We start from the raw sequence: 162048 nt of genomic DNA on the forward strand, positions 1-162048 counted from the left end.
AGTCATCATCAATCGAGGAACAGCTAAAAGCTGAAGAAATTACTTTTCAAGATTTACCTGAACAAGAATATGAAGAGGCTTTTATTTCTGTTCAGCAACAAATGTTTCGTAAAGATGAATTAAGTAGTTTTAATCGAAGTGAATTTCAAGACACATATATAGCTAATAAGTATTTACTCTTGTCTAAGTTAGACGATCCAATTAAAATTAAAGAAGGCATCAAAATTGACAAGGTTACCGAAATATTTAATAGCATCGTTTATTATCCTGAAGAATATACATTTTGGAACTGGAATAAAGAGCTAAATGTTTTAATATTTTTCCAAAAAAAGATGGATCGTCCCGTTTACTATAATCAAAATGGGCTTGTTCTTTTATTTTTAAATGACGATAATGAGATCACATTTTATATTCAAACAATGCTCGGTGAAACTGAGCCAATTGCGGAAAAGAGTAAATTAATTAAACCTATTCAAGCAATTGAAACTTTATATGGTGCAAGTGAATTAAAATCTGGTGATGATATTACAGATGTTAAGATTGGATTTCATACAAGAGTTCCCTTTGAGACAGGCGTACAAGTTTTTGCCCCAATTTGGAAAGTGAAGGTAAATGAAGAAAAAGATTATTTTGTAAATGCGATTGAAGGGTTTATCTTTTCGACAGAAGAGCAGGAGTTTCTAGAAGAAGTGATACAATCGGCGATTGATAAAATTCAATTATCTTGGGATGACAATACGAACCCGGGGGAAATGAAAGAAGCGTTAAAAGAGCGATTAGAAAGATATCGGGGTGAGTATAAAAAATGACTATGCGCTTTAGTGTACTTGCTTCTGGCAGTACAGGTAATGCGTTTTATTTGGAGTCTTATGAAACAAGACTCCTTGTTGATGTTGGTTTAAGTGGTAAAAAAATGGATCAGTTATTTAAGGAGATTAACGTTGACCCCACTAAATTAAATGGTATTTTAGTGACACATGAGCATAGTGATCACATTAAAGGTTTAGGGATATTAGCTAGGAAGTATAATTTGCCAATTTATGCAAACGAGCTAACATGGAAAGCAATGAAAAAAAGCATAGGAAAAATAAATCCTGATCAATGTTTTCACTTTGAAGCTAATAGTGTGAAAACATTTGGAAATATCGATGTAGAATCGTTTTCTGTTTCACATGACGCAGCTGATCCAATGTTTTTTAACTTTCATTGCGAAGGTAGAAAAGTATCACTTGTAACAGACTTAGGTTATGTTTCTGAGAAAATAAAAAAGACGGTTGAAAATGCAGATGCTTATATTTTTGAAGCAAATCATGATATTAGTATGCTACAAATGGGTCGGTATCCTTGGAATGTGAAGCGAAGAATTTTAGGAGATTCTGGACATGTTTCTAACGAAGACTGTGGTCTTGCACTCAGTGAAGTTATTAAAGATAAAACTAAGAGAGTATATTTAGCTCATTTGAGTAAAGATAATAACATGAAAGAATTAGCGAGAATGTCCGTTGACCAAGTGTTGAAAGAGCGCGATGTAGAAGTTCAATTATTTGATACAGACCCCGAAAATCCAACAGATTTATATGAAGTAGTTTAAATGTAAATAAAATTTCTAAATAAAAAATAGGTTTAAATGATATAATAATGAAAGATATTTTACATATTTTAACTCGGCAGAAGGAGTTGTTATTATGGGTTATTATAATGATAAACCGGCGAATAAAAAATGGGGAGGTTGGTTTCTTCCTATTATTATTGGTCTTGGAGTGGGGATCTTGCTTATGTTAGTCGTTTTTCCAAACTTTACAGGGAAAAACGTAGTATTAGATAATGATGATGAACAAGGGACTGTTACTACTGAAGACGGAATTCGTGAACATATCAATGTAGATGTATCCACACAAATAACAGATATCGTAGAAAATGTATCTCCAGCTGTTGTTGGTGTAACGAATATTCAACAACGTTCAGATTTTTGGCAACAAGGTGAAGCAAGTGAAGCAGGCACCGGTTCGGGTGTCATTTACAAAAAAGAGGACGGTTATGCTTATATTGTGACGAATCATCACGTTGTAGATGGTGCAGATATGCTTGAAATTGTATTAAGTGATGATACAAACTTAGAAGCTGAATTACTTGGTAGTGACTTGTTTACAGACCTTGCTGTTTTACGTGTAAAAGATGATAATATTGATACTACGATAGAAATGGGTTCTTCAGAAAACTTAAAAGTAGGGGAACCAGCAATCGCAATTGGAAATCCATTGGGACATATGTTTGCAGGTTCTGTAACGCAAGGTATTATTAGCGGAAAGCAGCGGGCGATTCCTCAAGATTTTAACCAAGATGGACGACCTGATTGGCAAGCTGAAGTAATTCAAACTGATGCTGCAATCAATCCGGGAAATAGTGGTGGAGCATTAATTAATATAGATGGACAACTCATCGGAATTAACTCCATGAAAATTAGTCAAAACATTGCTCAAGGGATTGGTTTTGCAATTCCAATAGATACAGCACGACCAATTATAGAGGAACTTGAGAAAACGGGAACAGTAACTAGGCCGTACTTAGGAGTGGAAATATACTCATTAGACGAGGTACCTAAAGTAGAGTGGAAAAATACGTTAAAGTTACCAGACTCTGTTGAAGGTGGAGTGTATATTTGGAGCATTGAACCATTATCTCCAGCGGATCAAGCTGGTCTTGATCGACTCGATGTAATTACCGAATTTGCAGGAAAACCAGTTTTAAATATTTTAGATTTACGAAAAACATTGTATCAAGAGTTAAAAATTGATGAAGAAGTAGATATTGTTTATTATCGTGATGGAGAACGATTTGAGACAACTGTTAAGCTAGACGAACAGAAATAATAAGAGAACGCTACTCATATTAGGTTGAGTAGCGTTTTTGTATATAAATCGTGGAATTGATGAGTTAATGCAAACTGTGACATAATGATCTATCACCGTTGGGGAAAAGTGACTCTACCTCCAAGATGTCGAGTCGATCCGCAAGACGTCGAGTCAATTTCCAAGATGTCGAGTCGATCCGTAAGACGTCGAGTCATTCTCCATGATGTTGAGTCGATTCGCAAGACGTCGAGTCAATTTCCAAGATGTCGAGTCGATCCGCAAGACGTCGAGTCAATTTCCAAGATGTCGAGTCGATTCGCAAGACGTCGAGTCATTCTCCAAGATGTCGAGTCGATTCGCAAGACGTCGAGTCATTCTCCAAGATGTTGAGTCGATCCGCAAGACGTCGAGTCATTCTCCAAGATGTCGAGTCGATCCGCAAGACGTCAAGTCATTCTCCAAGATGTCGAGTCGATCCGCAAGACGTCGAGTCATTCTCCAAGATGTCGAGTCGATCCGCAAGATGTCGAGTCATTCTCCAAGATGTCGAGTCGATCCGCAAGACGTCGAGTCATTCTCCAAGATGTCGAGTCGATTAATTAATAAGCAGAGCCTTATGTCACAGTTTATGGATATTGTAGAGAAGGTAAAAGGTCTTTTTTGGTTAAACTGTCAGGAGTCCTAATAGTTTAGCGAAGTATATCAAATTTAAGTTACACACAAATCTCGGTAGTTATACACAATCTGTGGATAAACCTGTGGAACAATTGCTTCTTTGTCGGTATATAGAGAAAAATGTCGAATGAAATCAATATATATGTACTCGACTGTGCATATGTGAATAAACATGTGCATAAGTAGAATTTGGTTTATTAAGAAGTTGTCCACAAATGGGTTTTCAGTTCATTTGTCATGCCAATCTTTGTTTAATAATCCGTAAACTATATGGTCAACATAATGATCATAAAGCCATTCAACTTCCCGGAGACAACCTTCTTTTTTAAAACCTAACCTCTCAGCAATGGCACAGCTTGCCTTATTTTCACTCGCTGCACGTACTTCGATTCGATTCAATGATAATTCATTGAACCCGTAGGAAATTAACGCGGAAACAGACTTAGTCATTAGGCCCTTTCCTTGATATTCTTGCCCTAACCAATAACCGATCGTTCCAATTCTATTTGTGAAATCCAACTTATTAAAACTAACAACACCGACTAATTGATCCTTAACAAAAACACCTGCTGTTATTCCTTGTCGATTATTATATATTTGAAAAGAATTTTTAATAAACGTCATAGTATCAGAATCAGATTGAATTTGATCTAACCATGGTAGCCATTTTTTTAAATGTTCTCTCGAGTCGCAAGTTAGTTTGTATAAGGCTTCCGCATCACGGGCAGATAGCATACGCAATTTAATATGATCATCAACAGTTAATTTAAACAAAAGTACACACCTCAATTATTATTACTTACAAGACTTTTTATTTTTCTTTCATAGATTTTAAAATCCATTTCCGAAAACAAAACAAAGATTACTTTACCAAAATCATTCTTCTCCAAAAATTCTAGAACAGTTTCTAAAGCAATGGATGAAGCCAGCTCAATAGGAAATCTATAAGCACCAGTTGATATCGATGGAAATACTATACTTTTTAACCCATGTTGTGTAGCAAGATCAAGAGCATTACGGTAACAGTTGGTCAATTGTTTTTCCTGTATATCTTTTAGATTTTTATCCCAAATGGGTCCAACAGTGTGGATAACATATTTTGCAGGCAAATTATACCCTTTTGTAATTACTACTTCGCCAGTTTGAAGGTATTCACCATTTAATTCATTTTTACGGATATTTTTGCAAGCTTTAAGAAGTTCAGGTCCTGCAGCCTTATGAATAGCTCCATCTACTCCACTACCGCCTAATAACGATCCGTTTGCGGCATTGACAATTACATCCTTAAATTGCTTTGTAATATCGCCTAAACGAATTTGTATAGTGTTTTTGTTAATTGTATATAGCATTCAATACCTCCTTATTTTATTCATTATACTATATATTGCGAAAGGTTCTCAGATTATTATAAAAACATTAGTTGAAATAATTGTAAGAGTAGTGGAAAAGGCTAAGTTGACAAATAACGGCTTCATATTGTATAGTGAATTCAACAAAGTTGAATAAAAGGAAACTTAGGTTTAATGTTTTTGAATGGTGCTGAAAGCGTTTTTATAAAGGAGAGAATTATATGCGTAGACCAAATAATGTGTTCATCAAAGAAGTAGGGCCAAGAGATGGATTGCAAAATGAAAAAGAATGGGTTTCTACAGATGATAAAGTGGAATGGATTAATATGCTTTCAGAGTCTGGTATAAAAGAAATTGAGTTTTCATCATTTGTTCATCCAAGGTGGGTTCCCGCATTAAAAGATGCTCGTGAAGTTGGTAAAAGGATAACTCGTAATCCTGATGTAACGTACTCTGCGCTTGTTCCAAATGAAAAAGGTCTTGAACACGCTTTAGAAGCTGGCATTGATATGGCATCAGTTTTCATGTCGGCAAGTGAGACGCATAATCGAAAAAACATTAATAAATCCATTGCTGAAACGTATCCTGTTTTAAAAAAGGTAATTGATGGAGCAAAACAGGAGGAAAAACGGGTTACCGGATATATTTCTACTGTTTTTGATTGTCCATTTGAAGGGAAAATAAATACTGATAATGTGCTTCGAGTTTGTGATCGATTATTTGAACTTGGGGTGGATGATCTTTCATTAGGTGATACAATAGGCACAGCAGTCCCTTCGCAAGTCGAGGAATTATTAGAAGCTATATTATATCGTTTTCCAAACAAAGATATTATTATGCATTTTCACGATACAAGAGGGATGGCAATAGCAAATATTGTTACCTCTATGAATTACGGAATTAATCGTTTTGATTCATCTGTCGGTGGGTTAGGTGGTTGTCCATATGCCCCAGGAGCGGCGGGAAATGTTGCAACGAATGATTTGTTGTATTTATTACACGGAGTAGGTATAAATACGGGAATTGATGAAAAGAAATTAGAACAAGCGGCATTTTTTATCCAAGCTAAATTAGAAAAACAACTGCCAAGTAGAGCGCTTTCCTATAGAGACAGCCAAACGAAAAAAAGGAATGAGTTCGTACAAGCGAACGACACGAGAATGATGGAATCTCCACCACGAAAAAGAGAAATAATCTATTTTTTCCTGAAAAACCAATATGATAAGCTTCGGAGTAAAGAGTAAAATATAACAAATCATCATTTTTATCTTTATGATAAGAATGGTGATTTTTTAGTATACTATACATCTCTACATGGAACTTATATTTTATGATAAAATTAGGACAGAGAAGTTTGAAAGGGGAGAATCATCATCAATCTTGATAGTTTAGGGAAAAAAATTAAACAATTACGTTTACGCCAAAAAAAAACTCAACAACAAATAGCGGATGAGTGTAATATCTCTAAAAGCCTCTTGTCTAAAATAGAAAATGGGCAAACTTCTTCTGCGATAGCTACATTATCAAAAATTTCAAAAGTATTAGATGTGCCATTATCTTGGTTATTAGAGGATAATCCGGAACAAGATCTTGTGTTGTTATTTAAGTCTGAAAGGCAATCAAAAGTTGGTGATGAGCATATGGGTTATTCATATGAATTACTAGCTAATCGATCTAGATACACAGGTGTTGAACCGACAATTGTTCATGTTACCCCAAAAAATATTAACTTAAGAGAAGATGCATATACACATACACAAGATGAATTTATTTACATATTAAAAGGGGCGATAGAACTTTTTTATAATGGAACTAAACATTTTATGAAACAAGGAGATACGGCATATTTTAAAGGTACTAAACCCCATTTATTTATTCCAGTTGATAATGAAGGTGCAGAGGTTCTAACTTTATTTATTGAAACGAATGACTAATTCTGAATTTTTTCAAAAAGGAGGAACGTCAAATGTCTATAGATATGATTAAATTTTTTGCTTCGATTATTTTTGCCACGCTTGTCTTAATAAAAATTTTGCCAGGTCGTGGAATTGCGCAAATTACAGTTAATGATTTGCGCGAACAATTAAAAGACGAATCCATTCAATTTATCGATGTCCGTTCACCTGCTAAGTACAATCAATTTCATATATATGGTTTTAAGAACATTCCTCTTAGAGAAATTCGTAAACAAGCCAAAAGGTTATCGAAGGATACGAAAACAGTCGTCATTTGCCAAACAGGAGCAAAAGGGAATGAAGCTTGTAAACGACTTAAAAGAAGAGGATTTACAAATTTGGCAAATGTACGAGGTGGTTTAAGTACATGGGAACCAATTCATATTGATCGATCATAAATAATATGGAAAAAGTGTTTAGTCATAGAGAAACCCGAACTAGATTTTAAAGTTTGTATTAGTTCGGTTTTTTGTTGTTATTTTTGAAAACTTTATGGTTAATTTTGAATACTAATTATCTTACCGCTACGAAAATATATTTAACTGACATTAGGGTTTCTGTTTTAGCCTCCGACACAAGTGTATGTCCTGTGCTGCGGAGGCTGAAGCCATGACAGTTAGAAGATAGTCTATAGGAAAATAACGGTACTGTTACTAGATTAAACATTTTTGTGGTAATGTCTTCCAGCATATAACTATATTTTCAAAATTTCAAATATAGTTTTGAGAAAGGATGTTTTTATGGAGCTTTTAATTGTTTTTTTAATTATTATTTCTGTTTTATCCATATTTACTGTTGTGGTTTTATTTAGACCAAGTAAATCTCATGACATGAATTATAAAGAGGGGTTATTTTATCCCTTTTTCTTTGCTTTAGTTGCTTATGTTACATTGGCTATTGCATTTTTTTTAAATGAAATGTTTTAGTTTTAAAAGTAAAACATTAATTAATTATGGGTGTGATTACTGTATAAAAGATACGAGAAATCTCTCTTGTATCTTTTATCATTATTGAGTGTTTTTATCCGTTATGCTGAAACTGTTTACGTCCACTCTACGTATGAGGGTTGACCGCTATAATAGTAACATTTTAAACTTCCTTTCCTTCCCTTCGTTCTTCTTTGGATTCGTATGCCTATTTTTCATAGATATTTCGTAAATTCTTTTTTAATACCTTCCCACTTGGATTCTTTGGTAGAGCCTCTGTAAAATATACGAATTTCGGAGATTTAAATGTCGATAAGTGTTGTTTACAAAACTGAATGATAGCTTCTTCTGTTAAAGACTTATTTTCTTTTAGGACAATTATAGCGGTAATCGCTTCAATCCAGTAATCATCTTTAACGCCGATTACGGCAACTTCTGCTACTTCTTTCAGCTGATAGATTACTTCTTCTACTTCCCTGCTTGATACACTAATTCCTCCAGTATTAATAATATCTTTTTTTCGATCAACAATTGTAATATACCCTTCTTCATCCATAACGCCAAGATCACCGCTATGAAACCAACCATTTTTAAAAACTTCCAACGTTTTTTCGGGATCATTTAAATATCCGAGCATTGCATGCGGTGTTCGGTGTACAATTTCACCTATTTCCCCTTTAGGTACTTCAAAGTCATTTTCATCGACAATTTTCGTTTCAACATGTAAGGTTGGTTTTCCTGCAGACCCAAGTTTTCGTAATTGATCTTCTGGTTGTAAGGCTGTAGCAAGTGGTGCAACTTCTGTCTGACCGTAAAAATTCCAAAACCGCGAATTCGGCAATCTTCTTGATAATTCTCTTAATATTTCCCGGGGCATAATTGCTGCTCCATAATAACATTTTTCTAAAGTATTTAATTGAACATTGTCGAAATCGGGATGACGGAGTATCGCAATCCATACGGTCGGTGGTGCAAATAATTGTGAAGCTTTATGTTTTTCAATCGTCTCCATAATGATTGCTGGATTCGCTTCTTCAAGGATAATTCCAGTTGCACCAATATAGATGCTTGGCCCTAAAAAGACATGCAGCTGGGCACTGTGGTAAAAAGGAAGTGCATGAACAAGTATGTCACGACTACTCATTTGCCCATCGACTACACTACTTACGTATTCACTAATAATACTTTTATGCGAAAGCATAACTCCTTTTGGTGATGATTCTGTGCCACTTGTATATAAAATATGGGCGAGATCATCATCACTAATATCTACTTCAACGGGTGTAGTTTCTTGGTTATATTGAATTTTAGATAGTGCTATCCATCCCTCTCTAGTAGATTCTGCACTTATTGTTTCTAATAAATATCGCTGTTTTATTGTCGACCCTTTAGCCGATTGGTCAAGCGTTTCCGCATATTCAGTTGTTGCAAATAAACCATCTACTTCTGCATGATTTAAAATATAGCCAATATCTTTTTCCGTTAACATATAATTTATTGGGATTAATACAGCCCCAATTTTAGCTACTGCAAAATTAATAATTACAAAATCTAGGTTGTTTTTGGAAAGTAGTGCTAATTTGTCTCCTTTTTTAATACCCTCTTTCATTAAACCATGGGCGGTTTGGTTGACCAAATGGTATAATTCCAAGTAAGTCACGCTACGATTTTTGTATGTAAAAGCAAGTTTGTCCGGGTATCGTGCGGCCGTTCTTGTCAATAGATCTCCTAGCGTATTTCTCCGTGCACGTTTTATCAAGGTTGCAGATTGATCGTGATGAATGTTCTTCATAGTATCCCTCCATAAAATTTACTTATTATTAGTATATTTCAGAATTTTATTTAAAACAATGATGTTTTCCACATTTAGTTGCGCTTTCACATGAAATTGTTAAAAATACACAAACTATAATTACGTTAAAAAGAAAGAGGTGGAAATAATGGGTAGAGATGAACATAATAAGCCAAAAGGGAGAAATCGTTTTGCGCAAACACCAAAAAATCAAATTACGGAAAATATCGATGTGGAGTTCTCTCATGAAATAGCAGATGAAGATGATGAAGAAGCAATTAGAAGAGCTCGTGCAGCGGATCGACGAGTGAAAGAAGATGAATGATAATGAAGAGCAAAGTTTCTATTTGTATATTTGAAACTGTACGAAATCCTGAGAAGAAGAAAAACCCTTCTACCTAAAATTAGAAGGGTTCCGATTATTTTATGGATAGTAAATTGGTGATCCAGGACCTAAATCGATTCCTAATAAAATCCAAACAATAAGTAAAATTGTCCATGATACGAGGAAAAATAATGAATAAGGAATCATAACAGATATTAATGTTCCTATTCCCATCTTTTTATCGTATTTTTGTGCAAATGCAATGATTAGCGCAAAATAGGTCATTAATGGAGTAATAATATTTGTTGACGAATCAGCAATACGATAAGCCATTTGAGTTACTTCAGGTGAATAACCTAATTGCATCATGATTGGTACAAATATCGGTGCCATCATTGCCCATTTAGCTGACGCACTTCCGATAAATAAATTGATAACAGCTGATACTAAGATAAATACCAATAGAAGCGGTATACCTGTTAAATTAACTTTTTCTAAAAAGTTAGCTCCATAAACACCAACGGCAAGTCCCATATTACTCTCGGAGAAAAAGGCGACGAATTGTCCGGCGGTAAACGCCAAAACAATAAACATTCCCATTGTTCCCATCGTTTTGGCTAACTGGTCAGCCACATCTTTATCATTTCTAATCTCTTTTGTAACCTTTCCATATACAAGACCGGGTACAAAGAATAATAAAGCAATAATTGGTACTAAAGAATCCATGAATGGAGATTGAATAATCGCACCATTTTCACCTCGAAGTGGTGCATTCGGCGGTAAGACGAACAAGGAGATAATGATTAATGTTAGTACAACAGAAATGATCGACCAATTTAGACCTTTCTTTTCAATTGCTTTTAATCCTTCCAATTTCTCACGATAAATACCATTATACTCGCCGAGTCTCGGTTCTACTATTCGATCTGTTACCCATGCACCTACGATCGTTAATAAAAAGACAGATACAATGATAAAATAATAGTTCATTGCAACGTTCATCGTTTCTGCATAGGCAGGATCAATAATTTTTGCTGCATCGATTGTCATACCAGCTAATAATGGGTCTAAAGAAGTGATGATTAAGTTTGCACTAAAACCCCCTGAAACCCCAGCAAATGCAGCGGCTAGTCCCGCTAGCGGATGCCTACCTAACCCGGCAAAAATTACTGCTCCAAGTGGTGGTAAAACAACATATCCTGCGTCTGATGCAACACTTGACATAATACCAGCAAAAACAAGTCCAGCTGTAATGAGTCGCTTTGGAATAAATAAAACAAATCCACGTAATAGTGCACTAATTAGACCTGTACTTTCGGCAATACCTATTCCAAGCATTGTCACTAGTACAATTCCAAGTGGTGCAAATCCGATAAAGTTATCAGTAATTGATGTAAATATATATTGGATTCCTTCTGTGCTTAATAAGTTTTTAACTTCTACAAACTCCCCTTTATTTCCGGGGTGTTCGACACTTATACCAAATGAAGAAACGATTGCTGATAAAATCACTACTAACAACGCTAATATTGCAAATAATGTGACAGGATGTGGCAATTTATTACCAACTGTTTCTATCCCATCTAAAGAACGTTGCAGCATGCCCTTTCTCTTCACCTTGTTTTGTCCCTCCTAAGATACTTTTCTAACGTGTAAAAAAATAATAAAATAACTAACTTCCCTATTATAGGAGAAATTAAACTAAATTTAAATAGTTTGAACAAAAGTAGTAATTATCTTTCTTTTCTAAAAAATATGTTTACTATAAGTGCGTGTTTAAAAAGGAGAATAAAAAGGACCAAGAAGTTCGAGGCGGCGCAGTTTCGAGCAACGGAATGTATGCATTTAGATACATGAGTAGCGGAGAAACAAGCCAACGAAGACATTCGCAGTGTCATTTTTACCGGACTTTTTGAACATCCTCTATAAAAATAACCTCTATTATTAATAAATAGAGGTAAACAAATGATTTTAATATTTAATCTACTTTTTCAATTTTTAATAGTTTGTTCATATCATCTATATCTAAAGCATTTACTATTTTCTCCAAGTGTTCAAATTGAATCCGTTGTCTCTTCCCATTTGCTAATTCACTTAGTGTTGCACGCCTTATACCTGTTTTAATATGTAATTGAGTAACGGATAAGTCGTACTGATACATAAGTTCGTTTAATTGTAATTTAACTTTTCTCAACTATATCCTCTCCAAGCTATTGACTGTACTTATAAGGGTACAGTATAATACAATTAATATTGTACTCTTATAGGTACAAAATATTAGGGAGGTTCGTCCAATGGATATGAATTATATTATGGGAAAAGTAAATCAGAAACTTACTGTATTGGAAATAGAACAGAAAATTATTCATATAGCCATGGGTTTAATGGATGAGGAAGTTTACTCTAGAAACGATGCAGTTATGGATCTAATTGACGTTATTGAATCGTTGAATTTTGAAAATGATGGTCTGTTAAATGAAATAAGGAAAGCGAGGAAGGAGATTACTAGTTACAATCAAAAATTCGACATTTGACAACATGAGAACATACGTTTATAATACCCATTAACAAGTTAAAAAAATACCTACATTTTTTAAGGGGTTATTCAATATGTATATGATTAGTAAAGAGAAAGTAAGAGAATACATGGTTAAAAAGGGCATAAAAACACAAAAAGAACTTGCTAATCAATTAGAGATAAGTGAAAGTCAACTATCTATGTTACTTTCGGAAAATTATAATCCAATAAAAGCCAATGCTATGAAGTTGTGTGAAACATTGGATGTCAAAATTGATCACATAACAGAGCAACTAGAATTTGATTTTGATATCGAAAGAAAGGATTCCGCACATGAATCTCTGCTTAGAAAGTCAAATAACAATACGGAATTTGTTGAAGTTAGAGATATTGAACCAAAATCTACATATACAGTTTTAGAATTGTTTGCGGGAGCTGGTGGATTGGGACTAGGACTTGAACAAGCAGGCTTTGAAACGGTTGGATTGGTAGAAGTTGATAAGTATGCTTGCGATACGTTAAGAAAGAATCGACCTAATTGGCATGTTATTGAAGAAGATATTGTAAAATTAACCGAAGATGGAATAGACCAATATCTTGAAGAACCAAAGATCGGTGAATTAGATCTTTTATCGGGAGGTTACCCTTGCCAAGCATTTAGCTATGCAGGAAAAAAGGGTGGATTAAATGATGTTCGTGGAACGTTATTCTATAATTATGCAAAACTTTTAAATGATCTTCAACCAAAAATGTTTTTAGCGGAAAATGTTAGAGGATTAGTTAATCATGACGGAGGTAAAACTCTAAAAGTTATGTTAGATGTATTTTCTGAAGCGGGTTATAATGTTAAATGGAAAATACTTAAAGCTCTTGATTATGATGTAGCCCAGAAAAGAGAACGAATTGTTATTGTCGGGATAAGAAAAGATTTATATAGAGAAAATAATGATTTAGATTACTTGTTTCCCAAACCTTATGGTTATCATTTAACTTTAAAAGATATTTTAAAAGATGTTCCACAATCGGATGGTGCAAAATATCCTGAAACAAAAAGAAAAGTGCTTGAACTCATCCCTCCTGGTGGGTACTGGAGAGATCTTCCCGATGATATAGCTAAAGATTATATGGGTAAAAGCTATTATTCGGGTGGTGGCAGAACAGGAATGGCTAGGAGGCTTTCATGGAACGAACCTTCATTAACACTGACCTGTTCACCTGCACAGAAGCAAACGGAGAGATGTCATCCCGATGAAACACGCCCGTTTACTGTTAGAGAATATGCACGAATACAAAGTTTTCCCGATGAATGGAAGTTTGATTGCTCGACCTCACAGGCATATAAACAAATTGGAAATGCTGTTCCAGTAAATATGGCAAAAGCAATTGGACTATCAATTATAAATACTTTAAATAAGTTAAACTAAAAAAGTCCTTTTCTTTCAAAGGACTTTTTCACAAGATAAGAAAGTATAAAAATTTTATGATTTTGCTTATCTTACAGCATCAGCCACGTCCAGCTCCAGCGCTTAAGCCATAGCATATCTTTTCGCTGGGACGAGTAAGCGGAGTCCCAGATCTTTTTGGTGGGACGAGCTTTAGCGCAGTCCCAGACATCGCGCTTCTCCACTACGATAAAGAAGACTTGCCGACTGGCTTGTCCAGAGGCTTAGTCGCACTTATACCCTTGCGGTGAAAGCGGGCATCGGTTCACTAACGTTCACCGTGTTTCCTTTATCTCCGCTGCGAAGCACTCCAGTTTGTACGTTGCTGAATGGGCTTGCGCTTTTTTGTTCGTTACAAGATGTTTGTTTCAATTTCTTTTGCTAGAGTATCTATTACTTCATTAACGAGATCTGATGAATCAAATTCTAAGGCAATCTCACCCATTGATTCCCCTAAAGAGTGATAGAAATCTTTATGGCCAGTTAGACGATGCCAAAATTCTTGCCCAATAATAACGGGATGGTCATTATTAATAGTTTTATAATGTGAACTTAGTTGTTTAGGAGTTCCTAGAATACACCGACTATAAGGTCGTTTAAGCCAATTTGTAGATTATTAGTTCGAGCAAGATTTCGGATGCCGTTAAAATGATTTTTAATAGTAGTCACATCATCATGGTTAATCGTATTTGGATCGGCTTTAATTTGGCAATATTTTTTTCGTCCATCTAGTTTATCGATAAATTCAATATCAATACCGGAAGTAGTAGAAGCAAAACCGTCTTAAATTTCACTACAATATTTTTGGAGCTGCTGACCAAAACTTGTATTTATGGATGTACCTAAAACTCGTGGATAAACCAATGCCTTTGCGATACTTTTTGCATCGCTCTTACCGGATAAATAAACAGCTTTATAAACATCCAAAAATGGGTTTAAATTAAATTCTTTTAATGATACTAGTTTTTCCGTGTTTTTAATATGGTTTTTTACAATTTCGTTTTTGAAAAAGTGCTTAAATTTTGCAATAATTTGATTAAGCTCTTCTTGATTTAGTTTTTCTTTGCTCATAATAAAACCTCTTTACTTTTATCGTCTTTTATTCATCGTATCATTATCTGGGTGCTCTCCTAGTAAAAAAAACGAGGCTAAGAATTCCTCGTCACCCTTCGTTTTTCTTTTATCCTCTCTTATTGTTCTATAAAATTTTGGAAATAATTTATATCAATATTTTGGATTATAAAAAAGTTAAGTTTTGTTCTAAAAAACTATCTTTAATTTTATAAAAAGATAGTTTTTTAAGTAATTATTTATTTATGGTAATTCTACGTCGAGACGTGTTGAGTCTGCAGTATCTACTCCACTTGAAAACTCAATTGATAAGAAGTCAGGTATAGAGAATGTAGGTTTTATAGCATAAGTAGTGTGACCGTATTCGGCATAGACAGATAGGTTTTTCTTACCGTGATTATATACTTCAAAGTCAAAAACTCCAGTTCCGGCATACCAATAATTATTATCTACAGCCATATCAAATTTGTAGCCGGCTCCAAATGTACTAGAACCATCATTTTCAAGAAAAGTTGCTGGAGGTCCTCCCCTGAAACGTTGTGGGTTATCAACATGATAATATCTTAAAGCAATTTCTTCGCTTTTTATTAGATTCCAATCATTCCAAGTGAGAGCTACAATATCTTGTCTTTTAATCAGAGGAACACCATGCCAATCAAATCTATATCTAAACTTAGCATTTGTTTTATCTTCAGTGTTCGAGTATTCAATACCACGATTTGTTATTTGGAGTGAAGCGTTGCTGCAAGTAGTATTGTTTCTTTCTCTGTCCCTTTATAATTTCTTAGTAGTTTTATTTGGTCATCAGTATATCCCATTTTTTTAGGTCTTCTTTCGGTAAATCTTTATATTTTTTTAAATGTTTTGGGTACTCTTCTTCGATGTTTTTTATTATGTTTAATTCTGTCTGATTATATCCGCTTAATTTGAGGGTTGAATTGTCTTTTTTGGAGAGTTCTTTCAACATTTCATATTCATTTATTGTAACTATATTTTCGTCGTTTTTTTCTTCTGCTAAAATAATATTTGGTGTTAATAATATGACAGCTAATAAAAATAAGATAGTTAAAATTTTATTCATGATAATTCTTCCTATTTTTTTTTAATTTGTTCTACAATGTAAAGAGTGCAACCAACTATCAATCCACTTAAGAAAATAATACCGAGATATATTGGATATATGTAAGACTGTGTTACACCACCTCCTGAAGAAAATATAACATTAGATATAAAGTTGCCAAATATAAATACAACTAAATAACATGTAATCATTGTTATAACAATTGCTCTCATAATTTTTAACTCTCCCCAAAAGTTTTAAGATTAAATAAATTTTATCACACTTTACTAGATATAGAAAAAATGAGAGATTTTGATTCTATTAGTAAAATTTAGTTAGTATAAATGTGAGCTATATTCCTAAGAATAAGTTAATATTAGTAATTTTCTCTTGTTTCAGTTTTAGATTTTCTTTTTGGATTTCAGCAACTTCTTTAGATACTTTAGATATAAGAGATTTTTTTGTTATCCTCCATTATTTCAGACTTATAGATAGACTTTTTGAATTAATTGTCAAACTCCTCTTTTTTTCTACAAAACAAAAAACACACTTATAAATGCGTATTATTTTCTTTTTAAGCCCTAACTTTTGTAGATTGATAGATATTGTATTCATTAATTCTGTTGAATTGAAGGTAAATAAAAAATTTGTAAAAGCCAGCTTAAGCCAGGAGAGCAACTAACTGTATCTGCTAAATATCTTCACCCTCATACACCAAATAACCTTTCACTTAGTGTTGGGATTGGGAGTATAAGTGTATCAGGAACAGCACTTTCTTATGATGATTGGACTTGGAGAACTAATTTCACTTTAAATTAGAGGTTAATAGATTAACTACTAAAAAAAGTAAGTGTTAAAGCTTTTAATTACAAAATACCTACTAACTTAAAAAGTTTGGTAGGTTTTTCTTTTTTTCAGCAACAAGTAAAGTGAGAATTAACATAATAGCAAGTAAATTTTTTTCATTAATTTATCTCTTCTCAAAAAAAGAACTTGAAAAGTCACGCATTTCTCACGTAATCTTTTTGGGTTCTTCCCATTACTTATATATTTGTCTGCATTATAACCTTAATTCAGAAAAATACACAATATCACAATCCATGATTTAATAAAAATTCTTTGCTATTCCTTCCTTTACTAACTATAATCAAGAGAGCAGTTTGAAAAAGGGGTGTCACAATGATTCGGCGTTTTTTCTCTTATTATAAACCGCATAAACGGTTATTTATTATAGATTTTACAAGTGCTGTTATTGTAGCTATTTTGGAACTTGCTTTTCCCGTGGCAGTTCAATGGTTTATCGATGATTTATTACCGGGTAATAATTGGGATCTTATTGTGAAGATAAGTATCGGGTTGTTTTTCATTTATTTAATAAGTACATTCCTACAATATATTGTTACCTATTGGGGGCATAAGCTAGGTCTTAATATAGAAACAGATATGCGAGAAGACCTTTTTCACCATGTACAGAAACAATCATTTCGTTTTTTTGACAATACAAAAACCGGTCATATTATGAGTCGAATCACAAATGATTTGTTCGAAATTGGCGAGCTTGCTCACCATGGACCAGAAGATTTATTTATTGCTGTTATGACGTTTATTGGTGCTTTTTGGATAATGATTACGATCAATGTACAGCTTGCACTAATTATTTTATTTATCGTTCCAATCCTCATCTTTTTCATGACGTACAGCAATATTAAAATGAGTAAAGCTTGGCGGTCGATGTATGAAGATATAGCTGGGGTTAATGCTCGAATTGAAGATGCAGTTTCTGGAGCACGCGTTGTGCAATCTTTTACAAATGAAAAGTATGAAATGGCTCGTTTTAACGAAAATAATCAATTATTTCGTAAGTCAAAATTGGGCGCATATAAAGTTATGGCGTTCGTTCATTCCAATATTTATATGTTAATGCGATTTATTACACTAGTTGTTTTAATTGTTGGTGCGTGGTTAAGCTTTAATAATAAGTTAACGTATGGAGAACTCGTCGCCTTTGTCTTATACGTAAATGTTCTATTTAAGCCGATTGAAAAAATAAGTGCATTACTTGAATTATATCCAAAAGGAATGGCGGGATTTCGCCGTTTTATTGATTTACTGGAGATAAATCCTGATGTAAAAGACAGAAAAGGAGCGAAAAATGTTGCTCATTTAAAGGGGGATATTTCGTTTAGAGATGTGACGTTTACGTATGATAAGTCACAAGAACCAGTGCTTAAGGAAATGAGTTTTGATATTAACGCAGGCGAGACAATTGCATTTGTTGGTCCTTCAGGTGCAGGTAAAACAACGATTTGTTCACTACTTCCTAGATTTTATGACGTACAAAAAGGCGCCATAACAATCGATGGAATAGATATTAGAGATATGACGATGCGATCACTTCGGAAACAAATTGGTATTGTTCAACAAGATGTTTTCTTATTTACTGGAACGCTGCGTGAAAATATTGCTTATGGAAAATTAGATGCGACAGATGAAGAAATTGAAGATGCAGCAAAACTGGCACATATGGAAGAATTTATTGCTGAACTACCAAATGGCTATGAAACCCAAGTCGGAGAACGCGGCTTAAAGTTATCAGGAGGTCAAAAACAGCGGATTGCAATCGCGCGCATGTTTTTAAAAGATCCTTCTATTTTAATTTTGGATGAAGCGACGTCTGCACTTGATACAGAAACTGAGGCGATTATTCAAGAAGCATTAATGAATTTGTCGAAAAATCGGACAACATTAATTATAGCCCACCGGTTAGCGACAATTAAACACGCTGATAGAATTATGGTTGTTACAAAAGATGGGATCAAAGAAGAAGGAAGTCATGAAGAATTAATTGATCAAGGCGGTATATTTGCCCATCTTCACGAGATTCAGCTAAGGTAGTTTTGTTTTAGAATACGTCAATATAGAGAACGAAATTATGAAATACCACGAACGCTACAAACACAGATGTTTAAAGGAGTGTGAAATAAATTAGTAAGGATAGGCGGGAAATCTATCATATTGGTGTCATAACTATCTTTTTGTTTAAAGACCTTACGGTAGATTTTGATATTTATCTAATAATACTTTTATTATTACTTTTATTTATTTTCATGTTTGCAGGTAATGATAAAATAAAAGTTCTTAAAAAAAGACAAATATATGGAATTGCATTAGTCCATGCGATCGTGATTATTCCAGCAGTTTCACTGTTGAGCTTCACCTTAAATGATATTATGATAACCTTATCAGATGGATGGTTAAAGTTAATAATAGAAATTGTTGTTCGGTTACTATTCATTCTAATTGTATTTAGGTTATTATATAAAGGCTCTATGAAAATATCAAAAGGAAAGTTTCCATCAAATTTTCCTTCAAGTAAAAAAGAGTCCGCTTCGTAAACGGACTCTTTTAACTCCCAATTAATTCTTTCTTTTCCTCTGTTTGTCTACTTAATTCCTTAACTGCTTTAATACGTACAGCTGGACTGACAAATTCTTCTACTTTATTCACGTTATTATTTGACTCTCTTATTGCAATGTGTCGTTGACTGAACTTCGATGGTGAGTCAATTCCACAAGAGGCGCCTAACATAAATAGTCCTTCACGCATTGTCTTTAAGTAGTTAGCTGTTCGGAACCGTTTTTCTTGTACAACAACACCTGCTTCTAAATGTGGTAAGTGGGAAGTGATCCCTACAGGGCAAAGGTTTGTATGACATTTTCCCGCGTTAATACAGCCAACTGTATTCATAGCTGCTCTTGCTATATAAATTAGGTCTGCTCCAAGCGATAAAGCAATTGCCATTTTATCAGCAGTTGCGAGCATACCTGATGCAAAAATTTTTACTTGATCTCGAACGCCATATTTCCTGAGTGTTTGGTCTAAAATATGGATTCCGGAATAGATTGGTAGACCGAGGCTATCAGCCATTTCTTGATATGTTGCACCTGTTCCGCCTTCCGCTCCGTCAATGGCAATAAAGTCAGGGTGCTTACCGGTTTCTTTCATGTAGTGTGCTAAATCTTCAAATGAGTTGTTATCACCTGCCACAACTTTTATGCCAACAGGCTTACCGGTAATTTCTTGCCAATGGGTTACCCAATCAAACAGTCCCTCCATACCAGAGAATAACGGAAAACGGTTTGGGCTTTCAACATCTTTTCCCATTTCAACGCCTCTAATTTTCGCAATTTCAGGAGTGATTTTTTCTTTCGGTAATTTTCCACCGCGAACTTTTGCACCTTGTGCTAACTTCAGTTCAATAGCTTTTACTTCAGGGCGTAATGCGTTTTTTAAAAATGTTTCTTCATGATATACACCATTTTTACGTGCACCGAATAGTCCTGAGCCAATTTGAAAAATTAAATTAGCTGTTTTTTGTTCTAGAACACCTTGTTCAACTAGTTGATCAATATGAAACATGACACCTTTTCCGAAACGTTCTTCTAAATCAAAATTTGAACTATTAGGATTTTCATCAAGAAAATCAACTATTTTTTCACTTAAACGATCCCTTAATTCTTGCTCTTTATCAATCACATCATATACACGGGATAGATGATATGGTGAGATGCCACCTTCACCAGTGTTCATATAACTTCCGCCACTTATTGCAACTCCTTGAGCTAGTGCTTTAACAGCGCTTTTGGATAAGGCACCATAACTCATTGCTGAAACGCCGATTAGGCCTTTAACATGAAAAGGGTGCTTTCTATCTTTTCCAATGACAATCTGATTTTCATCTGTTAAATGCCATGGCTTGAGTTCCACTTGGTTTCTTTTCTCTTTTCGACTTGTTACAGACTCATTTAGTATTTGATACGTATACGATTTGTAGAGCTTTTTATTATCTATACTTAATTCGTCTACGTTTAATGGAAACATAGAATTCGTTAAGTAGAAACTTGTTTTTGAAAAATCTTTTTTAGAACCAAAACCAATAACTGTATTTGCATATTTTCCCGCTTTTGCAATCGTTTCTTGTGTATCTCGGTCAACTGGTCTTCCTTCTTTATCATTTAAGAACCAATACTGTCTAAACTCTGGACCGACCATTTCAAAGATATATCGAAGCCTTCCTAAAACAGGATGGGTTTTTAAAATCGAGTGTTGATTTTGATACTTATCTTTAATAAAAAAATAGATTAGAAGAATTATTAGTCCATAAAAGAGAATTAAGGGTAACATTTTGAATATCGACATGAATATTGACAGTTTAACCACCTCATCTCCATCATAACACCATTTTATTTATCTTAAAGTTTCTTATGTAGATATTCGCCCTTTATCTAATAAAAGTATAAGACTAATGCTTTTTTTAGATTAAACAGATTAATAAAGTTTACCTTATTTGGCTTAATAAAATAATTCCAAACTATTAAACTCTTTTTGTTTTTATTACCGAATGATAATGGAGATTTACGGGTTTGGTTTGAAGTAGACAAAATTACCGAGGATGGAGAGTACTTTTATTTAAAAGGTCGAACAAATTTACTTAAAGGTAGTATAATAAGTGGTGGTATTCAGACAGATGGGGTTCAACAGGCGAAACGAGCGTAAATCCAGATGGTAGTTTTGATATGAAAATTGAGTATAAGTATTCGGAGGATCCATATTTTACAATAAAATTTGATCCATATGCTCAATGGGAGATAATAAGAGAAGCGTATGGATATGATGGAGAAAAGCTAGTCGGAAATCTGGTTGAAACATCAAGGTAATAGTCAGCATCTGGAAGCAATCATCGAATATGAACATGAAAAATAATAGAACATAAAAAGACTCTCTACCCCAAAATGTAGAGAGTCTTTTGTGTACTTTTTAGGTTAGAGCGCTGAGTAAGAGTTCACGATTTTACAGTTTTATAAGTAACTACTTTTCGTCTTTGGGATACGTTGGAAGAGCTGTTCGTTATCTGCGTCTTCGTCGGCGCTTTCGTCTTCATCTGCGTTTTCATCACTGTCTTGACCTTGATCAGTTCGCCACACCCCCATTTTCATTCATAGCGGTGTCTAATAAGACATGAGAGTTTTGAACACGCACTGGAATAATAAAACTCCCTCTTGGTGATAATTTTTAAATTAAACATTTCTACAAGCTAAATGGGAATAGCTTTTTACAAATTACAAAATGTATTGCTCCCTCCCTTCAATAGATTCATCAATAAAAGGCCTGTTTTTTATCTACAAATAATCTTGTTAATATTCGCAGTGACCTCTCTGCTTGTACTCTACTATAGCGAAAATAAAAATCGATACAATAACAGAAATTATACAAATTTTTTAAAAATCATTACTAATTGTTACAGGAAAAATAATCCTATAGTCCCGCTATTCCTCCGCAAAGTAGTCGAGCATTTAATTATTTCATATTTCAACATTTTCTGCTGTAAATAGATTGAAATTAATTTCACTATACGGTGTAATAAAGAAAGGATCTACGTAACCTAAAATATCTATTTGGAGAGAAAATACATTGACATATAAACAGTTAAAGTGGTTTATCCTTTTAATTCCAACTGTAACAGTAGGTTTGTGGGAATATGTAAGGCATGAATATTTACTGCCATATATATCGATGGATTTAGGGAACTGGTTAACACCATTTATCGTACTTTTTGTTACATTAACGCTATTAACACGTTTTTTTACAAAATTAGAGCGAATGCAGGAACAATTAAGAACGGAACGTGCGGAAAAAGCAGTTTTGGAAGAAAGAGAACGAATAGCACATGATCTCCATGATGGGATGGCACAATCTTTATTTTTATTATCCGTTAAAGTAAAGCAACTCGAAAAACTTGATGTGTCTGAAGTTGATAAACCTAAGTTAACATCATTAAATAAAAGTATTATCGATATTCATCATTATGTACGGTCTGGATTGGAGAATTTAAGAAAGCCTCCTAGTAAACATGATTTACTTTGTGAAGAATTATTAAATAAACATATTAAAAAACTTGAAAATGAATCAAATATGGAAGTGAATACATTATACGAAATAAATAATGAAAAAATATCAAATAAAGAAAAGACGGAATTAGTAGCCTGTATTGGTGAATCTCTTGTTAATGTTCAAAAACATGCGAAGGCTACTAAGGTTATGATCGAAATAAAGATAACTGACAAAGAGCGTTATATCAAAATTAAAGATGATGGAATTGGTTTTAATGTAGAAAAAGTTCTTAAGGAAGACCACTACGGTATTAAAATGATGCAGGAACGTTGTGCTAAAATAAATTGGCAATTAAAAATAAAACGAAAAGAAGCAATGACGATCCTAACTTTTATGCCAAATAAAGGAGCCTGATATAAATGGAAAGCCACGTTAGAATAATGATTGTGGATGATCATCCAATGGCAAGAGAAGGAATGAAGGACATATTGAATGAAGAAAAAACATTCAATATTGTAGGAGAGGCAACGACTGGAAAAGAAGCAGTAGAACAAACCGAAGCGTTAATGCCGGATTTAATTTTAATGGATATTAATTTACCCGATCTTAACGGAATGGAAGCAACTAGATTAATAAAAAGTAAATATCCATATGTAAAAATTGTCATGGTGACAGTTTCCGATGATATTGTTGATTTGTTTGAGTCGATAAAGAACGGTGCACAAGGATATTTACTAAAACACGTGGAGCATGATTCGTGGATTCCTTATTTAAAAGCGATCATGAATGATGATGTTCAGATAGATAAGCCGATTGCAAAACAGATATTACAAGAGTTTTCCAACCACCATTTGATAGCAGAGAATAAAAGAGATAGCCTATCAACACGTGAACGAGAGATACTAACATTGGTTGCTAATGGGTTGACCAACAAAGAAATATCGTTTCGATTAGAAATTTCGGAGTATACGGTTAAAAATCATTTGAAAAATTTATTCCAAAAATTACACCTAAATAACCGTGTACAATTAGCCAAATATGCTTATGAACACGGCTACTTAAGGGACTCTTAGATTTTCTTCTATTGCATTAAAATAGAGTCGCTGAAATGTTTCATATAAACCAAGATCACTGTAATCATGGATAGACCCATTACTAATGACTTCACCATTACTTAAAAATATCACTTCATCGGCAATTTTCTCTGCGACATGAAGGTCATGGGTAGCAAAAACAATTGTTTGTCCGGCCTCTTTAGCTTCTACCATAAGATTAGAAAATTCATTTATCCAGTATGGGTCTAATCCATTAGTCGGCTCATCTAACATTAAAATTTTTGGATGAGCTAAAAGCGCTTGAGCGAGTAAGAGCCGTTGTTTCATCCCTTTTGAAAACGTACCTACTTTTTCTTTTTGTTTATCGAGTAAGCCGACTGTTTCTAACATTTCACTTGTCCTTACATCATTTATGTTTTTCAGTTTTGCATAGAAGCGAATCGTTTCTTTTGCAGTAATCGATTTTTGGAATCGAAAGTCATCAGGCATATAACCGAGTTCATTTGAAAAGTGTTTTTTATGTTTATGTTGCTTTAGTCCATTAATCGTTACCGTACCAGTCGTTGGTTTAACTAGACCAATAATTAATCGGATTAACGTACTTTTTCCAGCACCGTTACCTCCACATAATGCAAGGATTTTTCCCTTTGTTAATTGATAAGTCAAAGGTGCAAGTAATTGTTTTTTCCGTACACTTTTTGAAAGATTATTAAGTGCAATTGCAACATCATTTTGCTTCAAGTTTATCTCCCCTATTCCAAATAAATCCACCAATAAAAACTGCTGCAAGAATCCAGCAAATAAAAATGCTAAAGAAAATAACTAATCCATAGTCACTCGTTGCCCAAGTGATCCACATATCATAATCAGCACCAAATGCAGAGCCTGCTCCTAACCTCATAATCGAAAAAACACGTACAAACTCAGCTGGATTAAAAATTGTCAGCACTTGTAATGTTGGTTGGATAAGTTTATAGGATGGCAAATGGCTCAGGGTTCCAATAATTAATAACGGCCAGATAATAATCGTTATAAACCATACACCGATACCAATGATAAGTGTTTGCCAACGATTTTTTGCAAATGAGCCGATTAATAAAGCGATACTTAAATAAACAAGTGCTAATATAGCAGAAAATATCCAAAAGAATAGTAGGCTTGAAAGTCTAAGGGCTTGGTTAAATATTACTGTAATGATACCAGCGAGTCCGAAACTGAAAAAGAGCATTGTTAATAAAATGACCGCAAGTCCAATCCATTTTCCCCATAAAAAACTATAGGTAGATAGTGGATAAGTGGAAAGCAATTCCCAGTGCCCATCCTCTTTTTCTACTGCTACGGAAAAACCGCCTAACAAGAGGGTAATGAGCGGTAATAAATATAAAATCATATTTATTACCGTTCCAGTCATATCTGTGTACATTAAAGACGTTGCGACACCGGAATGTAACAGTAATATACCAATGGTAAATATAGATAACAAAATTAAAAATGAATAGGTCCAAGAGTTTCTAAAACCTAATTTAATTTCCCTTTGAGCTACGGTTAAGCTACGCAACGTCACATCATTCCTTACTTAGTATTATTCCTCCGTGTGTTCATCATGGTCTTCATGATCTTCGTGTTCCCCATGATCCATCGATTCTTTATTCATTTTCCATTGGTGATTAGCAAGAGCATCTGCATCTAAAATTTCACCTATTCCTTCATCCTCGTTAAAAGCTTCTGCATCTGCTTTTTCCTTAAATGAAATGACACCATACGCCATTGGGGTTACAATTTCCTCATCATAGACAAATGTGGCTTCTTTTAGCTGTATCCATTCTTCAGTGTTGAAATCACGGACAAATTCAGCTCCAATATCATCTTCTCCATTCTCTTCTTTCCACTGATATAGACAGCCTAAATCATCAAATTTTAAAGCTTTGTCATTCGTTAAAATAATTTGAGTTGCATGTTCATTCTGTGGAACTGCCATTGCACATACTTCACAAACGTCTGTATCATGAATGTCTTCCGGTTCGTATGCTAACTCTTCCGTTTCTGTTATATCGGCATTTGCGTCATCCGAGTTCTTCGTAGTATTATTATTTGTTTCCTTTCCACATGCTGCTAAAACAATGGTGAAGATTGCCAAAACGATAAACATAAAGTTACATTTTTTCATTGTTTTCTTGCCCCCATTAAAATAATCGTTATACTCATACCTAATAAAATTGAACTACATAATAAAACTGCTTCTTGATTCCCCGTACCTGTTGAAGCTACGGCTAAAGGGTTTTCCATCAGTGGAGATAAATCGACCAGACGCTCATCAACAGGTGTGTGTAATAATTGTTCGAGAAATAACATGCCAGGTGAATAAAATAATAAACGATAAGGTGGATATTCATTTGTTAAGTGAAGGTAAAATGGATCAATCTCATAGGTCAAATTACTAATTTTGTCACCAGTTGCATCTAATCCAAAATGGTCTCCCCAATAATTTTGATTCGTATTATTATTAGCGCTTTCTTCAGCTTGTCCTTGAACGACATTCGCTGTAAAAGCATTGCGGGTGATCGTATTGTTTTCTGCTCGTTTAAATTGAATGCCAATAAAATTACTCTGTATATTATTAGATGATAAGTAGTTATGATTGGAGTCTTCAATGAATATTCCAATACGATTATGCGCTATTTCATTTTGAGTAATAGTTGCATTGTTAACATCGAATAAATACAGCCCTAAGGATTGAACATTCGTTTGATTGTATTTAATGATGTTACTATTGACTTTTGTCCCATTTGTTCCCATAACCATCATGCCACTAATATTTTCATACGACTCATTTTGTTCCAACGATGTGTTTTCTGTAAACATCAAGTGGTATCCATATCGTGAATGTGATACATAATTATTGTAAATTGATGTTTGATTACTACTTTCAATATAAATACCATCCTGAACATCTGTGATATGGGTGTTATGAATGGAATTATTATCTGATTTCCAGACATCAATCCCATGCTGACGGTTAGGTAACGGTATCTCCTTTTTCCCATTGATCGTTATTTCAGATAATTCATTGTTATCTGCTTGATCTAATCGAATACCATAACTGTTTGTATCAATCTGCAGATTTTTCAATGCACTATCTGTTCCTTGGATTAAAATTGCTGGTGAATCATTTTCGATAGTTTGATATTGTAAAGTTATGTTCTCCAAGACGATGTTGCTAGCCTGGATTGAAATTATTGGTTGTTGTGAGTTATTTTGTATGATGACGCCTTTTTCCCCAATAAGATGTATCGGTTTATCAATAGTAATATTTTCTATATAAATTCCTGCATCTAATTGAATCTTGTCACCAGGATTTGCTTCATTAATTTGTTGCTGAATGGTTGTAGCCTCAGCTTTAAAACTGATTGGAAATACAAAGAACAATAACAAACTATAACATAAAATAATGGGAACCCCTCGAATGTACATCTCCCCCTTTCTCGAACGTGTATGATCAGCTTACATATAAGAATATCACGTGATGTTTTTTTCCATATGACTCTTAAGAGCTATAAAAAAGTCATATTTAGTAACGAACTGTGACGTTATGGTGAACTTTGTTAAGTTTTAACAAACGACTTATGTAATAAAAAAAGCGAAAACCTAATTTGGTTATCGCTTTACCCTCTATTGATTAATTAAATTTTATTGTTCTCCGCCTTCTCCAACTGTAACTTCTTTTTTAGGCATTGTGTGCAGATGTTGAGCATCTGTATGTGCATACATTTCAAATACTCCTTCATGTTCAAATGTATATTCTGCAGTATATGTTCCATCACCATTATTTTCAGCTTCGAGCATATCACTGTTATCTTCATCGCCAGATTCCCAAACTTCAAAGTTAACTTCTGCATCTGTTTCTATATCGTCCCCGTACATAACCTCTGCTTTTAGTTCTACTGTCTCCCCAACCTCTATTGACTCAGGTACAATAAAATCGACCTCGAGTGGAAGTACTTCATCCGTTTCTTCCTTGTTTCCCCCACATGCAGTTAGAATGGTAAGCACCAAAACAGTGAAGATTAAAAAAGTGAATCTTTTCATGTAAAACACTCCTATGATATAATTTTATAACTTATAAAAGTCCTTTCTTTTCGAGCTTATTAATATCGGTTAAAATTTCATCAATACTCTCCGCTTTAATTCCATCATACCCTTTGATAACTTCCCCTTCTGGATTTACTAAGAAGAAGCGGGTATCGTGCATTACTTGATCATCCCCATATTCTGGCTCTTTTAAAAATGCACGAAATGATTTAATGGATAACTCTTTAATAGTTTTCATATCATATCCTGTTAAAAAGCTCCATGTATTAAAATTTGCATCATATTGTTCCCCATATTCTTTTAAAACTTCAGGAGTATCGAAATCTGGATCAACACTGAAAGAAACAAATTGTATACTTACATCTTGCTCTTCCAGTTCTTGTTGTAATTTGGATAGATTACTTGTCATTGGTAAACAGACTGTTTCACAATTTGTGAAAATGAAGTCTGCGATCCACCACTCTCCATGTAAGTCATCTAAACTTAGTGTTTCATTATCTTGAGTTGTGAAAGAAAAATCAGCAACGTTTTCTGACATATTTGTGTCAATTGGAGGTTTATTACAAGCATTCAAAAACTGTATGATTATTGCCATTCCAATTAACAAATGCCATTTCTTCATGTCATTCCTCCTCGTAAACAATCAAAAAGTCTATTCATGGCAATGAGGAGCCCCTTTCATTTTTTGAAAGATAACCTCTTTTGCTTCCTCAAAAGTGTAAATATGTCCACCAAATCCTTTTACAAACTTTTCAGCATGTTCCTTCCATTCAAAAGTTATGACTTGGGGTTGGCAGCATCCAATGTCTATCGATGTATCCATAACGAAAAAGGCTAAATGTGCACTAATCGTTGTTTGCTTGAGGAAATCGGCACAAATTGCTTGAATTACTTCTTGTTCAATCTGTTTATGGCGTAATAGTCCACAGTGAGCACAACATGCAACTTCCATTTTATCATTAGACAAAATTAACCTGTAAGCAATTTTTTCTTGAGTGGGTCGGCTGCAATATACACACATGTCATTAGCTTGAGAGTGGATTGACTTTGCTAAAGAAACTCCTCCGAAAGTTTTAATAACTATTCCCTCTTCTACTAGCGTTTTTAAGTCACGGTGAATCGTCATTTCTGATACTCCAAGTTCTTTACTTAAATCTGTTATTTTAACATTTTTCTTTATTTGAATAATTTCTCTTATTCGGTGGAGACGCTCTATAGGTAGCATGCATACTCCTCCCCTCGTGAAAGTAGCTTAGACAATAACAACTTAACACATACATTAACATATTTTCACAAATACTTCTCAAAGTAAGCGTGAATTATCTGTGAAAAAAGTGTGACAGTTATTATTATGGAATGCGTGCATTTATTTAGAAATGAATAAAAGAGGATGTTCAAAAAGTCCGGTAAAAATGACACTGCGAATTTCGCACGAATGCTTGTTTCTCCGCTACTCATGTATCTAAATGCATACATTCTGCTGCTCGAAACTGCGCCGCCTCGGACTTCTTGGTCCTTTTTATCCTTTTTGAACACGCACTAAAATAGGATTTGAAATTTCTCATTAAAAATGATATTATTTTACGTTGGTTGAATAATTATTATGTTTTATGAATAATTATTTTTCCTTTGAATTTTTAGGAGTTGAATCAAGTGAAGGATAGAACTTATACAATAACAGATTATTTGAAATTTATTATTCCATCTCTATTAGGAGTATTTTTATTAACAACTCCTTTATCGATAAATGGCGAAATAACTTTAGTCGTTGCTTTATGGACGGACTTTATTGAAAAACATTTAGGTGCTGCAATGCCGACTATTGCAGTTTCTCTCATTTGTATATCATTTTTTGGTGCTGTGCTTACAAGAATTATTCAACCTGCTTTTGTTTTACAAAATAGTTTTCTTAGAGCGGTATTTTTTGTTGGTTCAATTGCTTTAACGACGAGAGGACTGGCGACTATATTTGGGTTATTTTCTCTGTTTCAATGGGGACCCGAATGGATATGGTCAAACGATACAGGCGGAAATATCTTATTTGGATTATTAACAACACTAGTGGCAATTTTCTTTTTTGCTGGATATGTTTTACCTTTATTGCTCGATTTTGGTCTATTAGAATTGTTTGGGACAATTATGAAAAAAGTAATGCGCCCTATTTTTACGTTACCGGGACGATCATCTATTGATAGCCTTGTCTCCTGGTTAGGTGATGGAACAATTGGAGTCATGTTAACGAACAAACAATATGAAGAAGGTTATTATACGAAGCGGGAAGCCGCTGTGATCGGGACAACATTTTCCCTTGTATCAATTGATTTTACGATCGTCGTTTTATTAAAACTCGATTTAGCCAATATGTTTATCCCATATTATGGAACGATTATTATTGCTGGACTTGCAGCTGCCATCATTATGCCGCGAATTCCACCATTATCTAAAAAGGCAGATACCTTTTATGAACATGCTAAACCCCATGAGGAAGAAGTAATACCAACTAATGTTTCCTTATTTAAAAGGGGAATGGAAAAAGCCGCAGAACGGGCAAAAACGACAAGATTTGTTCCAGTCTTAACAAGTGGAACACAAAATGTTTTAACGATGTGGCTAGAAGTAGTGCCGGTAGTTATGGCGATAGGAACTATTGCGACAATTATTGCAGAATTTACGCCAATATTCGCATGGCTTGGTGCTCCATTTATTCCGCTTTTACATTTATTACAAATTCCAGAAGCTACAGCTGCAGCTCAGACAGTTGTTGTTGGGTTTGCAGATATGTTTTTACCAGCGATACTTGCTAGTGGAATCGAAAGTGAAATGACACGTTTTGTTATTGGTTGTTTATCGGTTACCCAATTGATTTATATGTCCGAAGTAGGTGCATTATTATTAGGTTCAAAACTACCATTAAATATGAAAGACTTAATAATCATTTTTATTTTACGTACTTTAATTACATTGCCGATTATAGCTTTGATGGCGCATATTATATTCTAAAAGACAGCTACAAGAGAAAACTATTAAGAGTTTTTCTCTTGTTTTTCATTGGCAGATAAGAAAGAAAACTTTCTTATCCTGTATAAGTGCAACTGGGCATTCGCTATTAGGCTTTGCGAACACCCTAGTTTTCTAAAATTGATTTAAGGCTTTTCGTATTATAGAGTAAATTTGGTAATAATCTTTAAAAAATTCCATCATTCCCTTTAGTGAAAGGAGTAGCCCATCATCGCAATTTTATACTTTTTCATTGGCTTATTGGCATCGATATTTGGAGCGCTGGCAGGACTCGGTGGTGGAATTATTATTAAGCCGGTTCTAGACTTTTTTGGTCATTATGAAGTAACAACTATCGGTATTTTATCTGCTGCAACTGTGTTTTCCATGGCTTGTGTTTCCTTGTTAACTTCAATTAAGTCAGATGTTAAAATCCATTTAAAGTCGAGCTTCCTAATAGCAATTGGGTCAATTACTGGCGGTGTGATCGGTAAACTACTATTTAATTATATTGTACGTATTATTGGTATCTCGGATGTTATTACCGTTTTTCAAGATGGGATCATTGCAATATTAATGGTCGTAATTTTTATTCTCGTGAAAAATAAGGAAAAAACTTCGTATAAAGTTGACAGTCAATGTCTCATTTTAGTAATTGGGTTTATTTTAGGAATGATTGCCGCTTTTTTAGGAATTGGTGGAGGTCCTTTTAACGTGGCAATTTTAGCGTTGTTTTTTTCAATGGGAGCCAGAGAAGCAGCACTGAACTCCATCTTTATTATTTTCTTTTCCCAATTGTCATCGCTTCTATTTACAACATTTACAACTGGTTTTAGTGATCTTGATTTAACAATGCTTCCATACATGATTGTAGGTGGAATGTTAGGTGGATTTTTGGGGAGTTTGTTTTCAAAGAAAGTGAACAACCAGTTCGTTGAGAAGATATTTAAGGTTGGTATTATCGCGATTATTTCAGTTAACATATATAATATTGTTAGGTATTTTTTCTATTAAAACAAATATTAGTTGAAAAAGGAGGAGTAATTTTGAAAAAAGAGTTAAGGAGTTTTATTGTAACCGCTTACGCGAAAGCTCCACAAAACACCTCAATGTTTGAAGTATTTAAGTATATTGGTGTAGTTCTTGAAATTGATAGAGAAAGTAGAACGATTATCAATGCAGAATTTACGTTTATTACTGATCTAGCAAAAAATTATTTCAGCAGGTTGGTTATTGGTCATAATATGGATGAAGGTGCAGATAAAATCCTTAAAAAGATTGAAGAAAGCTATTTTGCTCCCTCATCTAATAGTATTATTGTTGCAATAAGGTCGGCGTTTAGAAGATATGAAGAAAGAGCGAAACAAATTTTGGATTAATTACCTTGAAAGTAGAGCTTTTTTTAAAATGAATTTATTGATAATTGCAAATTTTCTTGACAAATGAATTTCAAATAGTTATAATGTAAAAAATACAATAAATACGCAGAAATAACGTTTTTTTAAATATGAGAACCGTAGCCGTTTCTCTTGAATTTTAAAAATACTTAGTTTTTCTGAAAGTATAAGGTCTTTTTAGTCCTTTCTACTTTTGGAATGCTAAGTATTTTTTCTTTTCCAATCACCTTATATTCTCCTTTTTTAATGTGACTAGTTGCTTTTGATAGAAATTGTCCAATTAACTATCTATTTTTGTAGTTACTGGCTGATTGGTAACATGCTACTATTTAGTAAATTAAATTAAGGAGTGGGTTTATTTTGGATATTAAAGAGTTTAGAAATTGTATGGGTCATTTTGCTACTGGTATAACTATTGTTACAAGTGAGACTGAAGCTGGTACACATGGATTTACAGCAAACTCGTTTACTTCTATTTCACTTGATCCAATGCTCGTTTTAGTTTCTGTAGATAGAAAAACGAAAGCGCTAAACATATTAAAAGACAATAATTTTATTGTAAATATACTAAAGCAAAACCAACAGGATATCGCAATGCACTTTGCAGGCCATAAGCAGGATACTGAACCCTTTGAATGGGAGGAGGGATTGTTGGGTAATCGAATTAAAGATTCTTTGGCTTATATAGAGTGTGTGCCTTGGAGGACTTATGATGGGGGTGATCATGTATTGTTTTTAGGCGAAGTTAAAAGTTTTGAATATAGCGGCGGCAAGCCTTTAGCATATTACCGTGGTGAATTTTCTGAGGTTGTAACAAAATAACTAATCTTGTAAAAAAGATACTTCAAAAGAAAGGAGGATTTCTTTGAAGGCAGATCAGTTAGTTTTTGAGAATTTAATTGATTTGAATCCTACCATTGGTAAAATTTCTTTTAATGATAAGCGAATGTCATTAGTATCTACCGAAGCACTAGGATTATTTCGTCGGGACTTAATCAATACACTTGGAATGGAAAGAACAAAAGGTTTTTTGATGCGATATGGTTGGGCTTGTGGTGTAAGAGATGGTAGGGAGATTGCATCCATGTATCATTGGGATTCGATTAAAGAATTGATGTTGGCAGGTCCAGTTCTCCATACATTGCTTGGAGTAGTGACGGCAAATCCGGATAAAATTGAACTTGATGAAGATTATTTGTGTTTTACCGGTACGTGGGAAAATTCGTATGAAGCATTGGAACATATTAGCCATTACGGACACAGTGAAGATAATGGTTGCTGGACACTTGTTGGCTATGCAAGTGGCTATTTGACAGAAACATTTGGTAAGGATGTCATCGCTTATGAGTCACAGTGTATTGGGAGAGGAGACCCTATTTGCCGATTTGTAGCTAAAACATTAGACGTTTATGATACACAAGCTAATAAAATGATGAAATATTACAAGGCAGATTCGATTGATAGAGAACTTAACCGTATCCAAAAAGAACTTTATGAGATTAATCAAAATATCATTGAATCAGATAAAGTCCATCAACAACTTACAAATTTTCTTGTAGAAGATAAAGACATACAGGAAACAACTAGTTTTATAGCAAACATCTTAAATAAGAGTATTGTAATCGATTATTATAACAACATAATTGAGAGTGCTTTTGTTAAAGAAGCAGACAAGCAAAGCTACACAAACTGGACGGATAAATTCGTTTATAAAGAAGAAAAGAAAAATGAAATTCGCACATTTCCCATCCGTACTAATAATGTTAATTTAGGAAGATTAGTTGTAATCAGTAAAGAAAAAATGACAAATCGAGATGAATTGATTATCAACCGAGCCTTAAGTATTTTTACCGTTCAAATGTATCATCAATGGAAAATCACCCAATCTCTATGGAAAAAGAAAGAGAACTTTTTTGAGGAAATGTTAAACAATACTAATGTCAGTCAAAGTCACTTTGAAAAATTTACACATCTATTTCACTTTCATCCAAACCAGTTGAATCGTATACTGTCAATCAAAATAAAATCCAAAACAAAATTAAGAGAAGCAATCCAATATTTAAAAGTAAATTACCTTTTAGGGGGAAAGGACTATTTTATAAATAACGACAATATAATTATAATTTTATCGGAAGAAGAAGCAGAGAATCCAAAGTCGTTTTCTTATAATTTATTGGAAGATTTAAAAGAAAAATTTCAAAATACTCAATTTTATTTAGGAATTGGCAGGTGTGCAAATAATCTCTCGCTTTTACGGGAAAGTTATCAAGACGCAAGTTCTCTCAGCGAATTTAATATGTTAACAAATCCAACAAAAAGTCATATTTCTTCTTATGAAGACATGGGGTCAATCATGATGTTTTTAAAAGGAGTAGATCAAAAGGAGTTAATTGGATTTTATAAAAGAACAATTGGTGAGATCATTAGATATGATGAATTTAATAAATCGGATTATTTGATGACGTTAAAAACATATCTTGATTTTAACGGAAATTTGCAACAAACTGCTGATCGGCTCCATTTATCTATCGCCGGTTTGCGTTATCGAATGGAACGGATAGAAAGTTTTTGTGGAATTGATCTAAAAACTGGAGAAGGGCGCTTCAATTGCCAATTAGCTCTTCAAATTCACTTTGCAATTTCATTAAGAAATGAACAAGCTACCTTTGGATAAGCTTGTTAACCACAAAAAGAGAAAGAAAAACTTTAAATTACAATAGACTTTTGCAGTTACTTATTTCCCAAATTAGGTAGATAATAAAAGCATAAATGAAAGCGCTTTATTATAAAGGAGGAACTTGATTGTCGAACCAAGTAAAAAGACTGCCGATAACAGGGAAAGAATATTTAGAGAGTTTAAAAGATAATCGGGAAATTTGGATTAATGGGGAGCGGGTTAAAGATGTAACAACACATCCAGCTTTTCGCAATGCTGCTAGATCAATCGCTCGTATGTATGATGCTCTTCATGAAGAAAAAACGAAAAACATATTAACAACTGAGACGGATACAGGAAATGGTGGTTACACTCATAAGTTTTTCAGATATGATCAGACGCGGGAAGAACTTGTAAATTCGAGAGATGCAATTGCAGAATGGGCTAAATTAACATATGGCCAAATGGGTAGATCGCCAGATTATAAGGCTGCTTTTTTAGGGACACTGGGAGCAGATCCGGACTATTATGCACCTTATGAAGATAATGCAAGGTTCTGGTATAAAGAAGCACAAGAAAAAAATTGGTATTTTAACCATGCAATAATAAATCCACCAGTAGATCGTAATAAGCCAATGGAAGCAGTTAAGGATGTATTTGTTCGAGCTGAGGAAGAAACAGACGAAGGAATTATTGTCAGTGGTGCAAAAATGGTTGCAACGGGATCTGCTCTTACAAACTATAATTTTGTTGCCCATTATGGTGCCGTTCCGGTTGGTTCTGAAGATATGGCTTTAGTGTTTATTGCACCGATGGATAGTCCAGGAGTTAAACTTATCTGTCGACAGTCATATGAAATGCAGGCAGCAGTAATGGGAAGTCCTTTTGATTATCCATTAAGTAGCCGTTTCGATGAAAATGATTCGGTACTCGTTTTCGACAAAGTGCTTATCCCATGGGAGAATGTTCTTATTTATAAAGATGTCGAAAAAGCAAACAGCTTTTTCCCAGAAAGCGGGTTCTTACATCGTTTTACTTTTCATGGAGTTACTAGACTATCCGTGAAGTTGGATTTTGTAGTTGGGCTTTTAATAAAAGCAGTCCAGACGAACGGCACCGATAAGTTTCGCGGTGTACAAGCAAATGTTGGAGAAGTTATCGCATGGAGGAATATGTTCTGGGCTTTAAGTGATTCAATGGCGATGAATCCAGACCCTGGTCCAAATGGTACATTCCTGCCAAATTTAAACTCTGGTTTATCCTATCGAGTATTTATGTCAGAAGGCTGGCCACAAATAAAGGGAATTATCCAAAATGTAGTTGCAGGGAATTTAATTGTACAGCCTTCTAGTGCATCAGATTTTAAGAATCCTGAGTTAAGACCGTTACTTGATCGATTATATAGGGGATCAAATGATATTACCGCCCATGACAAAATAAAATTAATAAAATTACTCTGGGAAGTTGTTGGATCAGAATATGCAGGTCGTCATGAGCTATATGAAAGAAATTACTCCGGAAACCATGAGAATATCAGGTTAGAAAACTTAGGTGCAGCTCAAGATAGCGGCAATGCCGACAAATATATTGCTTTTGCTGAACAGTGTATGGCCGATTACGATATTGACGGTTGGGTCAATGATACTTGGGTTAATCCAGATGATGTAAATTATTTTAAGGAACAAATGGTCTAGAAATAAGTTCGAAGTGACTGTGATGAGAATCTGTAAAGAAAATGAACTCAATCTTTCGGCGTCTATTTTGACGATTGTTGCTTTTGATGGAATGCATCTTGAACACCAATCTTTAGTTATACAAATGGTCAATACTGCCAAAAAGAAGGGGGTACCGTCCGTCGCCATCGTTTGCATATTTGACCAGCTATCGGGAGCCAACTATCGAAGAAAAAATAGAGTTGAAGAAACAGTATGAAGTAGTTTAAGTCGTAGTTGCTAGGTTTACTAGAGAATATGCTTTAAGAGTTCCGATAGAGTTTATTCACGAGATGAAACAGCTTCACTCCAAAAAAGTAATAATCGGACAAATTTTAAGTTTGGGAAGAATCAACAGGGGGATATCAATTTCTTAACAAAACATTGTAAAGTTATCGTTCAACCTTTCGTTTTGTGAGAGCACAATGAAGTTATCTCTTCAACGAGAATTAGAGAACTAATAAAAGATAAAAAAGTTATACAAGCAGAGACCTTATTAGGTAGGAAAAGCAAAGGAAAAAATTTAGGAGGAGTTAATAATGAGTGAAAAAGTAATTCAAAAAAATGCAAGGGTAGAAGAGGTTTATAACTTATTTGTAAAACATATGAAATCGTTTCTAAAAGAGGCAAATTTAAATCATGAGGAGTATACAAACTTTGTGAACTGGGCTGATCGCTTAGGGAGAGAAGGCGAGCTTCCTCTTTTTGCTGATGTATTCTTCGAGAGTCATGTATTAAGAGCGATGTATACAGATAAGCCAGGTACGCAACCATCCCTTTTAGGCCCCTACTATATCGAAGGATCACCTTTGATAGAGAGAGAGCCTGGAAAACCTTTTGAGTTAACGCAACGACCTGATGAACAAGGAGAACTGTTCTATTTTAAAGGAAATGTAAGTAATGTCGATGGTAAGCCGTTAAAGGATGTAAAAGTTGAAATGTGGCAAAATGATGCCTCTGGAAAATACTCTGGATTTGATTCAGATGCTCCACGATATAATATGAGAGGATATTTTTATACAGACGAAAATGGAGACTTTGAAGTAAAAACTATTGTTCCATTACCGTATTCAATTCCAGACCAAGGACCAACAGGCGAGTTTCTAGACTATATGGGTCAACATCCGATGCGTCCGGCACATCTACATTTTATGTTTGAAGCAGAAGGACATGAAACACTCATTACACAAGTATTCTTTGAGGGCGATGAGTGGCTTGAGACAGATGTTGCAGATGGTGTTCGTCTCGATCTGTTAACGAAACTTGAAGATAAAGGCACACATAAGGAATCCACACTGAACTTTGTAATGCGTAAAGCTTAAATACTGTAGAAGTGGGCTGTCTAAAAAGTGATTTATGATTCTGTTGACAGCTCCTTTTTCATAGGTTAATAGAAATAAGATTAAAGCTTGCAATTTAGCAAGCTTTTGTAGTTGAAATCAATAGATGGAGGTTACTGATGAGTGTGATAAAAATTAACATGATCTATACAGAGCTTTTAGATATCCCGATTAAAAGACCTCACCAATTTTCGACGGAGAAGGTATTAGAAAAAAGCTTTGTATTAATAAAAATTGAATTGAGTAATGGAGTTGTAGGAATAGGAGAGGGTACAACACCTGGTATCTGGTGGAATGGAGAAAGTGTTGAAACGATGAAGCTTGTTATTGATAAATACATCCATCCGCTTTTAATCAATGAAGATATTACTTATATTGAAAGAATATTGCAACGAATGAATAGGCAAATTCGTGCAAATTCTTTTGCAAAGGCAACAGTAGAAATGGCTCTATTCGATGCACTTGGCAAATTATATAAAGTGCCAGTGCATCAATTGTTAGGGGCTCTATATCAAGACAGAGTTCCTGTCCGCTGGGCTCTTGCTACTGGTGAGGATAAAGGAGATATACAAGAAGCAAAAGCTTGTATTGTAAACAACGAATATGTCAATTTTAAAACAAAGTCTGGCAAAGAACCGCCTGAAGATGATGCGAAAAGAAATCTTCGTATAGCGGAAGGAATAAATGGAATATCCTCCATTGGAATTGATCCAAATGGTTCCTGGGATAGAAATACAACAATAAAATGGATGGAACATTTTTTTGAAGCTGGGATTGATTTCCTAGAACAGCCTTTGACACCCTATGATATGGAGGGGGCAGCAATGCTTGTAGATATGAAAAAGGTACCTATCATGGCAGATGAAAGTCTTAGTACTGTTGAGGATGCATATACATTAGCTAAAGAAAAAGCAGCAAATATATTTTCTTTAAAAATTCATAAGTCAGGCGGAATGAAAAACACGATTAAAATTGCAGGTATTGCAGAAGCAGCGGGTATATCTTGTTTTGGAGGGACATCACTTGAAAGTTCTATTGGAACAGCTGCTTGCTTACATGCCTTCGTAACAATTTCAAATTTAGATTTTGGCAGTGAATTATTTGGTCCGAGATGGTTGGCAGATGACCCGGTAAAACAACCATTAACAATAAAGAATGGTTTTATTCATATACCAGATAAACCTGGGCTAGGTGTTGAAATAGATGAAGAAAAGGTAGAAAAGTATCGAAGGAAAGAACAAGGAGAAGTGATTGTATGAGACACTTAAAAGCACCTACTCTTTCATTTTTATGTGATATGGAATTATCTGTTGAAGGAGCACATTTACCTGGGAAAACTCCAATTGGAAATAGAAGAATTATCCGAGTAACAGGTGGGAAATTACGAGGAGAAAAATTAAATGCAGATATTATGCCAGGCGGAGACGATTGGATAACTGTTCAGGATGACGGGACGATTATTCAAGATGTACGCATCCTACTGAAAACCGAAGATAATGCATTAATTTTAATGACGTATCGAGGTATTCGAACGGGATCCAAAGAGGTGCTTGAGCGGTTGGATGCTGGGGAAGAGGTCGACAATAACGAATATTATTTTAGGACAGCACCAATTTTTGAAACAGCCGCTCCAAAGTATGACTGGTTAAACCGTAGAATATTCGTTTCAAACGGAATCAGGCTACCAAATGGAGTTAACTATTCCATTTATACAGTTGAATAAGGATGGGAGGCAGGAAGTGAGGGTGAAGAACTTTATTACAACGAATAAAGGTAGTACTTTTTACATTTTTGATTCACCGGGCAAGAAAGGAACGATAATTGCTGTACATGGTTTAACAGGGAATCATAAACAATTTTATCATTTTCAAAAGGCATTTACTGGGGAATATCGATTTATAAGTTACGATATGAAGGGAAGAGGAAATAGTGATCACGCCTTAGCAGAAACTTCTATTTTTACACATGCAGAAGATTTAGTTGATCTTATTGAAACACTCGAAATTGAACGACCTATTTTAATGGGGTATTCGATGGGTGCTTATCTTTCTGCTCTTGTGGCAAGTCGCCTTCCTCAAGTGGAAGCGTTAATTTTACTGGACGGTGCAGGAGAAGCTGATGAGACTACACGGCAGCTTGTTTTGCCATCATTGAAACGATTGGAAAAAATTTATCCATTTGAACTTGATTATGTCGAGGAAGTAAAAAATCTTTACACAAATTTAAATGTGCAGTGGAACGATGTATTGGCTGAAAATGTGAAATATGACATTAAAAAGGTCAAAAATGGTTGGAAGCATAAATCGAACCCAGGTTTAATTAAACAAGACTTTGAAAGCTTTTATAGATTTGAACCTGATAAGGTGTGTACAAACATTTCTTGTGAAACATTTTTATTAATCGCAACTGGCAAGATTTTAGGTAAATCACCTTTGTTTCAAAATATTGGCTATAACAAAACTAGAGAGGCCATTTCAAATATAGAAGTACATAATACAGATGTTAACCATTATGAGCTTATTTTCAATAAACAGCCTGAAATTATCGAACGAATTAGTAAGTTTTTAACAACTAGAGGGGGAAAATAATGGATTTAAAAAGAATTGAAAAAACCGAGGACGTCATTAAAAAGGTTAAAACAGGTGACACAGTTATGGTTGGTGGATTTGGCCTTATTGGAAGCCCTCTCACATTAATTGATGCACTAATCGAACATAATGCGACTGATTTAACAGTAATAAGTAATAATGTCGGTGAAGCTGGAGAAGGCCTAGGGTTACTGTTAAGACAGGGAAAGATTAAAAAAGCGATTGGTTCTTATTTTACAAGTAATCGGGAAGCGGTGCAATTCTATAATGAGGGCAAATTAGAAATAGAATTACTCCCTCAAGGGACGATGTCTGAGGCAATTCGTGCAGGAGGCGCCGGAATAGGCGGATTTTATACAAAGACGGCTGTCGGGACTGAGCTGGCTAAAGGAAAAGAAACGAAAGTAATTGAAGGAGAAGTATATTTATTTGAAAGATCCTTAAAAGCAGATGTAGCCTTAGTGAAGGCTTTTAAGGCTGATCAAAAAGGAAATCTAGTATATTACAAAACAGCTAGAAATTTTAATCCAAATATGGCAACTGCAGCGAAATTTGTTATTGCGGAAGTAGATGAAATTGTTGAAGAAGGAGAACTTTCACCAGAGGCAATTGTAACACCCCATTTATATGTGGATGCAATAGTAAAAAGTGAGCTCATCTTAACGAAGAAAGGAGTAGTTAAGCGTGAATCCTAAAGAGATAATTGCAAAGCGTACAGCTAAAGAACTAGTCTCCCACTCGGTTGTTAACTTGGGGATTGGCATTCCTACTCTTGTTACTAATTATTTGAACAAAGAAGACTATTATTTACATACTGAAAACGGACTTTTAGGTGTCACGTCTGTTGAGGAAAAGGACATTGATCCACTGCTTGTTAATGCGGGAAAGCTTCCTGTGGGGGAAGCAATTGGCGCATCGTATTTTCATAGTGCAGATTCATTCGCGATGATTCGCGGAGGACATGTAGATGTAGCTGTTCTAGGAGCTCTTCAAGTTGATGAAAGTGGGATTGTTGCAAACTGGGCAGTCCCTGGTAAAGGAATTATTGGTGTTGGAGGTGCGATGGACTTATTGACAGGTGCCAATAAAATAATTATTACGATGGGGCATCTATCAAAAGATAGTTCACCGAAATTTGTAGATAAATGTTCGCTTCCAATTACGTCTACTCGAAAAGCAGATATGATTATTACGGATTTAGCAGTGTTTAAATGGGAAGAAACTGGCTATGAACTTATTGAACTGATGGGAGATACCACTTTAGAAGAAGTAGAGAAAAATACTACGGCAAAATATACCGTACGTGAAGCACTACAAAAGGAGAAAAGCAAATGAGCGAAGTAGTTATTATAGATGCAGTTCGTACCCCAATTGGTAGATATAATGGTGTTTTAAAAGATGTTCGTCCAGATGATTTAGGTGCTGTCGTCATAAAAGCATTGTTAGATAGAAATCCAAACTTACCGGTACAGGAAATTGATGATATTATAATTGGAAACGCAAATGGTGCCGGAGAAGACAACCGTAATGTTGCTCGTATGTCCCTATTGTTAGCAGGGTTACCTCAGAATGTCAGTGGAACGACAATTAACCGTCTTTGTGGATCAGGGCTTGATGCGGTTAGTATGGGAGCTAGATCCATTTTAGCTGGTGAACAAGCTATCGTTATTGCAGGGGGAACGGAAAGTATGACCCGGGCTCCTTTTGTAATGAGGAAACCAGAAGTTGATTTTCCCAGAGGAAATATGGAAATGTTTGATACGACCATTGGCTGGCGTTTTGTCAATCCTAAACTACACGAAATGTACGGTACAGACTCGATGCCCGAAACGGCTGAAAATGTAGCTAAACGATACAATATTTCTCGGGAAGAACAAGATGAATTTGCTCTATTAAGCCAAGAAAAAGCACGAATTGCAATGGAAAACAATCGTTTTAAAGATGAGATTGTTCCTGTCATATATCAAGATCGAAAAGGAAATGACACTTTCGTTGAAGAAGATGAACATCCGCGTCCAACGACAACAATAGAGCAATTAAGTAATTTAAAACCGATATTTTCAGATGGAACTGTTACGGCAGGGAATGCGTCTGGTATTAATGATGGGGCTTCTGCGTTATTATTAATGAGCGCTGCACGGGCAAAAGAACTCGGTTTAACCCCGATTGCTAAATTTATTTCTTCAGCTACAGCGGGAGTAGAGCCTGCTGTTATGGGGCTTGGGCCAATTAATTCGACAAAAAAGTTGATGCAGAAAACAGGATTATCAGCATCCGACTTTGATCTAATTGAACTAAACGAAGCCTTTGCATCTCAATCAATCGAATGCATCAAACAATTAGGTCTAGATCTAGATAAAGTTAATGTAAATGGTGGAGCGATTGCTTTAGGGCATCCCTTAAGTGCAAGTGGAGCAAGAATTTTAACAACACTTGTCCATGAAATGAAGAAACGAGATGCCAAAACTGGTCTAGCAACAATGTGTATTGGAGTCGGGCAAGGAATTTCAGTAATGATTGAAAACTTAGATTAATAAAAAACGTTAAGCAGGAATTCCCTCCTGCTTAACGTTTTCTTATTTAATATCAATTTTGCGCGGTTTGCTCTCTTTACTTTTTGGTAGTTTAATAAGCAAAATGCCGTTTTTATTCTCAGCCATTATTTCATCTGGATTTACATTGTCAGGTAGAGTAAAAGAGCGGTAAAAAGAACCGTAACTTTGCTCAACAACATGCATTTTATTTTCTTCATCTTCTGATTCTGTTTTCTGCTTACGCTCCCCTTTAATAGACATTGTATTTCCTTCTAGTTCAATATTAATGTCCTGTGGATCAACGCCTGGAATTTCTACTTCAACTAAATAATGGTCTTTTTTTTCTTCAATATTACATTTAGGGGTAAAGCCTTGATTCATAAAAGATGGAGTCGGTATAAAGGAATCATTAAAAACACGTGAAAATAATCCGTCTACTTCATTTTTTAAACGTTGGATCGGATGTTCATTTGAGTTCCATGGTTTCATTGATTGCATAATACATTCTCCTTTTAAAATAGTAGTCATAATTATTTTACCACACAAATAATAAATTAAACTTGATAAAATACGATTTTTATTAAGAAATAGTGACATTTAGAGAGAGAACCAAATCTTTTTTTGACTATATGTCTTAAAAGAGTCATTTCAGTTGAATTTTCTATCATTCCTTTTAAAATATATATGGATAAAGTATTTCAAAATAGGAGGAGTTTACCGAATGGAGAAGAAGCAATTCCAAGCTGAATCAAAGCGATTACTTGATTTGATGATTAACTCTATTTATTCGCAAAAAGAAGTGTTTTTACGTGAATTAATTTCAAATTCCAGTGATGCAATCGACAAAATTTACTATAAAACGTTAACTGATGACTCACTTACTTTTAATCGTGAAGATTACTACATAAAAGTAGTACCTAATAAAGAAAACAATACGTTAACCATTTCCGATACAGGAATCGGAATGACGCAAGAAGAATTGGAAGAAAATCTTGGAACAATTGCAAGAAGTGGTTCCCTAGCGTTCAAAGCTGAAAATGAGATGGAAGAAGACTTTGATATTATCGGTCAATTTGGTGTAGGATTTTATGCTGCGTTTATGGTAGCTGATAAAGTAACCGTCGTAAGTAAAGCATTTGGAAGTGACCAAGCTTATAAATGGGAATCAGAAGGTGCAGAAGGATATACGATTCAACCGGCAGAAAAAGCAGCAGTTGGTACTGAAATTACATTAACGTTAAAAGCGGATACGGAAGAAGAAAAATTCAGTGATTTTTTAGAAGAATTCCGTTTACAAGAAATTATCAAAAAGTATTCTGACTTTATTCGTTATCCTATTAAAATGGATGTGACAAAAAGTAAACCGAAAGAAGATAACGAAGAGGAATATGTTGACTATGTGGAAGAAGAAACAATCAACAGCATGGTTCCGATCTGGCGCAAAAATAAAAGTGAATTAACAGACGAAGATTACGAGAATTTTTACCAGGAAAAACATTATGGTTTTGATAAGCCGTTAAAACATATTCATACAAGTGTAGACGGCACCATTCGTTATCATGCAATTTTGTATATCCCTGCAACAATGCCTTTCGATTATTATTCTAAAGAATATGAAAAAGGCCTGGAACTTTACTCTAATGGCGTCTTAATAATGAATAAATGTGCAGATCTTTTACCAGACTATTTCAGTTTCGTAAAAGGAATGGTTGATTCCGAGGATCTGTCGTTAAATATTTCTCGGGAAATGTTACAACATGATCGTCAGCTGAAAATGATTGAGAAAAATATAACCCGAAAAATTAAAACAGAGTTGCAAAACATGCTGAAAAACGATCGAGAAAAATATGTAGAGTTTTACAATGTATTTGGCAGACAGCTTAAATATGGTGTGTACAGTGACTTTGGACAACATAAAGATGTACTACAGGATCTCTTGATGTTTTATTCTTCAACAGAGGAAAAACTCGTTAGCTTAGCTGAATATATATCACGCATGCCCGAAGACCAAAAATATATTTATTATGCAACAGGAGAGTCTAATGAGCGTATCGCAAAACTTCCTCAAACAGAAATGGTTGCAGAAAAAGGCTATGAAATTTTATATTTTACCGAGGATGTCGATGAGTTTGCTATCCGCATGTTGATGAACTATAAAGAAAAAGAATTTAAAAATGTTTCTAGCGGCGATCTTGGTCTAGAATCGGAAGAAGAAAAGAAAGAAGCTGAAAAAGAAGCATCCGATAATAAAGAGTTATTTGAAAAAATGAAGGAAATTTTGTCGGATAAGGTAAAAGAAGTGAAAGCGTCTAAGCGTCTACGTTCACATCCGGTCTGTTTTTCTACTGAGGGCGAAGTTTCCATTGAAATGGAAAAAGTGATGCAACAGATGCCAGATGGACAAGGTGTTAAGGCGGATAAAGTATTAGAGATTAATACGAATCATGATGTATTTAACTCTCTAAAAGATGCTTACGAACAAGATGAAGAAAAATTAAAACTATATACAAATCTACTTTATAATCAAGCAATGCTTATTGAAGGTTTGCCAATCGGTGACCCGGTAGAGTTTACAAATGATATTTGTAAAGTAATGGTTTGATCGAATAGTGACTGAGACAAAGAATGTATGAGTGATAAGAAGAATCCGAACTGGAATATTAGTTCGGATTTTTTCTATTGTCTAGGATTGTGCGGTCAAGAATCCTCCTCATTTCAATGGGGAGATGAATGACAATGACCGCCTTCTTTGTACTAGTTGAATGACTATTGATTATAAATAAACATCATTATACACTATATGAAAATGTTTCAATCACTAGTTATTTAGAGTGCAGTATAATAAATAAATATACTAAAGGGCTAGGTCATTATGGAACCTGTTTTATGGATAGGTGTATTTAGTTGTTTTGCTGCAGCCTTTGCTTTGTTTATTATCAGTAATATGAATAAGAAATAAGGCACGTCTACTTCCTGTTACATTTTTGATTTGTTTACACAATATTTTATTCAAAAACAACCTTATTAGTTTATTAGGTATAAACTTCAGTTGAAAAGAGTCCATACCATTTGATTAAATATTAGGTGGGCAAAAAGAGGTTCATAGTTCTAGGATAAGAATTAATTTTAAGAACATGGTGGTATTGGAAATAGGATATCGTCATGTTATTTATTTTTAAATGACCGATGACTTCATTTGTTTCTAGGAGAACGACGGAAAAAGCTTCAGGATTGTCACCCCTATGTTTTCATCTAAATGCATACATTCTGCTGCTCGAAACTGCGCCGCCTCGAACTTCTTGATCCTTTTTATCCTCCTTTTGAACACGCACTTATAAGCATTTATCTTAATGAAAAATGTTGATAGTATTCAAGTTTAAATGAAACTTTATTCAAAATATGATAGATTAATAGTGTGATAGAACCCTATTCGCATTTGCGAGGGGCTTTTTTAATAGAAAATAGTAGAGAATGGAGAAAAGCATCATTGGCAGAGAGAAAGTTAGACAGAACATTACAAATTAGAACAGTAGGATTAAGAGAATGGGGAAATAAAGCGACTGCATACAACCGGTATGAAGCAACCCCATATAGTGCTTTAGATAAGCTGTTCCAAGTTTACAAGTTTGAAGAGGACGACAGATTAGTTGATTTTGGCTGTGGTCGAGGAAGAGTAACTTTTTATGTTCATAACCAATTTAAAATTCCTGTCACAGGTGTGGAAGCACATGATAAAACGTTTGATGAAGCACTAAAAAATAAACGTACTTATCGAAAAAAAAGACAGCATATTAGAGCCCCAATAACATTGGAATATGCTCTTGCTGAACAATATGAAGTTAATGAGGAAGATAATTGTTTTTATTTTTTTAACCCTTTTTCATTAAAAATTTTTAAGAGTGTTATAGGTAATATATTGAAGTCAGTTAAAAGAAATCGGAGGACAGTGGAGCTGATATTGTATTATCCACTTCCAGAATTTAAAGAATTTCTACATTTGAGCACTCCCTTTGAAATGATTAATAAAATAAAAGTTCCCGGTGATCACGGGAAATATGGAAAGTTTGTCATTTATCGAGTATATTAGTTTTTTGAGAGTCGGTGAGAAAATTGTTGAACTTTGTTAAGCTTGTTATTCAGATTGGTGTATTGTTTGGTGTTTATTCTATCGGTGCATGGATTCAGCAATATTTTAATTTATTTATTCCTGGAAGTGTTATCGGGCTTGTATTGATGTTTACTTTATTAACAACAGGGATATTAAAAGCAAATTGGATTGAAAAAGGTGCTAGATTTATGATTAATCATCTTGTTCTTTTTTTCATTCCGGCTACAGTTGGGGTGTTAAATTACTATGATTTATTTAAAGGAAAAGGAATACTTCTTATAGTCATAACAGTAGTCAGTACATTATTTGTTATGTTGTCTTCTGGGGTAACGAGCCAAATGCTTGCTAAAGAAAGGGATATTAGTAATGAATGACTTTATAATTATAGCTTTAGTTATTATTGGAACAATTATCGCTTATTTATTTGCTAAATGGCTGTATAAAAGAATATACACGCCTTTATTACTCCCTGTTGCTGTCGCTACGTTTGTCATCATTATTTTTCTAATTATTTTTAATATATCTTATGACACATATATGATTGGTGGAGAATGGATCAATGCATTCTTAGGACCGGCTGTAGTCGCTTTGGCTTTCCCTCTTTACCAAAACCGGGAGATATTAAAAAAACTGTTAGCTCCCTTGCTAGTTGGTTCGGTTGTTGGATCATTTATTGGGGTGATAACTGGTGCTTTGTTGACCAAGGTTCTCGGATTTAATGAAGAGATGATATACTCGATTACACCAAAATCAGTTACAACACCTGTTGCAATGGATATTAGTGCTTCTTTAGGCGGGATTGATTCGTTAGCAGCAGTTTTTGTGATGATAGCGGGAATATCTGGGGCTATGTTTAGTACATATGTATTTAACGTTTCTCGGTTAACAAATCCAGTCGGTCGTGGTGTCGGGTTGGGATCTGCTTCACATGCCGTTGGAACAGCTAAAGCGCTGGAAAATAGCCAATTGGAGGGATCCATTAGTACGATTTCTATGATATTGAGTGCGGTGTTTGTTTCTGTCATTACGCCGTTTGTAAGTTTACTTTTCATATAAAAAACAACTGGCATAGATTCATACCAGTTGTTTTTTCTGTTTTTAGTGACGCTTTTGCAACCAAAGTACACCAGATTTTGTAAGACGTGGAAGCAGTCCAGTTATGGATTGGGAGAACATGCTTCCAAATCCATCCGATTTCCCTAGAGATCCTAGTGTTCCCCGTAACCTTATTTCTTTTGGTTCTTTTGGCTGTTTTCCGTCTAAAATATCTTCTAGAATAACTGCAACTTGCTCTCCTTGTTGACCAGCCAATTGTCCACTAGGTGAATAATGGGAAGAAGCATTATCACCAATTACATAAATATTTTCATTTCCTGGCACTTGGAAAAATTTATTGACAACAATTTTATTTTGATTATCTTTTTGAAAAGGTAATTCTCTTACTATACGGTGTGGTTGAACTCCTGCCGTCCAAATTGTAACATCGTTTACATAACAAATACCGTTATTACACACACCATCTTTTTCAACATATTCTACATTAGCATGATGCAGCACTTCGACATCATTTTTAACAAACCAATCGGCGACATGTGCTTGAATTTTAGGATCAAATGCACGCAAGACAGACCCACCTCTATCTAATAAGCGAATATTTAAATCGGGTCTACTCTCCCTGATTTCTGAAGCTACCTCAATACCACTTAGTCCTGCACCAACAACTGAAACTTTACCATAGGCACCTAGATTACCGACAGCGAGTCCAGCATGTCTAGCTTTTGAAAAACTTTGTACACTTTCTGTATATTCTTCTGCACCTTCAATTCCATGATAAGCATCTTCACAGCCTAAAGCGATCACCAAATAGTCATAGGTAACAATCGTGCTTTTATCCCTAAAATAAACTTCTTGCTTTTCATAATTAATTGATCTAATATCTCCGAATTCATAATGCACTTGATCATGGACAGGAAATTCTGTTCTAACATTTATATCTGCTGCTGTTCCTGCTACAATCGTATGAAATTCTGTTTTATAAGAATGATACGGATTTTTATCAATTACAATTAGTTGTACGTCTTCTGGTAAAGCAGTACCCAAAAGTCCTGTCAATACTTTTATCCCACCGTATCCTCCGCCTAATATGACTAACTTTTTCATAATAAGACCTCCGCATTATTTTGCCTGAAAATCTCGCCTTTCCTACTTTTAAGATTACCAAATTCGTAAAGAAAAAACTAGAAAAAGTATATCAACTAATAATCATCAACTGTACCATTCGGCTACTTTTTCGTCTTTAGGAAGTAAGTATGTTAAAAATCCTAGTAATGGTAATAAAGAAACAAATATCATCGTTGGAAATAGACCAATCCAGTCGATAAGGGATCCAAGTGCAACTGATCCGATGGCGCCCATCCCAAATGCTAGACCGACAATGAGTCCAGACATTGTACCTATTTTCCCTGGTACTAATTCCTGTGCATATACGACCGTTACGGAAAAGCTCGACATAATAAAAAGTCCGACTAAGCTTAATAGACCAATAGCGATTATTTGATTTACATAAGGCAATAAAATAGCTAATGGAGCAGGTATAATATACGAGAAAAGAATAACATTCCGCTTTCCGAAACGATCTGCTAAAGGACCACCGATAAATGTACCAACAGCACCCATAAATAAAAAGGTAAACGTATAAATTTGCGCTTTTGCGATGGTAAGTTCATAGGAATCAATTGCGTAAAATGCATAGAAATTAGAAATGGCATTTTGATACCAAGAACGTGCAAACACGATAAAAATGAGCACGATTAAAGCAAATCTGATTGCTTTTTTTGGTGCTTTGCTGGAGCGATTTTCAAGTTTTCTTTTCTGGTTGGTACTATATGTAATCATTTGTTTCCTGTACCAATTTGCAATATAAAATAAAAATAAGACTGCTAGTCCTGCCACTAAAGTAAACCAAATGGCACCGAACTGACCAAGAGGAACAAGGACAAGTGCGGTAATGAGCGGAGCTAACGCTTGTCCTGTATTACCGCCAACTTGGAAAATGCTTTGTGACAGTCCCCTTCTTGGACCAGCCGCTAAAAAGGCAACCCTCGATCCTTCTGGATGAAATGTTGCCGAACCAATTCCAATAAAAAAAACACTGATTAAGATCATGACAAAGTTCGGTGCAAAAGCCAGTCCGAGCATTCCAACCATACTAAAAGAAAGACCGATCGGTAATGCATATGGCATTGGGCGTTTATCAGTATACATCCCTATTACAGGTTGCATGACAGAAGCTACCATATTTAACGTAAAAGCAATTAAACCAAGTTGGGTAAAAGTCAATCCTAATGATTGCTCCAATATAGGAAACATAGCAGGAATTACCGATTGCAGAGAATCATTTAATAAGTGACACATTCCAATTATAAAGAGGATCGAATAAACAGTTTTGTTTTCACTCTTCCCAATAAACTGTTTCGATTGTGACTTTGTAGTTGTATTCATAATCAGCCTTCTTTCAGATGAGTCGTTGCATTATGAAATATATCATATTTGTCACGTTTTTGTCACTTTTTGTTTTTGTTTATTTATTTGTCGATATATATAGAGGAAAAGATTGAATAAATAAGGTATTTTATCGATCCTTGATGTGGTATGATGTTATGGGAGCAGTTTTAAGATATTTATAAAAGAGGGTTAAAAAAGTAATGAATAATTCAATATATAGTCTCACCTTTGATCAGCTTACCAATTGGTTAGTTGAGTCAGGTGAAAAAAAGTTTCGAGCAGAGCAGATTTGGGACTGGTTATATAAAAAACGAGTAACACGTTTTGAAGATATGAAAAACTTGAATAAAAGTTGCCTCGAACTATTAGAAGAGAACTTTATCATCCAATCAATGGATGTCGAATTACAACAAGAATCTGCAGATGGTACGATTAAATTTTTGTTTAAGTTAACAGACGGGAATTTAATTGAGACAGTGATGATGCGTCATCATTACGGTCTATCTGTTTGTGTAACGACACAAGTTGGCTGTAATATAGGATGCACGTTTTGTGCAAGTGGTATTTTAGCAAAAAATCGTGACCTAACTGGCGGAGAAATTGTCGAACAAATTATGAAGGTACAGATGTTTTTAGATGAACGTAAGAAAGACGAACGTGTAAGTCATATTGTTGTGATGGGGATTGGCGAACCTTTTGATAACTTTACAAACCTCGTCAATTTTTTAAATGTAGTAAATGACCAAAAAGGATTGTCGATTGGTGCAAGGCATATTACTGTATCAACAAGTGGACTTGCACATAAAATATATGAGTTTGCCGACCTTGGGCTTCAAGTTAATTTAGCTATCTCATTACATGCACCAAATGATGATCTAAGAACAAGTATTATGAAAATAAACCGCGCATTTCCAATAAAAAAATTAATGGATGCCATCGATTATTATTTAGATAAGAAGAATCGTCGAATTACGTTTGAGTATATTTTGCTAAAAGAAGTGAACGATGATAAAGAACATGCAGTGGAACTTGCAAATCTACTGCATAATAAACGTCATTTATCTTATGTGAACCTAATTCCGTATAACCCAGTTAATGAACATATTCAATATGAGCGTAGTACTCCAGAAGCGATACAAACTTTTGAAGAAATACTCCAGACACGAGGAATTAATTGTGGAGTACGATTAGAACAAGGAACAGATATCGATGCGGCTTGTGGGCAATTACGTAGTAAACAAATGAATAAACGAAATGCAGGGTAACTGTAATTCAACAAAAATCTATTGTATTCGCTTATTGCGGGTGGAATAGATTTTTTGTTTTTTCTCACGTCGCCGATAAATTCATCAAACCCGAACCCGCCGATAAATTTGTAAAACCGCCGTTATATTCATCGAACCTTTTAAGCCGATAAAATTTTGGATTCGCCGTTATATTCAAAAAAACGCCGAATTATTACCGAAAGATTGCACAAGCGCTGCTGATTTATTTTATTGCTGATGAAGAGAATTTGGGTTTATTACTAGACTAATCCAAAGATAATTTACTTAGGGGATTAGCTATCCCCTTCTTGTAACTTTTTTTCTAATACGGGCTTTAGTTCATCATCAAGTGTTTCGTCTGCCATTTTTACTTTTGCTCGATAGGCAGCACGAAGTACGAGATGCCCGGATACAGGTGCGGTCATGAACACGAAAACAATACCGAGGATAAGTCGTATGCTCATAAACCCTTCACCAAGCCATACATAAATAAACGTACCGACCAATGTAATAAGTACTGCTAAGGTTGTCGTTTTTGTAGCTGCATGAGCGCGAGTATAAACATCGTTAAATCGGATAATGCCAATGGCACTGATTACACTAATAATGCTACCAAGTAATATTAAAAGAGCCGCAATAAGTTCAAAGATCTCGTTTCCGTTCAATGATGACACCTCTTTCTAGAAATTTAGAAAAAGAAATAGTACTTATAAAAGCAAGTATTCCTAAAACGAGAATAACATCATAAAAAGCACGAGTTTGAAAAAGGATCGAGATAATAGCCATCGATGAAATTAAATTAACCCCAAAAACATCCATTGCGAGAACTCGATCGGGGAATGTGGGACCAATTAGTATACGTAAAAATGTGATTGAAATTGCGATCCCGAATAAGACTAAAGATATAGTAAGTATAGTTTCAATCATTATCTCGTTACCTCCATGATTGCTTTTTCAAACACTTTTAATGAACGTTCTAAATCACTTTTATATCTTTTTATATCCATTGCATGAATGTAAAATACATTTCCTTCTTCATTTACTTCCATCACGACAGAACCAGGGGTAAGTGTAAGTAGAAGAGCAAGCGTTGTTACTTCCCGGTCACTATGCAAAATGGTTTTGTATTTAAAAATACCTGGTTCAATGTCGATTTTGGGACTTAGAATATGTTTAATAACAACGACACTAGATTGCAAAATTTCAGAAATGAAGATAAGAATCAACTTTATTACAGATATAACACGTCGTAAATAAAACTGACCACCAAAAAAACGCCGCATAATCCAGACGATGAAACTACCGATGATAAAACCGGTCATAACCGTTTGAATTCGAAGAACAGTCTCATCTTTTAATAAGACCCATAGAACCATAATAAATAAATTTAATAAAAATTGTTCCGCCACGTTGTCACACTCCAATCATTGTTTATCGGACATAATGGCATCAATATAAATAGAAGGATTTGTTAACGTTTCTGCTGCATTGGAAAGATAAGGCGCGATTCCTTCTGCTCCAAGTCCAAGTGCAAATGTAATGACAACAAAAAGAGCACTCGGTAGAACAAGCTTTTTATTCAAAGGAATTTCTTCTTCTTCACTGATAATGGTCTCTCCCCAAAAACAACTCATGAAAACTCGTAATAAGGAGTATAGTACAACTAAACCAGATGCAAAACTTAGTCCAAGTAATACGTATGATCCCGTCGCAATAGCGGCTTCTCCAATGAGAACTTTTCCGAGAAAGCCACTTAACGGTGGAATCCCTGTTAACGATAATAGGGCAATGAAAAACATCCAACCTAAAACAGGGTAATTTCGGATTAATCCACTCATTTCATCTAACTTTTCTGTCTTCGTTAAGTAAATCATTGTTCCAGCTAATAAAAACAGCAATGCTTTTAGAAACATATCGTGAATTAAATAAAATATAGCTCCTTCAATCGCTGTAGAAGTCATAATTGCCAGTCCAACTAGAATAAAACCTATCGCAATGACGACATTGTAAGCTACAATTTGTCTAATATTCGTATAAGCGACTGCACCTATACAGCCACCGACTATAGTAATACCCGCCATTACTCCAATAATAGTATGTGTAATTTGTTGGTTATGATAAAACAATAGCGAAAAGACACGGAATAAGGCGTAAACACCTACCTTTGTCAGTAAAGCACCAAATAAAGCTGCAATCGCTGTTGGAGGTGTGCTGTAGGAACCTGGTAGCCATTGATATAATACTAGTCCACTCTTTAAACTGAATACAATTAGGAATAAAAAGCTAATGACGGTTAATCCTGGCGTCTGTCCTACTTCAGCGATTCTTTGCGATAAATGCGCCATATTTAGTGTACCTAATGTACCATATAAATAAGCGATAGCGATTAAAAATAAGGAAGAAGATACGACATTGATGGCAATATATTTTATTGCTTCTTTCAATTGGAGTGTTGAGCCACCTAATGTAATCAGAACATATGAAGCGAGTAACATAACTTCAAACGTAACAAATAAATTAAAAATATCCCCGGTTAAAAATGAACCATTAACACCGGCAACTAAAAAATTAACGAAGGAATAAAAGTAATATTTCTCTCTTTTTAAACCGATTGTGGGCATCGCATAAAGAACGCAAATTGCACTAACAATGTTTGTTGTAATAACAAGTAACATAGCGAAAGAATCGGCTACAAACAAAATGCCAAATGGCGGGATCCACCCACCAAAATCTAATGTAATAATTCCCTCCGATTGTATCCGCTCCAAAATATAAAAACTAATAATAGCATTAACAAGTAAAGACCCAAAAGTAATCCAACGTTGATGAACAATATATGATCGAAAGAAAACAAGTAATACACCTACAAGCAGAGGGAGCGCCATCGGCAAAACAATCAGGTTACTCATGACGGTACCCCCGCATCTTATTTAAATCATCAGTTTGAGTTCTTTTATAAAGTTGATAGGCAAGCACTAGAAAAAATGCTGTTACGGCAAAGCTTATAACTATGGAAGTTAGTATTAATGCTTGCGGCAAGGCATCGACATAAGATGTTTTGTCCTTATCAATAATTGGTACATTTTTTCCTTTAAAGCTTCCCATTGCCATAATAAGTAAATGTACACCATGAGTTAATACGGCTGTACCAAGTATCACTCTAATTAAATTTTTAGATAATAGTAAATAAGTTGCAACTGTTACCAAGACCCCTGCAACAATAATAATTAATGTTTCCATCATTACACGTCCTCACTAATACTAAGGATGATTGTTACAACCACTCCCAAGACTGCCAGTGCTACACCAGTCTCAAAAATAGTTACGGTTGTTAGTTCAGTTGTGCCAAAAAAAGGGAGTTCAAAATAAGCGAAAGACTGTGTTAAGAACGGCTGACCGAACAGAGTAGCACCAAATCCTGTTAATAGTACAATTGCAGCCCCCGTTGCAGCAACGAGTTTAAAGTCGACAGGAATTCCTTGTTTTATTGTTTCAATATTAAAGGCTAGAAAGAGAAGGACAAGACTCGATGCGAGTACTAGCCCACCAATAAATCCACCACCAGGTGCGTTGTGTCCTGAGAAAAAAAGATAGAGGGCTAAAGTTAAAATAATGAAGACTACGACTCTTGTTACAGTCTGTAAAATAACTTCATTAATCTTCAATTTTACTTGCCCCTTTCGTTTGCTTAAATTTAATCATCGTATAAACGCCGATTCCTGCAATGAATAATACGATAACTTCTAACATCGTATCAAATGCTCGGAAATCTCCTAGTATCGTATTAACTATATTATTTCCACCAGCTAGTTCATCTGCATGTTCATAAAATGTAGAAATTGAATCGAATAATCTTCCACTATTAACGCTTAATGCAATTAAAGTAAATATTGTCCCTACACTTATTGAAATAATGATATTTACCCAATTAATCCGTCTCGGTACCTTTTCCCACTCAGGTAAAAAGTAATAACAAAGTAAAAATAACGCAGTCGTTACTGTTTCTACTACTAGTTGTGTTAAGGCTAAATCAGGCGCCTTGAATATGACAAAAAACATTGCAATCGCAAACCCTATATACCCATTAAAGACAATGGCGGTTAAACGTGATTGCGCAAAAATAATCGACATACCGGCAATTGCAATTGTCCCCGCAAGTATCCAACTGAACGGGCCAACAGATTGATCATTTTGAGTTGTAAATGAAAAAGCATCTAAGAAATATAATGACCCACCTAGCAAGACCATAAACACAAGAAAAATATACGCCATATAATGACGCAAATATCCGGTCATATATCGATTCGTTATTTCTTTAGCAAACCAATCACCAAACTCTAATGAGCGGTTATAAATGGTATCAAAAGAAAGCATTTGCGGGAACAGAATGTAAATTTTTTTAAAATAGGAACGTAACAGAAAGATGGTGACCCCTGCTAGAACGACACCAATCGTCATCATTAGTTCCTTGCTAAATCCATGCCATAATGTAATCGTACCAAAAGGTTCCAAATTTGCGGTTGCAAAAACACTATATACAGCTGGTTTTAATATATAATCACTTAACATGTTAGGGAAGAAGAAAATAAGGATTACTAATAAACCTAACGTTATTGGCGGTAACAACATCCCAAATGGAGGTTCCTTAGGATTTGCGGTTGGATGCTCTTTGTATGTACCAAAGAAAGTTTGAAAAACGATCATCATACTATAGACAAATGTAAATATACTTGCAATCCAAGCAATTACAGGAAAGAGTGTTGCAACACTTTCAACAGAGAAAATGTTAAATTCTTTTAAACTCAACATTGCCGTAAAGAACATTTCTTTACTTAGAAATCCATTAAATGGTGGTAAACCAGCCATAGAGAAGCTACCAATTAATGCAATCGTAAAAGTAATCGGCATAAAAGCGATTAGCCCGCCCAGTCTTCGTAAATCACGTGTACCAATTTGATAGTCAATAATTCCAACGATCATGAATAAAGCACCTTTAAATGTAGAATGGTTTACTAGGTGAAATAATGCTGCAAATATTGCTTGTGTATATAGAATTGTATTCGTATCTACATGAATATTAGGATGAAAGGATAAAGATCCAATCCCAAATAAAGTTATGATAAATCCAAGTTGACTCACCGTAGAGTATGCAAGCAATGCCTTTAAATCAGTTTGGCGAATGGCAGTAAGTGATGCCCAAAATAATGTAAATAATCCGACGGAAGTAACGGCCCAAAACCAAAATTCCACACCACCAAATACTGGAGTAAATCGAGCAATGATGTAGATACCGGCTTTAACCATAGTTGCCGAATGTAAATAGGCACTTATTGGCGTAGGAGCTTCCATTGCATCTGGTAACCAGGTATGAAAAGGAAATTGAGCTGATTTTGTAAAAGCTCCAAGCAAAATTAAACTGATAATTGGTAAAAGAAGCGGATGACTTTTTATCATGGCACTAGAATCAATGATTTCTCTAATACTAAATGTTCCAGTTACAACATAAAGCATTAGAAAACCTGCTAACATAGCGAATCCACCAAGAACAGTTATCATTAACGCTTTTCTAGCACCATATCGAGAGCCTTTACGCTGATACCAATATGCGATTAATAAAAAGGATGAAATACTGGTTAATTCCCAAAAAACATAGAGCATCATTAAGTGGTCTGAAAACACAACTCCAAGCATGCTTCCCATAAAAAGTAGTAAGTAAATATAAAAAGAAATAAGTGATTGATCGGTGGATAAATAATAAATGGAATATAAAACAACAAGTGTACCGATTCCCGTGATTAATAACCCAAAGATCATGTTTAGACCATCTAGGTATGTAAGAAAATTAATATTATATGAAGGAATCCAGTTAAATTGATTTGTAAACGTTTGTCCGTTTGCAATGGCAGGGATATGTTGGAATATAAGGAAAAATAGTAGACCCGGAATAAGGAGAACCAACCAACCGATGTGAAACTGTCGAAAGTTTCTTAAGAAAATTATAATAAACATAGCTGCCAGAAATGGAAGAATAATCGCTATATTTATTGTAAGCAATTTTTTTCCTCCTTAGTTTGTAGATTTTTAATTTTGTAAAGTATAGTTATTTTTCAAGTTTCCCGTTAATTATATACTATTAAAAATTGTAACGCACGTAAAACATCCAAGTATTTTTAGTTTAGTTTATTGAATTTTAGATTTTCAAGTTCGCTATTTTTAATAAAAGAGGATGCTCAAAAAATGAGTTATTTTTTGCAACATTTTCACAAACTTTAGATAAGAATAATAACCATAGAAAAAAGTTGAAACTTAACGTATAATGGATAGGTAAATTTAGAAATAAAGAATAATGGTTAGAGAGGGTGGCATCTAATGGGAAAAATTAAAAGCCGTATGGATGAAAGAATTTTGGTTTGTGTTTATTATGGTCCAAATGGTGAGCGGCTAATCAGGCGCGGTTACGAGCTATCCCAATTATCAAATAGCCCCTTTTATGTATTAACAGTAGATCAGCTTTCTTCAGATGAATTTGACGCAGAAAAAGCTAGCTATATAGAACAGTGGCATGATCTTGCTGAGGAGTTGGGCGCAGAGAAATTTATATTAAAAGATAGTGAAACACGCCCAATAGTGAAGGTAATAAAGGAAGTAGCCTATAAATATAATATTACCCAAGTGATTATTGGAGAGAAGCCACAAAATAGATGGGAAGAAATAACGAAGGGTTCTTTCGTAAATGCGTTGTTGAGAGAATTAGTATTTGTTGATGTCCATGTAGTATCTGTAGACAGAGCGCTAAAAGTAAATGATGAGGCTATGTATGAAAAAGGAATACGAGGATATTTGAAAAAAGATGAAGCGGGCTTTGTCCTTTCTTTTACAAAGTCAAAGCATAATTTGTTTGCAGGTGTCTTTTATAAAGAAATTGGCACAGACTTTAATAATGGTATATTTAAATATGTCTGTGGCGGAAAAAGTCACCAAGTGAGAGTAACAGAAGATCACGTGGTGGACGAAATAAAAGAAACGCCTAATATTAATATAAATGAAAAACCAAGTGAATAAAACCCACTTGGTTTTTTAATCTTACATTTAAAGCGTGATGGTTAATATGTTAAAATGGATTTGGAGCGTCTAGCTTCGGATGAAGATGCGTTCCCATTACTTTATATTCAAGCTTTTGAATGGTTTAACGAGGGTATTATTCCTGCTATACAGTTAGAAAAGATGGCGAATAGTATACCGTCAGATATATTAGATGAACTGGAAGGAGAAAAAGAATTCCACGCAGCTGGAATTATACGTCTCAGAAAAAAATACCCGAAAATTTATAAGCATTTTAACGAGGATTGGGATGAGCTCTTGGAAGAATTAACAGAAGGATTTAACCGGGAGATGAAAAGAGAACTCCGAAGAATAAGGTAGGTGACACTTTTTCATCCTATCAATTATCGAATGCGTGCCTTTATGAAAACATCTTTCGTTTGGTCTTGGGAATAACACAATTTTGAATATCAATTAAGGGGAGTGGGAGACAGCTACGATTGGGCGACAATCTTTTTCACCCATTAATGATTAACTGTCATTATGATAGTTGAAGAGGATCAAATTCATCCAGCTGGTTCCCGGGATGCCTGAGAAAAATCACAATGAAATTTATAAAATACCGGGGTAAAAAATCCACACGACATTTTCGAAAAAAGGTAGTAGTGACCAAATAAAACCTAGAAATCTCAATATGACGGGATTTCTAGGTCTTCTAATCGAAAGTTTGGCTAGCCATAGTTTAGTTGTTGATCAGCCTCAACTAATACCTCTTTAATACTTTTATCTTGAATAACAAGGTCTGCATACATATCATAATCAGTCGGTTCTCGGTTAATGATTATTAATTTTGCCCCATTTTCTTTTGCGACTAGTGGAAACATATTTGCCGGAGATACAGATAAGGAAGATCCAAGTACGATAAATAAATCGGCTTGGGTTGCTTCACGTTCAGCTTTTTCAAATGTGTCTTGAGGTAAGTTTTCCCCAAAAAGTACAATGCCGGGTCGTATGGTTCCCCCACATTCACATGCTGTTTTCCCGTCTAGATAATCAGTTCTTTCATATTCTTTTTTACAGCTATGACAATGAAATTTACGGAACGATCCATGTAATTCCATGACATTTGAATTACCGGCATCATGATGAAATGCATCCACGTTTTGGGTGATGATGCCTTTAATTTTCCCCAACTTTTCCCAATCTGCTAAAACAAGATGCCCTTCATGCGGTTTATATTTCGTTATTTCTGATAAACGATAGCGGTAAAAGTTGGTGAATTCTTCTGTATTGTGAATGAGGGCATGTACGTTTGCAAGTTCATTCGGGTTAAACTTTTTCCATAGGCCTCGATCTTTTGATCTGAAATCAGGTAAGCCACTTTCCGTTGACATTCCTGCACCAGTAAAAACAATTGTGTAAGTTGAATCTTGTAGAAGTTGAACAAGTTTATCCAATAATATCCTTCCTTTCTTAATTGACCCTAAGTGATTACCATCAATCGCTTTTATATTCCTCAAAACCCAAGATTGCTTGCAGTACATTTAAGATTTTTTTCTTCTCTTTTTTTGTAAGTAACTGTTGTTTGAATGAAGTGTCAATATTTAAACGTAACAATGTGTATAAATCAATTGGATCTTGATATAAGTCGCTGAAGTTCTCTTTAACTAAGTAATTGTTGATAAAATCTGTATTTTTTAACTCTTCATTATTTAAAGAATGAGGTTTCTCCCCTAAGTTATCGTTCTTCTTTAAGTGCTTATATTCATGGCATAGCTCTATTATTTCTAACAAGGTTAATGGCTTTTTTCCATAACTGTTTTTATCTTTAATGCTATATAGGGGATAAGGCTGTGATGCCTGGTTGTTGTAATCAAAATTCTCATTGCTCCTATTATCTTTTTCATTTATCTGTGTTAAAAAATCTTTTGTAATGTAACCTGCTTTATACATTAAAAGCGTATAATCGGCATTCAATCCATTAGCTAATTTTTTTACTATTTCGGGAGATGGGTTTTTATTTGCACCAGTTTCTAGTTGGGATAAATATCCTTGAGAGATGCCAGATCGTTCAGCTAACTTCCTAGAAGAAAGATTATTTTCCAACCTTAATCTTTTAATATAGGAACCGAAAGTCATATATTCACCTACTGTATTGTCATTTTAAGAGTAGTTTACCTTATCTTTATCGATCTATCAATATTTCAATCAAAGTGATTGATAAATGAATCATTATATATTATGATTGGTATATCAATCAATTATTTTGGAAGTGAGGTGTACAAGTTGTATTTAAATAGACAATCCATTTTTTGTTTTGAATCCGTTTACATTAAAAGGAGAGGTGATCATATTGAGAGAAGTAAAAGAATATGCTTTTGATTTAGAAGCGAATATCAATGAAGTTTCTAGTTACATTGAAGTGATTAGCGGTGGATTATTGATCTTTGATGAGCTCCTTCAGGATATGGAGAAATCTCCAGAAATGGCTTCTAAACTGGTGAATCAGGGAGTTATTCAAGTGAAGCTTTTAGCAATTTTTATGCTTTTCAGGAATAGTATTGAAAAAATGAAAAAAGCGAATAATAATGCATACAGTAATGTCGAACCAATCTTTAAATATTTTGTGAAGTCACATAATCAAATAAATTAAAAATGTAGAGGCTGGGACATAACGAAAACGCTATATTTCCTAAGTGGTTTATTTACATCTACTATAATATCTAGTTTATCCTTGATTTAAATAATTTTGTCCCAGCCTCCAATATACGTAGTGAAAAGTCTTTAGGTTGTACTTCTTAAATTACACCTTGTTCAATCATCGTATCGGCAACTTTTGTAAACCCGGCAATATTTGCACCAACGACTAAGTTACCAGGTTGATCATATTTTCGTGCTGCTCTTGTACAATTACGATAAATATTCTTCATAATATGTTGTAGTTCTTCATCAACTTGTTCAAAAGTCCAGCTTAATCGTGCACTGTTTTGTGCCATTTCCAGAGAAGAACATGCGACTCCGCCTGCGTTTACTGCCTGAGCGGGACCAAATAGAACTCCGTTATCTATGAAGGCGTCAATCGCTTCAATCGTACAAGGCATATTTGCTCCTTCTGCAACAACTTTCACACCGTTAGTTATGAGCATGTTTGCAGCGTCTCCGTCAATTTCATTTTGTGTAGCACAAGGCAAAGCAATATCACATGGGACAGACCAAATTTTAGAACAATCATCAAAATATTCTGCTTCAGGATGGGATTTAATATATTCTTTAATCCGAGCTCCTTCTGAAAATTTGATCCGTTTGATTGTCTGTAAACTTAATCCATTTTTATCGTAAACATAACCATTAGAATCACTACATGCTACAACTTTTGCTCCTAATTTAATAGCTTTTTCCATTGCGTATATAGCCACATTACCGGATCCTGAAGTAATTACTGTCATGTTTTTCATGTTCATTCGGCGGTCTTTTAACATTTCATCTACAAAATAAATCGTTCCGTACCCTGTTGCTTCTGTTCGCCCTAGACTACCACCATAATTTAGCCCTTTACCTGTTAAGACACCGGCATGATAAGCCCCTTGTAGACGCTTATATTGACCAAACATATAACCGACCTCACGTCTTCCAACACCTATGTCACCAGCGGGAACATCTGTATCTGGCCCAATATGCTTGTAAAGCTCTGTCATAAAGCTTTGACAAAAACGCATAATTTCATTATCGGATTTTCCTTTAGGATCAAAATCAGCTCCACCTTTTCCTCCGCCGATTGCTTGGCCTGTTAAGGAGTTTTTAAAGATCTGTGTTAATGCTAAAAATTTCATAACACTTAAATTAACAGTTGGATGAAAACGAATTCCACCTTTGTAAGGTCCAATTGCACTGTTAAATTGCACGCGATAGCCTCGATTAACTTGAACATTACCATCATCATCAATCCAAGGAACACGGAATATAATTACTCTTTCAGGTTCGATAAGACGCTCTAAAATGTTATAATCTTTGTATGTGCGATTTTTCACAAAGACGGGTACAAGAGAATCAAAAAGTATTTTTGTTGCTTGTAAAAATTCCTTTTCATGAGGGTCACGAGCTTTTACTTTTTCGTAAACATGATTCATATAGTCAATAACAGCTTGTTCCTCTTTCGTTGAATTTTCTTTTGTGCTTAACAATATGTTCGCCTCCTTTTCTAGCTGATATAATTCCTTTTACAATCTATTATTAAACAAAAGGAGTTAGCTTATAAGTTTTTACATAAGTATCCATATTTATATTGTAACAGAAGATAATCAATCTAAACAATATTAATTATAGATATAACTAATGCTTTTATGCGATAATAGTATTGGAGGTGATTGTTTTGGAGTTAAGACAGATCAAATATTTTATGGAAGTTGCGAAAAGAGAACATGTTACAGAGGCTGCAAATAAACTTCATGTAGCTCAATCAGCAGTTAGTAGACAAATATTTAATTTAGAAGAAGAGCTTGGGGTCGATCTGTTTATACGTGAAGGAAGAACAGTTCGCCTTACCAGAATTGGAAAAATTTTTCTAGAACATATGGAACGAGCCGTTAATGTGATTGATGACGCGAAGCAGGTTGTTGAAGAATATATTGATCCTCATAAAGGAACGATACACATCGGATTTTCTGCAAGTTTAGCATCTTATATCCTTCCAACCGCTATTTATCATTTTAGAAAAGAATACCCTGATGTAAAGTTTGAGCTTTATCAAGATTCTTACAATGAATTAATCGAGGGCGTTGTCAAAGGTGATATAAATATTGCAATCGTCGGTCCACTGCCTAATGACAAAGAAAAGATTCATAGCAGTGTACTGTTTACCGAAGATATAGTTGCTTTAATTCCTTCAAATCATCCACTCGCTAACAGATCTTCACTCAAGTTAATCGAATTAAGAGATGAATCGTTTGTATTATTTCCTGAAGGGTTTGTTTTAAGAGAAGTTATTATGGAAGGTTGTATTCAAAGAGGTTTTCGTCCAAAAGTTTCTTTTGAAGGAAAAGATATTGATTCTATAAAAGGTTTGGTATCAGCGGGTCTTGGGGTAACATTAATACCAGAAGTAACTATTGTCGATTGTTTGCCTCGAGCAACGGTAAAAATCCCTGTTATTGAACCAAGTTTAAAACGTTCAGTTGGAGCAATCATACCTAAAGAAAGAGAATTATTACCAACGGAAAAGTTATTTTATGAGTTTATTAAAGAGTTTTTTACGAGACTAGAATTGTATCAAAATTAGTTGCTATAGAAATTGATTTATGCTAGTATATTCAATATATAGTTATAAAATTAAAATTTAATACAATATATAGTTAAAAAGGTGACACATTCGTGTTTAAAAGGGAATCCAGTGTGAAACTGGAACTGCCCCCGCAACTGTAAATGTGTCGAATAAGAAGTGCCACTATACCATTTTATATGTTTGTAAAAGGTATGGGAAGGATCTTATTCGAATACGCATGAGTCAGGAGACCTGCCTTTCTTAACTTAAGTTTCATTTCTCCGGGGTGAGGGATAGGGAAGCGGCACGAAAGTTATTATGGATTATTTTTTTCGTTTAAATCCTTTTGTCTCTTTATGCCGTTCATCCTTTATCTCGGGTGAACGGTTTTTTATTTGAAAAAGGAGGAAAATAGGATGGCTGTGATGAGCAAAGAAGTAAATCTTTCTAAATTGATTGAAGATGCGCAGGAAGGTTTACAATTACGAATTGAGGAATATAAAGAAAAGACATCCAGACAAATTAATGAGAGTTCTAGTTTTGAGGAAATAACGGATCTATTAATAAAAAATGCGTTAGAAAATATCGATGAGGCAAATCCCGAATGGACTTTCTTTGCTAGCCGAATATACTTACAACAACTTTATCAAAAAGCGGCCAATAACCGTAAAAACACCGTTGAAGAAAAATACGGTGATTTCTATCAGCTTATTAAATTATTAACGGATAAAGGAATCTATACAACTGCACTACTAGAAAAATATACAAAAGAAGAGATCGATTATTTTAATAAACATATTGATCCGGCAAAAGATAATTTATTTCACTATCTAGCAATTTATACTTTCGCTACACGCTATTTAGCAACAGATCATGATAAAAATATATACGAGCTTCCTCAGGAACGCTGGATGATTATTGCGATGCACCTGATGCAAGATGAAGAAAAATCAGCGCGAAAGCAACTAGTTCTAGAGGCATATTGGGCATTAAGTAATTTATATATGACCGTTGCCACTCCAACAATGAATAATGCTGGTAAAACACACGGTCAATTATCAAGTTGTTTTATAGATACGGTCGATGATAGTTTACAGTCAATTTATGATGTGAACACAGATGTTGCTCAGTTATCGAAAAACGGTGGCGGAATTGGTGTATATATGGGGAAAGTTCGAGCTCGTGGCAGTAGCATTAAAGGGTTTAAAGGAATGTCAAGTGGGGTTGTTCCATGGATTAGACAACTTAACAATACTGCCGTTAGTGTAGACCAGTTAGGAACCCGAAAAGGAGCGATTGCGATTTACCTTGATGTCTGGCATGCAGATATCGAATCTTTCCTAGATTTGAAATTAAATAACGGTGATGAACGGATGCGGGCTCATGATATTTTTCCTGGTGTTTGTTTACCGGATTATTTTATGGAACAAGTTGAAAAAAGAGGCGATTGGTATTTGTTAGACCCACATGAAGTAAAACAAGTGATGGGTTATGCGTTAGAAGATTTCTATGATGAAGAAAAAGGTGCCGGCTCCTGGCGTGAAAAATATGAAGAGTGTATACGAAATGAGCAATTAACGAAAAGAAAAGTCCCTGCAATTGAAATAATGAAGCGAATTATGGTTTCCCAGCTTGAAACAGGAACACCATTTATGTTTTACCGTGATGAAGTGAATCGTCGAAATAACAATAATCATGCAGGAATTATTTATTGTTCTAATTTATGTACAGAAATCACACAAAATCAGTCACCGACACAGTTTTTAGAAGAATATATAGAAAATGAAGATGTGATCGTGAAAAAATATAAGACTGGTGATTATGTCGTTTGTAATCTAAGCTCAATTAATCTTGGACGTGCTGTACCAAATAATGCTTTGGAAAGACTGATTCCAATCCAAGTAAGAATGCTAGATAACGTTATTGATATAAATACATTGCCTATTAAACAGGCAGAGTTAACCAACCAGAAATATAGAGCCGTTAACTTACCAGCGGCCTAGTGGAGTAATCCGCTAAGGAAAACCTTGCTAAACGGGGAAACTCTTTCTATTAAAGTGCGTGTTCTTCAAAAAGGAGGATAAAAAGGACCAAGAAGTTCGAGGCGGCGCAGCTCCCGTCAGCGAAGTGTATGATTTAGATACATCAGCGGCGGGCGGAGAAACAAGCATTCGTGCGAAATTCGCAGTGTCATTTTTACCAGACTTTTTGAACATCCTCTTAAAGACAATCCCGTGCTAAAATTCTCTTGCTGCTTTACTATTACGGTAGAAGAGGTGATTAATATCCATATTCAATCAATCTATCGTATTTTAAACGTAATTACAGGAAAGTCTTATATCAGAAAAAACAACCAATATAAGCAATAAGAGAATAAATGCCTAACGACTATCCCATAGTGGCCGTGAAATTCGGCATCAGGAGTAGGGCCAAGTGGTGGGTGAAAACCCCTTAAATCGAAACGCAAGGAATCCATATGTTAAATGGATTATGATATAGTCTCAACTTCTATGGTGACATAGAGATGCCTTTTATAGGCTGGTGGGAAGTAGCGAATCCCATTGAAGAAATATGTGGTTTAGGTACGTTTGGTTGGCATCATTTACTAGCATTAAAAGGTATCGAATGGGAATCGGAAGAAGCACTAGCATTCACAGATGAGTTGTATGAAAAAATTGCCTATCTAACGATAAAGGCAAGTATGGAATTAAGTAAAGAAAAGGGTAATTATCCAATGTTTCCAGGAAGTAAGTGGGCGACAGGCGCCTATTTTGCTGAACGAAATTATACGGATCAAAAATGGCAAGACTTGCAAGAAGCTGTACAAGAAAATGGAATTCGTAATGGCTATTTAATGGCGGTGGCGCCGAATTCTTCAACAGCGATGATTGCCGGCTCAACAGCAAGTATCGATCCGGTTTTCCAAGTGTTCTATTATGAAGAAAAGAAAGACTTTAAAATTCCAGTTACAGCACCAGAATTAGATCATAAGACATACAATATTTATCGCAGATCCGCCTATATTGTTGATCAAAGATGGTCGGTGAAACAAAATGCGGTTAGACAAAAACATATTGATCAAAGTATTTCATTTAATATGTATGTTCCAAATACGATCCGGGCTTCTGTTCTTCTAGATCTGCATTTACAAGCTTGGAGAGAGGGATTGAAAACATCGTATTATGTTCGTTCAACAGCAAATGATGTCGAAGAATGTGAGTGGTGTCATTCATGAGATGTTTAGTCGCTTATTTGTCCTATAGTGGAAATACGGAAGAAATTGCACAATGGATTGAAGCCCATTTAAAGCATATAGGTGCAAAAGTTGATATGCATGAAATCGGAATTGATTTACCGATACAGGATATCTCACAATACGACTATATTTTTCTAGGTACGTTTACATGGGATATGGGAAGCACTCCAGATGAAATGAAAGATTTTGTGCTGGAAATCGGCTATAAGCCAAAAAATATTGCTGTATTCGGGTCAGGTGACACTCAGTTTGGAGGAGATGCGCTTTTTTGTAAAGCCGTCGACAAACTAGTTACATTTTACAACAGTAAATGGGATGGCCTAAAGATTGAGCAATCACCGAGAGGACACCAAGAAAAACATATCAAAAATTGGCTAGAGAGGGTGTTGGCAGATGTCAAAGCTGCTTGAGCGTGCGAAGACGTTAGAGCCGCGATTTCCAAATAAGTCAACAGGAATTTTTGGAGGAAAATCGAGTGGAATTTTAAATTGGAATGATATTGCTTATCCACATTGGTATAAAATGTATAAGCGTTTAGTAGGAAACTACTGGCAAGCAGACGAAATAAACATGGCGAGTGATGTGAAGCAATTTCCGACATTAACGGAAGAAGAGCAAGATGCTTATTTAAAGATTATTGGGTTACTGTCTACTCTGGATGCACCACAAACAAGGACAGCATTATTATTTTCACTATATGCTACTGATCCATCCGTGCAATCAATTATGGCAGTAATTGCACAACAAGAAGCGGTTCACAATGAGTCTTACTCGTATGTATTATCGTCTGTTGTGTCGCTTGCTGAGCAAAATGAATCTTTTGAGTTGGGTAGGAAAGATCCTGTGTTGTTAAAACGAAATGAAGCAATCATGCATCATTATAATACGTTCGCCAGTGAGCCGACTATCGAAAATATTTTAAAAACAATGGTGTATACAGTTTTGCTTGAAGGAATGTTTTTCTATTCTGGATTTGCTTTCTTCTATAACTTGGCAAGGAATAATAAAATGGTTGGAACTTCAACGATGGTAAGCTACATTAATCGTGATGAATTAGAGCATGGTAGGTTCATTTCTGAAATGTTCCGTGCGACACTTGCTGAAAATCCTGAATATAACCATGAAAGCTTTTTAGAATGGGTATATGAAAGTTTCCGAAATTCAGTAGACCTCGAGATTGAATGGTCGACATATGTGTTGGAAAATGTAGATGGAATTGACCTGGAAGAAATGAGCGGGTATATTAAATATCGTGCCAATAAAATGCTCAGAATGATGGGATTAAGTGAAATATACGAAGAGCATGTAGAAAATCCAATGAAATGGATCCGCGCTTATGTGGATAATTTTGATGGCACGAAGACGGACTTTTTCGAACAAAAATCAAGGGCATATACGAAAACAAGTGATTTAAACGGATTTGACGATCTCTAAAAATGGGGGAACCAACTTGATGTTGTTGGTCCCCTTTTAATGATTGTAATCACTGAATCCCAGCTGTGCGCTGAATTATAGACCGACCCCGCTGAATCTCGGCAGTGCGCTGAATAATCGTTCAGATCGCTGAATTATAGACCGACCCCGCTGAATCCCGGTAGATCGCTGAATAATTTTGTAATTCGCTGAAGTAAACCCCGCTGAATCTCATGCGGTTTGCGCTGAATAATCGGTCAGACCGCTGAATTATAGACCGAACCCGCTGAATCCCGGTAGATCGCTGAATAATTATGTAATTCGCCGAATAATTGAAAATCCCGCTGAATCTCATGTGGTTTGCGCTGAATAATCGGTCAAATCGCTGAATTATAGACCGAACCCACTGAATTCCGTCAGTGCGCTGAATAATTTTGTAATCCGCTGAAGTAAACCCCGCTGAATCTCATGCGGTTTGCGCTGAATAATCGGTCAAATAGCTGAATTGTTGGGCGAAACCGCTGAATTCCGTCAGTGCGCTGAATAACTTTGTAATTCGCTGAATAATTGAAAATCCTGCTGAATCTCATGTGGTTTGTGCTGAATAATCGGTCAGATCGCTGAATTATAGACCGAACCCGCTGAATCCCGGTAGATCGCTGAATAATTTTGTAATCCGCTGAATAATAGTAAACCCCGCTGAATCTCATGCGGTTTGCGCTGAATAATCGGTCAAATCGCTGAATTGTTGGGCGAAACCGCTGAATCCCGGCAGTGCGCTGAATAATTTTGTAATTCGCCGAATAATTGAAAATCCCGCTGAATCTCATGCAGATTGCGCTGAAAAATCGGTCAGATCGCTGAATTGTTGGGCGAAACCGCTGAATTCCGTCAGTGCGCTGAATAATTGACCGAAACCGTTGAATCGCAATACCTCACCAAAAAATTATTGTGCTTTTACTTGTTTAATTGTTTCGCCGTCGGACTTCTTCCTTCTAAATATCCGCTTCATTCCATTTCCAATATCCTCAAATAGTAGGTAAATAGCAGGTATTAAGATTAATGTTATAAAGGTTGAAAATAGTAATCCTGAAATAATGACTACGGCAAGTGGCGATTGATAATCGCTGGACGTTCCTGTTGCTAAAGCAAGTGGCAACATTCCGCCGACTGTCGTTAATGTTGTCATAAAAATTGGTCTAATTCGTTCTTTTCCAGCGTTGACCAATGCTTCATTTACATCTAAACCGTTATTTCGGAGCTGCCTCACCCGATCAATTAGTAGAATTCCATTATTTAACACGATTCCAACGAGCATGATTACTCCAATTCCTGACATTATATTCAATTCTTTTTGAGAAATGAATAGTCCAATTAGTACTCCTGTAATAGAGAGTGGAATAATAAATAAAATGATAATTGGATGTTTTAAACTATTAAATTGAATGGCCATGACAACAAAGACAAGAAATAGTGATATTGCAAAGATGATTACTAAATCTTGGGCAGCTTTTTGTTGTTCTTCTAAATCCCCAGTAACCGAAACAGCGTATCCTTGGTCTATTTCTAGGTCTTGCATTATTTTATTTATTTCCCTGTTCATTGCTCCTAAATCGTGCCCTTCACTATCGGCAGTGATGCTAATATATCTTTCTCCATTTGAGCGATCAATTTGTAACTGGGAAGAAGCCTCTTTTAAAGAAATATAATTAGAAAGTTTCTTTTCCCCGTCTACAGTCATTATCTTGTTATCCAATAGTTCCTGTTTCTCATGAATGTTCCGATCATTTTTTACTAAAATAGGTACCGAATTCCCGTCGATAACCATTTCCCCGATTGGTGTATCAGCAAACATATGCGAAATATTCATGTATAGGTAAGGAGCAGTAATATTATCATCGTTCATATTTTTTTCATTTAATTCAATTAAAAATTCATCAGCACTTTCACCAGTTTGTACTGTCACGGATTTGATGTGATCCAGTTTTTCTAACTCCTCTGCCACATCTTTTGCAATAGCTTGTAAAGTTGTAAAGTTATCGCCGCTAACCCTCAGTCCAATTGGAGGGTTTATCGTACCTTCCATAGAAGTACCAACACTTTTGATTGGAAACTCAGCTTCAAGCGCCCTAAACCTTTCTAAGATTTGATCATTAATTTCATGTTGCTCCATCGTTTTTTCTTCTTCTGGCGTCATATTGATAAGTGCGACAAAAACACCTGCATTATCTAATATGACATTATTATCTACATCCGGTATTTCTTCTAAAAGTTCGTTCATTTGTAAAGCAATTTCAGCACGGTCATCTGTAGAAACACCAGGTTCAAGTTCAACAATTACTTCTGCATAACGATTTAAGATATCCGGCATTACTGTCATCGGTATTTTAGCAAGTAACAGGAAGGAACTGAAAAATAAAACGATGAAAAGACTAATCACGCCAATACGTCGACGTTTTTTCTTTGTCAGCCACTTAATTGTACTACCATATTTACCAATTAAATTAAGTTTCCCAACTTTTTTTGGCCTTGCTTTTAAAAAGTTTTCCGATAACACTGGAATTAATGTAAATGCGACAACAACTGAGCTAATAAGTGTAACAGCAATAACAACTGTGAGCACAATCATCATTTTACCAATCTCATCATCTAGTAAAACAATTGGTATAAAGACGACAATTGTTGTGAGCATAGAGGATATTACAGCACCTACAACTTCTTTTGTACCAGAAATAACCGCTTCAACATTCGAATATCCTTCTTCCTTTTTCTTGAAAATAGACTCCAATACAACAATGGAGGCATCGACCAACATCCCAATTCCTAACCCAAGTCCGACTAAACTTAATAAATTAAAGCTGTAATCAAGAAAGGTCATCGTTATAACGGCAAGCAATACGGAAGCAGGAATGGATAGTCCAATAATAAAGGTTGCTCGGAAACTGCGTAAGAATAATAATAAAACGATGATTGCAATGATTCCACCAATCAAAATATTACTCGTTACACCATCAATAGCGCTCGTAACATAATCAGCTTGTGCAGCAATTTCGTCCATTTGAAGATGATTATCATGTTCTTGTTCAATTTTTTCTACTTCCGCACGTACAGCTTCTGCCATGTCAATTTGGGTAAAGTCATTTGATCTACCAATTTGTAGAAGTAAAAACTCTGGATCCCCATTTTTCCAAGCAACATTCGTTTGCTCACTTATTTCTTCTTTGACAGTAGCAAAATCGGATAACTTTTTCATTCCTTCATTCGTCTGAATTGGAATGGCTTTCATGTCATTTATATTGCTAAATGTCGTATTCCAACGAAGGGTGGGATCCCCTTTTTCATTTTTAAGGCTTCCAATTGAAGCATTTGTGTTTGTCTGTTCAATGGTAGAAATAATATCCTCTTGTGTGATCTCATAGGTCTCCAATTGTTTTGGTTCCAGCGTAATGGTAATTTCCTTTTCCTCTAATCCAGAGATAGCAACTTCATTTACTTCTTTCAGTGCTTCCAATCTTGGCTTCACTACATCTAATGCAAATTCAGACATTTCTTGTAAAGTTCCCCCAGATATATCCATAAATAATTCATATTGCCCATCGGTGGAGGCTTGCATGACAGTAACATTTTTCACTCCGTGCAATTCATTTGTTAACCCATTTATTTCATTTTCTATTTCTTTTGTTACGTCATTGCTATTATCATTCTCAAGCTCAACGATGAAAAAAGTGTCATTTGTAGAAGTCGTAGATTCATAGCTATCCACGCCTTTTGTGCTTTCCAATATATGTTCAACTGGAATCGTAACAAATTGCTCAACATCTTCCGCAGGCATTTCTTCTGTCTCAATAACAATTAATGTTTGATTAAATGTTACTGATGGAAAAAGTTCCTTATCTAGGTTAGTGACTCCGTAAAAACCTAAACCAAAAATAAATGTAATAAATAATCCAACAATGATCTTTCTTTTTAACAAGAAACGCAACACTTTTATACACCCCATTTTTAAAATCACCTTACTTGGTTGATTAGTTATGTAATTAACCATATACCCATTAACAGATAAAGTCAATACCTTTTCCATTTGTTTGAATTATCATAGCAATTTATTGATGAAGTCAGAAGCGGCTAAAGGTTTAAACAGGATACGACTTAAGGCTTATAGTCATTTGAATATTTGGAAAATTTCATTTAATGGGAAGTAATATTATGGTAAACTATTGTTAAGAAAGTAACCGAAAAGGGGTGGAATACAATGATTACTTTTAAAAATGTTAGGTGGATCACACTGTATGCAATTATTTTACTCGTTTTAATTTTTGTTTTAAGTGCAATTAATGTTCAATTAGAGGAGCATGCGAAAATTACATTTCAAATGTATCCACATATCATTTCCATAACAATTATTTATCCCCTTATTGGAGTATTATTTGGGACAGCTCACATTTTGAAGGAGCAAAAAAAGCAAGGAAATTGGAAGTTAAACTTGGGGAAGATGTTAATAATCGGAATTCCAACATTTTATCTTGCTTACTATACATTTATAATTTTCTCTTTCGATGCTCCCCTCCACTTTTTAGCAATACCTGGCGCATTTTTCACTAAAGTAATCCTGTCATATCATACAATGCATCTCTTTCAAATTTTGCTCGGGTATACAATTATAACGAGTTTTTATAAGGAGGAGGAAAGGATACTTGAATAGCCTTTAAAATAAATTAACCCGCACGAGAAATTAACGTGCGGGTTAAAAATTATCCATAAATTCATTTTAAGTTCCAATAAATAACACTATCCTAATACATTTTAAGATTTTCTTTACGTATTATAAAGGAGTCATTGACTGGTTGTTTTTTTGCGCATCGTCCTGATACCGAGCAAAATTAGTAGGAGACAGATAGCGCCAAGTATGATAAACATGACAGCCAATGATGCGCCTACTCCTTGCATAACCGTGTCCTGAAAAGTTAAAACAGGTGGTGCTCCATATTCAGCCGGCATAAGGAGGAATCGCGCTACGGAAAGGTATCCAAGATGAAAACCAATTGCAGCCCACAGACTACCTGTCCAGACACGGATGAGCGCTAACGCAATCCCAAAAAAGAAATGTAGGATCAGCTGTGAGGGAAGCGCAGCGATACTTGAGGGTGGAGATATCCCAACAACCACCAGTAAAAGAGAAATACTGGCGGAAAAGCCGATAAATATAAGCGCCTGGATCAAAACAGACAGCCAAACGGATAGACGTTGACGCAGTACATCATAGATGAGCCCACGCATGGCAAGTTCCTCCGGTAATGCTTCATAAAAAAGGGCAATGAGCATATTGAGAAGTAAGGCGTCGACCCAGGAGAAAGGTGCGTGCCATTGTTCTATAGTAATCAAACCGAGCATGTTAAAGCTGAATAGGCTAGCGGTGGCCAGTAGAACCACAAGAAGGAATCCCGTAAAAAAATGAGGCAAACGGTTTAACGTATAAGCTGGTTCCACTTTGCCAATCTGCTTGTGCATCCGTTGATATAAATAAAGAATGAATGGAACCACAATGATACTCATTACAACAGCCTGAATTAGCTTTTGTCCGTTTCCTATTATGGCAAACTGAGTCTCCGCCACCGTACCAGCCACCACAGCTAAAAATAGGCCGAGTGTCACTGTCGCCCAACCACCTAGTAAAAATAATCCCCATTTTTTCATGATATCACTCTCCTTTTTTCTTTTACAGATTTTCTGAACGAGAATGCCCATGCAGGTGGTAGACCGACTTAAGACAGGCGATGATAGTGAGGTCAGACAAGGTGTAGCTACTGCTATCTTAGTTATCTGAAAATATGCTATACTTAATTTATAGACAAGCAAAGGTCTCTAAATCATACTCGTTCATTGAAAACTGGATATTGTATAAGGTTCGGTTGCCTAATCATGCTATCGGTAAAACAATATGTGTCATCAAGCAAAAGGCGCTAAAACATATAGAACGAAAAGCTGTACACTATGGTAACAGTAGTGTAGCCATACCTGCTATATGCACTGGATATGGAGGGGGAATGGGATATCCCAATCTTGAGTCCTGTCAAAACAGAAATGGACTAAAGAACGCTTAGTCATTTTAGAATCCCACTGGCGATAGCCAGCTTGCCCGGTTAACGGGTGGGAGTCTCAACCTATCATCTTTGTAACATCCTTGTAATGAACCCTAAATTTTCTTCATCAGCGATAAAGAAATCAAAGCCATATAAAGAGGCTACACCGAGAACAATTGTCCAACTAAGCAAACTCGCTGTCATTAGATATAATGTTTTCGTCTTCTTGGCCCCAAAGCCAATTGCAAGTAAAACAGATAAATGTGATCCAACAAAAAATGGTCCAATAAAGGCAAGTCCCGGTAGACCGTATTTATCCCAAAGAGACTTGGCACGTTTATGTCGCTTCGAATCTGTTTGTTCTTCCTTTTTTCTTTTTCGACGCCACTCTCTAATTTTATCCAAGAAAACAATGAGCAAGACAATCGTTAATAGATTACCTAAAAATGCGATAATCATCGTTGGTATTGCTGGAACCCCACCTATAATGGCTACCGGTATAATTAGTGCAATTTCAAAAAATGGGATAGCTGCTAGTACAAATATAATGCAGTATGTGACAAGCATTTTTATTTCCTCCTTATAATCCGTTTTCTAGTTAAAAGTCGTTCTTGTTAGTAATAGAGTAATTATCTCTTCCAACTCCATTGCTGAACTGTTCATTGGCTTCATGTTATGTGCTGCAAAATATGTTTCTGTCGCTGTAGCGTCATTTGAAATTAATTCATTCCCAGATCGTGAAATTTCTCCAGGAACAGGCGAACCTTTTAATGTATCAGAAAACCAATATTTCCGGTAGTTTTCAGTTAAAACGTCTTTTTCAATTGTTTGTATTTGTGTTCCACTTCTAAGCAGCATAATATAATCAGCTAATTTTTTAATATCTTCAGCTTGGTGGCTAGCTAAAATGATGGCTCGCTCCTCATCCTCCATGTATTCCGTCAGCATATCGATAATTAAATTTTTTGATGGGATATCCATGAATGAAGTCGGTTCATCTAAGATTAAAAGTTTTGTATTCCTCGGGATCGTTAACGCAAGCGTTAATTTTTGCTGAACGCCTTGAGATAGATTTATAAATTTTTTATTAAGCGGTACATTTAGCTGATCGATTAATTGGATAAAAAACTTTTGATCCCAATTTGGATACCAGCGAGAAATCAGTTTGTTTAAATCATTGCCTGTAAATGCATCAAAGCCAATCGTTGTTTGTGGCTGATAGGCGATCTGTTTTTTCCAATCTTCATTCTCTCCATTGACTAGCTCCCCGAACGCTTTAATCGTTCCAGAATCTGCATTGACAAGATTCATAACCATCTTCAGTAAGGTACTCTTTCCCGAGCCGTTATCGCCAACTAATGCCGTAACTGTCCCAGGTTCAATGTTTAAATTAATCGGGCCAAGCGTAAAATTATCAATTTCTTTTTGAATATTTTCAATCTCAATGTACTTTTCCAAATTTATTCTCTCCTTTCACTTTCATGTAAAATTGTTAGAAAAAGCTCCTTTATTTGCGAATGAGTATAGTCATAGTTACGTGCAGTTTCAATAGCGTGTTGAAACACATCGTAAACGGCGGATTGTTTTGTGGCATTTTTAAGTGATTGATCGAGTTCTGCGACAAACGTTCCCTTACCTTGAATTGTTTTAATAAATCCGTCATTTTCTAAGTTTTGATATGCTCTTCTCGTCGTAATGACACTCACCTCTAATTCTTTTGATAGGACACGGATAGAAGGTAGAGCAACTCCAGCCGATAAATGTCCACCAGCAATTAATGCTTTTAACTGTTGTTCAATTTGATGATAGATCGGCTCTCGTGAATCTTTAGACAATTGAATTGGTAGTTTCACTTCTCCCGCCTCCTTTATAAATAGTCTGTTTTTCTCATTCTGTTACGCATGATTTTCATCCAAAAGTTCCAACCGATAATCGAAAAAATCAATGAAATAATCATTGAAATGAATGGATAGTTACTGGCCATGTCAATCGTCCATGTGATGAGTCCATTTTTATACCATTTATAAAATACGAACAAATAAAGGAGAAATAAACCAAATCCAATAAAGCATCCATAAAAGATATTCCATCCTAAATTGGAACCAACTTCAAAAGCGGGTGTAACACAGCCGATATAAATCCCGAAACAAAACCAGATAAATGCGAAAGCGATATATGCATGTAACGTCATGAACGATTGAAAGGTCGGATAAAGAAGAATCAGCAACAGACCATTTGATAAAAGCAAGAGAACGAAATAAGTGATAAACCGATATTTAACAATCACTTCTTGTTTCATTGCTAATTTGTTTAAAGCAGTTAGAAAAGGTGCTGCATACCGAATACTTCTAAATTTTTGCAATTGAAAGTCCTTTGGCCTGGCAAGTTGTGAGAGAAATCCACTAAATGTTAGGGTAAAGAAAAAGTCTAGTCCCATCGTTGCCTGTTCAAAATAATGCGGACTAATGGACGTGATCAATAAAAAAACGAGTAAAAACCCAAGCGCTAATAATGGGAGTTGCTTCAATGAATGTTTTAGTTCAAACTTCGCAAGCCAAAATGCTTCTTTCCATTCAGTCATTGGTTCTCCTCCTTACATGTAATCTAGCTTTTTCATCTTTTTTTTCATGTAATATGGCCAAAATTTCCATCCAATCACGATGAAAACAATGGAGACGAAAGTAGCTAGTAATGGCCATTTTTCTGCAAGCGTTGCCGTCCACAAGACAATTCCTCCACCAATAACGAGATGAAAATAATAAAAAGGAATTACTACTACGATAATCACGAAAAGTGAACTAATAATCATGCTTATTGCTGTAACATAATTTCCAGCATCGCCTGCCGGAGTTATCATTCCAAACGCAAAGGTAACAGCAACCCATATGAAGCAAAAAGCAATATAAGAAAGTAAGTTCATTTTACTTAATTCACTATCCAAAAGATAAAACAAGGAAAAGAGTACGACTAAAAATGGCCCAAGATAAGCAGTGTATGTGATTAAACGGCTCTTTACTAAAATGTTTTTAGAAATTGGCAGCTGTAATTGCATCGGTATGGTAGGTGAGAACCAAAGTTTGTCAGAACCTTGTTGATATTTAAAAGCTTTGTTTCTCAGCCAAAAAGGACCGGAAGAAACTAGTATAAGGAAAATGATATCATGATAAGGATCTGGGCTATTCATGTTGTTATATAGGATTAAAACAATAAAGGTCGCTACCGAGAAAATAATCCAGCCTAGTAGTAAATTTACAAGTGATTTTTTTAATTCGACTTTTGCAAGCCAATATGCGTCTTTCCACTCTGTCATGCTACAAACCTCCTTACATATAATCTAATTTTTGCATTCTTTTCTTCATATAGTATGGCCAAAATTTCCAGCTAATCCAGATAAGTATAATCGCGACAATTATAGTTGGTAAGCATTGTGTTTGTGCTAACTTAATTGTCCAAGCAACAATCCCATATCCTAAAAAATTATAAAAGAATAAACTGACTCCAAATCCAATTAAACCAGTAACAATCATATAAAAGGAAATTATTTTTGGGGATACATAATCCCCTACATCACTGGCAGGCATGATCATTCCAAAAGAGAGACCAATGGAAAGCCAAAGAATAAAAAATACGAAATAAGCAGTCAAGCTCATAATTTCACGGATGCCACTATGGAAAAAATAAAGTATTGGAAAAACAGTAATGATAAAGGGCAATAGATAAGCAAGATAAATAATGAGTCTACTTTTAACAACTGAGTCCTTAGGAATTGGTAATTGCGACTGCATAATGAGCGTAGGGGATGCCCAAATTTGCTCTGAAACTTTTTGATATTGAAAATGTTTAGATCGTAACCAAGAAGGTGCGATGCTAAAAGCGAGTATAAAAAAGATATCAAATACAATATAATTTTCCCTAATATATCTACTAAAGCTAGTTAAAAAAAGTAAACTCACCATCGTTAAGATCAACCAACAAAGAAAGATATTAACAGCTGACACTTTCCATTCAAACTTCGCTAACCAAAAGGCCTGTTTCCACATTTTCATTTTAGTCCTCCAACAGTGATGGTGTGTATATCTTTATATACAGTATATGACCAGTGAATATTTCTGTCAATAGGAAAACAGGAAAATAATATATGTTTCAATTTGATTATGTTTGTCCAAGATAGGTAGAGAAGGACAAACGTGAGGAGTTAGATTAATATGCAAACAGGAAAATCACTTTTATTATTAACGATAGTTACAATCACTTTATTTGGTTGTCAAGATAGACCACAAGAGCCCGAAATGAATGAAGAAAGTCAAGAGGAATATGATGCCATCGAGGTTGATAAGGGAGAAAAAGAAACAAGGGAGTCGCTTGAAATTGAATTAATTGATGGAGAAGGAATCCAAGTTGGAATTGCGACATTGACTGAGGAATCCGATGGAGTTCATATTGCCGTGGCTGCACACCATCTTCCAGAAGGAATGCATGGATTTCACATTCATGAGAAAGGAATGTGTGACACCCCTGATTTTGAGTCAGCAGGAGGCCATTTTAATCCAGGCGGAAAAAATCATGGTTTCGATGATCCAGAAGGACCTCATGCTGGAGATATGGTGAATTTGGAAGTACATGCGGATGGAACTGCTGAACAAATTTTCATTAATGACATGGTAACATTAAAAAAAGATGTTCCTCATTCTTTATTTAGTGAAGAGGGTACTACGTTAATGATTCATGCTGATTCAGATGATTATGTTTCACAACCAGCTGGAGACGCAGGAGAAAGAATCGTTTGTGGAGTAATAAGTAAAAAGGAGAAATAACAACTAGATCGAGATGGGAAGAACATATTTTTTGGCAGATATGAAAACCATAAATCCTTTCTTGCTGCTCACTGGCTAAAAGCGCGACGTCCTGTCGCGGGCGCCAGTACTAGCACGTCAATCATTCGTAAGTGTAATGAAGGCATTCGCCGTCAAAGCTTAGTGAATGCCTAGTTTTCTAAAAATCCCATCTCATTTTCAGAAAAATACTATACTTCAAGCTGTAATCTTTCAAAATCAGTTTTTAATCATGTATACTTATCTTTAAGAAAGGAAGATTACATGGAATCTACCGGAATAGAGAAGACCGATAATGAAAAAATTTTTTCTAAAGACTTCGCATTCATTTGGCTTGCGAACTTTTTTGTTTTTCTAGGTTTTCAAATGACCCTTCCAACGATACCGATTTTTGTAAATGAATTAGGTGGAAGTGATCAATTGATTGGTATTATCGTTGGGATTTTTACATTTTCGGCATTACTCTTTCGCCCATATGCTGGTCATGCACTTGAAACGAAAGGTAGAGGGATCGTTTACTTATTTGGACTATCTTTATTTGTTTTATCCATCGGTTCTTTTGGGTTTATTACTAGTATGGCGTTTTTGATTGTTATGCGGATAGTTCAAGGGATCGGATGGGGTTTTTCTACAACGGCATCTGGAACAATTGCGACCGACTTAATTCCACCAAGTCGACGTGGGGAAGGAATGGGGTACTATGGATTATCGGGAAACTTAGCGTTAGCATTTGGTCCGGCTCTTGGCTTGACACTTGCAGGTGTTCTTTCTTTTACGCAATTATTTTTAATTTGTGCTAGTCTCGGATTGATTGCATTTTTGCTTTCATTAAACATCCGTTATAAAAAGGTTGATGAGTCACCCCATAAAACAAAGCCAGCAAGATTCGATGTGCTTGAAAAAACGGCAATCAATCCCTCTATTATATTACTTTTCATAACACTAACCTTTGGAGGTATCGCAACTTTCCTACCATTATTCGCTGCTGAGAAGAACATTGAAGGAATTCAATTTTATTTTATTGCCTATGCAATCTTTTTAATGTTATCAAGGATATTTGCGGGTAAGATTTATGACGCAAAAGGGGATTTATATGTTATCCCACCTGGAACGGTTTTAATTTTTATAGCAATGTTGCTATTAGCTTGGTTACCTAATATGAGCACAATGGTTATTGCTGGTGCTTTATATGGTTTAGGATTTGGCACAGTCCAGCCAGCGTTACAAGCTTGGGCCGTAGATAAAGCAGCGGCAAACCGCAAAGGAATGGCAAATGCTACGTTTTTCTCTTTCTTTGACTTAGGGATTGGGATTGGTGCAATGCTGTTTGGGCAACTTGCATTTTTATACGGTTATCAAATTATTTATCTCGTATCAGCCTTTTCAGTAATAATTTCACTCTCGTATTATATGTTTCTAGTTGTAACAGGACGTAGAAGAGCAAGATCTTAAAGTAAGAAAATTTATTTAAAGGTTAGGTATTAAGCATTGAAAAAAATCAGTCGTAGTCAAATTCAACGTTTATTTCCTCCTCACATCTATGAGCGCGGAGTCATTTATTATAAGGAAAATAGAGTAAATGGACTCAGTTATAATAAGCATGAAAAAGCTTGGTTTGCGGAGGTAGAAGGTTCAGAACTGTATTATGTTGAAGTTGATTTAACTAAACTAAGTGATGGGAAAATTAGAACATATTGTGATTGCCCTGCTTTTAACACGTATCATTCTTGTAAACATCTTGTAGCTGTTATGCTTGGAATAGCTAACCATACGTATGGACGTGAGTGGGAAACACGTGATACACATCAATTTATTGAAGGGATTCTTTCCAACCAACGAATGGGTAATTCAGGACTGATTGTTGGAAAAACGCCAATGATTGTTGAGTATTATTTAAAGTTGGATCAAGCTAATAAAATTTGGCTTGAACTAAAAACAGGGATTGATCATTGTTATGTCATTCGAAATGTAAGAGAGTTTTTAGACCATGTGTTACATGATGAAGAACATTTTTTTACAAAAAAGTTCAGCTTCGACCCAAGAAACCATTATTTTTTAAAACAAGACGAGGATATTCTTCGAGAGTTACAAGATTTTATTGAAACAGGTGACCTATTCACAGATAGGAGCTATGATGTGGGCAATGCCTATGACAGAAGAGAGCTTCTCATTCCACCCATGTCCTTTTCGTCATTACTTGAAAAATTGATTCAACGAAACTTGCTAGTAGAAGTCGGAAATGAATTTTATAAAGAGGTAGAAATTATAAATGATGAAATGCCTGTTAAATTCTCTGTTAACCAAAATAATGATACCGAACAATTACTGTTAAAGCTAAATGGAGTAAAGGGAGTGAAGTATTTTCCAGCTTATAAGACGATATTTTCAGAAGGAAATTTTTATTTTCCATCTGATAGTCAGCTTGGTGTAATGAGACAAATCCGACGATTAGGAATGGACAATCATGAACTTCCCATTTCCTCAGAAAGCGTTGATACATTTTTTTCTGAAGCACTACCTATATTAAAGCAAGCTTCATCAATTGAAGTCGAAGAAAAAGTTACAGAAGAGCTAGTAGAGCATCCACTTCGGGCGACATTATATTTACAGGAAAAAGATCATTTGATTGTAGGGAAGCTAACGTATCATTACGGTAATCAGGAGCTGGATCCATTTGTAAAAAGAAATAATAATAAGGTTATTATTATACGTGACGTAAAAAAAGAGCAACAGATAATGGATTTAATTGAACAATCAAATTTTTATTATAATGGAAAAGAACTTTACCTCAAGATGGACGATGATGAAGAGATCTATGATTTTCTCTATACAATTTTGCCAGAATTAGATCAGCATGTTGAATTATTTTTGACTTCTGACATTCAAAGCTTAATTACGGAGTATGAACCGGTACCAAGCGCTACTGTTAATGTTCAAGGCGATTCTAATTTATTAGAAATTGGATTTGATATAAGTGGTGTCGATGAGGAAGAGATATCTGAGATGTTAAAAGCTGTAATAGAGAAAAAACGTTTTTACCGCTTAAATAGTGGAGCGCTTATTTCCCTTGAAACAGAGGAATACAAAGCGGTAGGAAGAATGTTTGATGATCTACGCATCAATAAAAATGATCTAGAAGATGGTAGTCTGTTGTTACCAGCTTATCGAGGGATGCAAATTGACCAATTAAACAATGCGCAAATAAATTATGAGCCATCTTTTAACCAGTTATTAGAGCGATTAAAGTCACCTGAAGAACAAGTATATGAATTACCAAAAAACTTACATGCCGAATTGAGGCATTATCAAGAAACTGGCTACCAATGGTTTAAGTCTTTAAGTTCTTATCAATTAGGTGGAATATTAGCTGATGATATGGGACTTGGTAAGACGTTACAGACAATTGCTTATTTATTATCAGAACCTAGTGAGAAACCTCATTTGGTAGTTGTGCCTTCTTCTGTGATTTATAACTGGAGGAATGAAATTGGAAAATTTGCTCCAGATTTGAATGTAGCAGTAATTACCGGTTCACCAGAGGAGCGCTTGCAAATAATTGAAGAAGCTAAAGATGTCGATATTTGGATTACCTCGTACGGAACAGTTCGACAAGATATTACATTATACAAAACGTTATCATTTCAAACCCTCATACTCGACGAAGCTCAATATATTAAAAATTATTTCACGAAAACTTCTCGAGCTATCCGTGAAATAAAAGCAGCAAAACGTTTTGCTCTTAGTGGTACACCAATTGAGAATTCTATTGATGAATTATGGGCTATCTTCCAAGTAATTTTACCAGGATTTTTACCAAGTCAAGCAGATTTTAGAAAAATGGAAAGAGAGAAAATTGCTTCCTTAACAAGACCATTTATTCTACGCCGAGTAAAGAAAGATGTATTAAAGGAATTACCTGATAAAATTGAATCTGTGCATATTTCTGAACTTACAAAAGATCAAAAAGAGTTATATGTGGGCTATTTACAACAACTGCAGGCAGAAACATCTGCCTCAATTGCAGGTAATCAATTTCAGAGAAACCGGATGAAGATATTAGCTGGACTTACACGACTTCGTCAACTCTGTTGTCATCCTTCCCTATTTATTGAAAATTACGAAGGGCGTTCAGGTAAGCTCGATGAATTAATGGAGTCGGTTCAGACAATGATTGAAAATGGAAAAAGAATGTTGATTTTTTCTCAGTTTACGTCCATGCACGAATTGATTATTAAGGAGCTAGAGAAATTAGGTATTGATTATTATTATTTACATGGTCAAACGCCTTCCAAAGATCGCGTCGAAATGAGCGAAGCATTTAATACTGGAGAAAAAAGCGTCTTTTTAATTTCGCTACGAGCAGGCGGAACGGGACTGAACTTAACTGGTGCAGATACTGTTATTCTGTATGATTTATGGTGGAATCCAGCTGTTGAGGATCAAGCAGCAGGAAGAGCACACCGGTTTGGTCAGAAAAATGTTGTTCAAGTAATCCGTTTTATTACAGAGGGTACAATTGAAGAAAAAATCTATGAACTTCAGCAGAAGAAGCGGGAATTAATTGATCAGGTGATACAACCAGGTGAAACGATGTTATCAAGTTTATCGGAAGAAGATGTTCGAGAGTTGTTAAGTATATAAGCGAAGGAGCCTGTTTTGGATAGGCTCCTTTATTTGTAGAAAGTATATTTTCTTGACTCGCTCACAGGCTAAAAGTGCGAAGTCCCAGATCTTTTTGGTGGGACGAGCTTTAGCGTAATCCCAAACTTCGCGCTTCTCCACTACGATAAAGAAGACTTGCCGACTGGCTTGTCTAGAGGCTTAGTCGCACTTATACCCTTGCGGTGAAAGCGGGCATCGGTTCACTGACGTTCACCGTGTGTCCTTTATCTCATTGCGAAGCACTCCAGTTTGTACGTTGCTGAACGGGAGCTTGCGCTTTTGTTCGCAGATAAGAAAGTATAAAATTTTCCTACTGCATAAGTGCAACTAAGGCTTTCGCCAGGGCTTGGCGATAAGCCAAGTTTTCTAATGTTGAGGGCATGTTTTCTTTGGCGAATGCCAAATTTTTTAAGGCAGATAAGGTCATCGTGTTATTAATATTTATTCATATATAGCGTGATAAAGCCGTTTTATTGCTTCATCAATCTTTTCCTCAGCAATCGCTGCAAAACCGATGACGAGGATTACTTCTTTTTGCTTTTGAGTTTGATGTTTCAACATAAACCGACGCAACGAGTACACCTCGAGTTTTTCCTTATCAGCGGCTTCTTCAACTTCCTCATACGACTTTTTAGTTTTAAAATGAGCGATAAAATGTAGACCAGCTGGAATATCCTCTATATGAATTGAATGGTTAAAATAGCGTTTTAACGTCTTAATCATCATGTGACGTTTTGTTTCGTAATGATGATTCATTCGCTTAATATGCCGCGCATATGCACCACTGTCAATAAAATAATGTAACGTATATAAGTTTAACGTATTATTATAAGGAATTAAGTGGTTGTAATGTTTGCGGTACTTCCGTAATAACGGTATCGGTAACACCATATAACTTATTCGCAACCCTGTTAACATGGATTTGGAAAATGTCCCCATATAGATAACACGCTGATGACGATCAAGACTTTGCAAAGATGGAATTTGATCTGTTTCATATTTAAATTCACTGTCGTAATCATCCTCAATAATATAGCGATCGGATTGTTGTGTAGCCCAATTTAGTAATTGAAGTCGCCTTGAAATAGGCATAATCTTCCCCATTGGAAATTGATGGGAAGGGGTAACAAGTACCATATCTGCATGAAGGTGAGTCAACTTTTCGATATCGATACTCTTGGAATCTAACGGCACAGGTATAACATGCGCTCCGATTTGGTTTAAATGACGATGAATTCTAGCGTAACCGGGATCTTCTACAGCGATCTGCACGGTCTTAGTCATTTGTTGCATCTGAATCAATTGTTCTATTAAAGGCTGGGTTCCGACACTGATTACAACTTGCTCTGGTTCACAAACAACACCACGTGTTAAATTAATTATTTTAGAAATAGTTTGTCGAACAAGGTAAGGACCTTGTTGATGAGTAATATGAGCAAGCTCGTTACGATGCATTTCAATCGCTTGCTGCTGACTTTTTTCCCAGTCTTTAAAAGGGAATAAGTTCACATTGGTCGCCATATGTGATAAGGAAAGCCAATCGTTTTGTTCAAGGGTACATTCTTTCAGGTCATCGGGGAAAGGAATTTTTGTCGGTTTATCTTTGTCAAAATAACTTATTTTTTCTACATAATATCCACTTCTTTCTTTTGCATAAATGTAACCTTCTGCTATTAGTTGTTCATAAGCAGATGAAATGGTATTAACGCTTACATTTAACTGGGAGGCAAGATCACGTTTTGATGGTAATTGATCATGTTCACTTAACTTTCCGTCTAATATTGATTTCTTAAGATCTGTATATATTTGTCGATATAAATATCCCTTTTGTCGATTTTTATCAATAGTCATAAATAACAATATTCCCACCTCATTTGGTACTATATTTTTATCCGTTTTGATACTTTTCATAATATCAGATGTCTAATATAATATCTATAAATCACTTGGAGAGGAGAATGCTACATGAGTGATAAAACATTGGAATTGCAAAAGAAACGAAAAAAATACATACCTAAAGGAATCTCAAATGGAAATTTAAATATTGCAAAAGAAGCGAGCGGTGCCACAATAATTGATGAAAATGGACGAGAATGGATTGATTTTGCTAGTGCAATCGGGACTTTAAATGTAGGTCATAATCACCCGAAAGTCATTAAAGCCGTAAAAGAACAAGTTGATAGATTCTTACATCCAGGATTTAATGTGATGATGTACGAATCTTATATTGAATTGGCTGAAAAACTATGTACGATTATTCCAGGAAAATTTGAAAAACATGCGGCATTATTTAACTCTGGCGCAGAAGCAGTTGAAAATGCAGTGAAAATGGCACGTAAATATACGAACAGACAAGCAGTCGTATCTTTTACACGAGGTTTTCACGGTCGTACCAATTTAACGATGGGAATGACTAGTAAGGTTAAGCCGTATAAGTTTGGTTTCGGCCCTTTTTCTCCAGAAATTTATCAAGCGCCTTATCCGTATATGTATCATAAGCCTGAAGGAATGTCAGAGGAAGAATATGTTGACCATCTAATAAATGAATTTGAAGATTTTTTCATTTCAACTGTCGCACCTGAAACGGTAGCATGTGTTGTTATGGAGCCAGTTCAAGGAGAAGGTGGATTTATTATACCTCCTAAAAAGTTCGTTCAAGCTGTAAGGAACTTTTGTACAGAACATGGTATTGTTTTTGTTGCAGATGAAATACAGACTGGTTTTGCGCGCACTGGTACACTTTTTGCTATAGAGCAATTTGATATTGATGCAGACCTTATGACTGTTTCGAAGTCTTTAGCGGCTGGATTACCATTAAGTGGTGTCGTTGGTCGTAAAGAAATTTTAGATGCAGCGAACCCTGGTGAGCTTGGCGGGACGTATGCTGGAAGCCCTGTTGCATGTGCTGCTGCTTTAGCAGTTATAGATGTTGTAAAGGAAGAAAACTTAGTAAGTAAGTCGGAGCAAATTGGACATAGAATAGAAGAAAAGTTGAAAGAGCTTTCTAAAAAGCATGTATTTATTGGAGATATACGTCGTTTAGGTTCGATGGTTGCTGTAGAACTTGTTGAAGATAAGGCAACTAAACTGCCAAATAAAAAAGCGGTTGAAACGATAATCTCCTATGCAAATGATAATGGTCTTTTGCTCCTATCAGCTGGAATAAAAGGAAATGTAATTCGCTTTTTAACACCGCTTGTTATTACAGATGAAGAGTTAACGGAAGGATTAAATATTTTAGAGAAGGCTTTTGATCAAGTTTGAATAGTAAATAAGAGTAAAGATTTCTTGAATCAAAAAAATAGATAATTGTAAAACATTTGGAGTAAGTTAGATGAAAAGTCTGTCATAACAAACGTCTTATATACTCTCTTTGCTTACTCCATTTATTTACATTATAGGACCTTGGTGCCCTATAATGTTTCATTTGTATTTGAAATGAATTTTAAAAAGTTGAACAATGCTTATGGGAATCTTTATACGCATAACGAAAGGTTACAGAGTTTTACTGACCGTGGACCGAATTCCAAGAAAAAGTTAGATCTAGAACATAGAAAGAAAAAGCAATGGCACTTGAAAATGCACATTTACAAACAAAAAAATAATTAACTCCTCTTTAAAACATGGTGGTAGCAATGTTTAAGGGGAGTTTTTGTTTTTTTGACTTTGAATTCGGGAAATTATTAAGCATATAAGTGCGTGTTCAAAAGGAGGATAAAAAGGACCAAGAAGTTCGAGGCGGCGCAGTTCCCGTCAGTGGAATGTATGCATTTAGATACAATAATACAGGATCGTTATACTATATTAGAAAGTGTACAATTTTGTTCCTTTATTTCTGAAAGGATAATTATTATTAATATCGCCGAATTAATGTATATCCGCTGAATCATCGCTGAAACCCATCAAATTAACCCCAGTACTCACTGAATCAAACTTTTCTTTTTTATCCATAGAAAAAAGGGAAAATATATTAAAAAAATTCAAATAAAAAAGTTCACAAATTAGACACAAACTCTTGCCTTTATGGAAAAAATATATTAGAATATTAGTACAATTCAGTAAAGGGGCGTTGCTACATGAAAATCGTTGCAAGTGGATTTGTTAAATTACTTGTATCTTACTTAGCAGTCGTGTTCGTAATAATGTTTTTGCCCGTTTTTTTAATAACGACAGATTTTTCCGCTTTTGATAGCATAATGAATTATCTGTTTAACAATAAATCTAACTAAGTTGATTTGCAAATGTACGAAGAGCACTTGATTTTTAGTGCTCTATTTTATTTGAGAAATTTCTTTTTTAGCAGATAAGAAAGTATAAAACTTTCCTACTGCATAAGTGCAACTAAGGCTTTCGCCAAGGCTTGGCGATAAGCCAAGTTTTCTAAAAGTCCATATCAACATACTTTAGCGCATGAATGGAAAATTCAATCATAAATCGATGCGGAGGATTCATGAAGTCATTTCCAATTAAAGATTCTATTCTTTTTAATCGATGATATAGTGTTTGTCTTACGATATGTAATTCTTCAGCGGTCTCATTTTTAGCACCTTGATTGTTAAGATACACTTGCAATGTTTTGATAAGCTCCGTTCCTTTTTCATTATCGTATCGAAGTAATGGGGCTATATAGTCTAGGATTATTTCTTTTATGTCATCTTTATTGTCTAAAAGATCAATAAGACGGTAAAAAGCTAGGTTTTCATAAAAAGGACTTTTCATTAATTCAATATTTTGTTGGTAATTTAATGTCGATAACGCTGTTTGGTAACTCTTACCTAACTGCTCATAATTAGAAATTACCTTTCCAAGGCTGATCCACTGTAATTCGCTCTGTATAAGCGGGTCATTGTTTTTTTCATATACGTTATGAAGTACTTGTTCAAGTCGTGTTGTTAGATTGTTTGACTGTTGATTGATTAATAGAAGAATGAAAATATTATCTCTGTATTGATCTCTCACAGTTAACAGTTGAAATCCATGTTCAAGTAAAATAGGTCGCAGAAGCATAATGAGTGCGGTCTCAGAACTATTTGTACCTATATCTTTTCTCAGGAGTGAATTTTGGATTGGTTTGACTCCAATAATCGCTTCTTTTATAAGGATTCCAGGAGTCTCTTGATGAATTTTTGAAATGATTTCTTCATGAGTTAATGTTCCGGCAATAGCTTCAAGAATCCATTCATTCTTTTTCAAATGATTTTCCTCTTTTTGTTGATGATGTTTCCAGAAGTATTGACCAAGGATTTCACCACATCTTTTTAGACCTAGTTCTTCAAATTGAGTGATGTCCCTTTTATGTTTCAACATGTATAGCGTTGCAACATTGTTCCCAAATAAATTAATCGGATATTCTTTATATTTTTTGTTTTCGTTTAATTCATGCTTATTGATCATTTGATACAATCGCTTTTTAGAGGGAGCAGGAAAGAATCGATATTGCTCATTATATTTCAGTGCGATTGTTTGTTCCGTTTCTTTATGTAAAATCCTTAAAAAGTCTCCTACATTTCCATTTGAGGTTAGTTCTTTATTTAACTGATTATATAGATTTTCTAATCTCCACCATATATCTTCATGGTAGCCAAGTAATAATTCATGTAAGTCTTTAGTAATATCAATAAATCTGACCTCTTCTGTGAAGGCAATAATCGGGAAATCATGCTGGTCAGCTAAATCTAGCATTTTTTGAGGAAGTTCTTTTGTGGTAAATATTAATTCAACACAAAGCGCTGATACGTTGTAATCTAATAATTGCTGTAAATAGGATAAACTTTTTTCTTCATCGTGTGCCCAGCCGATTCCAGTAGACAGAATGACTTCCTTGCCATTCAGTAAATGTCCGAATCTAGCAATTTCAACAATATGAGCCCATTCTACCTTACGATCTAATCCGTTTTTTCCAGACAAAATTTTCACTTTTTCGAAAAATGGTCTTTTAAGAATATTCCTGACCAATAAAGGCATCATGTCCCCTCCTACACATATATTATTCAAAATGTTAATGAAAGCGGTATCTAAATTTAACATATTGTCTAATGTGTTACCAATTAATTGAATGTATTATATATTCTAACTATATATTAAAGGTATTATAGCTTTATAAGTTGAATAAAGATAGTATAGTTAAAAACTTCTTAAGAGCATCTAGCCTACATATGAATCGATCGCCTTCAGCATAATTTATAGTCCTATAACGAGATTGTGGCGACTATGAAATCATCCAATCCGTCTTTTTTACACAATAATACAACATAAAATTTTAAAAAACAATAACAGATGAAGGAGAAGAATAGGTTTACTATTAGAGGATGTTCAAAAAGTCCGGTAAAAATGACATTGTGAATTTTTTCGTTGGCTTGTTTCTCCGCTCCTTGAAAAAGGAAGCACTTTTTCTGCGTGCTAGAAGCGATTCCTTGGAAAAGAAGATCACTTTTCCTGCGTGCCAGATCTTTTGCTTATGTATCTAAATCATCCATTCCGCTGACGGGAGCTGCGCCGCCTCGAACTTTTTGGTCCTTTTTCTCCTCCTTTTTGAATTCGCACTATAAGTTTTGTAATATAACTCGTCGTGTCTAAATAATTTGTTTCGTCTGTAAGAGCGTGAAACAATCCCGTGATTAGTAGTTAAAATTTTAGGAGGTGAAAATTCACAAAGTAGTTGTTAGTCATTAAGTAAGGGGATTTATTTTGGAACAAGTTGTAGCGGGCAGTTAGAACTTAAATATTTTGCACAAGGAGGTTGTATATATGACTCATCTTACAAAATCCAGAATATCACTTACAAACTTAAGTGAAAATTTTGAAGAAGTAGACCCAGGATTAACAAATCAAGAAGCGATCGAAGAAGCATATCGATGTCTTTACTGTTATGATGCGCCATGTATTACCGCATGTCCAACTGGAATTGATATTCCTACTTTTATAAAAAAGATTGCATCAGGAAATTTAAAAGGGTCTGCTAAAACAATTATGACAGAAAATGCTGTTGGAGCTAGCTGTGCGCGTGTTTGCCCAACGGAAGAATTATGTGAAGGAGCTTGTGTACTCAATCATTCTACTGAACCGATCATGATCGGAAATCTACAGCGTTATGCCACTGACTGGGCGATTAAAAATGAGCAAGTTCTGTTTAAGCCCGAAAAGAAAAATGGGAAGTCCGTTGCAGTCATAGGTGGAGGTCCAGCTGGTTTATCTGCTGCTAGAGAACTTGGACTTTTAGGCTATGATGTAACGATCTTTGAATCAGAAGAAGAAGCAGGTGGACTTAATTCGTATGGAATTGTTTCATTTAGGCTTCCTCAAACAATATCGTTTTGGGAAGTGGAACAAGTTGAACGTCTAGATGTAGACATTCGTACAAATACAACTGTTGGTAAAGATATTACGGTTGATGAAATTCTTGATAACTATGACATTGTAATTCTAGCAGTAGGTATGTCAAAAGTCCCTAATTTAGGAATAAGTGGTGAAAATTTAGAAGGGGTCTATGATGCAATTGAATTTGTAAAAGATACAAAGACAAAACCTTTATCAGATAAATTTTTAGGAAAAAATGTCGTTGTTATTGGTGCAGGTAATACTGCAATTGATGGTGCGACATGTTCCGTTCGATTAGGTGCAGAGAATGTAAAGATTCTCTATAGGCGTACGGTAGATGAAATGACAGCGTACGACTTTGAGTATGAGTTTGCTAAGCAAGATGGGGTTGAATTTAGATGGTTGACTACTCCAACAAAAATTATTGGTGATGAACATGGCCGTGTAACTGGAATTGAATGTATCAAAATGGCGTTAGGTGAACCTGGAGAAGATGGGCGACGCCGTCCAGTTCCAATTGAAGGATCTGAATTTACTATTAAGGTAGATGCTGTTATTAAGGCGATCGGACAATCTAGATATATCGATCTCATTGACCAATTTGGCTTAAAACATCATGACGGAGTCGTGACAGTTGACTCGGAGTCATTTCAAACGTCGAATGAAAAAGTATTTGCATGTGGAGACGTTATTTTTGGGAAAGGCCAAGGGGAAGCGATGGTTGTTTCAGCGGCTCAGCAAGGTAAAGAAGTAGCTTATGCAGTCCATAAAATGTTGTTCAAAAATGTTTCAGAGCCAGCATAGTCAAGGTTACATAGGAATGTAGCCTTCCATTGGGTTAAAAGAAGATTGCTATTTTCGTTTTAATAACGAGAGGAGGTAAAAAGATGGCAGATTTACGTATAAATATTGCGGGAATTGAATCACCTAATCCATTTTGGTTAGCTTCTGCTCCTCCAACGAATTCAGGTTATCAAGTTCAACGTGCATTTGAAGCAGGTTGGGGTGGAGCTGTTTGGAAAACACTAGGGGATCCGATTCTTAATGTAACATCACGATTCGCCGCAGTTAGTTTTAATGGGCAAAAAGTGGCAGGATTTAATAATATCGAGCTTATAACTGATCGACCGCTAGAAGATAATTTAAAGGAAATCTATGAAACGAAAAAACTTTTCCCAAATCATACAATCATTGCTTCATTAATGGTCGAACCGAAGCAGGAAAAATGGCATGAGATTGTAAAGCAGGTTGAGGATGTCGGAGTAGATGGCTTAGAACTTAACTTTGGCTGCCCTCACGGAATGGCTGAAAGGGGTATGGGTTCGGCTTCGGGTCAGGTGCCCGAATTAGTGGAAAAACAAACATATTGGACAAAAGAGGCTGCAAAAACACCTGTAATTGTAAAGCTAACCCCAAATATAACAGATATTACGTATACAGCTGAAGCGGCTGTAAATGGTGGGGCCGATGCGATTAGTATGATTAATACAATAAATAGCTTGGCAGGTGTTGATCTGGATACATGGAATACAATCCCCCATGTTGGTGGTAAAGGAGCGCATGGAGGCTACTGTGGACCTGCCGTAAAACCAATTGCTCTGAATATGGTTGGTGAATGTGCTAGACATCCTCGAATAAATGTCCCAATCTCAGGGATTGGCGGGATCTCTAATTGGCAGGATACGGTTGAATTTATGTTGATGGGTTCATCTTGTGTACAAGTCGCTACAGCAGCTATGCATCATGGGTTTAGAATTGTAGAAGATATGATTGAGGGATTAGATAATTATTTAGAAGAAAAAGGAATAACCTCAGTGATGGACATAGTCGGAAAATCTGTTCCTAAATATTCCGATTGGGGAGACCTAGATCTTAACTACGAAATCGTTGCAAGAATTAACAATGATGTCTGTATTAACTGTAATAAATGTTATATTGCCTGTGAAGATACGGCTCATCAATGTATCGATATGTTAAAAGATGAAAATGGAAACGACATGTTAAGAGTAAGGGAAGAAGATTGTGTCGGATGTAATTTATGTTCCATTGTTTGTCCAGTAGATGGTGCAATTGACATGATAGAAATACCAAATGAGCTCCCTGTAATGACATGGAATGATCGCCAAGCTGCTCTAGGTGCTGTAGGTTGTGAAGTTGATGTTGTAGATAAACTTTCTAAGGGGTGATAGTGTGAAAACAAAATCAGTGAAACACTTCTATGTACAATATTTCTAAGGGCACACCAAATAAGCCACAAAAAATGCACTTTTTTAGTGGTTATCTGATGATTGTAATCACTGAATCCCGTCAGTGCGCTGAATAATTTTGTAATTCGCTGAATAATCGTAAATCCCGCTGAATGTCAAAGGGTTTGCGCTGAATAATCGGTCAGATCGCTGAATTATAGACTGAAACCGCTGAATCTCGTCAGTGCGCTGAATAATTTTGTAATTCGCTGAATAATTGAATATCCCGCTGAATGTCATGGGGTTTGCGCTGAATAATCGGTCAGATCGCTGAATTATAGACCGAAACCGCTGAATCGCGTCAGTGCGCTGAATAATTTTGTAATTCGCTGAATAATCGTAAATCCCGCTGAATATCATAGGGTTCGCGCTGAATAATCGGTCAGATCGCTGAATTATAGACTGAAACCGCTGAATCCCGCCAGTGCGCTGAATAATTTTGTAATTCGCCGAATAATTGTAAATCCCGCTGAATATTATGGGGTTTGCGCTGAATAATCGGTCAGATCGCTGAATTATAGACTGAACCCGCTGAATCGCGTCAGTGCGCTGAATAATTTTGTAATTCGCTGAATAATTGTAAATCCCGCTGAATATCATAGGGTTCGCGCTGAATAATCGGTCAGATCGCTGAATTATAGACCGAAACCGCTGAATCCCGCCAGTGCGCTGAATAATTTTGTAATTCGCTGAATAATTGAAAATCCCGCTGAATATCATGGGGTTTGCGCTGAATAATCGGTCAGATCGCTGAATTATAGACTGAAACCGCTGAATCCCGTCAGTGCGCTGAATAATTTTGTAATTCGCTGAATAATTGAAAATCCCGCTGAATGTCATGGGGTTTGCGCTGAATAATCGGTCAGATCGCTGAATTATAGACTGAAACCGCTGAATCGGTGTTAACTCACCGGAGGTTGTGGTAATGATGGTAGCGATTAAAAGCGTTTGTGCACATCAATGCCACAACAAATAGGATAGACGACTTTCATGGGACTTCGCTCCTTTCTATAAGTAGCGGAGAGGTAGTGACTGATCGGGGTAGCATTTAACTAGATTTGTTAAAACAATGATTAGTGTGCGGACTCTAAGTTCCACTCATTTGTGCTTGAAAGCCCCGACCTTACACTGGTTTATATGCTGGTTCAAACAAACGAGGTTTCCTACAACTCACCTCAGCGTGCTTTGTAGTATGCCTCTCCTAACTCTATTATAAACGAAAATCCGCATTCGTTTTCATTACTATTTGACTCGAAGAGCGGAGCGAGTCGAGATGGAGGTTTTTATGAGAAAAATAATAAAAAATGGAACAATAGTCACGGCGGCAGATACGTTTAAAGCGGATATTTTGATTGAAAATGGTGTCGTTAGTCAAATTGGAAAAAATCTATCAACCAGTGATGCTGAAGTAATTGACGTAGAGGGACACTATGTTTTTCCAGGTGGAGTGGATCCTCACACCCATCTTGAGATGCCATTTGGTGGAACAGTGACAAAAGATGACTTTGAAACGGGTACAATAGCCGCAGCTTTTGGTGGAACGACAACCGTCATTGACTTTTGCTTAACAAATAAGGGGGAACCTTTAAAAGACGCAATTAACACATGGCATGGGAAATCAAATGGGAAGGCGGTTATTGACTACGGCTTTCACTTGATGATTGGTGAAGTAAATGACGATGTTTTGGCAGAGCTTCCATCTGTTATTGAAAATGAAGGAATTACTTCTTTTAAAGTTTTTATGGCCTATAAAAATGTTCTTCAAGCAGATGACGAGACACTTTTTCAAACATTAGTAGCTGCAAAAGATCTTGGTGCACTCGTAATGGTTCATGCTGAAAATGGAGATGTCATCGATTATTTAGTAAAAAAAGCTTTAAAAGAAGGAAACACCGATCCGATTTATCATGCACTAACAAGACCGTCGGAGATTGAAGGAGAGGCGACAGAGAGAGCGGCGGTATTTACCGGGCTAGCCGAATCACAAATTTATATTGTACATGTAACATGTGAGGAGGCTGCCAGAAAAATTGCCGAAGCAAGGGAGAAAGGAATTGATATATGGGGTGAAACATGTCAACAGTATTTAGTACTTGACCAAACGTATTTAGAAAGGGAAAACTTTGAAGGGGCTAAATATGTTTGGTCACCACCTTTACGTGAAAAATGGCACCAAGACGTACTGTGGAAGGCATTAAAGAATGGTCAACTTCATACGGTTGGATCAGATCAATGCTCTTTTGATTTTAATGGACAGAAAGATTTAGGTAGAAATGATTTCTCTAAAATTCCAAATGGAGGACCAAATATTGAAGATCGTATAAGTATTATGTTCTCAGAAGGTGTTAAAAAAGGAAAGATCACATTAAATCAATTTGTTGATATAACGTCAACAAGAGCGGCTAAATTATTTGGATTATATCCGAAAAAGGGCACCATTGCTGTTGGAGCGGATGCGGATATTGTTATTTTCGATCCAAACATGGAAAGAATTATTTCAGCTGAAACGCACCATATGGCAGTTGACTATAGCGCTTATGAAGGAATGAAAGTAACCGGAGAACCTGTTTCTGTATTGTCTCGAGGAGAATTTGTTGTAAGGGATAAGAAGTTTGTTGGAAAGATAGGGTCCGGCCAGTATTTGAAACGTGCAAAATATGGTGAAAACTATGAAGCAGAAAATAAAACATACACGATGTAATCCTTTGTCCAAAGATGAATTAGTGGGGAAGACTATCTCTTCCCCGCCTCATTCGGAATGCTACAGGCATGATTTTATGAATAGTTCTCTGAATATTTAAAAATTTTTCGTTAAAAAGAGGTGGGAATGATGTAAAGTCAGGGGATTTATTACTAAATTATTCTGGTAAAAGATCTATCTGAGCAAATTGAGTAATCTAGATTATACTAATTTTTAGATCCTAATCTGATTTTTAAATGGATATGTCAATCCAGATTATAAAAGCGCATTTTTAAGATTACGTAAGAAAACTTGGCATTTGTTAAAGAAAACATGTCCTTATCACTAGGGGGATGCCAACGTAGGCACAAAGCCTGTTCTGAGTCGGCCTTCCTAAAGAGCCGTTAACGGCGGTGACTAGGTGATGTTGCATCTCTAGAGTGCAGCATTTTACGGCGAGAGTATGAGTTGCACTTACTGTGATTGGCGTGTCAGTACTGGCGCCTGAGACAAACGCTTTACAGTAGGATGAACGATAAGTGCAAATGCTCTTCGATGGGACGAGTAAGCGCAGTCCCAGGACGCCCGCGTTCTTAGCCAGTGAGCGAGTCAAGAAAGGATGTATACTTTATTAACTGCTAGGAAAAACAAACATCTTTGCTAAATATTCAGAGGGTCATAAAAAAGAAGACGAATCTATTTCTTTCGTCAAAAAAATGAGGGAATGGAGAATGGTGATGAAAAATATTGATTATTTAAAATCCCCTGATTTACTGCCGTCTACCCACAGTGAGAGGGTAGTTGGAACATTTGGATTCGGGGTTATGTGGGTAGGTATGGCTATCGTAATTTCGGCGTTTGCTATTGGTGGAGCAGGTATGGCGAACTTATCACTTTTCTGGGTCCTGGTCGCCTCCATTGTTGGTTGTGTTCTGATTGGACTTTTTATGACAATCACGTCAGATGTTGGAATTGAGCACGGCTTGTCATTCCCAGTATATATACGAGCACCTTTTGGAACAGTTGGTACGCATATTCCTGCACTAATAAGGGCTATAACAGCGTCACTATGGTTTGGGATTAACACGTATTTTGGTGCGACAGCTATGAACGCTATATTCAATATACTTTGGGGATTTGATAACTGGTTTCTCTGTTTCATCCTATTTATTGCCGTCCAATTATTGAATACAATACTTGGGATTAAAGCAATTGAAAGATTTGCTAATTTAGCAGCTCCTACTGTTATTATTATCGCCATATGGATGTATGTAGTCTTAGGTCGAGAAGCTGCCGCTGTTGACCGCAATGTATGGACATGGATCGAGGAACCTGTTTCAGCTGGCTTAATGTTTACCGCTTTTATGTTAATTGTTACAGGGACGATGGGGTACTGGGCTACACTCGCAAATGATCTAATGAATATATCACGATATGTAACAGCGCCAAAGCTTGAAAGAAGTTGGTGGAAGCGAAATAAAGGTATATGGGTAGGTAGTATCATTGTTATGCCTATTGTCCAAACTTTTGTTGTTGCAATAGGTGCAGTTGCTTATATTGCTGTAGGCGATTATGACCCTGTTGCAGCCATCCAATTACTTTCAACAAGTGGTATTGTTTTAGCGGTCTTGTTTCTTATGATTGTATTTGCACAATGGTCCACAAATACACCAGCAAACGTCGTACCTGCTGCAACAGTATTTTCTAATGTAGGTGGTCCAAAAGTGCCGTATTATCTCGGAGTAATTATAGCTGGTGTTATTGCTGTGATATCAAGACCATGGACAATTCTCGATGTGATTATTCCATTCTTAGTCATTAGTGGTGCTATTTTATCTGCAACAGTTGGTATTATCATTGTTGATTATTATATCATCCGTAAGCGCAGACTTAATGTTCCTGACTTATATGAAAGTGATGGTCAATATCGATTCCATAAAGGAATAAACTGGGCTGGAATGATTTCCTTTGTAGTTGGTGGAGGTGTTGCTCTGCTCTTCCAAACATATTCTTTCTTTGTTGGATGTTTCATCGCAGGGCTCGTCTATTACTTTTTAGCTAAGTATTGGTGGTTCAAAAAATATAAACAAGCGGAACTTGAAGACCCTAGTGATGAGAAGTATTTAGGGATAACGGTTGGACGTGAATGGGAGATTGATCTCAAATTAGAACCTGATGTTGTCTCGGACACACCCGCTGAATCAAAAGCATGATCGATGATTTAGAAGAAAAAGAGTAAAAAAACATTTTAGAGGGAGTGGTAGCGAAATGAGTGAGTACAAAACATTTTTACAAGAAAGGGATCGAATAGACTTTTTGATACAAAAGGGGTATAAAATTACGAATGTTACTGAAAATTTAAACGGTTCCTTTGTAGAATTTGAAAACGCTGATGAAAAAGAGACGTTACACATAATAACTCCCGAAGGCAGGAAATACTTTGTAGTTGTTTTGATCAATCAACAAAAAGAAGGAGCTTAAACATACTACTTGAATGATTGAAGGTGTAACTTGTCACTTCAAATCTAAGAGGTTGTTTTGGTGACCTAAAGTTAACCTTAGATTTTAAGAGGTGGCAAGTGTTGTTGTTATTTAATCTTCGTGGAGAATGTGCATTAAATTCGAATAAGGGGTGGTAAAGATATGAATAAAAATTTACTTCTTGTTAAAAAGGAAACTGTTCAAGAAAAACTAGAGAAATTTGCGGACTTTGGACGTACTGAAAATAATGGGGTAACACGTCTAGCATTATCTGAAGAAGACCGTTTGGCTCGCGATTATTTTTGTGATTACTGCAGAAAGCTAGGCTTAAAAGTTGAGATAGATGATATGGGAAATATATACGGAACTTTAGCAGGAGCCCGAGATAAACCGCCAATTGTAATTGGTTCACATCTCGACTCTGTAAAAAAGGGCGGAAGATTCGATGGAGTTCTAGGGGTTATCACCGGCCTCGAAGTAATTGAGGCTTTGATAGAAAATGATATTACCCCACAAATACCAATTACTGTTGTAAATTTCACCAATGAAGAAGGGGCTAGATTTGAACCATCTATGATGTCCTCTGGTGTACTTGCAGGAAAATTTGATAAACAGGACATGATGATGTCTGAAGATGTTGATGGCGTTACATTTAAAGAAGCTCTTGATTCTATTAATTATGTTGGCTCAATTGAAAATCGGTTAAATGATGCTACTGCATTTTTGGAACTACATATTGAACAAGGGCCTGTTCTAGATCATCATTCTATTTCGATAGGTGTCGTTGAATGTGTAGTTGGTATGGTATGTTATGAATTAGAAATAAGCGGTGAGTCCAATCATGCAGGAACGACTCCAATGAATATGAGAAGAGATGCACTTTTCGTAGCAAATGATTTGATCTCTTCAGCAAGAGAGCAATTGGGTAGGTTAGATGATCAATTAGTATTCACGATGGGGAGAATGGATGTACATCCGAATATTCATACAGTTATACCAAATAAAGTAGTGTTTACCATTGAAGCAAGACATAAAGATCCCGGGGTAATGAAACAAGTTGAAGCAATTATTGAAAATTTGGCTAAGTCTCCTTCACGGGATATAGCAACTATCGAAATTAAAAAATTATGGGATAGAGATACAGTATGGTTTGAACCACGTCTCCGTGATGCGGTTGAGCAGGCGGCAAACGCATTGAATTACTCAAATAAAAGAGTAGTAAGTGGAGCTGGCCATGATGCCCAGTTCATAGCCAGTTATATCCCTTCAACGATGATTTTCGTTCCGAGTATAAATGGAAAAAGTCATATGGAAAACGAAATGACCGACATAGATGATTGTGTGAAAGGGATTAATGTCATGCTGAATACTGTATTGAATTTATTGGAGAAAAACTAATGGAATTAAACGTGAATTAAATGGTCACTGAGCAACAAAGAAAAAACATATCATGATTATTTATTTGAAAAGCACCTAAACTTGGTGCTTTTTCTATTTTTCAAATACTCGCAGGTCTTCTAGTTCTAACTATCCAAGGAGGGATAGTACTTTCTGAGACATCCATAAAAACCTCCTAGTTCGAACAGGTCATTTGTTGTAAAAAAGCAAATAAAGCTTTGAAACAGCCTGTTTTCTTTGGTAAAATTATCCACAAGTTATGTGGAAGGAGTGTAGCCAATATGTCTATGGATTTTTCAGCAAAAATTCGAGAAACGGAAAGTGTGATTCGTAGACTTTCAGGTGAGATCAGTAGCCATCGTTATGATGTAGAACGGCTTCGCCAAACAAAAGCTCGACTTATCCGGTATTATGATCATTTCATCGAAAAATCAGAACATGTTTCGAAACCTTCATTGACAAAAAACACTTGGAATGGTGAATTGGCAAATGAATTCCTGTCTTTTAGGCAATACGAATGGAAAAAAAGTTATTTAGCGATTCCAAATAAGCAACTGAGTAAACGTATAGAAGAAATTGAGCAACGAATCAATCAGATCGACTCAAAAATTATTCGTCTAGAAAATCAAGTCAATGGGAAAAGAGTTCATTTAAGTTATTTAGAAAGCAGGTATAGGGAGGTGTTAACGTAAATGGAAATTAAAATTACAGAAGCCCCAATAAGACAATCTGTGAATGCACTGTCTACTTCTACCCAGGCTTTATCATCATCCATATCGACTATAGAAGGAGAAAGTCAGCTGGAATGTATCGCAAAAATAAACGAAATTAATCAGACATATATATTAATCTTAGAACAGTACAAAGCATTACTATTACAAAATAGTAATGTTACGGAAGATACAGTAGAAGCACTAATCGAAAAGGATCGAGGGATAGCAGACGCAATTCTTTTAAACTCACAAAAATAGTTTCATCCTTCCATCTTGGCTTGAACTTAAAATATGTAAAAAGGACGGTCATTTTCGTGAAGGTTTTAGATGTTAAAAGTTTGGATAGTGGAATGCAGTCTATTCAAAAAGATATAGAAACGATCCAAGCTCAAATCTCAGCGATTCAACGAGCTGTAAGAGGGATTACAGAATTAGAAGCAGAGTTAAAAGGCAAAACAGGGGAGGCAATCCGATCTTTTTATCAACATGTTCATCAAACGTTTCTTATTTTTCTACACCAATCATTAACCGATTATACGTTCATACTTAAAGATATAAAAACATCTGTCAGTAATTTTGAAGGGGATAACAGTGGATTTCTCCATGAAGGTTTTATTAGCGAAGACGTTACAAATGGAATAGACAGAGCGGAGGAGATGACGTATGATTTAATTAACATAATTAATAAAGAAATGAACAGCGTCTCGGACATTATCTCCCTTAGCCCATTAAATATGGATGAGTTTAGCCATTATGCAAGTAAAGGCAGAGAACATTCTACAAAAGTGATAGAAGAGTTGTACGAGCTCGATTATCAACAAACGAAAGATTTAGAAGGTGTAGATAAGGATCTCAATTTACTACAAAGCTATCTGAATGAAATGAAGATTACATATGGGGATAGTAGCGCCATCCCGAACTTCAACCCTTTGTCCGCATTTGAAATGCCGACGTATAAGAAAGTGAAGGAAAAGGTGTTTGGAAAGTCAATTTCCATTCAGAGCGAAGATTTACGGCAACTGATAAATATGAAATACGATTTATATACATATAAAGGTATTGGGCTCGGAATATGGGATATAGTTAGCGACATTGCTCAAGGTACTTACCAATTAATAACCGATCCCGAAAGTGTGGTAAATGAACTCGGTTATATGATTTTACATCCTGTTGAAACTGGAAAATACATGATAGAAGCTATCATAAGTTCATTTGAACGGGATGTTATTAATGGAGACAATGAAAGCCGTGCCCGATGGACCACATATGCCGTTGGAACAGTGGCAGAAACTGTATTAGGCACAAAAGGTGTTTTTGCTGGATTACGGATTTCGCGAACAGGATCTAAAATAAGTAATATTAAATCAAAAGACGTAAATAACACTGGTCAATCAAACATTTTTTATTATCCCACAAACGATTTAGCATTCGCAGGGGTCTATGACACAGTGCCTTATAATGTGTATAATCTGAATAAAATAAAAGAACAATTAACAAAAGGTTCCACAAATCTGAATTTTAAGATGGATGGGAAGGGCACAAGTAAAAATATTAAAAATTATAGAAAGACATTTTTTGATGAATACCCTGAACTTGAAGGAAGTGTGGTAGTTCATCATGCTATTGAGCAACAAGTTCTAAAAAAATATCCAAATCTGTTTACACTTGACGAAATTCATGCTCTAGAAAACCTTAGAGGAATACCAAAAAAAATAAACAGTGATATTCACTTATCAAAACTAAGAAAAGATTGGAATAGATTTTACAGAAATCACCCTAATCCTACAAAAGAAGAAATAATAAATTATATGATTGAGTTGGATAAAAAATATGGTGAAAATTTTAATCCACCAATAAAAAATTGATGTATATATTGGGAAGGACGATAACTAATGATATTATATTTTTTAGAACCAGAAGTGTCTGGTGGTCATGGCGAACATACAATTTATGGAACAGAAGAGGATGTTGCAAAAGAGGGGATATCAGGGAAAATAAGGTTCTTGCATTATGAGTTTGAGGGGTGGCTAGGAGATGACCTTTTAGAGTCAACACCTGCCTTTATCGTATCAAGAAATCTAGAAGATGAATTAAAAAAGAGTGAATTTAAAGATTATAAATTAGAAAAATGTCTGATAACTATGTCCGATGTATTTATGGAACTGTATCCTAATAAAAAACTTCCTTCTTTTGCAAGGTTTATTCCCCTTGGTACTGTTGAAGTAGAAGGAGAGCATTTCAATAATTGGTCTGGACATCACTTTTGCCTATCATCAAAAGGAGAGCTTGTGGTAACTAAAAAGGCTTTAGACTTTTTAAAGAAATTTTCTATTAAATATTGTGATATTACAAGCCTAATACAATCATAACTCAAAATACCTTAGAGGACTTTTCATCCTCTAAGGTATTATTTTAATAGGGAGTGTCAAAGAAATAATTCGTTCAATTAGTATGTAAAAATTGTGCTGGTAATTCATCTACTATCAAATTCATACGATACTTTCGCTTTCTCCCTGTCTTTATATATCTTTGCAACTTTCTCGTACAAAAGAACGAATTACCTTATTTAAATGCTACTACCTTGATTAACTCCTAAACATCAATGTCTAGCACATTGCAAACCAATTCTTATGTTGATAGATAAACTCTGCCTATATTGTTTAAACAAAAAATGGTTAATCGTATTAAGGCGTGGGCCAGTCATTTGAGAAAGGTCAATTAGGAATGACAAAGGACGACAAGCAAATGTCAAATACTTGGTTGTTGGGGGAGAAAACAGGAAATGATAGAATATTTGACGCTGTTGCGGATAAAGATTTAGCGTTTAAAATAACAATTGCATTAAAAGAAAATGAAGTAATGAGAGTATTATCAAAAATTGATCATAACGGAAATGTAAAAACTTATAGACTGGATGCAAATGGAAATATAATAGCAGAATGGCCATAATTTAATACAGGAGGAGTCCGTTGTAATGAGAGATCATCTCTGTGTAGAAGGAAATTGTAAGGATGGATTAGAATACAAGCAAAAATTTATAAATTATTATAGTGATAGAATACAAAGTATTAAAGAAGATATTAAAAATGAGAATCAAAAGCTTCCTAAAGATAGCAAAAGTATTATCGAAGAATCTTATTTAAGCAATTTTTCATCTAAGATAGATGTGATTAGAGGAAAGTATTCTTTGGGACAAAGCAATATATCTATTGAAAACGATTTTAATTGTGCAATTAGTGATTTGGATTACATAGGGAATAGAGAAGTTGCATATCTAAAACTACTTTGGGCTATATCTTTGGGACTTTTACTGGAAACAGATAAACAAAATATGAAAAGACTCGCCAAAATAGTTGAAAGACAGAATATGGAAGACTTCGTCGTTGATTATTTACTATTAGCTAGTGATATTGGTTGGAAAAAAGTAAGGAACATCTTTGAGAAGGAGGTCCCTTACACAAATACAAAAGAAATTATCGAACTCGCAGAAGCAGATAAAAAAGAGGCCTCTAAAAGACTTCAAACATACATGGAGAACGAATGGTTTCAGGGACACTACGATTATGAGTGGAGAAATGCGCATAAAAGACGTGGATATCTAGGGTTCTGGAGCTTTGAAACAGCAGCCATCGCTAAAATCTTAAAGCTTGATGACTCTACCCTTAAAGATAACAACCACTATCCGTATGATTTGGTGCATTACAAAAATTCTATGACATTTAAAGACTTTACGCTAAGTAAATATTTAATTGAGACGGACATAGAAGAACCTGAAGATTGGGAAGAAGGAATAGAAAACAATCCAGCATTAGAAAAAATTATTCCAATCAAATGGCATTCTTTTGTAAATGAATTAATTTCAGATTATCAAACGTTGGATGACGATCAATTTTACGAAAAATATAAAGAACCAATGGAGTTAAACCAAATTTGGTTTTTTAAAGATGAGTATAAAGAAGAAAACAAAGAAAAAAACCTATTAGGAAGTTTAATTGTTTTTGCCCTGACACAAAGAGACTTTATCTTGCAGCTGGATTATAAGGACGATTTAGAAGACTACGTTCATATTATAAAAAATTTCTGGAAGGAATCCGAGACGAAACTTATTCAATTCATGTTGGATAATGACCAAAATTATTATGCATTAGTACCCAAAGATGTAGACATAAGAAATATGTATGAAGTTATTGTTAAAGATGTAGGATAGAGTGATACGTATCGGATGAAGTATTATTAGACAAGACCTTGATTGGGTAAAGTCCCTTCGAGGTCTTTTTGTTAGATTACCTAGTCCCTAATAAATAGACTTGAGCTTATGATCCTGGAAAAGGCACAGGAACAGCAATTCGAATGTCTAAAAACATTTCGCGGCTGATCAGTATAAAAAATGGCAGCCCTGTTATCGGAGTAAACATATTCTCCAACATTCCCAAAAACGATTTAGCATTCGCAGGAGCCTATGACACAGTGCCTTATAATGTGTATAATCCGAATAAATTACTAGATCAAACCAAGTAGAAAGAGTATTATCAAGAGTTGGATAGTAATTGGAATGTAAAAACTTATAGGCTTGATACAGATGGTAACAAATTAGGAGAATGGGCATAATTTAACTGAGAGGAACCGGCTAAATGAGAGATTATTTATGTAAAGAAGAAGATTGCAAAGAAGGAATAGAAATATACAGAGAAACTATCAAAGATAATCGAAAGAAGATTAAAAGTTTAGAAGAAGATATTAAAAATGGAATCCAAAGATATCCAAGAGATAACAGAGAAATTATAGAATTATCATATTTAGATAATTTACTATATGGAATGAATAATGTTAGGGCAAAATTTTCTATAGGAAAAAATGTCCATACAATAGAAAAAGATTTTGAAGAGGCGATTAATGATTTAGAAAATATAGGGAGGAAAGAAGTCGGCTATTTAAACTTACTTTGGACGATATCTCTTGGCATTTTATTAGAAACCGACAAGCTAAACATGGAAAGACTCGCCAAAGTAATCGAAAGCCAGAATGTAGAAGACTTTGTCATAGATTACCTGCTATGTGCTAGCGATATTGGTTGGACAAAAATCAGGAACACTTATGATAAGGAAATTCCATATGCAAAAACGAAGGAAATTATCGAACTCGCAGAAGCAGATAAAAAAGGGGCTTCTAAAAGACTTCAAACATACATGGAGAACGAATGGTTTCAAGGACACTACGATTACGAGTGGAGAAATGCGCATAAAGAACCTGGATATGTGGGGTTCTGGAGTTTTGAAACTGCCGCCATCGCAAAAATATTAGAACTTGATGACTCTAGCCTCAAAGATAACAACCACTATCCATACGATTTGGCACATTATAAAAATTCTATGAAATTTAAAGACTTTACATTAAAAGAATATTTAATTGAGAGCGACACAGAAGAACCAGAAAATTGGGAAGAAGGAATAGAAAACAATCCAGCATTAGAAAAAATTATTCCAATTAAATGGCATTCTTTTGTAAATGAATTAATCCTAGATTATCAAACGTTGGATGACGACCAATTTTATGAGAAATATAAAGAACCAATGGAGTTAGACCAAATTTGGTTTTTTAAAGATGAGTATAAAGAAGAAAACAAAGAAAAAAACCTGTTAGGAAGTTTAATTGTTTTTGCCCTAACACAAAGAGGCTTTATCCTGCAGCTGGATTATAAGGACGATTTAGAAGACTACGTTCATATTATAAAAAACTTCTGGAAGGACTCCGAGACGAAACTTATTCAATTCATGTTGGATAATGACCAAAATTATTATGCATTGGTACCCAAAGATGTAGACATAAGAAATATGTATGAAGTTATTGTTAAAGATGTAGGATAGAGTGAAGCGTATCGGATAAAGTATTATTTAGACAAGACCTTGATTGGGTAAAGTCCCTTCGAGGTCTTTTTGTTAGATTACCTAGTTCCTAATAAATAGACTTGAGCTTATGGCCCTGGAAAAGGCACAGGCACAGCAATTCGAATGTCTAAAGACATTTCGCGTCTGAACAGTATAAAGAATGGCAGCCCTGTTATCGGAGTAAACATATTCTCCAACATTCCCAAAAACGATTTAGCATTCGCAGGGGCCTATGACACAGTGCCTTATAATGTGTATAATCCGAATAAATTACTAGATCAATTATTAATGAAAAGTACAGGGAATGCTGGGAGTTGGAATAAGAAATAAGTGTAAATGATTTCAATCCAAAAACAGCCACAAATAAACAAAAAGGAAACTATGGTGAAATCATATCTAGTGGCAATTTATTAATTAATCCAAGTCTAAAAGATGCTGGCTACGACTTAAAGCCAGTTGGAAGAGATGCACCATCAAGCATTGATGATAAACTAACAAAAGGGAAAGACGAATTAAATGAAAATACAAATCCCGCTTCAAATATCAAATATGTGATAGATGAAGCGAAGTTCGGCAAAGGTCAATTAGGAATGACAAAGGACAACAAGTAAATGTCAAATACTTGGTTGTTGGGGGAGAAAACCATAAGGAATAGGACTTTAAAAGCCGTTGATGGAGATGAAGAATTAGCTGCTAAAATCATATGGGCATTAAAAAAGATGAAGTAGAAAGAGTTTTGTCAAAAGTTGATAGGAATGGGGAGGTAAAAACTATTAGACTGGATAAACGTGGTAATCAAATTGGTGACAGGCCATAAATGAAGGAGGATTAATTAATTGCAATGAGAGATTATCTGTGTAAAGAAGGTAATTGTGAAAAAGGATTGCGATTCTATAAATTAATGATTAAATTAAATACAGAAGATATAAAAAATATTAAAGAAGATATAGAAAATGGGATTCAAAAACACCCTAGAGATAACCGAAGTATTCTTGAAATCTCCTATTTAGACATTTTTTCATCAATAATAGATACGATAAGAGGGAAATATTCTTTAGGAGAAAAAATTAGTTTATTAGAAAATGACTTTAATAATGTATTTAGTAATTTAGATTATATAGGCAATAGAGAAGTACCCTATCTAACTCTACTTTGGGCAATATCTTTGGGAATATTGCTAGAAACGGACAAACAAAATATAAACAAGCTATCCGAGGTAGTGAAAAGACAGGACGTAGAGGATTTTGTGATTGATTACTTACTTTTTGCTTGTGATATTGGCTGGACACAAATAAGAAGCACTTATGATAAGGAAGTTCCATACCGTTATACTAGGGAAATTATCGAACTCGCAGAAACGGATAAAAAAGCAGCCTCTAAAAGACTTCAAACATACATGGGGAACGAATGGTTTCAGGGACACTACGATTACGAGTGGAGAAATGCGCATAAAGAACCTGGATATCTAGGATACTGGAGCTTTGAGACTGCCGCCATCGCAAAAATATTAGAACTTGATGACTCTAGCCTCAAAGATAACAACCACTATCCATACGATTTGGCACATTATAAAAATTCTATGAAATTTAAAGACTTTACATTAAAAGAATATTTAATTGAGAGCGACACAGAAGAACCAGAAAATTGGGAAGAAGGAATAGAAAACAATTCAGCATTAGAAAAAATTATTCCAATCAAATGGCATTCTTTTGTAAATGAATTAATTTCAGATTATCAAGCGTTGGATGACGATCAATTTTATGAGAAATATAAAGAACCAATGGAGTTAGACCAAATTTGGTTTTTTAAAGATGACTACAAAGAAGAAAATAAAGAAAAAAACCTGTTAGGAAGTTTAATTGTTTTTGCCCTAACACAAAGAGACTTTATCCTACAGCTGGATTATAAGGACGATTTAGAAGACTACGTTCATATTATAAAAAATTTCTGGAAGGACTCCGAGACGAAACTTATTCAATTCATGTTGGATAATGACCAAAATTATTATGCATTAGTGCCCAAAGACGTAACCATCAGAAATATGTGTGAAGTTATTGTTAAAAATGTAGGATAGAGTGATACGTATCGGATGAAGTATTATTAGACAAGACCTTGATTGGGTAAAGTCCCTTCGAGGTCTTTTTGTTAGATTACCTAGTTCCTAGTATAAGAAGTTGAATTTATCGGCCTTGGAAAAGGCGTAGGTACTGCAGTCCGAACATCAAGAAATATGTCACGAATGAATCAGCTTAATGGAGACCGTGCTCTAGCGATTGAAAAACTAGGTGTTTACACAACGATCATTGAAAATGATCGGTTACTCTCAAGAGAATACCAACCAACAGCGTAAGGTTTAGTTTTAAGTGCTATTAAAGCTTTAAACATATTATTAAATACTAATAATTTAGTGCCATCCGATAAAGAAATATCATTATCATTTAAAAATAAAGCATGATTTTCCGTTGTAATTGTTAACAGTATTGGGTCAAAAAACATATTCTTATCATTATAAAACTTCATGGATTTCACCTGACTCGGGTTTCCTTAATATAAATTTATAAAACAGCGGAAAAATGCAAGCATTGAATAATATCAACAGTGAGCACACCACTAAAGAATAATTTAAATTGATGCTAAATAGTATACCTCCTATAGAGCCACCGATTGCATCGCCAACAAAAAAAGAGGATTGTGATAATCCAAATAACATTCCTATTGCGTATTTTGGATACATATTTAACTCCATCAATTCCTGAGAAATAACTGATCCTGTTAAAAAAAGTGTTCTTATAACAATAATGAATGGAACGATTAGATAATGTAATTTAAACATAAACAATAGTGTTAAAATCCCTACAAGTAATTCGAACCAAAAAAATAGCTTACTTTTTCTCTTATCCACTTCTTTATTTCCAAACAAAGGAGCAAAAATGATAGAGCTAATACCTATCAACGCAATGTACAATCCAATTAAAGTTACCGGTACCCCTTGTTCTTTTAATATTACTGGGAAAAATGGAGTAAATAAACTAACTGAAAGACCTGTAATAACACCGAAGAAAATAACTCCAGTGATTAACTGTTTAGGAACAGATTTTTTCAATTTCTCTTTATCTTTATCAGAGTTTTTTTTATCTTTATCAGAGTTTTTTTTATCTTTATTTAGCTTTGGCACAAATAATATAGTAACTAAACATAAGACAGAAGAAATAATTAACACTGTAACTATTGGATTCTTAAAGATATAAGATAATAACAGAGTAAGTATGCCAGCTATTGATGCTCCTACCGCAGTACCAGTATTACTTCCCGTCTCTTTTAAAGAAACTATAGCTGCTCTGTTTTCTTCATCTCCTATTGAAAGAATCCAATATCTCATAGAAACAATTACTAATGAAGCTCCTAATCCAGCGATAAAACCAGAAATCCCTGCAATAATGAGTGAGTTTGTAAATATTCTTAAAAATAGACCAATTGCATAGACAAAAACTCCAAGCCTAAGTGCAAAACTAGGTGATATGATATCTCCAATTTTTCCGGTAATAAAAGACAGTGCACCTGCGATTGCCATCATTGTATAAGAAAAACCATAGAATGTTAGTGCATTTTGTTCATCAAACCAAAGAGCGTGAACGGTTTTCGAAACTGCCATGCTTAAATAAAATAAAACACTAAAGATTAAAAAAGCTCTAGCTGAAGGGTATTTCTGCATTGTATAAACAAGGTTTTTCATAGAGTCTCCTTACATAGTTTTTTTTCGTTATCTAACAAAAATTTATTTCTAGGATACTTTTTAAGTGCTAACTTTAACACTGCTGTAGCTTCTTCTTCTGATTTAATATTTAGTAGACATTCGGCTTCAATTATTGAAATATTTACATAAAAATCTTCAATTAATTCATCCTCTAAAATATAAGGATGGTCTTTAATTAATTTATAACACTTCTCATAATCGTTTTCTAGCGTATGAGTATAAAGTAAATCGTATAAATACTCGTAGCTTTTATTCGAAAGTATGTATGCATTTTTGAAGCTTTCTTTTGCTAATTGGAATTGACTATCCTGTGCTAAATAATAAATACCCAAATAAGAATGAGTCTCAGGTATATATGGATTTAGATCTTTTGCATACGTCAAATGTTTATATGCTACATCATACTTTTCATTATTTATTAAATATTTAGCATATTCTAAATGGTTTTCTGGATAATATGGATCCATACTTATTAATCTTTCAAAAGCAGAACTAGCTTCCTCAAATCTATTTAAATTTACATAGCATTGAGCTAAGTTATATGTTAATACACTCTCATGTAAGCCGTTGTCTACATTTGATAATTTGCTTTTTTGTAATTTACTTATACCATCTAGTAATATTTTTATCGCTTCTTCTATTTTACCTTTCCTATAGAGTTTTAAAGCATAACCATTTCGATTAAATATCTTGTGAAAACTGGGTTCTTCGTTCTGAAAAGCATTGAAAGCTTCATTTAACAATTCCTCTGCTTTACTAATCGATTGCAAATGTTTCGGATGATGGCGTGCATTTAACAGTTCCAAAACATAGTTAGAATCAATAACTCTTTTTATATTTCCATATCTTTTGCTTTGATTTAAATAATACTCAGCTGTTTCTGTTTCGCCAATTTGCGAATAAGCTATGCCTAGGTCATAGAAATACTCATCACTAGTTTCAATGCCTATTTAAAAGTTTTATACTTGTCCATGCATCACCAACAGATAAAAATTGTCATGCTAATTTATGTATTTTATTTTTATCCCTTGATAAATAAGTTTGTTTAACTGTCTCTAGAGGATTTGCAAGTAGATAATAAATTAGATTTATAAGTGACGGAACCTAGGTTATTTTAATCAATATATCTATAAACAATTTAGAACCAATATCTATTTCTTTAGAGTGATAGATGGTTATTTTCAAATTATCTTTTATCCTACTATTCACTTCATCATTCGTATCTCCCTTTATTAACCATTAATGGAATTTTACACCTTGCCGCAAAACGTTTCAAGCTTGTTTTACAACTATTTTGTAAACTTGTAACTTTGGGAACTATTAGATCATTTAATTACATCTATTAAATATAGGTATGGACTCGAAGGTTGATTAATTAACAAATTATTACTGTTTAAATATTTTATACGTATCAAATTACAATTATAATATTGAATTCAATACTTATCCCGAAATTCCTTCTAAAATAAAGAAATTTTTTTAAAGTACTGATAATAAGAAGTGAGTACTATTTATAATTAGACAATACAAACTTTGGAATAAGCTAATGAGAGTATCATTCGAAAGCAGGATAGACTTTGTATATACAAGCAGGAGTTGGATTGTAAAAAGGGGATTGTTCTAACTAACAACCTGTTGTTTTGATGATGTTTGGTTGATAAAATATGAAAAGAAAAATAATAACGTTTGTGTCTACTTTATACAAAAACATTCCAAAAGTTAGATTTAACCTAACTTTTGGACACTTTTTCCTCAATCTTTTCGCTAAAGAGTTTAACAAAATTTCTACTTTGCACTTTTTAACATTTTTACTTCTGCCTGTGTTTTAAGTAAACCCTCTGATAGAACAGTAATTTTTGCATCAACTATATCGATTCTTTCATTCAATCTTTTTTCTGTGTCAGTTAATTGTTGTGACACTCCTTTTATTTGTTGAGAATATTCTTCTAATTTTTGCGACTGTTCCTTTAATTGTTGGGACAGTTCCATGACAGCTTGAAAAATTGCTTCATTTGTAGTCTCCTTACTCATTTACTTCCCTCCTTATATTTTGAGATATAATTATAATTGGTTGACATACGATGAAATGTACTAAAAAACGGGTAGAGGTTAATGTGATTGGTTTCTATTTTATCAATGGAGTTTTTAATAATGACATCTATTTACAATTATATCATAAAAGTTCGACCTTTTTCGTGATAATTCTTAACACAACCCCACTTTTCATATACGCTCTATATTGTATCATCGCATTGGTAAGTGTTAGAAGTATCTGATGAGGGAGATGATTTTATTAGGTTTTTAAATGAGTTTTAAATTGTACTCATCATATATGAAAAACAAAAAATAATCCCTCATGTACTATAGATCACTAGCGTTGCATAAAAGAATTATAAATTAGTCAAGCATTTAATTTTAAAGCCCTCAATTTGTTTGAAATCTTTGATCAAAGTGGTTCTTTACAAACGATGAAAAATAACGATTTCTGAAACAAAGGAATGGAATAAAACACCGAAAATTGTTTTGTGGGACATTATTATTAAAATATCCATTGTTAAAATTGTTTAAAGACTGGCTCTATTACATGATCTTTATTGGCTTTTCATACAGGCACAACTTTACTTACTTATCAATTGACCTTTTGATAAGGTATTTCAACACCTTCATCGAAAAATAATTGATTCTCAACATCTACATAACTCATCGTATTGCGTACCCAATAATACGACTCATCTATTTTATAAAGTGGCACAGATAATTGATGTTCAAATAAAATCATAAATTGTCTATCCTTTATGATTGTAAATCTTGTGCTAAGTCCATCTGCTAATTCATATTGACCTGCAATCTCATCCTTATTAGTGAGCAATAAAATTTCTATATGTTTTGGTGCTTCTACGGAATACTGTATTCCCATTAAATAATTCATAATTTCTTGTTCATATTGCGGAAACACTTCCTGATTCGTTGCTAAAATAATCATATCCTTTGTGGATGTATTAATAAAAGCTTGTGCTGAGCAACCGATCCATCCTCCTGTATGACCAACCCAGTCATCTTGAATGATAAAACCATAACTATAATGCTCAGCGACTTCTGTTGGTGTTAATATGGATTGCACAAACTCTTTGCTAATGTACCGACCTTGCAAAAATGCTTTTAAAAACTTTGCTACTTCAGCTACTGTTGCATAAATACCACCGTCACCATATACATTATTATATTTTTCATTTTTGTTTAAATATGGGTCACTACTTGCCTTTTTATATCGTTGGTTTTCATAATCATACATATGACCTTGCGCTTCGTATTGTTTTCTAGGCTGTGTTGTTGTACTAGTGAGATTTAATGGTCTTGCAATATATTGTTGTAAATATATTTCATACGTTGAGCCACTCACTTTTTCAATAATTTTTGCAAGTAAAACATAATTCGTATTGCTATAAGACCAATGCTCATTCGGTCTATGTTGTGGTAGCGCCATCTCGACAAATGTTTCAACACTTATTGTAAAATCTTCTGCAATATACTCAGGGATACCAGATGTATGTGTAAGTAAGTGTGCAACTGTCACATTTGCAAAATGAGGTACGTTAAACCAATTTGTAATTTTATCTTCTAATTGTAGCTCTCCTCTTTCAATTAGCTGAAATGTCATTACTGCTGTATACATTTTACTTAACGACGCAAGATTAAATTGTGTATTTTCAGTAATAAGGTGTTGCTCTGAGATGTCTTGATAACCATGATAATACTGCTTGATTTGTCCATGTTTCTCATAATAAACTGCACCATTAAACGAGATATTTTTAAGTAAAACCTCCATTTATTAACCCCCTAAATAATTTAGATATCTAACACATTGGATATGAAGGAATTTTATAATTCCTTCATTGCGATCCCCCTTAGTTTTCCAACAATGCGTTCCAATTCGTCTAACTCGTCTGATGAAAGTTTGCTGTAAATTTTATCTGCAATCTGCTGTTCAACATAATCTTGCTTAGAAAAATACTCCAATCCATTTTCATCTAAGGTTATGAAAACTTCACGTCGATTTTGTAGATTAATTTCCCGTTTGATATATCTATTCTTTTCTAACTTCGCTATTAATTGACTAACTGCACTAGAGCTAATATTCATTTCAATCGCAATTTCACCAACCGTAATACGTTTTGATAAGTAGACAATATCTAATACAACCGCTTGTTGTGTTGTAATACCGCTATTTAAATATTGCTTATAATGTTTATATATCAAACGGTTTATGGTATATTCTGCTTCGTTAATGCGCTTAACCTGTTCATATAAGGACAAAAGATCACCTGCTAATATGTTAGATGTCTAATATATTAGCAAGTAATTTGTCGAACGTCAATCTTATATAAAAATGTCATAACATCAAGTATGTTCAATAATTATACAGGAGGTAAAAAGGCTGTCATTCATTGGTAAATATCTTGTCACTCATTGGTACAGATTATGTCATTGCTGGTACATTAGAGTGGCCGTAATCATTCTTTGTGATAAAAAATAATCCCTCATGTACTATAGATCACTAGCGTTGCATAAAAGAATTATAAATTAGTTAAGCATTTAATTTTTAATGCCCTAAATTTGACTGATAATTCAGATTGTAATCATTCGTTGCATCTTAGTAAAAAAAGTCAACGTGGTTATGAAGGTAGTCCTTTATCTACTTTTTGTAAATCATTTAAAAAATAGAATCGTAGGTTAGATCATCCAAATGGTTAACATCTCCTGATTCATATTGTGCTAAAGTTTCTTCAAAGATACGTTGATGCTGAAGACTTCGCTGTCCTCTGGATGTTTGATCGGTTTCTTTAATAACTTGGATATAGAGGATGTCAGTTTGTTTGACCAGCAATCGCTAATCAAATCCATCATTTCTAGTAAGAGCCCTTAATAACCTAGTTCTTGTTTGAGCAATAGGTTTAAGCAGTATGTAATCATAGCGATATAAATCTGATTGAATACAGTATTTTGTCTCTTACCGTAAAGCTTCTTCAAGACCAAATGTTGCTTTACCCACCAATTCATTTGCCGTATAAAAAGTGAGGTGACACAATTGAAAGCTAAAAAAGTGTTAAGAGAAATTGAAGCAATGCATTATTGGGATGCTAGAGTATTAAAATTTGATTTCAAGTTTCTTTTGTGACGAAATAGCACTTGTGTTTGAGGATACAGACTTTAATGTTAAATTGTCATTTTTGGCATGTTCTAAATTTTCCTTCAATACCAGTGCAGAAGATAGAGAAAACCTTTTAAGAGAGTTAGCAAAATCACAAATTTCTTATTTTCTCCAAGATATAGAGGTTGTCGATGTCCAAAGTGAAGGACACCTTTTACTGAACTGTAAAATCTTAATGCTCCCTCTTAACGTTGAGATAGTATGTAATTCAATTTCAATTGAAAAGCTAAATTTGTGCTAGAACCTTGACTGGCTTAGATGCCTTTCAAGGCTTTTTTGTGAGGCTAACAAGTACTGATTAAACAATACTTTTCCTAGAAAGTGGAGATATCTCCTGCCGAGCAAGGCACGGTGGCAGTTGAATTTAGCCATCGCAAAAGTTCTAGACCTTGATGATTCAAGTCTCTGAGATAATAATCATTATCTGTAAAAGGCTACCAAATAACTCATTTAGTCCCAAGGTTTTAGTTTTTTGGATCAATGAATCGAGATGGTCGAATATCGTTACAAATTTTGTGTTTGGTTTGGTTCAAGCCATTCAGATTTTTTTCTGAAGCTGCTATGCTAGTAAAGACATCCAGTCCTCTTCAACTTTTATGTTATTCAAAATGTGAATGAAAGCGTTATCTACATTTAACACGATGTCCAATGTAATATGAGTAAAGTGAATGTATTATATATGTTGACATAATAAAAAGGCTTTATTTTCAAGTCACTCAAGATTGTTTTATGAGAGTAATAGGGAGGTGAAATACTTGTTTAACTTACCGGCAGAGACTTTTTGGTTAATCCTTCCTTGGCCTTTTATATGGTTAGGGTTAGCGACTATTATTTATTTTAAAATGAAAAAAGTCGACGATGAAGAGGAACGCTTGGAAAAAATCAATAAATAAAAATTCAAGGTCGGAGGCCATTGAACATGAAATTAGATGGTATTATTTTTGTTATTTATTTGGGAGTATTACTAGGAATCGGTATTTGGTTTTCCCGTAAATCTTCTGAATCAACAGAACAATACTTATTGGGCGGACGTTCCCTAGGACCGGCTGTTACAGCAATGACAATGCAAACGACTGCTATGAGTGGGTTTATGTTTATGGGTGCTCCAGCGATGGCTTTTCAATACGGGTGGTATGCAGTTTGGTACGCAATAGGTGATGCCGGAGGATCAATCATTAACCTTTCAGTACTAGGAAAAAGAATGAGAAGGATGTCCGAGAAACTAGGAGCACTGTCTCCAATTGAATACTTAGAAAAACGATTTGAACATGCAAGCGTACGTGTTATAGGCTCTCTTATTGCCATAGTATTTTTATTTGGTTACGTTTGTGCTCAATTCATTGCTGCTGGTAAAGCGTTGTCGACTTTAACGGGGTTCTCTTATGAAGTTTCATTACTAATTGGAATTAGTGTCATTTTAATCTATACAGTTGCAGGTGGATACTTAGCGGTGGCATACACCTCTTTTGTACAAGGTTTAATAATGGTTACTGGTGTTATTGGGATAGGTGTTCTTGCTTATTTTTATGTAGGTGGTTTATCAGGATTGAATGCATCACTTGCTGAAATTGATCCAACTTATTTAAGTATTTGGGGGAAGGATCTAGCATTTTATGGTCAATGGGGTGTGGTTTTAGGGGCAATACTTATTTATTCTATAGGATACATGGGACTCCCTCATGTTGTTGTACGCCATATGTCAATGAAAAGTACAAAGACCGTTAAAGGTGCCGTTCTAATTAGTGCTGTATGGAATCAATTCTTTATTTTTGTACCTTATATTTTAGGAATGATAGGCATTATTTTATTACCGACCATTGCAGATCCAGAAATGGTTATAACCGAATTAGCTTATACCTTATTCCCGGGAATCTTCGCAGCAATTTTACTGTCTGCAATAATGTCTGCTGTTATGTCAACAGCCGACTCCATATTAATGCAAGCCGGTTCCATATTGTCACGTGATATTTTTCAACGTTTTATAAACAAAAATGCAAGTCAAAAAACAATGGTTCTTGTGTCAAGGTTATGCATTTTAGCGGGTGGAATTGTAGGTGTTATTGTAGCCATCTATGAGCCGCCTTCAGTTTTTGCTCTTGTTATTTTTGCTTTTGGAACATTAGGAAATAGTTTTTTAGTTCCTTATGTGGCTTCAGTTTATTCGAAAAAGGCTAATTATGTTGGTTGTCTAATGGCTATGATTGGCGGAGCGACAACAAATATCTTGTGGACATCGTTGAATTTTGAATCAATAACGGGTCTTCATCCATTTTTGGCTGGGTTAATTATATCGATTTTAGGAATGATTATCGGAAGTAAAATCGGGCCGAAACCATCTAAGGAAATAGAAGAAGTATTTGAAGAATCAAGATTTCCACGATTGTTTTCGAAAGAGTTTGATAAAAATATCACTCGTGATTTAGCTCCTGAGGCTAATCGTATTTCTAAGTTTTTACGAGAGGAAGTCAAACAAGTAAGGGGAATTAACCATGACGATGGTTTTTACACAAGAACTTGAGTTTCCTGAGCATCAGGTTGAGAGGTTAATGAAAGGCTTAGAAAAACAATCAACGATCAAAGTAGAAAATATGGTTTATTATCCGTATTATTTTTTCGAGTTTGATGTGTCGGTTAAAACAGTTGTAGGATTACAAGGAAAGACCGCGTGTACAGTGGATGCTTTGGATGGAAAATGTGCTCTAGTAGACGTGTTTCCTCAATTGATTCAATATGAGATTGAACAAGATTTTCAACTAGAAATAGTCATAGCTGAAAATGAGGCTAAGAAAGCCGCAAAGTATTTTATTTCTGAAAATATTTCCAAGAAAGTGAAGTTTCTAAAAGTACCTAAAATAAAATTTTCATCCAAAACACTTTATTACCGTCCTTTTTGGCTTATTAGCTTAACTAAATATAAAGAACAGTCACTAATAATAGTAGATGCAATTAGTGGAAATTACCATCCATTATAAATGTACTCATCTACTTTAGTAACAGAAGGTCTATAGACCAAAAATGATGACAAATTAAAAAATAAATGATAAGTGTGTGTTTTATTCTGTAAGAAGCTTATTGAATATAGTAAACGCTGTGGGGAATATTGGAAGAAGTATACTGTATGATGATAAATGGCTTCTTAACGTTAAATGGGGAAGAATATCTTTTTACATTTTGTCTAATGGCTAAAATGAAAAACAATATATCATAATATGTAAGGTGAATAGAGAGGAGCGTAGTAAATTGATCACAAATACAGATGATTTATCAAAAAAGGATGAACAGTATGTATGGCATGCCGTTAAGCCATTTAACCCTGAGTCAACCATTATCGCAGAAGAAGCAAGCGGGGCTTGGATAACGGATATAGATGGGAATAAATATTTGGATGCCATGGCTGGTCTTTGGTGTGTAAATACTGGTTATGGACGAGATGAACTTGCGGAAGTGGCTTATGAACAATTGAAGAAAATGGCATATTTTCCCCTATCTCAAAGTCATGTACCCGCAATTAAACTCGCCGAGAAGTTAAATGACTGGCTAGAAGACGAGTATGTTATTTTCTTTTCTAACAGCGGTTCCGAAGCGAATGAAACAGCATTTAAAATTGTACGACAATATCACCACCATAAAGGAGAAACGGGAAGGCATAAGTTTATTTCACGATACCGTGGATATCATGGTAATTCAATGGGAGCACTGGCTGCAACTGGTCAGGCACAAAGAAAGTATATGTATGAACCGCTTGCTGGAGGGTTTATTCATGTGACTCCTCCCGATATATACCGAAGTCCATATAAAGGAACTTTGGAAGAGCAAAGTTTAGCTGCTGCGGACGAAATCGATCGTGTGATGACATGGGAATTAAGTGAAACAGTTGCAGGTGTAATTATGGAACCGTTTATTACCGGTGGTGGAGTTATTATCCCACATGAAAGTTACTTGCCACGCGTAAGGGAGATTTGTGATAAGCATGGTGCACTGTTAATTCTAGATGAGGTAATTTGTGGTTTTGGGCGAACAGGTAAAAAATTTGGCTTCCAGCATTCAGGAATAAAGCCTGATATTGTGACGATGGCTAAAGGGATTACAAGCGGCTATCTTCCCCTTGCTGCAACGGCTGTCAGAAAGGAAGTTTATGATCAATTTAAAGGAAAAGGTGAATATGACCATTTCCGACATGTCAGTACGTTTGGCGGAAATCCGGCCGCATGTGCTCTGGCGATAAAGAACATGGAAATATATGAAAATGAGAATCTAATTGAACGCTCCGAAATGATGGGGAAAAGGTTAAAAGAGAGATTGTTAGATTTGGAAAGTCACCCTAATGTTGGTCATATAAGAGGAAAAGGATTACTCATCGGCATTGAACTTGTAGAAGATAAAAAGACGAAGCAACCTGCAGATGTTGAAAAAGTGAATAGTATTATTGGATTCTGTAAAGAAAATGGACTGATTATTGGCAAGAACGGGGATACGGTGGCTGGATTTAATAATATTATCGCTTTAAGCCCGCCTCTAAATTTAACGAACGATGATCTAGACTTTATTGTAACAACTTTAAAAAAGGCTTTTGCTAAATTGTAAAAATATTGAATGGAAGTGATTGTTTTGACTACAAAAGTTGCTAGAAAAATTAAAAATTTTATCGGCGGAGAATGGGTGGATGCAAAGACAGATAAATTGGAGCCAGTCTATAATCCGGCAACTGGAGAGGTGATTGCCGAAGTTCCAATTTCAACAAAAGAGGAACTCGATAATGCAGTAAAGGTCGCTGCCGAAACGTTCGAAACATGGAAGGAAGAGCCAGTTCCAAAACGAGCAAGAATTTTGTTTAAATATCAACAATTACTCATAGATCATTGGGATGAATTAGCTAGATTAATAACAAAAGAGAATGGTAAAAACTTTGAGGAGGCTCATGGAGAAGTTTTGCGTGGCATTGAATGTGTAGAATTTGCTGCTGGATCCCCTTCTCTTATGATGGGAGAACAACTTCCTTCTATTGCTCAAGGATTAGAGTCAGGCGTGTATCGTTATCCAATCGGTGTAATTGGTGGAATTACCCCATTTAACTTTCCAATGATGGTTCCGACATGGATGTTTCCGATGGCAATTGTAACCGGTAATACCTTTGTGTTAAAGCCGTCTGAACGGACGCCTCTTTTAGCAAATCGATTGGCAGAGTTGCTTGTAGAAGCTGGTTTACCTAGAGGTGTGTTTAATATCGTCCATGGTGCTCATGATGTTGTAAATGGAATGCTCGATCATGAAGACATTGCCGCAATTTCTTTTGTAGGCTCTCAACCAGTTGCAGAATATGTATATAAGCGAGGAACAGCAAATCTGAAACGCGTTCAGGCACTTGCTGGTGCTAAAAACCATTCGATCGTTTTAAAGGATGCTAATTTGGATCATGCTAGTACGGAGGTCTTAAAGGCTGCATTTGGTTCTGCAGGTGAGCGGTGTATGGCTTGCTCTGTCGTAGCTGTAGAAGAATCGGTTGCAGATGAGTTTATATCGCAACTAGTTGCAAAAGCAAATGAGATTAAAATAGGAAATGGTTTAGATGAAGGCATTTTTTTAGGACCTGTCATTCGTGATTCACATAAGGAAAGAACATTACATTATATTGAAATAGGAGAAAAAGAAGGCGCAACACTAATTCGGGATGGTAGAAAAGACAAGAGTGCTCAAGAAGGCGGATATTTCGTCGGACCGACTATTTTCGATCATGTGACAAGTGAAATGAAAATTTGGCAAGACGAAATTTTCGCTCCTGTATTATCAATAAGCCGAGTAAAAAACTTAGATGAAGCAATCAAATTAACGAATAAATCTAATTTCGCAAATGGATCTTGTATATTTACAAATAACGGTGGAAGTGTAAGAACATTTAGGGAAAATATCGATGCTGGAATGTTAGGTGTTAATATTGGCGTCCCTGCCCCAATGGCATTTTTCCCATTCTCGGGATGGAAAGATTCATTCTATGGAGACTTGCATGCAAATGGCAAAGATGGTTTACAATTTTATACAAGAAAGAAAGTAGTAACAGGAAGATGGGTTGAATAAAATGTTCTGAACGCACAGTGAAAACTGTGCGTTTTCATATGAAGAGACGCTTGGAAACATGCATAGAGGCTGTGAAAGATGCATAGTTGCTCATCCATGATCATGATGCCTAAGTCGCTGGAAAAGATGCGAAGTAGCTCAGCGAAGATGTTTAGTGGCTAAAAAAGATGCTTAGTCGCATTTCAAATTTAAAGGTTTCATTAAAAGTGCGTGTTCAAAAAGGAGGATAAAAAGGATCAAGAAGTTCGAGGCGGCGCAGCTCCCGTCAGCGGAATGTATGCATTTAGATACATGAGTAGCGGAGAAACAAGCATTCGTGCGAAATTCGCAGTGTGATTTTTACCGGACTTTTTGAACATCCTCTAAAAAATAAAAACTGTCCCAAATGTCATGTGATGTTGGGACAGTTAATTCGACTACTTTTCTTGAGCTTGATAATGCTCCAATACGTATTTTCTCAGTTCACGCTTCAAAAATTTACCGACAGATGATTTAGGGATTTCTTCTACAAATAATATATCATCTGGGAGCCAAAACTTAGCAAACTGAGGTTCTAAAAAGGCAAGTAATTCTTGCTTTTGAACTTTACCAACAAACTTATCATGTAAAACGACACATGCAATTGGTCGTTCTTGCCATTTTTCGTCAGGAATTGCTACAACACTTGCTTCAAAGACTGCTTCGTGTGCCATTAACACATTTTCAAGTTCTACAGATGAAATCCATTCCCCGCCACTTTTTATTAAATCACTAGTACGGTCAACAATTTTAATCGTACCTTCTTCATCAACTGTCACAACATCACCGGTATAAAACCAGCCGTCTATAAATGCAGATTCTGATCGTTCATCATTATAGTAAGAGTCTGCAATCCATGGACCACGTAGTAGCAACTCCCCCATTGTGTTGTTATCCCAAGGAATTTCTCCTTCCTCTCCAACTACTTTCATTTCAAGGCCAGGAACAAGAATTCCTTGTCGTGTTTTTTCAAGCGCTTTTTCATCTAATGTTAAGTCTTTTTGATAGCTTTTCAGTCGCGAATATGTTGCAAGCGGAGTTGTTTCAGTTGCTCCATATGCATGGAAAAATGGTATGTTATATTTTTCTTCGAATGTACGTATCATTCCAATAGGTGCTGCAGATCCTCCACATAAAATTCCTCGTAGACTAGACAGATCATATTCTTTCTCCTCTAATTCTTTTAATAGACCTAACCAAATAGTAGGAACACCTGCAGTAACTGTAACCTTATATTCTTCTATAAAGCGGGCAAGTCTTTCCGGAGTAAATCTTGGACCAGGCATTACTTGAGTAGAACCGAACCAAGTACAAGCAAACGGCATTCCCCATGCATTCACATGAAACTGTGGAACAACTGGCATGGAGATGTCGGCTTCAGAGATTGCTGCTGTGTCTGCTAAGCCTAAAGCAAGACTGTGCAATGCAATTCCTCGGTGTGAATATAGCACACCTTTTGGCTTTCCTGTTGTAGCCGAGGTGTAACACATTCCAGCAGGATCAGTTTCATCGATATTTTTAATAAATTCGTAATCCTCATCGCCTTTTTCTAAAAGTTGTTCATAGGAATATACATTAGATAGACTGTTATCAGGTAATTTATCTTTATCTGTCATGACGATATAGGTTTTTACAGTTTTGAGATGGTCTTGGAGTTTATCTACAAGAGGTAAAATATCTTCATCTACAAAAATTATTTTGTCTTCTGCATGATTGATGATGTAAATAATATGTTCTGGAGATAATCTAATATTTATTGTGTGTAACACTGCGCCCATTCCTGGAGCAGCAAAGTAAATTTCAAGGTGCCTGTGGGTGTTCCAAGCTAGTGTTCCTACTCGGTCACCTTTTCTAATGCCAAGATTATGTAGTGCGCTCATAAGACGCCGGGTTCGTTTACCAATTTCCTTATAGGTAAGTCGGTGTATTTTGTCATGTGACTGTGAAATGACTTCCTTTTTCGGGAAAAACTTTTCCGCATGTTCCATCATTGCCCCAACAGTTAATGGATGATTCATCAATAAAACCAACCCCTTATATAATAATTATAATGTTTGTCTAATAATACCACATTAATAATAATTTGAAAATACCGAAGATTGCTATTAGTTTTTATCGCTAACAAAACAAACTATGATAAGGTAAAATAAAGAGGTAGTGGGGTAGATAAGAATGAAGAAGCAGTATGACTTTACGGAAGGAAATATTTTTAAGCAATTAATATTCTTTTCTGGTCCGATTATTTTAGCGAATTTACTACAAACGTCTTACCAAGTAGTCGATAGTCTTTGGGTTGGAAACTTACTGGGAGCCGACGCACTTGGGGCAGTAGCTATTTCCGGAGCAATCATTTTTACTGTGCTTTCTTTTGTTATTGGATTAAATAATGCGGCATTAACAATACTTTCTCAGCAAAAGGGGCAAGGAAATCGACAAGGTTTAAAAAATTATTTAAATGCCTTTGTTGTAACCCTTACATTTCTCGCAATTATATTAAGTGTTTTTGGGTATATATTATCGGAACAGTTGTTAATGTTACTTGGAACTCCCAATGAGTTACTGCCATTAGCGATGGACTATTTACGGATTAACTTTGTAGGAATGCTTTTTTTATTTGGTTATAACTTTATTAGTACAGTTCTTCGTTCCATCGGAGATAGTAAAAGTCCTTTAAAATTTGTCCTAATTGCAGTTGTCTTAAATATTTTCTTAGATCCATTATTTATTGCTGGATTTAATTTTGGTGTTAAAGGTGCTGCGTACGCTACAATTATAGCTCAAGGAATTGCTTTTCTCTATGGATTGTATTTCGTTTTACGCAATAAATTGGCTCCTTTTCAAGTCCCGAAAAAACCTCAATTACATGAAGTAAAGTTAATTTTAAATTTGGGTATTCCAGCAGGTTTACAAATGTCTGTTATTTCTGCAGGGTCAGCAGCTATTTTGAGTGTTGTGACAGTCTTCGGCGGATCTGTTGTAGGTGGATTTGGAGCAGCACAAAGAATCGATAGTATCATAATGTTGCCCGCCCATGCATTAGGTACTGCTGTTAATAGTATGGCTGGACAAAATATTGGGGTTTCTAATTGGAGAAGAGTTCATCAAATAACAAAGTATGGACTATTGTATAATTTAACTATTATGTGTCTGATTGGAATATGTATTGTACTATTTGCTGAACATGGTGTTAGATTATTTATTCAAGAGGAAGAAGCGGTTAAATTTGCGAGTCAATACTTACGTATCATGGCATTTTGTTTCCCATTTTTAGGAATAAATTTTATTTTAAATGGCGTGGTTCGCGCTGCTGGTGCAATGTATCAAGTACTAGTGTTAAATATTATTTCATTTTGGGTGTTAAGATATCCATTGACATATTTATTTTCTAGCGTTTATGATGAAGTTGGTATTGCTTTTGGATTAGGTGCTAGTTTTATTATCAGTAGTATACTAGCGAGCGCTTACTATCGTTATGGAAAGTGGCGTAAAAAAGAATTGTTTCAAGTTGATAAATAACTATTAAACTGTTAAAAGGTTAGGGGCATACATAGCATGAAATGTTCTGGTTATAAAGTATTTATTCGGGTTTTTGCCCTAGTATTCATGATGTCATTACTTCTTGTTGGAGTATCTCTATATACATCAAAAGATGAATTTAAAAAAGGAAAAATTGTTCAGCATGTTTTTACAAAAAAAGTAGAACAATATCGATCAACTGTTGAAAAATATGCAATAGAGTTCGATGTAGAAGAACATACGGATGTACTTTTGGCTATGATGCTTCAGGAATCTGGTGGACGTGGTGATGACCCGATGCAATCTTCAGAAAGTTTATGTGGAGAAGTTGGTTGTATTACTGATCCGGAACAGTCCATTAAGCAGGGGGTATCTTATTTTGCAGAAGCTTTACAGGCCGCAGATGGGGAAATAGAATTAGCCATTCAAGCATATAATTTTGGTATAGGCTTTATTTATTATCTTAAAAAAAATAAACAATCATATAATCAAGATACAACGATAAAGTTTTCCCAGGAAATGTATAAAAACGCGGATGATCCTTCCTTATATACCTGTTTGCGCGAAGAAGCGAAACAATATGATGCTTGTTACGGCGATATTTTCTATGCACAAGATGTGATGGAATACAAACAAAAGTTTGTCACAAATTAAGGAGCTGCTATAGGTGAAAACATTAAGCTGGTGTGGAAAATTATCATTTTTAATTGGGTTTGGATCAATCCTTTTTGGTGTATACTTACTTTATAAGGAATTGATTACAAATAATTTTGTGGCTCATCAGTCAATAGCGGTTGCAATTATTTGTTTAGGATTATTCTTTTTGTTTCATTTTAGTTTAAAAGTGTTAGAAGCTAATAGTGTGCATGGGGTTAGCTGTAGAATTAAAAAGTAAATGAATAAAATGTAATTTTACTATTTTAAAGCAAGAAATTAATTGGTATTATTAGAACAAGCAAATAAATTAAAGAAGGGGAGTTTTAGCAATGAAAGAAGTTTACACAAATAAAGCGCCCGAGGCAATTGGTCCATATTCACAAGCGGTTATTGCTGGAGATTTTTTATATGCATCAGGAGCAATCCCGATTAATCCTGAAACTGGAAATGTTGTAGAGGGAATAGAAAATCAAACGATTCAAGTAATGGAAAATTTACGAACAGTATTACTTGAAGGTGGAGCGAATTTCTCACAGGTTGTAAAATTTACAATTTATTTGAATTCAATGGATAACTTTGGAACGGTAAATGAAATATACGGTCGTTATTTGAAAAAACCTTACCCTGCACGTGCGACAGTTGAAGTTAGTCGCCTACCAAAGGATGTTCTAGTTGAGATTGACGCTGTAGCTTATTTAAAGTAAAGGGGTTTTGCTAACTCCTTTATTTTTTTTTCATAACTTAATGAAATGTGAGGTGGTTTTGTGCAATCATTTATGTATTTTAATCCTACGAAACTGCTATTTGGGAAGGGACAATTGGGTCAATTATCAAAAGAAGTGACTAAGTATGGTGAAAAAGTGCTTCTCGTATATGGTGGTGGGAGTATAAAACGAAACGGTGTATATGATGAAGTTACGAATATATTAAAAGCTGCAGATGTTGAATGGGTAGAATTAGATGGAGTGGAACCAAATCCTCGAGTTACAACTGTGCGAAAAGGAATCGAAATCTGTAAAGAAGAAAATGTAGATTTTGTTTTAGCTATTGGTGGTGGTAGTGTAATCGATTGCACAAAAGCGATTGTCGTTGGTGCAAAAACGGATGTAGATGTTTGGGATATTATTAGTAGGAAAGTAAGGGCGACAGATGGTTTGCCATATGGATCCATTGTAACTATTGCGGGCACAGGAGCGGAAATGAGCTTAAGCTCTGTAATTTCGGACTGGAAGACAAAAGATAAACGAGCTTGGGTTTCTTCTTTTTCCCGTGCTAAATTTGCAATTATAGATCCGACTTTTATGACATCGGTACCGATAGAACAAACGGTAAATGGTGCTGTTGATGCTATGTCACATGTATTAGAACATTATTTTCATTCCGAAGAAAATACACCCATTCAGGATCAATTTTGTGAAAGTGTGCTTCGTACATTGATTGATGTAACACCTAAACTACTTAATGACTTAGAAAATTATAAGCATCGTGAAACGGTTGCCTATGCAAGTACAATAGCATTGAGCGATCAGCTCAATATGGGTTTTATTGGCGATTGGGGAACCCATCACATTGATCATGCTCTTTCTGCAGTTCACGATGTTCCTCATGGCGGTGGAATGGCTATTTTATTTCCACATTGGATGCATTATGTTTTAGATGAAACAAATGTCATGCGCTTCAAACAATTAGCGACGAATGTATTGCTTATTGATTCTGAGGGTAAATCGGATATGGAAGTAGCAAGAGAAGGAATAGATTTATTAGCAACTACATGGGCATCTTGGGGTGCGCCGTCCAAATTAAGTGATTATAATATAACGGAAGAAACATTACCGTTAATTGCAGAAAAGACTATTGAAACACAACCGAAATGTGGAAATTTTAAGCGATTAACAGAGCAGGATGTAGTTGAAATTGTAAAGAGTAGTTTATAAAAAAGGAGGTTCGTTGCTTCTCTTGCGGACAAAATATACCGAAAATTCGATGAAAATTGTCCGGTGCGGTCTCCCTCAGCCAATAGTGATGTAAATTCGGCAAAAATTGTCCGTGGTGCCCTCCCTCGGATAAATAATGATCAAAAGGTAAAGCAGTTTGTCCGCTGAAGTTTGCCGCGGACAAATTTTAACAAGAAACTGCCAGAAAATATCGGCGGTGCTCTCTCGTTCCTGATCTCGTGCAAAAATTAGAAAACTTGGCATTCGTTAGAGAAAATATGCCCCTTCAAAGGAGTATACCAACGCTAGGCGCAAAGCCTGTTCTTAGTCGGCCTTCCTTAGAGCCGTAATGGCGAAAGACAGAGGTGATGTTGCACTTATGCTCTAGAGTGCAGCCTTTAATGGCGAGTGCCTTAGTTACACATATGCAGTAGGAAAGTTTTATGCTTTCCTATCGGCCAAAAAAAGAGGTACAGCAGAATTGTCCCCATATCAGAGCTTGATGCGGGAAAAGGAAGATGCGGTAAAAATTTTGACTGAATAGACACCAGGGAAGTTTTGTGAAATTAAAAAAAGAATTAGCAGTTGTTATGCATAAACTGCCAATTCTTTTTTAATTTCTTCTCGAATTCTCTCTAAACATTGTTCTGGAGTTTTTCCGTGGACAAGTTTTCCATTAACATGCGCATATGGACTCTTGGCACATAAGCCACAAAAAGATAAACAGCTGTTCATTAAAACGGCAACTTCTGGAAATTCCCCTTCAATAATTTCCTCTATATTTAATGTTGTGATGAGATTAGCACTGCAGATGTCTACAATAACAATACCCATTTAAATCACAAACTTTCTATAATAGCTTTTGATAATGTAGTTATATCATTTCCTTACGAACATTTGCAATAGAACTGCCTATATCGTACCAATTTAAATATAATGTTTTTTCTTTTGTCATATAATTTCAATTGTATTTTACGATAATTAAGCATAAAATATGTATTAAGTTTAGAAAAGGAGTTTATCAAATGAGATATATTAGTAAGTTGTTTTTAATATTATCAATCGTTTTTGGACTGGCTGTTAATTCCACAACTTTGACTCACGCAGTTCAAACGGATGAAATGTTGGATGAACCGATTGTTGTATATGGTGATACATTATCAGATGCTCAGAGAGAAGAAGTAAGGAGATTACTAGAAGTTGATTCAGATAAGGTAACAGAAATGAATGTTACTGGTAAGGATATTGCTCATTATATTAATGGGGACCCAAATTCAAGAATGTTTTCATCGGTTAAAATTACTCATAAAGACAAAGGACATGGCATTGTTGTTAATATTGTAACAGCAGATAATATTACACAAGTGACGAGTGAAATGTATAGTAATGCACTCTTAACAGCTGGAGTTGAGAATGCTTTAATTGAAGTTGCTTCTCCTGTTCAAGTAACAGGTACTTCAGCATTATCAGGAATTTATAAAGCGTATGATGCAGCAGGTGCTGAATTAGAACAAGGCCGAATGGAAGTAGCCAATGAAGAGCTGGATTTTACAACAGAGCTTTCTAAAAAAGAAGGACTAAGTCAAGAAAAAGTAACTGAATTAATGACAGAAATTAAAAAGGAAATTGCTGAACAAGATCCTGTAACAAGAGAAGAAGTTGAACAAATAGTAAAGGATCAATTGGAAAAATTAGAAATTAATCTTAGTGAAGAAGATCGTCAACTACTCATTGATTTATTTGAAAAAATGAGAAACTTAGATATTGATTTTGATCAGGTAAAACAGCAGTTGGAAGATATCACTTCTACGATCAAAGATAAATTAGATGATATGAATTTAGAATTAGATGAAGGTTTTTGGGACAAAGTTTCTAATTTTTTTCAGGATTTAATTGATAGTATTGCAAATCTCTTTAAAGGGTAAAGGGCTCTTATTTATAGGCCCTTTTTCTCATTAGCTCTCCTACTTTTCTGCTTCATTTCATCGAAGTTGATGGGGAAATATGTCATAAAATTAATTATGGCTACAGAAATATAGGATCGCTAGTTGATTTGTAATTGCAGATATTGAATTTACGATCGCCGATGTTGAGTGAATTTCCAATATGATGAGTCGCTGGCTAAGATGTCGAGTCGCATTCCAACCAGTCGAGTCGTTCGCTAGATGTCGAGTCGAATCCGAACAAGTCGAGTCGTTCGCCAATACGTCGAGTCGATTTCCAACATATAGATTCCCAATGTCGGAGCTTATGGATTTTGCGGAAATATGAAAAATTGAATCAATGTGATAAGCAGTGCCTCACCAAATATAAAAATATAATTGCCCAAAAGTAGGAGTGATGCAGTGAAAAATAAACAAGTATCACAAAAGTGGCCGATAACCTTATTTACTATCGGTGTTTTTATGGCTGGACTCGATAACGGAATCATCAGTTCAGCATTAACTACAATATATAATTCATTTGGGGTATCGCCATCATGGGGAGCTTGGACAGTAACGCTTTATACATTAGGTGTTGCAATCTCCGTTCCGATTGTTGGTAAGTTATCAGATAATTATGGTCGTAAACGATTGTTTATTATTGAGATTCTGTTATTTGGCGTTGGCTCATTATTAGTAGCGATTAGCCCTAACTTTACAATGCTCCTTATTGCAAGATTTATTCAAGCCATTGGTGGTGGCGGAATTTTTATTATCGGGACTTCACACGTGTTATCTACCATGCCCAAAAACCAACAAGGAAAAGTTCTCGGTCTATTAGGTGGAATGCATGGCTTATCTGCTGTAGTAGGCCCAAATGTTGGAGCACTTATTTTACATATAACTGGAACTTGGCAATGGATGTTTTTAATTAATATTCCGATTGCGTTGTTTTTAATAGCAATGGGTTTCTTAAAAATAGAAGAGACAAAACAGCCAACATCAAATGCACTTGATGTAACAGGAACTATTTATTTATCATTGGGGATCGTTGCTTTTATGTTTGGGATTACTAACATAAATAGTTTAGAACTACTATCAAGCATTACAAGTGTTACAGTTTTACCTTACCTTATTGCAGGTGCTTTGTTCATTTATCTCTTCTTAACTCATGAAAAACGATTAGAAAAAAATGGTGGAGATCCAATTATATCTGCCTCATTATTACGGAAACGTTCGTTTCAATTAACACTTCTACTTGGATTTTTGTCAGGTGGATTTTTGGCAAGTATTATCTTTATACCTTCCTTTGTGCAGCAGGCTTTACAAGTTCCAGCTGAGAATGCAGGTTTTTGGTTAACTCCATTAGCGTTAGCATCAGGAGTAGGCGCAGGTTTAGGTGGATTTTTAACTGATCGAATTGGAGCGACTCGGACCATTATTGTTTCGGGAATTATCGGTTTACTTGGCTTTTTAATGTTTTTTTCTTTTGTAGATGATTTATCAACCTTCGTTATTGCAAGTGTATTGGCGGGAATAGGTTTAGGATTTTTGTTAGGGGCACCTTTAAATGTTTTAGTTGGTGAAAGTGTAGAGAAAGATCAATACGGTACTTCGATTGGAACACTTTCATTAACCCGCCAAGTTGGATTAACCTTATTTCCGACAATATTTGCCAGTTTTATAACTTCAGGTGTGATGAAAATAGAGCCGACATTTAAAGCTGTTTTTGGTGAAACTGTAATTCCATTTCACGAGGTGAGCGAAGGAGAAGGCTATGGTGAAATTGTGGAAGAGATAGAAAAAATTAACGATCCTTACTTGCAGGAGCAACTTTACTCTATAGTATCGAGTGTAATGAAATCTGGTTTTCAAGATATGTTTTTTGCGGCAGTAATCATTTCGGCAATTGTAATCATCGTTAGTTCTTATATGCAAATGTCAAAGGCAGATTAAGTTCAATAACCTCAAGTTGAGTTCGGAATCTTCTAACTTTAACATTCTTTATGGAAAACTTACAAAAATTATGTATAATTAAATTGCAGATAACTTATACATATCTGTAAAATTTAAAAGGGGAGGTTCATAAAAATGAACTGGAAGAAATGGTCTTTACTTTTTACACTTGTTTTTGCCATGAGTATCTTCTTAGCTGCATGCGGTGGTGATGATAAAGATAGCGACGCTAAGACAGATGATGGAGCGGAAGAACAATCAGGGGAAGAAACAGGGGAAGAAACAGGGGAAGGGCTTGCTGATGAACAAGTGTTAAGCGTTAACATTAAGTCAGAACCGCCTTCGTTACATCCTGGTACATCAACGGATACAACATCAAGTGCTGTACTTGACCAAGTGTTTGAAGGATTAACAAGGATGAACCAAGATGGAGAGCCGGAAGAGGCAATGGCAGAGAGTATTGAAGTGTCTGACGATGGATTAGTGTATACATTTAAAATTCGGGAAGATGCTAATTGGACAAATGGAGACCCGGTAACTGCTGGTGACTTTGAATATGCATGGAAATGGGTGTTAAACCCTGATAATGCAGATACAGATTATGCATACCAGCTATACCCAATTAAAGGTGCTGAAGATGCGAAAGAAAATGGAGGTTCTTTAGATGAGGTTGGTATTACAGCAGAAGACGACAAAACGTTAGTCGTAGAACTAGAACAGCCGACAGATTATTTCTTGGAATTAACAGCATTTCACACGTATTATCCTATAAACGAAAATGTGTCAGAAGGAAATGATAAATGGGCGTTAGACGCTGGTGATGATTATGTATCAAATGGACCGTTTAAATTAGTATCATGGGATCATAAAGATAAAATTGTCATTGAAAAAAATGAAGGTTATTGGGATGCCGAGACAGTAAAATTAGAAACAATTAATATGCATATGATTGATGAGGAAGCAACCGCATTACAAATGTATGAAAACGGTGACCTTGATTGGATTGGTGACCCTATTGATAAGATTCCTTTGGCGGCGATTCCAACGATGGAAGAATCTGGCGAACTGCACATTTCAGACCGTGCGGGAGTATATTATTACACATTGAACCATGACGAAGAAATGTTTAGTAATGTAAATATTCGTAAAGCATTGGCTTTATCCATTAATCGTCAAGCAATCATTGATAACGTATCAAAAGGAGAACAAAAACCAGCGATGGCATTAGTTCCACCTTCCATGTTTGAAGAAAATGAAACAGGGTACTTCCAAGATAATGATGTAGAAAAAGCGAAAGAACATTTAGAAAAAGGACTAGAAGAGTTAGGATTAGACAAACTTCCAAAAATTAAACTCTCTTATAACACAGATGAAGAACACGCAGCTATTGCGCAAGCTGTTCAAGATATGTGGAAGAAAAATTTAGAAATTGATGTTGAACTTAACAATGAGGAATGGAACGTTTATCTAGATAATCTAGGTGAAGGTAATTATCAAATTGGGCGTATCGGTTGGATTGCTGACTTTAACGACGCAATCAACTTCTTGGAAATTTTTGAAACCGTTGGTGGTAACAACTATACAAACTGGGAAAATGAAGAATTCCAAGATTTACTAAAACAATCACGTGCTGAACTAGATTCAGATAAACGCCAAGAAATTTTAAAAGAAGCGGAAAAACTGTATATAGAAGAAATGCCAATGGTTCCTGTTTACTTCTATACACATGTATATGCATACAAAGACCATGTACAAGGTATTGAAGTTGCTCCAGTTGGTAGTTTCAATCTTAAGTGGGGTTATATTGCAGCTGAATAAGTGATATTATTAACTGTAAATGAAATAGGGGTGATTCATTTCACCCTTATTTTCATTGACTTGATAGAAAGCATCCTATTAGTAGTATACTAGACAGTTTTTGTATGCTGTTTTGTAGAGATGTACAAACCTACATTCCAAATCTTTATTATTTTACACTATTTCTTGGGGGTGTGAACACGTGCTGAAATATTTATTAAAAAGAATTGGTTATATTCTATTATCCTTATTTTTTATCGTTACCATTACTTTTTTTCTTATGAAGTTAGCTCCAGGTGGTCCTTTTACGTCGGAACGAAAACTCCCACCCAAATTAGAAGAACAAATGAATGAAGCCTATGGATTAAATGATCCGATCCATGTACAATACGTTGATTATCTAACTCGTATTGCAAAATGGGACTTTGGACCGTCTTTTAATAATGTTGGACAAAGTGTAAATGACATTATTAATCGTAGTTTTAAATATTCGTTAATCCTGGGGATTGAATCTATAATTCTCGCGTTATCAGTTGGGGTGTTTTTAGGAGTAATTGCTGCTTTATATCATAACAAGTTTGCAGACTATACCGCAATGATCATAGCAGTTTTAGGAATTTCAGTACCGAGCTTTATCTTAGCAGCAGTTTTACAATATGTATTTGCTTTTAAGCTAGGCTTGTTTCCGATTGCAAAATTTGATTCTTTTGCCCACTCTGTCTTACCTGCAATAGCTTTGGCAGCTACCCCGCTTGCATTTATCGCCCGGCTTATGCGCTCAAGCATGTTAGAAGTATTAAACTCTGATTATATTAAAACTGCTAAAGCGAAAGGGTTAAGTAATCGCATTACTATTTATAGACACGGAATTAGAAATGCTATTTTACCAGTTGTTTCTTATTTGGGGCCATTAGTCGTCTCGATTTTAACAGGAAGTTTTATTATAGAAACTATATTTGCTATACCTGGTTTAGGTAATGAATTCGTTGAAAGTGTAACGAACCGAGATTATACCGTCATAATGGGAACAACGGTCTTTTTTAGTATATTATTGTTAGTTTCCATTTTAATCGTTGATATTATTTATGGATTTATTGATCCTCGTATCAAAATAACAGGAAATGAGGGGGATCGTTAATGTCACAAGTACAATTAAAAGATACTGATTTTGAACCAATAGAATATACACAATCTGAAGCTGAAAAAATAGCGGGTGAAAGTACTTCCTTTTGGAAAGATGCTTGGCGCCGCTTTAAACAAAATAAATTAGCCATTGCTGGAGTTCTCGTAATTGTTCTCATAGGGATTATGTCATTTATTGGCGGTCCGATTTCGGGACACAACTACTATGATAACGATTTAATTAGTTCAAACCAATCACCATCAGCGGAACATTGGTTTGGAACAGATAATTTAGGACGAGATTTATTTGCAAGAACATGGTACGGGGCAAAAATTTCTTTATTTATTGGATTATCAGCTGCATTTATCGACCTAATCATTGGAATCATTTGGGGATCCGTTTCGGGGTATTTAGGTGGTAGAGTTGATGAATATATGATGCGAATTGCTGATATATTATCTGGTGTACCGTATTTATTAGTTGTTATTTTATTAATGGTGATCATGCCTCAAGGATTATGGACATTAATTATTGCCATGACGATTACCGGATGGATTAATATGGCTAGAATTGTTCGAGGGGAAGTTATGAGGCTCAAGACTTCCGAATATGTTATGGCTTCTAAATCACTTGGAGCAAGCAGTTTTAGAATAATGGCGAAACATTTAATACCAAATACAATGGGACCAATTCTTGTTACGTTAACATTAACAGTACCAACAGCAATATTTACAGAGGCTTTCTTAAGTTTCCTTGGATTAGGTGTACCTGCACCTCTTGCGAGTTGGGGTACAATGGCATCTGATGCGTTGCAAGCATTAAGATACTATCCATTCCAATTATTTTTCCCAGCATTTTTTATTAGTTTGACAATGTTAGCCTTTAATATTGTTGGAGATGGGTTGAGAGATGCACTTGATCCGAAAGATCGCCGTTAATCGGGAGGGAATATAATGAAAAAAATATTAGAAGTGAAGGATCTTTCCGTTTCATTTAAAACATACGGTGGTGAAGTGCAAGCTGTTCGAGATGTAAATTTTGATTTGTATGAAGGGGAAACGCTTGCAATTGTCGGTGAGTCAGGTTCAGGAAAGAGTGTTACTGTACAGTCAATTATGCGTCTCATTGCAATGCCTCCCGGAGAATTCAAATCAGGGTCAGTCTTATTAGGCGGTGAGGATTTAGTGCAAAAGTCTGAATCGCAAATGGAGCAAATCCGCGGAAAAGAGATCGGAATGATTTTCCAGGATCCAATGACTTCACTAAATCCGACAATGAGAATAGGAAGGCAAATCACAGAGGGATTAATAAAACATCAAAACATGTCAAAAAAAGAAGCTCATGCCAAGGGAATTGAATTATTAAAGCTTGTCGGAATTCCGAATCCCGAAACACGTATTAATCAATATCCGCATGAATTTTCTGGTGGGATGAGACAACGTGCAATGATCGCAATTGCTTTGTCTTGTAATCCTAAAGTGTTAATCGCAGACGAACCGACTACCGCACTCGATGTGACGATACAAGCACAAATATTAGAATTATTACGAGAAATCCAAAAAGAGACAAATACCGCCATTATTTTAATTACTCACGACCTAGGTGTCGTTGCTAACGCTGCAAACCGTGTAGCGGTGATGTATGGTGGAAAGGTTGTTGAAACAGGGACGGTAGATGAAATTTTTTATCAACCGAAACACCCTTACACGTGGGGGCTTCTTGGATCCATGCCGAAATTAAATGATGAGAATGAAGAATTACAATCCATACCCGGTTCACCACCTGATTTAAAAGATCCTCCAAAAGGATGTCCTTTTGCTGCTCGCTGTCCGTATGCTATGAAAGTATGTGATCAGCACATGCCACCATATTTTGAATCATCAACTACGCAAAAGTCTGCTTGCTGGTCACTTGATGAACGAGCACCAAAAGTGGAACCTCCAGAAAGTGTAATTGTAGGAGGAGGACAAGAAAAATGAGTAATTTTAAAGATAAATTAGTCGAAATTAGAGATTTACGCAAGCATTTTAAAATTGATCGTAATAATACACTAAAAGCAGTAGATGGATTAAATTTTGATATTTACAAAGGCGAAACATTTGGGCTTGTTGGTGAGTCTGGATGCGGTAAATCTACTGCGGGAAGAACGATTATGCGTCTTTATGATGCAACTGATGGGGAAGTATTTTTTAAAGGCGAAAATGTACATGGGAAAAAATCGAACCAAGAGTTGAAGCAATTTAACCAGAATATGCAGATGATTTTCCAAGACCCATATGCATCATTAAATCCACGAATGACGATTACGGATATTATTGCTGAAGGTCTAGATATACATGGACTAACTAAATCAAAAAAAGAACGAGTGGAACGTGTTAATGAGTTGCTGGAGACAGTGGGACTTAATAAAGAACACGGAAATCGTTATCCACATGAATTTAGTGGTGGGCAAAGACAACGAATCGGGATCGCTCGAGCACTTGCAGTAAATCCAGAGTTTATCGTAGCTGATGAACCGATATCAGCTCTGGACGTATCGATTCAAGCGCAAGTAGTTAACTTGATGAAAAGATTACAAAAAGAGCAAGGTCTCACCTATTTATTCATTGCACACGATTTATCAATGGTTCGTCACATTAGTGACCGCGTTGGAGTAATGTATTTGGGGAATATGGCCGAAATTGCAACGAGTGAAGAACTATATGAAAATCCACTTCATCCGTATACACGTGTCCTTTTAAGTGCTGTCCCTATTCCTGATCCAAATCTGGAAAGAACGAGAGAACGGATTGAAGTAAAAGGGGAATTACCAAGTCCGATTAATCCACCAAGTGGCTGTGTATTTAGAACAAGATGCCCATTTGCAACAGATGTTTGCGCTAAGGAAAGACCGATCTTCCAAGAACATAAAATAGACCATTGGGTAGCCTGTCATATGTTTGATAAACGTTATAAAGATGAGTTTAAGAATAAGTAATCAAAAAGGAAAGTACCATTAACCGGTACTTTCCTTTTAAGTTTTAAAGTCACGCGAACGGTCGTTAACCAGCTAACTTTGCGATTTAATCAAGAAGGAAGATCTGGATTTAACCACGAAGATCCGGGTTTAACCACGAAGAACTGGGTTTAACCACGAAAAATGCGAAATAACCACGGGAATTCAGTTTTATCCACGAAAAATGTCTTTTAACCACGAACGGTCGCTAATGCAACCCAATTAAGCATACATTTTTGCGATTTCTTTTTGTAAGTGTTGGTCTCGTACATACTCATCGTAACTCATTATTTTATCGACAATCCCTGTAGGTGTTATTTCGATTAAGCGGTTTGCAATACTATTTACAAACTGATGGTCACTAGAAGTAAACAGGATAGATCCTTTAAATTTGATTAGCCCATTGTTTACAGCGGTAATGGACTCTAAATCTAGGTGACTTGTCGGTTCATCAAAAATCAGTACATTCGCTTTCGATAACATCATTTTCGACAACATACAACGGACTTTCTCACCACCAGATAAGACATTTGCTTTCTTTAATGCCTCTTCCCCCGAAAATAGCATTCTACCTAAAAAGCTTCGTAAAAACGTTTCTGTTTGATCTTCAGGTGAAAATTGTCTGAGCCAATCAACTAATGTTAAGTCACTATTTTCAAAGAACATGGAGTTATCTTTTGGAAAATATGCTTGAGAAGTAGTAACACCCCAATGGTATTCTCCACTATCTGGTTCGATTTCTCCCATTAAAATTTGGAATAGCGTCGTTTTAGCTAGGTCATCTTTTCCTATAAATGCGACCTTTTCGTTTCGATTAATAGTGAAACTTACGTTATCAAGCACTTTTTGGCCATTTATCGTTTTCGTTAAACCTTCTACACGCAAAAGATCATTTCCAATTTCTCTTTCTGGTGTAAAGGCAACATATGGATAACGGCGAGAAGATGGTTTTATATCATCTAATGTAATGCTCTCCAATAACTTCCGACGAGACGTTGCTTGTTTTGATTTAGAAGCATTGGCGCTAAAACGTGCGATAAATGCTTGTAAGTCTTTAATCTTTTCTTCTTTTTTCTTATTTTCTTCTTTTGCCATTTTGGCTGCAAGTTGGCTAGATTCATACCAAAAATCATAGTTTCCAATATAAATTTCTATTTTGCCAAAGTCAACATCGGCGATATGCGTGCAAACCTTGTTTAAAAAATGACGATCGTGTGAAACGACGATGACTGTATTTTCAAAATGAAGTAAGAAGTCTTCTAACCAGTGTATTGCTTGGATGTCTAGACCGTTAGTCGGCTCATCTAATAGAAGAACATCTGGATTTCCAAAAAGTGCTTGTGCAAGTAAAACTTTTACTTTTTGGTCATTTTGCAAATCAGACATCTTTAACTCATGTAATGATTCGTCAATCCCTAAACCGGTTAATAGAATAGCAGCATTAGAATGTGCTTCCCATCCATTTAATTCAGCAAATTCCCCCTCAAGTTCGGCAGCTTTAATGCCGTCTTCTTCTGTAAATTCTGCCTTTAAATAAATTTCGTCCTTTTCTTTCATCACTTCAAATAGTCTTTCATGCCCCATTAACACTGTTTCTAAGACTTGTTCATCTTCATATGCAAAATGATCCTGTTTTAAAACAGCGATTCGTTTATCGGTCGCAATTGAAACATCTCCTTGTTGGGGTTCAATTTCACCAGATAGTACTTTTAGAAAGGTAGACTTTCCGGCACCGTTCGCTCCAATTACACCATAACAATTACCATTATTAAACTGTATATTAACGTCTTCAAATAACTTTTTATCTCCAAATCGCAAGCTAACATTTGTAACATTTATCATAACTTTTTCCTCCGTATAAATAGCACTCTAAGTAAGCTTAAGTGATTATTATCTATTCGTCAATATTTCTCCACCTTAATAAAAGCTGTTATAATAAGATGTAATAATTATTTTAGGAGGTCTCCATGAAACAGAGTAATAATTATCGCCTGCTACAATTAAAACAACTTTTGTTTAATGAAACAGATGAGCAACATGAATTTGATATTTATGAAATTGAAGAACGTCTAATCCAAGTCATGGGTGTAAATAGTATCGATCATCGGACAATAAGAAATGATATCGAGGCATTGCAAGAAATGGATTTTGATATTGTTAGGAATAGACGTAGATTTGGAAAGGTTTTCTACAGTCATCAAGTAAAACTGTTTGAGACGTATCAGCTACGTTTATTAGTCGATGCAATTCTTTCAGCTCGATTTATTACCCCAAAAGAAAAGAATACGTTAATTGATAAATTAAAAGAATTGACGAGCATACATATTAGAAAAACACTACCTGAGCCTATTTTATTTAGTCAAACGGTGAACTTGGATTATGATCGAATTAAGTTGAATATTGATCGCTTGCATCATGCAATCACGGGTAAGCGTGTAGTTACATACAAATATGGTGATTTTAATGTGCATAAGGAATTTGAATTTAGACGAAATGGTGAGCTGTACTTTGTTGAACCATATGCACTAATTTGGCAAAATGATTTATATTATTTGATTGGTAAATTCCAAGAGACAGAGGAAATTCGTCATTACCGACTCGACCGAATTCGAGAAATTGAAATTTTAGATGAATCGTTTATAAAAGATAAAGCGTTCGCGTTACAGCAATATGTAGATAATACGTTTCATATGTATAGCGGAGAAGAAGTAAGGATGGAAATTAGATTTGATAGAAGTTTAATCAACGCTATTTTTGATCGTTTTGGAATGGAAGTAGATGTGATACCAGATGGCGAAAATCATTTTATTTTAAAAACGAAGGCCAAGCTTTCTGATGGATTATTAAGTTGGATTTTAAAATGGGGACATCGAGCTCAAGTGGTATCCCCGGAAGATTTAGTAGAAAAAGTAGAAGATGAGGTCAGAAAAATGGCCGCTAATTACAACTAGAGCCTAACTATACATAGCTTCTTTTTTTCTATAGTATTTGACCTTTTAAAAAAGAGATGGGGGAAAGTGATGTATAGGTTATACTGTAGGAGTTATCAAGGTGTAATGAAAATTGCTTCTTATGTTCTTCCTTGGCGTGAACCGCAATTGTTGGAAGGGGAAAATAGTTTAATTAAACTACCTAAATTAATAAAAGATAAGAGAATTGAGAGCGTTTTAATTATCACTGACGAGGGTATTGTAGCTATTGGGCTGATGGATGCCCTTTTAGAAGAACTGCATAAAGAAGGCATTCAGTTTGTTGTTTATGATAAAACTGTACCGAATACTCCGGTTGCAAACATTGAAGAGGCTGCACAATTGTATAAAGATAATAATTGCCAAGGAATTATAGCTTTTGGAGGAGGATCGTCAATAGACTGTGCAAAAATTGCAGGTGCACGTATTGTTAAGCCAAATAAGAGCATTCCTCAAATGAGGGTGTATTAAAAATTTTGAAAAGGCTCCCACCGTTGTTTGCAGTTCCAACAACAGCAGGAACTGGGGCTGAAGCAACACTAGCTGCGGTTTGTTCTAACCCAAATACGCACGAAAAGTTTCCACTTATGGATACTTCACTCATTCCTCATTATGCAGTGCTAGACCCTTTACTTACTGTAAAACTTCCTCCACATATTACGGCTGCCACGGGAATGGATGCTCTGACACATGCGGTGGAGGCTTTTATCGGTAAAAGTAATACGAAAGAGACTAAGCAGTGGAGTATCGAAGCAATAAAGCTAATCTTTGAAAATCTCTATGAAGCTTATACAAATGGTCATAATATAACAGCACGAAAGAACATGCAAAAAGCTGCCTACTTGGCAGGTATGGCCTTTACACGTGCATATGTTGGATATGTGCACGCAATTGCACATACGCTTGGTGGATTTTACAATATACCCCACGGCTTGGCTAATGCAATTATCCTTCCTCATGTCCTTGATTATTATGGGGCAACAGTACACACACAATTAGCCAAGCTTGCTGATTTAGTTAGAATTACGAAGCCAACTGATACTAACGAACAAAAAGCAAAAAAATTTATCCAGGAAATAAGGGATCTGAACGATAGGATGGAAATTCCGAGAAGAGTAAACGGTATAGACAATCGTGATATTCCAGTAATGGTGAACAGGGCTCTGCAAGAAGGCAATCCGCTTTATCCCGTACCAAAGATACTTTTAAGAGAAGATATGTCATTGCTTTTCGAAAAAATAAAGGCATAATTTATGTAAAGGAGGGTAATAATTGGAAAAATATCATTCGCTCGTAAACAAACAAAAAGAGTTTTTTCGAACAGAACAGACAAAAGATATTAATTTCCGAATCACTTCTCTGCAAAAGTTAAGAGACGCAATTAGATTTAAAGAAAAAGAGCTTATGGCGGCATTGAGGGAGGATTTGAATAAGTCCGATTTTGAAGCTTATACGACCGAGATAGGTTTTGTGCTAGCAGAGTTGCGATTTACTATCAATAATCTGCGCTCATGGGCAAAGCCGAAAAAAGTAAAAACGCCCAAGACCCACTTTGGTTCCACTAGCTATGTTTATTCTGAGCCATACGGTACAGCACTAATCATTGCCCCATGGAATTATCCTATTCAATTGGCAATAGGTCCATTAATTGGAGCTATTGCTGCAGGAAACTGTGCTGTGATCAAGCCGTCAGAATTAACGCCTAAGACGTCTGAATTGTTAGAGGAACTCATTAGTGAATTATTTCCGGAGCATTATATTTCAGTCGTCCAAGGTGGAGTAGAGGCGAGCCAAGCGCTCCTTAATGAAAAGTTTGATTACATTTTTTTTACCGGAAGTGTAGCGGTAGGAAGAATCGTTATGGAAGCAGCAGCAAAAAAATTAACTCCAGTTACACTAGAATTAGGCGGAAAAAGTCCCTGCATCGTTCATAAAGATGCAAAAATTAAATTGGCTGCCAAGCGAATTGCTTGGGGAAAATTTACGAATGCCGGTCAGACTTGTATTGCACCAGACTATCTTTATCTTCACAAGAGCATTAAAGATAGATTTTTAGCTCAGTTCAAACAAGAAATTGCGGAATTGTACGGGAAACAACCTCTAGAAAATCCGAATTTTACCCGAATCGTAAACAGAAGTCATTTTGACCGGCTACGTTCATACTTGAACAATGGGGAGACTTTTTTAGGGGGAAAGACGGAGTCAGAAAAGCTAATTATTGAGCCAACTATACTTACGAATATTTCATGGGAAGATCCAATTATGGAGGATGAGATCTTTGGTCCTATTTTTCCAGTTCTTGAATACGATAATTTATCGGACGTGGTGGAAGCAATTCACCGACAACCAAAGCCACTCGCATTCTATATTTTTTCTGAGAGTAAGAGTATTCAGGATAAAATACTGAATAACGTTTCTTTTGGAGGAGGGTGTGTAAATGATACTATCTATCATGTTGCTTCCCCACATTTGCCCTTTGGTGGAGTAGGTAATAGTGGGATTGGTGCGTATCATGGAAAAAGTAGCTTTGACACTTTTTCGCATAAAAAAAGCGTCCTAAAACAAACGACACGATTTGATATCCCTGTTAGATACCCAAATATAAAAAATGGACTTAACATAATTAAGAAAGTTTTAAAATAACTGAATGAGTTCGACTTAACCGGACGCTTGAACAGATTGTTTAGCAAGTATAAAACATCCGGCTCTTTATTGAACTGGATGTTTTACTTTCCTGGTGGTGCTGTATCATTTTCTTCTTTGATTTCCATTCCTGTTTCCTTAATTACATCAATACCTAATGTTTTATATGGAACATTGATTTTAAAAGCGATATTATTCGCTTCTAAATCAAAGTGTTCAACTTCTACTTTAAAATTACTTTTAATCTCCATTTCCGTTACTTTTACATAAATTTCTTCTTCTCTTGGATTGATGATAACCCAATCCGGTACGGGCAAATATTTTGAGACATATTGCATGATTTTTTTATTAGGTAATTGCAATTGTCCAACAGAAATTGACTTTTGTTTTAGAATAAGATCACCATTTTCCTGAACGATTGGCTCCAAATTAATGAGTAGTGGAACAGTTGTTGAAAACATTGGTAACTCTCCAAACAGCTGAACATCATCATCTAAGTTAATGGAGTATTGATGATTCGTATTTGCGAGCAATTTATCTAAATACGCATTTACTAAGTTATTTAGGTTTTGCTTTGTCGTTCTTACGATAAACTGGGAACTATTCTCCATTTTATATCGTTCACTTGAAAGTTCTAACTCCGTTTTAGGAATTGGGGAATAGAGATAGAATACTAGAAAAAGAATGGCAAGCCCATTTAGGGCGCAGAGAATGATGAATCGTCTCTTCCAGTTAATCTTGTTATTGAACTTCTGCATTCGTTTGTTCACCACTCTCACCTTCATTCAAAACATAATGTAGAATACGCTCAGCCATCATTCGATACCCGAGAGCGTTTGGATGAAAATCATCTTCGGAAAAGTAATTTGTCTCAGCATTATCAAATAAATCCTTAATAGGGATGTAATGAACATGATTAAATTTTTTCGTTACATCATTCCCAATTTGATTCCAACTATTTACTATAAGATCTAATTCCTCTATATCGGCAAAATGTTTTTTAAAAGGGTTGTAAAATCCAATCAAGTAAATATCTGCTTCTGCATTAATTTCTTGAATCGAAGAAAAAATAGCTTCTAAACGATGTTCATAACGTATTTGCTCAGATGTAAATTTTTCCAATGTTAAGTTTGTGAAGTTTTCTTTAAAGACTTGCATAATGTCATTTGCACCTATTGTAATTAGAACAATATCCGCATCTGCTAACGCTTGAACGACATCATCATCCTGTAAACGATCTAGTAATTGTCCACTTCTGCTTCCACCTTTTGCAAAGTTTTGAAACTCTACAACCTGTTTATCTTGATTAATCGTATCGTCTAAAATCCCGACATAACCGCCATTATTTGTCTCATCCCCACTACCTTCTGTTAACGAGTCACCTAATGTGACAACTTTAACCTCCTGTGAAAAAAAGAATTTAGTTGCTTTTTTTAGTTTAGCTGAAAAAAACTCACGAACTGGATCTTCTTTAGCTGAAACTTCTTCTGAATTTTCGGGAATCTCGTTTTTTTCTACTTCGACTTCTTCCTCTTTGTTTTCGACTTTCTCCTTAATAACTTCTTGTATAGGTTTATTAGGAGTCTGTTCTTTATTAGAAAATATGAAGAATAAGAGTCCTGCAATTATGACTATAATAATGATGATTAGCTTTTTAATAGTAATCACACCTAAATGTTTAGATAGTATATATATATTATAAAACATTATTGTTTTATGTTTAAATTGTATATTAACATAGTTTACCTTTAATATTTACCAATAAACTAAAATTTAATAAAAGAGGATGTTCAAAAAGTCTGGTAAAAATGACACTGCGAATTTCGCACGAATGCTTGTTTCTCCGCTCCTTGAAAAAGGAAAGCACTTTTTCTGCGTGCTAGAAGCGACTCCTTGGAAAAGAAGATCACTTTTCCGGCGTGCCAGATCTTTGCTCATGTATCTAAATGCATACATTCCGCTGACGGGAGCTGCGCCGCCTCGAACTTCTTGGTTCTTTTTATCCTCCTTTTTGAACACGCACTAAAAAGAAAAAACCGCCTTGGGGAAGGCGGAAAGAGATTAGTTATATAACAATTGAGTGATAAATTACTTAATTAGTTATTACTTCAGGACGGTTCGCACGAATACGTGTAGCTTCTTCAATAAGATCTCTTCCACTTACTACTTGAACTGAAGTGCTTAAATTTTCAAAGCCTTTAAAGTTACTGCTCCAAATAATTTTTAATCCTTGATTGGAGTAAGTATCAAGCTCATTTTCAGATAACGGTTGTTCCGTTACAATTACATCAATTACTTCATCTTTATTAGTTTCATCTAGGTTGATAATTTTATACCCTTGTTTTGACAAATTAAACGCTTTTTGTAGATCAATTTCAGTTTTTACAGCAATTGTTTTTTGTCTTAATCCTTCACTGCGATCAAAAGGTGATGAGAATAGCCATTTAATTGCTTCTTCTACTGTAGTGTCAATAGTAGAAATTCCTGTTGCTTTAGCAATAGCATTATCTAATGTTTGGATTATATCTTCAATGTCTTCAATTCCGATAGATAGACGAACTAATTCTTCTGGTGTGCCACTTTTCTTTAAGTCTTCTTGACTGAGTTGTTGGTGAGTTGTAGATGCTGGGTGAATAATTAATGATTTTGCATCTCCAACATTCGCTACATGTGACCATAACTCAATATTATCAATTAATTTTCTGCCAGCTTCAAGTCCACCTTTAATACCAAATGTAATAATCGATCCATATCCCGAAGAGAAATATTTATTTGCTAACTCATGGGATGGGTGATCTTCAATTCCCGGAAAATTTACCCATTCAACTGCTGGGTGGCTTTGTAAATACTTTGCTACTTTTATTGCATTTTCACTATGACGTTCGAGACGTACATGTAATGTTTCGAGACCTTGTAATAATAAAAATGCATTATGAGGACTGATCGATGCCCCTGTATCACGTAATAGTTGAACACGTAGTCGAAGAGCAAAGGCAACAGGACCTAAATCTGCAAATCGGAGTCCATCATAGCTTTCATCGGCTTCCGTAAATCCTGGAAACTTTTCATTATCCCAGTTAAAGCGTCCGCCATCAACGACAACTCCTCCAATCGACGTTCCATGTCCCCCAATCCATTTTGTTGCGGAATGGACGACGACATCCGCCCCCCATTGAATTGGTTTAGCAAATTTTGGTGCAAAAGTATTATCAATTATTAACGGAATACCATGATCATGAGCAATGTCAGCAACCGTTTCGATATCAAAAACATTTAAACTTGGGTTCGTAATTGTTTCGCCAAAAATTGCTTTTGTTTTGTCCGTTATTGCAGCTTTTATTGCTTCAGGATTTGTACCGTCGACAATCTTTACATTAATTCCAAAACGAGGTAGTGTATGGACAAATAGGTTGTATGTACCACCATACAAATTACTATCGGCGACAATTTCATCCCCAGCACTAGCAACGTTTAAAATAGCATACGTAATGGCGGCCATTCCTGAAGCTGTGGCAACCGCAGCAGTACCATCTTCAAGTAATGCAACTCGCTGTTCAAACGCATCTGTTGTCGGATTCATAATTCGAGTATAAATATTTCCCGTTTCCGCAAGACCAAATAAATTTTTAGCATGCTCTGTATCGCGAAAAACATAAGATGTTGTTTGATGAATTGGTACCGCACGTGAACCTGTAACTGGATCAGGTTCTTGCCCCCCATGTAATAAAATGGTATCGTCCTTTTGAAATGTAAATTCTGACATAACTAAATTCCTCCTTAAATTTTTAGGGATGATATCCCCCGTTTTTATTTTGAAGCAATGTACGTCTTGCATGTAGAGAAGGAAAATTAGAAAACCCTCTTCTAGAAAGAATAGAAGAGGGTGTTGTATTAATAGTCGTTTCCTCCTCTTATCTTCCAGACAATCGTCTGTAGGATTTGGCACCTTTAAAAGCTAACAATAAGCTTTTATGGTTGCTGGACTTCATCGGGCCTATTCCCTCCGTCGCTCTTGATAAGAGATACTCATTATGAAATTACTATTTATTATACATGCTTCGTACTTAATGTCAACTAAAAATATTGCTAATTGTGAATATAATGAACAAAACTTATATAAAAAACTAATTGTTCATTATTTTGAAAACGATTACATTTTGGGCGATTTAGATTATGGTTAAATCATCGATTTTTAATATTTCTAATCATTTTCAAGGCAACCACTAATACCAATTGGAATAATAAAACTTGCAGATAGAAAATTAATCTTGTAAAAGTAGGTGCCACCAACGATAATTGATGTAATAATTAAAAGTGAGAGTATAAAGGGTTGAAAACGATGCGTGCTAGTAACGGGATGTCCTATAAAAAAGTATTTCTTTTGATAAGTATATTTCTGCTCGTGTTAACAAGTTTTCGTATTGGGTGGATTTTTTACCATAAAACTCCCGATCACCCTCATGCTGAAGAGGGTGTAATTGATTTAAGTCACTGGAATTTTACGGATAAGGAAACAATAACGCTTGATGGAGAATGGGAGTTTTATCCGGGAGAATTTATAAATTTTGGCTTAGAAAAAAATGTTGCAAGTGGTTTTACGACTATACCAGGGCATTGGAAGAATCCGTATAAGGAAATAAACTACGGTACCTATCGATTAAAAGTACTTTTGCCAACAACTGATAACGAAAGTGAACAGAAAAATTATGGGTTAATCTTTAAGGATATTGAGTCAGCGGCTAGCGTATATGTAAACGGGCAATTAGTAACTGAAACGGGTCGACCTTCCGATACTATTCATCAATACAAGAGTAAGCTAGGAATTTCTAAGGGCTATTTCCATACGGCGAACGACGAGATAGAACTAGTTGTACATGTAGCAAACTTTGAAAAGGCGTTTGAAGGCGGTATTTCAAACACTGTTAAATTTGGGCTAGGGAATGCTATAGACAGAGAAATAAGCTTTACAACCATAACGCAATTAATGGTTGTCTTAATATTACTCGTACATAGTGCATATGCTTTTAGCTTATATATGATGGGTAGAAGCGTATATCATAAAGAACTTATTTATTTCGGACTTTTACTCATTTTTGCTGCTTTTTCTATCATCGTTGACGAGGATAAAATACTATTAAATTGGTTTCCTATCAATGCAGAATGGTCGCTTAAACTAATCTATTTGTCATTCGCAGGTACCGTGTTTTTTATTCTCAAATTCATAAAATATGTGTTTAAATTAAGACATGTTTTTTTCAGAGTATTATTTGAAACATATAGCCTCTTAATTCTAGCACTATTCATTATTCCATCTTCATACATCCTATTTGTTGGTTATGGCATTATGCTTACAAACGTAATTTCTTATACGTTTATGTTTATTATAATTCTAGGGATCATTAAAAAAGGCAATTCTGATGCTATGTTTATATTGATTGCTAATGTCATTAATTTGTTTAATGTGTTGTGGGGAGTAGCTCTCAATATAGGGCTAATCGATATACCATATTATCCGATTGATTACTTGCTAGCTATCATGGCTTTTGCTGGATTTCTCTTTAAACGTCAGATAAGTATCGTCCAATTAAATAAGAAACAAACAAAAGAACTTGAACGGGCGGATAAGGCCAAAAATCAATTTCTAGCCAATACATCCCATGAATTACGGAACCCACTTCACGGAATTATCAATATCGCTCAAACGATATTAAATCATCAGAAGGATTCATTAACTACGGATAATAAAAATAATTTGAAATTGCTTATTCAAGTGGGTCGGCAGATGTCGTTTACACTAAATGATCTCCTCGATATTTCAAGATTGCAAGATAAGCAGATAAAACTCAAGAGACGACCAGTAAATCTTCACACTGTTACCTCAGGCGTTTTAGATATGATACGTTTTATGACGGAAAATAAAAGATTAGATATTGAGTTGAAAATTACAGACACGTTTCCAGATATTTATGCTGATCAGAATCGGTTAATTCAAATATTGTTTAACCTCCTTCACAACGCGGTTAAGTATACAAATGAAGGAAAAATAACGATAGATGCAACATATAAGGGGTTGTTTGCAACAGTGACAATTTCCGATACGGGAATTGGAATTAGCGAGCAAATCCAAGCATCCATTTTTCAGCCGTATGAACAGGAAAAGAAGAATACTACCGCGATTGAGGGGGGCATTGGCTTAGGTCTTCATATTTGTAAACAATTGGTTGAATTACATGGAGGGACAATTTCTGTAGACTCAACTTTAGGTAAAGGGTCTGTCTTCCGTTTTACGATACCTTTAGCTAAGGACAAATCTGAAAAAGTAGATAGTGAACTAGAAGTTGCTGCCTCTTATGAAGGTGAAGATGCTAAGTTACTAGATTTTCCTAAACCAATTTTTGACACAACTAGTACAAAAGCAAGGATACTAGCTGTTGACGATGACTCTGTTAATTTGAAAATAGTAAGAAGCTTGCTTGCCGAAGAATATGAGGTAGTGACAGTATTAGGTGGGGAAGAAGCATTAAAAATGTTGGACACAGGGGAATGGGATCTGGTTATTGCAGATGTAATGATGCCAAATATGTCAGGTTATGAATTGACGGAAAAAATTCGTAAACAATTTACCATTTCAGAATTGCCTATTTTATTGCTGACGGCAAGAAGTCAAGAGGAAGACATACACAGTGGATTTGTCGCAGGTGCCAACGATTATGTAACGAAACCAATGGACGCACTCGAATTACAGGCACGTGTAAGAGCTCTAACTGAATTACGACAGTCAATTAAGCAACAATTGAGAATGGAAGCAGCTTGGCTCCAAGCACAAATCCAACCACATTTCTTGTTTAATACATTAAACACAATCGCTTCCCTTGGCGTAATTGACACATCAAGAATGTTAAAATTGCTTGTGGAATTTGGAAATTACTTACGAAGAAGTTTTGACGTACATAATACAGAATCACTTGTTTTAATTGAAGATGAGTTAGATTTGACTCGTTCCTATTTGTATATTGAGAAAGAACGTTTTGGAGAAAGGCTGAAGATTGAGTGGGATATAAAAGATAATCTTGATTTTAAAATTCCTCCGCTGTCTATTCAGCCTTTAGTAGAAAATGCAGTCGAGCATGGTGTGCTGAAGCGAATTGATGGAGGAACGATTGGTATAAAGGTTACGAGTCTTAAGAAACATTATCGGATAGCAGTTACTGATGATGGGGTAGGAATGGAACAAGAGAAAATAAAGCAGATTCTCAATGAACATCCAAGCAAGGTGGTAGGTGTCGGTGTTGCAAATACGAATCGCAGGTTAAAAAAGCTCTATGGTAAAGCGTTAGTAATTGAAAGTGAATTGGGTCATGGAACAACAGTCATGTTTGAGATTCCTAGAGATCGATAAATTGTAGGGAAGGGGTCATATCAGATGACTGCCTCCCATTTTATCTGTAAAGTACTAACCATTGAAATAATAAGAAATTAACCAAGATCACGTTTACAGAAATTGCCTTATAGTACTAGGAAAATATATATCAAGAGAAAATCTAAACAAAAAAGCTTTCACATACTAAGTTAGTACATGAAAGCTTTTTGCTTCTTCCTGATTTTTAAATGTAATGCGATCAGACTTACTGTTCTCTTCTATTTTTACGGTAGTATACTACAGTTATTCCAAGGGTTAACAATCCAATTCCAATTACAAGCATGTTAAACATATTCGATGCTGTACTAGGCAATTTACTTCCTTCAGTTGTGGAATCTGTGCTTTCTAATGTTCCTTTTGAAGGAGCTGCTGGTTTATCTTTTGAACCAATTGACGAATCTACTGGTTCGTCTTTTTCGGCTATGAATGTATTTGTAATGGTAAAACCGTTAATTGTAGTTTCGTAGCCCTCAACAGCATCTTCAGTAATCGAGTAAACTATTTCTTCACCAGCTTCATATTTGGGTAAGTTTCTGAAGCTGTATGCCCAATCGTCTGCTTCGGTTACTTCAATTGACTCAACTTGCTCACTATTTGCTAATAGATTTACTGTAATTGATTCTGGACGTACGCCTTCTTGGTTATTTTCATCATCCCAAACTTTCTTTCCAGATACTTCTGTAACCTCAGGTGTGTAAGCATTTGTGATGATGATGTTGCCGTGATTAGTATCATTCACTGAAGTTTCATATTCTGGTATATCTGTTAATTCAACTACTGAATATTCAATTGTTTCTCCTGCAGCTTTTTCATCTAATTCGACCCAAGTGTAAGTCCAGTCGTTTTCTGAAGACAGCTCTACAGGATCACCATACGCTTCTCCATCAGCAGTTAATTGTACTTCAATACTTTCCGGACGAATTCCGTCTTGGTTATTGGCATCTTGCCAGTTTTTCGTTACTGTTACGCCCGTTTCTCCTGGAGTAAAGTGGTTGTTAATATTATAACCATCTATTTCCTGTGTATAATCTTCTACTGTATTCTCTGTAACTGTATAAACAATTTCCTCACCATCTTTGTATTTTGGTAGGTTTGTGAAGCTATAATCCCAATTACTTTTTTCAGTTACCTCAAGAGAATTAACTAGTTCACCGTCAGCTAAAAGATTTATTGTAATTGATTTTGGACGAACACCGTCTTGGTTATCTGCATCATTCCATGTCTTTGTTCCAGTTACTTCTGTAATTTCCGGTGTGTAAGCATTTGTGATGATGATGTTGCCATGATCCGTATCATTCACAGTTGTTTCATATTCTGGTACATCTGTTAATTCAACTACTGAATATTCAATTGTTTCTCCTGCAGCTTTTTCATCTAATTCGTCCCAAGTGTAAGTCCAGTCGTTTTCTGAGGATAACTCTACAGGATCACCATACGCTTCTCCATCAGCGGTTAATTGTACTTCAATTGATTTTGGACGTTTACCATCTTGGTTATTTACATCATCCCATTGTTTCGTTGCCGTTATAGCTGTTTGTCCTGGTGTATATGCATTTGTAATATCAAAGCCTTCGACCGTTTGTGAATAGTCTTTTACAGAGTTTTCTGTAACTGTGTAAACAATCTCTTCTCCAGCTTTAAATTTTGGCATGTTAGTGAAGCTGTATTTCCAGTCATCTGCTTCGGTTGCTTTAATTGATTGAACGTGCTCACCATCTGCTAAAAGATTAACAATAATCGAGTCCGGGCGAATCCCCTCTTGATTATCGGCATCATCCCAAATTTTCATACCATTAATCTCAATTTCTTCAGGTGTATAAGCATTTGTAATGTTAAACCCATCAATTATAGTTTCGTAATCTTCTACATGATCCTCTGTAATTGAGTAAATTATTTCTTCTCCAGCTTCGAATTTTGGCAGATTTGAGAAGCTATAATTCCAATTATCTGCTTCGGTTACTTCCGATGACTCGACAAATTCATCATTCGCAAAAAGGTTAACTGTAATTGACTCTGGACGGATGCCATCTTGGTTATCGGCATCATTCCAAATTTTTGTTCCAGATACTTCTGTAACCTCAGGTGTGTAAGCATTTGTGATGATGATGTTGCCATGGTCTGTATCATTCACTGAAGTTTCATATTTTGGTACATCTGTTAATTCAATTACAGAATATTCAATTGCTTCTCCTGCTGCTTTTTCATCTAATTCGTCCCAAGTGTAAGTCCAGTTGTTTTCTGAAGATAGCTCTACTGGATCACCATAGGCTTCGCCATCAGCGGTTAATTGTACTTCAATGCTTCCTGGACGGATGCCATCTTGGTTAATCGCGTCATCCCAGTGTTTCGTTACCGTTGCACTTGTCTTTCCCGGCTTGTGGTGATTGATAATATCTGTACCATCAATTTCCGTTGTATATTCCTCTACCGAGTTCTCAGTAACGGTATATACAATTTCTTCACCGGCATTATATTTCGGTAAATCTGTGAAACTGTACTTCCAATTGTTTTCTGCAGTTACTTTAACAGAATCAACTTCCTTACCATCTGCTAAAAGATTTACCGTAATAGAAGTTGGACGTACACCGTCTTGATCATTTGCGTCTTCCCATGTTTTCGCTCCGGAAACTTCCGTTGTTTCTGGTGTGTAGCTATTGGTGATGTTGAATCCTTCAATTGTAGTTTCATAGTTTTCTATCGGATCTTCTGTAACCGTGTATTCAATCTCAGCACCATTTGCAAATTTCGGTAGGTCTGTAAAACTGTATCGCCAATTATTCTCTGCTGTAACTTCTGTTGTATCAACTTGCTCACCATTTGCTAGTATATTTACAGTGATGGAATCTGGACGTTTATGATCTTGGTCATCAGCATCATCCCATGTTTTTGCTCCAGAAACCTCAGTTACCTCAGGTGTGTAGCTGTTTGTGATGATAATGTTACCATGATCTTCATCATTCACTGAAACTTCATATCCGTCTAGTTCTGTTATTTCTTTTACGGAATACTTGATTGGTTCTCCATCACTATTTAATGGTAGCTCTGACCAGGTGTGGGTCCAATCATTTTCTTGCGTTAACTCGATTGGTTCACCAAATGATTCACCATCTGCCGTTAATTGTACTTGAATGTTTTCAGGACGCTTACCATCCTGGTTATTCGCATCATCCCAATGCTTCGTCACAGTGATTACTGTTTCTTCTGGTGTGTAACTGTTCGTAATAGTATAGCCGTCAATTTCTTGAGAGTAATCTTCTACTGTACTCTCTGTAACGGTGTAGGTAATTTCTTTTCCAGCTTTAAATTTTGACAAATCTGTAAAACTGTACTTCCAATTGTCTTCTTCTGTTACTTCAACAGAATCAATTTGCTTACCATTTGCTAAAAGATTTACCGTAATAGTTTCTGGGCGTTTACCATCTTGGTTATCGGCGTCATCCCATTTTTTTGTGCCTTCTACATTAATTAATACCGGTGCATGGGTATTTGTAAGCTTGAAATCATATGGATTATCTTCATTAACTTCTACTTCACTTTCATAACCCTTAACAGCTACTTCCTCGATTGTGTAGGTGATTTCATTCCCTGCACGGTCTGTTGCTGGTAATTCAGTGAATGCACCTTCCCAGCCGTTTTCTGCACTTAGAGTTAATCCAAGATCTGTTTCCTCATTATTTGCAAGTAGTTTCACTGTGATAGATTCTGGACGCAAGCCGTCTTGGTTATTTGCATCTATCCATTCTTTATTCACAGAGACAGTTACTTGTTCAATCTTATATTCGTTTGTAACAGTTAAGCCATCTTCTGATATGGTCTTCTCAAAATTATCTGGAACCTGAACTTCATCAACCGTGTAATCATATACCTTTCCATCAATATCTGTTACATCTAAATCAGTCCAAGTATATTTTGTTTCTCCATCTTCTAAAGTAACAGGTTCACCATAGGCTTCCCCATCTCTATATAATTGAAGCTGGATAGAATCTGGTCTAATGGATTCTCCACCTTTCCATATTTTGGTTCCGGTTATGTCTGCTTTTTCCTTCGTATTCTTAAAATCTACTTCAAAAACTTTTTCGTTTTTACCATATGGTTCATCCACGTTAATTTCCATCTCTTCATCTGATAAAACATATCCATTTGGTGACTCCACCTCTATGAGATAATAGGTTCTAAGAGGTAAGTTACCAATTTCCAGAACACCATTTTCTGTAGTGAATTCATCTCCAAACTGGACTCTTTCGCCATTTAGGTCAAACTCAAGGATAAAGGTAGCTTCATTATTTGCAATTACTTCTTCTTCCTCAGAGTCTACCTTTGTAACCACGATTGCTCCTCTTTTTGGGTTGAATTCTCCGCCTACCCAAGAAAATTCTCTTGCACTTATACGTTCAGATTCAACCGTTTTTTCATCGATGCCAGTTCCTTTAAAGCTAACAGTATTGTTAACTTCACCATCTGTTTCTGTTACAACAACTGTGTAGTTTAACACTAAAGTCTCTTCAAGATCATCTAATAATTTGATTTCTAATATGGTCTCGTCATTCTCATTTACGGTTACTTTATGAGAGTAATCTTCGTCTTCTACTAAAGTGGATCCACTCAATTTCTTAATTTTTAGACTATCTTCAACGAAAACTAATCCAGGACTTATCGTATCTGTAATGATCACATCCCGCAAGATAGTAGATAGACCTTCATTCACTGTAACTTGCCAGTCAATTTCCTCTCCAGTGAAAACTTGATTACTATCTAGTCCAATCGTTCCTTTTTCTAGGAATCGATTATGTTTGTCATAATTAACTGTTCCTGAGTAAGAATATTCATCTTCGCCAACTTTAACGGTTGCGTTGTTTGTGTATTTTGGTTGCGAAATATTTGGAACTGTTGTTGTAAATTCGATGACATATCTTTCTTTTACTTCAAAATTATCATTAAATGTTAAAGTGAACTCATCACCTTCAACGGTAACTGTATAGTCATCTATCTCAGGTCCTGTAATGTTTGTTTCACCATTAGCAGCTACCTCATAGACTGATACTTTGATACTGTCTGGATCAATCGTTCCTTCATAAGCCAATGTATCTGTAATGACAACACCCGATCCAAGGTTTTGCTTTTGGTAGTTCGTATATAGCTGCCAAGCAATTTTTCTTTCTGAACCACTTTCCCAGCCATTAACTATATTTCCTTTACTGTCTTTGCGGACACGTTGGCCTTCTTTTTTACCACTGTTCCAAGAATCTTCTCTCACTGTTGTTTGTGCATCTCTCTCTACTGTAAAATCATTATTATTTACAGTTTTTCCGATAAATGTAGCTTGGTTTTTATAAATTCTCGCTTGGTTTTCTTCACCTATATGCGGATCTGGATTATGACCTTCAACTTCTAATTGTGGATCATATGACGTTTTATACGTTATATTAACCTGAGCATTTAACGGTAAGCTATCTCCAGTAAATTCAAGTATAAATCCTTTGTGATAGCCAGTCTCTTCCCCCTCTGTATTTGGGGATAAAGTATAATCTATACCTTCTTTAAGAGTTTGATTTCCAATGGTTACTTTTAGTGTTTCCGGTAACAGTATCAATCCTTTGTTAGGAAAGGTGTCAACTATTTTTAGTTCAGCTATATTTTCTCTTATTGGATTAACTGTAAGATTCCAATCAATAGTTTTCTCATTATAATCTATCCCACTAAATTTTTTGGCAAAGCTATTTGCTGGGGGCGTTATTTCATGATTATCACCGGGCGTACCTTCACCGATCCCATCACCTTCCATAAAAGCGGCGTTGTCAAAATTATCGATCTTAAAGTCTTCAATTTCAGTTGTATAGGTAATTTTAATATGTTTGTCACCGATATTTCCTAAGTCGATTCTAACTTTCTGTTTTCCATCATCTGCATCTGAAATTGTTATACTTTCAGCTGTAATTTCATTTCCTTCTTCATCTTTTATAAGAATATCATCTTTAGAAATGCTCAATCCTTCTGGAATCAAATCGGTTACGACAACATTATTTACTGGATGTTTCGCTTTATTAACATCAATCGTCCAAGTAAGTGTTTTATTGTCATAATCTACATTGGAGGTTCCTGATTTTTCAAGGAGTGACTGTCTCGAATACTCTACCTTCGCATCATCTTCCCCTATTTTCATTTCTCCATCGTATAATTCAGTGTGATTCGTAAATTCATTATCAAGTTGATAATCCCCATCATTAACTTTTGACCAATCGATATTTGTGCTAAATGTAATTTGATAAATTGTATCAGATCCTACTTGACCTAAATTGATTGGGAACTTCTCAGCACTTCTTTCTTCTATCCAATTCCAATTACTATTAAACTTATGAATTTTAATAGAACCTTCTACTAAACTCAATTCATCTGGTAGATTATCTTCCACAATCGCCTCATCAATTTCTCCACCAGATTCATTTACCACTATAGTCCAGTCTATTTGTCCAGTTTTATTATTATATACTCCACTTTTTTTAATCGGATTGCTTCGTTCAAATCCATCTACAGTTGCCTCTGCAGGTAATTTTGCACCTTCATAAGTGAACAATGCATCATTTGTAAAGCTATCAATCGTATAATCCTCTATAGACGTTGTATATTGAATTCTATAACCTTTGAATGGTTCGATATTTTCAAATTCAATATGAAATTCATTTCCATCCACCTGTGGCTCTATATTAACTGTGTTTCCAAGATGTTTATCTCCATTAATTCCGACAGATAATTCGTTAACAATAAAATCTCTTGGCTCTCCTAAGCCTTCTGGAAGGATGTCTTTCAAGGTTGCGTCAGTAATTGGTTCCGCATTATCGTTCATCACATCGATCGTCCAAATGATTTCTCTTGCATTTAGATCTCTATCAGGATGACCTTCTTTGGAGATTCTGCTGATATCTTTAGCTGGTTTTGCAATGACCGTAAGTGTTTTATCACTTTTATCATTAAAATGGATCTCTTGTACTATATTTTCTTGGAATTTTTCTAAATTAAATTGTAAATTTAACCCTACAAGTCCATTTTGAACAGCGCCATCTTCAACGTTTTCATTAAAGACAAATCTAAGTTCGCCATCAATAATACTATACTCTCCAACATTTACACCGTCAGTTATTATTGGTTGATTTGTTATATTAATCTGTTTGAATATGTCTGGCAGTTGTATAGATGCCGTGTCGTCAGCCTTTGCATCAAGTCCTTCTGTATCCCAAACATATTTTAATTGGACCACAGTACCATCCTTTATTTCAATTATAGCACCGTCTTCGATCTCTTCACCGTTAAGAGTGAAACTATCGAATGTAAATATATTTCCTAAATCCTTCCCTTCAAACGTTTCTATTTCTGAGGCATCAGAAGTTGTAATGTCTTCCTCTTGCGCATTGCCTTCTTCAACTACTTCTTCATCAGAACTAGTACTCTCTTTTTCTGTCGCTCCTTCTTTAGCAGTAGTTTCAGAATCCTCTAGTTCTTTTGTATCCTCGGTTGTAGTTAGTGTATCAGCTTCTTCTTCGGCTTGCTTTTCTTTTTCATCTTCCTGATTGTCATTGGCAACAACAACTTCTACCTCAAACGTTCCCTTCGCGTCTTCATGTTTCTCAGCCGCTTCATTAAAACTAACGGTTACGGTGTTGCCGGCTGTACGGTATTCACCAATTTTCGTATCACCAGCCTTCAGCTCACCATGCTGTTCGGTTTCAATCACTAAACTTGTTGGTAATTTTCGTGATTCAGTATCTCCTGATGTAATATCTTTCCCTTCAATAGACCAGTCAATTTTCACATGGACTATTGAATCTTCATCCGCTTCTTTCACGTCAACTTCGTGGCCATCTTCATCTGTAATTAACATATTGGTAAATATACTCTTCTCATTTCCCTCTGCTTTGGTTTGTACAGGAACCAGCAACCCATTTGAGGCTGTCTGAAACAACAAAAGAAAAATAAATAATATACTTAATCTTTTATCCACCAAAATACTCCTTTCATTATTAATTTTCCACTTTGTGGATAATCAATCCATTAAGGAATTATAGAGTGGGTATATATACATAATCTATACTAATATTTATTGAATAATCCTAAATAATAGATTTGCAGGGATAAAAGACCTAAAGTAAGCGGGTTCAAATGAAAAATGGATGGAAAAATTTTAATCATGTTCATATTTTGTTAAATATATATTTCGCTTTTCTATTTCTACCCTTAGTAAGGCAATGAACGATTGCTGAAGATTTAATTTAAGAGCACGTTACTATGACTTAATTAAGAGTGAATCAGATAGATCCAAAAAAGAGAGGGCGTTTTTATCTGTTGGGACTTTATCCATGGGAGACCTCCTTTTCAACTAGTTGTAATTCTGTAAAAAGTAATAAAAGATGCAAAAAGTAACAATTATTAGTAAAATATTAGTAACTTTGCATACATATTTTTTTAGGAAATGCTGTGTTATGATAAAAATCATTTAATTTGCGGCTAAGATCATTCTATGAGATGGAAATAAACAATTTCTATACATAGGTAAGGTAATGACAAAAAGAGAGAGTGAATTAGACTAGTATTCTGAATAAGATGAATGTGCTAGCAGACTAACGAATTAGCTGAAGGGGAATATTAAATGAAAATTATCTTAGTAGATGACGAGGCACTTGCATTGGAATTTCTTGAGCTTCAAATTAACAAAATAATGGATGCTGAAATAACAAAATTCACCTATTTGGATCCTAAAGAGCATAAGAAGGTGATTCAGGATTCCGATCTAGTATTTTTAGATATTGAAATGCCTGGTAGAAACGGGCTCGAATTAGCAGATAAGATTGTTGAGACTAATCCTCATCTTCAAATTGTATTCATAACAGCTTTTAATGAGTATGCTGTGGAGGCATTTGAATTGAATGCGCTGGATTATATTCTGAAGCCAGTTCAAGTAGCGCGTTTAGAAAAAACGTTTGAGCGACTGGACATTCGTAAGATACTAAAGACAGATCCTACTTCCGGTACTTTGCAGATAAGTGTATGTGGAAACTTAACTTTTAAACAAGATGGAAATAGTAAATTCATAAAGTGGAGAACAGCGAAAGCGCGAGAGATATTTCTTTTTTTACTACACCATTCTGGTATGATGGTTCGGAAATCGGAATTAGTGGAAATACATTGGCCAGATCTTGAATTAGAACGAGCTTTTTCGCAGCTATATACAACCGTGTACAATATACGGAAAACATTGAATGCATTCGGCAATCATTTGACGGTAAAAAGTGTTCAAGATGGCTACATTTTAATTTTGAAAAATGTTATTGTAGATATTGTCAAATGGGAAGAAGAAATAACGAATGCTCCACCGATTCATATTGAAACAATTGATATATATGAAAAAATAATGGAATTATATACAGATGCATATTTAAATAACTATGATTATTTATGGGCGGAGTCTATACGATATCGTTTGGAACAATTATGGGTGAAAGTTGCTAATAGAATAGGGAATTGTTATGAAAAGAATAATTGCTTGGAAGAAGCGGTGAAGTGGTATGTTAAAATATGCAATTTGAAACCAGAAGACGAACGTGCAAACTTTTCTTTAATGAAAATGTATGCGAAATTAGAATATGGATTATTAGTAAATTACCAATACACACAGTTAGAAAAGGCGCTAAAAGAACTGGATATAGATATTAACCCTGACATTAAGAAATGGTATATTGATTGGAAGAAGTAAAAAAGCAAAAGATCATTTTTATTGACTTTTGCTAACTGTTTTTTGTCGTTTTGTTTCCTTATTCCTTTTATGTTGCAAGGAGGATGAGCTCATATACAACATTAAAGAAATCCAGATGAGTGAAAATGTAAATAAATGTGCAGAAGTGAATGCTTCCCCATTTAAAAACACACCAATAAACAACATAATTGTTGGAGCGATGTATTGCAAAAATCCTACCATTGACAATGGAATAAATTGCACAGAACTACCAAAAAGCATTAACGGAATGGCGGTAGCAATCCCTGCAGCCATTAATAATAGGTTGATACTAACTGAACCTGCGCCATTTACAAAGCCTAAATTTCCCCCAAGCATTATGAGTAAGTAAAGAAGTGCAATGGGAGTCACAATAAGTGTTTCGATAGCTAAACTAAATGTTGAACTAATATGCACAACTTTTTTTAACAAACCGTAAACAGCAAAAGTTATCGCCAAAGCAAGTGAAGTCCAAGGGAAGACACCATAACTTATCGTTAAATAAAGCACTCCGATACCAGCTAAAATAAATGATATTATTTGGGCAGGAGATAGTTTTTCCTTTAAAAATAAAACACCAAGTAAAACACTCATTAATGGATTGATATAGTAACCGAGACTAGCCTGAACGACACGTTCCGCTTGGACAGCCCAAATGAAGATGAGCCAGTTAGCGCTGATAATTATGGAAGCAGAAGAAATAATAAGTAAAGTTCTTTTATGATGTAGAATTTTTTTAAATTCTTTCATAAACGTCGTCAATTGTTTTGTAACAGCAATGAAAATTATCATAAAAACAAACGACCAAATAATACGATGAGCAAGCACTACATCTGCACTCGCTCTTTCTAGAAACTTCCAATAGATTGGGAGGAACCCCCAGATCACATAAGCACAAACTCCATAAAATATCCCTTTTTTCATATTTTGTTCTTGCATAT

At 35.3% G+C, this 162048-nt stretch carries 136 protein-coding genes, 4 pseudogenes and 2 riboswitches (1 of these 142 cut by a window edge); of the genes and pseudogenes, 84 read left to right on the plus strand and 56 right to left on the minus strand.

Annotated elements, in window-relative coordinates; all coding sequences use genetic code 11:
* The 3 genes from SPD89_RS02025 to SPD89_RS02035 form a co-directional block, all read left to right on the plus strand.
* On the plus strand, positions 1-809 hold the 3' portion of the coding sequence (locus SPD89_RS02025) for a two-component system regulatory protein YycI (protein WP_336260290.1). Its footprint begins 118 nt before the window's first position; 809 of the gene's 927 nt are visible here — the last part of the coding sequence; its start codon lies off the left edge, out of view; it ends in the stop codon at positions 807-809.
* Positions 806-1591 (plus strand): MBL fold metallo-hydrolase, encoded by a 786-nt coding sequence (locus SPD89_RS02030; RefSeq protein ID WP_336260291.1) that lies wholly within the window; start codon positions 806-808, stop codon positions 1589-1591. The genes SPD89_RS02025 and SPD89_RS02030 overlap by 4 nt, the downstream gene beginning before the upstream one ends.
* A gap of 94 nt (positions 1592-1685) precedes the next feature.
* On the plus strand, positions 1686-2870 hold the full coding sequence (locus SPD89_RS02035; protein ID WP_336260292.1) for a S1C family serine protease: 1185 nt from the start codon (positions 1686-1688) through the stop codon (positions 2868-2870).
* Between the two features lie 885 nt (positions 2871-3755).
* Here the strand turns inward: SPD89_RS02035 and SPD89_RS02040 are convergent.
* Together SPD89_RS02040 and SPD89_RS02045 are read right to left on the minus strand one after the other, a co-directional pair.
* Positions 3756-4301 carry a GNAT family N-acetyltransferase gene (locus SPD89_RS02040; RefSeq protein WP_336260293.1) on the minus strand — a complete coding sequence of 182 codons (546 nt, stop codon included), beginning with the start codon at positions 4299-4301 and terminating at the stop codon, positions 3756-3758.
* An 11-nt stretch (positions 4302-4312) separates the two neighbouring features.
* On the minus strand, positions 4313-4876 hold the full coding sequence (locus SPD89_RS02045; RefSeq protein ID WP_336260294.1) for an O-acetyl-ADP-ribose deacetylase: 564 nt from the start codon (positions 4874-4876) through the stop codon (positions 4313-4315).
* A 221-nt stretch (positions 4877-5097) separates the two neighbouring features.
* Here SPD89_RS02045 and SPD89_RS02050 point away from each other — a divergent pair, with 221 nt between their 5' ends.
* The 4 genes from SPD89_RS02050 to SPD89_RS02065 all read left to right on the plus strand — a co-directional run bounded on the left by SPD89_RS02050 (position 5098) and on the right by SPD89_RS02065 (position 7757).
* Positions 5098-6120, plus strand: coding sequence for a hydroxymethylglutaryl-CoA lyase (locus SPD89_RS02050; RefSeq protein WP_336260295.1), 1023 nt, complete (start codon positions 5098-5100; stop codon positions 6118-6120).
* 156 nt (positions 6121-6276) lie between these two features.
* Positions 6277-6810 (plus strand): helix-turn-helix domain-containing protein, encoded by a 534-nt coding sequence (locus SPD89_RS02055; RefSeq protein ID WP_336260421.1) that lies wholly within the window; start codon positions 6277-6279, stop codon positions 6808-6810.
* A gap of 32 nt (positions 6811-6842) precedes the next feature.
* Complete coding sequence (locus SPD89_RS02060; RefSeq protein ID WP_336260296.1) at positions 6843-7229, plus strand: rhodanese-like domain-containing protein; 387 nt, start codon at positions 6843-6845, stop codon at positions 7227-7229.
* A 342-nt stretch (positions 7230-7571) separates the two neighbouring features.
* The gene (locus SPD89_RS02065; protein ID WP_336260297.1) at positions 7572-7757 is read left to right on the plus strand and encodes a hypothetical protein; all 186 of its coding nucleotides are present in this window, start codon (positions 7572-7574) and stop codon (positions 7755-7757) included.
* 208 nt (positions 7758-7965) lie between these two features.
* Here SPD89_RS02065 and SPD89_RS02070 read toward each other — a convergent pair whose 3' ends face one another.
* Positions 7966-9549: a fatty acyl-CoA synthetase gene (locus SPD89_RS02070; RefSeq protein ID WP_336260298.1), complete on the minus strand. Its 1584-nt coding sequence runs from the start codon at positions 9547-9549 to the stop codon at positions 7966-7968.
* 148 nt (positions 9550-9697) lie between these two features.
* Here SPD89_RS02070 and SPD89_RS02075 point away from each other — a divergent pair, with 148 nt between their 5' ends.
* The gene (locus SPD89_RS02075; RefSeq protein WP_336260299.1) at positions 9698-9874 is read left to right on the plus strand and encodes a YfhD family protein; all 177 of its coding nucleotides are present in this window, start codon (positions 9698-9700) and stop codon (positions 9872-9874) included.
* 99 nt (positions 9875-9973) lie between these two features.
* Here the strand turns inward: SPD89_RS02075 and SPD89_RS02080 are convergent, their stop codons facing one another.
* Positions 9974-11476, minus strand: coding sequence for an AbgT family transporter (locus SPD89_RS02080; RefSeq protein ID WP_336260422.1), 1503 nt, complete (start codon positions 11474-11476; stop codon positions 9974-9976).
* A gap of 376 nt (positions 11477-11852) precedes the next feature.
* On the minus strand, positions 11853-12068 hold the full coding sequence (locus tag SPD89_RS02085; RefSeq protein WP_336260300.1) for a helix-turn-helix domain-containing protein: 216 nt from the start codon (positions 12066-12068) through the stop codon (positions 11853-11855).
* Between the two features lie 100 nt (positions 12069-12168).
* Between SPD89_RS02085 and SPD89_RS02090 the strand changes: the two genes are divergently transcribed.
* On the plus strand, positions 12169-12408 hold the full coding sequence (locus tag SPD89_RS02090; protein WP_336260301.1) for a hypothetical protein: 240 nt from the start codon (positions 12169-12171) through the stop codon (positions 12406-12408).
* A 76-nt stretch (positions 12409-12484) separates the two neighbouring features.
* On the plus strand, positions 12485-13816 hold the full coding sequence (gene dcm / locus SPD89_RS02095) for a DNA (cytosine-5-)-methyltransferase (RefSeq protein ID WP_336260302.1): 1332 nt from the start codon (positions 12485-12487) through the stop codon (positions 13814-13816).
* 588 nt (positions 13817-14404) lie between these two features.
* Here dcm and SPD89_RS02100 read toward each other — a convergent pair.
* From SPD89_RS02100 to SPD89_RS02115, 4 genes are all read right to left on the minus strand, one after another.
* On the minus strand, positions 14405-14590 hold the full coding sequence (locus SPD89_RS02100) for a PmeII family type II restriction endonuclease (RefSeq protein ID WP_336260423.1): 186 nt from the start codon (positions 14588-14590) through the stop codon (positions 14405-14407).
* 27 nt (positions 14591-14617) lie between these two features.
* A complete protein-coding gene (locus SPD89_RS02105; protein ID WP_336260303.1) occupies positions 14618-14905 on the minus strand; it encodes a hypothetical protein in 288 nt (95 codons plus the stop codon).
* 243 nt (positions 14906-15148) lie between these two features.
* On the minus strand, positions 15149-15364 hold the full coding sequence (locus SPD89_RS02110; RefSeq protein ID WP_336260304.1) for a hypothetical protein: 216 nt from the start codon (positions 15362-15364) through the stop codon (positions 15149-15151).
* 334 nt (positions 15365-15698) lie between these two features.
* Entirely contained in the window at positions 15699-15986 is a 288-nt protein-coding gene (locus tag SPD89_RS02115; protein WP_336260305.1) for a hypothetical protein, read from the minus strand.
* A 1158-nt stretch (positions 15987-17144) separates the two neighbouring features.
* On the opposite strand from SPD89_RS02115, the gene SPD89_RS02120 reads away from it, so the two are divergent.
* Both SPD89_RS02120 and SPD89_RS02125 read left to right on the plus strand, forming a co-directional pair.
* Complete coding sequence (locus tag SPD89_RS02120; RefSeq protein WP_336260306.1) at positions 17145-18860, plus strand: ABC transporter ATP-binding protein; 1716 nt, start codon at positions 17145-17147, stop codon at positions 18858-18860.
* A 140-nt stretch (positions 18861-19000) separates the two neighbouring features.
* Positions 19001-19360, plus strand: a complete 360-nt coding sequence (locus SPD89_RS02125) for a hypothetical protein (RefSeq protein ID WP_336260307.1) — start codon at positions 19001-19003, stop codon at positions 19358-19360.
* A gap of 10 nt (positions 19361-19370) precedes the next feature.
* Here the strand turns inward: SPD89_RS02125 and SPD89_RS02130 are convergent, their stop codons facing one another.
* Positions 19371-21185 (minus strand): FMN-binding glutamate synthase family protein, encoded by a 1815-nt coding sequence (locus SPD89_RS02130; protein ID WP_336260308.1) that lies wholly within the window; start codon positions 21183-21185, stop codon positions 19371-19373.
* 165 nt (positions 21186-21350) lie between these two features.
* On the opposite strand from SPD89_RS02130, the gene SPD89_RS02135 reads away from it, so the two are divergent.
* Together SPD89_RS02135 and SPD89_RS02140 are read left to right on the plus strand one after the other, a co-directional pair.
* On the plus strand, positions 21351-21521 hold the full coding sequence (locus SPD89_RS02135) for a hypothetical protein (RefSeq protein ID WP_336260309.1): 171 nt from the start codon (positions 21351-21353) through the stop codon (positions 21519-21521).
* Positions 21522-21541: 20 nt separating this feature from the next.
* The gene (locus SPD89_RS02140) at positions 21542-21682 is read left to right on the plus strand and encodes a hypothetical protein (protein ID WP_336260310.1); all 141 of its coding nucleotides are present in this window, start codon (positions 21542-21544) and stop codon (positions 21680-21682) included.
* A gap of 141 nt (positions 21683-21823) precedes the next feature.
* Here SPD89_RS02140 and SPD89_RS02145 read toward each other — a convergent pair whose 3' ends face one another.
* Complete coding sequence (locus SPD89_RS02145; protein ID WP_336260311.1) at positions 21824-21949, minus strand: hypothetical protein; 126 nt, start codon at positions 21947-21949, stop codon at positions 21824-21826.
* 487 nt (positions 21950-22436) lie between these two features.
* Between SPD89_RS02145 and SPD89_RS02150 the strand changes: the two genes are divergently transcribed.
* Positions 22437-23270, plus strand: coding sequence for a sensor histidine kinase (locus tag SPD89_RS02150; RefSeq protein WP_336260312.1), 834 nt, complete (start codon positions 22437-22439; stop codon positions 23268-23270).
* A gap of 5 nt (positions 23271-23275) precedes the next feature.
* Complete coding sequence (locus SPD89_RS02155; protein ID WP_336260313.1) at positions 23276-23929, plus strand: response regulator transcription factor; 654 nt, start codon at positions 23276-23278, stop codon at positions 23927-23929.
* On the opposite strand, the gene SPD89_RS02160 is transcribed toward SPD89_RS02155, so the two are convergent.
* The 7 genes from SPD89_RS02160 to SPD89_RS02190 all read right to left on the minus strand — a co-directional run bounded on the left by SPD89_RS02160 (position 23915) and on the right by SPD89_RS02190 (position 29225).
* Entirely contained in the window at positions 23915-24652 is a 738-nt protein-coding gene (locus SPD89_RS02160; protein ID WP_336260314.1) for an ABC transporter ATP-binding protein, read from the minus strand. The genes SPD89_RS02155 and SPD89_RS02160 overlap by 15 nt on opposite strands.
* Positions 24639-25469 carry an ABC transporter permease gene (locus SPD89_RS02165; RefSeq protein ID WP_336260316.1) on the minus strand — a complete coding sequence of 277 codons (831 nt, stop codon included), beginning with the start codon at positions 25467-25469 and terminating at the stop codon, positions 24639-24641. Before SPD89_RS02165 ends, SPD89_RS02160 begins: the two co-directional genes overlap by 14 nt.
* 24 nt (positions 25470-25493) lie before the next feature.
* Positions 25494-26078 (minus strand): nitrous oxide reductase accessory protein NosL, encoded by a 585-nt coding sequence (locus SPD89_RS02170; RefSeq protein ID WP_336260317.1) that lies wholly within the window; start codon positions 26076-26078, stop codon positions 25494-25496.
* The gene (locus SPD89_RS02175) at positions 26075-27382 is read right to left on the minus strand and encodes a right-handed parallel beta-helix repeat-containing protein (protein WP_336260318.1); all 1308 of its coding nucleotides are present in this window, start codon (positions 27380-27382) and stop codon (positions 26075-26077) included. Before SPD89_RS02175 ends, SPD89_RS02170 begins: the two co-directional genes overlap by 4 nt.
* Before the next feature lie 216 nt (positions 27383-27598).
* Positions 27599-27997, minus strand: coding sequence for a FixH family protein (locus SPD89_RS02180; protein WP_336260319.1), 399 nt, complete (start codon positions 27995-27997; stop codon positions 27599-27601).
* Between the two features lie 31 nt (positions 27998-28028).
* Positions 28029-28622, minus strand: coding sequence for an SCO family protein (locus SPD89_RS02185; protein ID WP_336260320.1), 594 nt, complete (start codon positions 28620-28622; stop codon positions 28029-28031).
* A gap of 30 nt (positions 28623-28652) precedes the next feature.
* Complete coding sequence (locus SPD89_RS02190; RefSeq protein WP_336260321.1) at positions 28653-29225, minus strand: DeoR family transcriptional regulator; 573 nt, start codon at positions 29223-29225, stop codon at positions 28653-28655.
* A gap of 419 nt (positions 29226-29644) precedes the next feature.
* On the opposite strand from SPD89_RS02190, the gene SPD89_RS02195 reads away from it, so the two are divergent.
* From SPD89_RS02195 to SPD89_RS02260, 14 genes are all read left to right on the plus strand, one after another.
* Entirely contained in the window at positions 29645-31000 is a 1356-nt protein-coding gene (locus tag SPD89_RS02195; RefSeq protein WP_442961023.1) for a YjiH family protein, read from the plus strand.
* Positions 31001-31234: 234 nt separating this feature from the next.
* Positions 31235-32011 carry a sulfite exporter TauE/SafE family protein gene (locus SPD89_RS02200; protein ID WP_336260424.1) on the plus strand — a complete coding sequence of 259 codons (777 nt, stop codon included), beginning with the start codon at positions 31235-31237 and terminating at the stop codon, positions 32009-32011.
* A 32-nt stretch (positions 32012-32043) separates the two neighbouring features.
* Positions 32044-32376: a DUF3870 domain-containing protein gene (locus SPD89_RS02205; RefSeq protein ID WP_336260323.1), complete on the plus strand. Its 333-nt coding sequence runs from the start codon at positions 32044-32046 to the stop codon at positions 32374-32376.
* Between the two features lie 378 nt (positions 32377-32754).
* Positions 32755-33216 (plus strand): flavin reductase family protein, encoded by a 462-nt coding sequence (locus SPD89_RS02210; RefSeq protein WP_336260324.1) that lies wholly within the window; start codon positions 32755-32757, stop codon positions 33214-33216.
* A 43-nt stretch (positions 33217-33259) separates the two neighbouring features.
* Positions 33260-35068: a XylR N-terminal domain-containing protein gene (locus SPD89_RS02215; protein ID WP_336260325.1), complete on the plus strand. Its 1809-nt coding sequence runs from the start codon at positions 33260-33262 to the stop codon at positions 35066-35068.
* 128 nt (positions 35069-35196) lie between these two features.
* Complete coding sequence (locus SPD89_RS02220; protein ID WP_336260326.1) at positions 35197-36744, plus strand: 4-hydroxyphenylacetate 3-hydroxylase N-terminal domain-containing protein; 1548 nt, start codon at positions 35197-35199, stop codon at positions 36742-36744.
* A gap of 22 nt (positions 36745-36766) precedes the next feature.
* Positions 36767-36982, plus strand: a complete 216-nt coding sequence (locus SPD89_RS02225; protein WP_336260327.1) for a hypothetical protein — start codon at positions 36767-36769, stop codon at positions 36980-36982.
* A 319-nt stretch (positions 36983-37301) separates the two neighbouring features.
* Positions 37302-38084: a dioxygenase family protein gene (locus tag SPD89_RS02230; protein ID WP_336260328.1), complete on the plus strand. Its 783-nt coding sequence runs from the start codon at positions 37302-37304 to the stop codon at positions 38082-38084.
* A 137-nt stretch (positions 38085-38221) separates the two neighbouring features.
* A complete protein-coding gene (locus SPD89_RS02235) occupies positions 38222-39361 on the plus strand; it encodes a muconate/chloromuconate family cycloisomerase (protein ID WP_336260329.1) in 1140 nt (379 codons plus the stop codon).
* Positions 39358-39825 carry a DUF3237 domain-containing protein gene (locus tag SPD89_RS02240; protein WP_336260330.1) on the plus strand — a complete coding sequence of 156 codons (468 nt, stop codon included), beginning with the start codon at positions 39358-39360 and terminating at the stop codon, positions 39823-39825. The genes SPD89_RS02235 and SPD89_RS02240 overlap by 4 nt, the downstream gene beginning before the upstream one ends.
* A gap of 16 nt (positions 39826-39841) precedes the next feature.
* Complete coding sequence (locus SPD89_RS02245; RefSeq protein WP_336260331.1) at positions 39842-40690, plus strand: alpha/beta hydrolase; 849 nt, start codon at positions 39842-39844, stop codon at positions 40688-40690.
* On the plus strand, positions 40690-41385 hold the full coding sequence (locus tag SPD89_RS02250; protein WP_336260332.1) for a CoA transferase subunit A: 696 nt from the start codon (positions 40690-40692) through the stop codon (positions 41383-41385). Before SPD89_RS02245 ends, SPD89_RS02250 begins: the two co-directional genes overlap by 1 nt.
* Positions 41375-42025 (plus strand): 3-oxoacid CoA-transferase subunit B, encoded by a 651-nt coding sequence (locus SPD89_RS02255; protein ID WP_336260333.1) that lies wholly within the window; start codon positions 41375-41377, stop codon positions 42023-42025. The genes SPD89_RS02250 and SPD89_RS02255 overlap by 11 nt, the downstream gene beginning before the upstream one ends.
* Positions 42022-43224, plus strand: coding sequence for a 3-oxoadipyl-CoA thiolase (locus SPD89_RS02260; protein WP_336260334.1), 1203 nt, complete (start codon positions 42022-42024; stop codon positions 43222-43224). Before SPD89_RS02255 ends, SPD89_RS02260 begins: the two co-directional genes overlap by 4 nt.
* Before the next feature lie 42 nt (positions 43225-43266).
* On the opposite strand, the gene SPD89_RS02265 is transcribed toward SPD89_RS02260, so the two are convergent.
* Positions 43267-43722: an Hsp20/alpha crystallin family protein gene (locus SPD89_RS02265; protein WP_336260335.1), complete on the minus strand. Its 456-nt coding sequence runs from the start codon at positions 43720-43722 to the stop codon at positions 43267-43269.
* A 223-nt stretch (positions 43723-43945) separates the two neighbouring features.
* Between SPD89_RS02265 and htpG the strand changes: the two genes are divergently transcribed.
* The 4 genes from htpG to SPD89_RS02285 all read left to right on the plus strand — a co-directional run bounded on the left by htpG (position 43946) and on the right by SPD89_RS02285 (position 48388).
* Positions 43946-45826 carry a molecular chaperone HtpG gene (htpG, locus tag SPD89_RS02270; RefSeq protein ID WP_336260336.1) on the plus strand — a complete coding sequence of 627 codons (1881 nt, stop codon included), beginning with the start codon at positions 43946-43948 and terminating at the stop codon, positions 45824-45826.
* A gap of 885 nt (positions 45827-46711) precedes the next feature.
* Positions 46712-47311, plus strand: a complete 600-nt coding sequence (locus SPD89_RS02275) for an SAM-dependent methyltransferase (protein ID WP_336260337.1) — start codon at positions 46712-46714, stop codon at positions 47309-47311.
* A gap of 26 nt (positions 47312-47337) precedes the next feature.
* Positions 47338-47706 carry a CidA/LrgA family protein gene (locus SPD89_RS02280; RefSeq protein ID WP_336260338.1) on the plus strand — a complete coding sequence of 123 codons (369 nt, stop codon included), beginning with the start codon at positions 47338-47340 and terminating at the stop codon, positions 47704-47706.
* Positions 47699-48388 carry an LrgB family protein gene (locus SPD89_RS02285; RefSeq protein ID WP_336260339.1) on the plus strand — a complete coding sequence of 230 codons (690 nt, stop codon included), beginning with the start codon at positions 47699-47701 and terminating at the stop codon, positions 48386-48388. The genes SPD89_RS02280 and SPD89_RS02285 overlap by 8 nt, the downstream gene beginning before the upstream one ends.
* A 42-nt stretch (positions 48389-48430) precedes the next feature.
* Here SPD89_RS02285 and SPD89_RS02290 read toward each other — a convergent pair whose 3' ends face one another.
* Together SPD89_RS02290 and SPD89_RS02295 are read right to left on the minus strand one after the other, a co-directional pair.
* Positions 48431-49492 carry an NAD(P)/FAD-dependent oxidoreductase gene (locus SPD89_RS02290; RefSeq protein ID WP_336260340.1) on the minus strand — a complete coding sequence of 354 codons (1062 nt, stop codon included), beginning with the start codon at positions 49490-49492 and terminating at the stop codon, positions 48431-48433.
* Positions 49493-49597: 105 nt separating this feature from the next.
* On the minus strand, positions 49598-50833 hold the full coding sequence (locus SPD89_RS02295) for an MFS transporter (RefSeq protein WP_336260341.1): 1236 nt from the start codon (positions 50831-50833) through the stop codon (positions 49598-49600).
* 203 nt (positions 50834-51036) lie between these two features.
* On the opposite strand from SPD89_RS02295, the gene rlmN reads away from it, so the two are divergent.
* Positions 51037-52101, plus strand: a complete 1065-nt coding sequence (gene rlmN, locus SPD89_RS02300; RefSeq protein ID WP_336260342.1) for a 23S rRNA (adenine(2503)-C(2))-methyltransferase RlmN — start codon at positions 51037-51039, stop codon at positions 52099-52101.
* Between the two features lie 293 nt (positions 52102-52394).
* Here the strand turns inward: rlmN and SPD89_RS02305 are convergent, their stop codons facing one another.
* The 7 genes from SPD89_RS02305 to SPD89_RS02335 are packed head-to-tail and all read right to left on the minus strand — an operon-like array spanning position 52395 to position 58155.
* A complete protein-coding gene (locus SPD89_RS02305) occupies positions 52395-52766 on the minus strand; it encodes a Na+/H+ antiporter subunit G (RefSeq protein ID WP_336260343.1) in 372 nt (123 codons plus the stop codon).
* Positions 52744-53028 carry a Na(+)/H(+) antiporter subunit F1 gene (locus SPD89_RS02310; protein ID WP_336260344.1) on the minus strand — a complete coding sequence of 95 codons (285 nt, stop codon included), beginning with the start codon at positions 53026-53028 and terminating at the stop codon, positions 52744-52746. The genes SPD89_RS02305 and SPD89_RS02310 overlap by 23 nt, the downstream gene beginning before the upstream one ends.
* Positions 53028-53510: a Na+/H+ antiporter subunit E gene (locus tag SPD89_RS02315; RefSeq protein ID WP_336260345.1), complete on the minus strand. Its 483-nt coding sequence runs from the start codon at positions 53508-53510 to the stop codon at positions 53028-53030. The genes SPD89_RS02310 and SPD89_RS02315 overlap by 1 nt, the downstream gene beginning before the upstream one ends.
* 15 nt (positions 53511-53525) lie before the next feature.
* Positions 53526-55010, minus strand: a complete 1485-nt coding sequence (locus SPD89_RS02320) for a Na+/H+ antiporter subunit D (RefSeq protein ID WP_336260346.1) — start codon at positions 55008-55010, stop codon at positions 53526-53528.
* On the minus strand, positions 55003-55341 hold the full coding sequence (locus tag SPD89_RS02325) for a Na(+)/H(+) antiporter subunit C (protein WP_336260425.1): 339 nt from the start codon (positions 55339-55341) through the stop codon (positions 55003-55005). The genes SPD89_RS02320 and SPD89_RS02325 overlap by 8 nt, the downstream gene beginning before the upstream one ends.
* 2 nt (positions 55342-55343) lie before the next feature.
* Complete coding sequence (locus SPD89_RS02330; protein WP_336260347.1) at positions 55344-55766, minus strand: Na(+)/H(+) antiporter subunit B; 423 nt, start codon at positions 55764-55766, stop codon at positions 55344-55346.
* A complete protein-coding gene (locus tag SPD89_RS02335) occupies positions 55756-58155 on the minus strand; it encodes a Na+/H+ antiporter subunit A (RefSeq protein ID WP_336260348.1) in 2400 nt (799 codons plus the stop codon). The genes SPD89_RS02330 and SPD89_RS02335 overlap by 11 nt, the downstream gene beginning before the upstream one ends.
* A 315-nt stretch (positions 58156-58470) precedes the next feature.
* Between SPD89_RS02335 and SPD89_RS02340 the strand changes: the two genes are divergently transcribed.
* Together SPD89_RS02340 and SPD89_RS02345 are read left to right on the plus strand one after the other, a co-directional pair.
* Positions 58471-59163, plus strand: a complete 693-nt coding sequence (locus tag SPD89_RS02340) for a histidine kinase (protein ID WP_336260349.1) — start codon at positions 58471-58473, stop codon at positions 59161-59163.
* A gap of 54 nt (positions 59164-59217) precedes the next feature.
* Positions 59218-59523: a hypothetical protein gene (locus SPD89_RS02345; protein ID WP_336260350.1), complete on the plus strand. Its 306-nt coding sequence runs from the start codon at positions 59218-59220 to the stop codon at positions 59521-59523.
* A gap of 350 nt (positions 59524-59873) precedes the next feature.
* Here SPD89_RS02345 and SPD89_RS02350 read toward each other — a convergent pair whose 3' ends face one another.
* Positions 59874-60605: an NAD-dependent deacylase gene (locus tag SPD89_RS02350; protein ID WP_442961026.1), complete on the minus strand. Its 732-nt coding sequence runs from the start codon at positions 60603-60605 to the stop codon at positions 59874-59876.
* Between the two features lie 34 nt (positions 60606-60639).
* Positions 60640-61281 (minus strand): helix-turn-helix domain-containing protein, encoded by a 642-nt coding sequence (locus tag SPD89_RS02355; protein WP_336260352.1) that lies wholly within the window; start codon positions 61279-61281, stop codon positions 60640-60642.
* Positions 61282-61495: 214 nt separating this feature from the next.
* Here SPD89_RS02355 and SPD89_RS02360 point away from each other — a divergent pair, with 214 nt between their 5' ends.
* Positions 61496-61795: a hypothetical protein gene (locus SPD89_RS02360; protein ID WP_336260353.1), complete on the plus strand. Its 300-nt coding sequence runs from the start codon at positions 61496-61498 to the stop codon at positions 61793-61795.
* 145 nt (positions 61796-61940) lie between these two features.
* Here SPD89_RS02360 and gdhA read toward each other — a convergent pair whose 3' ends face one another.
* Positions 61941-63269 (minus strand): NADP-specific glutamate dehydrogenase, encoded by a 1329-nt coding sequence (gene gdhA, locus SPD89_RS02365; protein WP_336260426.1) that lies wholly within the window; start codon positions 63267-63269, stop codon positions 61941-61943.
* 242 nt (positions 63270-63511) lie between these two features.
* Here gdhA and SPD89_RS02370 point away from each other — a divergent pair, with 242 nt between their 5' ends.
* The 5 genes and pseudogenes from SPD89_RS02370 (at position 63512) to SPD89_RS02390 (ending at position 69089) form a co-directional block, all read left to right on the plus strand.
* Positions 63512-64417 (plus strand): LysR family transcriptional regulator, encoded by a 906-nt coding sequence (locus SPD89_RS02370; RefSeq protein ID WP_336260354.1) that lies wholly within the window; start codon positions 63512-63514, stop codon positions 64415-64417.
* Positions 64418-64480: 63 nt separating this feature from the next.
* Positions 64481-64673: riboswitch (cobalamin riboswitch) on the plus strand.
* Positions 64674-64815: 142 nt separating this feature from the next.
* Positions 64816-66390, plus strand: a pseudogene (locus tag SPD89_RS02375) (ribonucleoside-diphosphate reductase subunit alpha); the annotation flags it as partial.
* A 581-nt stretch (positions 66391-66971) separates the two neighbouring features.
* Positions 66972-67634, plus strand: a pseudogene (locus SPD89_RS02380) (ribonucleoside-diphosphate reductase subunit alpha); the annotation flags it as partial.
* Positions 67631-68065, plus strand: a complete 435-nt coding sequence (locus SPD89_RS02385; protein ID WP_336260355.1) for a flavodoxin — start codon at positions 67631-67633, stop codon at positions 68063-68065. The pseudogene SPD89_RS02380 and the gene SPD89_RS02385, both read left to right, overlap by 4 nt.
* Complete coding sequence (locus SPD89_RS02390) at positions 68049-69089, plus strand: ribonucleotide-diphosphate reductase subunit beta (RefSeq protein WP_336260356.1); 1041 nt, start codon at positions 68049-68051, stop codon at positions 69087-69089. Before SPD89_RS02385 ends, SPD89_RS02390 begins: the two co-directional genes overlap by 17 nt.
* A 925-nt stretch (positions 69090-70014) precedes the next feature.
* Here SPD89_RS02390 and SPD89_RS02395 read toward each other — a convergent pair.
* A complete protein-coding gene (locus SPD89_RS02395; RefSeq protein ID WP_336260357.1) occupies positions 70015-73068 on the minus strand; it encodes an efflux RND transporter permease subunit in 3054 nt (1017 codons plus the stop codon).
* 252 nt (positions 73069-73320) lie between these two features.
* On the opposite strand from SPD89_RS02395, the gene SPD89_RS02400 reads away from it, so the two are divergent.
* Positions 73321-73770, plus strand: a complete 450-nt coding sequence (locus SPD89_RS02400) for a hypothetical protein (RefSeq protein WP_336260358.1) — start codon at positions 73321-73323, stop codon at positions 73768-73770.
* Between the two features lie 131 nt (positions 73771-73901).
* On the opposite strand, the gene SPD89_RS02405 is transcribed toward SPD89_RS02400, so the two are convergent.
* From SPD89_RS02405 to SPD89_RS02435, 7 genes are all read right to left on the minus strand, one after another.
* A complete protein-coding gene (locus SPD89_RS02405; protein WP_336260359.1) occupies positions 73902-74762 on the minus strand; it encodes a CPBP family intramembrane glutamic endopeptidase in 861 nt (286 codons plus the stop codon).
* A 470-nt stretch (positions 74763-75232) separates the two neighbouring features.
* Positions 75233-75715 carry a small multi-drug export protein gene (locus SPD89_RS02410; protein ID WP_336260360.1) on the minus strand — a complete coding sequence of 161 codons (483 nt, stop codon included), beginning with the start codon at positions 75713-75715 and terminating at the stop codon, positions 75233-75235.
* Positions 75716-75742: 27 nt separating this feature from the next.
* Positions 75743-76606: an ABC transporter ATP-binding protein gene (locus SPD89_RS02415; RefSeq protein WP_336260361.1), complete on the minus strand. Its 864-nt coding sequence runs from the start codon at positions 76604-76606 to the stop codon at positions 75743-75745.
* Positions 76607-76608: 2 nt separating this feature from the next.
* Positions 76609-77001, minus strand: coding sequence for a GntR family transcriptional regulator (locus SPD89_RS02420; protein WP_336260362.1), 393 nt, complete (start codon positions 76999-77001; stop codon positions 76609-76611).
* 14 nt (positions 77002-77015) lie between these two features.
* On the minus strand, positions 77016-77729 hold the full coding sequence (locus SPD89_RS02425; RefSeq protein WP_336260363.1) for a hypothetical protein: 714 nt from the start codon (positions 77727-77729) through the stop codon (positions 77016-77018).
* Positions 77730-77741: 12 nt separating this feature from the next.
* On the minus strand, positions 77742-78458 hold the full coding sequence (locus tag SPD89_RS02430) for a hypothetical protein (protein WP_336260364.1): 717 nt from the start codon (positions 78456-78458) through the stop codon (positions 77742-77744).
* A 13-nt stretch (positions 78459-78471) separates the two neighbouring features.
* Positions 78472-79194 carry a hypothetical protein gene (locus SPD89_RS02435; RefSeq protein WP_336260365.1) on the minus strand — a complete coding sequence of 241 codons (723 nt, stop codon included), beginning with the start codon at positions 79192-79194 and terminating at the stop codon, positions 78472-78474.
* A 159-nt stretch (positions 79195-79353) separates the two neighbouring features.
* Between SPD89_RS02435 and SPD89_RS02440 the strand changes: the two genes are divergently transcribed.
* The 3 genes from SPD89_RS02440 to SPD89_RS02450 all read left to right on the plus strand — a co-directional run bounded on the left by SPD89_RS02440 (position 79354) and on the right by SPD89_RS02450 (position 84621).
* Positions 79354-79962, plus strand: coding sequence for a superoxide dismutase family protein (locus SPD89_RS02440; protein ID WP_336260366.1), 609 nt, complete (start codon positions 79354-79356; stop codon positions 79960-79962).
* A 282-nt stretch (positions 79963-80244) separates the two neighbouring features.
* The gene (locus SPD89_RS02445; protein WP_336260367.1) at positions 80245-81432 is read left to right on the plus strand and encodes an MFS transporter; all 1188 of its coding nucleotides are present in this window, start codon (positions 80245-80247) and stop codon (positions 81430-81432) included.
* A 36-nt stretch (positions 81433-81468) separates the two neighbouring features.
* Entirely contained in the window at positions 81469-84621 is a 3153-nt protein-coding gene (locus SPD89_RS02450) for a DEAD/DEAH box helicase (protein WP_336260368.1), read from the plus strand.
* Between the two features lie 462 nt (positions 84622-85083).
* Here the strand turns inward: SPD89_RS02450 and gabR are convergent, their stop codons facing one another.
* Positions 85084-86493, minus strand: a complete 1410-nt coding sequence (gabR, locus tag SPD89_RS02455; RefSeq protein WP_336260369.1) for a MocR-like transcriptional regulator GabR — start codon at positions 86491-86493, stop codon at positions 85084-85086.
* 114 nt (positions 86494-86607) lie between these two features.
* Here gabR and gabT point away from each other — a divergent pair, with 114 nt between their 5' ends.
* The gene (gene gabT, locus SPD89_RS02460; protein WP_336260370.1) at positions 86608-87906 is read left to right on the plus strand and encodes a 4-aminobutyrate--2-oxoglutarate transaminase; all 1299 of its coding nucleotides are present in this window, start codon (positions 86608-86610) and stop codon (positions 87904-87906) included.
* A gap of 1116 nt (positions 87907-89022) precedes the next feature.
* Here the strand turns inward: gabT and SPD89_RS02465 are convergent.
* Positions 89023-90606: a PucR family transcriptional regulator gene (locus SPD89_RS02465; protein ID WP_336260371.1), complete on the minus strand. Its 1584-nt coding sequence runs from the start codon at positions 90604-90606 to the stop codon at positions 89023-89025.
* Positions 90607-91389: 783 nt separating this feature from the next.
* On the opposite strand from SPD89_RS02465, the gene SPD89_RS02470 reads away from it, so the two are divergent.
* The 14 genes from SPD89_RS02470 (at position 91390) to SPD89_RS02535 (ending at position 109436) form a co-directional block, all read left to right on the plus strand.
* Entirely contained in the window at positions 91390-92763 is a 1374-nt protein-coding gene (locus tag SPD89_RS02470; protein WP_336260372.1) for an NAD(P)-dependent oxidoreductase, read from the plus strand.
* Positions 92764-92846: 83 nt separating this feature from the next.
* The gene (gene preA, locus SPD89_RS02475; protein WP_336260373.1) at positions 92847-94145 is read left to right on the plus strand and encodes an NAD-dependent dihydropyrimidine dehydrogenase subunit PreA; all 1299 of its coding nucleotides are present in this window, start codon (positions 92847-92849) and stop codon (positions 94143-94145) included.
* 1345 nt (positions 94146-95490) lie between these two features.
* Positions 95491-96906, plus strand: coding sequence for a dihydropyrimidinase (gene hydA, locus SPD89_RS02480; RefSeq protein WP_336260374.1), 1416 nt, complete (start codon positions 95491-95493; stop codon positions 96904-96906).
* A gap of 716 nt (positions 96907-97622) precedes the next feature.
* A complete protein-coding gene (locus tag SPD89_RS02485; protein WP_336260375.1) occupies positions 97623-99098 on the plus strand; it encodes an NCS1 family transporter in 1476 nt (491 codons plus the stop codon).
* 55 nt (positions 99099-99153) lie between these two features.
* The gene (locus tag SPD89_RS02490; protein WP_336260376.1) at positions 99154-99366 is read left to right on the plus strand and encodes a hypothetical protein; all 213 of its coding nucleotides are present in this window, start codon (positions 99154-99156) and stop codon (positions 99364-99366) included.
* Positions 99367-99528: 162 nt separating this feature from the next.
* Positions 99529-100764 carry a Zn-dependent hydrolase gene (locus SPD89_RS02495; protein WP_336260377.1) on the plus strand — a complete coding sequence of 412 codons (1236 nt, stop codon included), beginning with the start codon at positions 99529-99531 and terminating at the stop codon, positions 100762-100764.
* A 281-nt stretch (positions 100765-101045) separates the two neighbouring features.
* The gene (locus SPD89_RS02500) at positions 101046-101456 is read left to right on the plus strand and encodes a YwqH-like family protein (protein WP_336260378.1); all 411 of its coding nucleotides are present in this window, start codon (positions 101046-101048) and stop codon (positions 101454-101456) included.
* Entirely contained in the window at positions 101457-101735 is a 279-nt protein-coding gene (locus SPD89_RS02505) for a DUF5344 family protein (protein ID WP_336260379.1), read from the plus strand.
* A gap of 56 nt (positions 101736-101791) precedes the next feature.
* A complete protein-coding gene (locus tag SPD89_RS02510) occupies positions 101792-103342 on the plus strand; it encodes an LXG domain-containing protein (protein WP_336260380.1) in 1551 nt (516 codons plus the stop codon).
* A gap of 27 nt (positions 103343-103369) precedes the next feature.
* Positions 103370-103846, plus strand: coding sequence for a hypothetical protein (locus tag SPD89_RS02515; RefSeq protein WP_336260381.1), 477 nt, complete (start codon positions 103370-103372; stop codon positions 103844-103846).
* A gap of 376 nt (positions 103847-104222) precedes the next feature.
* Complete coding sequence (locus SPD89_RS02520) at positions 104223-104426, plus strand: hypothetical protein (protein ID WP_336260382.1); 204 nt, start codon at positions 104223-104225, stop codon at positions 104424-104426.
* Between the two features lie 25 nt (positions 104427-104451).
* On the plus strand, positions 104452-105684 hold the full coding sequence (locus SPD89_RS02525; RefSeq protein WP_336260383.1) for a PoNe immunity protein domain-containing protein: 1233 nt from the start codon (positions 104452-104454) through the stop codon (positions 105682-105684).
* 424 nt (positions 105685-106108) lie between these two features.
* The gene (locus tag SPD89_RS02530) at positions 106109-107341 is read left to right on the plus strand and encodes a PoNi-like cognate immunity protein (RefSeq protein ID WP_336260384.1); all 1233 of its coding nucleotides are present in this window, start codon (positions 106109-106111) and stop codon (positions 107339-107341) included.
* A gap of 862 nt (positions 107342-108203) precedes the next feature.
* Positions 108204-109436, plus strand: coding sequence for a PoNi-like cognate immunity protein (locus tag SPD89_RS02535; RefSeq protein WP_336260385.1), 1233 nt, complete (start codon positions 108204-108206; stop codon positions 109434-109436).
* A 215-nt stretch (positions 109437-109651) separates the two neighbouring features.
* On the opposite strand, the gene SPD89_RS02540 is transcribed toward SPD89_RS02535, so the two are convergent.
* The 6 genes from SPD89_RS02540 to SPD89_RS02565 form a co-directional block, all read right to left on the minus strand.
* Positions 109652-109891 carry a hypothetical protein gene (locus tag SPD89_RS02540; RefSeq protein ID WP_336260386.1) on the minus strand — a complete coding sequence of 80 codons (240 nt, stop codon included), beginning with the start codon at positions 109889-109891 and terminating at the stop codon, positions 109652-109654.
* Entirely contained in the window at positions 109869-111095 is a 1227-nt protein-coding gene (locus SPD89_RS02545; RefSeq protein WP_336260387.1) for an MFS transporter, read from the minus strand. Before SPD89_RS02545 ends, SPD89_RS02540 begins: the two co-directional genes overlap by 23 nt.
* On the minus strand, positions 111092-111922 hold the full coding sequence (locus SPD89_RS02550; protein ID WP_336260388.1) for a tetratricopeptide repeat protein: 831 nt from the start codon (positions 111920-111922) through the stop codon (positions 111092-111094). The genes SPD89_RS02545 and SPD89_RS02550 overlap by 4 nt, the downstream gene beginning before the upstream one ends.
* A 979-nt stretch (positions 111923-112901) precedes the next feature.
* Positions 112902-113147, minus strand: coding sequence for a hypothetical protein (locus SPD89_RS02555; protein WP_336260389.1), 246 nt, complete (start codon positions 113145-113147; stop codon positions 112902-112904).
* 598 nt (positions 113148-113745) lie between these two features.
* Positions 113746-114942 carry a serine hydrolase domain-containing protein gene (locus SPD89_RS02560; protein WP_336260390.1) on the minus strand — a complete coding sequence of 399 codons (1197 nt, stop codon included), beginning with the start codon at positions 114940-114942 and terminating at the stop codon, positions 113746-113748.
* A 53-nt stretch (positions 114943-114995) separates the two neighbouring features.
* Positions 114996-115430 (minus strand): MarR family winged helix-turn-helix transcriptional regulator, encoded by a 435-nt coding sequence (locus SPD89_RS02565; protein ID WP_336260391.1) that lies wholly within the window; start codon positions 115428-115430, stop codon positions 114996-114998.
* Positions 115431-117080: 1650 nt separating this feature from the next.
* On the opposite strand from SPD89_RS02565, the gene SPD89_RS02570 reads away from it, so the two are divergent.
* The 5 genes from SPD89_RS02570 (at position 117081) to SPD89_RS02590 (ending at position 122397) form a co-directional block, all read left to right on the plus strand.
* On the plus strand, positions 117081-117218 hold the full coding sequence (locus tag SPD89_RS02570; protein ID WP_336260392.1) for a hypothetical protein: 138 nt from the start codon (positions 117081-117083) through the stop codon (positions 117216-117218).
* 26 nt (positions 117219-117244) lie between these two features.
* Positions 117245-118843: a sodium:solute symporter family transporter gene (locus tag SPD89_RS02575; RefSeq protein ID WP_336260393.1), complete on the plus strand. Its 1599-nt coding sequence runs from the start codon at positions 117245-117247 to the stop codon at positions 118841-118843.
* Positions 118815-119297, plus strand: coding sequence for a hypothetical protein (locus SPD89_RS02580; RefSeq protein WP_336260394.1), 483 nt, complete (start codon positions 118815-118817; stop codon positions 119295-119297). The genes SPD89_RS02575 and SPD89_RS02580 overlap by 29 nt, the downstream gene beginning before the upstream one ends.
* A 268-nt stretch (positions 119298-119565) precedes the next feature.
* Positions 119566-120909 carry an aspartate aminotransferase family protein gene (locus SPD89_RS02585; RefSeq protein WP_336260395.1) on the plus strand — a complete coding sequence of 448 codons (1344 nt, stop codon included), beginning with the start codon at positions 119566-119568 and terminating at the stop codon, positions 120907-120909.
* A 24-nt stretch (positions 120910-120933) separates the two neighbouring features.
* Entirely contained in the window at positions 120934-122397 is a 1464-nt protein-coding gene (locus tag SPD89_RS02590; RefSeq protein WP_442961025.1) for a CoA-acylating methylmalonate-semialdehyde dehydrogenase, read from the plus strand.
* A gap of 416 nt (positions 122398-122813) precedes the next feature.
* Here the strand turns inward: SPD89_RS02590 and SPD89_RS02595 are convergent, their stop codons facing one another.
* The gene (locus SPD89_RS02595; protein ID WP_336260397.1) at positions 122814-124436 is read right to left on the minus strand and encodes a long-chain fatty acid--CoA ligase; all 1623 of its coding nucleotides are present in this window, start codon (positions 124434-124436) and stop codon (positions 122814-122816) included.
* Between the two features lie 151 nt (positions 124437-124587).
* On the opposite strand from SPD89_RS02595, the gene SPD89_RS02600 reads away from it, so the two are divergent.
* From SPD89_RS02600 to SPD89_RS02620, 5 genes are all read left to right on the plus strand, one after another.
* Positions 124588-125931 carry an MATE family efflux transporter gene (locus tag SPD89_RS02600; RefSeq protein ID WP_336260398.1) on the plus strand — a complete coding sequence of 448 codons (1344 nt, stop codon included), beginning with the start codon at positions 124588-124590 and terminating at the stop codon, positions 125929-125931.
* A gap of 36 nt (positions 125932-125967) precedes the next feature.
* Positions 125968-126585 (plus strand): lysozyme family protein, encoded by a 618-nt coding sequence (locus SPD89_RS02605; RefSeq protein WP_336260399.1) that lies wholly within the window; start codon positions 125968-125970, stop codon positions 126583-126585.
* 13 nt (positions 126586-126598) lie between these two features.
* Positions 126599-126826 (plus strand): hypothetical protein, encoded by a 228-nt coding sequence (locus tag SPD89_RS02610; protein ID WP_336260400.1) that lies wholly within the window; start codon positions 126599-126601, stop codon positions 126824-126826.
* A gap of 91 nt (positions 126827-126917) precedes the next feature.
* Complete coding sequence (locus SPD89_RS02615; RefSeq protein ID WP_336260401.1) at positions 126918-127292, plus strand: RidA family protein; 375 nt, start codon at positions 126918-126920, stop codon at positions 127290-127292.
* 60 nt (positions 127293-127352) lie between these two features.
* A complete protein-coding gene (locus tag SPD89_RS02620) occupies positions 127353-128522 on the plus strand; it encodes an iron-containing alcohol dehydrogenase (RefSeq protein WP_336260402.1) in 1170 nt (389 codons plus the stop codon).
* 588 nt (positions 128523-129110) lie between these two features.
* Here SPD89_RS02620 and SPD89_RS02625 read toward each other — a convergent pair.
* Positions 129111-129356, minus strand: coding sequence for a DUF1450 domain-containing protein (locus tag SPD89_RS02625; protein ID WP_336260403.1), 246 nt, complete (start codon positions 129354-129356; stop codon positions 129111-129113).
* 191 nt (positions 129357-129547) lie between these two features.
* Between SPD89_RS02625 and SPD89_RS02630 the strand changes: the two genes are divergently transcribed.
* The 7 genes from SPD89_RS02630 (at position 129548) to SPD89_RS02660 (ending at position 138297) form a co-directional block, all read left to right on the plus strand.
* A complete protein-coding gene (locus SPD89_RS02630; protein WP_336260404.1) occupies positions 129548-130447 on the plus strand; it encodes a DUF1002 domain-containing protein in 900 nt (299 codons plus the stop codon).
* Positions 130448-130867: 420 nt separating this feature from the next.
* Positions 130868-132400: an MFS transporter gene (locus SPD89_RS02635; RefSeq protein ID WP_336260405.1), complete on the plus strand. Its 1533-nt coding sequence runs from the start codon at positions 130868-130870 to the stop codon at positions 132398-132400.
* 135 nt (positions 132401-132535) lie between these two features.
* The gene (locus SPD89_RS02640) at positions 132536-134218 is read left to right on the plus strand and encodes a peptide ABC transporter substrate-binding protein (protein ID WP_336260406.1); all 1683 of its coding nucleotides are present in this window, start codon (positions 132536-132538) and stop codon (positions 134216-134218) included.
* Positions 134219-134399: 181 nt separating this feature from the next.
* Positions 134400-135335 (plus strand): ABC transporter permease, encoded by a 936-nt coding sequence (locus tag SPD89_RS02645; protein WP_336260407.1) that lies wholly within the window; start codon positions 134400-134402, stop codon positions 135333-135335.
* Complete coding sequence (locus SPD89_RS02650) at positions 135335-136258, plus strand: ABC transporter permease (protein ID WP_336260408.1); 924 nt, start codon at positions 135335-135337, stop codon at positions 136256-136258. The genes SPD89_RS02645 and SPD89_RS02650 overlap by 1 nt, the downstream gene beginning before the upstream one ends.
* A 15-nt stretch (positions 136259-136273) precedes the next feature.
* On the plus strand, positions 136274-137299 hold the full coding sequence (locus tag SPD89_RS02655) for an ABC transporter ATP-binding protein (RefSeq protein ID WP_336260409.1): 1026 nt from the start codon (positions 136274-136276) through the stop codon (positions 137297-137299).
* Positions 137296-138297 carry an ABC transporter ATP-binding protein gene (locus SPD89_RS02660; RefSeq protein WP_336260410.1) on the plus strand — a complete coding sequence of 334 codons (1002 nt, stop codon included), beginning with the start codon at positions 137296-137298 and terminating at the stop codon, positions 138295-138297. Before SPD89_RS02655 ends, SPD89_RS02660 begins: the two co-directional genes overlap by 4 nt.
* A gap of 240 nt (positions 138298-138537) precedes the next feature.
* Here the strand turns inward: SPD89_RS02660 and SPD89_RS02665 are convergent, their stop codons facing one another.
* Positions 138538-140157 carry an ABC-F family ATP-binding cassette domain-containing protein gene (locus tag SPD89_RS02665; protein ID WP_336260411.1) on the minus strand — a complete coding sequence of 540 codons (1620 nt, stop codon included), beginning with the start codon at positions 140155-140157 and terminating at the stop codon, positions 138538-138540.
* Between the two features lie 125 nt (positions 140158-140282).
* Between SPD89_RS02665 and SPD89_RS02670 the strand changes: the two genes are divergently transcribed.
* The 3 genes and pseudogenes from SPD89_RS02670 to SPD89_RS02680 all read left to right on the plus strand — a co-directional run bounded on the left by SPD89_RS02670 (position 140283) and on the right by SPD89_RS02680 (position 143927).
* Complete coding sequence (locus SPD89_RS02670; RefSeq protein ID WP_336260412.1) at positions 140283-141266, plus strand: helix-turn-helix transcriptional regulator; 984 nt, start codon at positions 140283-140285, stop codon at positions 141264-141266.
* 69 nt (positions 141267-141335) lie between these two features.
* A pseudogene (locus SPD89_RS02675) lies at positions 141336-142534 on the plus strand (iron-containing alcohol dehydrogenase).
* Between the two features lie 22 nt (positions 142535-142556).
* Positions 142557-143927: an aldehyde dehydrogenase gene (locus SPD89_RS02680; RefSeq protein WP_336260413.1), complete on the plus strand. Its 1371-nt coding sequence runs from the start codon at positions 142557-142559 to the stop codon at positions 143925-143927.
* Positions 143928-144010: 83 nt separating this feature from the next.
* On the opposite strand, the gene SPD89_RS02685 is transcribed toward SPD89_RS02680, so the two are convergent.
* From SPD89_RS02685 to SPD89_RS02695, 3 genes are all read right to left on the minus strand, one after another.
* Positions 144011-144685: a YpmS family protein gene (locus SPD89_RS02685; RefSeq protein WP_336260414.1), complete on the minus strand. Its 675-nt coding sequence runs from the start codon at positions 144683-144685 to the stop codon at positions 144011-144013.
* Positions 144669-145634 carry an SGNH/GDSL hydrolase family protein gene (locus SPD89_RS02690; RefSeq protein WP_336260415.1) on the minus strand — a complete coding sequence of 322 codons (966 nt, stop codon included), beginning with the start codon at positions 145632-145634 and terminating at the stop codon, positions 144669-144671. The genes SPD89_RS02685 and SPD89_RS02690 overlap by 17 nt, the downstream gene beginning before the upstream one ends.
* Before the next feature lie 385 nt (positions 145635-146019).
* Positions 146020-147690: an O-acetylhomoserine aminocarboxypropyltransferase/cysteine synthase family protein gene (locus SPD89_RS02695; protein WP_336260416.1), complete on the minus strand. Its 1671-nt coding sequence runs from the start codon at positions 147688-147690 to the stop codon at positions 146020-146022.
* A gap of 145 nt (positions 147691-147835) precedes the next feature.
* Positions 147836-147949: riboswitch (SAM riboswitch) on the minus strand.
* A 317-nt stretch (positions 147950-148266) separates the two neighbouring features.
* Between SPD89_RS02695 and SPD89_RS02700 the strand changes: the two genes are divergently transcribed.
* Positions 148267-151326, plus strand: coding sequence for a hybrid sensor histidine kinase/response regulator (locus tag SPD89_RS02700; RefSeq protein WP_336260427.1), 3060 nt, complete (start codon positions 148267-148269; stop codon positions 151324-151326).
* Positions 151327-151552: 226 nt separating this feature from the next.
* Here SPD89_RS02700 and SPD89_RS02705 read toward each other — a convergent pair whose 3' ends face one another.
* Positions 151553-159340, minus strand: coding sequence for a Cna B-type domain-containing protein (locus SPD89_RS02705; protein ID WP_336260417.1), 7788 nt, complete (start codon positions 159338-159340; stop codon positions 151553-151555).
* A 180-nt stretch (positions 159341-159520) separates the two neighbouring features.
* Positions 159521-159610, minus strand: a pseudogene (gene sda, locus SPD89_RS22835) (sporulation histidine kinase inhibitor Sda); the annotation flags it as partial.
* 375 nt (positions 159611-159985) lie between these two features.
* Here sda and SPD89_RS02710 point away from each other — a divergent pair.
* Positions 159986-161089, plus strand: coding sequence for a response regulator (locus SPD89_RS02710; RefSeq protein ID WP_336260418.1), 1104 nt, complete (start codon positions 159986-159988; stop codon positions 161087-161089).
* An 18-nt stretch (positions 161090-161107) separates the two neighbouring features.
* Here the strand turns inward: SPD89_RS02710 and rarD are convergent.
* Positions 161108-162048 (minus strand): EamA family transporter RarD (rarD, locus tag SPD89_RS02715; protein WP_336260419.1); only part of this gene is annotated, 941 nt, incomplete at its 5' end.

This window comes from Pseudogracilibacillus sp. SO30301A (assembly GCF_037072025.1).
Classification (GTDB): Bacteria; Bacillota; Bacilli; order Bacillales; family Amphibacillaceae; genus Pseudogracilibacillus.

Excerpts from the sequence above, each read along its gene's own strand:
- SPD89_RS02395 (WP_336260357.1), bottom strand. The coding sequence starts at position 73,068 with ATGGGGTGTATAAAAGTGTTGCGTTTCTTGTTAAAAAGAAAGATCATT.
- preA (WP_336260373.1), top strand. The coding sequence starts at position 92,847 with ATGGCAGATTTACGTATAAATATTGCGGGAATTGAATCACCTAATCCA.
- SPD89_RS02410 (WP_336260360.1), bottom strand. The coding sequence starts at position 75,715 with ATGCTTGTCACATACTGCATTATATTTGTACTAGCAGCTATCCCATTT.
- htpG (WP_336260336.1), top strand. The coding sequence starts at position 43,946 with ATGGAGAAGAAGCAATTCCAAGCTGAATCAAAGCGATTACTTGATTTG.
- SPD89_RS02110 (WP_336260304.1), bottom strand. The coding sequence starts at position 15,364 with ATGGCTGTAGATAATAATTATTGGTATGCCGGAACTGGAGTTTTTGAC.
- SPD89_RS02175 (WP_336260318.1), bottom strand. The coding sequence starts at position 27,382 with ATGTACATTCGAGGGGTTCCCATTATTTTATGTTATAGTTTGTTATTG.
- SPD89_RS02075 (WP_336260299.1), top strand. The coding sequence starts at position 9,698 with ATGGGTAGAGATGAACATAATAAGCCAAAAGGGAGAAATCGTTTTGCG.
- SPD89_RS02340 (WP_336260349.1), top strand. The coding sequence starts at position 58,471 with ATGGGAAAAATTAAAAGCCGTATGGATGAAAGAATTTTGGTTTGTGTT.
- SPD89_RS02685 (WP_336260414.1), bottom strand. The coding sequence starts at position 144,685 with ATGCAGAAGTTCAATAACAAGATTAACTGGAAGAGACGATTCATCATT.
- SPD89_RS02525 (WP_336260383.1), top strand. The coding sequence starts at position 104,452 with ATGAGAGATCATCTCTGTGTAGAAGGAAATTGTAAGGATGGATTAGAA.
- SPD89_RS02045 (WP_336260294.1), bottom strand. The coding sequence starts at position 4,876 with ATGCTATATACAATTAACAAAAACACTATACAAATTCGTTTAGGCGAT.
- SPD89_RS02060 (WP_336260296.1), top strand. The coding sequence starts at position 6,843 with ATGTCTATAGATATGATTAAATTTTTTGCTTCGATTATTTTTGCCACG.
- SPD89_RS02530 (WP_336260384.1), top strand. The coding sequence starts at position 106,109 with ATGAGAGATTATTTATGTAAAGAAGAAGATTGCAAAGAAGGAATAGAA.
- SPD89_RS02180 (WP_336260319.1), bottom strand. The coding sequence starts at position 27,997 with ATGAAAAGATTCACTTTTTTAATCTTCACTGTTTTGGTGCTTACCATT.
- SPD89_RS02115 (WP_336260305.1), bottom strand. The coding sequence starts at position 15,986 with ATGAATAAAATTTTAACTATCTTATTTTTATTAGCTGTCATATTATTA.
- SPD89_RS02185 (WP_336260320.1), bottom strand. The coding sequence starts at position 28,622 with ATGAAGAAATGGCATTTGTTAATTGGAATGGCAATAATCATACAGTTT.
- SPD89_RS02240 (WP_336260330.1), top strand. The coding sequence starts at position 39,358 with ATGAGACACTTAAAAGCACCTACTCTTTCATTTTTATGTGATATGGAA.
- SPD89_RS02080 (WP_336260422.1), bottom strand. The coding sequence starts at position 11,476 with ATGCTGCAACGTTCTTTAGATGGGATAGAAACAGTTGGTAATAAATTG.
- SPD89_RS02615 (WP_336260401.1), top strand. The coding sequence starts at position 126,918 with ATGAAAGAAGTTTACACAAATAAAGCGCCCGAGGCAATTGGTCCATAT.
- SPD89_RS02320 (WP_336260346.1), bottom strand. The coding sequence starts at position 55,010 with ATGAGTAACCTGATTGTTTTGCCGATGGCGCTCCCTCTGCTTGTAGGT.
- SPD89_RS02070 (WP_336260298.1), bottom strand. The coding sequence starts at position 9,549 with ATGAAGAACATTCATCACGATCAATCTGCAACCTTGATAAAACGTGCA.
- SPD89_RS02560 (WP_336260390.1), bottom strand. The coding sequence starts at position 114,942 with ATGGAGGTTTTACTTAAAAATATCTCGTTTAATGGTGCAGTTTATTAT.
- SPD89_RS02555 (WP_336260389.1), bottom strand. The coding sequence starts at position 113,147 with ATGAGTAAGGAGACTACAAATGAAGCAATTTTTCAAGCTGTCATGGAA.
- SPD89_RS02355 (WP_336260352.1), bottom strand. The coding sequence starts at position 61,281 with ATGACTTTCGGTTCCTATATTAAAAGATTAAGGTTGGAAAATAATCTT.
- SPD89_RS02225 (WP_336260327.1), top strand. The coding sequence starts at position 36,767 with ATGAGAATCTGTAAAGAAAATGAACTCAATCTTTCGGCGTCTATTTTG.
- SPD89_RS02435 (WP_336260365.1), bottom strand. The coding sequence starts at position 79,194 with ATGAAAATGTGGAAACAGGCCTTTTGGTTAGCGAAGTTTGAATGGAAA.
- SPD89_RS02710 (WP_336260418.1), top strand. The coding sequence starts at position 159,986 with ATGAAAATTATCTTAGTAGATGACGAGGCACTTGCATTGGAATTTCTT.
- gabR (WP_336260369.1), bottom strand. The coding sequence starts at position 86,493 with ATGACTATTGATAAAAATCGACAAAAGGGATATTTATATCGACAAATA.
- SPD89_RS02285 (WP_336260339.1), top strand. The coding sequence starts at position 47,699 with ATGAATGACTTTATAATTATAGCTTTAGTTATTATTGGAACAATTATC.
- SPD89_RS02345 (WP_336260350.1), top strand. The coding sequence starts at position 59,218 with ATGGATTTGGAGCGTCTAGCTTCGGATGAAGATGCGTTCCCATTACTT.
- SPD89_RS02640 (WP_336260406.1), top strand. The coding sequence starts at position 132,536 with ATGAACTGGAAGAAATGGTCTTTACTTTTTACACTTGTTTTTGCCATG.
- SPD89_RS02660 (WP_336260410.1), top strand. The coding sequence starts at position 137,296 with ATGAGTAATTTTAAAGATAAATTAGTCGAAATTAGAGATTTACGCAAG.
- SPD89_RS02035 (WP_336260292.1), top strand. The coding sequence starts at position 1,686 with ATGGGTTATTATAATGATAAACCGGCGAATAAAAAATGGGGAGGTTGG.
- SPD89_RS02695 (WP_336260416.1), bottom strand. The coding sequence starts at position 147,690 with ATGTCAGAATTTACATTTCAAAAGGACGATACCATTTTATTACATGGG.
- SPD89_RS02465 (WP_336260371.1), bottom strand. The coding sequence starts at position 90,606 with ATGCCTTTATTGGTCAGGAATATTCTTAAAAGACCATTTTTCGAAAAA.
- SPD89_RS02030 (WP_336260291.1), top strand. The coding sequence starts at position 806 with ATGACTATGCGCTTTAGTGTACTTGCTTCTGGCAGTACAGGTAATGCG.
- SPD89_RS02260 (WP_336260334.1), top strand. The coding sequence starts at position 42,022 with ATGAGCGAAGTAGTTATTATAGATGCAGTTCGTACCCCAATTGGTAGA.
- gdhA (WP_336260426.1), bottom strand. The coding sequence starts at position 63,269 with ATGAATCATGTTTACGAAAAAGTAAAAGCTCGTGACCCTCATGAAAAG.
- SPD89_RS02385 (WP_336260355.1), top strand. The coding sequence starts at position 67,631 with ATGAGATGTTTAGTCGCTTATTTGTCCTATAGTGGAAATACGGAAGAA.
- SPD89_RS02400 (WP_336260358.1), top strand. The coding sequence starts at position 73,321 with ATGATTACTTTTAAAAATGTTAGGTGGATCACACTGTATGCAATTATT.
- SPD89_RS02470 (WP_336260372.1), top strand. The coding sequence starts at position 91,390 with ATGACTCATCTTACAAAATCCAGAATATCACTTACAAACTTAAGTGAA.
- SPD89_RS02390 (WP_336260356.1), top strand. The coding sequence starts at position 68,049 with ATGTCAAAGCTGCTTGAGCGTGCGAAGACGTTAGAGCCGCGATTTCCA.
- SPD89_RS02665 (WP_336260411.1), bottom strand. The coding sequence starts at position 140,157 with ATGATAAATGTTACAAATGTTAGCTTGCGATTTGGAGATAAAAAGTTA.
- SPD89_RS02505 (WP_336260379.1), top strand. The coding sequence starts at position 101,457 with ATGGAAATTAAAATTACAGAAGCCCCAATAAGACAATCTGTGAATGCA.
- SPD89_RS02230 (WP_336260328.1), top strand. The coding sequence starts at position 37,302 with ATGAGTGAAAAAGTAATTCAAAAAAATGCAAGGGTAGAAGAGGTTTAT.
- SPD89_RS02090 (WP_336260301.1), top strand. The coding sequence starts at position 12,169 with ATGGATATGAATTATATTATGGGAAAAGTAAATCAGAAACTTACTGTA.
- SPD89_RS02190 (WP_336260321.1), bottom strand. The coding sequence starts at position 29,225 with ATGCTACCTATAGAGCGTCTCCACCGAATAAGAGAAATTATTCAAATA.
- SPD89_RS02485 (WP_336260375.1), top strand. The coding sequence starts at position 97,623 with ATGAAAAATATTGATTATTTAAAATCCCCTGATTTACTGCCGTCTACC.
- SPD89_RS02575 (WP_336260393.1), top strand. The coding sequence starts at position 117,245 with ATGAAATTAGATGGTATTATTTTTGTTATTTATTTGGGAGTATTACTA.
- SPD89_RS02440 (WP_336260366.1), top strand. The coding sequence starts at position 79,354 with ATGCAAACAGGAAAATCACTTTTATTATTAACGATAGTTACAATCACT.
- SPD89_RS02250 (WP_336260332.1), top strand. The coding sequence starts at position 40,690 with ATGGATTTAAAAAGAATTGAAAAAACCGAGGACGTCATTAAAAAGGTT.
- gabT (WP_336260370.1), top strand. The coding sequence starts at position 86,608 with ATGAGTGATAAAACATTGGAATTGCAAAAGAAACGAAAAAAATACATA.
- dcm (WP_336260302.1), top strand. The coding sequence starts at position 12,485 with ATGTATATGATTAGTAAAGAGAAAGTAAGAGAATACATGGTTAAAAAG.
- SPD89_RS02065 (WP_336260297.1), top strand. The coding sequence starts at position 7,572 with ATGGAGCTTTTAATTGTTTTTTTAATTATTATTTCTGTTTTATCCATA.
- SPD89_RS02500 (WP_336260378.1), top strand. The coding sequence starts at position 101,046 with ATGTCTATGGATTTTTCAGCAAAAATTCGAGAAACGGAAAGTGTGATT.
- SPD89_RS02650 (WP_336260408.1), top strand. The coding sequence starts at position 135,335 with ATGTCACAAGTACAATTAAAAGATACTGATTTTGAACCAATAGAATAT.
- SPD89_RS02120 (WP_336260306.1), top strand. The coding sequence starts at position 17,145 with ATGATTCGGCGTTTTTTCTCTTATTATAAACCGCATAAACGGTTATTT.
- SPD89_RS02545 (WP_336260387.1), bottom strand. The coding sequence starts at position 111,095 with ATGAAAAACCTTGTTTATACAATGCAGAAATACCCTTCAGCTAGAGCT.
- SPD89_RS02140 (WP_336260310.1), top strand. The coding sequence starts at position 21,542 with ATGAAAATTGAGTATAAGTATTCGGAGGATCCATATTTTACAATAAAA.
- SPD89_RS02580 (WP_336260394.1), top strand. The coding sequence starts at position 118,815 with ATGACGATGGTTTTTACACAAGAACTTGAGTTTCCTGAGCATCAGGTT.
- SPD89_RS02495 (WP_336260377.1), top strand. The coding sequence starts at position 99,529 with ATGAATAAAAATTTACTTCTTGTTAAAAAGGAAACTGTTCAAGAAAAA.
- SPD89_RS02605 (WP_336260399.1), top strand. The coding sequence starts at position 125,968 with ATGAAATGTTCTGGTTATAAAGTATTTATTCGGGTTTTTGCCCTAGTA.
- SPD89_RS02425 (WP_336260363.1), bottom strand. The coding sequence starts at position 77,729 with ATGACTGAATGGAAAGAAGCATTTTGGCTTGCGAAGTTTGAACTAAAA.
- SPD89_RS02490 (WP_336260376.1), top strand. The coding sequence starts at position 99,154 with ATGAGTGAGTACAAAACATTTTTACAAGAAAGGGATCGAATAGACTTT.
- SPD89_RS02105 (WP_336260303.1), bottom strand. The coding sequence starts at position 14,905 with ATGAGCAAAGAAAAACTAAATCAAGAAGAGCTTAATCAAATTATTGCA.
- SPD89_RS02520 (WP_336260382.1), top strand. The coding sequence starts at position 104,223 with ATGTCAAATACTTGGTTGTTGGGGGAGAAAACAGGAAATGATAGAATA.
- SPD89_RS02405 (WP_336260359.1), bottom strand. The coding sequence starts at position 74,762 with ATGAAAAAATGGGGATTATTTTTACTAGGTGGTTGGGCGACAGTGACA.
- SPD89_RS02310 (WP_336260344.1), bottom strand. The coding sequence starts at position 53,028 with ATGATTGAAACTATACTTACTATATCTTTAGTCTTATTCGGGATCGCA.
- SPD89_RS02290 (WP_336260340.1), bottom strand. The coding sequence starts at position 49,492 with ATGAAAAAGTTAGTCATATTAGGCGGAGGATACGGTGGGATAAAAGTA.
- SPD89_RS02515 (WP_336260381.1), top strand. The coding sequence starts at position 103,370 with ATGATATTATATTTTTTAGAACCAGAAGTGTCTGGTGGTCATGGCGAA.
- SPD89_RS02700 (WP_336260427.1), top strand. The coding sequence starts at position 148,267 with ATGCGTGCTAGTAACGGGATGTCCTATAAAAAAGTATTTCTTTTGATA.
- SPD89_RS02155 (WP_336260313.1), top strand. The coding sequence starts at position 23,276 with ATGGAAAGCCACGTTAGAATAATGATTGTGGATGATCATCCAATGGCA.
- SPD89_RS02690 (WP_336260415.1), bottom strand. The coding sequence starts at position 145,634 with ATGTTTTATAATATATATATACTATCTAAACATTTAGGTGTGATTACT.
- rlmN (WP_336260342.1), top strand. The coding sequence starts at position 51,037 with ATGAATAATTCAATATATAGTCTCACCTTTGATCAGCTTACCAATTGG.
- SPD89_RS02670 (WP_336260412.1), top strand. The coding sequence starts at position 140,283 with ATGAAACAGAGTAATAATTATCGCCTGCTACAATTAAAACAACTTTTG.
- SPD89_RS02325 (WP_336260425.1), bottom strand. The coding sequence starts at position 55,341 with ATGGAAACATTAATTATTATTGTTGCAGGGGTCTTGGTAACAGTTGCA.
- SPD89_RS02265 (WP_336260335.1), bottom strand. The coding sequence starts at position 43,722 with ATGCAATCAATGAAACCATGGAACTCAAATGAACATCCGATCCAACGT.
- SPD89_RS02535 (WP_336260385.1), top strand. The coding sequence starts at position 108,204 with ATGAGAGATTATCTGTGTAAAGAAGGTAATTGTGAAAAAGGATTGCGA.
- SPD89_RS02170 (WP_336260317.1), bottom strand. The coding sequence starts at position 26,078 with ATGAAAAAATGTAACTTTATGTTTATCGTTTTGGCAATCTTCACCATT.
- SPD89_RS02445 (WP_336260367.1), top strand. The coding sequence starts at position 80,245 with ATGGAATCTACCGGAATAGAGAAGACCGATAATGAAAAAATTTTTTCT.
- SPD89_RS02630 (WP_336260404.1), top strand. The coding sequence starts at position 129,548 with ATGAGATATATTAGTAAGTTGTTTTTAATATTATCAATCGTTTTTGGA.
- SPD89_RS02050 (WP_336260295.1), top strand. The coding sequence starts at position 5,098 with ATGCGTAGACCAAATAATGTGTTCATCAAAGAAGTAGGGCCAAGAGAT.
- SPD89_RS02655 (WP_336260409.1), top strand. The coding sequence starts at position 136,274 with ATGAAAAAAATATTAGAAGTGAAGGATCTTTCCGTTTCATTTAAAACA.
- SPD89_RS02600 (WP_336260398.1), top strand. The coding sequence starts at position 124,588 with ATGAAGAAGCAGTATGACTTTACGGAAGGAAATATTTTTAAGCAATTA.
- SPD89_RS02235 (WP_336260329.1), top strand. The coding sequence starts at position 38,222 with ATGAGTGTGATAAAAATTAACATGATCTATACAGAGCTTTTAGATATC.
- SPD89_RS02430 (WP_336260364.1), bottom strand. The coding sequence starts at position 78,458 with ATGACAGAGTGGAAAGACGCATATTGGCTTGCAAAAGTCGAATTAAAA.
- SPD89_RS02625 (WP_336260403.1), bottom strand. The coding sequence starts at position 129,356 with ATGGGTATTGTTATTGTAGACATCTGCAGTGCTAATCTCATCACAACA.
- hydA (WP_336260374.1), top strand. The coding sequence starts at position 95,491 with ATGAGAAAAATAATAAAAAATGGAACAATAGTCACGGCGGCAGATACG.
- SPD89_RS02295 (WP_336260341.1), bottom strand. The coding sequence starts at position 50,833 with ATGAATACAACTACAAAGTCACAATCGAAACAGTTTATTGGGAAGAGT.